We start from the raw sequence: 230,686 nt of genomic DNA on the forward strand, positions 1-230,686 counted from the left end.
ATTGAACTAAATCAGATATAGAATGGAACCCCAAAATGATCAAGTACTGAAGAACCAGGAATCTATCCTGGCCAATCAGGAAAGTATTCTCAAAAACCAGGAATCGATCCTCAACAATCAGAATAGCCTGGATTCAATCCTAAGCAATCAGCACATCATTATTAGCAATCAGGATAGCATCTTAGGCAATCAACTGACAATTCTCAAAAATCAGCAAACCCTGGACGCTATCCTGTCTAATCAGGAAACGATCTTAAGTCTGCTGACAAAGTAGAAAATTGTAGCTCTACTAAAATCCACGGCCCAACTCCTAGATTAGGAGTTGGGCCGTGGATTTTAGAATTGAAACTTCTTTGATCAGTTATAGTGTAGCATCGGCAGCTACGCTTACTTCCTGCTTTACGGCATAGTTATTAGGAAAACGGCCATAGCCTTTCTCTGTGATGTTTTTAGCACGTTCCTGGTAAATCGCCTGATCCTGAGGTGCCCAGGTCGCTAACCCGTCTACGTATCGGTTGTACATACAGAATGCAGCTGCAATCAGCACTGTATCATGAATTTCCTGATCTGTAGCCCCTGCACTTCGCGCCCGCTCTATATCCTCTGTCTGTACATATTTACCTCCCTGTTGGACTTTGCCAGCGATACCCAACAACGCTTTCATTTTATCCGATAAGTCTGTCGACAGGAAATTCTGCTTAACCTCATTGACTAACTGCTGATTACCATCCAAATGACGAGCAGCTACAGCGCCGTGAATGGTCTGACAATAGTAACAGTCATTTTGAGACGATACGTAAGTCGCGATTAGCTCCCGCTCGCCAGGAGACAGGGTGTTAGCATCCTGAAGTAGTACCTGGACCAGTGCGTTAAGTGGTTTAGCCGTTTCGGGACTATAAGCCATTAAACCGGCAATGCCGGGAAAGCCTTCGGGCAATTGAATATGTGCCATTGATCTGTTTAGGTTTGCTGTTAATTCGTTAAAAAAACGTCAGGATCAGATTGAGCTTGTTCTGGCCCGATCGGGCCAGAACAAGCTCAATCTGATTTAAGGCTTCCGAGCGCTTGATGCTGAAACAAGTGCCACTGGCGTTCGGCAAATTGGCGCTACGTCTTTGCTGAAATTGAGTGTTTTAAGCGCTACTCGTTCAAGTTTATCGCTTCCTTCGGTAATAGACAAAAACTGATTGGGCTTCACATTCCGAAAGACCTGTACCGTTTTGGAGCCATGCCAGCGTACTTCGACTTCATCAATCATCGTTGCCGCACCGATACCAATTTCCCGTCGTAAGGGTGATGATCCAAAACTTCCCCCCGAATTGACATCCCGATAAACAGTCCGCTGAATACCCTTTTCTTTAAAGGTGAGCTTTACCTGTGAACCAATGGCTAACCGATTGGTTTTGGTGCCGTGCAGGTTCAGACAAATCCAGTTATTGGCGCTCTGACCCGGATTCAGGTAAAGGGAATTGGGGTAGCTGTCGCCTACATAAGCCCCCCCCATCTCAATGTATATATCCTGATCACCATCGTTGTCAAGGTCTGCAAACGATACGCCATGGCCCTTTTGCAGATTACCTACCCGACCGGAGGTGGTCACATCGGCAAATGCTTTACCCTGCTGATTCAGGAATAGCTTGTTAGGTACCAGCGACTTATAGTTTGGATTTCCCGAACCCAGATACATATCCAGAAAGCCGTCATTGTTGATGTCGCCAAAATTACCACCCATAGAAAACGTGGTTTTCTGAACATTCGCAGCGGCCGACATATTAACGAAAGTGCCATCATGGTTATTGCGATACAGATAGATGGTGCCTGCCTTGCCAATTGGCTGCTTCAGCGCTTCAGCTGCTTCATAAAAAGCCAGCGATTTCAAAAAGCTATAATCGCAAACGAATAGATCCAGCCAGCCATCGTTGTCATAGTCCCAGAACCAGGTTGTAAAGCTATTTCCTGACTCATCCCGCAGACCCGCATTCAACGTAACGTCTTCAAAATAAGGGACTTTGTTTCGCACACCCTTATTCTTCAACAAATACCGATTTCCATCCATGGTTGACAGAAACAGGTCTTTCCAACCATCGTTATCGTAATCGCCCGACGTAACTCCCTTAACGAATCCAACAATATTACAATTGGCCTGGTTGGCGATTTCAGTAAACGTTCCGTCCTGATTATTAAGAAACAATTCGCAAGGATGCGGTTTCCCAACAACCCGAAATGAATTAGCGGTTTCGTTACCAATGAATACATCTAGCCAGCCATCGTTATTGAAATCAGCCCAGGTAGCGGTCTGGGTAGGGTGAAAGGACAGCAACCCGCTCACGGTTGTTACGTCAGTAAACGTTCCGTCACCATTGTTTTTTAGTAATGAATTAGGCTGTTCCCCAAATTCGCCCTGCCAGGCTCCCCGCAACACAAAAATGTCGGCAAATCCGTCATTATTATAGTCGGTCTGCATCATATTCAATCCACCGGTCAGCTGCTGTAAACCCGATGCTTCCGACTTGTCGCTAAATGTTCCGTTGGCGTTGTTTTTGAAATAATGCATTGGCTCGTCAAGTCCCCAGCCAGACATGGCTATATCTAAATAGCCGTCGTGATCAAAATCTTCGACGATTACTCCCCCAGCCATGTTTGATACATCCAAGTTCAAGCCTTTAGCCACGTCCTGAAACGCATCGATCCGGTTAGTGGTATCTACCATGTTTGGGATGAGCCAGGCCGAAGGGACGCCTTTGGGATACTGCCCCAGCGTCATATAAGCCAGGTTTAGCAACCAGCGCGATTCCATATCCTCGGGGTCCTGTTTCAGTAAGGCTTCATAAACTGAAATTGCTTTTTGTGAACCAGTTTTATTCGCGTGAATGCCACCGCCCCGAATCGGCAAAATGCAGGACTCAGCAGAATGGTTTGTCACGCAGTTTGTCTGTTCGCCCAGACGCAGGTAAGCCAGCGCCAAATCGCCCATGGCCACTCGGGTAGCTTTTGGATTAACCGATTTGAGTTGGTTGATCAACTCTTCCAGTAAGACAATGGCTTTTTCTTCTTCGCCCAATTTGAGCAGTGTAGCGGCCTTTGCATATATTTCTACTTCGATTTGACCCGACTGCCCCATAACGGAATCAATATGAGCCAGTTGCGTCTCGGGACTGAAATCGTTTCGGTAGTCCCGAAACTTATGGTTGACTTTTTGGAGTAGATCGACCATCTGCTCCTGTGAATTGGGTCGCGAGTGAAAGCCTGCTACAATAGCTAGTAGCGTAATCAGGCCGATTGCGACATATATTAGTTTTTTCATTTTTAGCGTAAGCGGTTTTGCGTCCATCAATAGATTGAGATGGACGGAGTTAGTCGCTAAAGCATAGGGGAATAGGACCGGTTTTACCGGTTAGATTTCCCGAATGGATTTAGCATGATAAACTAGAGGAGCTATAAACCAGATACAGAGCTACGTAGAATGCATATACACGACTTACTCATGGGTATGACAAAACCCCACAGTAAATTAAGTACTGTCGTGAAAAACGAAGCCAGTTAGGTTGATCTGGTACTAAGAGCCATTCAGGCTTGTGGAGGGGGCGAATGAACGGGTATAGCCCGGTTGGATAGGAATGCCGTGATCGAAGGAATTTGACTAGTTTCCCGCCAGTGAGAATGGCAGAAACACATAACGATCGGCCGGCTGGTGTAATACTCTTTTAATAAATTCTTCAGTAGATGGTCAGCCTTTTTCTGCGACGATCCTGATTCATTACTAAACTGATGCTTAATAAACCCAAGTAAATCCTGCTGCCAGAATGAACGTTTTTTATTGACATATCCCAAAATATGCAATGTATCGTTCTTGACTTCCTGGCGAACAATTTCAAAATAACTATCCCGGTATGCAAAGCCATCCGTAGTTTGCGCTGGCAAAACTGTGTTGGCTGCCCGTTCATGTAGAGGAATATAAAACTCGACGATACTATCTACGGTTCGATACACCGTCAGGCGGCTGGACAAGTCACTCTCTTCCTGCCAGTTGAGCGTCCACAGCACGAGCACATGAGCCAGTATGTGGCACAGGAATAAACTGAGTAGACCGATAGAGACCAGGCGTTTCAACTCGCAGCGTAATTTTATGCCAAAAGTAAAGTAATTTAGTCAATTAATCCAAATCTGAATGCATGCCAATTGTCGTCTCAGTGTACGTTTTTTCTCGCCTTACTAAGCAACTAGCCCCATTGGAAACGGCTTTCCTCAACTAATGAGTACCTAAAACCGAAAATCGACACCGAATTGCTTCAGTGCCGATTTCCAGACTACGATTGGTTATCTCTAACAGTTTAAGCCTGCTTCGTTAACTGGATATTCATTACCAGTTTAACGTCGTCGCTCACAACCACGCCACCTGCTTCGGTAACGCCATCCCAGGTCAAGCCAAACTCTTTGCGCTTAATGTTTCCTACTAGCTCAAAACCAGCTTTTGTCTGACCGTAAAAATCCTGCATCTGTCCGCCATGTTCAACCTTCAGGGTAACAGGCTTGGTTATATCACGAATCGTCAGATCGCCCGTAAGATTATAGGTATCATCGCCCGTTTTGGTAAAACTGGTTGATGTAAATGTCAGTTTAGGGAAGTTTTCAGCATCGAAAAAATCAGCGGACTTCAAGTGTCCGTCGCGTTGCTCCTGACCTGTGCTGATGCTACTGATATCGGCCGAGAACGAAATTTTAGCATCCGTAAAATCATCACCTACGGTTTCGACCTGGCCTTCAAACTGACCAAACGAACCCGTTACGGTTGAAATAACCAGGTGTTTTACTTTAAACTGAATTTCAGAATGCATAGGGTCAATAGCCCAGCTTATTGTTGTTGCGGTTGCGGGTTGTGCTTCCATGTTTTTGTTTTTTTTATTACGTGTAATGGTATTTGATGTATATACATTTAATTACAGGTAAATGTTTCAAAAGTTGAAAAACTTTTTTCAGATTGTTAAAAAGGACAATGGACTCGTGTAGAATAGCGATGGGCAAATCCATTGGCACACGCTGACCTTTATCGGTCCGCCACGCCTTTCTCGGGATTGTCTGGTACTTTGGCCAGCTCCATACCTCCACCAGTTAGTTTAGCCACTTTACCTTTTGTATCGAGGCTGAAAATAACAGGGTCTTTACCATTCCAGAATTGATCATAATTAAGCCGAAATGTATCAAAATGCCAGTGATCCAGATAACCCGTTAGCAGATTATTGATAGAGGCATATAATCTGCCGTCTTTCAATGTCACTTCCACTTTTCCATAAAGCGGATCGGAGTATGAGCCCACGTAGGCAGTTAGTGGCAAAGAGGGTTTCGTATTTAGCACATGAGTACTGTCTGCTTTTCGTTCAGCTGCTTTTGCTGTCTGCTTGAATCCACTATACATCTTCAGGAAATCAGCGCTCCAGTCGTTTGACAAGCCTAGCTGCCCAAACTCATCGAAGGCACGGTACATGAGCGCATGACGTAATTCAGCGTGATCGAGATTACCCTGTACATAGACAGCTAATTTCTGATCGGGTAATTGGCCATGAATTGCAACCATACCTGTCAGACTTCCTGTATGAAAATTCACCCGATGTCCACGATAGTCGTGCTGAAACCAGCCTAAACCATAGGTTTTCCAAACAGGCTTAGTCAATTGCTGAGTCGGGTAAAATTGCGCGTCGGTCACCAGCGTTTGTGGTTTAAATAACTCGGCCCAGGTAGCGGGTTTCAATAAGGATTTACCTGCAAAGTGGCTACTATCGAGCATACAAATCATCCAGGTAGCTATGTCATCGGGGCATGTCCAGATAGAACCAGCCGGCCCAACGGCATCGACCAGCCCTTCTTCAATCCGGCTGTTCACGGCACGAACGGTATCATGGATTTCGATATGTGGTTTCGCACGATTGGTCTCGTCAGCCACTTCCCGAAAGAGTGCTTTTGTCCGGCGCATGCCCAATGGTTCAAAAATGCGGGTACGAATAAACACATCCCAAGGTGTACCGCTTACTTTTTCAATGACTTTACCAGCAGCCAAATACATGATATTCTGATAGATAAAGCTTGATCGTAATGAGTATGATGGTTTGATGAGTCGCATTCGATGTAGAATTTCATCAGACGGAATCTTCATTGCGGCCCACAGTACGTCTGCATTACCCACACCCGTATTATGAATTAGAAGATCCCGTACTCGTATCTCACGCGTAACGGCAGGGTCATAAAACTGAAAATCGGGCAGGTAATTCACGACTGGATCATCCCACTGAAGCTTACCCTCGTCGACAAGCATGCCTATACAGGCGGCTGTCATAGCCTTAGTCGTCGATGCCATAGCAAAAAGGGTTTGCGTGTCAACAGCCTCCGAGTGGCCTAATTCACGAATACCGTACCCTTTCTTCAACAGCACTTTCCCGTCTTTCACAACCGTGACGGTAAGGCCCGGTACATGCCAGTCGTGGACCGCTTGCTGTATATAGGCATCGTAGCGAGCAACGGGATCAACTGGCTTTTTTTTCGATTGAGCCCATAGTGGCTGTATAATACAAGTGCTGGTAAACAGCGTAAAAAAGAAGAAAATAGATTTCATAGGAGGTTGTTTGTTGCCCTAATATAAGCTTTTTCCAATTGTAGCGATTGCTTGCGAACCGGTAAGGTAGTAGCGTAGGGACGAACCGGTCTCTATGTATATTTGTCAAATCATCTTCTTACCTATACAACCATGAATTACGTCAACAAACAGAAAATTCGACGCTGGCTCGTTGCCGCTCTTGTCTTGCCGATACTTCTCTCCCCTAGAGCGAGCGTTGCCCAATCGAAAGCCAGCAAAACCGCTAATGGTCTGTCGGCTATTAAAGAGAGCGATATTAAACGGGACCTTTTCGCGCTGGCAGGCGATCACTTTCGGGGCCGTGAAGGCGGTTCGCTCGATGAACTCAAAGCCTCGGCCTGGATCGCCGATCAGCTTCGGGCCATGGGACTGCAACCCGCTGGCGACGATGGCACATTCTTCCAGTTTTTTCACATTCAACGCACACGCATTACGGAAACCACTCGACTAAACATCGGTAGTCATCAGTTGACGCATGGTCAGGATGCCTTTATTCTGGCTCCAGCCATTGCATCGGTCGATGTGCCACTTGTGTTCGTTGGTAAAGGAACACCTGAAGAACTTGCGAACGTGGATATAAAAGGGAAGGCCATAGCCCTAGAGTTTTCGGGAACGGGCCCTGCCGAACTAAGCTATCGTCGATTTTTATTTGGTACGATGAACCGTCGTGCAGCCGAGTTGGTCAAAGCGGGGGCCTTAGCAGTCGTATGGATTTCCGATGCACCCGCTCAATTCTATTTCGACCGATGGACGACGGGGCTAGAACGTGGCCGATACGACTTACCAGGCGGAACCAACACCCGCGTCTTTTCACAAGCCCCTACGGTCTGGCTTCCAGCCAGCGCGCTGGAGTGGGTTAAACAACCCGGCCAGCAATTTACCAATGTTGTCAACGTCGAAAGTTTTAATTACCCATCCGTGAATATTGTAGCGAAGGTACCCGGTACCGATCCAAAACTGAAAGATGAGTATGTCCTCTTCAGTACGCACCAGGACCATGATGGTGTTCGGCGGGCTGTAGCAGGTGATTCGATCTGGAATGGGGCCGATGATAACGCTAGTGGCTGTGTCGCAACAATGGCCATCGGACGGGCGTTTGTCCAGAAACCGGGAAAACGGTCAGCTCTCATTGTTTTTCATGGTGCAGAGGAACGTGGTCTGCTAGGCTCCCGCTATTATGTAGAGCATCCGACCGTACCGAAAGAATCGATCGTAGCCGTGCTGAATGCCGAGATGATTGGTCGGAACGATCCAGATAGTGCTGCTATCTTGGGCCAACAGCCACCCCACCGCAACTCGACTGAATTGGTCAATGCAGCTCTGGCTGTCAACGAATCGGAAGCGCATTTCAAACTGGATATGCTCTGGGACAAACCCGAGCATCCCGAAGGATGGTATTTCCGTTCTGATCACCTCCCCTACGCCCGTGCGGGTGTCCCGGCCATTGCCTTCACAACTCTGCTCCACCCTGATTACCACACGCCCAAAGACGAGCCCGACCGTATCAACACCGCAAAAGTGACGCGGATTGCCAGGTGGATTTACCTAACAGGTTGGGATATAGCCAATCGGCCAACGCGTGTGCTGGTGGACGAAGGATTTAAACTGGAGCGGTGAGATTCGTAATAGCAGATACTTCTAGTGATGACAGATTCTTAAATCTGCCATAATAAGGTTTCTCAAAACCTATCGTTAGTACCGATAGGTTTTGAGAAACCTAAACTGTCGGCTATAAGTAACCAACACCACATTCTTAGCTAAAGCTAAGGTGCCCGAAGTACATAGCCCTCACCAATAACCGTATGAATGAGTTTGGGGACTCCATCCTGGTCGATCTTCTTCCGCAGCAGGCCCACATACACTTCAATTGAGTTGCTACTCATGGCGTATTGCATATCCCATACCTGCTCGGCAATGGTAACTCTGGAAATAACCCGCCCCTGATTCCGCATCAGGTATTCCAAGAGTTGAAATTCTTTTGCCGTTAGATTGATTGGTCGGTTGCCACGCCGGGCGGTACGTTCATCCAGATTAAGAACAAGATCGGCAACGGTCAACGTCGTTTCAGACTGTAAATGGCCTGTTTGTCGGCGAGTTAACGCCCGCACACGAGCCATGAGAATATCAAACTGAACCGGTTTGACTAAATAATCGTCAGCGCCAACGTCTAAACCCGTCACGATATCCTGAGTCGTGCCCAGGGCACTCAGCATCAGAATTGGCGTTTCGACCCCCTCCTTTCGGAGAGCGGCCACCATATCCTGACCATTTTGACGGGGAAGATTAACATCCGCAATGATCAGGTCATATGGGTAATCGAGCGCCATTCGCTGGCCCATAATTCCGTCAGATGCAATCTGAATATGAAAGCCACTGGCTTCTAATCCTTTCCGGAGAAATCCGGCAATCGACGCTTCATCTTCTACGATGAGTATATGCATAGTGGTAAACGTTGGGGCGAAATTAGAAAAACTTCAGCACCAACGTATCATGGAAAGTATATCCCTTCTCTGACAGGATTTACAAAATAAGACAGGATTCAAGTCACGGGATAAATCCTGCCTTATCCTGTAAATCCTGTCAGAAAGAAAAAGTAAAGCCCCAATCCAACTGAATCGGGGCTTTGACGATAGGGTAATCGCTATACTGATCAATTCTGTTTTACCGACGACCGCCACCACCGTGGAAACCGCCACCGCCATGGAAACCTCCTCCACTAAATCCACCACCCCCGAATGATCGCATACCGCCACCACCCCAAGACTGAGAATGGTAGGTATTGGCGTTCGTTCCCTGGTAACGACCGGGTGATGCTACCCGAGCTCCATTACCAAGGCTACTCGATGATCGGGTGTATTGACCCGCATTGGTTAGCCAGTTAGCTCGTCCATTTCCAAGACCAGTAGTTGGTCCAAACGTCCGGTGAGCCGCAGACATGAAGCCCGCATTACCTGGCGTTAGGATACGGTGTTCGCCCATGTTATGGGTATAGTAGGTATTGAATCGGTTATACAGGTGAGGGTACACATAACGACCCGATCCAAAAAACCAGTTTGAGAAACCCAGTGAAGGCAGACCAAACAGAACCATATTGCCACCCAGACCATAATAGAAACCGGTTCCATACCACCAGGCCGATGGATACCACATTGGTGAAGCATACCAATAAGGGTAGCCAAAGAAGTAAGAATACGGATTCTGGTAATAATACGAGGTATTCACCCAGGCTGGGTTCGGGTTGATTCCGCTGTTATACCCGTTCGCTTGTGCATAGGCCTGACCAGCCTGCTGCAACTCCTGTCTAGCCTGAGGATCATTGTTTAGCTGGTTCTGATAGTCAGCCAATTCCTGTTGATTTTGCACCTGTAGGCTATCGTGCAACGCTGTCAGGTCTTTCGTAACCTGATCAGGATTAGCGCGATACGCTTCGCCCAAACGCGCCGTCTTATCAATCTGATCGGTGAGTTGGGTCAACACATCAGGCATGTCAATCAATTGTCGAAACGCGCTTTGCGTCGGAATGTCCAGCGGATTAATCAGGTTATCGAACGCTTGTTGGGCCTGTTGGTTAATGTTATCGACCTGAATCAGATCGGCGTTGTGATGGCGATATAGTTTCCAGGCTGATGTCTGCAAATCCGCAGGCATATTTTTTGTCAGGTCTTTTACCGTTTGTTCAGTAGACCCCGCAGGCAAGGTAGCCAGAGCATGCAACATGTCGGGATACCGGGACAAATCGTAAAACCAGGCTTGCTTATTTTGGCCATACGATTGAATCAGGCTGGCAAAGGCCTGCTCACTGGTTGCTCGTTGCTGTGCCAGAGCAGTGAGGACATTAGGCTGTACGCTGGCCAATAAGATCGACCGGCGCACATCGTCGCGATATGGTGCAATAGCCGAGACAATGGTTTGGTCATTAGCAGGTTGCTGATCTGGTTCTGTAGTTTGGGCTATGGTAGATTGCCATCCTGCCGACAACAGCCCAAGTGTCAGCACCAGAGCTTTCGTTGGGATGAATTGGATGAACGTTTTCATGATTGTCGATAAGGCTATTCGCCTTCTTTTCGAATACAGTTAATTAAGTTAACTGTCAGCAGGCAAGCCCAACTTCGGCAAAAATTCGGAGCGAACTTAGGTCGCATCTGCCCGTCTTGCTGACTATACAAACAACGTTATATGGGCTAAAGAAGGATTAAAAGGCGGGTTAATGTTTCGTTAAAAAAGCTTATTTCTGACAGAATTTACGGGATAAAGCAGGGTTGATAGGCTCAAGAAAAAATCCTGTTTTATCCCGTAAATCCTGTCAGAAATAAAACTTGACTAACTTCGGGGATTCCGTATTTCTTCAGCAAACTATGACGCTCCCTCTCCTACGTAAATTTACCCTCTATACGCTGGTGCTTGCTATAGTACTAGCCTGCCATCGACCACCGGCCCAATCAACAACTTATTTTCCGCCTAAAGGTGATAATTGGGCGCACCTGGCTCCCGAAAAAGCGGGCATGCATGCAGCCTTGCTGGATCAGGCCATTGCCTTTGCCAAAACGCAGGAAACGACCCAGATGACGCCTAATTTCTCGACACAGGAAGAAATTTTCGGCAAGCTTCTTGGCCCAATGCCCACTAGTCGGGCTGCTACAAATGGTATTGTCCTTCGACATGGTTATATCGTGGCCGAATGGGGCGACACCCAGCGCCCTGACCCGACATATAGTGTCGCCAAAAGTGTGTTATCAACGGTTACAGGCATTACCCTAGAACGGGGTATGATTCCTGATGTCCATGATCCGGTAGCGAAACTCATTCATGATGGTGGTTATGAGTCTGAGCAAAACAAGACGATTACCTGGGAGAATCACTTAACTCAAACCAGCGAATGGGAAGGAACAATGTGGGGCAAAAACAGCGATTTCGTCGGAAAAGAAGCGTTTGGAAAAGGCGAACGTAAACCCCGAACCCTCCAGAAACCCGGCACTTACTACGAGTATAACGATGTACGTATCAACCGCCTGGCACTCTCGCTGCTTCGCTTATGGAAAAAGCCAATCCCAGATGTTGTCCGTGACGAAATCATGAATCCCATTGGCGCTTCCGATACCTGGCAATATATCCCCTACCCAAACGCGGTTGCCGATATCGATGGCAAACAAATGCCGTCGGTGAGTGGCGGAACCCGCTGGGGTGGTGGATTGCGGATCAACACGCGCGATGAAGCCCGCTTTGGCTACCTGTTTTTGCGACAAGGGCATTGGGGTAACCGGCAAATCGTCTCGGCCGACTGGGTCAAAAAAGCAACCTCACCAAGTCCATTCGGGCCCGATTATGGTTATTTGTGGTGGCTTAATACGGGCACAAGTTCAACTGGAAAGAAAGCCTGGCCCAATGGCCCCACCACAAGTTATGCTGCCATTGGCGCAGGCTCAAATACAATCTGGATAGACCCCGAACACGATATTGTGATTGTATGGCGCTGGCACAACGGAAGTCCAAACGAATTGATTAAGCGTGTACTGGCTGCCGTAAAAGAATAATGAATTGGAATGATGTTTGCCCGAATGCAGCATGGACGCAGGATCGTATTACTGTACTTAACCTAAATCTATAAGTTTATGAACGTTTTCAAGTTTACCTTACTATTCTGTCTTGTCGGCATTGGGCAGGCTTTTGCTCAGTCTATTTACCAGGGACCACAGTCCGAAACCCTATTTATAGCAGAGTCTGAAAAGGCATTTCTAACTGATTTCAAGACGAAATTCAAGGCTGATTTTGACGCAACCAGTCAGTATGCCAAACTGCAAACGGCAGGACTGGATGCGTGGGAAATGGGGCTGTTTGACGCTCGCAAAGCCCAGTCTACATTTTACAAATCGTATCCGCAGGGTAGTCAATTTTCAGAAGGTTTTCGAAAATATGTTGAAGCCTGTATCCGCTGGAATTATTGGCACTTGCTACTAGCGTACCCCGTTCTTCGGGGAAATGCGCAGACGGCCCAGGTAAATCTGATATCGCTCCCGTCGGTTATGGTTGAGGACTTAACTGCCCTAAACGTCAATGACGAAACCGCTCTACCAGCAGAACCTTATCAGGATTTTCTGTTTTTCTACGTCACTTACTTCAATTCAAAGGCCCGTAATTTCGTAAAATACACGCCAGCTGATATCCAGACCAGCATGTCCGACAAAGCTACGTTTGCCCGTCAGCACCTGACAGGCAAGCCGTATCAATACGCTTTGGCTAGGGTACTGGTCGAAAATTGCGATAAAACTCCACCTTCATCGGTTCGGGAGGTGTTTGGCTTATTGAGCAATACGCCCAGTTCTGCGGGTTATGTAGCTGCCGTAAAAGCTCGTTGTGGGGAGGTGATGGCTCGAAAAGATGAACCCGTTGTGGCGGCAACAGCAAAAAAGAAGGTCGTAGATCCAAAAGCCTTCTCGTTTGACAACCAAAATGGGGAGCCTGTTACCCTCGATGAATTTAAAGGGAAAGTGGTTTACCTCGATGTATGGGCCAGTTGGTGCGGCCCCTGCCGGGCTGAATTTCCGTTTTCCAAACAACTTCAGGAGCGCTTGTCGAAGAAGCAGAAAGAACAAGTTGTATTTCTATACCTATCTATCGACGATACTGAAGAAGTCTGGAAAAAAGCACTCAATACACTCCAATTACAAGGTGAGCAAGGTTTGTCAAAAGGTGGCTGGAGATCCCGGACCGTACAATATTTTGGTATTCAGGGAATTCCGCGCTACATCCTGATCGATAAAAATGGGCAGATCGCCGATGCGAACGCCAAACGCCCTAGTATGACCGATGCCATTCTACAGGATATTGTCAAGCTAATTGGCGAATAGAACGAGTTAAACTTATTAACGCGAACTCATTTTCAGATAGAGATCTTCCACTTGTTTTCTTGCCCAGTCTGTTTTGCGTAAAAACGTCAGGCTTGATTTGATACTGGGATTACTGGTAAAGCAATTTATTCTGATTTTCTGACCTAGCCGTTCCCATCCATAGTGAGCCACCAAGTCTGTCAGAATAGCTTCGAGTGTTTTTCCATGCAGGGGGTTATTGGCTTGCGTATTCATACTACAAACAACGGTTAAAAATCGTAGATCAATTGCATAGTTTATTTTTATCGGAACGTTAGTTCATAGCGCTAATAGCTTCAGTTGAATTAAAAATCACCAATAGTTACCATTTATCAATTTAAATAAACAATGTCTGCACTAACTTGTGACAAATCTAAATACCTACACGTCTAAAGAAGCATAGAACTTATAAGTAAAACTAAGGTCAGGTTTGTATTCTTCTTTTGACATATCAATCAATTGTATTTTATTGATTGGCAAAGCAATTGCAGGCAAAATTCACCGAACTACAAACGAAAATTTTCAAAAATACTCAGCACGCATACTATCTTTGAGGTCTGTATCTGCCTGAATTTTCTATTCGTACCCACCGTAAGGGTTAATTATACTCAATATCATGCCTATAGCCGAACGCGAACGCATTTACGAACGAGCCGATAATAAAGGCTGGAAAAAATGGGGGCCTTATCTTTCCGAACGCGCCTGGGGTACAGTTCGCGAAGATTATAGTCCATATGGGGATGCCTGGAACTTCGTTACCCACGATATGGCCCGTTCCCGCGCCTATCGCTGGGGTGAAGAAGGTATTGGTGGCATTTCTGACAATAAGGGCCATATCTGTTTCGCACTGGCGTTCTGGAACCATAAAGACAATATAATAAAGGAGCGGCTTTTTGGACTTTCGGGACCAGAAGGTAATCATGGTGAGGATGTTAAGGAACTGTACTATTATCTGGACAGTACGCCAACACACTCGTACATGAAGATGCTGTATAAGTATCCGCAACAGGAATTTCCGTATAATCGGCTGATTATCGAAACCATGCGTCGGGACCGTCAGGCTCCGGAGTTTGAGTTGACCGACACGGGTATTTTTGAGAAAGACGAATATTTTGACATTTTCGTCGAATACGCCAAGGCCGATCAGAACGACTGGCTGGTAACAATTACGGCCCACAACCGCTCGGCCAAAGAAGCTCCGCTCACGTTGTTACCAACGATCTGGTTCCGCAATACCTGGTCCTGGGGCTATGAGCAGTATAACACTCGGCCCATGCTTCACGGCATTGCCAATAATCAGGTTGAGGTGAATCACAAGCAGCTAGGCAAATACAAGCTTTACTGCGAAGATGCCGACGCACTGTTATTTTGCGACAACGACACCAATACAGAGCGGCTATATGGTCGTCCTAATGTAGCGAAATACCCCAAAGACAGCATCAATAACTACATTACGTCGGGAGGTAAAAAAGGCTTTATCAATCCAAATCAGATTGGCACGAAAGCGTCTGCGCAATATGTGAGGAAGGTTCCGGCTGGCGAAAGTGTCAGTATCCGACTGCGTTTTAGCGACCAGACACACTTGACTCAACCCTTTGGCGATTTTGACGACATCTGGAAAAAACGAGTCGTAGAAGCCAATGATTTCTTTGCCAATCTGCAAAAAAACGTCACGGATCCTGAGCTAGTGGCTATTCAACGGCAGGCCTATGCCGGTATGCTCTGGAACAAGCAGTTCTATTACTATAACGTAAACGAATGGCTAAAAGGAGACCCTAAGATGCCTGTACCGTTCCAGGGGCGTGTTTATGCCCGCAACGAATCCTGGCGGCACATGTATACGGCCAATATTCTCTCGATGCCCGACAAGTGGGAATACCCCTGGTTTGCGGCCTGGGATCTGGCCTTCCATACACTAACGTTAGCACGACTGGACCCGCACTTTGCCAAACGTCAGCTGGCGGTTATTTTGCGGGAGTACTACATGCACCCGAACGGGCAGATCCCTGCTTATGAGTGGAATTTCGGGGATGTCAACCCGCCCGTTCATGCTTGGGCAACCTGGAAAGTATACGAAATTGACCGCGACCTGAACGGTGTTGGTGACGTAAATTTCCTGGAACGGGTATTCCATAAGCTATTACTGAATTTTACATGGTGGGTAAACCGCAAAGATGTATCGGGCAATAACATTTTCGGAGGGGGCTTCCTTGGCTTGGATAACATCGGGGTTTTTGATCGAAGCCAGCCTTTACCCATGGGCGGTCGTATTGAGCAGGCCGATGGTACAGGCTGGATGGCTATGTATACGCTCAACATGCTCCGGATTGCCTGCGAGATTTCACTTACGCGGCCCAGCTATCAGGACATGGCCAGTAAGTTTTTCGAGCATTTTCTGCACATAGCTTCAGCGATGAATAATCTGGGTCGTCAGAATATCAGCCTTTGGGATGAAGTAGATCAGTTCTACTACGATGTGCTGCATATGCCCGACAACAACGCCCGGCTGCTTAAAATACGGTCGATGGTGGGCCTGATTCCACTCTTTGCCGTCGAAATTCTGGACGAAGCTCTGTTATCGAAACTACCCGATTTCAAACGCCGGGTTGAGTGGGTACTTACGAATCGCCCGGATCTGGCTTCGCTCGTTTCGCGTTGGCACGAACCTGGTAAAGGCGAAACACACCTGTTGAGTCTATTACGTGGACACCGAATGAAGATGATTCTGAAGCGGATGTTCGACGAAACTGAATTTTTGTCTGATTATGGTATTCGGGCTCTGTCGAAATACCACGAAAAAACACCTTATCAATTCGAGCTAAATAGCGAAGTTTTTCAGGTGCGCTACGTAGCATCAGAATCTGAAATGAGCATGTTTGGCGGCAACTCCAACTGGCGTGGCCCTATCTGGTTTCCGCTCAACTTTCCGTTAGTTGATTCGCTATTGAAGTTCTACCAATACTATGGCGATGATTTCGAAGTAGAATACCCGACCAATTCCGGGCATGTGATGAGTCTTAAGGAAGCAGCCATGCACCTCACCGAGAGGATTATCAATATTTTCCGGCGCGACGAAAACGGCCAGATAGCTGCTTATGGTCAGGACAAAAAAATGCAGAACGACCCGCATTTTCAAGGCCTGTATCTCTTCTACGAATATTTCAATGGCGACAACGGCATGGGCTTAGGTGCCAGTCACCAAACTGGCTGGACAGGCCTGATAGCCGACCTGATCGAATACTGGTATAAGTATCAATCCGAAAGTGTGGCGATACCTGTCGGGAAATAAAGGAAAAACGAAAGCCGGGTTAGTAGCCCGGCTTTCGTTTTTCCTTTATTTCCCGACATATTGTTTATTGTTCACTTATCAGAAATCCAATTACTATGAAATTTAAAATTGTACTTGTTTGGATTACATCGATTTCCATATTGGCAGGCTGTACGACAAAAAAGGAATCGCTCCCAATTGTTGGAACCTGGGAATTAGTTTCGGCGACAACTACAGAGAAGGATTCTACATTTTCTACATTTGATCCGACCCATAAGATGATTAAAATCATCAATGACACGCATTTCGCTTTTTTAAACCATGCGATAGCTCCAAAAAAAGACTCTACAAATGCCTTCTCTGGAGGAGGAGGGACTTACACACTAGCTGACAGCAATTACACAGAACATCTGGATTACTTTATCGATAAAGCCTGGGAAAATAACAAATTCGAGTTCGTTGTTAAGTTCAGTGGTGATACGCTAATTCAAAAAGGCGTCGAAAAAGTGGAAAAGCTTGGTATTGACCGCGTGATCATTGAAAAATACAAACGCACCACAAAGTAAAATCTGCTTGACGGAGCATTCAGGTAGATTCTATAGAATCTAAATCCAATCCGTGATACTACACGAATAACCGCATGACCTGAAACGCAGCCCGTCTCAAATATTCAGGAGCATTGGCCAGTGCATCATCTAAACTTGCTGGACCAGGCATGATGGAGAAAGCACTGGCCAGTCCCAATGTTACCAGTTCATCTGGCGCGAGCTGTAGAGATCCACATAGTGCCACTACCGGAATATGTTGCTCCTGCGCCATCCGCGTAATGCCTGCAATAAGTTTACCCTGCAAGGTCTGATTATCAATACGGCCTTCGCCTGTAAAGACCAAATCGGCACCTGCCATTTTCTCGGCTAATTGCGTGTGTTTCATGAGTAGGTTGACACCCTCAGTAAGGCGGCCCTTTAGAAATAAAACGGCACCAGCACCCAATCCACCCGCAGCACCTGCACCAGGCATGTCTGATAAATCTAAGTTGAACTGTGTCTGAACCACCTCTGCCCAGTGTTTCATACCCGCGTCCAGAATTGGTAAATCAGCCGATTTTGCCCCTTTTTGTGGGCCATATATGTACGTTGCCCCCTGCGGGCCAACAAGCGGATTCGTGACATCGCAAGCGACTTCGACGGTCCCTTCCCAGGTAGTTTTGGGTGGAATTATCGTCTGAATTTGCCCAAGATTGCCTCCACAGGGCCGTAATTGCTGCCCCGACTCATCGAGAAATTGCCAGCCCAGGGCAGCTGCCATGCCTGTTCCGGCATCGTTGGTCGCGCTACCACCAATTCCCAAAACAATGTGCTCAACACCTTGCTGTATAGCATGAGCAATTACCTCTCCCGTTCCAAATGTGTTGGCCTGGAATGGATCGAGTTCGGAGAGTTTAAGCAACCGTAACCCCGATGCCTGGGCCATTTCGATAAAAGCCGTTTTCCCATCGCCCGAAATGCCGTAGCCTGCTTCTACCGCGTAACCTAGTGGATTTTGAGCCGTAATTGTATGCCAGACGCCCTGGGTAACCTGCGTCAATACTTCGGCAGTACCTTCGCCCCCGTCGGCCATTGGAACAGAAACTACTTCTGCCGTCGGGTTAGCCAGTAAAATACCTTCTGTCATAGCTGTACATACTTCCGAAGCCGTCAATGAACCCTTGAACTTATCGGGTGCCAGTAAAATCTTCATTGTCAATAATTGTGTATCCTTTGGTAAGTGAGTAAGTTGGCCTTTCATTCGATTTACTGCCTATTCAAGAATTATGTCCCTACTTAAAGCAGCTATCATTGGCGGTGGCAATATTGCCGATAATAATCATATTCCCGCGCTTAAAGAGTTATCTGAACAAGTCGAACTTGTTGCCATTTGCAGCCGCGACCTGTCGAAAGCCCGTACTTTAGCAGACAAGCATGGCATTATTCATGCATTCAACGATACAGGTGAGCTATACCGCCAATGTGCACCAGATGTAGTGGTTATCTGCACACCTAACAATCTGCATTATCCGCAAACGATAGAGGCCCTTGAACATAACTGCCACGTTTTCTGTGAGAAACCACCCGCTTTGAACGCTAAAAACGCCCGCGAAATGGCAGATTTGGCGGCAGAAAAAGGGCTGGTACTGGCCTATAATTTTCAGCTTCGACAAACGAGCGAATGGTCGTTACTGACGCGCTGTAAAGCAGATGGACTGTTGGGCGAAATTTACCACATCAAGGCTCATTTTCTACGCCGGAGGGGTATTCCAGGCTGGGGTTATTTCACCAACAAAGCAATGCAGGGCGGTGGAGCATTAATGGATCTAGGTGTTCATGTACTTGATTTGGCCTTATTAGCTCTTGGCTATCCCAAGCCCGATCAGGTTCTGGGCAATACTTACGATTTCATTGGTAAAGCTGGAGGAAAAGGATTGATGGGAGCCTGGAATCCGGCTACTTTTGAGGTGGAAGATGCCGCTACAGCCTACCTTTCATTTCCAAACAAATCGTCGATTATGCTCTCAGCTTCATTTGCATTGAATATGCAAGCGGAAAAAGAGCGCAATCTGGAATTGTTTGGCAGTAAAGGCGGAGTTAATTTATTCCCATTTAGTCTACATACCGAAGTAGCCGGGGAATTGGCAGATATACAATTTCCGTATTTGGAGGAAGTCGATATACAATTGAAAAACACAGCAGCTTTTCTGGATGCCTGCCAGGGTAAATCCTCAAACGTCTGCACGGCTGAGCAGGGCGCCATTTTACAGGAAATCGTCGAACGTATTTACCAGTCGGCAGAAAAATAAATAGTCAGAGTTGTTAATTGGTCAAAGTAACCAAAGATGGTTAGGAGTGGTCAGAGATGATCAAGAATTGTGTTTTCTATATCTAACTACTTTGACCAATTAACCAATTCTGACTACTCCTGACCAACTCTAAACCAGCTCCTTTTTCGAGCGTAGCCACTCAGGCTTTGTGGTCGTAACGCGAGCTTTTAGTTCATTTAGCATAGCGTAAAGTCCGTAGTATGTCCGATTTACGTACAATCCATCCTGCGAGCCACGCGCCACCTTTGAGTTTTTCAGTTCCTGTACATTGGCCAATCCTTCGGCAAAGGCATAGACTTTATTGAAGTATGAATCGTCGCCAAAATCAAACGAGTCAACCGCAAAAGGTTCGGCCAGCATGAGGGTCATTTCTTTGAATAAATCAGAAAAAAAGACGCGCTCTTTTGGTGAATCGGCGGGGGTTAAGAACTCCAGATTTTCAAAAATTTCTTCGGTCAACTCCGGGTCTTCGAGTGTGTCAGGGTTGACGAGTCGAAAGTAATTGTCGTAATAGAAATTAGGAATCACCTTCACACAGCCAAAGTCGATAACACCCATCGTACCGTCGGCCCGCATCAGAAAATTGCCTGGATGCGGATCGGCATGCACCTGCCGAAGCGTATGAATCTGAAAATCGTAAAAATCCCACAATGCCTGCCCAATCCGATTACGGATTTCCTGCGTCGGGTTGGTTTTCAAAAACTCTTTCAGGTGCAACCCATCGAGCCAATCCATTGTCAGAATACGCTTCGACGATAAGTCAGGGTAATATTTCGGAAATACTAAATCGGGAATATGAGCACAGGCTCCCGAAATATCAATCGACCGTCGGAGTTCCAATTCATAATCCGTTTCCTCCAACAATTTCGACTCCACTTCGCCCATATAACGGTCAATGTCGCGTTCGTTCAGATTTAGCAACCGAACAGCCAGCGGCTTGGCAATTTTCAAATCTGAGCTTACCGCATCAGCTACGCCAGGATATTGAACCTTCACCGCCAGCTTCTTTCCATCTTTCCAGGCCTGATGCACCTGCCCAATGCTGGCAGCATTGACAGCCTGACTATCAAACTTATCAAACAATTGAGATGGCGTCTTACCAAAATAGGTCTTAAACGTTTTCACCACCAATGGGCCCGACAGCGGAGGAGCAGAGTATTGCGCCATCGTGAATTTGTCGGTATAGGCTACAGGTAGCAGCCCTCGGTCCATACTCAGCATCTGAGCCATTTTTAGCGCCGAGCCTTTCAATTCACTCAGTGCATCATAAATATCCGCTGCATTGTCTTTATGGAGTTCCTCCTTCGACAGATTAGGATCGAGCAGCTTTTTACTGTAATGCTTGATATAGTTCCCCCCTACTTTTACGCCTGCTTTCACAAACTGGCTGGCACGGGCAACTTTCGTAGTAGGAACAGAGGTTTGGCTTTTCATTGCGTTGGGCAAGAAGCGTGGAGTTCGGAGCAAGGCATAAAACCCAGCACCTTGCTCCAAGCTCCACGCTATTTATTTTGGTACACAAACTTGGCGAAATCGAAGAGGGTATCTAATGGCGAACGGCCAATGAGATCGAAGGCTGTATTGACCGACTTTTCGATGGCCGAATCAGTTTTTTCAAAGTTTTTACTCACGTCACGCACCCAGAAATCGAGCAGGTAGAGGGTTTGTCCCCAAAGTGCATTCGGGTACCGGTCGGTTACAAATGGGCGTGGCTCCACTTCTTTGCTTTCCCGACCTTCGGCCAGCAAATCGCGGGCATAATCAAAAAACACGTCTTTAAATGGACTCAAGATCTGAGACTTGTATCTAGGAATCCAACCAGCACTCCCCATCCTCTGTGCCCCATGCTCCATGCTTTCCGCCCGTAAGCGACTATAACTGTATACCACAAAACTGCGTTGCGCTTTTAACAACTCAATCCAGGTGTAATAAAACGCCAGCAGTTTTTCCCGAACCGAGTAAGTCTGATACGTTTCGTCGGCTTCAACCGTTGATTTTGCTTCGTTGAAAATTGTAAGCCAGACATCGGCTTCAATCGCATCGAAGGAGGCATAGTCTTTATAAAAATCAGCTTCGGCGATTTTAAGTTTCTTGGCAAACTGGAAGACAGAGGTGGGCTGTTTCCCGTTTTCAAGTACGTATTCAGTGTATGCTTTACGGATTTTTTCGAGCGTTTCCATATAAAAGACCAACGGTCTGTATAGCGGAAAAGTTTGTCATCGTTCTTACAATATCATTCCCTTTGCATCTGTTTTTCTTGTAAATTTCGGATACCATTTCATCCCCTTGACTTTCGCATGAATAACTGTTCCCTTTGCCTGCTTCTTGTATTAGGCGTTGGTCTGGTCTTTCCGGCAATCGCTCAGCAATCCTACGAACTTAAATCCAATCAGCCGACGCTAATTAACGGTATCGAATACGGTTACACGATTCGAAATGAAAGCAAAAAAGAAGTCAGTAATATGGGGACAGTTAAGCGCTACGAGCTTACTGTATATGCAACCAACAAAAGTGGGGAGAACAAACTATTTAGCCCCCGGCAAACTTCCTTCGGTGTAAAGGATCAGGATTTGCTGGCCCGTTTCGACTGTATAAATGCTACAGGAGCCAAGCTGACGTCCAAGACAATTACGCTTCGCGCCCGCCCTATTTCAACTTCTTACACAGCCTCTGCCAGCCATACAGATGGAAGAGATGATAAACCCATTGCAAGCGCTATGCCTGCTCAAGGTGGTCATCTATTCGAAAATGGCGAAACGTTAACCAATAATGTTATCGTGATTGTGCCCGACGGCGAACAACCGCAGCTACGTGTTCGCCTAAAGCCAACCGAAAAGTCGCCTATCCATTAACCAGCTTCAGAGATTATTTATTTTTTACCGAACTTCGCCCTTAAATCATCGTATTTGTAACTAGCTAACCGAAATCATGACCGCGTCAACCCGTTTAACCCTATTTTGCCTGGTATGCCTGAGCACCAGTCTGTTCATGAGTGCCAAAAGCTTTGCCCAGTATGGCGGCTATGGAGGTGGAGGTTATGGGGGCGGCATGGGTGGACGCATGGGCGGTATGAGTGGTATGAATCAGAACATGCCCAGTAGCCCTCGTTCGTCGGTTCCCAATATTGCCGGCGACATGGCTATGAAGGAAACGAAGTGGCTCAGAGAAAATCTGTCGCTGACAAAAGATCAGTTGAAAGATGTGAAACATCTCAACAACGAGTATGCCAGCCAACAACAGGATGCGATTAAAGACATTGTTGGGGCAAATGGTGGTGGGCGCCCTTCTCCAGAGACTATTAAGCAGATCCGGGAGGTAATGCTGATGTTCAATGAGGAAAAAGAAGAAAAGCTAAAGCCCATTCTTACACCTGAACAATGGGCCTTATATCAATCCAAGAAACCGGAAATGCAGAAAGAAATTGGTGGATTCCGGCCACCCGCTCCTAAAGTAGATTCTCTAAATAAGGTGGGTAGTCAACCTTAACTCTTCGTTTATTTTCCCTTCTAATCGGTTTTCTGGATGCAAGCTCATTTTTCAGTGAGCGGATAAGTCTATTTGGTGCTTTACTACGTAAGTGTGGCGATAACCCAAACCTTATTCGCCCTGCTTATGAAACGCTTACTCACGTTACTTTTCTTTTTTAATTGCTGGGGCATTACTGGATTCGCTCAGAAAGCACAAAGCCTGCATCAGGCCATTCGCTATATCAAGCTGGCTAATACGCTCCGGGAGGTCGACAAGTCAGACGCGGCCATCAATCTGCTACAACGAGCCCTACCCGCTACGAAAACCACTAGTTTGTATTGGGAGGCCGTTACGAATGAGTTATTAGGGCTTTCGTACCACGATCTGCACGATACCAGCGCAGCCCTGAGTTATCTCCAGCGGGCAGGGGCGCAGTACCTCAAATTGAAATACGTAGCCAGTGCCTGGGGTGTCAATGAAATCGTCCGAAACCTGTCCAATAAAAATTTGTATGCGGGTATCCAGATTGGCTCCTCGAGTATTAAACTGGCGATTCTTAAAACAAAATACGAGACCGATTTTTACGAGAAGGATATCAAGTCGATTGCTGATATAGCCAATCCCTCTATTACGCTGTTTGCCGATGTATCGGGTGGCCTACGGGCAGAGCAGGATGCATTACGGGCCTGTCTCGACTCTATTCAGCGATACAATATTCCAAATGAGCGAGTTTTTATCGTCCTGAGTAACGATGTCCGGGAAGAGTTGGCCCGGAACCCCGACAGCCGACGAAAAGTCTATGACCAGTTGTCGCGCGCGCTCCCCAACAGTAATCTAAAAATAGATACAACCCTAACTGCCAATCGGGAGGCTGAGTTATTTACGACTGGGGCGATTCCGCGCAAAGTTTGGTCAACGACATCGGCTCTCGATCTTGGTAAAAGTAGTACTGTTGGCGGCTACTTCGACGTAGGCCCTAGTCCGGGCTCTAAAGCGTTTCATGGTATTAACCTTCCCTTTGGAACAAACTCCTTAGTGGATAAGATCGACGCCAAACGCTCACTAAATATGGACGCTTACAAACGCGAAGCCCAACGAGTAATAAAAGCACTTTCGGACTCCATATTTACGAATCGTTTTAACACCAGCAATCGGGGACTACAACAGCGCAACACAGTTGGTGTTGGTGGCGATATTGTTTGGGCTTTAGTCACCTACCTGCATCCAGAACGGGCGGGGTTTACAGCAGTTCCCGTTACGATGGATGATGTGGAACGGTTTAAGCGTCTGGCTCTAACCGATTATCGAGAACTAACGAAACCCAATCTGAATACCGTAACTGATCCAGCCGTCCGTAATAAAGTTGAGAAGGATATAACGGCTTTACAAAGTCACCTGAATGAGAAGCAACTGATTGCTGGCGCACTGTGGCTGGAAGCAATCATGAAAGCCTATTCAACGGCTGCTACACCGAAGCGTTTTGTCTTCGTTCGAAATGCCGATATTGGTTGGGTAACGGGCAAGTTTCTGGAGACGATCAATTATGAATACGAATCCACGATTGCCAAAGGAGCTTTATATACGCGGTAAGAAAGCTATTTAAGCTCTATTGGAAATAGAGTAGTATCAAGTATTTCTGTCATTCCTCCTGAGGTCGGAATGACAGAAACTTATTATAAACAGTTTCAAGAAAGATATCTTTTCGAACGTAGTTGATTTATACTGAATCCAATGTATTTGCATCAATTACTCCAAATCAGCCACATAAGCCCCCATCTGCCGAACGGAATAACAGACAATACCACGCCGTTTAGCCTCAGCTAATAGCTTGTCTGTCAAGGGTGTTTTGTTCGAATCATCGAAAATAATGTGCCGGGCCACTACACGTCCGTTGAGTTGCTCCCATTCCTGCAATGCGTTTCTGCGAATAATGAGATAATCCACGATGGCAGGTAACCGCCATCGGCTCGAAGCAGAAAGTTTATTGACCAATAACAAGGTCTTACCCCGCGATACCCACAAAGCATACTCACGAGTTTGATAAAAAGTTGATATACCGGCCAACAAACTCGGCACATTGTTAGATCGTTTGGCATTGACAATGGTCAAATCCGAAACGCCCCATTGCCCAAATGTATTCTTGAGGTAAAAATCGTAAGAGCGTGTATCGTTCGTATCCAGATCTGTCAGGAGCGTACTATGACGCCCATATGTAAGGCTAACCGCTGTTCGGTGCGGTAAAAAATGAACGGTTAGTTGTTGCTGATGAGCTTGTTGATAATTCTCCCAACTGGTTAGACAAGCCAGCAAAACAGCCGCCAAAGCCGTAGTCCACATATAGGCACGACTGCGAGTTAGTACCAAGGCGATTCCACACAGAATAACAACATACGTTAGTAACATGACCGTAGTTGAGAGCCAGAGTCCATCCCAGGCTGCGCCCGGCAACTGACCCGTTTGTGTAACAGCGTAGTTAAGAAACCAGGCCGCTTTCTGCAATAGCCACCCCAATCCATCAGTCAAATAAGGTACCCAGCTAAAGGCCAGAGTTGCCATAGCCAGTGGCAATAAAATCTCCGACATCACCATGACGATTGGATTTGCCAACAGAAAATAAGTTGGAAACTGATGGAAATAAAATACGCCAAGTGGAAATGTAATCAACTGAGCAACAAGAGCTACTGCCGTTAATTTCCAAAGTTTATTCACCCATTTGTTACGAAACGTAAGTGATTGGTAGAGCGATGGTTGCCAAGCGCTAATACCCGCCACAGCCAGATAGGACAACTGAAATCCCGCTGAAAACAACGCATAGGGATCAAAACAAAGGATGAAGAATGCCGACGCACCCAACGTATTTGGAATTTGCTGCTGCCGACGGAATGTAGTGGCCAGAATCACCATCGTGAACATAGCTGCCGACCGAAGCACTGGGGGCGAAAAACCTGTTACGAGCGCGTAGAACCATAATATTGTCAGCTGCAACACAGCCATTAAGATTTTACCATGCCGTCGTTTGGCTAAAAAGCCCAGTACCAAGGTCAAAACCTGAAACAGGATGCCAACATGCAAACCCGACACAGATAGAATATGCACTGCTCCAGCCGCTGAATACGACTGATAGAGATCGGTGTCGAGATCATCGCGAATGCCCAGGATCATAGCGTTCACAATACCATATTCAGCACGAACGCCCACCTGATGCGTAAAAACGCTAGCTGCCCAGCGATTCACTATCGTGGCCACTTGGGTAATCCGGCTAGGTGGATCAAGGCCAAGAATCTGCCGCTGAAAAGGTCGTAGGTATTGCTGATGATAGATGTTCCGGTAGCTGAGATACCGTTTGTAATTAAACTCGCCGGGGTTCAATGGCGGGTCAATTGTTCTGGGCGCACCAGAAACCAGCCAAACTTCTCCATAGCGCGGCATTGGCTGGTTTCCCTTGTCGAGGTACACAATTACCCGACCGCTTAATGGTTTCCAGAACTTCGTGTCTGGGCGTGAATTATCTTGTTGGTTTCGCCCACTTTCCGGCCCAATCGTAGTACGACCAAACGTAGCCCGGCGAATTTCCAATTCAACCCGATAGGTTTTGGCACGTTCTTCAGGTTGTGCTGACACGACGCCTTCATAGGCTTGCAACGTATCAGCTACATGACTGAGGTTATCAGAACGATTGCTAGCTGTTCGCTGATACGTAACTGCCCAGCCTAACGTCATTAGTATGAGCAGCGCCCCAATGCTCGGCAAGATTTGTATTGCTTTAACCGTGCTTCCAGCCGTGCGGGCAAATCCCCAAATAAGCAGCCCAAGGCCAGCTAGTAGTGTAATAACCGGCAGAATTGTCAGATTCGGGAGAAGGACATATAGGCTAATGCCCGCTATCAGAGCGGTTACGTAGCGGACAAACGGCTGGCCTTTCATTCCGTTACATATGCTGACCCTGGCAATACCATTTTATAATGTTGAATACCTGCTTCTTCAAACATAGGGCCAACTGGAACAAAACCAAAACTCGCATATAGTGGCATGGCTGGTACCTGGGCGTGGAGGTAAATACGCTCAATAGGTTCAGGTTGCTGACTAAAGACATCGTCCAGCACAGCTTTCACTAGTGCCTTCCCAACGCCCTTTCCCCGATAATCAGGCAAAACCGCAAACCGTTCTAACTTCACTCCATTCGAAGTGCGTCGCCAGCGAGCCGTTCCACAAGGAGTACCCTCCGCAAAAGCCAGAAAGTGGGTGCTGATGTCCTCAAACTCATCATACTCTTCCTCAGGCGAAACGTGCTGCTCTTCGACAAATACCTGTCGACGAATAGCGAAAGCTGTTTCAAGGTCGGTAGGTATTGAAATTGGTAAAACGGAAATCATAAAAAGAGATTTGAGGTTTGTGCCATGCCGCCGAATGGCCCGGCATAAACTTTAAACACTATTGCACAAGCAGGCGTTTGCTGGCGATTTCACTTTCGGTTTTTACGCGAACAATATACATACCCGATGCTAATCCATTTACAGAAAGAGTTACGCGTGTACTGGGTGAGTCGGTGTAAGAGGTTGTTCGTAACTGGCGACCAGCCGTATCGTATAAATCAACACTGAACGACTGAAAGCCTTTTAGTTGTACATCCACAGTAGGGTCGGCAGTGGCTGGATTTGGGTAGACCGTTACCGTAAGCGTCTCCGTTTCGGGCAAGGGAGTCGTAACCGATTTTAATAACCTGACTCGACGTGGGCTCAGCGTCAGCACTGCCCTCATCCGGGCTACTTGCCCTGCGGTAAACATATTCATACAGGCATCTGGCCAGTAATTCATATAATCTTCCATCAAATCACGAACTTGCCCTTTTCCATCGCAATTCGAATACGTCTGCTTGCAGGACTGCTGTGCAATCGATCCATCGGCCATTAGGGGTGTATCAGCCACATAATCTTCATTACATCCTCCGCCATCCCCCCATGGATGAATTAGACCCAGCCAATGCCCAATTTCGTGTGTAACCGTTCGCCCCAACAGGTACAATGATCGACTGACCGTACCGGTTTGTCGTCCAAACGTCCGGTGATCGATTATTGAACCGTCAGTCAGTTCGTTCGCTGTTGGTGGCAGACCTTTTAGAGTGTCTGCTGCTGTTGGAAACTGCGTATACCCTAAATAATCATTTTTTAGGGTAGTTACCCAAATATTCAGATAGCGGTCGCTGGGCCAGTAGGCAATTTGTGATAATAATACATCGTCATTTAAAATATCAAACGATGCTTTTTGTGCATAATAGTGTCGTGTGATGCCGGTAGTTGTCTGCCCATTCGGATCGGCTGTAGCCAGGAAAAATTCAATACCGGCATCGGCTCCAATCGGGCTGGTGTTATAGCCATTCGTACCTGCTTTTCGTCGATAATCCTCGTTCAGGACCTGAATCTGAGAAATAATCTGTGCATCGGAAATATTGCCGTTGTTAGCGCCCCCAATCACACCCGATGCGGTATTATGCACAACATGTACAACAACCGGAATTCGATAGATCGTATTGTCAGCAGCTTGACGTAACGATTTCTGGTTTTCCAGAACCTGCTCAACCTGCTTGTTTAATTCGGTTAGTTGCCGAAGTCGATCCGGGTCTCTTTGTTGAAGAATCCGCTCATGGTCGACTGTTGCGCACCGATTGAAAATTGGTTCCTGAAGGGTCTGAGCCCCCGCCACCGATGTTAGTAAACAGACAAGCGAACCAGCCAGCCAATGCCAGCTGGTTCGCTTGTTACTCATCAGGCTATTATTGCCCCGCTTTATCATACGCTGTTATAATTTCACGAACGAGCCGGTGACGAACCACATCACGCCCGTCCAATTCGACGAACGCAATTCCTTTGATGTTTTTCAAAATTTCCACCGACTCAATCAAACCGGATTTCTGCCGGTTGGGTAAATCTATTTGCGATCGATCGCCCGTAATGATTGCCTTCGAGGTTGGCCCCATTCGGGTGAGAAACATTTTCATCTGCATCGGCGTCGTGTTTTGCGCTTCGTCGAGCAAAATAAATGCATTGTTCAGTGTCCGTCCCCGCATGTATGCTAACGGAGCAATCTCAATAATACGATTTTCGGTGTAAAACTTCAGTTTCTCTGCCGGAATCATATCGTCGAGAGCGTCATAGATAGGCCGTAGATAAGGGTCTATTTTCTCTTTCAGATCACCAGGCAAAAACCCCAGATTCTCTCCGGCTTCCACCGCCGGACGTGTAATAATAATTTTCTTAACTTCTTTATTTTTCAGAGCTCGTACCGCAATGGCAACAGCCGTATAGGTTTTACCCGTACCTGCTGGTCCAACCGCAAAGACCAAATCATGCTTCTCAGCCGCTTCAACGAGTCGCTTCTGATTATCCGTTCGGGCTCGCACCACAACACCCCGATTACCATACACCAGCACTTCATCATCATCGGGTATCACTGGTGGGACCGAACTGGTACCATTGATGGGTTGTCCACTATGGCTGATGTAATTCTGGATGTTTTCCTGGGTTATTTTACCATACTTCTGATAATGCTCCATCAGCGATTCCAGAATGTCGCTGATCCGACTAATCTCAGGTGTTGTGCCCTTGATACGGATTTCGTTGCCGCGGGAGATGATTTTGCTCATTGGAAACGCAGCGGCCACTTCTTTGATGTTGTGGTTCTCTACGCCCAGAAAGTCGATGAGCGATACATTGTCGAGGGTAATGACTTTTTCGACCAAACGATGAATAGGTTTACGTGTGATTTCCGAAAAGTAAGCGATTTCTTTTCTTCTTCAACGCGTTTCGCCAAAAAATTATTCGCTGTCCCCCGTTTCTTATCCATCGTTCCTTTTTTGCACAAAACCTGTATTTACTGGTAAGAAATACTTATCTTGCTGACATACAGTTCGCTGCTTAGTTTCTGTATCATGTACGCAAATCCTGCCTCCGACCGTTGCTAAAAAAAACGATTTTTTTTTAAACGCGATAGCGTCAACATTACCAGAATGTTACGGACGTTTTAGTACAGTCGATGTGTATACGTTAGCTTGACAGAAGTTGCCTTTTGCGAGGACGATTGCGTAAACTTGCAGTAAGTTATGGAGAACAACGCCCGCCCAAATCAACATCTTCGTAAACCGTCGGCCTTTGCTGGAGGCCGCCAGCAAGCCGGAAATCATTGGCTCGACACGGGCCTTGGTAAACTTCCCCCACAAGCGCTTGACCTCGAAGAAGCCGTGTTGGGTGCGTTAATGATCGAGAAAGATGCGCTCTCATCTGTTGTTGACATTCTCAAACCCGAAACGTTCTACAAAGAAGCTCACCAGCGGATTTATCAGGCTATTTTGACGCTGTTTGGTAACTCTGATCCTATTGACTTACTGACGGTTACCAACCAGCTCCGTAAAACCGGCGAAATTGAAATCGTTGGTGGAGGTGGTTTTGTTGCCGAACTGACTTTTCGGGTTAATTCGGCGGCCAATATTGAATACCACGCTCGTATCGTATCGGAGCAAGCGCTTAAACGGGCACTCATTGCCATGTCGTCTACGATTTTGCGCGATGCTTACGAGGATACCACCGACGTATTTGAGCTCCTCGACCGCACCGAACAATCACTCTTCAAGATTTCGGAATCGAACATTAAGAAGAACTACGCCGACATGAGCACCATTGTCAGGATGGCGCTTAATGAACTCGAAACCAAAAAAAATCAGGAAGGTCTGACAGGCGTACCATCCGGTTTCACGAATCTCGACCGCGTTACATCCGGCTGGCAACCTACCGAATTGATCATTCTGGCAGCCAGGCCAGCGATGGGCAAAACTGCGTTTGTAGTCTCTGCTCTGCGAAACGCAGCTGTCGACCATGGGAAACCGGTAGCTATTTTCTCGCTGGAGATGTCGTCGGTACAGCTGGTGAATCGTCTGATCTCGGCCGAAGCGGAAATTGATTCGGAAAAAATTAGAAAAGGTACGCTAGCCCCGCATGAGTGGACGCAGTTGCACCATAAAATTCAGCGGCTGACCGAAGCGCCTATTTTTATTGACGATACGCCTGCCCTCTCCATTCTGGAATTGCGTGCCAAATGCCGACGTCTGAAAGCCCAACACGATATTCAGATGGTCGTGATTGACTACCTACAGCTAATGTCGGGTGATTCTTCAGGACGAATGGGCGGCAACCGTGAACAGGAAATTGCGTCTATTTCGAGGGCACTTAAAAACCTGGCGAAAGAACTGAATGTGCCGGTTATTGCCCTGTCGCAGTTAAGCCGGGCTGTTGAAACCCGTGGTGGTGACAAGAAACCACAGCTCTCCGATCTTCGTGAATCGGGCTCCATCGAGCAGGATGCTGACATGGTATGCTTCTTGTATCGTCCTGAATATTACAATATTACAGCCGACGAAAATGGCAATTCAACCCTAGGCATTGGTGAAGTAATTATCGCTAAAAACCGGAGCGGCTCTCTCGATACGGTCCAACTTAAGTTTATCGGTAAGTTTACGAAATTCTGCGATCTTGATTCCTATTTCGAGCCAACTCAGACACAGGGTTTTGCACCTGATGTCAATGGCCTGAGTAGCTTTGAGACTCCTCCATCGGCGGGCAGCGTTTTCAAAAGCAAAGCCAACACGATGACGAACTTCGGCAACGCCGATCCAAGTCAGGAAACACCATTTTAATCCTACATCAGTAAAGAACAGATTGGGCAAAAACTATGTGAGACGTAGTTTGAGACCTGGTATTTGTATAATTATCCATGTTTCAGGAAATTAAACATTTATCTTTAAGCCCTAATCAATGCGTCATTTACTACTTTACTTCCATCAGAAAACATGAAATTTATTGGTGTACTTGCCTGCCTGCTCATTTGTTTTACCACAGTTACTCAGGCGCAAAAATTAAGAGGTCTCGACAAGAGTCCGATGGATATGGCTTATTATCCTGACGATTTTGCCCATGACCGTAAGTTTGCTCCTGCCAAAGTTGGCGATAAGGGCTATGTACGGGTAACGTATAGTCGTCCAGCCAAGAATGGCAGAGAAGTGTTTGGCAAATTAACTCCTTATGGTAAAGTATGGCGGGTGGGTGCCAATGAAGCCACCGAGGTTAAATTTTTTACAGACGCTACTATTCAAGGGAAAAAGATCAAAGCAGGCGTGTATTCGCTTTATGCAATTCCCAACGAAACAGAATGGACGCTGATTTTCAACTCCGATCTAGATCAGTGGGGTGCCTATAGTTACAACCAGAGCTTGGATGTTTTACGCGTAACAGCCCCGGTTAAGAAGCCAGAAGAAACGATTGAAAACCTGACGATTCAGTTTAAAAAGGTCGGCGAGAATGTTAAGGAATCAATTATGATGATTGCCTGGGACAATACGCTGGTTGAAGTTCCCATTACGTTTTAGGGTATTAAACACGGAGCCACGGAGAACACAGAGAAAAAAGTTTAACTCTCTGTGTTCTCCGTGCCGCAATGGCGGACCACTCTGTGTTTAACAACTTTGCTGCACTTCATCAGAAGTTTGGCTTCAAAAGGTATTTATTGTAGAACTCGTCAATGACTTTGACAGCCTCGGTAGGCGTATCGACGACACTAATGAGTTTCATGTCTTCCGAATTGATGTTATGCTGTTCCTCCAGCATGGTGTTGGTAATCCAGTCGATCAGCCCCTGCCAGTATGATTTCCCAACGAGTACGATCGGGAAACGGGCAATTTTTCGGGTCTGAATCAAGGTCATGGCTTCGAACAGTTCATCGAGTGTACCCATACCTCCGGGCATGACAACGAATCCCTGGGCGTATTTAACAAACATCACTTTCCGAACAAAAAAGAAGTCGAAGTTGATGCTCTTATCGGGATCGATATAAATGTTGCTGTGTTGCTCAAACGGCAACTTGATGTTTAAACCGACCGATTTACCACCCTGTTCGAAAGCGCCTTTATTACCGGCCTCCATAATGCCAGGCCCACCACCTGTAATAACTCCATAGCCGTGCCGCACTAGTTTGGCCGCTATTTCTTCGGTCATCTTGTAGTAAATATTGTCGGGCTTGGTACGGGCTGAACCAAAGATGGATACACAGGGGCCAATTTTGGCTAATTTATCAAAGCCTTCCACAAACTCAGCCATCACTTTAAAGATGACCCACGAGTCAGCGGTTTTGATCTCGTTCCAGTCGTGATCCTGAAAGGCTTCTTTAATGCGTTGTTCGTCGGGTGTCAGGAGTAACTCGTCGCGCTTGGGTAAATCGTGGGCAATTCGTTCGGTGCTCTGCGTTTCAGAGCGGTGAACATTCTCTTTAGTTTCTTCCATTTATGTACTAAAAAAAGGCAGTGGGCGCGAAACGTACTCACTTCGTTAAGATATATTATAGCCTTCCAAACTAATCAAAAATTTCGTTGACAGTCATACCAACGAGATTTATTACTGAGAAGGAATCTATTAACAACCTATTCGATAAAAACGTTTCGCGTATTTATCGAATACCAATAGCCTTTAACAGTTAGTTAATACATTACCCAAAATCCTTCCTAGTGAATTTATTTATACATAAAAATGGCCCGGACTAGCCGGGCCATTTTTATGTTTAGTAGTATTTTCCTGCGTGGCTATTTTCGCCGACTTTCGAGGAAGTATTCAATGCGATCCATAGCCACAGTCAGTTCATCAACAGTTGGCAGGCAAACAATTCGAAAATGGTCATTTTGCGTATAATTGAAGCCATTCCCGGATACGACCAGAACTTTTTGCTCCGTCAACAAATTCAGCACAAAATCATCGTCGTCATCCAGTTTAAATTGATTCAGGTCAATCTTCGGGAAAATATATAACGATCCTTTGGGTTTCACGCAGGTAACGCCCGGAATAGCTGTCATACGTTCGTAGGCGAGCATAATTTGCTTGTGTAAACGACCGGTAGGCATTACTAAGTCGTTGATACTCTGATAACCACCCAGAGCTGTCTGGATTGCATATTGCGTAGGTACGTTTGCGCAAAGACGCATACTGGCTAATAAGGTCAGGCCTTCAATGTAGGATTTAGCTCGTTTCCGGGCGCCACTCAGAATCATCCAGCCACCCCGAAAACCAGCCGCCCGGTAATTTTTCGACAATCCGCCCATAGTGATACAGAGCGTGTCGGTAATCATTTTGGAAATAGGGAAATGAACGGCTCCGTTGTACAGAATCCGATCATAAATCTCGTCGGAAAAGACGATCAGTTTATGCCGTTCAGCAATGCGGGCGATGCCTTGCAGCACGTCTTTGTCGTAAACAGCACCCGTCGGGTTATTGGGGTTAATGACAACGATGGCTCGGGTACGGGGAGTGATTTTCCGTTCCAGGTCGGCCAGATCTGGATTCCAGTCAGCAGCCTCATCGCAGACATAGTGGACAGGTTTACCACCACAGAATGCCACAGAGGCCGTCCAGAGTGGGTAATCGGGCGATGGCACCAGCACTTCATCTCCTTCATTAAGGAGCGCCTGCATAGAAAGCATAATCAACTCGCTTACCCCGTTTCCGATGTAGATGTCGTTGATGGCAATGCCGGGAAGACCGATATTCTGCGTGTGGTGCATAACCGCCTTGCGTGCGGCAAACAGACCCCGTGAGTCAGAATAGCCCTGCGCGTTACGGATGTTCAGAATAATATCGTGGACAATTTCGTCGGGAGCATCGAAGCCGAACGTGGCGGGGTTGCCAATATTCAGGCTGATAATTTTGTATCCCTGACTTTCAAGTTCGAGAGACTTCTCATAAATAGGTCCCCGAATGTCGTATTTCAAATGCGTAAGCCGGTCGCTTTTCAGTATTTCCATTCCAGGTACTTCTACTACTTCCTCTATGTAGGCTACTTCCATGTCGCAAAAGTACGGAACTGTCTGATAAGTTGGGTTATACCCAGTCATTGTTGTTCTTTTTGCGGAAGAATTAGTTGGGAACGAATAGCCCGGCATCAGCCACTACACTACCGACTGCGTCTTTTTCCGATACTTCACCCCAGTTTTTCTAACCAGGCGATAGATTGTAGGCAGCTAATGGCACCCATTCATTGGATGATCGCTCTGGCGTGGGTTAGATTATAAATTAACCATACAGGTAATTATCGTTCGTTACTGCCTTTTCAAGAAAATCGTGTGCCCGCCCTGCTAACCTTAAGTAACTCTATTCTTATCATGTATTGCTCCCGTAATTTTCACCGTGTTCTTGCCATTTTAAGCCTTTCCGTCTTCTGTGTATTTAGTGCATTCGCCCAATCGAAAACACCCCAGAAAACATACATGTACCTGATTTACCACAAATTGAATCCGGGCCTTACAATTCAGGATGCGTTGCCCGTGGAGCGAGAGTGGAAAAAAGTCAATCAGGCAGCTGTTGACGAAGGCAAGCTCGAAGGCTGGTACATGACCGTCAAACAGTTTACGTCGAATCCGAACCAGACTGAATATGACTACGTCACCAGAATCGTTACACATGGCATGTCCATCAAAGGTGCGTCGCCAGAGGCAATGGCGCGTATGTATGGGGACAGCGTCCAACAGAAAATGGCCGATCTTCAACGACGTGACCGCAACACAGCCCCCGTTGTTAAAATAGAAATCTGGGAGATAACCGACGGCACCTTTGCGCCAAAATTTGCGCCCGATGGTACGCAATTGATGGTTATCGATCGAATCCGTCGCCGGAATCCAGGTGCCGACTATGATGGTGTTGTTAGTCAGTTAAAGCGACTAAGTGAAGAACGCATCAAGCGGGGTAATCTGCTGGGCTGGGATTTTTCGTCTCTAGTCGTCCCCAATGGGAGCGAAAAAGGCTACGAATTCAGTATCGCCAGTTATGTTTCGTCTATGGATGCCATCGCGAATCCAATACTGGCCGATACGCCTACTCCGGTTATGGCAGCCCCGGCTTACAAGCAACTCCGCAGCCAGACAGCCCAGATGTTCGACTTTGTTCGGCAGGAAGTGTATCGGTTTATGGAATACACCACCAAACCCGCCAACTAATCTTCCCAAAACATTTATTGTACAGCTTTCACCGTGTAGCCCTTTTTGCGAAGCAGGTTCACGACGCCTTTTTCATTGCCCAGATGCCCGGCCCCGAAGGCAAAAAACGTTGGTTTTTCTTTGGCTGCTTTCTCTATAACCGGAATCCAGCTGGTATTCCGTTCGCCAAGCAGACTTTCTTCAAACTGCGAAAAATCGCCCCCGCTAAACTTGCTGGTTTTCATATTGCCCATCAGTTTATCCAGATCGTGGGCTTTGTAAATGGCAATCATTTCCGAAAATTCCTTCTTGGCTTCGTCGGGATTTTTAGCCATATCGACCAGGCCCTTTAGCTGTTCTGACAGAGGAATCTTATCCAGCGCGGCCATCTCGGCTTCAAGGCTTTCAAGACCAAAGACCTCTTTCTTATCGGTCGCTGCCATTTGCGCAAAGGTCATATCATAAGACGCGGGCTGGCAGGGTAGCATGGTCATGTACATCATCGACATAATACCAATGGGTTTAAACATACCCATCTGGGCCAGGCCCATCCCCATTTTCTGCTTCAGGTAATTGTCCAGTACGGCATAATCGTCAGCCGAGAGAAGGTCTTTGATCGTTTTTCCTCCTGACATCATCACAGCCTTTTGCATATTCATCATCATGTTAGGATCGTCCATATCCAGTTCCAGATACACCTGTTGGGCATCGCCCATGGCTTTTTTAATGGCGTCCGTAATTTGCAGATCGGCGGGACAAATGAGGTGAAAGGTACCATAGAGATACGAAGGCTTCGCTAAGCCGGGTCCGGTAACTTCATACAACAGAGCTTTGTCCTGGGCCTGAACCGTGGCAGGCACTATACTCGTCGCTAAAAGACCCGCTAAAGCGATTGTAGACGCTATATTTTTTTTCATGTTCGTCAGTCGTGGTTTACCAATCTGGTTCGGCAAAGCTACTTATTAACGCTATCGATCGGTAAAATAGTGGGCCAGTGAGCTGTTTGACAGGACGAATGGCGGATACGCTCGAATAAGATTGCATTGCCGTTCGATTCGTAACTTTGGTGCGCTATATTCCTATTCCAAAAGTCGGCGTCAACAGACCAGTCTATGATTGCTCAACAGCCTAAACTCGCTACCCTGCAACCGCAGGCGTTTACCCATAAAATCCGCATTGTCACAGCGGCTTCGCTGTTCGATGGACACGATGCAGCGATCAACCTGATGCGCCGATTGATGCAGGCATCGGGGGCGGAAGTAATTCACTTAGGGCATAATCGGTCGGTGGCCGAAATTGTGGACTGTGCTATTCAGGAAGACGTGCAGGGAATCGCCGTCACGAGCTATCAGGGCGGCCATCTGGAGTTTTTTAAATACATGTACGATCTGCTGCATGAGTTGGGGGCGGGTCACATCAAAATCTTTGGTGGAGGTGGTGGCACCATTTTACCGGCGGAAATTGAGGAGCTTCACGCTTATGGCATTAACCGTATTTATTCGCCCGACGATGGGCGGGCGATGGGTTTACAGGGCATGATTGACGATTTGCTACGGCAGTGTGATTTTGCATTGCCTCCAGCCATTGTCACATCGGCAGACCAACCGCTACATCCCAACCAAATTGCCCGACTCATTACCACTGCCGAAAATCACCCCGACCAATTCAATAAACCAACTAGTCAACAAAGCAATCGATCGGTCCCAGTCCTAGGGATCACAGGAACGGGAGGTGCAGGAAAATCGTCACTGGTCGATGAACTGGTACTTCGGTTTCTGAGGACGTATCCCGAAAAAACCCTGGCAATTATTTCGGTCGATCCCTCGAAACGAAAAACGGGCGGTGCGCTACTCGGCGACCGTATTCGGATGAACGCCATCAGCGCTCAAGTCGGAGAACCGGGCCGTGTTTATATGCGCTCTCTGGCAACACGTCAGTCGAATCTGGCCCTAAGTCGCTATGTACAGGATGCCATTGATGTTTGTAAAGCGGCCCAGTTTGATCTGATCATTGTCGAAACCTCAGGTATTGGACAGTCGGATACGGAAATTACCGAACACGCTGACAAAACGCTGTACGTAATGACGGCTGAGTACGGGGCTGCTACCCAGCTGGAGAAAATCGACATGCTTGATTTTGCCGACGTCATTGCAATCAACAAGTTCGACAAACGCGGCTCGCTGGATGCACTGCGCGATGTACGAAAGCAATACCGACGGAATCATAACCGCTGGGATGTACCCGACGGCAAACTCCCTATTTTAGGAACGATAGCCTCTCAGTTCAACGACGCCGGTATGAACGCGCTGTTTGATCGATTGATGAGAGAGCTTGGAGCAGGGGGCACAGAGCAGGGGGCTGGGAGCAGGGGAGAATCCGCGCTCCATGCTCCGCGCTCCCTTTCCCATACCCAGCAAGCCATTATTCCTCCCGATCGGGTACGCTATCTGGCTGAGATTGTTGAAGAAAGCCGTCGATATAACCAGTTCGTGCATGAACAAACAGCGCTAGCGCGTCAGCTTTACCAGCTTGACGGCGCACTAAAAATCGTTTCTGATAGCTCGATTCAAAGCGAACTACAACGACTTTATGACCAACTCGAAGCTCGACTTCAACCTGATTGTCGTGCACTGCTACGCCAATGGCCCAGTGTCCAGAAACGCTATGCTGCCGAGTTTTATGAGTTCAAAGTCCGTGACAAAATCATTCGACAGCCGCTGTTTTCCGAAACTCTTTCGCACCTAAAAATCCCGAAAGTCAGTCTACCCAAGTATCACGACTGGGGCGATATTTTGCGGTGGCTCCTGACCGAAAATGTACCCGGCGAGTTTCCCTACGCAGCGGGTGTGTTTCCGCTCAAACGTGAGGGCGAAGATCCTACACGCATGTTTGCAGGCGAAGGCGGTCCAGAGCGCACGAACCGACGATTCCACTATGTCTCCAAGGGGTTACCCGCCAAACGGCTTTCCACGGCCTTTGATTCCGTTACGTTATACGGTGAAGACCCAGCTTTTCGCCCGGACATTTTTGGGAAAATCGGCAATTCGGGCGTCAGCATTTGTACGCTGGATGACGCCAAGAAACTCTATTCCGGTTTCGACCTCTGCGACCCGGCCACATCGGTTTCCATGACTATCAATGGGCCTGCGCCTATGCTGCTGGGCTTTTTCCTGAATGCCGCCATCGACCAGCAATGTGAGAAGTGGTTGAAAGAGCACGGAGCAGGGGGCACGGAGCAGGGACTCCCCGCGCCTGGCTCCGCACTCCCTGCTTACAACGCCCCTCTCCCCGATGGCAACAATGGCCTTGGGCTGCTGCTGCTGGGTACCACGGGTGATAAGGTGTTACCCAAAGACGTCTACGAGCAAATTAAAGCTGATACGCTCCGGAAGGTTCGGGGAACGGTTCAGGCAGATATTTTGAAGGAAGATCAGGCTCAGAATACCTGCATTTTCTCGACGGAATTTGCGCTCAAAATGATGGGCGATATTCAGCAGTATTTCACCGACAAACAGGTTCAGAATTTTTATTCGGTCTCGATTTCGGGCTATCACATTGCCGAAGCCGGCGCCAACCCCATTTCGCAACTGGCATTTACCCTTTCTAATGGGTTTACATTTGTCGAGTATTACCTGAGTCGGGGTATGCCTGTCGATGCCTTTGCCCCCAACCTATCATTCTTTTTCTCGAATGGTATGGACCCGGAATACACCGTGCTTGGGCGCGTGGCCCGGCGTATCTGGGCGAAAGCAATGAAGCATAAATACAAAGCCAATGATCGTTCACAAAAACTCAAATACCATATTCAAACCTCTGGCCGAAGTCTGCACGCCCAGGAAATTGCCTTTAACGACATTCGCACGACGTTACAGGCACTGTTAGCGATTTATGACAATTGTAATTCGCTGCACACCAATGCCTATGACGAAGCCATCACGACCCCTACCGAAGAATCTGTTCGGCGGGCTATGGCTATTCAATTGATTATTAATCGCGAGTTTGGCCTGACGAAAAACGAAAATCCATTGCAGGGTGCCTTCGTAATTGAGGAGTTAACCGATTTAGTGGAAGAAGCTGTTTATCAGGAATTTCTGGCCATCAACGAGCGTGGCGGGGTATTGGGAGCCATGGAGCGGATGTATCAGCGCAGTAAGATTCAGGAAGAATCCATGTATTACGAGACGCTGAAGCACAACGGTGATCTGCCCATTGTTGGCGTCAATACGTTTCTCGATCCAGCGGGTTCGCCAACCATCGTTCCCAGCGAAGTCATACGCTCAACTGACGATGAAAAACGCTATGCCGTTGAGTCTTGCCGGACGTTTCAGGAACGAAATAGTGATGAAGCCGACGCTGCCTTAAGCAATTTACAAGCCACGGCATTAGCCAACGGCAATATTTTTGAGAGCCTGCTGGAAGCGACCAAAGTATGCTCACTCGGGCAGTTATCGAACGCTCTTTATGCTGTAGGTGGACGATACCGGCGGAATATGTAAGGATTTATTTCACGCAAAAAATCCACAAAAAAAAAGAATCAAACTAGCTGATAGTCAATAATGTGCACATTTAACAAAGCTACCCATTTTCGTTTCCTGTTTATTATCCTACTGAGCGTATCAGTCCTAACCTGCAAGCAAAACAATGAAAAAACGAAAACTCCAGTAGATGACGTGAAGCAGCCGATTGCCTCACTGTCAAAAACCACATATACACTCGGAGACACTATCGCGATCCAGCTTAGCCAACCGCTGAGCGAGGCCACCGTTTCTTTGGATGATATTGGAACACCAATTATTCAGAAATCAGCGAATGCTCTTTCTATACATACTGGGTCCGAAAAACTGGGGTTGCATCAATTAGTTGTGCGGGGTAAAACCGCCAACAAGACAGTCAGTTCCGATACGCTAAGCGTCGAATTTTGGTCTGACGTTAACCCCCGATCTGTTTCCTATACGGTGCTTAAAACGCTCCCTCATCAGGCGAGTAGCTTCACGCAGGGACTTGAGTTCCATAACGGCGTTTTGTATGAAAGCACCGGACTCAACGGGCAATCGAAACTGATGCAGATAGACCTGCCCACAGGCTCCATCCTCAAATCAGTCCCTTTGGCGAATCAGTATTTTGGCGAAGGCATTACCATTTTTAACGACCGGATTTATCAGCTCACCTGGACATCTGGCGTGTGTTTCCGGTACACAATGGATTTCGCGCTCGAAAAAACGTTTTCCTATCCTACCCAAGGTTGGGGATTAACACATACCGACTCAGTCCTTATCCAGAGTGACGGCTCCAACAAGCTCTACTTTCTGTCACCCGATTTTCAGCGCAAAGGCGAACTCTTTGTATATGACAACATGGGTCCTGTCATGAACCTCAATGAACTGGAATACGTGAACGGCTATGTTTACGCCAATATCTGGCAAACAAACCGGATCGTTCAGATTGATATTAAATCGGGAAAAGTTGTCGGCAATCTGAATATGGAAGGCATTTTACCGACGAACATCGATACTAAAGTGAACGTACTGAACGGGATAGCCTTCCAACCCACAGAAAACGCATTTTATGTTACAGGTAAAAATTGGCCGACGCTCACCAAAATTCAGCTTAAGAGCAAGGAGAAAAAACTTGTTGCCAGTCGCTAGACTGAGTAAACCCTGTCAAAAAAATAATCTACTTGCGTTTAATTATGGCAAAAATAGCATTAGGCTCCCTCCTCTCCCGTGCTGGACTCGATTGGTTTATCTTTGCCTTATTGGCCATGATTGGGTTGGCCAGGCTCTTTCCTGAACCGGGTATTCAAAAAGGGTTATTTTCGTTGTCTTCATTAGCTACCTATGGCGTTTCGCTAATTTTCTTCTTTTACGGATTAAAGCTGAATTTCAGCCAATTGCGCGAAGGCTTACGAAACTACCGACTTCATCTGGTTATTCACCTTACGACATTCGTGGTGTTTCCGGCGGTTGTCCTTTCCGCCCGTTCGCTCTTCTTAACACCAGATACCGAGCTACTGTGGCTGGGTATTTTCTACGTTGCGGCTCTGCCTTCAACGGTCTCCTCATCGGTGGTGATGGTGTCAATTGCGGGTGGTAATCTTCCAGCAGCTATCTTCAACGCCAGCATTTCCAGTCTGATTGGCGTATTCATCACTCCCCTTTGGATGAGCTTTTTACTGGCCAATACGACCAGTCAATATGATCTTGCTGGTGTGATTGGAAAGTTGACTATCCAGGTTATTGTACCCGTACTACTCGGTCTTTTGCTGAACCAGCGCCTGGGTTGGCTAGCCGCCCGAAACAAAGCGGCACTCCGTTATTTCGATCAGTTTACCATTTTACTCATTGTCTACACAGCCTTTTGCGAATCGTTCGCCCTCCATTCGTTCGAGAAGATTTCAATAGATGATTTACTGTGGCTATCGGCACTGATGCTGGGGCTGTTCTTTCTTATTTTTGGATTCATTACAGTCCTCAGTCGACTCTTGACGTTTAATCGCGAAGACCGAATTACGGCCCTGTTTTGCGGCTCCAAGAAATCGCTGGTGCAGGGCAGTGTAATGGCCAATGTCCTTTTTCCGGGCAGTATGGCCGGGGTAGCTCTACTACCGATTATGATCTATCATGCCCTTCAGCTCATTGTCGCCAGCATTATAGCACAGGCAATGGCTCGGCGACAGACCAAAAAAATAGAGGTCATTCAGGAGTGATTCGGCAGGATTCCACTTTCGAAAATTGGCATTCGGCCAGATGGGCTTATTGCCTCGTTAAACGCTGGTGAGTGGTTCGCTTCTAAGAATCAGTAACGCACAACTAAACACGTACTGATCATGAAAAAGACACTCATTTCCGCTATTACCCTTTTCAGCTTAGCAACTACGGTAACCTTCGCTCAGGGCGTATATTCGAAACCTTTTGACAATCATCGTCCAGGCCAACCGCAGGCTCAAGCCCCTCGTTTTAACAACAATGATCAATTTCAGGATGACCTGAAAATCGACCAGTTGGATGCGATGGTGAACTTATCCCGTAAGCAGGAAAAAGACTTACAAAAAATCGAGAACAGTTATGATCGGCTCTTGGCTAACCCTCGCCAGTCGCTCGATACCAAACGTCAACTCCAATTGCGTAAACGTCAGGATATGCTCGCCGTGTTGACGTCAGCCCAACGAGATCGTTTGTTCGCGTATCAGTCTCAGCCCAATAATCGATATAACAAAAATCAGCCGAGCGCTCCTTTCGGTCGTCGAGGATAATCTTACTTTAGTGAAAGGGGTTTAACAGACCATACGCCATGTCTCTAAAGATATGGCGTATGGTCTGTTAAACCCCTTTCACTAAGAAACCGTAAATTGGTTAAGGCCCTACACTTCCGCCAACTTTCATTACAGTACTACTCATGGTAAACGTAGTCGATTGCGTTCCAGCCGTGTACGTACCACCGGTATAAATGCCATTGACATTTGTACTTGCGGCTGACACACTTCCGCCGGTAAATACCTTATACGTTGTCGTTGATTTCAGCTTAGGGCTTGAAAATAACATAGTTGCATAGGCTCTTGGAATCAGAAAGGTTAGGGCTTCGACACCATCGCTCGACTGAATGTTGATTAACTGATTTGCCGTACCCGCCCCCAGCGTGACGCAAGGCTGGGTAGTCACCGTTGATGTTGGCAAACTGGTCGCTCCCGCAATACCCACGATAATGCCTCCGGTTACTTTGAAAGTGTTCTTATCACAATCGAACCCTTCTTCAGGAGCAGTCGTGCCAACGGCTACAGTTTTACCACCTGTAACCGTGATCTTACCATTCGAATCGATACCGTCATTCGAGGTGCTATAGGCATATGTGTTACCCCCATTGATGTAGATAAACGTACCCGCATTGATGCCATCGTCTTTCGAATTTACCGTAATGACGCCGTTGTTAATGGTCAATACGCTTTTACTTTCAATCCCCTCTCCAGCCGATGACGTTACATTGATTGTCCCTCCGTTGATGGTTATATATGGGTCAATGGTTGTGTCGGTATCATAGGAGGCAGATATACCTTTATCAACAGAGTTTACCGTGAACGTACCGGCGTTAATAACGATGTAGCCTTCGTCACACTGAATACCATCGTTAGAAGCCGTGATGGCAAATGTGCCTCCATCGGCTATAAACGCATCTTTTGTATGAATTCCATCAGATACAGCGCCGGTCACGGTAATGTTCCCACTGATCACCCGAATATAATCATCACTGGCAATGGCGTGTTTATTATTGCTTTTTACGCTTAGGTTACCTGTGCCGCTAAATATCAGTTGCCCTTCGCTGAAGAAGGTACCCTTCATGTCTTCGGTACCGCTGGCAGTATAGGTTGTACCGTCGGCCAGTGTATTGGTAGTTCCATCGGCCAGGATGATAAATGCCCGTTTTCCCGATTGAATGTTGATAGCGGGTCCATCAGCATTGGTAATGTTAACCCCGTTTAATGTCAGTTTGAATTTCTTATCACTGTAGATCTTCACCGAGCCATTCGTTGTTGTTCCCGACAATTCATAGGCTACTTCCGAAGCGGTAGCTGTGATGATCACATCGCCGTTGGATTCAGTAATGGTAACGCCCTTTGCTGACAATGGATTGGAAATATTTACGGTGCTACCGAATCCAATTGTTACGGTAGACGAAAACGTCGAGTTCGCCAGTAAATCATCGGTATTCGCGGCTATAGCGGTATTGCCTTCGGGTGCGGTCGACGTGGTAGATACACTATCAATGGCAACCGAGCTGCCCGTTGTTGCGGTTGAGCTTGTCCCGCCGGTGGTTGTCCCGCCCGCAGTTATGTTATCACTGTCTTTGGAACAGGCCATCAGCGATGCCACTAATAAAAGGCTACTAATCGGTATACCTATGTTCCGAATTGTAAAAAATTCGCTTAAACTACGTGCCTGGCTCTGCCATTCTTTTTTGTTCATGGTGTTCTAATTTGGTAAAGCTGACTCATCGAGCCAGCACAATTGGGGGATTCCTGTTCTCTTTATATTGGTATCGTCCACCGGCTAGAACTGCCTGTGTTTTTCTTATATATCGCAGTGAATAGGCTTTCCGTTGCATCCCGGAGGCCGTTTGGGATAAATCAGGCGACCATGCTAGTCGATAAAGTAGCTTGTTCGACGAAGCGATCAAAAAAATTTACCAGTCATTTAGAGGAAAGTTGAGCGGGTTTAGCTGCTAAAAATCGGCATTCGACCAGATGGGACTATATGCCCATTAAACGCTGATGAGCCATTCGCTTCTAAGAATCAGTAACGCACAACTAAACACGTACTGATCATGAAAAAGATAATTGCAACCGCCCTCACCTTATTCAGCTTAGCGACCACAGTAACTTTCGCTCAAGGCGTTTATTCAAAACCTTTTGACAATCGCCCTCCTCAATACGGAGGCTCTCGTTACGACAACGATCAATATCAGGACGACATTAAAATCGACCGAATCGACGCCATCGTTGGCCTGTCCCGTCGCCAGGAAAAACAGTTGCATAAGATCGAAGACAGTTATGACCGTATTATGCAGACCTCCCGCATGACACCCGATGGCCTTCGTCAGCTTCAACTGCGCAAACGTCAGGATATGCTGGCCGTATTAACGCCAATCCAACGTGATCGGTTATTTGCCGCTCAGCAACCTAACCGGTACAACAGGAATCAGCCCGGCCCTTATGGCCGCCGGGGCTAATGCACGGTATAAAGTAAAAAAGAGGGCCCGGTAAGTTACCAGGCCCTCTTTTTTATAGGTCTATTTTACATTGCGACGCCTACAAACTTGTTGATTACCAGAAAAAAACGGGAAATTCCCCCTACTTTACCTATAGTAGTTTCAGTAGCTTTATCGGCTTGTTGCATCATTTCGTTTTGCTTCTAATACCCGATATAGTCCAGTTCGGCTCTTCCTGTACGATTATTCCTAAACGCCTATCAACTATGCCTTTCTTTGATCTTCATTGCCATCCTTCATTTAAATCTGGCCTACTCAACGACGATGTGGCGTCATGCCCAAATCCGGTCGATGCCGTCGATATAAAGCTGAATGTTCCTTTTTCGGAATGCGTTGAGCAGCTTGTTGGAAACTCGCTGGATTCACAGGCAAGCTTTGGGCAAATACCCGGTGGCAGTTTAGTTGTCGCCAGTTTTCTAGCCTTTGAGCGCGTCTATGCCTTCGTCGACGATTTGAAGAAAATAAAAAACCTGGGCACGCATATTCTTGAAAATATGCAAAATCAGGTAAAAGACTATCATCATATTCTGATTGATCGAGACATTGCTCATTTTCAGAGTTTTATAAAAAATCAGGCAAATCGGCGCCACTATCAATTACTGACCAGCATAACCGAGTACCCGGCGAATCCAGATCCTAACACGGTTTATGTAGTCGCTTCTATAGAAGGCGGCCATAATTTCTATACCCGAAAAGATTTGGTCGAGCAGGAGAAAAATCCACAGGAAATTATTGACGCGCTTATTACCTGGAAAAAGAACTCAAAAGATCACCCCGACAAATTTCCCCGGCTGTTTTACATTACAATGACCCACCATGGTCAGAATGTACTGGCCAACCACGCCTGGGCTATTCCCATTCGATTTGCAGCTAATAAAGTCGACGTGGGCACCTTTGATCCAACGGGGAATGGAATGAGTGCGTTTGGGGAAACGTTTCTGAAAGTTGCTCTACGCGAAACACCAACGGAAAACCGGATTCTGGTTGACGTAAAACACCTGAGCCTCGCATCCCGCAAACGCGTATATGAAATTTTTCAGGCGGACCCCACTTTAACCGATGTACCACTTATAGCAACCCATATGGGCGTAGCGGGTTGCTCATGGGATACGCCACCCATTGCCAAAGGGGGTATTCGCCAACCTGGTGATCGCCCCAAAAATACAATTGTTAAGTACAAGCCGATTGGGGGATTTCTACGTGAAAAATCTCCCGGAGAGTTGGTCAATATTCCGTTTAATCCATGGTCAATTAATTTATACAATGAAGACATTGTTCAGATTATGCGAACAAGGGGATTGATTGGCATTTCCATGGATCGACGAATCATAGGGTCAACACTCGCCAATAAGGACGTTGAAGATGAGCGTTTTAGCAAAGAAGAATTTCCTAAGGACTGGGTGGAGAATCCTACTACGTTTTCTTTTTACCCGCAGAACTCACTGCCGAATCTTTTTAATGGACAACCCTCCCCTAGCCTTCACGATCTGTGGACGTTTTGCCAGTCAGTGATTCATATCGTGCTGATAACTGAGTTGGCTAAGAACGAAGGGAAAGTGCCGGCAGACCTTAATCCCTGGGATCATATCTGTCTTGGTTCGGACTATGATGGTCTGATTTCAGCCCTAAAAAAAGCACCTACCGCCGATCATCTGGACAGTTTGTTTGGGGAGGATATGAAATCTACGCTCACTGCAATGGTCGCTCATTTGAATGGAACTCAGGTTACCTTAAATCCCATACAGGTACCCAACGATATTGTGGAAAAGTTGAGCATTAGCAATGGGCGTGCCTTTCTGGAAAAGCACTTTGTTTAACTCAAAACACCAGTCATTCCACTTAGTGCTTTGCCGACAGGCCGTATGTAAACTACAATGTTAAATTATTGAATTAAGGTACTTCGATTGACGGAAGGCGGTACTTTTGCGCACAATTTAGTTACGCAACGTATTGATGAGCCCATCTGATCCACTGAATTTTGACCGCCATGCGTTCGGCCCCGACTTTGTTTGGGGAACCGCTACCGCTGCTTACCAGATTGAAGGAGCCGTTGACCGCGACGGGCGAACACCCTGCGTCTGGGATACCTTTGGCCGGCAGAAAGGGAAGATCAAAACAGGCGAAACGGCTGATGTAGCCTGCGAATTCTATGACCGGTATGAGTCCGATCTTTTGTTACATAAAGAACTAGGGTTCAATGCCTTTCGATTCTCACTGTCGTGGTCCCGCATTCTGCCCGATGGCGTTGGCCCGAATCAGGGCGGACGCATCAACGAAGCCGGACTTGCTTTTTATGACCGGCTAATTGACCATTGCCTTAGTCTGGACATTACGCCCTGGATCACACTTTACCACTGGGATTTGCCGCAGGCGCTTGAGCTAAAAGGTGGGTGGCCAAACCGAAAAATTGTCGACTGGTTTGCCGAGTTTACCGATGTCTGCACCAAGGCATTTGGCCACAAAGTGAAGCACTGGATTATCCTGAATGAACCACTGGCGTTTTCGGTACTGGGTTATTTTACGGGCCAGCATGCGCCGGGGCGACGGAGCTTTCGAAATCTGCTCCCCGTTATCCATCATACTGCCCTTGCTCAGGCCGAAGGTGGGCGCGTCGTTCGGCGTAACGTGCCCGATGCACAGGTGGGTACAACGTTTTCCTGCTCCCCCATCGATCCGTTTACCCCCAGCGACCAGGCGGCTGCTATCCGGGTGGATGCGCTCATGAATCGACTTTTTATTGAACCTGCTCTTGGACTGGGCTACCCAAAAGAATTGCCTTTTCTGGCTGGCATTGCCAAAAAAGTGGCCAAACCCGGCGATATAGAACGACTCGCGTTCAACTTCGACTTCGTTGGACTCCAGCATTATTTCCGGGCGGTTGTGGAGCAGTCGTATTTTATGCCTTATCTGTGGGCCAAAGACGTGTCGCCCCTCCGACGAAATGTACAAACCATCACAGAGATGGGTTGGGAGGTTTACCCTGAAAGCATGTACCGGATTATTCGGCAATTCGACCAGTACGAAGGTGTCAAAAAAATCTACATCACCGAAAGTGGAGCCGCTTTCTACGACCGGGTTGAACAAGGTGCCGTGAACGATAAAGCCCGCATTGACTATCATCAGAATTACCTCCAACAAGTTCTCCGGGCCAAGCAGCAAGGCTCTCCAGTCGAAGGCTACTTTGCCTGGACATTCCTGGACAATTTTGAATGGGCTGAAGGATACCGACCTCGTTTCGGTCTGGTGTACGTCGATTTCCGAACGCAGCAACGAATTGTGAAAGCGTCGGGACGTTGGTTTCAGCAACTCCTTGCCAAAAAGTCATTTGTGAGTAAATACTAATTGGACTCGGTTAACCATTCAGAAATTGATCAATTTATTAATCTGAATGCTTATCTTTGATTAATTATTATCATTTGACAGTAAAAAAACTATCAAATAACTATGCAGGTATCTGTTCAAAAAATTATAGATGGACTGGGAGGAGATCGATTTATCAAGCGTTCCGTTCGGCATGAATTTGATCTTATTGACATGGTGAACGAAGGAATACCTATGGAATCAGTGGCGTTTCTGCAAAACAATTTTGGCTTTACCAATAAAGAAATGAGCCAAATCCTGTCTATTTCAGAGAGTACTTATCAGCGTCGGGTTCGTGCGAAATCACGATTAACGCAGGATGAAACAGAAAAAGCTATCTCTTTAGCAGAGGTGTATGAAAAAGGTATGGAGGTTTTTGAAGATAAAGAAGACCTTGAGTACTGGCTAAACTCCCCCATCCCAGCTTTGCAGGATAAAAAGCCAATTCAATTGTTAGCATCGATGATTGGGCGCAAGCAGGTAATGAATGTACTCAATGCCTTATTACATGGTCTCTTTTCCTAATTTCCGATTATACAAAAAATAGGTTAGTGTACATAACAAAAATAAGTTATCAACCACTTTTCACAAAAATAGGCACATATCTTTGCCTGCATGAAGCTGTACCGAATTACAAAAACGAAGTATGCCAATGATTTGCAGGGAACCGGAGGCTTATATGGACCCGGCCGCTGGCATCGTGAAGGTACTCAGCTCCTTTATCTGGCTGAGCATGTATCCCTAGCCAAACTGGAAGTATTAGCGAATTCTCGAATAATACCAAAAAATCAATCATTAGTAACGGTCGAGATTCCTGCCGACGCTACCATTACAGTTGTCAACAGCAACGATCTTCCAATTGACTGGGAGAAACTACCTTACCTGGAAGAACTAGCTACTAGAACAGATCGATGGATCGCTGAGCAGAAATTCTGGATAATGCGCGTTCCATCTGCTCATGCGCCAATCGAATTCAACTTCCTTCTTAATCCCTTCCATCCTGAACACTCAAAGCTCAAACTTATTAGTATTGAGCCACATCCATTCGACCCAAGGTTAAAGGAATGATTTATTCATTCAGTAAACGTCGATGAAGTTGAGTGTAGACTCATAGACTTATTGCTTGCGCCCACTCAGTAAAAAACAATAACAATTCAGCATCTATCTGCTTATGTATCAGGAATCTCACCCATTTCTGTTTGATCGATGTTCATTGATCAGTGACTAAGTAGTTTAATTCTGATTTATGGCGCAATTGCCCATGAAACCTAGTTGACTGAATAGCCCTGATCATCCATAGACGCTTAAATAAACATTCACGTTGACGTTTATTTATAAATCTTCGGTCAGATCAAAAATTTATAGAAGAACATGGGTTACTTTTCTTATTTAAACGAATTAATAATCAAACAATCTGACTAACTCAAATTCATTGCAACCATGGCAAAATCTGCATTCTTCCTTCTCTCCATGATGGCTTTAGCAACAGCTTGCTCGAGCACCAAAACCGAAACCACTGAAACATCAACAACGGTAACGGATTCGACTTCGACGATGAGCACGGATTCAACGAAAATGGCGGGTGATTCGACATCGACCATGATGAGCGACACAACTAAGAAAGATTCGATCAAGTAATCGATTTTCTTTTTTCAACGACAAAGGCCCTCAATCAGGAGGGCCTTTGTCGTTGAAGGATATAGGTAATTCTTCGATCAGGAGTAGCTGTTTGTTAAATAGGCTGCTGCCTTCTCATCGATCAGCCAAACCAGGTCGCCATGCACAGGTTTGATAATCTGCGACGGGTATTTATCGGGGTTGTAGTTTCCTTCCAACACTTCATGCAAGGGTTCGGCTTTTTTCGGGCCAGCCACTAAAAATAATACACATGACGCTCGATTCGCGATTGGCGCCGTCAGTGTTAGGCGAAACATGTTCTGCTGCGTCAGAAAATAGGCTTTCGTCCAGGCAGTTTGTTCATGAACGACTTCTGTACCCGGAAAGAGTGAAAGCGTATGGCCATCGTCGCCCATGCCAAGCAGAATGAGATCGAACGTAGGACCAGTCTCCTCAAAGTATTCGTGCAGAATACGGTCATAATCAGCGGCAGCCGCAGCGGGTTCGAGGTCGGTACGCCAGACGTGAATTTGATCTTCAGGTGTATAAACATGGCCCAGCAGTGTGTCGTAGGCCATACCTGCATTGTTCTGCTCATCGTCGATAGGTACGTAGCGTTCATCGCCCCAGAATACGTGCAGTTGCAGCCAGGGAATTTCGTTTACGTAGGGGGATTTAGCCAATAGCTCATGCAGCGCTTTAGGCGTACTTCCCCCCGATAGAGCAATAGTAAATCGATCCTGTTTTTTCAGAACCTCTTTGATGCGTTTCGCAATAAAATCGGCCGCTGCTTTGGCCAATTCAGTGGGGTTCTTTTTAATAATGAGTTGCATAGTATTTCTTTTGACAGGATTGACAGGATGAACAGGATTAGTTTTTTCGGAGGGAATCCTGTCAATCCTGTCAAAAAATTAATCTTTGCCTTCTCGTTAAAAATCAAAATGGTCATCAGTAGTTCACAAAGTCTTCGCGCATGGGCGTAAAAATGTCGACCAGCACACCGGCTTCTTCACAAACGGCTCCGTGCCACACATTGGGCGGAATATAATACGCATCCCCTGTTCGAACGATGCGGGTTTCGTCGCCAATCATAATCGAAAACGCCCCACTGGCTACGTAGCTCATCTGCGTATGATAATGGCTATGAGCTGCACCAATACCACCCGTTTCAAAGGCGACTTTAACCATCATCAGGTTGGCATCGTAGGTCATGATTTTGCGTTTCACGCCTTCCGCTACCTGCTCCCATGGCAGGCTTTCATCATCGACAAAGAGGGTTGCAAGTTGGGTATTTTCCATTGTTTCAAGTTTAAGCCGGGCCAATAGTATGGTTTCAAGTTCAATGTTCCATAGAGCGATTTAGCAACAACAATTTACGCATCAGTCAATATGGAACATCGAACCTAGTGCTTGGAAAATTATTTCCCCATCCACTGAAATCCGTCTTTCTCAACGAGTTTCATGGCTGCTTCGGGGCCCCAGGAACCTGGTTCATAATTTGGGAAGTCGGGGGTTTCACTTTCCCAGGCTTCCAGAATTGGCGTAACCACTTTCCAGGCCGCTTCAACCTGATCGGCCCGCATAAACAGGGTTGCATCGCCAGTCATAACATCGAGCAGCAGCGTTTCGTAGGCTTCCGGCTCTTGTCCGTCGTAAGCATCTTTATAACTAAACACCATCTCAACCGGGTCGATAGCCAGCGTCTGGCCAGGTCGTTTGGCCTGAAAACGCAGACGAATATCCATAGCGGGTTGAATACCAATCGTCAACCGATTCGACTGCCAGCTATGCGTGGCTTCTTCGGGAAACGCGTAATAAGGCGCAGGCTTAAACTGAATGGTGATAATAGTCGCTTTTTCGGGCAATGACTTACCGGTACGCAGGTAGAATGGCACATCTTCCCAGCGCCAGTTATCAACAAAAAGTTTGACAGCAGCAAAAGTCTCGGTTGCCGAATCGGGTTTTACACCTTCTTCTTCCCGATAGCCAGGAATGGCTTTCCCATCTTTCTTTCCGGGGCCATACTGTCCCCGAACGGCCACATCCTTTACCTCCTCGGGTTTGATCCGGCGAATCGCATTGAGTACATCTACTTTTTTATTGCGTACCTCGTTAGCTTCAAATGAAATAGGCGCTTCGGTTGCAACCATACAAAGCATCTGAAGCAGGTGATTCTGAATCATATCGCGCAGCGCACCAGAGCCTTCATAATACCCGCCACGCCCTTCAAGGCCTACGGTTTCGGCAGCTGTAATCTGCACATATTCAACGTAACGCCGGTTCCAGATGGGTTCAAACAGCGAATTGGCAAACCGAAGTGCCAGAATATTCTGCACGGTTTCTTTACCCAGATAGTGATCGATACGATAAATCTGCTCCTCGGCAAACAACCCGCCCAGTAGCGCGTTCAGCTCCATAGCGGTTTTAAGATCACGGCCAAAGGGCTTTTCAACCACGATTCTAACCCTCGATTTATCGCCACAAAGCGCAAGCTTACCAAGGTTAGTCGCAATATCAGGCACTAACTGCGGGGCAACCGCCAGGTAGAAAACAACATTGGCCGATACGCCCCACTCGCCTTCTTTTTTGGAGACAAAGTCAGACAATTTCGAGTAAGCGGCACTATCGCCAGCGTCCATTTGTAAGTAGGACACGGCAGGAGCAAACGCTCCCCAGGCGTTATCAGAATCGTTTTTACGCCGGGAAAATGACTGTACCCCTTCTAGTAATCGCTCACGAAAGGACTCATCGGTATAGGGGCTTCGGCCCAAACCAACCACAGCAAAGCGGTCGGACAGATACTTATCGAGGTAGAGATTGTAGAGCGCGGGAGTCAGTTTGCGAAGGTTCAGATCGCCACTGCCGCCAAAGATGAATAAAATGGTGGCAGCTGGGCGCTGATTAGTAGCTGGAATCATAAGTCGATTGTATTGACGGGGCGCAAATTACCTACACGCCCTATACTGAACAAATTTACAGGTCTGCAGATTTCCAGAAGGTTGTCCACAAACCTCGCTTTACTTTCCGGGTAAACCATTCCAACGAACTTTTTTGTTCAGTTCGCCCAATATTATTTCAGTTGGCGAATTATCTTTATCTGTTTTATATAAACTATTTTGCTACATAACCACCTTCGCCGTAAACTAACATGGAACAGGTAATCGAGTTTTTTAGTCATCTTACCGATACAAGCGACTGGCCGCCACGCTGGTTTTGTGGCCGATGGACCGATTTTCATGGATGGCTTTATATTATTTCCGATTTGATGATCTGGCTGGCCTATATGGTCATTCCCCTGGTTCTAATTCGTTATCTTTTTGTAAAAAAGGGTGTCCCTTTGCCTGGTGTTTTCTGGTTGTTCGGTGCGTTTATTTTATTGTGTGGCCTCACCCATCTCATTGATGTGGTCATATTCTGGATACCGGTTTACCGTATTAGTGCCTTAGTGCGCTTCGTGACAGGGGTTGTGTCAGTTGCTACCGTAGTGGCGTTATTTCGGTATTTCGATGAAGCAGTGGGCCTGCGTACCTCAAAAGAATACGAGCACGAACTACTGTTCCGTCAGCAGGCAGTAACCGAACTAACGCGCTCCAACGAAGAGCTTCAGCAGTTTGCCTACGTAGCCTCACACGATCTTCAATCGCCTTTAAAAACCATTTCAAACTACCTGAAACTGCTTAACACGAAATACGGCGACCAACTGCCTGCTGATGCACACAAGCTGGTTGAAACTTCGACCAAAGCGGCCGAACGAATGCGTATACTAATCAATGATCTACTCGATTTTTCACGAGTAGGCAATGAAGTAGCCTTCACACAAGTTAATCTAAATGAACTGGTTACTGAAATTCTGGAAGAACAACAGGCTGAGATCCGGGCAAGTGGTGCTCTAATTGATGTGAGCCCGCTGCCCACAATGACGGCACACTATACAGACTTTAAACAGGTATTTCAGAACCTGATTTCAAATGGGTTAAAATATCGAAAACCACTGGAGCCTCCTCACTTAGTTATCCAGGCTGTCGATGAGGGCGATCAATTTTGTTTCTCGATTCGCGATAATGGCATAGGAATTGAGCGTCAATATTTTGAGCGGGTATTTCAGATTTTTCAGCGGCTTCACGGGCGCAATGAATTCTCAGGAACAGGCATCGGTCTGGCGACCTGCAAAAAAGTTATTGACATTTACGGTGGTCAAATCTGGATTGAAAGTACTGTTAACGTAGGCACAACCTTTTATTTTACCCTTCCGAAAATCATTAAAACCACACATCACTATGCTCAGACCGATACACTGTATTCTGCTAATTGACGACGACCCGGATGATAATTTTCTCCATCAGGTAGTTATTGACGATTCAGGATTGTGTGATCACGTCCGGGTTGCTGAAAATGCCACGGAGGCTCTCCGCTATCTGGAAGATACCAGTCAGCCCGATTACATTCGCCCTGATTTTATTCTGACGGATGTTAATTTACCCGGCATGAATGGGTTCGAGTTTCTGGAACAGTATCACTACCTGGATGATCAGCTCAAAAGTCGGCTGGCCGTGATCGTACTTACGACATCGCTGGCCCCCCGCGATACGCAACGGGCGGCTATGATCGAGCATGTGAAGGGCTATTATACAAAACCTCTCACCAGTGCTATGCTCCGGACAATTGCAGATGAATATATAGCAGCTTTACCAGATGATACCTTAAACGGCTAATCCGTTCAGGTAATCAATAACATCTTCTACCTTTGCTGCAGATTCTATTTTCTGACTAATTCAACTTCCAAATGAAAATTGCCATTGGCTCCGACCATGCCGGTTTCCAGTATAAAGAAGCCATCAAACAAATGCTTATCGGCCTCGGACATGAGGTTATCGACAAAGGCACCTATGCCGCAACGCCTTCGGTAGATTATCCCCTCTTTATCCGACCTGTGGCCGAAGCGGTAGCAGCTGGTGAGGTAGAACGAGGTGTTGTATTAGGCGGATCGGGCAATGGCGAGGCTATTGCCGCCAATCGTGTGCGGGGTGTACGTTGCGGATTATGCTGGAATGAAGAGTCGGCTCGCTTGTGTCGGCAGCATAACGATGCCAACGTCATTTCGCTCGGCGAACGCATGATGAGTGAAGAAACAGCCCTGAAATTAGTTCAAATCTGGCTCGACACACCTTTTGAAGGAGGTCGTCACCTGGCCCGAATTCAGGAACTAGATAAATATTGATGTATGATGTGTGCTATATGATGTAAGATGTAGTTATCAATACAGCAGCCTACATCTTACATCATATAGCACATATAAATGCAGATTCTCTGGAAATACCTGAAGCCTTATCGCTGGCTGGCCGTTCTGGCATTGGTTCTGGCCGGTATTGCCCAAATCCTCGCCCTGGTCGACCCAATTATCTTCGGGAAACTTATTGACCAATATGCAACTCATCCCGGCGCCAAAACTGAAATCGAAAAAGTTAGGGGTGTTCTTCACTTATTAGCCATAGCCGTTGGAGTGGCTGTTTTATCAAACATAACCAAGGCGTTTCAGGAGTACGTGACGCGTCTGGTTGTCCAGAAATTCGGCACCGATATTTTCAACGACGGGCTAAAGCAAACTCTTCGCCTATCGTATCAGGAGTTTGGTGATCAAAGCAGCGGGGCCACCTTATCTATTCTGCAAAAAGTACGTACTGATACCGAGAAGTTCATCAACTCCTTCGTTAACGTGCTGTTTTCGTCCATCGTAGGCATGGGTTTTCTGATCTGGTATGCCATTACAAAACACTGGGCACTGGTTCCGGTATTTGTAATTGGGGTACTCTTACTGGGTGGCCTGACAGGCTTGCTCAGCAAACAGATCAAAACAACCCAACGCTCGATCAATCGCGAAACGGCTCTGCTCTCGGGCGTTATTACTGAATCGCTACGAAACATCGAGTTGATTAAAAGCTTGGGGTTGACCTTCCCCGAAATCCGCCGACTTAAAACTCAAACGGGTCGCATTTTCGAGCTGGAGATGTTCAAAGTTCGGCGAGTACGACTCCTATCGTTCTGGCAAAGCACGACGCTAAATATTCTCAAGCAGTCGGTCTTGTTCACACTACTGTGGCTGATTTTTCGCAACGTACTGAGTACGGGCGAGTTAATTTCCATGCAGTTTATTTCGGTTTCCATCTTCAATCCGTTGCAGGAATTAGGCAATATTATTCTGGCCTACCGCGAAGCCGAAGCCGGACTGAATAGCTTCGAGAAATTGATGCAGAAACCCATCGAACGAAACCCTGAGTCACCCATTGAAGTAGGACCTATTGAGCGACTTCGGTTTTCGAATGTTGTTTTTAGGCATATCGGCGCGAATCAGAATGCCATTGATGGAGTTTCGTTCGAAGCTTCACTCGGCGATACCATCGCGTTTGTTGGTCCATCGGGTTCAGGAAAGTCAACGATGGTTAAGTTGCTGGTAGGGCTTTATCGGCCTGTGGACGGCGAAATTTATTACAACGACATTTCGACAAAAGATATTCGCTTCAATCCGATGCGTCGGCAAATCGGGTTCGTTACGCAGGATACGCACCTCTTTGCTGGCACCATTCGGGAGAATCTATTATTTGTCAAACCCGATGCCACCGAAGCCGAGATGCTCGATGCGCTGGACAAAGCTGCCTGCGATCATTTACTGGCCCGTTCGGAACAGGGGCTCGATACGCAAATTGGCGAAGGCGGATTGAAGATGTCAGGCGGGGAGAAACAACGACTATCTATTGCCCGCGCCTTAGTCCGACACCCTAGATTACTGATTTTCGATGAAGCAACATCGGCCCTGGATTCGCTCACCGAAGAAGAAATCACAGATACCGTTCGGAGCGTTTCGGCAATGAATTCGCAGATTACCATTCTAATTGCTCACCGACTATCAACGATTTTACACGCAAATACGATTTTTGTCCTGGAAAAAGGTAAAATTGTCGAAACCGGCAATCACGAGGCACTCGTCGCCCAAAAAGGTCTTTATTATGCCATGTGGCGCCAGCAAATCGGCGAGCGCCGGACTAGTGCTGTTCCGGTATGAAGTGATTGGTATGTCATTTTCGGTTTGACCCCGATGGGTCAGATATTTATAGCAATTATTTCCTCTATAAACATCTGACCCCATCGGGGTCAAACTGAGCTTGGGAATAATTTTCCTTTGTGTTCTTTGTGCCGCGATATTCAATTACTTAACAAATGAATAAGCAAAGTCGGGAAGTCAGTTATTTTCTATCCAGTCAGTATTTCTCGGACGGGATCAGGATAACACTGTCCATTTTGCTGCCTTCGCTGATATTGGCCCAGTTTGATCAGCTTCAGACGGGTATGGCCATGTCGCTGGGTGCACTAAACGTGAGCCTGAGCGATGCCCCCGGCCCGGTTATGCACCGGCGTAATGGAATGGCTTCCAGCGCGCTTATCAGTTTTTCGGTAACTCTCCTAACCGGATTTGCCCGAATGAGTCCGTATACGATGGGCGTTGAGATTCTGCTATTCAGTTTTTTCTTTTCCATGTTCGCCATTTATGGCAACCGGGCTACCTCTGTCGGAACGGCGGCTTTACTCATCATGATTCTGATGATCGACCGGCCAATGGATGCCGCTGGAGTTGTACGGGAAAGCGGTCTGGTGCTTGCTGGGAGTGTCTGGTATAGTACCATCAGTTTACTGGTTTCCCGCTTGCAACCTTATCGTCTGGCCCAACAGGCTTTGGGCCAGTGCATTCACGAGATTGCTAAGCTGATGGCGATCAAAGCTGATTTTTACGACGTATCGACCAACCTCGACGACAACTACCGTCATTTGATTGCTCAACAGGTGGATGTAAGCGAAAAGCAGGACGCCGTTCGGGAAGTTCTGTTTAAAAGTCGGCGAATTGTAACCGAGTCAACGCGTGCCGGGCGATTATTACTGCTCACGTTTGTGGACGTAGTCGATCTGTATGAGCAGATTATTGCCATGTATTTCGATTACTCCGATATCCGAGAGCGGTTTAGTAAGTCAAGCGTGCTTGATCAGATTTCCAGCGTCATTCGTCGATTATCGGTCGAACTTGATCATATAGGGTTAGCGATTCAACTACCCGTTCCGTTCCATAAATCCACCAATATAAACCCAATCCTGGAAGATCTGAAACGTAGTATCGACGCTCTTGGCGATCAGGATGGCAGTACTCTGGTGCTAAAAAAAGTGCTGGTCAGTTTACGAACGGTTAATCAACGGCTAACGGGCCTACAAAAAAATCTGGTGCAGCCGATTAGTAGCCCTATTGATAATGAGGCCATGGAATACGGTCGGTTTGTTTCTCATCAGGAAATTGATCTGAAGTCATTTCTGGATAACCTAACCCTTAACTCATCCGTATTTAGGCATTCGGTACGGGTAGCGCTTGCTATGCTACTGGGGTTTGTCATTACCAAACTCCTCCCCTACGGTCACCACAGTTATTGGGTGCTGCTTACGATTTCAGTCATTTTGAAACCAGCTTTTAGCCTCACCAAACAACGAAATATAGAACGCATTCTTGGCACATTAGCAGGAGGTATAATTGGGGTATTTATCTTAACTCTTTTCCCGAACAAAAACGTGCAGTTTGGCTTCATGGTGTTCTTGATGCTGGGTACTTATAGCGCCCAACGTATCAACTACATTGTTATGGTCATTTGTGTAACGCCCTTCATCTTAATCTTATTCAATTTTTTGGGAGTCAGCTATTTAGGAGCAGCCGAAGAGCGCTTCTTTGATACCCTGTTAGGTGGAATTATTGCGTTTATGGCAAGCTATTTACTGTTTCCACAGTGGGAATCGGAACAGTTGAAGAAGCCTATGCAGGCCGTATTAAAAGCCAATGTTCGCTATAGTCAGCTACTGCTCGATAGTCTATCAGGGCGTCCTATCAATCTGGTCGATTATAAGCTGGCTCGGAAAGAAGTCTACGTCACCTCAGCCAATCTATCCGCTGCTTTTGATCGAATGTTATCGGAACCCAAGCACAAGCAACGAAACGAAAAACTCATTTACGAATTTGTCGTACTGAATCACGTTTTATCAGCAAACATAGCCACCATCACGTCGGCACAACTTACTAATGAGCCTAAAGCGTACGCGACTCCGCTGCTTCGGCCTGTCAAGCGCGCCTTGTTCACCTTGACCGAAAGCCTTCATAAATTAAGTTCAGCTGCCGAAAAACAGAATCTGGATGGAGTGGCACCTGATATAAATACCCCTGCGACTTCACTTACTGACCCAGCCCTTCTGGAACAATTGAACTTTATTCAGCAGGTGAGCAGCGATATTGGCAAAATCGTGGAACGACTGGTGACACGGGAACATATAATTAAAAATCGCTACCAGACTGCATAGGTAGGTATTGATGTAAGCCTTCCTCTCTGGCAATCCTGCCCCAAATCTCTTATCTTGGAATTTCATACAACCAAGAAGGTCAATCCATGAAATCTCTTTACTTCCTCGCTCTGCTAGCCTACCTGGCTAGTCCCGATTTTGCATTGGCTCAGGCACCGAGCATCGTTCAGTCGATTGACATGAAAAGTGTGTCAAATCCCCAACTTTCCCCCGATGGCAAATGGGTAGCTTATACCGTTACCAAAACCAACTGGGACGAAAATGCCTACGACACTGATATCTGGTTAGCCAATACTACCACCGGCGACCAGTTTCAGTTAACGAACTCCAAAAAATCGAACAGCAGCGCTGCCTGGTCGCCCGATGGCAAATGGCTGGCTTTTCTGTCAACACGAGACGATAAATCCCAATTGTATCTGATTAGTCCTTACGGAGGTGAGGCCCGGCCGCTGACCAAGTTTGAAACTGGCGTTACCTCATTTAAGTGGTCACCAACTGGAAAACAAATTGTGTTTTCGGCCACTGTTCCCGATAGTAAAGTGGACAAAGAGCGTAAAGAAAAATATAGTGATTATGAGGTTGTTCGAGACGACTATAAGATGGTTCATCTGTACCTGCTCGACAGCCTGACCAACGAGAAGCCTTCGCAGGGCAAAGCATTAACCAAAGGAATTGGGTTTTCGGTAGGCAGTTTTGTTATATCGCCCGATGGGAAGAAAATTGCGTTCGATGCGTCGAAAAATCCGGATCTCATCAATGGCCACACTTCCGATTTGTATGTATTAACGCTTGGCGACACCATAACCCGAAAAATAGTATCGCTCAAAGGTCCCGATCAAAACCCAGTCTGGTCGCCCGATGGGCAGCAGATTGCCTTTACGACAGCCAACGAAAACGAGTTCTATTTCTATACAAATCGACTCATTGCTACTGTATCTGCTACGGGTGGTACACCCAAAATACTGACCAATACCTTCGATGAAAACGCGAATCTGCTGGAATGGACGGCCGATGGTATATTATTCAGCGGGTTTCAGAAAACGGCAGCGCACTTGTTCCGAATCGATCCAACTACACTAAAAACAGAGCGGCTCACCAAACCCGATAACCTGATGGCTACCCAATTTTCGTTCAGTAAGGATGGCCAGCAGATGGCGTTTGTTGGAGCGCTCCCAAATCAATATGCGGAGATTCAGACCTCATCGGTTCGCACGTTTGCCCCAAAAACACTGACGACGATGAGTAAGCAATTAGCTCCGTTCAAAATCTCAACCCGCGAGGTCGTTAGTTGGAAATCAGTAGATGGCAATGTGATCGAAGGCATTTTAATTAAACCAGCCAACTTTGACCCAGCCCGCAAATACCCGCTTCTGGTCGTTATTCATGGTGGCCCAACCGGGATTGACCTACCATCTATAACCGCTGACCGCTACTATCCGATCGAGCAATTTACGGCTAAAGGAGCGCTGGTATTACGCCCTAATTATCGCGGTTCGGCAGGTTATGGGAGCAAATTCAGAGCCTTGAATGTAAAGAACTTGGGTCTGGGTGATTACGACGACGTGATTTCGGGTGTCGATTACCTGATTGGGAAAGGCATTGTCGACAAAGATAAAGTTGGCGCTATGGGTTGGAGTCAGGGAGGCTACATTTCGGCCTTTATTACTACCTACAGCGATCGATTCAAAGCAACCTCAGTGGGTGCTGGTATTTCAAACTGGGCTACCTATTACCAGAACACTGACATTACTCCCTTCACGCGGCAATACCTGCAAGGAACTCCTTGGGACAATGCCGACATTTACCAGAAAACATCACCCATTAGTTATGTCAGTCGGGCTAAAACGCCAACGCTTATTCAACATGGTGAATTAGACAGGCGCGTTCCAATTGCCAATGCATACGAACTTCGCCTGGCGCTAGAGGATAAAGGTGTACCTGTCAAGATGGTGGTCTACAAAGGCTTCGGGCATGGTATTACAAAACCTAAGCCTATGCGTCAGGTCATGGAAGAAAATTACCGATGGTTCAGCAAATACATTTGGGGCGAAAATCTTTAGCCTACGATTCAGCAATTCACGTTGGTCAATTACATGAAAAGCCCCGGCAGTCAGACTGTCGGGGCTTTGTTAGCGTGTATGTAGATAAAACAGCCGAAGGAGGCAAAATGTTGTATCATTGAAAAATTGTTAAATTATTTTTCAGTTTAATTTCAATAAGTAAATCCGTGAACGTTTACCACGTTTTGTAAACACTATTTAACTATGTCTTTCTTAGTACTTGACCTCGAAATGACCGGTCCAGAGCCGGATTATAACGAAATTATTCAGATCGGGGCCGTGCTCTTCGACGATAATTGGGTTGAAAAAGGGCGTTACCTCACGAATGTATATCCAGAGAATAAAGACGCGTTTTCATCTTCATCCGAGAAAATTCATAACCTTTCGCTGGCCGATCTGGAAGATGCACCAATGATATACGATGTGTTACCCGAACTGGAAGAATGGATTTGTAAAGAACTCGGGCTTCGTGTTCCGAAAGGTCAGTTAGATCGAACACCTTTTTTGCGCGATGTGATCATCTGCGGACAGAGTGTAATAAATGACATCAATTTTTTAAAGGAAGCTTATCGGTACGAGAAACTTAAGTGGCCCTACTCGCGTGTGCTGCTCGATTTGCATACACTGGCCTATTTTACTTTCCGCGTCCTGAAAGCCAACGGTCGAAAGGTACCAGACCGCCTAAGTTTGACCGCTATTGCAAACTACTTCGGTTTTGCCCGGGAAGACGGCTTTCACAATGCACTCGAAGATGCGGTACTCACAGCGAAATGCCTCAAAGAGGTCTTCAAACTGAGTGATCAACTGCAACTATCACTCTAGTCTAATGCCAGAATTTCTACCAATATCTATCTAGTATGACCGGCGGGGTCAAATGCTTATAGCAACTAAGCCTATTCTATAACCATCTGACTCATCGGGTCATACATAGCGGCAATAACTCTGTTTATTCCGATCAGGCTTATTCCGAAGTCACGTTAGTTTATCAAAGTAGAAAAGGGCGCGGACTAAAACATAACGCAAAGACAATCAAGGCGATCCATCCCAAAACCTGCCGTTTCAAATCAAGAGGTTCATCTCGTTCGGTTGCCGGATGATAAATACCTAAAAAACGGCCAAGAACAAACACGAACACTAAAAAACCGGAATACCCTTCTACATCAGGACGTACCCAGGATACGGCTAGTTGCGCAGCTACCACGCTGAGTGTAACAAGCAATGAAGTCATCCGATTTTCGCTGATGCGCGAAAATGCCAGAAACAAAAAACCGACGTATAAGGCAAAATAACCTAGTACTTTAAAGAATGCTTCATCGGTGGGTACCGCAAAATCGGCGGGTTTATAGGAGCCCAATCCCGCATAAAAAGCAAAGATGATAAACAACGCAGGCGCTACCCACTGAAATCGTTTGCGCCCAATAAGGCCGTAGAGAATATGACCACCATCTAATTGCCCTATAGGAATCAGGTTGAGCGACGTAAAAAACAAGGCCAGATAGCCCGCCATCACAAACGGATAGTGAACCATTTCATAGGGGTGCGGGACACGTGCAGGATCGGCAACGTAGGTTTTGAAGAAGTTGAACAGCAGGTTATCACCCAAACCGATGGCGCCACCTTCTGGCAGATTCTGGTAGGCATATTTCCCATATTCGAGCCCCCATTTCGCATATTCGGGATGAATGGTGAAGATAAATTCTGGAGGTGGCAGATGCGAAAATGCATACCACAATACAATCAGCGCCAGCACAAATCCAGCCAATGGACCAGCAATGCCAATGTCGAAGTATTTCCGACGGCTATTGATATAATCTTTGATCCGAATAAAGGCCCCTAACGTGCCAATGCTTTGCCCAATACCCAGCCAGAGCGGAATATAATACGGCAGGGTTACGCGAACCTTGTTTGCTTTAGCCGTAAAATAGTGTCCAAATTCATGCACCGTCAGAATAGCAAGAAACGGCACCGAAAACTGAAATCCAGCAATAAACTCCGGCCAACCCAAAGGTTTTGTTACTCCCTCAAACGGGATAAACAGGCTTCCGTACATCCATTCGGCACCAGCCAGTGTAGTGGTAATAAGGGTTACTAAAAAAAGACCTCCGTGCAGGAGGTAAGTCTTGATGCGTTGATTCATTTATTGAAGCAGGATGTAGAATATAGGATACATGATGTATGATATAGGATATACGATTTTTCTAGTTGCACATACATTCTATATCATACATGATATACCTCAAATCAGACATCTTTTAAATAGTCTAGAATTGTCAGGGGCGGCTGTACCTGTACAGCCTGAATACCTAACGCAGCCGCTCCCTGGATGTTCGCGGCATTATCGTCAAAAAAGGCCGTTTCTTCAGGCACTATCCCAGCTTCGGTCAACACGTGCTGGTAAATTTCGGGTGATGGCTTCGCTAATCGAACGTCATAAGAATAGAATACACGTTCGAAGAGTTCCTCTAGCGTTGGCTGGTTGAGACTGGTGAGTATGTAGTTTACCCGCCGAATATGGATGGGGCTGGTATTGCTAAGCAGAAACAGCCGGTAATTCTGTTTGAGTTCTTTAATGCGCTCGATCCGTTCGACGGGTAAATCAAGTAGCACGGTATTCCAGGCTGTATCAATCACTTCGTCGGCCCATCGATCCGATGTTTCAGTATCATTTTTCAGCAATCGCCGAACATGGTCGCGGAAAGCAGCGTCATCAACCAGACCCGTTTCATATTGGTTGATAAGACCGTGTTGTTTCCAGACAGCCCATACTTCGTCTTCGGGCAAATTGGCCAGCATGGCAAAATTCCGAACGGGTGCCGTCAGATCAATCGGAATGATAACATCGCCGAGGTCGAAAATCAGATTTTTAAGTAGTGAGGTGTTGGTCACAGAATTCATTCGCAGTTTTCGGTCTGAAAAATAAATAAACCGACTGCCAAAGATAAGGCTAGATTGGCAGACAAACCGCGAAGATTAGCAGGAAGGCTCAGGGATAAACTATTTTTTAATCACAAAGAACACGATCTTTTCATACGTTTCATCATGTAAAAGCCGTTAGGAATCCCGATTTCGACTGAAGCTGACTTGATTTTTTGTCCTTCTGACGGCAGGACAAAAAATAACTACGAAACAACTTTTTTACTGCGAAATTACCTCGAATATTTAGGAACAGATCACAGCATTTCACGTCACAAAACCCAACATACTATCGGTTATTATAAGATCATGGCAAAGAACAAAACAACTGAAAATGAGTCTAGTGTACTGGATTATTTGACTACGATTCCTGACGAGAAAAAGCGCAAAGACTGCTCGGAAATTATTGAATTTATACAAACCCAGACAGGTTTCGTTCCTAAAATGTGGGGTACAGGAATAGTTGGCTTCGGAAGCTACCATTACAAATACGAAAGTGGCCGCGAAGGGGATGCTCCTCTTGTAGGCCTTGCGGCAAGAGCCAATGCCATTACGCTATACATTGCTTTTGAAAGCGAGCAAAAACAGGCACTCTTACAAAACTTCGGAAAGCATAAGACCGGGAAAGGCTGCATTTACATACAAAAACTGGAAGATATTGATACGGAAGTATTGAATAAACTGGTGACCAATGCTATTGATTATAGAAAACGACAATATCAATCCTAAACATCCAGTTTTCGACATACCTCCGCCAGTGCAGTTTCATCACCCACGTTGCCGGGAAAAACAACGTAACTAATTCCAGGAAATTTACTGTTCGCATCCATCTGCCAAACAGGAACGCCAGGTATCACAGGACCAAGCACGAACGCTTTTTCGGCAGAAAGACCTTTGGAAGCCAGATCACTGGAGGTAATCCCACCTTTGGCTACAATGAATTTGGGACGTACCGTAAGCCCTTTCATGATATTGACCAGAAAATCAGATATAACTGCGTTTATGGCCAGGCTACTTTCTGAATCTGAACCCACCTCCTGCCTACGACTCGTGTAGATTACTACATTAGTACCAGAAGCAAGCCATTCATCGGTTTGTCGGCTAATGGTTAAGGCCTGTATCACTGGTTCAGTTGAGTTCAGAATTTCCCCCACATTCACCTCAATCGCCTTGTGCGTTCCTTTTTCCAGAAGCCAGCTAAGCTGACTGGTCGTTTTAGGAACATGGGAGCCAACAACCACTAGTGATCCATTCGCCGAAATCGTTTCTTCTTTTTGCGGAGTGAAAATTTTGCCGGACTCCATTCCCGCACGGATCGGAACCAGCGTTGCCGAACTGCGATACAAAAACTGTTTTCCTGATTTTTCAGCTAGTATCAACCCCATCACAACTACTTCCAGATCCCGATAACTGGCAGCGTTGACAATACAAACTCTCCCTTTTTCACAAGCTTTCAATTTCTCACCTACTACCTGAGGACCACCTAGTCGTATATCGTCAAGCGATAGAGTGTTCACATCGGACGCCTTCACCCGCCCCTTTGTCTTTTCTTCTACCCATAAATTCAGATTGGCGTGCTGATAACCGAACACCACATCCCTGGCAAAAGGCGTATCTGAAACCGGCACTAGCCTGTGATTTTCAACCAGATAATGAACATCATCAATCGAAAAACGGCCTCCTTCAATAAAGGCAGGCACTAAAACAATGATAGCATCTGTCATCCCCATCGTCTCGACAAGGGCATCCACTTCAGCCGGGAAGTGTCCTCTTAAGGTGGAATCACTTCGGCTAATTACGACAATCTCCCTGCCGCTCTCGTTGACCGCTTTCGTTAAGTTAGTTCCAATTTCCTGCGCAAGCGCAACGGCTTCCTGTTCGGGCAGGCTTCGCGAATTGGTGAGAATAAACAAAATCGACGGTTTCTTTTTCAGTTCGTCCGTAATCAGCGCCACACGCCATGACGTAAGCACCGTTACCGAAGACGAGGTTTGTGTTCCGGTAGGGTCATCATCGAGTACCACAATGGTTTTCCCGCTATTGATAAATTCATCGCGAATAGAAGCCAGTAGTTCCTCTTTATAATCAGGAGGCAGTTGCCTCATTCGTTGCGCTACATTCTCGTACATGCAAGTCTAAACGATCTTTTAAGTTGAACTGAGTAAAAAAACGCGAATTGGTTCTATTGATCGTAACGTGAGTGGTCGGCCGCGTTACGATCAATAGAACCAAGAGAACTTAAATCATCTGACCTACTTACTTCGGATTTTACGTCTATGCAGATAATTATAACGGGTGGAGCGGGCTTCCTGGGCCAGCGACTGGCGAAATCGCTCCTATCGAGTTCGTTGATTTTTGACGAATTACTGTTAGTCGACATCGTGATGCCTACTCATACGGGAAACGACGACCGGGTCAGTTGCCAACAAATCGATCTTTCAGAAGAGGGTGCGGCAGTGAACATCATCACTGCCAAAACGGGCATTGTGTTCCACCTCGCAGCTATAGTAAGTAGTCATGCAGAAAAAGACTTTGATCTGGGCTGGAAGGTGAACCTCGATAGTACCCGGCATTTGCTGGAAGCCTGTCGTCATCAGCATCCGGGCATCCGCTTTGTGTTTGCCAGTTCTCTTGCGGTATATGGTGGTGAGCTGCCTGCAATCGTCAATGATATGACAGTCGTTACACCTCGTTCGTCGTACGGAACTCAGAAAGCCATGAGCGAATTGCTGGTCAATGATTATACCCGAAAAAGCTTTGTGGATGGCCGGGTATTGCGCTTACCTACCATCTGCGTTCGGCCGGGGCGACCAAATCTGGCTGCTTCCTCTTTTGTGAGCAGTATTATTCGTGAGCCAATTAACGGTGAAGAAGCTATCTGCCCCGTCTCGCCGGAGCTTGCCTTATGGCTCTCAAGCCCGGATACGATCATCCAGAATATCATCAAAGGAGCGGAACTAACGGCTACTGCTTTTGGCGGATGGCGTACCGTAAACCTGCCCGGAATTAGTGTAACTGTGCAACAAATGCTTGACTCTCTTGAACGACTCACCGACAAAGAAACGCTTGCCAGAATACAATTCAGGCCCGATCCAGCTATTAATGCTATTGTAAGCAGTTGGCCGGGGTTACTCGATAACACAAGAGCGCTCCAGCTTGGATTCGAGGTAGACAGCCATTTTGACCAGTTTATTACTCAGTTTATAGCGCACAACAAGGCGTAGCTTTGACCGCACCTAGTTAACCCGATCTGCCAGGACTGAACTGCTTCGGGCAGATGCCTGGTGCAGGAAAAATAACTTCATGTCGGCCTGAAGGAGTAAATCTGGCTCAGGGGTAACCAGAAAACCAGAAGCCGTTCGAATGGCAACGATCAGCCCTTCGGCGAGTTGATCATCAATGAGTTGTTGCAACGGAAGTCCCCGATAATCTTTTGCGAGTTTATTGATCTCTTTAACGTCCATAATGGAGCCATTTTCGGCGTTTCCCGTCAGGTAATCCAGAAACTCCATAATGTCGGGTCGACTCACGATACTAGCCATGTGCGCACCGCCAATCTTGTCGGGCATAACAACGTTGTTGGCCCCCGCTTTACGAAGTTTACTCTGGGACGAGTAATGGGAAGCGCGGCTAATAATGGTCAGTTTGTCATTCAGGCTCCGGGCGCTGAGAACAATAAACACATTATCGGCGTCGGTAGGCAGGGCGGTCAGTAAGGCTTTTGCCCGTTTAATACCTGCTTTCAGTAAGGTTTCATCTTCGGTGGCACTGCCAATGACATAGAGAAGCGATGCATCTTTCGACTCGTATGAGCGTATACGTTCTTCATTTTGCTCGATGACGATAAAGGGGACTTTGTGCTGCCGTAGCGTGATCGCTGCTTCCTGACCGCTACGTCCAAGACCACACAGAATCACATGATTAGCGAGTGTGTCTATTTGATTGGCCATTTTCCGTTGTTTAAAATAGTGGGAGAGTTCGCCACTGGCTATGTATTGGGTAATCAGCGCCAGCGCATAAGCAAATGTTGTGAAACTGGAAACCAGCAAAAAAACAGTAAAAAGACGCCCTGTTGGCGACAGGGGACGTACTTCGGTATAGCCCGCTGTAGTGATAGAAATAACGGTCATGTACAGCGCATCAATAAAATTGTAGTGCTCGATGTACATGTAACCGGAAATTCCTACCAGCGAAATACCGAGTATAACTAGTAAAGGGGAAAGTAATGAGAATGGTTGCTTCAATATTGATAACAGGCTTATCTATACTATATAATTTCAAATTTATCCAAATTACAACAATATCACCTCGACAAAATTCTTTATCTCAAAATTTCGTTCTGATTTGATTAAAAATCTTAATTCCTAAAGGATCAGCTAAAAAAAGTCGTGCCACGTTTTGGAAACGTGGCACGACTTTTCATTCAATAGCTTTATTATGTAGGTAATCTCTTTGAGAATTGCGGATACTTATACCACCAGATTCAACAGCAACACACCAACCAGTCCAACAATCGACACAATGGTTTCCATCAATGACCATGTTCGAATAGTTTGCCCGATTGTCAGGTTGAAATATTCTTTAAAAAGCCAGAAGCCACCGTCGTTGATATGTGAGAACATCAGGCTCCCGGAGCCGATGGCCAACACCATCAATTCGGGTTTTATGGCCTGCGATTGCAATAAGGGCAGCACAATGCCTACCGTTGTCAACCCGGCAACCGTTGCCGAACCTACGCATACACGAATAAAGGCGGCAATTCCCCAGCCTAGTAATAAAGGCGGAATAGCTGCATCGGCTAGTAAGCTACCAATGTATTTACTCGTTCCGCTGTCACCGAAAACCTGCTTCAATGCGCCAGCGCCAGCAATCACCAAAAGTATTGGGGCAATAGCTTTAACCGCTTCTTCCATGTCTTTGGTAATGGCTTTCATGGCTTGCCCCTGCCGGATACCCAATGCATACATAGCCACCAGCACCGACAATAACATGCCTATATACGGCTCGGCCAGCAACGTAACAATGGTTTTCAGGAACGACTCACCAGGCATCGCATTTTTCAGTGGGCCGAAGGTCGTTAATAGCAATACAGGCAGCAGGGCTACAAAAAAGCTGATTCCTGCACCAGGCAAATTTTGAGTGGCTACTTCTCGATTATTGAACAGCTCCCGGTTGGGTGATGCTTTGATATTAAGCAACGTTTTACCAAACAAAGGCCCAGCGATAATGATAGCCGGGATGGCTACAATAATTCCGTAAATGAGCGTCTGACCAATGTTGGCATGGAGTTGGCCAGCCACTGCCGATGGGGATGGATGGGGAGGCAGATAACCGTGGGCTACGGATAAGGCAGACAACATCGGAACCGCCACCGACATTAACGGCAATCGGGAGGAAGCCGCAATGGTAAAAATCAGCGGAACAACGATAATGAACCCCGCATTGTAGAACAGGGGAATCCCAATCACAAAGCCCGCCAAAGCCAGGCCCCAACGAATATTCTTAATACCGAACCAACCAATCAGGACATCGGTAATTCGCCGGGCGGCTCCGCTTTCGGCGACTAAGCGACCCAGCATGGCCCCGAAACCAATAATCAGCACCAGTTCGCCGAGGGTTCCGCCAATACCCGTCTGAATCGACTTACCTACGGCTACCACATCCATACCCGACGCTAAGCCAATGCCGAGCGACACAATAACAAACGAGATGAAGGTATCTAAACGAACAAAGGCAACTAAAAAAACAAGCGTCAGAATGCCAACTAAGGTAAGTATAAGGGGCATAAGGTACGGGGGTGGGTTAAACTTTAAACACAGAGTAAACGGAGGTAAACACGGAGTAAACAGAGAAATTCATCTCCGTGGCCTCCGTATTAACCTCCGTTTTTCTCCGTGTTTGATTCCAGTCATTTGAACGACAAAGCGTAATTGGCTAATTTTTCTACTTCATTGGCCAGGGAATTGGTCAGGTCGAAAGGTACGACGTGCAGGCGAGTAGTAGCGTCATAGCCAAACACGGGCAGTGGCTGGCAGAAGGTTTCGTTCGCAGGATATACGAGAAACAGGTCGTCGGCTGCGTATTTTTTGCCATACGCATACAACTGATACATATCCGCCTGTTCGATACCGTAGTTACCCGTACCTGCATTCATGCCTGATTCCTGCCCTTTTATCTGTTTCCATTTCGTATCGAACACCATTGTCTGGTTGTTGTGTCGGATCAATATATCGGGTCGAAGTTTAAATTTGGGTGCGCCAATATGCTCATCCACCAGGTGCGCCGATGATTCCTGAACCCGAACATCGTCGGTATCGGGCCAGTACGACCGGATGCCATACGCAACATAATCTTCAAAAATTCGCTCCATCGGAAACAACAGTGACAGGCTTGGCATCTGGCCCGTTTTAATACCAAAACCTCTACCCTGAAGCAAGGCTTCTGCCCAGCGCAGAGCCGATTCGTAGCGAAGGAATAATCGACTTGACCGTCGAATAAGACGCAAATCGTCAGTTAAAGATTCTGTCTCTGGCACCTCATCCAATGCCCAGATTACTTGCCGAATTCGACGTAAAATGGCTTGGTTGGCAGTTTCGCCATTTAGATAAATGAGGGCTGTTTTCAGAATACGATTAGCGGCTACATCAGCAGTAAGGCGATCATACGTAACGGCCAGTCGTTCCGCGTGCCAGGCATTTTCGCGCTGTTGCCGAGCGGCCTGAAGCTTCCCTTTCCAGAATCGTTCATTGCTGTCAACCGATACATAGGCATGCTGGATTCCCTGTTGAACCAGTGGCTCTACCGTGTCAAGAAATGCCGCAATGAACACATCCCAAAGAGGTAACTGAATAGCATGCGTGTGCGCAGCCGGAAGCGTTCGGAACGGACTATGCCGCAAGTGTCGCAACATCGTGAGCAATAAAGATCTGGACTTATCTACTTGCCCAACCTTCGGCAGAATTTCAAATTGGGTGTGGTTGGGTAACGGTAACAAACCAACGTAGTTTCGAACCTGAATCAGCTCGCGTCCTTTTTGTATCGAAAACGCCAATAATCCTTCGGCCTGATCATCATCAAACACAAACCGGCGCAATGCCTGAAAAATCGCATCAGGCACCACTACTCCGTTCGCTGGCGGTTGGGACCAATGCTCAGAGGAACCAATCAGGCTATTTTCAAGAACTGAAATCGTCGTAGGCATAGAGGTATTACACAGAGAAACGACGTTTTAATTTCTTATGCTCGTCCTTTCATAAAATCTCCGGTGGCCGACTTCAACAGTCCCGCGAAAGAGTTCAGGCAGAAAAGAACACCCCGATCAATCAACGCCTTAGCCTGATCGCCGGTAGCGGCTGTAGTGCCGGCAATTAGTCCGGCTTTTCTAATTTTCTCCACGACGCCCGCAATGGTTCGTTTTACTTCATCGTGACCGGGACCGTCGTAATAGCCCATACTCATGGCCAGATCGCGGGGACCAATGACGAACCCATCGATACCTTCAACCTGTAGCAAATCGTCGAGATTGGCGATGGCTTCTGTATCTTCAAGCTGAGGCAATACCAGAGTTTGTTCATTCGCAAATTCGACAGCTTCACCCTGATTCATATTACCCAGCAGATAATCGTTAGCACGCACAGGCGCAAATCCTCGCGAGCCCAGAGGTGGATATTTAACGGCCTGAACCAGAGCCTCTGCTTCGGCAACCGTACTGACGCCCGGCATCATAATACCCATAACGCCTGCATCCAGAAACTGCAAAATCAATTTAGGGTCATTACTCCGAACACGCGCTAAAGGCGTAATACCACTCACATCACAAGCCCGTACAATGTCCTGCACCTGGGCCGTTGTAACAGGGCTATGTTCGCCGTCGATCATGTAAAAATCCAGGCCAGAAAAGCCACACAATTCGGCAACGGTCGGATCTGTGCTGTTGGAAAGAACGCCCAGAACGGGCTGGCCATTTTTAAGCCGGGTTTTAACAATATTTTGCTTCATGTAAAGAGTGAAAGGGCGAATGAGTGAAAGAGCGAAAATCAGGTGCCCGAGTTCATCACTCTTTCACTCATTCGTCCTTTCACTCTTTAGAAATTACGCAAGATACGACCGAATCAGAAAAACAAATCGGCTGCCAGTTGAAACGTGTTACAGTGGGCTTCTACAATATCGGTCAGGCGGGGCGAGTAGCCGCCACCCATTGACACGACGATTGGCAGATTGTTTTTAATAGCCTGCTCAAATACGAACTGATCCCGTTCTTTGCACCCTTCCCGACTAACGCTAAGTTTACCCAGTCGGTCCGACGCCAGAATATCAACTCCCGAAACGTAAAACAGAAAATCAGGTTGCTCGCGCTGAATCAGGACAGGCAGCGTATCGTACAAGGTGTTCAGATAGTGTTCATCGTCAGTACCCGTAGCGAATTCAATATCCAGATCAGACTGCTCTTTTTTCAGCGGGTAATTGTCTTTCCCATGCATACTGAACGTAAATACGCGCGGTTCGTGCTGAAACATCACGGCAGTTCCATTACCCTGGTGTACGTCCAGGTCAATCACCAGAATTTTCCGGGATTGACCCGTTGCCAACAGATAATGAGCCGCTACACCAACGTCGTTGAGCATACAGAAGCCCTCTCCCCGATCGGGATATGCATGGTGCGTGCCGCCCGCAATGTTCATAGAGACACCATCGGTTCGGGCGATTTGCGTGCCTTTAAGCGTTCCCTGCGTAATGATCCACTCCCGTTCAATAAGTTCAGGCGTAAGAGGAAACCCAATCCGACGCATCATTTTGGGGTCAACGGTTCCGGTCTTTAGCGCCTGCACATACTCGGGAGTATGAACGCCCAGTACCCAACGGTCATCCACGGGCTCTGGCGCAAAAAAATTGGCCTCAGAACAGGTACCTTCGTAAAGAAGTTGCTCGTGGATCAGCTCGTATTTAAGCATGGGAAACCGATGACCTTCAGGCAATTTGAGTCGATAAACGGGCGAAAAGGCAATCTGAAGCATGAAGTAATAAGGCCGGTGAGTCGCAAAAAACGACCTGTCCCGTTCGATAAGGATACGCTCTAGTTAACCCATCTTCGACAAGTTGTGTTACCAAACCGTCCTATTTGTTCGTTGGTAGGGTTTATCCAACTACATAATCCGGCTTGTATGAAAACAGCTATTATCACGGGGGGCGGTCAGGGAATTGGTCGTGTAGCCACACAATATTTACTCACTCACGGCTATCGGGTGGCAATTTGGGAAGCCGACACCGACGCCCTGGCCGAACTCAAAGAAGCCTTTAAAGCCTCATCGGCACAAATCCTTTTCGTTTCCTGCGATGTCTCCAGCGAAGTCAATGTTCGTAAAGCCGCAGAGCAAACTATTTCGCATTTTGGCCAAATCGACACTCTGATTAATAACGCGGCCATCATGATCGAAAAATCACTCGACAAACTTACCCTCGACGAGTGGAATCGGGTTATTAGCACAAACCTGACTGGCCCCTTCCTTTGCGCCAAACACACGGCCGCTTATCTGGCCGCTCAGAAAGGCAGCATTATCAATCTCTGCTCAACACGGGCGTTCCAGTCAGAGCCGGATACCTTTGCTTACTCAGCCAGTAAGGGAGGAATTTTAGCGCTAACCCATTCGCTGGCTGTTAGCCTGGGCCCTGATGTTCGCGTTAATGCCATAAGCCCTGGCTGGATCGACGTGTCGGCATTGAAGAAAAAAGCAAAAGCCAAACCTGACGATCTTAGGCCCGAAGATCACGATCAGCACCCGGCAGGTCGCGTGGGGCAAGCCGACGATATTGCCCGGATGATTCTCTTTCTAATAGCCCCCGAAAACAGTTTTATTACCGGTCAGAATTTTGTGGTTGATGGTGGAATGACCCGTAAAATGATTTACGTATAAATACGCTACTAAAAAGGCGAAAACATCCTCACCTTTGCATTGTTAAGTAAGTAGTTTTATCATCTTCATCACCCATGAATATCGAACTCTCCACAGCAACGGAACAATCTCCCCTGGAAGTCCTTGATTTACAGGTAACCTCAAGACGGTCTTCTGGAAAATCAATTTTGTCATTGCGGTTTCTATGCAACAGCGACCGCTATGCCAACCACCTCCAGATACCTGAGTTGTCGTGGTTCGATGCCAGTCAGTTGCAACATTTTTCACAAAATCTGGCAGCAGCACACTACCCGGATACTTGTCAGGTCGATTTATTGGACGCAGGAATACGACTAACGGGCTCGGTTCGTCAATTAGCAGGTCGATGGACCACCGGGCGTACAGTTCGAATTGAGCCATTAGCCTCATCGGCAAGCCAGTTTACCCCGTTTACCATCCATGCATCGCACCTCGATGTGAAAACATACACGGGTAAGCTGTATCATCGCCTGTGGGAATTGTTCACAAAAGGCTAAACCGAAGTTCACTTTTGGGGTTATGGTGTAAATTATGTCCCTACTTAACATGGAAAATGCAAATCAGGATGCGATGCTTAGTGAGCAATCGCAAACGTTCCGACCCAGCACAGGCGGCACTGCCCAGACACCAGACGAGAGTATTATGCTGAATGAGGACTATAATCCAACCGATCTGGCTGGCGATGTAAATAATCCTCCCACCACGCCGACCGATGAGCAGGACGCAACTACAGTAACCAAGGGAACCGGCGAGGCTTCGGGTAGTCCGAATATGGAACCCGACTTAACCAACTACGGCAATGGTGATGCGCTTGGCAATAACGACGGCACCGAACCCGACCCTACCTGGTCAGATGAGGATCAAGCCTGATTAGATTTCACCTCACCCCTTTCCCCTCTCCTACAACAGGAGAGGGGAAATTAGTACCTCATTTCTGGCACCGCAGTATCTGCACCTCCATTGGGTGAAGACGCACGCGCACTACACGCGCTGGCCCCTTTGTTACGCTGCCTCGTTCCTCATAAATTGTTACGCCCCCACTCGTTTTAGTCGACGCTATTCCAGGAGGCTGGGGCTGATCACTATTACTGTACAGGATTGTATAGGTTGTCAGCTCTGGGTTCAGAACGGCATCGACAATGACTTCGCCATCAAACCCACCACCGGTCTGCGTATTAGCTACCACGATCACCTCCTGATCATTTAAAATGCGGGAAAAGGCAAGTACGCCCGGACTGAAAGGTGAAATCCCAAAGTTTACCCCATCGCCAGACAGTGGACGAAAATATTGCCGACCGTATCGAAGAGCGGGTTGAGTAGCCCGCACAAGGCTGATCTGTTTGATGGCTTCATAAAATGGATGCGTAGCGTCAAACGCGCCACTCCCTTTACCCCAGAGTGCTTCCCGTACTGCGGCATCGCTGTTTCCGTTTCCATGCAGCCCCTGTTCAGTACCGTAATACACGCAGGGAATGCCCTGTAACGCAAACAGGCAGGCTAAACCTAAAGTCACCTGGTTATCAAAGCGGTTCGGGTTGGTGGAGTCGCTGAAGTAGTAGCGCTGCCGCATATCGTGATTATCCAGGAACGTCACGAAAAAATTGGTAGCATCACCGTGCGTACTCAAAATATCACTCTCCACGAGTTTGCGGTGCAGATACATATCCTTAACCACCGAGGGAGCCGACAGCCCTTTCGTTACCGACGGAAGTCGGAAAAAGAGCGGAAAATCCAGCGCAGCATCCACCCCAATTGGTTCGTTCGTAAGATTGGTGGTGCGGCCAATAAACTGATTGATTTTCTCTTCCTCGTCATACACTTCACCAAACGTAAAAAAGTTTTTCTTGCCGATGCTCAACGAGAACTCCCGCATGGCATTGGCGAAAATTCGGGCAAAGTCGGCTTCGATATATTTGAGCGTATCAATGCGGTAGCCATCAATATCGTATTTGGCAATCAGATACTGGTACGCAAGAATCAGCGTATCGCGCACGGGGAATGACTGACTGATGGCAACGGATTCGTTAAAATCCGTGACGAATTCTTTCAACGAACTAAAATCACCTCCCTCTTCGCCACCCAGTCCTTTGCGTCGAAAAAACTCATTCTGCTGTAATTCCACCGGCCAAACGGCACCATCATCGTCTACTGGAACACCACTGCTGAAATCGGCAAAGGCGGGTTGCCCATTGGCATCATGCCAGTTGATCGGATAAACCGTACTACGACCGGGAGCCTCCGCCGAATTAGGATTGCCGGTCAGATTGTAGCCAAACACATTGCCAACGTGATTGAGCACAATGTCGAAAATCACGTAGATGTTGCGGGCATGGGCTGCATCGATCAACCCCCGCAGTTCATCTTCTGCGAGTTGTGAATTCAGTTTGGCTGCTTGTGGATCAGAAGCAAACCGGGGCTCGACCTGTAAAAAATCCTGAAAGCCATAGCCATGATAGGTGGTGTCTTCATATTGGCAGTTTTTCACCACTGGCGATAGCCATATAGCCCCCACGCCCAGTTCCTGGAGATAATCCAACTGCTCACGAATTCCATTAAACGTGCCCCCTTGAAATGTGCCATATTCTCCGTTGAACGGAGTATGTTTAGGCGGTGCGATGGGGTTATTGAACCGATCAACGAGCAGGAAATAAATCCAGACATCCCGCCAATCGGGCGGTGACGGAAAAGGTGTGGTAATGGCAACGGCATGAGTACCAATGGTCACAGTACGAAGTTGCGTAGTAGACGCATTCGCCAGAACCGATTGTACAGTTGCGCTTTTAACGGAGGTTGGCATGATGGAAGCTGGTTGTATTGAACAGCTATACTACGCATCTATCTGTAAGCAATGGTACCGTACACTCAATCACATTAGTTTATGCCCTGAACAACACCTGAACGAAGAAGAATTTAGTATTCGGTCAGGCACTGTTGCTATGTAGAGCTCGTTTACGCAAAAAATTAGCAAAAATTCGATCATCGCTATGTCATTGTTTTAGAGCGCAATGGGGAAAATCTGGCTTACCTTTGCTTTTGTATTAGTCTCCTTAAACATCGTTGCTTGGTGAAATTTTCCTTTGTTCTTTCTATTATTTATCTGTTACTAAGCCACACCGTTCTACTGGCTCAGAAAAAAAACGAGAGTTATCAGCTTCACATCAACCGGGCAACCTCACCGGTTATTATTGATGGTGCCATCGATGAACCCGCCTGGCAGGCAGCCGAAGTAGCCTCTGACTTCTGGATGGTGCTTCCGATGGACACCAGCCGGGCCCGCGTCCGCACCGATGTTCGGATGACCTACGACGACCATAATGTGTACCTGAGCGCTATCTGCTACCACGGCTACGTGGCGGGTCCTTATATGGTCGAATCACTTCGACGCGACTGGGCTTTCCTCAAAAATGACAATTTCATCTTTTTCATGGACACCTTCGACGACCAGACGAACGGCTTCACCTTTGGCACCAATGCCGCTGGAGCTCAATGGGATGGCTTGTTGTATGAAGGCGGAAAAGCAAACCTGAGCTGGGATAATAAATGGACATCGGTCGTTCGTAATTACGAGGACCGTTACGTAATTGAACTAGCCATTCCCTTCAAAACGATTCGATATAAAAAAGGTATTTCCCGCTGGGGTATCAACTTCAGTCGACAGGATTTGAAAACAACCGAGAAATCATCCTGGACGCCCATCCAACGGCAGTTCCCAACGGCCTCGCTGGCTTTAACGGGTGTATTAGTCTGGGATCAGCCACCACCACAACCGGGGCCGAATATTTCTCTTATTCCCTATGCACTGAGTGGTCTTACCCGCGACTACCAAAACAGCGTTCCTACTAAAAGCCGATTGGATGCCGGACTGGACGCCAAAATAGCAGTTACGTCATCACTGAATCTCGACTTGACCGTTAACCCCGACTTTTCGCAAGTAGATGTGGATCAGCAAGTCACGAACCTCGACCGCTACGAACTATTCTTCCCCGAAAAACGGCAGTTCTTTTTAGAGAACGGCGATCAGTTTACCAACTTCGGTTATGCAACGATTCGGCCGTTTTTCAGCCGTCGGATTGGGTTAGGTGGTGTACCGATTCGCTTTGGTGCCCGGCTGAGTGGAAAACTTAATAAAGACTGGCGGATCGGTATCATGGACATGCAAACCGGACGTGTAGATGATACGGGCCTACCCGCCCAGAACTTTGCGGTTGTGGCGCTACAACGGCGAGTATCGGCCCGCTCGAATATTGGGATGATCTTCGTCAATAAAGAGTCGCTGGATTATACACCCAATCCTGACAAACCCCTTTATACCCGCTATAATCGAAATTTAGGACTGGAGTATAACCTGGCTTCGTCGAATAATGTCTGGACGGGGAAAGCGCTGTATGTCAAATCCTTCAGGCCAGATCAACCGGGTAATGATGCTGTATATGCTGCTAATCTACAATACTTTACGCGCCGATGGCTGATTAGTGGGCAAGTAGAATCTATTGGCAAAAACTACACCGCAGAAGCTGGTTACGTGCCTCGTATCGGTTACGAACGGGGCATGGCAACACTCGGCTATACATTTTTACCCACAGGCAGTGGCGTACTTAACCACGGTCCCACGTTGACCTCTACCTACTTTTTCGATCCGGCCTGGAAACAGAGTGATAATGAAAGCATGTTAAGCTATGCCATTACATTCCGTAGCCGAAGCGTATTTACGGCCTGGGTGGCCACCGATTACGTTCGGTTGCTGCAACCATTTGACCCGACCAATACGGGTCGCGAAACACTGGCAACGGGCACAGAACATAACTGGACAGCGTGGGGAACCGATTTTGACTCGAAACCCCAGAGTGTGTTTACCTACGGTTTCTCGTCGCGCTACGGTGGCTATTACGCTAACGGTACCCGATTGAATCTCACCGCCGATCTGGGTTACCGGTTCCAGCCGTATGTTAGTCTGGCTGCCAGCGCGAGTTATAACGACATTCGTTTGCCGCAGCCCTGGGGTGCCACAACCTTCTGGCTTGTTGGCCCCCGCTTCGATTTCACGTTCACCAACAAGCTCTATCTGACCACGTTTGTGCAGTATAACGAGCAGCAAAAAAACATGAACGTCAATGCCCGTATTCAGTGGCGTTACAAGCCCGCATCCGACTTTTTCTTAGTATACACAGATAATTATCTGCCTAATTCTGCGCAGATTGGTCAGGATGTACCGGGGTTCCTATCAGTAAAAAATCGGGCATTGGTACTGAAGTGGACCTACTGGTGGAATCTCTAATTTTCAGGGTTTTAAACAAACTGAATCTGTGTCTGTTTAATTGAAAATCCGCCGAAAAACGAGCGGTTGATTACTACACTAAATTTCAGTCAACGTTTATGAAAACTCTGTTGCGTTTTTTCCCGACGGCTATCGTAGCCTTATTTTTAACCCTATTTCTGACCAGTTGTGAAGCGATAGGCGATATTTTCAAAGCCGGAGCCTGGACAGGTGCCATACTTGTCATTCTGGGTATCGGTCTGGTAATCTGGATTATATCCAAACTCTTTGGTGGAGGGGGTAGTAATTCATAAAAATACTAAGCCTTCAACTAAAAAGACCGAATCCTCACTGGGTTCGGTCTTTTTAGTTGAAGAACTCATTAATCAATAGTCAGAACTTTTCGCCAATAACAAATGGAATCACTAAGCCTTTGCTATCATCCGATCAAATACGGCTCTCTGTTCTTTCATGGATGCAACTTTATCAGCCGGATTAGTATGGCATTCGAGTAATACCCAGCCTTTGTAATTCATGTTTACCAGATTGGTCAGAAGCTCCTGGTAGGGATAGTCGGTCCTATCCAGTTCACGAACATGGCAGGTGGCCCCAAATCGGTTTTTGACTAAGTTGAAATTGTAGGCGAAACCTTTACCATTCAGATCCTGCGGATTGCAATTCCAGCAAATGGTCGCATTCGGATTGTTAGCAAGATCCATAATCTGCTTAATAGCAGGCAGTTCCTGCGTTTCTTCACCATGCACTTCCAGTCTGATCTGTTGCCCAAGGTCAGCACCATATCGAGCAAGCTCATTCAACGATTTACCTATTTGAGTCAGCGTTTTTTCGGTAGGGACTTCTTTATGGAGGGCATTAGGTTTCACTTTTACGCCCGTTCCGCCCACATCGGCACTCAACCGGATAAATTCTTTTGCCCGATCCATAGACGCTTTTAGTTTGTCCTGATCCACAAAATCAAATTGCTGATTTGTTCCAAGCCCAACAAGCTGAACAGGACTATCGACAAATCTTTTTTTAACGTCCAATCGTTGTGCCGCACTCAGTTCAGGCATCACGTTATGGGCATGCTCCACACGTAGTTCTACACCGAGTAGACCCGTATCCGCACAATTCTTAATCAGGGTAGGTAAATCCCAATCTTTACCCCACAAATAGGTAACAAAACCCAACTTTATCGCCGATTTTTCCCGAGCAGACTCACTAGCCAGAATCGGCCCCGAAATAAGGGACACCCCAGCCAGCAAAGAGATTTCTTTCAGGAATGTTTTTCTGTCGATAGTAGCCATTGTCGTTGGAATTGCCCGTTGAATGTATTGGACGTCTACTGAAAAGGGTATTATTTCGCATTGTTACTTATCATAGCAATTCTAGAGGCCTCTGCCAGGTTAAACCTACCGATCATTTTTAATTGCTCTAAACTCAAATTCCCATCACGGGGTGCGGTTGGTAAGCATCTTCCAATTGGTGGATTTCGTCGTCGGAAAGGGTTATAGAAAGAGCGCCAACAGCATCTTCCAGATGCCCCGGTTTGCTGGCTCCAATAATGGGCGCTGTAACAACTGGCTTGGAAAGTAACCAGGCCAGGGCAATCTGCGAAGCAGGGATTCCGCGCGTTTCACCCAGTTTCGTTACCAAGTCAGCAATGGCAAAGTCATCGTCGCGGGCGTACAATTTTTTGCCGAAGGCGTCGGTTTTAGCCCGTTCTGTTTCGTTACGTTCTTTCGAGCGTTTGCCTGTCAACAAACCCCGCGCCAAAGGCGACCAGGGAATAACGGCCACCTTCTGATCCTGGCAAAAGGGCAACATTTCGCGTTCCTCTTCACGATATACCAGGTTATACTGAGGTTGCATCGACACAAATCGGGTCCAGCCATTCAGGTCGGCAGTATATTGGGCCTTGGCAAATTGCCAGGCATACATCGACGACGCACCAATGTATCGGGCTTTTCCGGCTTTGACGACATCGTGAAGCGCTTCCATTGTTTCTTCAATGGGCGTGTTATCATCCCATCGGTGAATCTGGTAAAGATCAACATAATCTGTCCCTAGTCGTTTCAGGCTGGCATCGATGGCGCTCATAATATGCTTACGGGATAAACCCTTGTCGTTAGGGCCGGGGCCCATTGGGTTAAATACTTTAGTCGCCAGCACGATCTCATCGCGGGATGCAAAATCGCGCAGGGCACGGCCAACCACTTCTTCACTGGCTCCAGCCGTATACACATCGGCGGTATCAAAAAAGTTAAATCCCAGTTCCAGGGCTTTCTGAATAAATGGGCGACTTTTTTCTTCATCCAGCGCCCAGGGCCACCGGTCAGTCGGGCGACCGTATGTCATGCAACCCAAGCAAAGTTTAGAAACCATAAGGCCAGTACTACCAAATCGAACGTATTCCATGATGTAAAAAGAGTATTATATTTCGTAAGTTAACCAACTAGAGCAGGCTTGGTTTATCAGGGAGCTTATTGATACTAAAAGCAAAAACCCTCAACTTATTATCTAAGTTGAGGGCCACAATATAGAGTTTTGTTTATTTTTAAGCGACCAGTTCCAGCAAACCATCGCGCTGAAGAACAGCCCGTTGGCGTTCGCTCAGATCATCGGAAGCTTTCATTAATGGCAACCGCACTTCCGCCGAAATCAAGCCAAGAATCTCCAGAACATTTTTAATCCCTACTGGATTTCCTTCTTCATACAATAGCGGATCAATCCGCAGGAAGTGACCAAGTTCTTTTTGTGCAAACGCAAAATCGCCCTGTAATGCAGCTTCGATCATACCACTAAACTTGGCCGGGAATGCGTTAGCAACAACCGACATAACCCCAACTCCCCCAATGCTGATAATGGGTACCCCCTGCACGTCATCACCCGAAATAAGCAGGAAATCATCAGGTTTGTCACGAGCAATTTCCATGCACTGTTCAATCACACACGACGCTTCCTTTACGCCAATGATGTTTGGGTGTTGGGCCAATTCACAGATCGTTTCGGCAGTCATATTGATACCCGTACGAAAGGGAATATTATATAGGATAACGGGTACTGGACTCGCATCAGCAATACGCGTAAAGTGTTCAATGACACCCCGTTTCCCAGGTTTATTATAGTATGGGCAAACCGATAGAATAGCATCGACACCTTCAAAATCAATGTCTTTCATGCCAGATACAACGTCGGTAGTAACATTGCCGCCCACTCCAAATACGATGGGCAATTTCTTCGGATTATTTTCCTTAAGGTATTGCAACAACTGTTTCTTTTCCTGCTTTGTCACCGTAGGCGATTCGCCAGTAGTGCCCTGCAGGACGATGTAACGAACACCTCCGTCGGAGATGTGCCGAACGATGCGGCCGAAGCCGTCGTAGTCAATCGATAGATCGGCATTGAAAGGTGTCACAATGGCAACACCTACGCCATGGAATTTAGTATCCATTAGAAGAAACAGGAATATAATATTCTGGCAAAGTTACGGGAATTTACTGGGGAGTTATTGCTTCGTAATAACTTGAGATTAGTCTTTTGGCGAAAAAGTTGCTTCCATAGCAAGGTGGGGTTGTAAGTAAAGATAGCGAATTTAGTTTCGATACGCCTTATACCTCCAGCATTGCAAGAAACTCATCTTCACCAATCATCGGCACATTGAGCTTTTGCGCTTTATCGACCTTCGATGGCCCGGCATTTTCACCCACAATCAAATAGTTCAGTTTTTTGGAAATGCCGCTAAGGAGTCTGCCTCCATTAGCCTCAATACGGTTTTCGAGTTCTTCGCGGCTGAAATTGGCGAATGTGCCCGTGTACAGAAATGTCTTTCCTGCCAGTGCATCGCCCTCACGTTCTACAACTTTTTTCTCACCTTCAAACTGCAACCCAGCTGTCCGCAATTGCTCAACGAACACTCGATTGTAATCATCCGCGAACCAGGCAACCACACTCTCGGCAATACGCGGGCCTGTATCCGGCACGGCCAGTAATTCCTCCTGGCTGGCTTTCATAATTGCGTCCATCGATCCGAAATAATCAGCTAATTTTTCGGCAGTCGTATTGCCAACATAGCGGATACCCAGCGCAAACAGCACATTTTGAAAAGGCTGTGCCTTTGACCGCTCAATGGCGGTCAGAATATTCTCAACGGTTTTCTCCCGAAAGCTAACGACCCGTTTTTTGCCGATCTCTTCCGGTCCGCCGTCGCGGTCTAGGAATACTTTCTCAAGACCCAGCAGTTGCTCGCTGGTTAGTGAATAGAGATCGGCGGGTGTTTCAACTAAGCCTTTGTCAATGAGCATCTCAATTTTACCTTCGCCAAGGCTCTCGATGTTCATGGCACGGCGCTGGATAAAATGCTCGAATCGGGTCTGCCGTTGGGGTGGGCAACCACGCTCATTGGGACAATAATGATTCGCTTCTCCTTCCTTACGAATCAAGGGCGTGCCACAAGCCGGGCAGGTTGTTGGGTAGATAATGGGTTGGCTTTGGTCAGTTCGGCGGTTAAGATCTACGCCAGTAATTTTCGGAATAATTTCTCCCCCTTTCTCTACAAACACCGTATCATAAAGCCGAACGCCCAACCGCTCAATTTCATTGGCATTGTGCAAGGATGCGCGCTTTACAGTCGTTCCGGCCAGTAGCACGGGCGTGAGCAAGGCTACGGGGGTAACAGATCCTGTTCGACCAACCTGGTATCGAATGCCAGTCAAAACTGTGCTGGCAGCTAGTGCTTTGTATTTAAAGGAAATGGCCCATCTCGGGCTTTTGGCGGTATATCCTAATTCACGTTGCTGGTCATACCGATTCACCTTAATAACAATCCCATCCGTACCAAGCGGTAAGGTAAACCGTTTCTCCTCCCATTGGTTGATGTAGCGCATCACGTCCTGAATGTCGGCGCATTTCTGCCAGGTTTGCGAGACATTGAAACCCCATTGCTTCATCGCAATCAGGCTTTCTTCATGCGTCTTAAACACTTCCTGGTCCGATAAAAATGAGTACACATAACAGTCAAGTCTACGCTTGGCCACGGCTCCCGAGTCCTGCTGCTTAAACGTACCCGAAGCAGCATTACGGGGATTAGCCAGGAGGGGTTCACCAATGTCTTCGCGCTCTTTATTAATCCGCTCAAACTCAGCAAGCGGCAAAAAGCCTTCACCTCGCACTTCGAAAAGCGCAGGGAGCTCGGAGCTCGGAGCAAGGGGGATTTCTGCGCCAAAGTCAATAGCAACCTGCCCTTTGGATTTCTCTCCGTTCCGAGCCCCTTGCTCCCCGCTACCTGCTACCTGCCCAACGCGCAGTGGCACCGTGCGAATTGTCCGGATATTATTCGTGATATCATCACCACGAATACCATCTCCACGTGTAGCGCCCTGCACCAGCAAGCCGTTTTCGTAGGTCATACTCAGCGCCACGCCATCGAATTTAAGTTCACAGATGTACTCATAGGCCTGGCCGTTCAATCCTTTCTGCACCCGTTTATCAAATTCAATCAGATCTTCTTCAGAATATGTATTACCTAGAGATAGCATCGGGAAACGGTGATAGACCGTCGCAAATTCCTTGCTGATTGTCCCCCCAACACGGGTAGTTGGTGATTCAGGGTAACGAAATTCGGGATATTGCTTCTCGAGCTCGGCCAATTCGGCCAGGAGTTGATCGAATGTGAAGTCATCTACCTCCGAAACACTATTCTGGTAGTATTGGTGGGTATAATAATTCAGGCGATCGGTTAATTCGGCAATGCGCTCCTGGGGTGTCATATATTGAATATCAATGAATTACGAAAGTCTATTAGGCAAAAAAGGCACGTTCAGTATCCAATCTGACCGATTGCTCATAATGTAGAATCAGTAGTTGTTTAATCGGCAATATTGGGTTTGTTTCCGCGTTCAAGCAAAAAAACGTTAGTTTTACAGGATAAAAAAATAAGTAACTGACAACGGCGACTGACTAAGTCTTTCTTTTTCAATCGATTGATTTTTCGGGACAACAGAACAACCATGAATCAGCCTTTTATTGCCCCTTCGCTACTAGCCGCCGACTTTGCTAACCTGCAAAAGGAACTGGATTTAATAAACCGCAGCGAAGCCGATTATCTTCATTTCGATGTGATGGATGGTTTGTTCGTTCCTAATATCTCCTTTGGCTTTCCTCTGTTAGAAACGGCCCGAAAATATTGTCAGAAACCGTTGGATGTACACCTGATGATTGTGCAACCGGAGCGTTACCTGGAGGCTTTTGCCGAAGGAGGAGCATCGGTTATTCATGTACATTATGAAGCCTGCACGCATTTGCACCGAACACTGACCCGCATCCGCGAATTAGGCTGTCGGGCAGGTGTGGCGCTAAATCCGCACACACCCATTTCCGGGCTTGAAGACGTACTGGAGCAGATCGATGTTATTTTAATCATGTCCGTCAATCCTGGTTTTGGAGGGCAATCGTTTATACCGCATACAATTCAGAAAGTAACGAAGTTAAAACAATTACTAACAGCAAATCGCTCGGCTGCTCTGATTGAAATTGACGGAGGGGTCAGCGAGAAAAATGCGCAAATTCTACTCAATGCTGGAGCCGATGTGCTGGTAGCGGGCAATTCTGTTTTCAGGGCTAGCGATCCACTGGAAGCGATCCGTCAATTAAAAAATAGCAGCTTGCCTTTAGTGGCCTGATGCATTCCTTAACTCTTTATTTAATTGACCCAGTAGGCATCATCCATGAAGAAACTATATCTGGCTATTTTGTTCAGTTCGCTCCTCCTGACAACAGCCTGTCGCACTACCTCACAGAATCAAACTGAAGCCCAATCTTCTGATACAACTGCACTAGCTGCTCCACATGCGCCAGATTGGGCTAAAAATGCGACGATTTATGAAATCAATGTGCGCCAATTTTCGCCAAAAGGTGATTTTAAAGCAATAGAAGCGCAGTTGCCGCGCCTAAAAGAAATGGGCGTAGATATTATCTGGCTGATGCCGATTTACCCAATTAGTCAGGATACAACCAAAAAAACACTGATTAGTCCTTATGCCATAACCGATTTTAAAACGGTAAATTCAGACTATGGCACGCTGGCCGACTTCAAAACGTTGGTCAATCGGGCGCATGCTCTGGGCCTGCGCGTTATTCTGGACTGGGTTGCCAGCCATACGGCCCAGGATCACAATTGGGTGAAAGAACATCCCGACTGGTATACGCTGAAAAAGGGGAAAATGGTTTCTCCTAATACACCAAAAACTAGCAAACCAACCGGCTGGGCCAGCGTAGTTGAACTTAATTACGAAAACCCGGCTATGCGTAAAGCCATGACTGAAGCAATGGAGTATTGGCTCAAGGAAACCGACATTGATGGGTATCGTTGCAACGCAGCAGGTTATGTTCCAAATACTTTCTGGGCCGAGCTTCGCCCCCAGTTAGATAAAATCAAGACCGTATTCATGCTATCGGAATGGGAAGACGATCCTGAACAATTTCGAAAGTGTTTCAATATGAACTACAGTTGGACCATGTACAACATGATGAAGTCCATAGCTGCTGGTGCTCGTACTGTCGATAAAATTGATTCATTGCGTGAGGTAAACCAGAAACGGTTTCCAATCTGGTACTACCAAATGTTATTTACTCAGAATCACGATGAAAATACCCATAATGGCACCCTGGAGGAATCATTCGGACCAGGGGCTGATGCATTCATCGTATTGAGTAGTACACTCGAAGGCATGCCGCTGGTTTATAACGGTATGGAGTCGAACCTGAATAAACGGTTAGCTATGTTTGAGAAAGACACCATTTCATGGGGTAATTATGCCAAAAGTGATTTCTTCAAAACGCTACTCACGCTTAAACACCGAAACCGGGCACTTTGGAATGGTCTGGCGGGTGGAAAAGCCGTAAAAATCATGACCGACCATGACGACAAGGTATATGCCTTTCACCGGCAGCGTGACAACGACCGTGTTGTCGTCATACTCAACCTGAGCGGACAGCCCCAAACGGTTCGCTTATCAGACGACGGGTTTGCAGGTACGTACACAGAGATATTCAGCCATCAACCTGTCGAATTGAAACCTGAAATGGCTGTAACACTCAAACCATGGGAATATCGCGTGCTCACTAACTAAGTTTTCTTAGCCGATGGCACTATGAGTATGCAATTCTGTGTTTAACATTGCAACTATTGCCATAAAAATCAGTCTATATTACTCACCGTTTAGTCATTTATGCAAGTCTGGAGCATTTTGGCGGGCATATTGGTTGGCATGGCCAGTTCGATTGGCTTAGCCCAATCGACTGATGCGCAACAGCGAGCCGCCAGCCCTACGAATGTCCCGGCTACTGAAAAAAACACCCTTCAATGGGCAAGTCGGGTAGTGGGTGTGTCGTCAGAGAAAAAAGGCGAACCCACTGGCGAACAATATAAAGCCTCTCAGGCACTTGGCCGCCCGAGCAAAATTCCTGAAATGGGTGAAAGCCCCTGTGCCTGGGCACCCTTTTACGCCGATGGCACTGCCGACGAGTGGATTCAGGTAGGGTTTGAAACTCCAATGCAGGCCCGGCAAATTGTAGTGGCTGAGAATGTAAATCCAGGAGCAGTCGTAAAAGTCATTGTTATCGATCAGAAAGGCAAAGAGCACTCTGTTTATCAAGCAACCAGCGTACAGGCGCGCCAGGACCCACTCCTGCGAATTTTCCCGAAAGATTCGGCTTATCTATGCACCCAAATCAAAGTTGTGATCAATGGTGCTGCTCTGAAAGGGATGAATCAAATTGATGCCATTGGCATTTCGGAGGACACGAAACCAGTTACTGTTGGCATCAATGTATCGAAAAATACTCCTAAGGATATTCAAAAGGAAAATCTCGGCAAAACAGTAAACTCACCCGGTCAGGAAGTAGCCCCCGTTATCTCTCCCGACGGAAAGACGCTCTACTTTACCCGGAACTTCAACAAAGCGAATATGGGTGCCCCTGATCGTCAGGATGTCTGGTACTCCACGCTCGAATCTGCATCAAACGGTAATCCGCCTGGCTGGAGTGAAGCCGTTAATATTGGACCACCCATCAACAATACGGGCGACAATGCCATTAGCGGAATGGCTCCCGATGGACGTACAGCTTACCTCATCAATGTGTATCGTCCCGATGGAGGCATGTCGTTTGGCATTTCTAAATCCATCCGTACCAAAGCGGGATGGTCGCAACCGGTTGAGTGTCGGATTGCCAACAATTATAACCTGCACGAAAAAAACCAGCTGGAATTTTGCGTCTCGCCCGATGGAAAAGCAATAATTCTGGCCGTGCAACGAAAAGATACACGCGGCAACCGAGACCTGTACGTTTCGCTTCAGAAATCAGATAATACCTGGTCAGAACCGGTATCCTTAGGTGGTGTTGTGAACACTGCCGAATTTGAAAGTTCGCCTTTTCTGGCTGCCGACGGCCGGACACTCTATTTTACATCGGCTGGCCATCCTGGTTTTGGCAATGGCGACATTTTTGTCAGCCGACGACAGGATGACTCCTGGGGCAACTGGAGCGAACCCGAAAATCTCGGCCCAGCTATCAATACTGCCGAATGGGATGGTTATTTCACCATTCCGGCTTCGGGCGATTTCGCGTATCTAAGCTCTCGGGCCGGTTCGCTGGGCGAAGATGATATCTTTCGGTTAAAATTGTTCCCTGCAATAAAGCCTGATCCAGTTGCCATTATATCAGGGCAGGTATTAGATTCTCAAAGCAAAAAACCGATTGCCTCAGAAGTTGCATCAGGCTTGTTCGGCGACACGAAAGAGATTTCGAAAGTGGATTTCAATCCCGAAACGGGTGAATATAAAATGATTCTGCCAACCCAGAAAACCTATAATCTGAAAGCCCGAAAAGAAGGTTATTTCACAACAACTGAAGTCCTGGATTTAAGCAAAGACAAACGATTTCGTGATATTCGACGCAACCTGTATCTGGTAAAAATTGAGCCAGGGCAAAAAATCGTTATGCGGGAAGTATTGTTTCAGCAGAGTCAGTTTACCCTACTTCCGGGTGCTAATTCAGAGCTGGATCAGGTAGTTTCTATGCTGGAAAAGTACCCATCTATGGAACTGCTAATCGAAGGTCATACAGACAATCAGGGCGATTGGGAGCCTAATATGAAGCTTTCTGAAGATCGCGTCCGGGTTGTAAAAGAGTACCTGACCAGCAAAGGAATTACCGAAAAACGTATTCAAACCAAGGCATGGGGACCTAGTAAACCCGTTGCCAGCAATGAAACCGAAGAGAAGCGAAAACAAAACCGGCGCGTAGAATTCACGATCCTCAAGCTATGAGAACCCGGATTTTGCGCGTAGTTTTGGCCCAATGTCTGTTCAGTTATCCCGCAATTGCCTGATTTTGCTAGGTGCCTTATTGGTACTAGCGCTAGGACTTCGCCTGTATCGAGTTGGTACGTACGGTATTTATTTCGACGAGAAATCGACACTGCTCATTAGCCAGGGCGTTTGCCTTGAAGGTGCTAATCAGAAAGATGTTTTTAGCAAACCGTACTTTACACCCGCTGAATTCTGGAAGCCCAAAACAATAAACGACTTTATTGAAGCCGATATTCGGGGCGATATTGGCAATAGCCCCGCCTACTATGGCGTATTATGGCTATGGCTAAAGGTATTTGGATTAAGTGATGCCTCTCTTCGGATGCCATCGGTAATCTTTAGCGTCCTGATTGTCTGGCTACTATTTGTATTTGTCCGTCGACATTTTCTACCCGAAAAACGCGATGTTGGACCAAGTAATCCCAACTCCCTTACTTCGGTTGAGAAACTAGCCTTGGCAAGTGCAGCCATCGCTACCATTGAGCCGTTTTTTGTGGCCTATAGCCACATCGCCCGCAATTATTCCATGACGTTTTTTCTGACGTTACTGGCCACACATATCTTTCTGCTTATTCAGGAGCGAATTCGTTCATCAACCCGAAATTCACTCAGTTCGGTCACTCCTTCCCTACCCTGGCTTTATCTTGCCTACGGTGCTGTTTTTGTGACGGCGGTCTTATCCCATTATTTAGCGATCACGGTTTTTCTATGTCATGGGCTCTATGCGCTCCTTTACCTCCGAAATAGTCGAGCCTGGGTTACGTTGGGCTTAACAGCCGCTGTAGGTTTAGGGCTTATTTCGTTATGGTTCTTTTTTGGCGGAGGAACGTACACATTTTATATTCTGGAAGAACAAAAGAATTTTTACCGGAATCTGGCGCTCACGAATCCCCTGAATAATGGTTTCGGGATAATTCTACCCGCTACTATTCCGAATATTACGGTTCGGGCCATCCCCGTTTTCTCTGACTTATTTATTATCACAAACGGACTTAGCCAAACTTTGTCCAACATTCAAAATTCGTTGCTAGCATTAGGGTTGGGAGTAAGTTCAACACTGGTTATGCATCGGTACTTCTCGACATCAAAACCACCAGTCTGGGTTTATGCCGCCGTAACGGTACTTCTACTGGCAGGCATACCATTTTATACGATGCAACCCGCTCGGCTGCTGGTTCTATCGATAGCCATACCCTTTGTTTATCTCATCGCTCGCTATGTAATCGACCAAACGGATACTTATCAAAAACGATTCGTTGTTCTTTTAGTGCTACTAGCTTTTATCCCAACACTATTCCTGCTGTTTATGGCCTGGCGATCGGGCCATACGTACGGCATTACGCAACGTTATTCGGGATTTTCATTTCCCTATGTCTGCATTTTAGTGGCACTGGGATTATACCAGCTAACGAGTCTCCGCTGGTGGTTCAGTCTACCCATTGCAGCTGTACTGTTGATTCAGACAGGTCACATTGCTCTTACTTTGGGCAATATTTATGCCGATACGTCGCCTAAATACACGCTTTTTGGCACTCCCCGAATTGCAAATCCTTACCAATCATCGGCCCAACAATTGACACAACTCTATGCGCCAGGCGATACTATTCTCTACCCGAATAAAAAGCGGATCATCTTCTCGAAGAAAAATGACACAACCTTCTCACCCGTATCGCTTTACGACGCTCAATTAGTGAATGTTTATCTGCCCAAAGATGCACATTACATTCAGCGTGTTGACCCGAACGAAAGGGATCGGATTGTCCTTGTAAAAGGGAATTCAGATAAAAAAATTACTATTTTTGATTTTCAAGGCAATACATTTCGCTATGGCGATTAGGCCATTACGCATCAATCAACCATGACGTCAACAACAGAAATCACCGACTTGCAAACCCTTCAGGGACAACTGAGACTCAAAATACTGAGCCTCTACAACCAGGCTCATGCCGGTCATATTGGTTGTTCATTGAGCTGTGTAGACCTAATGATTGCTACGCTTGTCCTTCGCAAACGGGAACAGGATACTTTTCTGCTCTCGAAAGGCCACGCAGCAGCTTCACTCTATGTATGCCTGAACCATTTGGGTGAGATTTCAGACGAAGTCCTGGCCACTTATTACCTAAATGGCACAACCCTACCCGCCCACCCTGCTCCTAATCAGCATAAAGGCATTCCGTTTGCTACTGGTTCGTTGGGGCATGGGCTACCCATTGGCTCGGGTATGGCACAGGCGGGTAAACTTATGGGCGATGATTCCCGCGTGTTCGTTCTGATGTCGGATGGAGAGACGAACGAAGGAACAACCTGGGAAGCGGCTCATTTTGCTATTCAGCATGAACTGGATAACCTGATTGTTCTGGTTGACAAAAATGGATTGCAGGGCTTCGGCCAGACGGCGGATGTGCTGGGTGATACGGCAGATGTTCAGACCTGGAACGCCATTGGTTTTGAGACTGTAGTTGTCGATGGCCATAACATTGACGAGCTATTGGTTACAATTGACCGATTAACAGCTACTCCAAATGGAAAGCCTAAACTTGTAATTGCCAAAACGGTAAAAGGAAAAGGCGTTTCCTATATGGAAAATCGGCTCGAATGGCACTATCTGCCCATGACAGATGCCCAGTATGAGCAAGCCAACGCCGATGTAAATGAGCGTTATTTACACTTAAACACTACTGAAGCGTAGGCGTTAATCGGTTACCGTTTCCTATAAAACTGCCTATTAAAGCAGGCATATCCGTCTTTTGCTGTAATATTGCGGCCTGAATGAATCAGTCTGCCCCCAATTTGCTACCTACTGATAGTACACGACTCAAGGGTCCCATTGTTGTTTTTGGAGCCAGTGGCTTCATTGGCGCTAACCTATTTGAGCAACTCTTCCGCGTCCGCAAGGATGTGTACGCGCTGACCCACGATGCCACCAAAGCCTGGCGTCTTAAACTGTTAGATGTCCCTGCCGAAAACATCGTTCACTGCGATATTTTGTCCAATACATCTGTGCAGGATGTTTTTGGGAAGATCAAGCCAAAAACGATTTTCAATCTGGCAGCCTACGGTGCCTATAGCAAGCAGAAAAATGTTGGACTGACCTACGAAACAAACGTTCTGGGAACGGTCAACATTCTCGAAAACTGTACGTCCGATATGGTTTATATCCATGCAGGCAGTAGTTCGGAATATGGCTTTAACTGCACCGCCCCTAAGGAAACTGATCGCGTAGAACCTAACAGTCACTATGCTGTTTCAAAAGTATCGGCGGCTTATACGCTTGAGTATTACGCTAAAGTCCACCAGCTTAATACCCTTAACCTACGTCTTTACTCCATTTACGGTGGCTGGGAAGAGCCTGACCGGCTTATTCCCCGGCTTGTTGAAGAGAATCGAAAAGGGCAGTTGCCTCCGCTTGTATCGCCAGATATCAGTCGTGATTTCGTTTATGTAGACGATTGTATAAATGCGTTTGTACAGGCAGCTCTTCACGTCAATTCCGAAATTCGTGGGCGATCCTATAACATTGCGACGGGCAAAAAAACGACCATGCGTGAGCTGGTCGATGTGGCCCGGCAAACCTTCGGGCTAACCCAGGAACCCGTTTGGGGTAGTATGACCAATCGCAACTGGGACCTCTCCGACTGGTATGGTGACCCAACCGCTGCTGAGGTCGACCTGGATTGGAAAGCCACTACATCTCTCAGCGACGGCCTACGCCAAACTGCCGACTGGCAGATAGCCCATCAGTACGAAAGCAGGGTAATTCCCGCCTTTCAAAAGCCTACGCTCAACCCCGTCATTTCGCCCATTATTGCCTGCTATAAAGATGCTCAGGCAATTCCGTATATGTACGAACGCTTGGTGAAGACCTTCAATGAGATGAAGGTTCGGTACGAAATCATTTTTGTGAATGATAACTCACCGGACAATACCGACGAAGTGCTTAATGAAATTTGCGCTAAAGACCCAAACGTAATTGCCATCAAGCATTCGCGTAATTTCGGTTCGCAATCGGCGTTTTTGAGCGGTATGGAGATCGCTACGGGCGACGCGGTAGTACTCATGGACGGCGACTTACAGGACCCGCCCGAAATAATTCCGAAGTTTTACGAAAAGTGGCAACAGGGGTTCGATGTCGTGTACGGAGTTCGGGTACAACGAGAAATGCCTGCACACGTTCACTTTTTCTACAAACAGTTTTATCGGCTTTTCAAACGGACAGCTTATATCAATATCCCGGTCGATGCCGGTGATTTTTCGATCATTGACCGAAAAGTGGTCCGTGAACTGGTTAACCTTCCCGAAACAGAGCAATTCCTGCGTGGGCTACGGGCGTGGGTTGGATTCAAACAAACGGGGGTAGATTATGTACGTCCTGAACGCATGTTTGGCGTATCAACCAACAATTGGACCAAGAACATCTGGTGGGCGAAAAAGGCAATTTTCTCGTTTAGTTTTGCTCCATTGGAGTTAATGACCTACGCAGGCTTTGTCCTGACGGGTCTATCCATGTTAGGTATTATCTGGCAGATTGTTGCCCGGCTCTTCAACTTCGACCCGAATACCCCTTATGGGCTCTCGACCGTTATTATTCTGGTTACGTTCTTTGGTGGAATCAACTTACTGGGCATCTCGTTTTTAGGAGAGTATATCAGCAAGATATTTGAGGAAACGAAAAAACGCCCGAAATTTATCCGTACGATGGTTCGCAAGGGAGATCGAATTTATAAAACTGCAGCAGAGATCAGCACGATGATCGAGCAGCGAAAAAGTAAGTAAATTTATGTATGATGTAGGCTATATGATGTATGTTAAACAGTGAGGAACTGGGAATAGTAAAGCATACATCATATAGCCTACATCATAGTTCATACTTCTGTCATGCGTAAAGAATTTGCAGCCGCTATTGAGAAAATTGGGCGGGAAGATGAAAAAATAATATTCATCACCGGCGACCTGGGGTATGCTGCCCTCGAAAACGTAGCCGATGCCCTTGGTCCACGCTTCATTAATGCGGGTGTGGCCGAACAAAATATGGTGGGTGTAGCCGCAGGTATGGCTTACAAAGGCTATAAAGTATTTTGTTACAGCATTGCACCATTTGTAGTCTATCGCTGCCTAGAACAGTTTCGTAATGATGTTTGTCTGCACCGAATGCCGGTTTTTCTGGTCGGAAATGGTGGCGGTTATGGTTACGGCATCATGGGGAGCACGCACCATGCGATCGAGGATTTGGCCTGTCTGAGCAGTCTACAAAATGTGAACACCTACATTCCAGCCTTTGCCGATGAGGTATCACCTATGCTTCACCAGATTGTCGCCGAAGGTCGCCCGACCTATTTGCGTTTAGGCGCGGGCCCCAACACTCCAGATGGTGCCGAAGTACATGGGTCATTTAAGCATATTGTCCGCAGCTCAGCTTCTATTGGTACGGTGGTGGCCCTTGGGCCAGTTGCCGCCAATGTATTGACTGCTCTCAAGGACGAATTGCTTACTGGTCAATTCGATGTATTCACGGCCACGAACCTCCCCCTCGACCTGCCTACTGATCTGGCACACCGTTGGGCAGGAAAACCATTGCTGGTTGTTGAAGAACACGTATCAATAGGTGGTCTGGCGCAACAACTATCGGTCAAACTCCTTACCGACGGAGCTGCCCCCAGTCATTTTGTGAGCCTGTCGGCCCAAGGCTATCCAAACGGATTGTATGGCGATCAGAAATACCATCAGCAATTGTCGGGATTGGACCCAGCTAACATTGCCCGGCAATTAGCCACCTTCACGAATTAGTCATTTTGCCCTTTATTCATTGGTCACGCAACACGATACCCGACAATCACGCCAGATTCGCTCTGGGTCCTTCGACCTTTGGGTAGCCATGCTTCTATTGTTGATTCCGGTCTTCTTGTTTTGGTATGTTTGGGCAAGCTACGCGGTGAACGTACCTAAATGGGACGATCATGTTTTAAGAGCCTTTTTGTTCTATCTCGACGAGGAAACATCGGCTTCCGGGAAAATTTATCAGTTATTCAAGCAGCATAACGAGCACCGGATTGTTTATGACCGCATCATCACCTGGCTTGATTTTCACCTGTTTGGCAAGTTTAGCTATCTTCATTTGATGATAGTAGGTAACCTAAGCCTTATTGGATTGATTGCTATTTTCGGATTATCGCTGGGTCAATCGACAATTCAGCAAACCAGTAAATGGAAACCTCGAAAATCGTTTAGACTTGTCGACTGTCTGCTCTATCTCCCACCGGTTGCGTTTCTACTTTTGAACCTGTCACAATGGGAAAATATGTTCTGGGGCATGGCGTCTTTGCAAAATTTCACCGTTATCCTTTGGGTATTCTGGGCCATTTATCTACTCGCATTTACCCAGAAAATTGGAGCTGCTTTGCTGGTTGCGGTCGCAGCTACCCTAACCAGTGGCAACGGATTGCTGGTATGGCCTGTTGGTTTTGCTGTGCTGCTTTTGCAGACTCTCCTACAACCGAGGTCGAACCGAAAGCCATTAATTTTCTGGACATTGGGAGCCATCATCTCGATTCCACTCTATTTTCTACACTACGAAAAACCACCAGGTAATCCCCCCAGCAGAGGTTCTTTTATTGAGTTGATTGGTGGCGGGTTGGCCTTCTTTGGGTCGACCGCCGAGGCTTTGCCCATACGTCCCGTCATTGGAAGTTGCATGGTGGTTGGAGGCTTGAGCCTACTTGTTGTTCTGGGTATTTGCCTATATATTCTCAAAAAATGGATTAGCCATAAAACTCTTTCCCCCTTCGACTATTTCTTTCTTGGCACAGCGAGCTTCTTAGTTGGCACAGGTGTCATTGTTGCCTGGACGCGAACAGGGTTCGGTATAAATACGCTCATTACCAGCCGATATAAACTCTATTCGTTGCTATTGATGGCTCTTTTGTACACCTATATCGTTGGCGAAATTCAGACATCTGCGAAGAAGTGGATATTGAGTTTAGGGCTACTATTCAGCATTATTCTGATGTGGGGTTCCTACCTGACCTATTTAGGCGATACGATCTGGTTACGGCAATGGTTGATTACGAATCAGTTTAACTGGACGCATAAGAGTAACAGCTCGACAGTCAGCATCGACTCTATTTCCAGTCGCTATATAAACCTATCACCTGCTTTTTATGATACGGCTTTACCAACAATAGTTAGTTCCGCCCAATCCTCAGCGATAGACTTACAGGTAAACAAACTATCGGGTAGGTACGATATAGTAAACAGCACTATGCCCGCACTGGGTCTGGGCGATTCAGGTTCCTATTTACTGGCGCGGTCGGTAAAGCGTACGTACTTATTTCCAGTCAGGCAAAATCAACAGTCTATTCGAAAAGCACTTGTTCATCCAGCGAATCTGTTCACAACAGGTTTCCGATCCGACATATCAACTGCGGAGCTGGATGCTGGACAGTATCAGCTATTTATCCTGACCATTGCGAACGAGAAAGCGACTCTATATTCTACAAATCAAACACTAGAATCAGCAGGTCCGCCCGTAACGACTACAGCGAAGAATTGGTAATTACTATAATTGCCTGATTAATAACAGCATGCAAACAAATACTCCAGTAAGTACACCCTCACGACAGGCACTGAATCATCTCATACAGTTAGATGGAGTTCGGTTTATTGCCGTCGCCTTAGTGTTGTTCGATCACTGGACAATGGAGCGTATCGAACTACCAGTGGGCGCCTTGGGAGCGCTGGGGGTTACTATTTTCTTTGTATTAAGCGGTTTTTTGATAACCCGCATCCTGCTTTCCAGTAAGGACAAACTCAGTAATCAACCCAATGGTGGTCTGTCGAAATACCTCAAAACGTTTTACATCCGCCGAACCATTCGAATTTTTCCGGTCTACTACCTGACCTTATTTATATTAGCATTGGTCAATGAGCCCCCAGTTCGGCAGAAATTCGCCTGGCTGGCTCTGTATGGAACGAACATTTATATCGCTATTTATCATACCTGGCTAGGTACTGTCGACCATCTATGGTCGCTGGCCGTTGAAGAGCAGGTGTACCTTTTTCTGCCCCTACTATTATTTTTTGTTCCCCGTCGATATGTTCCGATAACCGCTCTGCTTATGATTGTTGGTAGTGTAGGCTTGCGATACGTATTATATCGTGCGCACATGCCCTGGTTTATTGGGTATGTCTCAACACCAACTTGTCTGGACTCATTTGGATTGGGAGCCATCATGGCTTACGGCTGGTTGTATCAACGCGATCGTTTTATGCGGGTTTTCCAGTCTTCTATCTGGGTCTGGCTCAGCTTACTGGGTTTTCTGGCAGTTGGTGTCTTAAATAATTGGATAGCTATCGACTCGCCAAGAGGGTATCATAATATTATGTCTGATGTATGGGAGCGGCTGGCCGCTTCACTGTTTGGTTTTTTCCTGATTGGGCGAGCGGTAATAGGCTTTGGTGGATTAATGAAATGGGTGCTCGAAAATCCAGTCAGTCAATACATGGGGCGTATCAGCTACGGCTTGTACCTCTATCATAACTTTGTGTTCAACGTATATCATACGAAGCCGACGCACTTTACGGTGCGCTCCTGGAATTGGCTGACCAATACCCTACCCTTTTTGAACAGCTCCTATTTTTTTCAGTTTTCGTTCTTTCTGTTCCTGACTGTCTTGATCGCTATGGTATCATGGCACCTTATTGAAAAACCGATTAATGCGCTGAAAGACAAATTTTCGTACTAATTCATAACAACGGTAGCCATTTAGGAAGCTAGCCGCTTGCTAATGTCCTCCCTCATTAAAGTCGTTAGCCGTTAACAATTTCCTATATTTGCAGTATTGATAGGAATACATAATCCGGTTGGCACCGTTTGTTAGTCCAACTTATTTTAAACCCGTTGACGAACGATGACCGTATTGTCAACCACCTAAAGTACACTGAATGAGCCTCCTGCTGTCAATTGTAATGCCGGCTTACAACGAAGAAGAAGTAATTGAAACTGTTGTTAAACAGTGGACCGATTTGTTGACCCGTCAATTTCCTACTGAAAATACCCGCCTGATTGTCGTTAATGACGGCTCCCGGGATAAAACAGGGGCTATTTTGGACCAGATTAAAAGTCGTTATCCAAAACTGATGGTGGTTCATCAGGTCAATGGAGGCCATGGCAACGCGGTTGTCAATGGTTACCGGCAGGCCGTCGCACTGGATTCCGAATATGTGTTCCAGACCGATAGTGATGATCAGTTTGTTACCGACGACTTTGGCAAGCTGTGGGCTAAACGTGACGAATCGCCATTCATCCTGGGTTATCGGGAAGAACGCTATGATGCCATGGCTCGCTTACTTATCACCCGAATTCTTCGGTGGAGTATTGCCTTTATCTACGGAACCTATATCATGGATAGCAACATCCCTTTCCGACTGATTCGAGGTACATTTTTACGAAAGTTATTAGCACAACTTCCTGATCCAACTCCGTTTGCACCCAATATTTTTCTGGCTGTTATGTCAAAAAAAGCGGGTTTCAATACCTTCGATATTCCCATTACCCACAAAGAACGCCTAACGGGAACGGTGTCCATTCTAAAATGGAAACTCCTGAAAGTGTGCATTCAGAGTTTTAAAGAACTAGCCCAGTTCCGCTTCGAGTTGGGAGGTAAAGTCAAAGCCCTCAAAAAACCTGAACCTGTAACAGCATAAATTGATGTATGGTATATGCTATAAGATGTATGCTCTATTTAGCTTAGAATCATACATCTTATAGCATATACCATATATCTGTCATCAACTTATGAACTATAAATATGTCATTATTGGCTCTGGTCCAACAGGGCTTGGAGCAGCCTACCGGCTCAAAGAGTTAGGTATTACTGACTTTATTATTTTAGAAAAAGAAAATCGCATTGGGGGGCTATCCAAGAGTTTTGTAGATGACAAAGGGTTTACCTGGGATGTAGGCGGCCATGTGCAGTTTTCACATTATAAATATTTCGATGATCTGATGCTAAAAGCATTGGGCGAAGAAGGCTGGCTCAGTCACCAGCGTGAATCGTGGGTCTGGATCGAAAACCGCTTTGTACCCTATCCGTTTCAGAATAATATCAAATACCTGACTCCGGAAACGATGTGGAAATGCCTTGAAGGGATTATCCACAACTACAAATTTCCGACCAATCAGAAACCGGCTAACTTTCGGGAATGGATTCTGGCTACGTTTGGCCCTGGTCTTGCCGAAACGTTCATGTTTCCTTACAACTTCAAAGTGTGGGCTTATCCTCCCGAAGATATGAACGCGGTTTGGGTAGGCGAGCGGGTAGCGGTTACCGATTTGCAGCGTGTTACCAAAAATATCATCTTCGACCAGGACGACTTTTCGTGGGGCCCAAATAGTACGTTCAAGTTTCCCAAAAATGGGGGCACGGGCGGTATTTGGGAAGCCGTTGGTGATCTGGTAGGTCGTGAATACGTGAAGTTGAACGCAACCGTTGAAAAGGTAATTGGGCCAGAGAAAAAAGTCGTGCTGACTGATGGTGAAGAGATTCACTACGAATACCTGCTGAGCACGATGCCACTCGATCTGTTCACCCAGCGCGTTGAAGGCCTTTCTTCAGAAATCATCCAAACGGCACAGGGGCTTAAACATTCATCGACCAATGTTGTTGGAATTGGCCTGAAAGGCAAGCCAAAAGAAAGTTTAAAAACAATGTGCTGGATGTATTTCCCGGAATACAATAGCCCTTATTACCGGGTAACAGTATTCTCGAACTATAGTCCGAACAACGTTCCTGATATCAATGAGCATTGGTCGTTGATGACTGAAACGAGCGAATCAGCAGCCAAACCTGTTAACCGAGAAACGCTGATTGATGATACAATTCGAGCTCTGCTAGAAGACAAGCTGATCGAATCGGCCGATGATGTGATCTCGACTTTCCATATGGCATTCGATTATGGCTATCCGACTCCTTCGGTTGAACGGGATGGCATTTTAAAAGCTGTTTTACCGCAACTTGAACCATTCGGCATCTACTCCAGAGGGCGTTTTGGTGCCTGGAAATACGAGGTCAGCAATCAAGATCATTCGTTGATGCAGGGAGTTGAATGGGCAAACCGAGTAGCAGCCAATGTTCCTGAAGTAACCATGCCTTTCCCCGAAACCGCGAATGCAATGTGGGGGAAATAAAATAGTACGTAAGTTATAAGTTAGTAAGTTGTAAGTGGCTGACGCAAGCATAGTATTTTCGCATCAGCCACTTACAACTTACTAACTTATAACTTACAACTTATCTATGAAACGAAATCTCTGGATTGGTATCGGTGCGGTACTTTTGCTGGTGAGTAGTTGGTGGGGTTACCGGCACTTCTTTCCAGCAACTCGTACTGTTGGCTCTCTGGTTCCACCAGGTGCCCTAATGATACTGGCCAGTGATCGTTTACAGGATACAATCTCCGCTCAATCGTTACGCACAGAAATGTCGTTACGGCAGATACCTGTCTTTGATGAAGCACGTCAGCGTCTCGACCGATTCCTCTATGCAACAGCCGATTCAGCCACTGTACTGCGGTTTGTCAACGATCGAACAATTCGTTACTCGCTGCACTCGGTTTCCAGAACAACGCTCGATTTCATTTTCTATATTCCCATAACCGATAAAGATCAGGCATTTCTGAATAGGGTGACGAACCCAGATCCGCGCCTGTATCGGGTCTTGAATCATACGTTTGCTGGAGAAAAAATCCTGGATTTCGTCTCCAGAATGAATGAGCCAATCGGGTCATTTATTCTTACAGATGGCTTTCTGGTGGGTAGTGTATCGGGCATTCTGATCGAGAACGTTGCCAAACGGATGCATCAATCGCTCAAATTGACACAGGCAGAGCCCGATTTCCGGGTCGATGACGATCACCTGGCAATCGTCTCGGTTCGCCCCGAAGTGCTTCAATCACTTTTCAGCAATGTTGGCTCACTAGTCCGCCTGTTCCTGCCTGAAGAATTAAACCTGCAATTCCGGCAATCAGCTTCCCGTTCGCATCTGATCGGTTATGCCGTTGATAAAATTGGGGGTCGGAGCGATGTGGCTGCCCTCTTTGCCAATCAGACACCCCAGCGTATTCAACACGCAAACCTTATTCCGCAAACGACGGCTACACTTTACCACATCAGTATCAGCGATGCTTCCCGCTTTGGGCGTTCACTAAGTAAGTTACTGGGCTCAGCATCCAGCGATTTTCTTCGGGATCGATTCAGTCAGATAGAGCCCGAGACGAAGGCATTCTACCAAACATTGGGTAGCGATCTATTGCTATGCCGGATGGAGTCCCCAACTGGTGCTCTTCGACAAGTTCTCATCTTAACAGCCCAAAATGGCAAACTGCTCGTCAATGCCTATCAGCAGGTGGCTTATCGAGCCGGCGCTAAGGCTCCAGGTCCGCCCAAAGAATACCTGGGCCATAAACTCCTGCAACTCAACGTACCAGAACTCCCTGCATCTTTATTCAGCAGCTTGTTTTCGGGCTTTTCCCAAAGTTGGATAACGCAGCATGGTTCGTCACTCATTGTGGCTAATAGTGAAGAAGCCATGCAGGATTATCTACAACAGGTACAGCGGGGAGCCGTCTGGACAGCGGATGCACGTCAGGCTGATTTACTTTCGACCACGTTACGTCCCGCCAATTTTACCGCATTTGTTCGACTGAACCGGGCGCAAACGACAGTACCAACCACCTGGCCACTGGCCTGGCAGAACTTACTCGATCAGGTTGATCCGATTACAGGTAGCACAGCCTTGTCGAATCTGGAGAATATGGCTTATCAGGCTAGCTACGGCAATGAGAATATCCAATCGACCGTGATACTGGGACGCACAACACGGCGAGCCAGTCGGGCAGTACTCAATAAATTATTACTCCAAAAGAAAACTGAATTTAATGCTCCGCTGATTGCAGCACCCATTGTAACGGGTAATCTGAGCGACAGTTCGGCTCAGTTTTATGTGCAGAATAATGCGGGGCAGTTCGTACTGGTTACCCCCGAAGGCGACAAGATTGTTCAAAATAACACCGATGGTCCTATTCGAAGTAATGCCTTAGGTGTCGATTTTCTGAATAATGGTCGGTTGCAATACCTGTTCATGACCGATCAAACGCTCTATATTGCCGACCCTGTGCGAATCAGCAAAGAAGTAGCGCTTCACGCAATTCCACTCCCTAAAGGCATCGATCCAACGTATCTGGCAAGGCCTCGTGGTAGTTTACAACGTAATCTGATCGCCCTTGCTGCCCATGAAGACGGACACATTTATGCGCTCGACCGCCAACGAAGGGCTTTCATACGTATAATGACTGCCCCTCATAAAAGTCAGTTGCAACTTCCTTTTCAGGTAATAGCCACGCCAGTCGGCATGAATATTCTGGGTATTCAGGCTGATGGCATCCTAAATTATTGGCGTGATAATGGGAGTGAATACCCACACTTTCCCAGTCGCATTGAGCGAACGAACGAAGAAGAACCCGAAATTAAATTCGTTGGGCCGGCCTTATTACCCGTGGGGCAAACGTTGATTCAGACGATTGCCAATGAAGGTCAGTTACTGTCAATAAACACCAATGGACTAGTTGCTAAACGAACGCAGTTGTATCGACCTGTTCGGAATGGATCGTTCCGACTTTTCCCAGATGAAGATCAAACCAATTGGCTACTCCTCCGTACGACAGATACTGAAGTGACTATACTTGATCAGCGGGGCCAACGCCTGTTCGATGTACGGGCTTTACAGTCAGGACGAAATAATGTTCGTTACCATCGACTGGGAGCAGGTATCGATTTGATCAGTGTTAAATCAGGGGGATTCACAACCTTGTATGATCTGAATGGGCACATCATAGGCGAACGGCCTATTCCAAGTGATTTTCCAGTAGCGTTACAATTCGATGAGCGCACCAATGAATTATATATTTTAAGTGGCGCTCAACAAGCGGTCCTGTTATTTAGCATTCGACTTAGATAGTAGCTATTCCCAAACCCTATGCGTTTTCTTCGTTACACGGTTTTACTGTTTGCACTTATACTATGGGGAGGTGGGCTGTCCACTACAGTGTCGCACTGGCTTTACGGAATTGGCTTCATCACGGACGATTACCGATTTGGGGATTTATATCGACTCTCAGCGCTGCCACAATTTAAACTGGAGCAACCAGTTTGTCCGCCATCTCATCGGTCGAGCGATACTGCATCAACGCAACTGTATCTGATTGGCGACAGTTTTACGGAACCACAACGGCTGGGTCAATCGGATTTTCGAGTGAGTCATTTTCAGCGCGTTAGTTGGGGCAATCAGCAGCGGATACAGCTTGACCCAGGCAAACGGAATGTGTTGATTATTGAATCCGTAGAGCGGCATTTTCGTCAGCACATGACTTATCCAGTAAGCGAATTTATTGTCGAAAAAGATACCAACCGTTTAGGAGCGCCTAAGCTAACACTTAGCAAACGGATCAGCAATGATATTCACCGGACTGATGTAGAAGAACGACTCGAATCGACCTTGTTTAGCCAGAATTGGGCATTTTGGTTTAAAGAAATCAAAGCAGCGCTAACGCTTGACTGGTTTAACCGAACCAACTCAAAGGTCAGTTTGTCGAAAGACCAAAAGCATCTATTTCTCCATTTAGACACCGACACGACAGATAGGCTTGTTTCGTCATTTTCGAAGTTGGATGACGAGGAAGTTAACACGCTGATCGACAGCATTAATGCAGTTGCTAATCACTACCAGCAACTGGGCTTCGATGAAGTTTATCTGTCCATCATTCCCAATAAAGCGAGCATCCTGGAGACAGGTCGGACGGACTATAATCACCTTATTCAGCGCATTCAGACTAACCCGAGACTAGCCGTACCAACTATTTACATCTATGACCAGTTTAAACGGTCGGCTCAGTCTCCTTACCTGAAAAGTGATACGCACTGGAATTGCGAAGGGCGGTCTATATGGCTTGAACAGGTTCGACAGAAACTCCAGATTTAACGGATAGAACTGTGATTTGAAAGGCTTGTTACTCTTGGTCAGCCTTTCTTGTCGTAGTTTGTAAACAGACTATTCATAGCAGCATATGGTTTTGCGTCATCAGCATAGCTGAATGTACCTTTTTGGCGAATTTCTTCCGCTGCCCGAAAAAAAGCCCCATAAGCCGCCCGAGCCAGAGACGAGCCTATACTCACCCGCTTAACTCCTAATTCGGCAAGTTGATCCAGCGAAAAACTACTGCCCGAAAGGCCCATAATCACATTCACCGGGCGTGGGTGTACGGCTTTAACAACCGCCTGAATCTCTTCCCGGCTTTTTAAGCCGGGCGCAAATAGCACATCGGCACCCGCATCAGCGAATGCTTCCAGACGTCTGATCGTATCGGCAAGATCAGGCCGACCATAGATCAGGTTCTCAGCCCTGGCTGTAAGTGTAAATGGATAGGGTAAGCTTCGCACGGCTTCAACTGCAGCCTTGACACGCTCAACCGCCTGCTCAAAAGGATAAATCGGATCGTTTGGTCTACCGGTCGCGTCTTCAATAGAGCCACCAGAAAGCCCCATTTTCGCAGCTAGCAAAATAGTTTCTGCGCAATTTGCGGGCTCATCTCCATAGCCATTTTCCAGGTCGGCCGATACCGGCAAACGAGTTGCCATAATGATACTATGGGCGTTTTGTAGCGTTTCGTCCCGGGTTATAGACGCATGTCCATCCGGTTTTCCGAGGGTATAGGCGAGTCCTGCGCTAGTGGTTGCCAGTGCCTCAAATCCCAGGCTTTCCAGAACTCGGGCTGAACCGGCATCCCAGGGATTAGGCATAACGAAAATACCCGTTCGTTGATGAAGTGCCCGAAACACTTCTGCCCTGGCTTGTCCCGAATGGTCTTCTTGTGTGCTCATGATTAAAAAATAACGAGTTATCTATTCGACGAAAGTAGTTTGAGAGTAGCCAATACTCAGACTACGATTGCCTTAATTATTCTTCAGGTAAGTAAACACAAGAATTGTATACAGCAACACGCACGCCCCAGTGCTAACTGAACTGATCATGATCGCCTGAACGATAGCCGTAGTCCCACCCGTAGCCATTGCCCCAAACAGGGCTACTCCCACGGCACCTGCTGCCTGTCGGGTGGTGTTCAAAACCGCCGAAGCGATACCGGAGCGATTACGATCGACCGTAGCCAGTGTGCCGGTTGTCATGGCCGGGACAGCCAGGCCCATACCCAGAGGGAGTGCTAAAAAAGGGACAAGCAACTGCCAGTAGGGTGTATTGGGGCCGGCAATCAGCAGGCAGAAACAACCCATTGAGAAAATAAATAAGCCGATTAAAATTGGTACACGAATGCCATATTTCTGCATCAGTTTTCCACTCGTCAGGTTGGAAATAATAAAGCCTGCTGTTAACGGTAAAAATGCCATACCCGCGGCTATGCTCGAATAGTTCAATACATTTTGAAGGTAGAGGCTCAGGATAAATACAGTTCCATAATAGGTTCCGTTCAGAACCATTCCGACACCAATTAATACATTAAAGTTAGTCGATTTGAATAAATCGAGTGGGAGAATGGGTGCTCTGGCTTTTTTCTCTCTCCAGACAAACAGGCCTAACATACCAGCACTGAAGATCATACCGCCGTAAATAAACGGAGAATTGGTCCCTAAATGATGCCATTCGATAATAGCGGCAATAAGAGCCGTAATAGCAAGCATCCAGATTAATTGGCCGGGAATATCGAACCCTCTGTTCTCATTTCCAGCACTTTCCTTCAATTTTATACTACAAAGAATGCCGATGAGACAGATTGGAATATTCACCAAAAAAATCATTCGCCAGTTGCTTATCTGCATCAGTAAGCCACCCAGAACCGGTCCCGCTGCAATAGAAACTCCTCCAGCGGCTGTCCATAACGAAACAGCACGAGACCGCTTATTGGGTTCAGCGGAAAACATATGATTTAAAATGGATAAAGAGCTTGGTATCATAATAGCCGATCCAGCGCCCTGAATCGCTCGAAAACCAATTAATGCCAAAGGGCTCCAGGCAAGTCCGCAGCCAATGGAAGCCAGACCGAATACCAATAGACCCGCTTGAAAAAGCCGTTTCGATCCAAACAGGTCACTCATACCCCCTGCCGATAACATCAGTACGGCAAACGCAATCGTGTAAGCGTCCACAATCCATTGGAGCGTACTGACATCGGCAGTAAACGACCTGCCGATTTGGGGTAACGCCACATTCACAATGGACACATCCAGTTGGGAGACGACAAAAGCCAGACTGGTGGTTCCAACTACAAAGCCAAAACTGATTTCAGATTTTTTCACAGCGTACATTTTCACTAATGGCCACGATCATCTGACTGGTCAGGTGGGGGTGTTGCTATTGGCTTCTCCGCTCGACCGAGAATTTCTGAGCCAGCAGGTAGGAGTTCAACGCTTTATTAAAATGCGGTAGCCTAAACCGACAAATAGGGAAGATAAGGCTCTAATTTACCCGTATCACGAAAGGCAGTAACCTGATGAAGCTTGTTATTGTAAGCGTCGTAACGAAGTTCGACGTAGAAATCGCGGAGGTTATAAAGCAGGAAGATATTGTCGCCCTCGTAGCGATTAGCCAGAATGTCACCAGAAAAATACAGGGTGTCGAGTTGCTGGTCGGCGGGGAGGCTAGTGAAATCTGTAGGTTGCATGAGCAGACGGGGTTGACAAGCGAAATAAGCAAAAACCAAACGCTCTGCCAAACACATCACCTGACTTTATACAATACAACTAAAACAGAGATAAGATATAAATAAAACAGCTTCAAGTTTAATGTTCCATGTTTCAGTTCGTTACACCAAGATTCTTGAAATATGGAACATTAAACTTGAAACATATATTTCTTAAACAATTTTCACTTCTTTACCTGTTCGGGCAGCCTGGTAGATCGCTTCTACAATTTTAATATCACGAAGACCTTCTTCGCCGGGTGCCAGCATGGGTTTCTTAGTCATGATTGACTGGGCATCGTCGTCCATCTGCTTTGTTTGCTGCCAGGGTACTTCATATGGATGTTCAATCTTTCCGCCATTACTCCAGATTCCTGTCTGGCCGTTGTAAGCTGAATAAGGCTCCATCATTAGTGTGCCTTTTGAACCGGTCACGTTCAAGAAATTCATATTCATACCATAGCTCGTCTGGACAGCTGCCCGCGCTCCACTTGGAAAAATGAGTTGAGCCATCGATGTTTCATCGAGACCGTTTTTATAGACATCGGGGCGGGATGTGTATTGCTGAGCCGTAACCGCAATGGGCTCCTCGCCCGTTGCCAGTCGTGACCCCTGCAACACATACACGCCCATGTCATACATAACGCCCCCGCCCATTTCTTTCTTCTGTTTCCAGTGCGTGGTGCGTCCATCATAATAACCCGCCGAACAACTGACCATCAATATCTTACCGATTTTCCCATCGCGCAATCCCTTCGTCCACTCCTGCGTATTCGGCTCATGCTGTAGCCGGTAGCCAATCGCCAGTGATACTTTGTTTTTTGCACAGGCGTCAATCATATTCTGGCACTCCTTAGCCGTTACGGCCATCGGTTTTTCGCACCACACATGCTTACCCGCTTTAGCTGCCCGCACCACATATTCTTCGTGCATGGATGGCGGGAGTACAACATACACTACATCGATGTCAGGATTATTGGCAATTTGATCGAACGTCTGATAGCTATAAATATTCTTGTCGGGAATATTGTATTGCTTTTTCCATTTCTCCGCTTTTTCGGGCGTACCGGTTACGATCCCCGCGAGATAGCAATTCTTCGTCTTCTGTAGAGCAGGAGCCAGCAAATCGGTGCTGTAATAGCCCAGGCCAACTAACGCCACACCAAGTCGGTCTTTGGCAGGTCGAGTAGCGGTCAGGAGTGTATTTGGAGAAAAAGAAGCGGCTACGCTGGTGAGCGCAGTCGTCTGCAGGAAGGTTCGACGAGAAGGCATTTTTTGGTTCAGGTTTAAAGTTCAAGGTTTCAGGTTTAAAGTTCGTAGGCAGTTGCCAGACTTCAAACTTGAAACCTTGAACTTTAAACCTGGCCCGAACCCGCCCGATAAGCTTTTTGTTAACAATGGGGTCTGTTCACAAAGAACGACCTATTTTTGCCCCATGTCCAAGAACGTCAATATCGGTTTAGTACAGATGAGTTGCTCGGCAGACGTCGAGTCCAATATCCAGAAAGCCATTAACGGCATTCGCGAAGCTGCCCAAAAAGGCGCTCAGATTGTTTGTTTGCAGGAATTATTCACGTCGCTCTATTTCTGCGATGTCGAAGATCATCATAATTTCAGCTTAGCCGAAGCCATTCCTGGTCCAACCACCGAGCGGTTAGGAAAGTTAGCCGGCGAATTAGGCGTGGTCATTATCGCATCACTGTTTGAGAAAAGAGCGCATGGTTTATACCACAATACTACCGCCGTTCTGGATGCCGATGGATCATATCTGGGCAAGTATCGGAAGATGCACATTCCCGATGATCCGGGTTATTATGAAAAATTTTACTTCACTCCCGGCGATCTGGGTTATAAGGTTTTCGATACCAAATTTGCCCGGATTGGGGTTCTTATTTGCTGGGATCAATGGTATCCTGAAGCTGCCCGTATCACGGCTCTGATGGGTGCCGAAGTCCTCTTCTACCCGACCGCCATTGGCTGGGATACCAACGAACCCGATCCCAGGCAAAATGAAGAGCAATATAATGCCTGGCAAACCATTCAACGGAGTCATGCCATTGCCAACGGTATCCATGTTGTGTCTGTAAATCGGGTTGGACGTGAGGCCGATCAGCAATTCTGGGGTGGTTCATTCGTGGCTAACCCATTTGGATCATTGCTTTACCTAGCTCCCCACGATCAGGAATTGGTGCACGTACAAACCATTGACTTAGCTCTGTCCGAAAAATACCGCACAACCTGGCCCTATTTCCGCGATCGGCGCATTGACTCCTATCAGCCAATCACGAAGCGTTATATTGACCAGGAATAGTCGTTCTAAACGAACGAATTAGTTTGCTGCGTACTGATTGCACGGCCTAACGAAGTCGTCTATACAGCCGTACACCGTAGATCATAGTCTTTTGAAACTCAACATGAAACTGATTGCACTAGGTTTGGTGGCTGGCTTAGCCGGTGTAGGTTATTGGTTTTCGCGTCCGGCTCTAACCGAACCGGTTGCCATCAAACTACAGGGGCAATTGCCTCCTCAAACCTCACTGGCTCTTACGCCCCGCGCCCGCTTCACCCCAAGTACTCGAAAAGGGTATTATAGCCTGGATGTAGTAGACGATTTTATCCTGCCAGCTACTAAAACCCTTACTTTCTGTGGGGCCGGGCGAAACCTGCATGTACAACAGGACCGGACGAAAATTTTCCGGCGCGGCTTCTCGTCTGTCGAACAAAGTCGGATGGTACCGAGTGTTGAATTCTGGCGGGATGGTTTTCCGGGTAAAGGTTGGAAAAGTGTCCTGAAGCAAAGCCAGCGAGCCTGGGTTGTTTACCAGAATCATTTCCGGGATGCGTTTGGCCTCGCCTGGGCGCAGAATAGTGAAAAGGCGAGTGAAACTATCTATCGAACGGTACCTAACCGCACCGACGCATCAGCTCGAGTTAATCACAACACCTTATTTCAGGCATCGTCGGAGTTACGAGGAGGCTGTTTAAGTTTCGGCGATTGTCCTGAAACGGATTGGAAAAGCACGTTTGGTCTTATTTTCTTAGATATTGAAAACGACGGGACCAGCGTAACCAACCGGCAGGAACAGGCGAACCTGTACACATACATGATCAAAACGATCAAGGAGAATTCCAGCGCGCAAACACTGGTTGGGTCCATTGCACCGGTGCTCCATAACAGCGTAGGGTATTCACGAGCCGAAGACTATAAAGCGGAGCCAGAGTGGCTATGGACAACGCGTGCACAGCATACAGCAACCAGCCGCCAGCGTGGCATGCCCGACGATATTCTGGGCAAATCATTTGGAGATTATGCTGATTTCCAGATGCCGGGAACGTATTACGTTTACCCCGATTTTGATTATTCAGCTAAGCATACGGGTGATGGTGACCGCCACTGGCTGGCTGCTTTATTGGGGGAGCAGGAAGTTAATATGAAGCTATCGTCCAAAAAGCGAATTGCCTGGCAGTGGCTGTTCAATACCCAAAGTGAACTCCCGAATAGTGCCAAAGCTGAACATGCTGCCCCACCCGCCGTGGCAGAAGGGATGGGTATTTTCTATTGGTTTACAGGTGCTTATGGGGTGTTATTCTGGGATGATCAACTTGATCTTACCCCCGACCAACCCTCTCCTACCGATCCTAGTCAGAAAGGCCTTGGTAATGATCGTAATTATGCCTGTTACGAACATTACGTTCATGGGTTGTGGCGACTTTTCAAACATCACGGTGACCTGTTCAATGGCCGGGAAACTTACCTCAACGAAGCAACTGAATGCTCGTATGACGGTGGCCAAACTTGGCTCAAATACAACGCCAATCAACTAAAAACTCATGACGTCCCTTTTGTACGAGCCATCGTCAACGGCGATCAGATTCTGGTAGCAGCCACTAAAGCCTATGCCCGTTCAGGGCAAACGAACCAAATTATGCTTCGTTATGTGCAGAATGGCTATAATTTTTATACAACAATTACGCTCAAGGGCGACGAAATCTACCTGGGTCGGGCAACCATGAAAAAGGGATAATAACAGGTTTGTTGTTTCAAGTTCAATGTTCATGCTGAAACCTGAAACAACAAACTATCTTTGCCGCATGAATCTTGGTATTGAAATTGGCGGAACGAAATTGCAATTGGTTACTGGTGATATAACTGGCCAGATTACGCAACGATTTCGATTCGCAATTGACCCAGCACAGGGTGCAGATGGTATTCTGACCCAAATTGCAGCTACAATCCGGCAACTCCCCGAACTCCCCCAATCGATTGGCGTAGGCTTCGGTGGTCCGGTCGATTGGCAAACCGGACATATTGCTACTTCCCATCAAATTGCAGGTTGGTCTGGCTTTAGATTAGCCAATTGGCTTCAGGAGCAGGCGCCGGGAGCCAGAGTACGCGTTGAGAACGACGCCAATGTGGCCGCTCTTGGCGAAGCACGATGCGGAGTTGGTACTGGTTTTAATCGTGTATTTTACATTACACTTGGCAGTGGAGTTGGTGGAGGCATGGTCGTAGATCAGCAACTTTATCATGGAGCCTTACCTGGTGAAGCGGAAATTGGCCATTTGTGGCTTGTTCCACCAAGCGACACTACACCCGGACAAACAGTTGAGCAAACCGTATCGGGCTGGGCTGTCGACCAGCAGATTCGCGATCTACTTCCCCAACTCCCCGACGACTCAGCGCTAAAAATAGCTGTACAGCAAGCCCATGCTAATGGTTCTATTGGGAAAGAAGCCCGTTTTTTACACCCCGCCTACGAAGCCAGCGATCCAGTTGCCCGAATGCTGATTGAACAAATTGGCTCGGTAGTGGCGCTGGGGCTTTCTCACGTTGTTCATTTATTCCATCCTGATGCCATAGTACTGGGCGGTGGAATTTCGCTCATTGGTGAACCTCTGCGAGCCGCTGTCCGCCAGGCATTACCTCGTTTTGTCATGAAATCATTCCAGCCACCACCAATCGTCTTATTGGCCAAACTTGGCGAAGACGCTGTTCCTGTTGGCGCCCTTGAATTAGCAACTACCCGTATTTAATTTACAATAGTCGAGTTACGATAGCCTTTAGGTCAACTTATAGCGTACTATTATTGTACCCCAAATTACCTATTACCTAAGTTCATGAACCAAACTTATTTCAAAAATTACTTGGATCGACAGAAAGCTGCCTACGATGCAATCCCCATTGATCGCGTAGAACACCTCATCAATCTAATCAAAAAATGCTGGGAAGATGACCGGCAGTTATTTGCCTTTGGGAATGGCGGTAGTGCTTCCAACGTGTCGCACTTTATTACCGATCTTGGCAAAAGTGCATCAGATATCATGGGCAAACGATTCCGATGTATGTCGCTGAATGAAAGTGTCTCCTGGATTACGGCTCTTGGCAACGATTATGCTTATGAAGACGTGTACCTTCGGCAACTCCAGAATTACGCTCGCCCCGGCGATCTGGTATTGACCCTTAGTGTTAGTGGCAATTCGCCCAACGTAGTAAAAGCTGTTCAATGGGCAAATGACAATGGGCTGACAACCATCGGCTTAGTTGGGGGTAAAGGTGGTAAATTAGCTGATCTCGCCCACGAGTCGATCACTATTCAGGATGACCATTACGGTCGGGTAGAAGACGCTCAGATGACCATTTGCCATATGCTCTGTTACGGATTTATTGAAGAAGGAAGAAAAGAGTAAACCAGCTATTCTTTCCGTATCGCTACTCATGAAAAAAACGCTCCTTCACCTGATCAGTTTCGCTTTCATGGCTTACTACGGAGCTGTAGTTACCATGGCACAATCAACGTTGTCGCTCACAAATTACACATACTCGCCAACCCAGTTGGTTATTGGTACAATCCAGTCAAAAGAGCCAATGACTCGATTTACGCTGCGCGGACCAAATGCCGCTTTGTTTGGCGTAAATAAAGCCAATCAATTATCTATAAAGTCAGGAGCTACGAAATCGCCTGAGTTCTGGTATGATCTCATCATAGAAGGCCAGAATGCCACGGGGATTCAACGGGATACGTTTCGACTGGTGAGGGATCAATTTATTCGCAATCAGGTTATTGCTCACCGTGGCGCCTGGAAACAAAGCGGCACTACCGAAAACTCACTGACATCTTTAAACAATGCCGTTAAATTAGGCTGTATGGGGAGTGAATTTGATGTCCATATGTCATCAGATTCGATCATGTTTATCCATCACGATCCCACCGTCGAGGGCATTGACATTGAAAAGACACCCGCAGCTGACTTAGCGAAACTTAAACTGAGTAACGGCGAGCCTTTGCCTACCTTGGAGTCTTACTTGCGGGAAGGGATGAAACAGAATCGAACCCGTTTGATCCTGGAAATAAAAACGTCAAAGCTAGGTCGGTCGATGGAATTAACAGAGCGGGTTGTCGCGATGGTCCATCATCTTAAAGCACAGGCTTGGGTTGACTACATCGCCTTTGATTACGATGTCTGCAAAAAAGTAAAAGCCCTGAATCCGGTTGCCAAAGTTGCCTATCTCAATGGAGATAAATCACCGGAACAATTAGAAGCAGATCATCTGACGGGATTTGACTATCATTTCTCGGTTCTTAAAAAGAACGAAGCCTGGTTACAGGATGCCAAACAACGGCATTTGACAACAAATGCCTGGACAGTAAACGACCGATCAATGCTACAATCGTTTCTGGATCAACATATCGATTATATTACAACGAATGAACCCGAGCTACTTTTGGAGTTAGTATCTAAGTAAAATTGGCTTAATATCCTACCAATGGTGCGACCCCGATGGGGTCAAATGTTTATAGAGAAAATTGGCTATAAACATTTGACCCCATCGGGGTCGCACCATTGGTAGGATATTCTATTGTATTAGTTGCCAGTGGCCTGATATCAACGGAATCTTTATTGATCACGAATACCGATCATTTCGCCACGGATAGGCTGTATTCGAGTAGCCACGTTCTTCCCAGAAACCAAGCTGATTTTTAGTCAGAAATTCAATTCGCTTTATCCACTTAGAGCCTTTCCAGGCATAAAGTTGGGGAGTAATCATACGGAGTGGCCCACCATGTTCACGGGGCAAAGGCTGTCCATCGGCAGTGTGCACAAGCAGCACATCGGGCTTGAGAGCTTCTTCAAGGGAAACATTCGTTGAATACCCATCATACCCATAACACATAATGTGCGTGGCCGACCCTTTAGGATCGACTAAGGCGGCCAAGTCCATAAATCGAACCCCAACCCAAGGAATATCGAGCCGAGACCAGGTGGTAACGCAGTGAAAATCGCTCGTATCTTCCACTTGTGGCAAAGCCATCAAATCCTTCCATTTAAGTCGAATAGGATGATTGACTTCCCCATCAATGTTGAGTTGCCATTTATCAAGCGGGATATTCGGTTGATAACCCAAATCTAGAACGGGCCATTTAGTTGTAACTGTCTGTCCAACTGGAACGGCAGGCATACCATGTCGATTTATTAGGCCCGACCCGCGTGGTTTATCATCCATTAGGGAAGGTGTATGGGCCATTTTGTCCTCAAACCGACGTTTGAGTTTCATCCGTGCTTCGACAATTCTATCGGTTTTCTCGTTCGCTTCCATATCTCTATAAGTCAATTTCGTCCAAAAAAGTTAAAGCGCTCGATTCACATTTTTGTCGGTATTGGCCAGATGACATATTCATACACGGCAGTCTCTATAAGACGACTAAGAAACCCGTACGTAACTTCCCAGCAGTTTTACTTCGGCAGCGTGGTGATTCAGGATTTCCTGCAAATCAGGATCATTAGCGTGTCCTTCGCATTCGAGTAGAAACCAGTATTTAAACGTAGCTCCCTCGCGCAGAGGGCGGCTTTCTATTTTAGTGAGGTTAATATTGCGGGTATTAAACTCCTGAAGAAATTCGGCCAGTACACCCGGCGATTGCGTATTGGGTAGGCGGGCAATCAAGGTGGTTTTATCGTGACCACTCGGTTGATTCACAAAATCTTTTGCCAGAATTAGAAAACGTGTTCGGTTTAGATCACTGTCCTCAATGTTGTCGAATAAGACGGGCACATCGAATAATTTGGCGGCAATACCAGAACACACAGCTGCTGTATAGGGCTGTTGAGAAGCCAGTTTAGCTGCTTTCGATGTCGATTCGACGGGTATTAATTCAGCCTTCAGCTCATCGAAATAGTCATTCAAAAACCGGCTACATTGTCGGAACGCAATGTCTTTAGAGTAGATATGCGTGATATCAGCCAGGCTTTCTGCCTGCGTAGCAAACGTAAAATGTACTGGAATCTGAATCTCAGCGACAATACGAAGGTCTTTTTCGAGGAGTAAATCAATCGCTTCCTCAACAACACCTTCCTGATTATTCTCAATTGGCACGACTCCAAAACGTGCACGCTCAGTTTCAACGCTTTCGAACACTGAGCGAATCGTTGACAAAGCCATGTACGTGCTCATAGCCCCAAAACGGCTTTCGGCGGCCTGATGCGTAAAGCTACCTTCTGGGCCCAGGTAAGCTACCCGTTCGGGTAATTCAAGGTTGCGCGATACGGCAAAAATTTCCAGAAAAATTGCTTCGATAGCAGGCCGATTTAACAGACCATTGTTCTGCTCATGCAGGCGATCAATAATTTGCTTTTCGCGTTCGGGTCGGTAAATAACGGCATTCGTGGAGCGCTTTAGTTCACCTACCCGACGTACCAGTTCCATGCGCTGATTAAGCAATGTCAACAGTTGATCGTCGAGGGTATCAATGTCGTTACGGAGAGACTCTAAAGTCATAAAAAATCGTCAGTCAATAGTCGTGAGTCGCCAAGGGCGGAATAGCCTGCAAATAACGGCTAAAATCCCTAATGATCGCATGGCGACCCCGTAACGACTATTGACTGACGGCTTATACTAATGCGGCTTCGTCTACGTCTTTTTCGATGCGCAGATTGTCAATAATGAACCGCTGGCGATCGGGCGTATTTTTGCCCATATAATAGCTTAATAATTTAGGAACCGAGGTTTCCTTTTCCATAATTACGGGTTCCAGCCGCATATTTTCGCCAATAAATAAGCCAAACTCATCAGGCGAAATCTCACCAAGTCCTTTAAATCGGGTGATTTCTACCTTTTTACCACCCTTCATTAATTTATCAATAGCATTTTGCTTTTCGTCGTCCGAGTAGCAGTACGTTGTTTCCTTATGATTTTTTGGATTCCGAACCCGGAACAAAGGCGTTTCGAGAATATACAAATGCCCATTCCGTACTAAGTCAGGAAAAAATTGCAGGAAAAAGGTCAGCATCAACAACCGGATGTGCATGCCATCAACATCGGCATCGGTCGCAATGACAATGCGATTGTAGCGCAGCCCGTCCAGCCCTTCTTCAATATCTAAAGCGTGCTGTAGTAGGTTGAACTCTTCATTTTCATACACTACTTTTTTGGTCAACCCAAAGCAGTTGAGGGGTTTCCCCCGCAAACTAAACACGGCCTGCGACTGCACATTGCGCGATTTGGTAATGGAACCACTAGCCGAGTCTCCCTCGGTAATAAAGAGCGTAGACTGGTAACGATCATCGGCTTTCAGATCGGGCAGATGGTTACGGCAATCGCGCAATTTTTTATTGTGAAGGCTTGCTTTTTTGGCACGATCATTGGCCAATTTTTTAATACCGGCGAGTTCTTTGCGCTCCCGTTCCGACTGCTCGATTCGCTTTTTGAGGGCGTCGCGCACAGCGGGATTGATGTGCAGGTAATTATCCAGGCGTTCTTTCACAAAATCCTTGACAAATGAACTGACGGACTGAGCATTCTGCTCAGGCGACATATTTTGCGATCCAAGCTTTGTTTTTGTTTGCGATTCAAAAACAGGTTCCTGAACTCGGATACTCACTGCGGCAATAATTGACGACCTGATGTCAGATACTTCATAATTCTTATCGAAGTGACGACGGACTGTTTCCACGACAGCTTCTTTGAGCGCATTCAGATGAGTACCTCCCTGAGTTGTGTATTGGCCGTTTACAAACGAATAATATTCTTCGCCATACTGATTGCCGTGAGTCATGGCAATTTCAAGATCATTCCCTTTCAGATGAATGATTGGGTAACGTAGGGAGTCCTCATCTTTTTTGGTCTTATCGCGAAGCAGATCAAGCAGACCATTCTGCGAAATATATTTTTGTTTGTTAAACGCAATCGTCAGACCGGCATTCAGATAGCAGTAATTCCAGATCATATTTTCCAGAAACTGCGGAATGAAATGAAAATTCTTAAATACGGTATCGTCGGGTTCGAAGCAAATCAACGTGCCGTTTCGCTCGGCGGTGGAGTCTTCTCCTTTGTTTTTGAGTTCACCCCGCTCGAATTCAGCCCAAACGGTTCGACCTTCCCGGAACGACTGCACTCGAAAATAGGTGGACAACGCATTGACGGCTTTTGTACCAACGCCGTTAAGGCCCACCGATTTCTGAAACGCACCCGAATCGTATTTGCCACCCGTGTTGATTTTAGATACGACTTCGACAACCTTACCAAGTGGGATACCCCGACCGAAGTCACGGACCTCAACCCGATGGTCTGTCACGCGAACTTCGATGGTCTTCCCGAAGCCCATAACGTGCTCATCAATACAGTTGTCGATAGTTTCTTTAATAAGAACGTAGATGCCATCGTCGGCAGCTGATCCATCGCCAAGTTTGCCGATGTACATACCTGGTCTCAGGCGAATGTGCTCGCGCCAATCCAGCGAGCGGATACTGTCTTCATTGTATTGAACTGACTGATTCAGCAATTCTGCCATAGAGCGTTACTAACTAATAGACTAAAAAGGGCGGTTACGTAGCGTATTACCCAAAACCAAACATCGGAAAAATTATACCTTGTATAATCAAGGGTATAAAAATTACCGCTCAAAAGGAAACTATTTATAATCCAACAAAAGTTCGCTTACTTTGCCGGCTGAACTGTCCTGTGTACTACATAACCTGTCCGTACGTTAGATACAGGTATTCGCCCTCATCGTTTGCGAGCTGTTCGACATCTTAAAAATATGCAAAAATCAGTAAAAATGCACGTCTTGCCGCTATTTTTTTTTCTTCGTGTGGCAACCCGTTTACAACGTAAATTCCGCGTTACTTTAGCCCTTCTGCTGGTAGTTATCGTAGGCCTAACAACTCAAGCGCAAATCGTCCCTTCGACGGGAGCAGGAGCGACACCAGCCTCCGGATTGCCTAGTAGCACACCAGCAGCACCGGGCAAAGGGGCTCTTCCAGCAGGGGTTAATATAAATAATTTACCTGCCGGTGTTCAACAGCAGCTTAATCAACGAACGGGTCAGGGAGCAACCAATGGGCGTACTGCAACACCCGGAACAACCCAAACGCCAACGGGGAATGATTTTTCTCAGAAAGGAGATACCGTCCTACAGGGATTAACGGATAAGGAAGTCGCGGCAGAAAATGTTAGGCGGGCACGGAATCGAGAGTTGACGGAAAGACGGGAGAAATTGTTCGGCTATGCGCTATTCAATGACCCCACTATGGCGACAACGTTTCAGCCTAATATAAACATCGCTACACCCCGCAATTACAACCTTGGACCAGGCGATGAGCTAAACATCCAGATGTACGGCTACTCAGTTGGTGATTTTTCTCAGAAAATATCCCCGGAAGGTTACGTTTATATTTCTGGCCAGACAGGTATTGGGCCTATTTTCGTAACAGGTTTAAGCATTGATGAAGCGAAAAAACGGTTGATAAGCCGGATGTCGGCCAAGTTTGTAGGCCTTCGTACCTCTTCGTATGGGGCACAGAATACCTTTCTGGAAGTTTCGTTAGGGAATATTCGGAGTATCCGGGTCACTGTAACGGGCGATGCCGTGCGACCGGGCACCTATACGATGTCGGGGCTTTCGACAGTTATGAACGCTATTTACCAGGCTGGTGGCCCCAACGATATTGGTTCATTTCGTAAGGTTCAGCTCATTCGGAACAACCGCGTGATGGCAACACTCGACCTCTATGATTACCTGCTAAATGGTATTCAGCGGAACGATATACGGTTGCAGGATAATGACAACATTCGGTTTACAACCTATATTGAACGGGTTGAGATTAACGGAGCTGTTAAGCGGTCGAATATTTTCGAAATGCTTCAGGGCGAAACGCTGGAACGTCTCCTGTTCTACGCGGGCGACTTCACGTCAAATGCATATAAAAATCGGCTTCAGCTAACGCGACTGACCGACCGGGAATTAAAATTCATGGATGTGACCGTTCCCGAATTCAAAACGTTTGTCATGCAGGATGGTGATGTTATTACCGTTGAACGACTCTTAAACCGCTTTGAAAATAAGCTAACAATCGAGGGGGCAGTATACCGTCCTGGTGAGTATTCGCTGGATAATAATAAAACACTGAAGCAACTTATAGCCTCTGCGGAAGGGCTAAAAGGGGATGCGTTTACAGGTCGTATTACCATTAGCCGCACTCGGGAAGATCTCGCGATGGAAAACCTTTCCATCAATCTAGCCAACATTATGGCTGGCACAGAGCCCGACATTCCCTTACAACGCGAAGATCAGGTTATCATTCCATCGCGTTTCCAACTGGCTCAGGCGGCAACCATTTCTGTGACAGGTGAAGTAAATAGCATAGATACCGATATGCCCTATATGGCGAATATGACGCTGAACGACGCGCTCATCCGAACGGGTGGTCTAAAGGAGTCGGCTGCCGCTTCGCTTGTTGAAGTGATCCGCCGGAAGAAAGACGTAGATCCCCGTTCGCCTTCCGCCCAGATTGCCACAATTTATCGCTTTAACGTTAATCGTGATTTATCGATCAACTCAGATGAAAACAAGAATTTCACCTTAGAGCCATTCGATCAGATTATTGTACGCCGGTCGCCCAACTACTCCGTTCAAACCTATGCGACTGTCGCCGGAGAAGTTATCCTTCCTGGATCTTATGCCATCATCAGTAAGGATCAGAAAATTTCGGATCTCGTTAATCAAGCTGGTGGCCTTACTCCACAAGCCTACGTAGAAGGAGCAACGCTGGTTCGACCCGTGAAGCTAAGTGCGGAGGAATTACGTCGTAAGCAACGTGCCATTGAAGATGTTGCAGACAATGCTTCGAAATCGGTGGTTGAAGCTGAAGTAATCTCCCCCAACTCGGTTGAGTCGATTAATATCAATTTAAAGAAGATTTTGGCGAAACCAGGTTCATCCGAAGATATTCTGCTTCAGGAAGGCGATACATTGCGCATCCCTAAATTACTCGAAACGGTGCGCATTGAGGGTGAAGTTCAATTACCTAAAACGGTGAAATATCGGAGTGGACAGAACTTCCAGGACTACATCTCCGAAACAGGGGGGTTCACAACGAAATCGCAGCGCCGGAGATCGTTTATTGTCTACGCCAATGGCTCGGTCGATCGGACCCGCAAGTTTATGTTCTTCAACGTGTATCCACGTGTTGAGCCGGGTGCAGAAATCATCGTTCCCCGACGAACAAGCGTACCATTGACCGCTCAACAGGTACTGACGTCAACGGTTGGTGTTGCTGGCTCTTTACTGACGCTCATCACCACTATTTTATTGATTACCCGCATTAACTAAAACAGGTCTTTCCAATACATGGCTTCTAGTAACTTAACAGATACAAACACTCCCAGCCCTTTGGTAACGGCCCGATCATTACCACCCGATCAAATTTCACCAAAGGCGGTTGTCTTACGCGTTTTACAGGTAAAAAACGTATTTCGACGCAACTGGAAACTGTTAGTCATCCTAATCGCCCTCGGGTCGGCAATTGGTCTTATCTATGACCTGATGCACAAGAAAAGAATCACGTATACAGGATCGATCATGTTCAATCTTGGCGGTGGTTCATCAGGTAATGGGTTTGGCGAACTGGGACAATTAGCCGGTGCCTTTGGCCTAAGTTCCGGGGCTCCGGATGCGAATATTTTCGTTGGCGATAACTTCTTAATTTATGCCCAGTCACGACCAGTCGTTGAAAAAACCCTGATGCAACATGATACCATTCGGGGCAAAGACACACTGCTTGTCAATTATTATATTCGCCACAGTGGTATTCGCGATAAAGAATGGGAAGACAATGACACATTGCGTGCCTTTTATTTTAAAAAGTCAAAGAAACCTGAAGAATACAACAAACTGGAGCAGATCGCTATGGCCGACATTTACGGCCGCATTAAAGGAGAAATAGCCATTAAGCAGCCTGAGCGTAAATCGTCATTTATGGAGCTGAGTTGCTTTATGGAAGATGAGTTACTGACAGCGACCTTCCTTTCCCGCCACCTCAAAACAATTGAAGAAGATTATCAGCGGAAGCAAACCAAGAAAACCCGTGAGATGTATGATATGCTTAATTCACGGGCAGATTCGATTGCCAGAATTCTAAATGGTACCGAAAATCAGCTGGCCCAATTCATGGATCAGAATCAGCAGGTCGTAGTGGCACAGGCGCGTATTAAGGAAAATAAGTTGTCTCGAAACTCAACATTCCTGACCACTCTGTATTATCAGGCATTACAACAGGCCGATAATATGCGGTTATCGCTTATTCGGGAAACTCCCCTCTTTACGATTATCGAGCCAGTTAGTCTGCCGCTATTCCGGGAAGTACTCAGCACACAAGGGTTACAGATTGGTAGTGTCATCTCGTTTATTCTTGCTATTATTATAATCTTCATCCGAGAAACCTACCGCTCCATTATGAGGGAAGAGTAAACGTTGTTGATTAACTAACCAGCAGAACGATCCTGTTACCAATCTATTAACTGACTTTGAAAACCCACGAAGTAATTATTCAGCCTGGTCGCTCAGAGCGGCATTATTGGCGAGACCTGTGGCGCAATCGGGAACTGATGTATATCTTATCGATGCGCGACGTGTCTGTTCGTTATAAACAAACGGCACTTGGCACAGCCTGGGGGCTCATTCGCCCACTGACAACCATGCTGATTATGGTGTTCGTCTTCAGTAAAATTGCCAAACTACCTGCCGACCCAGGAGTTCCTTATCCGCTAATGGTGCTGGGCGGCATTACCGTCTGGACATTTTTTTCAACCGCTTTTACTCAAATTAGCAATAGCGTAACGCTAAATTCGAACTTAGTCACCAAAGTTTACTTCCCACGGCTAATTATGCCCATAAGCTCAATAGCCGTTAGTTTTGTTGACTTTCTGGTTTCGCTGGGCCTGTTTATTCTTCTAGCTATCTGGTATCGATTCATACCTGACTGGCATTTGCTTTTACTGCCTGCCTTCATTGTTTTAGCTTTATTGGCGTCGTTCGCATTTGGGCTTTTCTTTGCCGCTGTCAATGTCAAGTTTCGCGATATAGGCCAGCTTATTCCATTCATTGTACAGGTTGGTTTTTATGTTTGCCCAATTGCTTACAGTAGCCGACTTGTTTCCGAGAAAGCAAATGAATGGTGGGCGCCTTTTTACTGGCTCAATCCTATGGTTGGCATTATCGACGGCTTTCGTTGGTCATTACTCGGCGAAAAAGCGTACTTTAATCTCCATAGTTTACTCCTGTCTGTCAGTATAGTGGCCGTGTGTTTAACATTGTCATTGTACTTTTTTCGGAAGCGGGAGAATACCTTTGTAGATGATATTTAATTTAGTTGGTAAGTTAGTAAGTTGATAAGTGGCTGACGCATGCTATGGCTCCATCTACTTATCAACTTACTAACTTACTGACTTACCGACTGAACCATGTCTGTTATCACTGTCGAAAATATAAGTAAGCAATACATCATTGACCATCAAAAGGGCAAGGGTGCCAATACGTTACGCGATGTCCTGACGGAAAATTTCCGGTCGATGTTTGGCAAAAAGGCAAAGAATTCCGTCACCCACGAGGAGTTTTGGGCATTACGTGACGTAAATTTTTCGATTGAACAGGGTGATCGAGTCGGGCTCGTTGGGCATAATGGCGCCGGAAAATCGACGATGCTCAAAATTCTGAGCAAAATTATCCAACCGACCACTGGCACAGTGCGTATTCGGGGGCGGGTAGCCAGTTTGCTGGAAGTAGGAACGGGTTTTCACCCAGAACTAACGGGCCGGGAAAACATCTTTCTGAATGGTTCATTGCTGGGCATGAGCCGCAGCGAAATCAGGAAGCAGTTCGACGAAATTGTTGCCTTCGCCGGGGTTGAAAAATTTCTGGACACACCCGTCAAACGTTATTCATCTGGTATGTATGTTCGGCTGGGGTTTGCTATATCTGCCCACCTTGATCCTGAAATTATGATTGTGGATGAAGTGCTGGCCGTGGGTGATGCAGAGTTTCAGAAAAAAAGCCTCGGTAAAATGCGGGATAACTCCGCTAGCGGCCGAACTGTCATCTTTGTTAGTCATAACCTAACTGCCGTACAAGCGCTCTGCAACAAGACATTTTATTTTGAAAAAGGGCGTTTGATTGAGCAAGGTGAGACGAATCAGGTTATTGCTTCTTACCTGAGTAAGGTTTCTAAAACGCGCCTGCTCCGTCAATGGGATACACCTGAAGAAGCGCCAGGAAATGATCTGGTGCGTGTTCGCCGGATTGAATTGATTCCAGACTATCAGGATAACCTGACCCACATCGACGTCCGGACTTCGATGAAGTTTCAGTTTGAATTCTGGAATCAAATGGACCATGCCAACCTGAATTTAAGCTTACACCTTAATTCACTTACAGGCGAGTGCATTTTTAACATTGGTACTCAATCGCAACCCTATGGCAAAGGCCTGATTGCGGCCGAATGTACCATTCCGGGCTATTTCCTGAACGATGGTTCCTATACCATTTCGATAATGATCGTTAAGGATACGGTTACACCACTCTATGTTATGGAAGAAGGCATTACCTTTGATGTTGAGGATTATCGCGAAGGAATCGCCTGGTACGGAAAATGGCCAGGCTACGTTCGGCCGCAGTTCCCTTTTCAAATCAAAATGCTGGAACCCGTTGTCAGTGACTAGTAAACAGGTTCAGTTATCAGTCGATAGTCATACTTTGCCAGTAGTTAATCATCAGCTAACTGTATGACTATTTGGCACTTACTAACTGATAACTGTTGACTATCGACTGATGGCTATTCACTGATTCCTTACTAATGATTAACGTAACAAAATCATATCTACCAGACCTTGAAGACTATGTCACCCTTTTAAGGGGTGTCTGGGAACGTGTTCATCTAACTAACGACGGCCCGCTGCTGCGCGAATTAGAAGCTCAATTAAAAGAATACCTTGGGGTAAAACACTTGAAATTCTGCACCAATGGTACCATCGTTCTTCAAATGGCACTGAAGGCGCTTGATATAAAAAAAGAGGTGATCACAACCCCTTTTTCGTATGTAGCGACCACAAATGCGCTACTCTGGGAAGGTTGTACACCCATTTTTGCGGACATCCGTCCAGACGATTTCAATATCGACCCGGCCAAAATCGAATCGCTGATTACCGAAAATACGCAGGCTATTATGGCCACGCACGTATATGGCAATGCCTGCCAGATCGAGCAGATTCAGGCAATAGCGGAGAAATATAATCTGAAAGTTATTTACGACGCAGCGCATACATTTGGGGCTACTTACAAAGGAAATTCGATTCTCAGCTATGGTGACGTCAGCACCTGCAGCTTCCACGCCACGAAAGTATTTCATACAGTCGAAGGGGGATGTATTGTAACAAATGATGATGCACTGGCCGAGAAATTACATCATTATCGCTCGTTTGGGCATAAAAACGACACCTATTTCGGCTTAGGGATCAATGCTAAAAACTCGGAGTTCCATGCAGCTATGGGTTTGTGCGTGTTGCCGAAAGTTCCTGACCTCATTGCCGCTCGGAAACTACGGTTCGGTTACTATGATAATCGACTCGACTTTACCCGGATTACCCGTCCGAGTCTTACTCCCGGCGTAGCGTATAACTATGCGTATTACCCGGTTGTATTCGATTCGGAGGAAACGCTTCTACGCGTGATGGAGACGTTGGTAGCCCAGAATATTGTACCTCGCCGGTATTTTTACCCTTCGTTGAATACGCTTCCATTCGCCCTTAAGTCAGAAATAGCGCAACCATGCCCAATATCAGAAGATGTAGCGCTCCGAGTACTATGTTTGCCCATGTATCCTGATTTGGCTGAAGAAGATATCGACCGGATTGCCACTCTTGTCAATGAAGCTGTAGTGGCTATCAGTGAAGATGTCTAGCCTATTAGTCAAGTAATTAATTAGCGATTGAGTTTACCAGACGGTCGTTTGTGTTTGAGCTACCTGTACGGTACATTGTTCGTTATGACCCTATTTTATCTTCTTTCCCTCTTCCTGTTTATTTTTTATGTCGGTCAGCTCTCGACGCGCATCAGCCATCGATCACTAACCGAGTGGTGGCTGACAACGTTTCTTCTGGGAGCAGGAAGTGTTATTCTGACAGGCTTTATCTTATCAGCATTTTACCTAACGGCAAATACGCTGGTATGGGCAGGTTCAGTATTTATTACAGCTACAATAATCGGTGGCGTTTTAAGTCGTCTGGTCAAACAGGAGCGTTTTTCGGTAATACTACTTATCCAGGAACGATGGCAAACTGGTCGGGAATGGTTTAGTGGTTTATCAGGCTACTCTCGATTTTTGTTTTCGCTTCTCTTCGGAACACTGGCTATTATTGCCGTTACGAATTTCCTACTGGTACTATTTACCGTACCGAATGAATGGGATAGTATGACCGGTCACCTGAATCGGGTTATGCAATATGTGCAACGAGGCACCATGCGCCATTTTGGTGGCACCAACTGGAACATCGACACGTATCCGAAAAGCGTCTGTACACTTCAGATTTATTCGTTTCTGATAACGGGGCATTTCGAGAATGGCTTCAAGTTTATTCATCATCTGAGTTACTGGACGGCTATCGTGGCGGTGTTTGGGATCGTGCAACGAATTGGGCAGAATCGACTGTCAGCTAGTTTCTTTTGTGCTTTAGCCTATGCATTGCTACCTGATTTTTTGATGCAGTCGATCACGACCGAAACGGATATTGTCCTGACGGCTTACCTGAGTGTGCTGTTATATATGCTCTTCAGTTATCGAAACGGCGTTGGTCCGCGCTCCATTGGTACTCCGCCAAAACCAGATAGTCGTTACCTGTATTTAGCCGGTATGGCGTTCGGAATAGCATTTGGGCATAAGATTACGTTTGCATTACTATTGCCCTCGGTGTTTGTTATCATGATTTACACCGTTTTCTTGTCCCCGTCCTGGGTTATTACGTTTGAACGAACCTGGCGGCTGGCAGCTGCAATTATAGTAGGGGTTTGTATATGGACACTTCCGACAGGCTACCTCAAGAATATGGAAGTGTTTGGTCATCCCATTGGTCCACCAACGGCCCTCAAACACCAGTCGGTTGAGCGGGCAGGTTCGTTATCCAATCTACTGGAACAGGGTAGCCGAAACGTGATTCGCTATGGTTACGATCATGTTAATCTGGATGGCATTCGGAATCTTGCTCTCGGGGCCGAAGTAAATCATGCCATGCGCCAACCGCTTGTGGTAGTAGAAGATAAGCTGCATCTGCGGCTAGATGAAGAAACGGATTTCTCGATCCAGCCTTTCGCTTTCGATCGAAAGTTTGTCTTTTACAATGCCAATCCATACTGGGGTATCTTTGGTTTTGCTCTCGTATTTCCGTTGCTCCTTCTCGTACTGATTGGCTATGTTCGGTCAACACCTCATCTTTTCCTGGGCATAGCCTTGCTACTTCATTTTGCAACCCTCTCCTACTCGGCACCCTATGATCCATTCAAAGGCCGTTATTTCATCGAAACTGGCTTATTTGGCATCACATTTTTAGCACTTTTATTTCTGCATCCACGAACAACTGTCGATACGCCCAGCGAATCCAGACCAGCTCGAATTATCTGGAAAAGCTATGTTGGGTTGATAACTGTACTGGGTTGTCTATCAGCTATATTGACCATATTTCTCAATACCCGATCTTTACCATTTGCCTGGACGGCTCCCGATGGAAAAGCCTTCTCATCGGCATTTCAATCCGATCGAGTTCGGCAAATGACCCTTGGACGACCTGATACCTATGTTCCTTACAAGCGCTTCGACGAGCTTGTTCCCGAAAATGCTACCGTTGCCTTAGCCACGATTAACGACGATTATGAATATCCACTTTATGGCCCTCATTTATCCCGTCGACTCATTGCAATCAACCCGTTTGAGCAGGGACTGAAACCGATTCCGAAAGAGGCCGATTATCTCTTTTTCGATAAAAGTGTTATTAAGCCCCAACCGGGAGATTTACGCTTAGGCACTGATACCACCATGCGGGCTTCTGTCATAGTACCGGGAGAAGATTATTATTTACGAAAACTAAAAAAAGGAGCACGGAGCCTATGACGCTTGCTATCATGCAGCCTTATTTTCTGCCTTACATTGGCTACATGCAGCTGATGAACGCTGTTGATACATTTGTGCTGTACGACGATGTGGCTTTTATTAACCGAGGCTGGGTTAATCGTAATCGATTGCTTATCAATGGGCAGGAATATCTTTTTACTGTTCCCCTGAAAGATGCAAGTCAGAACAAGCGAATTAACGAGGTTCACCTGGCCGACGAACCAAAGTGGCGCAGCAAGTTGCTGAAAACAATTGAGCAGGGATACCGGAAAGCTCCCTATTATCAAACGGTTATGCCGCTAACCGAAAAAATCATCAATTTTACGACTGATTCAATCGCCGATCTGGTGCATTTTAGTCTCGTTGAACTGAACCAATATCTGGGTCTGACAACCCGGCTAGTGCAATCGTCTACGATTTATACCAATGGGGATTTGAAAGCACAGGAACGAATTCTGGACATTTGTCGGCAGGAAAACGCTCAGCGCTATATCAATCCAATCGGTGGTACTGAACTTTACGACAAACCCACATTTGCGCAGGCAGGCATCGAATTGAATTTTATTAAATCGACTAAGATTGAATACGCTCAGTTTAACCGGAATGAGTTCGTGCCCTGGTTATCAATTATAGATGTATTGATGTTTAATGACATCGCCACTGTCAGGACGATGTTGACAGAATATGAATTGGTGTAAACGCTGAATGATGAAATATGAATAATAATTGATGAATGGATCTGTAAATCATTTATTATTCATCTTTCATCATTCATCATTCAAAGAAACATGGCAAAAGTTATCATTTTCGGGGTAATGGATACGGCTGAACTGGCCCATTTCTACCTTAAGCACGATTCGGAACATGAGGTTGTGGCCTTCACCGTCAGCCGCGAATACCTGAATGGCAATGAGTTTCAGGGATTGCCACTCGTTGCGTTTGAGGACGTCGAAACGCTGTTTTCACCAAAGGAGTACAAGTTTTTCGCACCAATGACGGGTCGTAACATGAACCGGAATCGCGAACGAATTTACCTCGAAGCTAAAGCCAAAGGGTATGAATTCATTTCATACATCAGCTCAAAAGCAACTCTATTTGGCAACCAGATTGGCGAAAACTGTTTCATTTTGGAAGACAACACTATTCAGCCTTTTACCACTATTGGCAATAACGTTGTTCTTTGGAGTGGCAATCACATTGGTCATCATGGGCAGATTAAAGACCACGTTTTCTTTACATCGCACGTGGTTATGTCAGGCCATTGTGTAATTGAACCCTACTGTTTTTTTGGTGTCAACAGCACCATCCGCGATTATCTCCACGTTGCCACCGGCACCCTTTTAGCCATGGCAGCAGCCATTTATAAAGACACTGAAGAGTGGGGTATGTATCTGGGTAATCCGGCAAAAAAACTCCCTAAACCAAGCTACGAAGCCTATTAAATTTGTCATTTTCAGTCATTCATCGTCATTAATTGTCATTGCGAGGCCGTTCTGGCGGTTGTTCTTTGTCACCACAAACGGTTGAATGACTAAGCATGACAAAGAATGACTACGAATGACCATTTTGTTAATTGGCCACGATGCCAATCGCGCCGGGGCGCCACTTGTCTTGCTCAGTATCATGCGTTTGCTCAAAGCCAAAGGCATGCAAATGCATTTATTGCTTGGCGAAGGAGGCCCACTCTTGGCGGATTATGAAGCTATTTGTCCCGTTACAATCTGGCCTGCACCCGAACGCTACGTCGTGGGAGCACTAGCAGATAAAGTACTGGGAAAACTAGGGCTTTGGCAGCAGTTTCATGATCGACAGACTCAGGCTCGACAACGCGAAATGCGGAAACAATTGAACCTGGGCTCTGTTGATTTAGTGCTGGTTAACACGATTGCAGCCAGTCGTTGGTTTAGGCAATTAGCTCTCCCTGATAAAATTCCGGTTGTCACCTTTGTGCATGAGCTGGCAATGTCGGTCAGGATTTACTCCCAACCTGATGACCTGGCCTATCTTCTAAACCGAACAACTCATTTGTTAGCTGTTTCGAAAGCTACGGCACGTTATTATGAGCTTGAACATGGGTTCGATCCAGACCGCATAAGCCTGTATACACTTATAGATACACCCACGCTTGTCCGTAATGTGCAACAGGCACGTGATCAACCAAGTATCTATTCAACGCTGGACTTACCTGATAATGCGCTGGTTGTTGGGGGCTGCGGAAATGCCGAATGGCGAAAAGGCAATGATTTATTCATTACACTGGCCCGTCAGGTGATTGGTCGGGCGGAGGCAGAAATCAGGCGTACTGATCAGACAGAACATGCATTGACTTCACCCATTCATTTTGTCTGGGTGGGCATGCCGCCAGGTTCGTTACGTGACGATTTGCTTTTGGACATTCGAAAAGCTGGTTTAGCCAATCAGGTTCATTTGATTCCGCCCACGCCCGATGTCCTGCGCTATATGAGCCGGTTCGACGTGTTTGTTCTCTGCTCGCGCGAAGATCCTTATCCTTTAGTCGTATTTGAAGCGGGATTGTGCGGCATACCTGTTGTTTGTTTCGAGGGAGCTGGCGGCTCACCTGAACTAGTTGAAACAGATGGTGGTTTTGTCGTTCCCTATCTCGATTTGGATGCTATGAGTAGCCGAATTCTTGCCTTACTTCAACAACCTGATCTTCGGCATAAACTAGGAAGTCGGCTTAGTGAAAAAATCCTGAAACGCCATCCGGCTCAGCAAAGCGTCGAAACTCTCGTAACTTTGTTCAATCAACTTACCTGATTTACGAATATGCTAACTGTACGTACTGCGTAATTCGTAATTTGATCTATGACGCTTGCATTTACAATCTGTTCCATAAATTATCTGGCTCAGGCTCGAACCTTAGGGGACTCGCTTCGACAGACCAATCCTGATTATAGGTATGTGATTGGTTTGGTCGATAAACTGAGTGAAGCCAATTTACCGGCAGAATTGGTCCCAACTTATTCAATGCTCGAAGTGGATAAGATTGGAATTCCTGACTTTGCGGCCATGTGTGACCGCTACGATATTACCGAACTCAATACGGCAGTCAAGCCGTTTTTTATCGACTATTTCTACAATTCATATCCAAACGCTACTGAGGTTATCTATTTTGACCCCGACATTATTGTCTTTCAGCCATTAAACCAACTCAACGAAGCACTAAAATCCTATAGCCTGGTTCTGACTCCTCATACCTGTTCACCCACACCCGATTGGGAGCGCCCTAATGAGCAACACCATCTGAACACGGGGATTTTCAATCTAGGCTTTATTGGTTTACGCAACGATGCCACTGCCCGTAGTTTTGTTGATTGGTGGAAAAATCGACTGGTTTACGAATGTCGAATTGATTTATGCGAAGGACTTTTTGTTGATCAGCATTGGGTAAATTTCGCACCAGTTTATTACGACAACGTTCTGATTGATATGCACTTAGGCTACAATGTAGCTTATTGGAATCTGCATGAACGCTATTTCACCCAGAATGAAAACGGTCAATGGCTGGTAAGTAAATCACATGAAGGCACTCATAAACCGGTAGATAATACATTGCCGGAACCGCTACAGTTTTTTCATTACAGCGGCTATAATCCCGAGCGGCCAGATGAAATTTCTAAATATCAAACGAGGTATACCTTTATCGATTCGGCCCAGCAGAAAAAACAACGGCCTGATGCAAAACCCTTGTTCGATCTGTACCGCGAGCGGCTGTTGGCTAATCATAATGACCAATATCGGCAATATCCATGCGTTTATATTAAGCCACCCGTAATTCTTCGCTATCTTCGAGTTCGTAAATTGCTTAAAACACCGTTCAACCGAGTTATTGCGCTGTTAGAATCTCGTTCAGTATGACTGATTGGTCGCGCTTACGGGCGCTCTGGATATATCGCTTTCATAAATACACCCACATTGTAGGGAAGTTTTGGTCATCTGCCGTTAAATATGTGCAGTTACGTCGGCTCAAACAGAAAATTGGAAGTCGGCAGTTGGTAGTCATTATTCTTTCGGAGCAAATGGGCGACATTATTGCCTGTGAGCCAGTTGTTCGCGAAGTTCGCCGGCTTCACCCCAATGATTATATTATCTGGATGGTCCGCAAGCCTTACATTGAGTTGGTAGAATTTCATCCTGATCTGGATGGCTATCTGATTGAGAAGTGCCCCGGCGAACGGGTACGACTACTTCGATCTGGCATTTTCGATAAGGTATACAACATGCATATCTCGCACCGGAAGTGTAAATATTGCCTCGAAGATCCTGTCAACCCCACTGCCGATAGCATCAACCTGACATTTGATAATTATTATGATCGGGGCGACTTGCTGTATATGTTTTCCCAGGCTGCTGGATTGCCTGCCCTTACAGCAGACCCAAAGATGCATATTCCAGAAATTGTTCGGCAAAAAATAGTGACCATGGCTATTCCTGCTAGTCCGATTGTCATCCACTGCCAATCGAGCCACGTCATGCGCGACTGGCCTGCCGCTAATTGGACTAAACTTGTGAACTGGTTATTAGCTACTTACCCCTATCCAATTATTGAAGTCGGATTAACCCCGACTGTAACCGAAGAGCATCCAAAGTTCCGTAGTTTATGTGGCCAGCTGAGTTTACTGGAAACGGCTGAAGTTATCCGACAGGCCCGTCTGTTTATTGGTATCGACAGTGGGCCTGCTCATATGGCGAATGCGATGGATACAGAGGGGATTATTTTACTGGGCAAATTGTTCGACTTTGTCGATTACCTGCCTTATTCTGGTCGTTTCAAACGAGGTGAAGACATAACTATTCTGAACGATTATGGTCACCCATGTGCCGAGCTGCCCTATACCTGGGTTCAGAAGGCCGTTCAGGAGCGATTAGGTCAACCCAAACTTGTATGAAGTTATCTAATTCTGTTAGTGTAAACATAGTTTTACCAGTATATAAAGCGCAGCTTACAGAGTATGAGCGCATTTCGCTTACTCAATGTTTACGCGTATTAGGGAATTACCCAATCTGGTTAGCGACCCCGCATTCACTCGACATCTCTGCTTACCGTGAGCTGGAGCCAACGTTACAGGCTCGAACATTCGACGACAGCTACTTTACTGATATACAAGGCTACAATCGACTTACGCTGTCGGCCGAATTTTACCAGACTTTTGCCGACAAGGAATACATGTTGATTTACCAATTAGATGCCTTTGTTTTTCAGGACGATCTGGCGTACTGGTGTCAGCAAAACTACGACTACATCGGTGCGCCCTGGTTGCGCGATCGCGATTTTACCGGAACAGGAGATCGTCTCTGGTTTAGTATTAAACAAAAGGTAGCTACCTGGCTTAATCTAAAAAAGGAGGATGGTATTACTCCCCGCGAGATTATCAATCTGAATGGAGTTGGGTGTGGTGGTTTTTCACTCCGGCGTATACAAGCCATGCTGCGTTGCCTGGAACCGTTTAAGAAAAAAATTGCTGAATACGAAGCCATTACACTGTATCATTACCACGAAGATGTTTTTTGGGGGATTGAAGTAAATCGGTACTGGCCAAGACTACGTATCCCCAAGTATCGAAAAGCCTTACATTTTGCGATTGAATTTTACCCCAAATGGGCTGTCGAGCATTATAATAAAGGTCAGTTACCATTCGGTTGTCATGCCTGGAATATCCATGGAACAGAATACTGGCGTCCTATTTTCGCCCAATACGGTTACCAAATATGACTGTCCGTATGACTACATCTATGCAACCGACTGTTTCAATTGCCCTTTGTACATATAATGGTATAGCCTATTTAGCTACGCAATGGAACAGTTTACTTGGGCAGCAACAGTTACCCAACGAAGTCGTTATTTCTGATGATCGTTCAACAGATGGCACTAGTATCTTGCTTGAGAAGTTAGCAGCAGAAGCTCCTTTCCCCGTGCGCATTCTGGAAAACCAAACGCGTTTAGGCTACAACAAAAACTTTGAACGAGCCCTGGCAGCGTGTACTGGCGATTTGATTTTCATCTGCGATCAGGATGACTTCTGGCTGAAGGAGAAAATCAGTACTATGACCCGGTATATGATTCAAAACCCTGACATTCAGGTTGTTTTTTGTGATGCCTGGGTAACTGATGAAAATCTGGAAGGTCGTAAAAAGCGATTCTGGGAAGCGGTTCAGTTCGATAAAGAAACGCAGCATCGCTGGCAGGAAGGTGAAACCATGGACGTACTACTCGATGGGAATCGTATGATGGGTTGCGCAACGGTACTCCGTCGAACATTTCTGCCCATCGTATTACCCATTCCTGAAAAGATACCAGGTTATATCTATGATGGCTGGATTGCCTTAGCAGCTGCTTCGCAAAATGCTATTCGTTTTATTGATCAACCCCTTCAACTTTATCGTACCCATGTGCAGCAGCAGATTGGAGTGCGAGAACAAGCAGTGGGAGATCGCATAAGACTACGCGATCGGTTGACAAGGCATCGGGCCAGGAAGCTGGCTCCTCTCCTCAAAAAGCAGGTTCAGCTAAAAACAATCAGTCAGTTATTGAGCAAACGAGTCCCCGCCAATTCACCAGGCTTATCTCAACTCGAGCAGCGACTCGCGCATTTTACGATGCGTAGCAATTTACCCCACAATCGACTGAAACGAATTGCACCTGTACTCTCTAATCTATGGCGGGGTAATTATCGAAAGTATGCCGATGCGGCTGCCAATTGGTATGCTCCTTTATTAGCCGTTTTGGGTGATATACTCGAATAATGTAGTTTTGCGTCCACTGTGCTACTAACGATCTGTACAATCCGTCAACTACCTCAGGCATTTGCCCTGGGTGATAACCTCAGCCAATTCGCGACTGCCGGTAAATCTGAACCGATATTGATTGGCTTAGTCGATGATCCTAATCAGCTACCAGCTGGCTTTGTCTCGCCTTATCCGCTACTGCCAATCGGGGAGTTATTACCTGCCGACCAAGTAATTGCCCTCTCGGCGATGTATACACCGACCGAGTTTGCGGCTGCCTGCAAGCCATTATTCATTGCCGAAGCATTCCGTCGATATCCAGCTACAGACAAACTCATATATGCCGATCCCAATAGTTACTTTTTAGGTCCCCTTACTCCAATTTGGGATTTACTAGAGACTGCTACTATTCTGCTAACGCCCTTTATTACCCGTAGTCCAACGAATGGATCAACAGATAAGGCATGGCCAGATGAAAAGTTCTTTCAGAATATTGGTCTGTATAGTTCCGATTTTTTAGCCTTTCGACGGTCAACAGAAACAACCCAGTTGCTTACCTGGTGGGATAATCGGGTGCGGGAGCGAGCTTTTATCAACTTCTGCGAGGGCCTTTGCCTCGACCAACTCTGGCTGATGCATGTACCAGTCATGTTCCGGGGTGTCGTTATTGTAAAAAATTCGGGATGGCATGTAGCACTCTGGAATTTGCATGAACGAACCATCCGATCTCAGGACACCGGCTGGCTAGTAAGCGGCCCGATAGGGCAGAATGAGCCATTGCTGTTTGTCAATTTCAAGGGTATACAGAACCTAGACGAAGGTTTTTTTTCGCATCAGACCCGTGTGCGTATTTCAGATCGACCCGAAATTGCAACTTTGTTAACCGCTTATCGTCAATCTATTGTCCGTTACCAGCCATTGTCCTTTGAGACGATTAGTCCCACCTATGGGCAGCAGCCCGAACCAGTAATTGTACGGGGCTGGCGCTATGCGACAATCCAGTCGATGCAAACCGTAACTCGCTTCCTCGACCGTGTGTACATTCCAGTTATCAAGTAAGGTTCAACAACCGAATAATCAATAGTCAGTAAGGATTTATCGGCAAATAGCCCTATTTTTGCCGGTAAATTATCTCAGAAAAATACAAACCGAACTGGGTTGTAGGTTTCCCTTTCATGAAAGTACTCTTCGACCATCAATCGTTCACGGGCCTGCCTTATGGAGGTGTTTCCCGTTATTTTTTTGAACTGATGCGTTCATTTGCCAAACGGTCCGACATTGAGTTTGAGTTATCGTTACGGCTATCGAATAATGAATACCTGAATCAGGCATCGTTTAGTAACCATATACGCTATCCGGGATTTGCCCATATGCGAAATGCCCATCGCATTGCCTCAGTCTTGAATCGTTTGTATAGTTTGCAACGTGTTCGATCAGGGAAATTTGATATTTTTCACCCAACCTACTACCACCGCTATTTTCTGGACTCCATTGGCACCAAGCCCTTTGTTCTCACCTTTTTCGACGCCACCAGCGAACGATATGGGCAGCAGTATCCAGAATTAGGTGAGGGTATCTACGAGACGAAAAAGCAACTCCTGCGCCGTGCCGATTGCGTTATCTGTATCTCAGAATTTTCTAAACAGGATCTCTTAAAGTATTTTCCGGTTGATCCAGATAAAGTAAAAGTTGTTCTTCTGGGCACTACCATGAATGAATATGTAGCCCCATCAGAGCAGGAAGCATCTCCTCTGTCGGCACCTTATCTACTCTACGTTGGTAAACGCGGTTTATATAAGAATTTCAACGGTTTTTTCCGAGCTATTCAGCCCGTATTACACCGGTACCCCGACCTACATATCATTTGTGCCGGCGGTGGTTCATTCACTCAGGACGAGCAAGCGTTATTTCATGCAGCTCAACTTAGTGAGCGTGTCCACTTTCGCCCCCTTACAGACGAAGGCCTCGTGAAGCTTTACCAGCACGCACGCGCTTTCGTTTTTCCATCTCTGAATGAAGGCTTTGGCATCCCTGTTCTGGAAGCTTACAGTGCTGGATGTCCGGTGGTGTTGAGTGATCGAAGTTCACTACCTGAAGTAGGTGCCGATGCTGCCATCTATTTCGATCCCGAAGACGACGAGTCGATGGCAGACGCCATTGAGCGTATCGTAACCGACGACGCACTATTTGCCGATCTCCGTCGGAAAGGCTCCGAACGGCTCCGTGATTTTTCATGTGACAAAACTGCTCAGCAAACGCTGGAGGTTTACCAATCTCTGCGCTAACGACAGTATGAATTCTACGAAAAAATCGCTCCATTCCTTTGTAACACGACCGTACAGCCCACAGGCAAGTTCCGTCGCAGATCCGAAGGCCTATCCCAAACTGACAGTTGTTACTCCTTCGTTTAATCAGGCCCAGTATCTCGAACGGACGATTGTAAGCGTACTGAACCAAAACTATCCCAATCTTGAGTATTTCATTATGGATGGCGGTTCTACGGATGGGAGTCTTGAGATTATCAAAAAATATGAACCGTATCTGGCGGGATGGGTAAGCGAAAAAGATGGCGGCCAGACGGATGCCATCAATAAAGGCTTTCGGCGGGCTACGGGCGATTATGTCGCTTTTCAGAATTCGGATGATGTGTTTGCGCCAGATGCGTTCAGCCATATAGCAGATGCCTGGCGAAAAGCCCCCTCTACCGATGTTTTTTTTGGGGATATGTACATCATCGACGAAGCTGACGTTATTCTGGAAGAGATGCGGGCTCCAAAGTTTTGTGTCGAATGTCAGCTCTACGAAGGCATGCAGGTGTTCAACCAGTCGCTTTTTATTCGTCGTAACCGGCTGGAACAGTTTGGTTTGCTCGATGAAAGCCTACGATTCGTGATTGATTACGAAATTGTGGCCCGGTTAGGTGTGCAGCCCGCCATGCAATTCCAACATGTAAAGGGTTTCTGGGGAGGTTTTCGGGTACAACCCGACGCCAAATCATCGACGATTGCTGCAACGGTGGGGCTTCAGGAACACAAGCTTGTGAAGGAAAAGTACCTTCCTATGCTTACCTCATCTTTGGGCGCGTCATTCTGGCAACGTTATTGTCGCGTACGTAAACTACTCACCTTTGTCTTGAAAGGCGAATGGGGATATGTTCGTCATCGGCTTAACCTGAATCGATCCAGGCAGTAGTATTGGTTTTAGGTTTGTCGTTGCTCGTAGTACTAGAATTTTCCAGCATCTGACTACAAACCAAAAACTCCAACCAAAAACCTTAATTCGTTTATGAGCAACTTTATTCGCCTAGTAAAAGCCCTCGATTATATGCGGATGGTTGTCGGTATCTGCATTCTGGTAGATGGCTATCCGCTGATCTTCTTTTTTCGGGAAACTATGCGCCTTGCACCGGGTAGCACCGCCTTTACAGCAGCAGCACTGGCGGCTGGCTTGGTGCTGATGGTTCCCTTTACCGTATTACGGCGACTTTATCGCCCTAATGTGACTATGTTCTGGATGGCCCTGGCGTTTCTGTTGATGAGTATCTTGTACATGTATGTGTACAATGGTGTACCAGGATATCTGGACTCTGGCAAGGATATGATCTATTACGCATATATGCTGATCTTCCTGTTCCTGCTTATCAACATACCCAATGATATTATTCCGGTGTTTATCCCGGTGGTGGTTCTCTTTACCTTAGTGTCCAATTTGGGGCTAGTCTATGCCCTGATAACTGATCCAACCTGGGCTATTGGCCAACGAGCCACCATTACACTCAACAACGGTGCCGATCCCGGATCAGGAAATCCGCACGCTTTTTCGCGTAATGCCTTTATGGGCCTCATTGCCTGCGCCATCTGGCTCATGCGCCCCAAAACCCACGTTATATTTCGACTCCTGTCGTTTTTCGCCGGTGTTCTTAACATAGCCGTTCTGGTACTCACTCAAACCCGCTCAGCCATTGTAGCGCTTTTTTTGGCTATAGGATTGTTTTTGTATTTCAACGTCCGTCCAGCTCAGATTCGCTCAGCTGCCCGAAGCCTGGTTAAGCCTATTCCAATCGCTATAATGGTGATGGGCTTTTTTGGCGTTATGTATTTCTTTCAACGATACTTGACCGTTTATTTAGTTCTCTACGATTACGTAACCTCATTTGCGGAGCGAAATCTAGAAACATTATATGCGTTGCTAGGGCTAAAAGCGCAGGGAGCTGATTATAAAGCCGCTCTGGATGACTCTACAGCTAACCGTTCTGTAAGTGCAGCTTTCCTACGAAACGTATTGCTGGGGCACTTGCACATGCTCATTCTGGGCTATGGCTATAAGTTTCTGTATCTGGATGTACCTATAATGGAAGCGCTGGCCGATCAGGGTATTATAGGATTAGCCTTATTTGGCGGTATTATTGGTATGTCAGGCTACTATGCATTCGGTATTATGCGTCGAAATCCGAACCCATTGAGCGTATTTCTGGCCTACTTTTACTTACTAATTTTGATTCAGTCGCTCACAAACGGGCGTCCGTATGAGATTTCGTTCTGGTTTCCTTTAGCCTTAATGATCCGGTTTATGGGCGTCGACCACTTATTCCCTGCTCATTTAAACGACAATGTCCATGCGCCTGTTGATGCCCATGAGCAATATGTTGTTGTATCAAACCCAGAGCCGGCCTGATGCGCATCCTTATTGTCCATAACCTGCTCTGGGCACATTATAAAGCCAGCGTATTTCAGGCACTCCAGAACCTAGTTGATCAACGGAACGATCTATCCGTACAGGTATTGCAAATTGCCCGCAACGAACGCTCTCGTGCTGGTTTGGAAACAACTACAGACGGGGCTCCACCAACGTACACCTACAACTACGAACTCCTCTTCGACCGGAATCTGGAAGAAATTAGCTTTCGCGAACGGGCCCGGCTATTGCTCCAGCGAGCCAGGGCCTATAAACCTGATGTTATTAACCTGACCGGCTATTATGATCCAGCCCAGCTCCTACTATTACTTTGGGCCAAAGTCAACGGGATTCGGGTTATTATGCAGAACGAAAGTACAGCCGTCGACCAGCAGCGAGGTGGTTTGAAAGAACGTATCAAACGATGGGTGTTTAGTCAATGCGATGGCTTCTTTTGCTTTGGCAGCCAAGCCGCTGACTATGTGATCCAACTTGGCGTTTCACCCACGAAAATTCTACTCCGCAAAAACGCAGTTGATAATAACGCGCTTCGGTCGGTCTACGAACAAACGGTACCCTTTCGAAATCAGCAACAACAAGCACTGGGCCTACGTCCGAACAACTTTGTTTTTGTCGGTCGGCTTATCGAAGTAAAAAACCTCCCTCAGTTACTGGCTTCCTTTACCGAAGCTAGTAAACAGTCGAAAAATGGAGCCGATTGGGGGGTACTTCTGCTAGGCGACGGCGCTGAGCAGGCCAATCTCACCCAGCAGATTCGTACATTAGGAGTAGCCGAGCAGGTTCATTTATTATCAGGTCGCCCCTGGTTCCGCGTGCCGGAAGTGCTGGCGCTTAGTAATGTACTTGTGTTACCGAGTCGGTCAGAACCATGGGGGTTAGTGGTCAATGAGGCTATGGCCTGTGGCCTGCCCGTTATTGTGTCCGATCGATGTGGTTGCGCAGTTGATCTGGTGCATAACGGCCAGAATGGTTTTGTTTTCGATCCTGACCACCCTGCTCAACTAACTCATCGGTTAATTCAGTTTATGGATGGCGCTATCGATGCGAAGCAGATGGGGGAAGCAGCCAAACAGTTCATTGCCCCTTATGCGCCCGAAATAGTAGCGCAGGAAATGCTCGATGGCTTTATAAAAATCACAAACTAATCGGTTATTTCGCGGCATCTATGCGAATTTTAAATATCTGTGCTTACACCTGGCAAGCGGGTGGCCCGCCTAAAATTATTTTCGACCATACGCAGGTTGTTCTCCGGTATGGCCATCAGGTAGACATACTAAGTCCATTCACTCCGGGCGAAAAGCCGTATCCAGTCCCTGAAGGAGCCCGGCTCATTCTGTGCCAGCGAACCCCGCTTATCAGCCGTTTTTTCCGGGAGTTTTCAGTTGAACTGTATCAATATCTTCAAAAGCACGTTCATGAATACGATGTCATCCACTGCCACGGGCTTTGGCATTTCGGAACGTTGGCTCCATTCATGCTCGATCGGAAGGTAGCTAAAGTCATTACCATTCATGGTGTGCTGGATCGTTGGGTGTATGCCCACCACAACTGGAAAAAAGAGTTGATGAATACGCTCGCCCAAAAAGCGTATTTACAACGTGCCGATTTAGTACAGATTAATAATTCCGATGAGCAGGAAGATATATTGCGCTATCTCGGCCATCCGCACCCCAACGTAGTTGTTATTCCGAATGGCGTAAAGACCAGCGATTTCGCTCAACTTCCTCCCAAAGGCACATTTCGGCATAAATTCAACATCCCTGCGGATAAGCAATTAGTGCTATTTATGAGTCGCCTGAATGTAAAAAAAGGGCTAGACTTACTCTTACCAGGCTTTCGGGATTATGTGCAAGAGCACCCCAATACGATATTGGCTTTAGCGGGCTCCGATGATGGCTACGAAGATCCGACCCGGCAATATATCAAGCAGCATAATCTCGAGGACTCCATTCGTTTGGTGGGTATGCTAACGGGCGATGATAAGAAAGCGGCCCTCTCTGACGCTGATTTATTTACTCTACCCTCCTATTCAGAAGGTTTTTCGATGGCCGTTCTTGAAGCGATGGCTGCCGGAACACCCACGTTAGTATCTGATCGGGTTGGTTTTGCCGATTCTATCCGGCAACATGAAGCAGCTGGTATGCTCAGTAATTTAACGCCCGAAGCAGTCAAAGCTGGTTTAGAGAAGCTACTAGGTGACGATCAACTTCGCAGTCAAGTGGCGCAAAATGCCACCAGGATGGTAAAGAAACAGTATCATATTGATATAGTAGCAAAACAACTTCTGGATGAATATGCGAAAATCGTCCGTAAGAAATAAGGCGAAGTTATGATCTGACATCTCTACTTCGGCACCCTTATAATGAAACGATTTTAAGCGAATCTTTACCTGTCTCAATCTGTGTATTAGTCGGGTAAAGATTTTTTTTATCGCCGTCAATCTCTACAACAAATACATTGTAAGTTTGATCATTTAGTAAGAATTTACTGGTAAGTACACCCGAAAATCCATTAGCATAATAATTCTGTCCAAACGAAGACAGGAAAAGTCTCAGCGAATTTCTATTTTGTTGCGTCGAAATAATCTGTCGTTGGGCATTACTTTTAAGGATAATAAAAGCCCCATTTTTTTTGCCGAAGCTTCGGGTAAACGAATCATTCACAAAGGACAAAGTATGCCCACCCAAGTGCTCTGTTTTTAATTGGATTACGTCCTTTTTTTCCTGATACGGCCCTTCAAAAAAATAATGCTCGGGCAATTGGTAAACCCCTGCCTCAATCGCTTGAGTGGTTACAGTATCTATCCCAGATCTCAAACTTATATAAATAGGCGTGCTGGGTATTGATCGACTAGTCTTCCATCCGTATATATCTGTGTAACGATCTTTATAATAAAAATCCAGCGGAGCCAGATAGTAGAAATAGCTAAAAAGAAAAATACCTGAACTTATAACAAGTAAGGCTTTACTAAATGTAAGCTGAGCTATAGGTTTAAGCTTACCAGCGACTAACAGTATAATAAGAATTAGCCAGATAAAGCCAATATGCTTATAGCGGCTAATTAACAATGGATCGATGCCTTCGATAGCTCTTCCTACAGCCAAAGCAAGCAAGGTTATACTAAAATGGAACAGTCCTCCCCATAATGTACTTTCCCAACGCGCAAACGTTGTTCCAGTCCGCGTAAATGCTGATTTGACAAGCATAAAGCCGTAATAAATGACAATTCCCCACAAAACAGTACCTACAGCCATTACTAACCCTATACGCACTGCCGAAGGCAGCACAGTATTTGGGTCGAACGATAATCCACTGGCAACCAAAATACGCCCAATAATAAGGTCTGGTCGTTGAAGATTATCGGATAGTTTGGGTCTAAATGAAGGAACGGCAAAGTTTTGGTAATACAGAAACACCATACCCCCTATTACAAGCGCCCAGATAATAGTATGTTTCCAGCGATGTTGTAGTAGCAATAGAAGTAGGCCGACTGGCAGAATAAACGTTCCGCTTACATCACTTAAAATGGCAAAAATTGCGACTATTAATGAAGTTATTAATGATGATGGTTTTTTCGAATATAAATAGAACGATGAGAGTAAAACGAAAAAATAAACAACGACATGTTGTAATGGAATCATTGCCCAAAATATTGTCTCATAATATTGAATATGAAATAATAACAGTGAACAGACGAGTACTAAACGGATTGGAAGTTTGCCGTCGCGGATGATTGTATAAAAGAGATAGAAAATGCCGAGTAAGGATAGTAAACCTAAAAAAGCCTGTAGGCGTAGATCTAATTTATGGAGTATTGAATAGGTAAAAATAGCCACTAATCGGTCGACTACAATTCGGCGTTCGTCATCTTGCGTCCAAAGGATTTTAATAAACTCCGGCAAGGAAAAAGGCGTCAGTTTTGTAAACCTAGTAACAGGATCTAGCAATGCATCATAATCATCTTGAAAAGGAATATTGCTAACAAATTGAAAAAAAGTATAGAAGAAAATCAGTATAGGAATGGCACTAAATAAAATAAACCATGTAGTTCTGCGGCTATTTTTTGAAAAATCAGCAACCATTTTAAACTAAGTGTAAAAGTTAATCGTACTTGATACGCTAATAAAGTAGCCGTTCAGGAGTTATTCTCAATAGGTTACACAGTTCGCTGTATAACTTTAGCCCAATCCACTTGTCGATCTGCTTCGGCTAAGTCTACGAAGGGGAATTCGAGAAGCAATTGTTTTAATTTAGGCCAGCAATTTCGGAGACCATAGTATGATTTAAACTTACGCGTCTGACTCAATCCCGGAATCATGGGTTGTGCAGCATCAAAATCACGCGGATGGAAATACGTCATTACATAGGGCGATCGGCGCATCAATCCTTTGATCACTCCGTAGGGGAATAATCTGAAATAACCTCCCCCCGAAAAGATCAGGTCCTGTCCTAGTATAGCAGTGGTATTGATCGGGAATTCTTTCAGGAGCGTACCTCCAACATTCAGATAACCAGGCTCAAACATGCCCAGCGATGCGTCGCCCCCATGGGCACGCCGGGCCGAAAACACGGAGCAGTCGATTTCGATACCCTGTTCAACCAGAATCGGAAACACCCAACGATTATATTCCTTAATAGAAAAACCTGGCGCCCGATATGACCGTACTTTTTTTCCCGTAATATCCTGCAAATGCTTAATCGACCGTTCCAGATCATCCTGAAACTGAGCAGGCGTCTGTTCATATGCTAACTGATGCGCATACGAATGCGTCGCAATTTCGTAACCAGCGGCATCAATTCGCCGGATTACATCGGGATGTTTATCGGCTACCCAACCCAGACAGAAAAAAGTGGCTCGACTGTTGGTTTCGTCTAAAAGCTGGAAAATTAGATCCATATTCTGGTGAATCCGGGTTTCGTAACGACTCCACTCCGACTCTGTTCGGGTTGAGGCATTATCCAGAATATGAAACCACTCTTCAATGTCAAACGTCAGGATATTCATTAATTTAGTTGGTAAGTTCATAAGTCCGTGAGTTAACAAGTCAGCCACTTACCAACTCACGGACTTATGAACTAATTAATAAAACCGTTTCCCGGCTGCACGGAAAGCCTCTACGTCTTCCTTAGTGGGAAAGGTGAAATAAGTCATTTGTGCCGCATCATTCTCGATAAGCGTGTACTTCCCCGAATGAATTTTATCGATGGATTTCAGAATGGCATCCATGCCCATTTTCTTAGTCACATCAATCAATTCGGCTTGGCTCATGTTGCCAATTGCAAGTTTATCCTGAACCAGAATCGGGCCACTGTCAATGCCTTCATCCACAAAAAATACAGACACACCCGTATGCGTCTCACCGTTTTTCAGCACCCAAAAAGAAGGCATTAGGCCGCGATATTTAGGTAGTAGAGCTGTATGAAGGTTGATACAACCATAAGTAGCAACGTCCAGCAGCTTTTGTTTAAATATCTGGTTACCAGCAATAGACACTAACAAGTCGGGTTTATATTCCCGCAGTTTTTCTAAATTTTCGTCCTTGTTGATATTGCCTTCAATATGGATCAGCGGTATGTTCCGATCAGCCAGAGTTTTCCGAACGTTGTTTCGGGCGTCTAACTTAGACAGTACATATTTGAACCCATAACGCACAAAAAAAGGCAGGCCAAAGATGTTATATGTTTTCTTCATCTTCTCGCTGAAGCTTTCGCGTTTACCAAATGGCGAAACATCGAATACGACCGTTGCCACGACTTCGGCATAAGGCGGTAGCTTTTTCAGGAGATAATCAATATTGCGAGCGAGATAAAAAGGATCATCCTGCGTAAGAATCACTAGGCGCATAAACAGTTGGCTATTGATAATGCCACAAAACTACATATTCCAGCGGAAAGGCGGTGACCGTTCCTTAACGGATCACTATTTTCCGATTAATTGTCTGCCCGTCGGAGGTTTGCAGGTTAACAATATATAGTCCGGCTTCCAGATCAGTTAACCCGAGTGAAAGCGTATTTTTGGCTGTTCCGTGCCAGCTTTTCACAGTCCGTCCCAGCATATCCAGTAACAGTAGTTCAGTAAATGTAATCTGACTGGCTGTCACATTCAGTATTCGATCGGCACTTAGCGGATTCGGGTAAATTTGTACAGGCGGTTCAATAGGTTCTACCCCTAATATTAATGGCCTTGTCGTAACGATATTGCTGTACACGGACTCCGACGTACTGCTAAATGCCCGAAGCCGGTAATAATAGGTTCCGTAGGGATCAGGTAGATTCGTATCGGTGTAGGTTGCTACCGTGCCATTTAGAGAAGCGATTTGTTTATAGTTGGTTGCTGTACCGTCCGATCGTTCCAGAATCTGCGTCTGTGCTGTTGCTGATGCCGTCCAGTTTAATTGAATCTGTTTGTCTGATATTGGTTTAGCCGCCAGCGTAGTCACCATTGCAATAGGGTCAGCAATTAGTACGCCATCGAATGAGAAAGCACGCATATCGCGCGTATTTTTAAGGACTGGTCCATCATAATAGGCCGAAAACTTGTCGGAGAAATAAGCAGGCAGATAACGTAGTGTTTTTGCGGATGAAGGTTGCTTTAAAGCCAGTTTTACGCGATTTCCAGTAGCAGAACCACCGGTCAGCAAACCCGCCTGACCATCCAGGTAGAAATAGTCCTTCTGTTCACGGCTATATACTTTTTCTCCCGTCGCAAAATTATAAAAAGCAGTATCACTCTTCCAGACCATTTGCATCTGATCGTCGAAAACCAGCGTTATTGAGTCTTTTCGAGCATTGTAAAATACCTTTTTTACATCAGGCGAATTAATCTGAAGTGTATCTTTTGAACCATAAATATCACGACCAATTTGTCGGAATTGCTCAAAGGCAAGTCGTTGATAAGAAGCACCTTCGTAATGAACGCCCTGATATCCTGGTGTTCCAACCGAGGCAATGGTCTCAACGTTCTTGAACAGGTATTTTGTACGTCGCTGAAAATCGCGCAAAGCAGCCGCACTATCAACGGGGTTTGTATTATCCAGAATGTTAATCTGGCCAACGTAGATCTTCATATCTCCATAATCTTCCCTAAACTGATTGTAGAGCGTCGCAAACTTCCCGGCATAACCCGGAATACCAGTGCCAGCATCCTCTTCACCCTGACGCCAGATAATAGCCTTAGCCTGTTTGGCAACCCCAGCCCACTGTGCCCGATAAAGCAAGTTTCCATAAAACGTATTTGTATCGGCATGATTGACCGGATTACGTGCCAATAGCGGTGCAATAGCGGTTCCTCCCTGGGCCCCATTCAGTACACAGGTTGGAATCCCATATGTTTGCAGAATCAGTCGTTGCATTGTTAAGCCTAATCCGCCCACACTGGCGTAAGGTTGTTTAGCAGGAAACCAGGCCATATTAGCGGCTGGTTGTCCGTAAATGTAACCGGCATTACGAAGGTATTTATCGTCGAAGTTAAACGAGTAATAGGTGTCTAATTGCGCAAGTGCCAGTGCATTCGATTGACCGTGAATAATGTAAACATCTCCACAAACAACCCGTTTCCGATCAGCAACGAGTATCGAATCTTTCCCTTTATAGGCAAATACCTGAAATGCATATTCTGCTGGCTCGGCCTTAATAATAGAAGACAGTTTGAATGCTGTATTAGTTGGAGAAAGTGTTTGATTAACTATTTTGGTCAGTATTCCCTCACGCGATACCTGCATCCCAATTTTGGTATAACTTGTAGCCGTGCCACTCATTGTCCCGCTGACAACAACTTCAGCCTGATTATTTCCATCGCGGGGATATAACTGTAAGTCGCGGGGCAATTGATTAAATACGACCTGTCCGAATGAGGAAAAATATGACAAAAACAATATAAGGGTTGTGTAAACTCTTTGCATGGGCTTTGTCCCGTCTAAAAAAAGTTATAATATTGCACACTTTATTAAGCTTCTGAGGGGCTTGTAAAAATAAGCCCTTTTTCGCAGGCTTGAATAAAAAAAGGGCATTTAGCTATTAAAGGGTATGACTGACGTCTCTGTCATTATTCTGACATTCAACGAGGAAAAACACATTACTCGCTGTTTACAGAGTTTGTTCCCGTTTACAGACAAAATATTCATTGTTGATTCCTATTCAACTGATCGAACTGTTGAAATCGCTCGATCAATGGGAGCTGTTGTCGTACAAAATGCCTGGGTGAATTATGCAACACAATTCAATTTTGGGATTGAGCATTCGCCGTTTAAAACCGCCTGGCAGATGCGTATGGATGCCGATGAGTATGTAATGCCCGAATTGGCCGATGAAATTAACCGTCGTCTGGCGGGTTTACCTGCCGAGGTGGGAGGCATCTATGTAAAACGCCGGGTCTTTTTCCTGAATCGCTGGATACGTCACGGAAGCTTTTATCCTATTTGGCTCCTACGCCTATGGCGACTGGGCGACGGATTTTGTGAGCAGGTCTGGCACGATGAACATATAAAAATCACCAAAGGAGAATCCATTCAGTTCGATCATGATATAGTTGATCATAATCTGAATAACCTAACCTGGTGGACGCAGAAACACAATCATTATACCATCCTGGAAATGATTAATCTGCTGAATTACAAGCACCATTTCGATCAGGCCGAGACTGTCCAGCCCCGTCTGTTCGGAACGCAGGATCAACGGATGCGGTTTTTAAAAGAGAAATATGCGTCGCTGCCACTTTTCACCCGGCCGGTCCTCTATTTTATTTACCGATATTTTGTCCGGCTAGGTTTTCTGGATGGTCGCGCCGGGTTTGCCTGGTGTTTTCTACAAGGACTGTGGTACCGGTTTCTGGTCGATGCCAAGCTACTGGAAGTAAAACTTCGGGTTGGCGACGACAAAGAAGCGCTAATTGAGTACTTCCGAAAAGAATATGGCAAAGATCTCCGACCAACCCGCCCGCAGCAGGTCGGTCAGTCCTAAATTGATCGCTAGTAATCCATGGAATCTTTCCAGAAAAAGAACGACTCGACAACTGATAAGCCCAACGGAAAAACTGACCTATCGCGGTTCGACAATAGCTGGTACGATCACGGTCCACGCTGGCGATTAGTGTTATGGTTTATTGTGAATGCATTTTTTGTCAATACTTATTTACCCGTACCAACTAGTCTTAGGGTAGCCGTTTTGCGGTTATTTGGCGCTAAAATTGGGCACCATGTCATGATTAAACCAGCCGTAAATATTAAATACCCCTGGTTACTTCAGGTCGGAAATTATGTCTGGATTGGGGAACAGGTGTGGATCGATAATTTGAGTGAAGTAGTCATTGGCGACAACGCCTGCCTTTCTCAGGGAGCTATGCTGTTAACGGGTAATCATAACTATCGGCTGTCAACCTTCGACCTGACTACCCGGCCTATTACCCTGGCCGATGGCGTCTGGATCGGAGCCAAAGCGGTAGTATGTGCAGGCGTCCGCTGCGAATCTCATGCTGTACTAGCTGTCAATTCAGTAGCCACGCATTCACTAGATGCATATGGTGTTTATCAGGGTAATCCGGCCGTTTTTGTCCGGCAACGAACTATTACGGCGTGAAAGTTTCTATTATAACCGTTGTATATAACGGTGCAGAATTTATTCGGGACTGTATTGAGTCGATTGTGAATCAGACTTATCCTGATATTGAATATATTATTGTCGACGGAAAATCTACGGATGGTACCGTAGAAATTGTACAATCGTACGGCACGAAAGTTGCCCGATTTATATCGGAACCCGACAAAGGTTTATATGATGCCATGAATAAAGGTATCGGACTAGCCACTGGCGAGATAATCGGTTTGCTGAATGCCGACGATTTTTATCGGCATACCCGCGTCATCGAAAACATGGTTGCTACATTCGAGCGAACCGATAGCGATGCTGTCTATGGCGATATGTTATATGTGGAACGAACAAACCCACAAAAACTCAAACGCTACTGGCGTTCTGGTTGGTACAATGAGAATGCGTTCTTATGGGGCTGGATGCCTGGGCATCTTTCATTTTTTGCGAAACGATGGCTCTATAAGCAATATGGTACGTTTCGGCTCGATATGAAAAGCGCAGCCGATTATGAATTGATGTTACGATTCATTCACAAAAACAAAGTCAAACTTGGCTATATGGATGAAGTAACGATTGTAATGCGAGCAGGAGGAATCAGTAATAGTAGCGTACAGAACCGACTACGAGCTAATCGGGAAGATCGGCTTGCCTGGCAGCTTAATGGGCTAACACCTTATTTTTTCACTTTCTGGTTAAAACCATTACGAAAGCTTAAACAGTATATTACTAAGCCCCCTGAAGCACTTGACAAATAAGAGACGTGACCGTTAAATCAGATTTTGCCTCTTTTATTAGCTAAACCCGTGATTTTTACGCTCCTTTCCTGGCCGAAATGACTAAACAAGCCCCGGTATCAGGTAGCGTTACTCGACGAATTGTTTATGAAAACCCCAAAAGGGAAACAATATCTAAACGTCCTGCCTTATGAACATTGATTTATTTATAGCTTACTTACAACATAAATTCAGCGATGACCTGTTTACGCTTGGCCTATACCAATGCGTGCTTGCGTTTCTGGTTGCCTGCTTTGTTTCTGTTGTAGCGATTCCTGTAATCATCAAGATTTCCGAGCTAAAATCGCTCATGGAGAAACCCGGCGAACGCCGGTCACACTCTACGCCCACCCCAACGTTTGGCGGCATTGCCATTTTTGCGGCAATACTGATTGCCTATTTCTTATGGCCCAGCATTGATCAGACCGAAATTTATAGAACGAATCTGTCGATTGTTGGCATGACAATCCTGTTTTTTATTGGTATCAAAGACGATCTTGTTGGCATTGACCCTGCCAAAAAGTTAATGTTTCAGGTACTGGCTGCCATGATTCTTATTCTCTTTGGCGATTTGCGCATCGACTATTTGTATGGCATTATGGGTTTTCACCATATTGATATAGTCGTGGGTGTTTTGCTGACGTGCTTTATTTTCATTACGCTGACGAACGCAATTAACCTCATCGATGGCATTGACGGACTGGCAGGTGGTATTGCTACTATTGCCAGTGGTACGTTTGGCGGATGGTTTTTGCTGACAAACCATTTTACGATGGCTTGCCTGGCTTTTACATTGACGGGTGCACTGCTGGGTTTTCTTCGGTTCAATTTCTCGAAAACCAGCAAGATTTTTATGGGGAATACAGGTTCGCTCATTATTGGTTTTATGCTGGCTTTCTTTGCTGTACGCTTCGTTAGCCTCAACGCATCTTATCGATACGAGCCAACGGCGTTTTTCAACGCGCCTATCATTGCCATTGTTATTCTGATTGTACCGATTTTCGACACATTACGCGTTTTTCTGGTCAGAATTTTGGCAGGTCGTTCGCCTTTCTCAGCCGATCGTAACCATATGCACCATATTCTACTGGATAACGGACTGTCGCATGTTGGCGCAACGGCTGTACTTTGTGGAGCTTCCCTGTTCAACACCATCACATTCCTATTACTACATCGCAATATCTCAAATACGCTCTCTATTGTTATTTTGGGGTGCCTATTTGGTGTTTACATGCTAATTAGTTTTACCCTCAAAATGCGGGTAAAATATGTATCAACTCATCCACGTCGTCGGCGGGCTGTTATACGCCGGGAATTGCAGAATGGCATTTCAGGCAAGCGTATTATTGATTACTTATAGAGTCACCTAAGTCATTGGGAAAAGCTCTTTGGGAAATCCAGAGAGCTTTTTTTATGGGTAATCGATAAGTCCCATTCGCTCAGTTATTATTCTTTTTTTTGCCCTAATTGTTTAGTACTGTAGACAAGCATTCTAAATCAACTCACGGTTATGAAACATGCTGCAGTATTGGGAGTCATGCTGCTCACGATAGCCAACGTTAACGCTATTGCTCAGGCTACCAATTCCACACGTGCCACAAGCAATGGCACTATACCCTCAGCTTCACAGAATGGCTTATCAGGTGCAAGTGGTAAAAATGAATTGGGCGTGAAGACTAGCCCACACAAATCAGGCCAACGCTCAACAGCGGGCTCCGGCTCTACAAGTAGCTCAACAGTCGATGGTTCCACAAACGGCAGCGCCACCAATGACGGAGCTAGTGGTCAGAGTGGCAGCCCGGTTGCTAATCAGTCGGCGGCCATCGATCAGGGAGCATCTCAGTCCCAACGTAGTAGTGGTCGTAAACTGAAACGCAGTACAAGCCGCACGAGCAGTACTTCAAACGCATCACCTGGCAAATCTACGCACCAATAAATATTCGGGACGATTATTCACCTGGCGAGCCCATAATTGAACCGATAGCTTACCGAAATGAGTAGGCCGACTCATTTTCGTTCTTCATTTTTCCTATACGATACATGTGGGTAACATGAACGAAAAAATAGAAAATTTGAGAATACGGCTTACCAAACGATTAGAGGAAGCAAACCAGGAGGCCTATTATGCAAGATCTTCTGATGAAAACTATTACCATCGAACTCGTGCCGAGGAGTTAACGTGGTGTTTGAACGAGATTACTACCATTCTTCAAGAAGGCAATGTAAGCTAAAATAGCAGATGGGCGAATGTACATCGTTTGTCCTTTTAGTAGCGTCTCGCTAAAGCCGTTGCCAGTTATTTACTTACGGCTACCAATTAAAAACTCAAAGTACCTTGTTGAAAGTTTTCGCTAACGGGTGCGTGATCACTCCATTACTTTTGTGATAGTAACTGCCAATGCTTAAACAACCAACAACTACAATGAATCAGAAAACATCAGCTGCCTTTATAGGCGCTTCATGGCTTGCTCTTGGGGCAGGTATGTTCGGATACTTAATTGGCCTCTGGCGATCCGACATGCTTCTAAACGAGAAAGGCTTCTATTTTACCGTCTTAATGTTTGGCATTTTCTCTGTGGTATCTGTCCAAAAAAGCGTCAGAGACCGATTGGAAGGACTCCCTGTAACGGATATTTACTATGGTATCTGCTGGTTTTCGACAATCTTGTCTATTTCGCTTTTGACAATTGGTCTATGGAATGCAACCCTTTTGCCTAGTGAAAAAGGGTTTTATGCATTTGCCTTTTTACTAGGCTTATTCGGTGCTATTGCCGTACAAAAAAATACGCGAGATAATCAGGAATTCACGAAGAAAGAATGATCTGTAACTCTTGAAACAAGTACAAGCATGCCGTATATTGACCATCGGTGATTTAACTCTCAACTTCATCTCAACAGACAAAGCCCGATCATGTCGGGCTTTGTCTGTTAGTTCTCAGCTTCATGTGCCTAGTTCATCGCAATAACACGGCTGGCCTGTTGAACCGGTTGAGAAGACACATTCAGTTGCTTAACAATGCTGCCTTCACTCGATTTGATTTCTAATTCATATTCGCCATCGGCCAGGTCATTCACGTTCAGCTTCACAGCGTACTTGCCTTCTTTTTTGCCAATACTGTGTTGATAAAGCACCTCGTGACTTTTGTTGCGAAGTACCACATCAACAGGCACCTCGGCTGACTTTTGAACAGCCAGCCGAATTTGGTGATCGACGGTCACGTAGGCACTAGCATCGAAGGAAAGTGTCTTGGGGGTCGTAGGATTAAATAGGGTCGAAGCGCTTAGTAAAAGAGAGGTAGCGACTTTGCTCATTAGTGGTAACATGGTAGTAGTTGTTTAGTGTTTGTGTTGTTTACTGCGTTGAACTACTTAATCCAAAGTGTATGCCAACTCCGAAACATTATTGACTTTCAACAACTTATACTTTGTACCATTTATTGATACTGTCCGCAACTGGACGAATCGTGTTCACTTGCGGACAAAATTCAGGTCGCTTACTAAACTTGAACAAATGCACAGATTACCCAATCGTAACCGTATGCTCAAACGGCGTAATTCCGGTAAAGAAAACGTGCATACCCTCTGTTCGCAACGTACCGAAATGGGAACTGTATAGCTCACCTTCGAGGCCGGTTAGTTTTGTGTGTTTGAAAACGCCCGGTCCAAATTTTATCGAATCGTTGCCATAGCTATACGTGCCCTGGCCGCTTTCTAAGGTATAATTATCCGAAGGTCCGTCTAGTTTTTTCAATCCGGTCAGATTCCCGCCTTCTTTAAAACAGAACTCGATCACCACATGCACGCCCTCCGTTCCTTTGGAGGAAAACGTCAATTCATTGGAGCCATTTTTCTCTTCGACCCGAATGGTGGTCTCTAACGTATTGATATTACTCTGCGGCCGATGTTCGAAATCCATCTTATTCCAGAATCGCCCGTCGGTACTTTGCGAATGCTTGTAATTTCCGTCCGCTCGTTTAAACTTAGCGGGTAAGGGCTGATAATAAGGCGCTTCTATTTTTTGATGCAGTATGTAGGCACTACCTGACTTTGTTATTCCCTGACTATGGAAATAGCCCGTGCTGAAAAAGTCAGTCGAGAAGCGCATGTATTTCAGAATAGCCTCCCCTTTTCTGAACGCAAAGAAATTAGGGCTATTGGCCCGTCCAGACGCAATGATGATCGGGAAATCGGTACCCCCAAAAATGGTTGTAGTTGTATTGTTACGTCGGATTCGGACGAGGTTGGTTTCAGTAAAGAATTTCTCAAAATTAACCGATGGTGCTTTGGGCGCAGGAAGTGGCTTTTTATAGAGCGGATCTTCTAAGAAATAGACTAATAAATCACTCAGAACACGTTCATCAAACCCCTTCAGCGTTTCTATGTATTTTGCAATAGCCGCAAATTCAGGATTATTGTCATTGATGGCCAGGTAATAATAGTCGTGGTAGAAATAGAGAATATTGATGGGTGCGTACTGATCCTGCCTGCGGGAGTCGACCGTAACTAACTCTCCGTTTGGTTCTGAATGGTAATAGACCAGGCCAAGGTTTTTACGGACTGGCTCAAATAAAGAAGGCATCGGGAGCAGACGGCCAATCGTAATTAGTGACCGGTCAATCACCGCCGAATAGTTCATGCTTCGTTCCAGAAAATTGCCATCTTTGTCGCAATAAACGCCTTCAGAAAGCCACTCATGAATCCGTTTAACGTAGGCCGGATTTGGAAATAACGCATTAATTTTTGCCAATGCCGCCGACACAACCCAGCGGTGATTGGGCGTATGCACACCACCCAGTCGGAGGGCCTCCCCTGCTTTGACAATAAACTCTTTGAGCAACGATTTCACCTCTCTTAACGACGCGCTGTCGTTCGCTTTCAGGATATTCCCGGCGGCACAAAGTGGCTCCAGAATAAAGGCGGTATCAGGCGGTGAAGCTAAATTCCCAAAATCGAGTGTACCGTCGGCATGTTGCGCTTTCACCAGAAACCGGATAATTTTTGCCATGTAAGGCACTACCTCTTCTTTCTGGTAATACTGCGACGTAGGCTCACAGAAAGCGGCTGCTAAATTGGCCAACTCATAACCCGATCGTCTTCTGACTTCGGTAATCTCCGGCGCTAATGATTTTAGCAGTTTAGCAACTTCCTGGTTGTTGGCCAGAACTATTTTTTTGTAGAAATCATCGTCTGTTGTTCGGTTAGCCCAAGCATTCGCTACCAATGGCGACAGGCTAATAAATGCCCCTATACCCAAACACTGCTGTAAAAAAGACTGCCTCGAAATGGTTTCCATATTTAATGAGTGATTGAGCGAATGAGTGATTGAGTGAATAGTTGACGTAGCATTTAGTTATTCACTCATTCGCTCAATCACTCATTCGCTCAATCACTCATTAATTTTAATAGCCTGGATTTTGAGTAAGGGCGGGGTTGACCGTGAAGGCGTTTGTAGGGATCGGGAAAATCCGACGATTTACATCCGCATCCGTTTTGAAGCCCCACTTTCCTTCATACTTTCCAAACCGGATCATGTCATTACGGTGCCAGGCTTCCCAGGCAAATTCTCGGCAACGCTCAGCATATACGTCGTCTAAGGTTACACTGGATAACGCAGCACTCGTGGTGCGGTTAGTCCGTAATTGGTTAACCAGCGAAACCGCCGTTTGCCCCTGCGTTGCGGTACCGCCCCGAAGAATGGCTTCGGCTTTCATCAGGATAATATCTGAATACCGAAAAACCGGGACGTCGTTGTTCTGATTGCGTGACGTCGATGAGGCATCAGGATAAAACTTGATATTCCGATAACCCATATTCCAGGCAATTTCATCGTTCCCACAGTCATAAGTGGCCACATCCTGGCGGAGCAAAATATCCGGCGTCAAATTTACCTGATACGTATAGGCTGCCGCCCCATCCGAACCCGTGTAGAATTGATCGTAGCCTTTTTTCGTCGTCGTTACGGTTACAGGTGTTACGCCGTCGTTCATAAACTGCAATCCTGTGAGCCACTGGTTATTTCGGATATCATTGACATCTTTGAAATTCGCGTAGTATTCGGGTAGCGTACTTTCCGGCGCGCTGGGTACGAATGGCAAATTGAATTTTGCGGTCTCTGATCTCGGCACATCATAGCGGGCGTGATACATCATGCCATTGGTCCCAGACATAACGCCAGCCGCCGGATCATACGGAATGGCAAAGATGAATTCCTTCATCTGTGGGCCATTGTTTGGATAGAATTGCTGGAGGTAGGACGATCTTGGTTCCAGCGAATACAAACCAGAATTGATTACGCTATCGCAGGCCACGACCGCATCAGTATAGCGTTGGGTGCCTGTATAATATTCAGCGTTCAGATACATTTTGGCCAGCAAGGAAAAGCCCGTGAATTTGTTTGCCCGACCATAAGTCGTTTGTCCTGACACACGACTCAGGTATGGAAGCGCATTTTTCACTTCTTTTTCAATGAAGGAAAAGACCTGAGTACGCTCTACTTTGGGGTGGGGTGTAAAATCACCGTAGGTAGTATCAATCGGCACATTGCCATACAGATCCATCATCATAAAATACGCCAGGGCACGTACCATTTTCAGTTCGGCCAGGTTCGTCGACTTTGCTGTAGAAGCCGGTATTGTTTGCCCCAGAATCGACAAGGCTTGATTGGAGGCCCCAATTACCGTCGATAACCAGCTCCAGGCGCTGTTTGTCCAACCATGGTCTTTGGTCCAGCTATGGTAATGGAGCATTCGGTAGTTCTGGTTATCATACCAGTTTCCACCCCGAGCGGGCAGAATCGCTTCATCGGTACTGAGCGACTGCATGAACCAGTAATCTAAAGCAAAATTACCCCGGAGTGCTGCATAAGGCGGGCCAGATGCCTGAATAAACTGGGATGAGTTCTGAGGAAAAATATCGGGCGTCAACTCGGTGTTGACAGGAACGGTTACATCATGACAAGCCGCAATCAGGAACATAATCAGCCCCAGGAACGCGCCAGTGGTTAGTATATTTTTCATTGTTTTTTTCCGCTAAGGTGTTAGAATGACGCGTTTAGCCCGATCAGAATAGTCCGGGTTTTTGGATAGAAATTGTTCGCATCTATCCCCGGTGCAATGCCCCCCTGGTTAACTTCAGGGTCGATTCCTTTGTAGCTGGTAATGACAAACGCATTATTCACGGAAGCGTAAACCCGAATGGTCTTTACGTATTGGCCCAGATTTTTGAAATTATAGCCCAATGTCGCGTTGTCAAGGCGCACGTAACTACCATCTTCGATAAAGCGGCTAGAGTATTTGAAGGAGTTTACATCCGTGGCTTTTTCGTCCGCTGCATCGACCAGAATATTGGTAAATTGGGCGGTACTTGGCCGGAACAAATCAGCACGAGTGGCGTTGAAAATCTTGTTTCCAAACACCCCTCTGAAAAACACATTGAAATCGAGGTTACCATAGCGCAGGGTGTTCGTCCAGCCAACCAGCAGTTTAGGTTGCGGACTGCCCATATACTTATAATCGGTGCCAATGACTGGCGTAGTCGTTAGGTTGCCGTTGTGATCAACGTACTGAGAGACGCCCTTGTCATTTTTACCTGCGTATTGCAGCGTAAAGAATTGACCCAGTGGCATACCTGCTTTTAGAATCTGCAACGTACTACCCGTTTGGCCAGCGCCTTCGGGCTGCGTTATCCGAACCGAATCTCCCCCAACGAAGAGCGGATTGGTTAAGCTATTGATTTTATTAGTGTTATGGGCCAGATTGAGACCAGTTGTCCAACTAAATTTCCCCTTCTGAACGGGTGTCGCACTTAAACTTACTTCAATACCCTTGTTACTCATGTTGCCTCCGTTGGCAATAATGCTGCCCACTGGAACCAGAATTGGATCGACACGATACGAATAAATCATACCCGTTGTCTCTTTGTTGTACCATTCTACCGTACCACTCAGTTTGCCTTTCAGGACGGTGAAATCAACCCCGATGTTAGTGGTTGCTGTTTTTTCCCATTGTAAATTTGGATTGGCCGCCTGCGTAGGGCCATAAGCAGCCGTTTGAACACCGTTGTAATAATAAGTACCCAGGCTACCCGAAATGAACTGCGCCGTGTAGGCATTGAAACCCGATGAGTTACCAGTAACCCCGTAACTAGCCCGTACCTTCAGGTCGTTAAACAGCTTCTGATTCTGCATGAACCCTTCCTGATTCACGCGCCACGCGACACTACCCGCCGGGAAATACCCCCACTGATTATTCGCGCCAAACACCGAACTTCCATCACGACGAACCGACCCCTGAATCAGGTATTTATCTTTGTAATTATAGTTCAGACGGGCGAAATCAGAAATCAACTTGGTTTCCTGATAAATGCCATCGGCCCCGAAATTGATGCGGTACGACGAAACGGCATAGGGATTACTCAGGGCAAAATTGTTGTAACCAATGTTATCGACGGGGAAGTTTGTGCTCGACGTCTGGAAGCCATCACCCGAAATGGAACCCTGATAGGAATACCCTAACACGGCATTGATCGTATGATCGCCAAAGCTTTTGTCCCAGGTAAGAAAGGTTTCCAGCACTTTGCGCGTCGTTTGGTACGTATTCCGAAGCGCCGAGCCATTTGTACCGAAGTTCAGGATGCTGTGTACGGACGGTGGATCGGGGTTATTATAAAAATTCGCGCTGTTGTATTGGGTGTAATAACTATCGTATGATTCACCGTGCAGCGATGTGTTGTTCTGATACGACAGGTTCATGTCGTACGAGAGTCCAAACGGAAGCGTCACGTGAGTGTTGAACGACCCAACCAGGTTGTTGTATTTGGTATTGTCCTTGGCATGGTTGATCATCGCCACCGGATTGAAATAGCCCGTATTCTGAAAGTTCTCAAAATAGCTACCATCCGCATTGGTAATTGGCGAAACCGGTAAGTGGTTGATCATCTGCAACAATACGTTGTTGCGCAAAGGGGTATTATTGGCGTTGCTATTTGAGTTTGTGACGTTCAGGCTAAATTTCACTTTGTCATTCAGCGCATACTGCTCAACCGCCAGGCGAGCAATAACCCGGCTCAGGGAGCTTCCCTGCAAAATACCCTGCTTATCTAAATAGTTGATACTCGCGCTATAGTTGCTATGCTCCGAGCCTCCGCTAATCGACAGGTTGTGGTTTTGTGAAACAGCCGAATTTTTCTCAACGGCCTGCTGCCAGTTGGTATTCGCTCCTTTATCATCAATGGGCGAAAATGACTGACCGTTTTTCGACAGAAAATCCCGCAATTGGGTGGCATCCATCATGTTCAGCTTGCTGGATACTTTTTCAATACCCATATAGCCGCTATAGCTAACCTGCATCTGCCCTTTTTTACCCCGCTTCGTCGTCACCATAATTACCCCATTGGCGGCACGGTTTCCGTAAATAGCGGTGGCAGCGGCATCTTTCAATACGTCAATTGATGCAATATCGTCGGGGGCAATGATGGAAATATCGGCACCTGGTACGCCATCAATGACGTAAAAAGGCCCCTGCGAACTGTTGATTGTCGACGCGCCCCGCAATACAACCGCCGATGGGGTGTTAGGGTCGCCACTGGCCGAAATGTTCAGACCCGGCACTTTACCCTGCAACAATTGACCGACATCGCTGATGGCCCCCCGGTTCAGCTCTTCGGGTTTGATGGTGCTGATAGCGGTCGTGAGGTTTTTGCGGGATTGCGTACCATAACCCACTACGACTACCTCACTTAGTTGTTTATTATCAAGCGCTAACGTCACATCAACCGAGCTGCGACTACCCACCAAAGCTTCCTGACTAACATACCCAATAAACGAAAATATCAGGGTGGCGCTTGCCGTATTGTATTGTTCTGGAATCGACAGCTTAAATTTTCCTTCGCCATCGGTTACAGTACCCAGGCGAGTGTCTTTCAGAACCACACTAACGCCGGGCAACCCTGAGCCGTTTGTGCCATCAAGCACACGACCCGAAACTGTCCGGTCGGTAACGGCCCTGCCCAAATGATTAGAAGTCAGTTGATCGATGCCATCGCCAGAATCAGTACTACCGGTAGAGGGATTTTTGAATAGCGCAATCTGTTTACCTGACACCTCATAGTTAATACGTAAAGGCGTCAGTAGCTCGCTGAGGAAATCTTTGAGCGTGACAGACCGGGCACTCAGAGTCACACGCTGATCTGCCTGAATTTCCTTGGGGTTGTAAATAAACCGAACGTTTGTACTACGCTCCAGATGTGCCAGCGTACTTTTCAGATTTGTACTGCCTGCTTTTATCCGAACATATTGATCGAGCAGCTCCTGCCCACGGGCGCTATGGGCCCAGGTGGTACTCACGAATATACCAGCGATCAGAAGTTGAGTAACCGATAGCTTCATGAGTCGGATGAAGGATGGGTACTTAGAATAGAGTTTATCCATGAGTAAAACGGGTATTTACCCATGGATAGCAATTCAGTTAGGTAGATACTGTATTATTTGTCATTATTTTTATAAATAGTTTTCAGCATCTACTTAACTAAGTCAAATATACCTACTTATTATCACATCCAACACTGTGAATGATGATCTGCCCATCGACAATTTCGTAGGTAGCACGGGAAATTCGACAAATCAAATTCAGCCTTTCAAACAGCGATTCGTCGGAGAAACTGGCGGTAATAAAACAGTTTTTAACGGTTACCGGATCATAGATAACCGTTAAGCCGTAGGTCTTTTCGAGCTGCTTGAACACCTTGTCAATGGGTACCTCCTCAAACTCGTATTCATGGCGTTCAATCTTCTGAAGAACAATGGGCTGCTCAACAACAGACTTTACCAACCGGTCTTCTTTCTCAATAAAGGCGACCTGTTGATTAGCCGTAAGCACCACACCTACTGATTCTTTTTGCTGCAACCGTCGAGCCGCCCGAATATCCTTTCGGGTATATACCGATACCCGTCCCGAACGCACTTCCACTTTAGCATTGTTTCCTTCTGCTTTTACCAGAAATGAAGTGCCTAATACCTGCGTCGAAATCTGATCTGCGTGCACCCAGAATGGCTTTTTAGGGTTTTTTGTGATCTTAAAAAAGGCTTCTCCAGTCAGGTATACTTCGCGCAGTTTCGGGGTAAACTGCTTTGGGTAGCGCAACTTGCTATGTGTATAAAGTGTAACCACGCTTCCGTCCTGAAGGGTAACATCCTGAGGTTCTGGCTTTGTATTCTCGATCTCGTTATAATTAACCGCCAGCACAGGACTAATTTCCGCCAGCTTATCGAGCCGCGATGATGCGGGCTGGTGCACTAAAAATAAATAACCAAGTCCGAGAATAACCAGAATTGACGCAGCTACCCGGACCATAGGGGTCGACCAGAGCGGACGCACTACTTGTTTATTCTGGCGAATAATATCGTCTGTAATGCTCGTTAATTCATCGGTTGATAAAGCAGTATTTTTTTCTTCCAGCGCATACAGAAAGGCCCTGGCCAACTGCACTTTCCCCGATGCCTCCGGATGCGAATCCAGCCATTCTGTCCAGAATGCTTCACTCTCCGGGTCTCGTTGAATAACCCATTGTCGGAACTGTTCATCCTGGGTAAAATCTTCAACACTATATTTCTGGTAATTGGGATTCATGCTGCGTTGGAGTAGGTCTCAATGCGTATTAGATACTAACAGATGGCCAAATTTGGGCTCAGATACTTGTTTTAGCCCGTATTTAGAAAGAAGCGTGACCAAGTACATTGACCAAAATGAGTAAACCAGCCCAGTTGTCTCGAAAATTTTTAAAAGCGGCCTGTAATAAATTCGATATGGATTGCGGGTTCACGCCCATGATGGCTGCGATTTCATCCCGTTCAAGATTTTGATAGTAGCGTAGATAAATAACCTCCCGTTGCCGCTTGGGTAATTTATTTAGTGCATCTGCAATTCGATGCGTTGTTTCGGCAACACTCTCCTGTTCAATCAATAACCACTCCGGCGAAAACTCCACAAAAGTCAACTCATTTTCCAGGTCGATAGACGCATCTTCCCGGATGATATGTTGGCGGTGCCCTTCACGCAGCACCCGTTTCCGAACGCAACTGAGCAAGTAAGCACGCACGCTGTCGGGTGTGCTAATCCGGTCCCTCCTATTCCAGATTTCGATAAACACTTCCTGAACACAGTCTTTCACAAAATCTTCATTCCGGACAAATTTGTAGCCATAGTTCTGCAACGGATTGAAGTATTTGGCCAGTAGCTTACCAAAAGCTAGCTCATTCCCATTTTTTAGTTGCTCCCAAAGCTGAATATCGGTATTGGTTGGGGTAGGATTTGGACGTATGGCCATGGTAGTCTAAAACAATTCGCATAGAGAAGTTAAGTTGACGAATCAGTAGAGCTTTATTATAGAAATAGGCAAATACGCTTTTGCGACGGCTCAAACTAACACTTTTTTTGCCACATCAGAAAACGCTGTTCATCTTGATTTACACGACAATTGGGGCAAACGCGATTAAGCGGCTTTGATTTAATTATCACCAATAAGTTACTTTAATCACCAAAATTCTCCATTTCCTAAACTTAATACAGCAAAAGAGCTACATTATTGCAAATAAAAACACTAAAGCAGCAAACCAAACCATCCCCATTTTTCGTACATATGGGCAACCAATAGTTCATCCCTATGCGAAAACAATTACTGGACGCTGATCAGATTATGTATGCCCTCGGCAATGGCAATTACAGCAATATCTACTTTTCAAATGGCACTACCGAGTTAACGAGCCACACGTTAAAGTGGTATGAGGTAGGCTATCCCACGCTAGTACGAATTAGTAAGAGCGCTATGATTAACCCCAGATTTATCAAGGAAAGCATCGTAATTACGCCTGCTACAGCCTATATCACGATGCATACTGGTGTGCAGATCGCTGTTTCCCGTCGTAGAATGAAGCGTGTTTTCTTTACTCTTCGACGCATTGGTGGATCGTCTATGTCCACGAAAGGATAAGTAACTATCGATCTGGCTCTAGTAATTGGCAACCTAGAGCCAGATCAAGACCGCACTAACTCGTTTATTCCTTATTGGGAAAGTGCTAATGTGTAGTTGTCAGTTGGGAACTGCACTGGGCACCAAAATTCTGAACTAATCGACCAAAGGGTGGTCGACGTTCACGGTATGGGTTGGCCGACAAACGGCCGGCGCACCCTACATGCGTATAAAGTGGGCTCAGCAAATTAGCCCGGTGATGAATGGAATGAAGCCATTCCTGGACTGCAAAACGGGCGTAACCCGCATAGCTAAATGGAAAATATACTTTTTTCGTTTCTAAATCAAAGTACTCATATTGATGCGTAGTAGCATTGTAACGGGCACAGAAATAGTCGGGCGTGTCAATGGTTGAATATTGCCCGATGTTCTCGGCGGTATAATTAAAGCGATTGGTTTGTCTATAGATACGTTTAGCCGATGTAAGTTCGGCTAAACTGTAGAAATTATCATGACCATAATAGTGGTTTTGAATCATCGACTCCGCATGGGTATGAGCGGCTCTATACAAACCAGGATCATACATTAAAACGGGTAATCCAACCTGACGTCTGAGCTCGTTGGTCGCGTGAAAAATAGCTATATCGAGCAACAACGTATCTGGATGATCCAGGCTAATCTGCTGTCGACTCCGCGCCTGAGCAAAAAAGGTAGAATCAGTTATCAAATAATCGTCCGGTATGTTTTGTGGGATGACGACCCATTGGTACAATTGAAAAACGATCCACCAATTCATAAAGTCTGGCGTGTGTTTACGAGCTGTACTTTGTTACCCTAAGTTGTTGTCTATAAGTTATTTTAGGATTTAATTTACTGATCACATGCTGTTACTTTAATGCGATTGATTATCATGGCCATTGATCATCAATCGCATTAACTAGCTGGCTAGTTAGCGTTACTTCGTCAGAGTCTACTGCCAATTTGTTAACCCCGATGTAAAGCAGCTTAACAGCCTCTTCAATTCGCTCCCAACCAGCTTCGCTCCGTAAATCAATGCCAACTACTGTGCGATTATTTTGAGCCATGATGGTTAAATACGACATAGCCCCTAGTATTACGGCCGACACCGCTTTGGTATCAGTTCCCTCTACAAAGGTGAGTTGCTCCACCAACCGAGTCAACTCTTCATCCAAAGCTTCACTCACCATGTCTGCCGTTGGGTCACTCTCAGAAAGAGTAGCTTTTAGCAGCTCTCGTGCTGGTTTAGAACTCCTGAACGATCGATAAGTCTGAATTACCTGTCGATACCAAATACGAGCCAGGTCCGACTTTTGCAGGGGGCGCAGGTGATCCAGAACCTGAGGTGTAAAAACTGGAAAGAGTTTACCCATTTTCAGGTAGTACACCATTAACCCCTCCAGACTACCAAAATAGCGATATATAAGTGTTTTACTGACGCCCGCCTTTTGGGCAATCCGATTGACGGCTACTGCCTGCCATCCCCATTCGTTAATTTCTTCTTCCAGTGCTTCTACAATTCGTTGGGTTGTCTGGGTGCGGTTTCTGGGAAGTCCCTCCATAAATCAGTTAAAATTCAGGTACATATTTAGGCTAAAAAGAGATAAGGTCGATCGTAAAGTAATGTCTCAACTGTTTGTTAATCTAGTAGTGAAACTACCAGGATACTACCAGTTGATTTGTTGTCAATTCGGGTCAGTATGCCATCGCAGCCCCGGGTATTATAGTCACTACTCGTTAAACCAGATATAGTCCGTGAAGTGGACAGGGGCAGACTAGTTGTCATTCGTCTGAAACGACTCTGAAAAAGAGCCGAATGGATAGGCGAACCAAATCGCGTAGGCTTGTTTCGTGTCCCGTTGTGGGGGTATTTAGTCCAGGAACAGCTACTGGAAAATGTATAAAGTATACATCACCTAGTTTCATATCCTATATTGATGAAAGTCGTAAAAGTCAGCTTTTACAATCAAATTACTAGGGGAAAAACACCCTTTTTTAAGGGGAAATTTCCCGTTTTATCGTATTATTTTACTATGCAACTGGTAGAGCGATTCCGAGTTACATTCACCGAAACCAACCAGGCAGGTGTGTAAAAATCATCGTATGAGTTACTCTATTCTCATAGTTCACTCAAAACTGTTAAGTATAACCTTGACTATTCATTGGAAATAATTTGTAAACACTGAACTGTCCGAAGCCAACGTTTTTTGTAGTAAAGCAAAAGCTTCTTCCTCACGGTCGAAGCTTTCGGGTTTACAAAAGAGGAAGGTTGGATAATCCAATTAGACGAAAGGTACGCGCCTATCAAAGGAGGGTGGATCAAATGTTGTGAATGACCCAAATTGGATGGTAGTTAACGGAAGTTTGTAGGTGAATGGAGTTGATTAGGTTGAGATTAATTCAACTCATGCAGAAGGGACGATTTTCGAACTAGGACATACGGGTACTTTATCAGTATCGAAACAATAGCTTCCCAATGGTCACACAAAAACCAGTGTAGGTTTAGATCAGGTTTTTCAACTTGCCTGACTGCATCAATAAGTGCTTTTGGGTTTTGTGTATTATTGGCTGTTCTGAGTACAAATTTCAACGTTGAGTGGATCACCTGTAATTCAAGTCTGGTGAATTCATTGCCCCATTGACGAGGTACAATTCCGGGGAAGACGACTTCTGTAGCAATGAGTGTTTTGATATACTCTTTAAGTAGATTGATATTGATAGTTCGTTCCATAGGTTGAGGTAAATGGGTTGACTAACCTACGGCCAAAATCCTGCCAGAAAGGCAATTTGACGGGTCGAAATATATTATTCGGTCATATGACTAAAGTGGTCAGCGCAATTTTATTGATTTCCTCACGAATAAGGCGTTATACTTCATGAAATGCCGTATTAAGTACACGAACGTGTGATAACAATGGTTGACCAAGTGCGATTCGTTAGAAGCGAAAAAGTAGTATTAGTCAGTCTATAATGAGGTGATTTCGTCAATTAAACGACTGCCTGAATTCCAAAGGGGAAAGGTTGGTTTTTGTCTTGAATAACTTGCTGAACGACTGCGGATGCTCAAACCCTAATTTCATAGGGAGTGCCCGCTGAACTGTGTCAATATCTTTTTTCTTTTCCGGGTTACTGCTGATCACCGTAACAGTATGCCCTTTTTGCACTAATTTCTCTGCCAGGGCTTGCTGATGTGTCCTAACGAACCTGTTACTACAATTTTCATTTTGCTGTTTTTTTGTTTCTGCAAAGTTCAGCAGCTCCACAAAAACAGACGTAGTCAAAAGTAGGGTTGTCTTAGTGCCTTACAACTAGTGAATCCGTTCCTCCGCTAGATCCAACCTCAGCATAATCATCATCAACATGCCAGACCTTACTCCAATACCGACGGCAACGTAACTATTACTGACGTTTCTCCGGTAAGCTGGCTTTCAATCACTAGTGATCCTTTATTGAGGGCTAACAGCTTTTTTACAATCGCCAGGCCGAGTCCCGACCCTTGTTGCTCATACGTCTTCCGGTCGAATTGCATATAAGGTGCAATGCGGGCAATATCTTCTGGTTTAAATAGTTGCCCATGATTCGAAATGCGGAGTTGGTACGTCAATTCTCCTTGATGACCACTTATCTGAACGGGTTGTGTGCCATCCGAAAACTTATGTGCATTGTCAACCAGCTCCTCGATAACGGTTCCTAAGCTTGTTTCGGAAAGAGTAACGTGTGCCCTCTCAATCTCAAGTCGACAAGTTAAGGGCTGATCTTGCCGATCATTTACCTTTTGAATATGCTGCTTCACCACATTCGTATCAATCCATGAACTACCGGTGGAAAAAAAGGTGAAGGCAGATGGCAATGTGTCAACCTGATGCAACTCCTCCAGTAACCTCAGGTTATCTAACGACCGTTTTAAGCGTAGGCTTGCCGATTTAATCATGGCCAGCATAGAAAGGCGATCACTCTGATCAAATTCGTCAGAATGATCCATCAGTAACGAAACGAAGCCAAGGATACAGGTCAGCGGGGTATTATATTCATGACTGGATACGCTGTTGATGGTTCGGCGGAGGTCTCCTAAGCGGCTTTGCAAGTCGGCTTCCCGCTGAGCTTCACGCTGAAGTCGACTTTCGATACTCTGTAGCAAGCTATCCAGCGTGAATGGTTTGGTCAGGTAATCATCGGCTCCAAGGACCATTCCCCGACGCAGATCTGTTTCTTCGGTTTTGGCCGTCAGAAAAATAAACGGAACGGTTGCTAACGAGCGGTTATTCCTAATGGCTTCCAGCAATTGATAACCATCCATTTCCGGCATCCTGATATCACACAGAATTAGATCGGGCAGGTATACGATAGCCTGGAGAAGACCTTCCCGACCGTTGGGAGCCGTTGCCACGGCGTAGCCTTTCAAGGTTAGTAAAGCCGCTACATTTTCCCGGATGTGGGTTTCGTCTTCAATGACTAAGATTTTAGGAGCCATACAGTTTAGTGAGTGAAAAGAGGCAGGAATGGATAGATAAAACGTACGATTAGTTGAGCACCTGGCGGTTTGGCTGAATTGGTAATACGATGGTGAACGTAGTTCCGACATGCTCTTCACTCTGAACGGTCAATCGCCCCCCATGAAGCGCTATAAATTGCCGGGCAATAACCAGGCCCAGGCCCGTACCAGGGATGGCTGCCGTATTACGCGCCCGAAAAAATGTCTGAAATAAAGTTGGAAGATCAATGGCCGGTATGCCGATACCTTCATCAATGATCTGAATGACCACATCACTTTCTTGAAATCGGATCGTTAACTGAGGGTCAGTTTCCGAGAATTTAAAGGCATTGGAGAGCAAATTGATTAGTACATGGCCCATCAGTTTTTCTTCGAAGTAAATAGGGCAAGGTGTCCCCTGAACTGAAATGCGAACGATTCGCTGATCTACTTGATGGCTAAAATGAGTAGCAATAACTTGTTGACAGAGCGCCAGTAAATCGCCCCATTCGGGATTGAATGCAATTTTGCCCGCTTCAATCTTACCAATACTGAGTATGTCTGAGAGTAACTCATTGACATTCTGAATCTGCTCGCGGATTACACCCAGATAGTTTTGAATAATCGGTCGGGCACTTTCTGGTGGGTGGTCGAGGTACAGATCAATCAAATCTACACTCGTTTGAATCGTGGTCAGGGGAGTTCGGAACTCATGGGATGCCGTAGAGACGAACTGCGACTTAAGTTGATTGAGTTCCTGCTCCCGTTGTAATGATTGTTGTAAGACTAATTCTTTCTCTTTCTGACTGGTGATGTCATTCGCAATGCCGATGTAACGCAGCGGGACACCCCGATTATCGTTCATAATGAACGTTCGAACTTGTAGCCACCGAATAGACTGGTGTGTACCCTGCACGCGACACTGAACGGTTACTTCCTGCCCTTGTCGATATTTTTCAAATTCAGCCATTACCCGAGAGCGATCTTCGTCCAGAATCGTATCCAGAAACGATCTCGCTCCACTTGTATCGTTCGGGGAAGCTATTCCAAAAACCCGTTCATAAGCCGGATTGATATATAACAACTCAAACGGCTGCACTGAATGAATCCAAAAAACCTCATCAACATTCTCGGCAATCTCCCGAAACCGCTGTTCGCTTTCTCGAAGAGCTTCTTCGGCCTGCTTCTGCTCGGTTATATCCCGTGCCGATGCATACACGAAGTCCTCAAATCGATTGGCACGCCATTGGATCAGCCGGTAACTGCCATCTTTGTGCCGATACCGATTGACGAACCCATCAATGAGCGATTGCTGATAGATCAGCGATGACTCTGTCTGGTCGTCGGGATGAATCCATTTAACGAGGGGTTGTCCTTCCAATTCATCCACCTGATAGCCTAGTGTCTGAGTCCAGGCCCGGTTCACTTTCAAGAAGATTCCATCCCCAGTCGTGATACAATATAGGTCTAGGGCACCTTCAAAGAAAATAGTCAACTCCCGACTTTTTTCCTGTAACTCCCGTTCAGCCGCCTTGAGCGATGAAATATCGGTTGCCATTCCTACATAGCCCGTAATTGTTCCTGCTTCATCCTGTAACGTGCTGGTCGTTAACAGAACAGGCACCTGCTTCCCATTTTTGCCTTCGAGCAGACATTCCATCTGAAAATAGTCTTGCTTCTGCAGAATCGGTTGCATTAAAAACGGAGGAGTCGAACCTAATCGGGCCGCCTGATAGGAAAGTATGGGGACCGCCGATGCAGAAGGGTCAAACCGGGCCTGAGGATGCCTTCCGATGAGTTCATCTGCTCCATAGCCTAGCACCTGCTCAACTGCTGGGTTTGCCGATAAAACTACCCCCTGGATATCGGTTGAAATAATAGCCTGACCAGCGTGCTTGAGAATGGCATTTTGCAACCTTGATAGTTGACTGATTGCCTGGGTCCGTTCGGCAACCCGCTGTTCGAGTTGCTCGGTATGCTGCTGGAGCTGTTCATGGAGGAGTTGCTCCCCTAAAACAATCGCTAACTGACTGCCTACTTCCTGGGCAATCTGCAAGTATTCTGCCGTAAAAAAATGAGGTGTGTAGGCCATCAGCACGAAAGCACCTATATATTGCTGCTGGCTGAATAGAGGCACAACAATCATAGACCGGCATTCCTGATCATACGAAGCCAGTTCTGCCGGAATGTCCTGCGGAGTGTCGAGTATGTTATCAACCACAATTGGCTGTTCATTCAGGAGCGGCTCGATTTTGAAGAGGTCGACGGGTAGTGACGAACTGACCCGAACAGTCATTTCTTTATCGTCTATCCAGCTTTTGGCCCCTGCCAGACCAGTTGCCTCGTCAAACCGAAACACGACTAGCCGCTCACAGGGCACCAATTGTTGTGTATGCCTTAAGGCCGTTGCCTTTGGGCCTTGTGCAGTCAGATTTCGGTTGAGCAGTGCCCGTTCAATGGCCTGCAATCCCTGGAGCCGCTGGTTAGTCCGTGTCAGAGCCTCATTGACCTCGTGGAGTTGTTCATTTTTTTGTTGAAATAGACAAGCCTGTTCCAACTGGGTTTGTTGTTGCCGTCTGAGCAGTGTGTTATCCAAATACGTTAATAACACCCCGTCCTCTGTTTGGGCCATATGCCCTTCTAACCACAGGTCAACTCCATTAATATGATACAGTGTTTGATAGTGTTTGGGAATTCCGGTATGCAACACTTCTTTTAATCGTCCGAAAGTACCCTGTTCCAGCGCAGCGGGATAGGCTTCCAACAGGTTGTGGTTGAGGAGCTGATCGACCGACAAACCAATGGTGCGAGCGTTAGCCGGGTTGGTTAACTCATATCGGAAGTCGATAACTTCGCCATCTTCCTGACGAACCGGATGAAACAGCGCCAAGCCTACCGGTAATTGCTCGACAATATTTTGTAATAGCTGCGTTTGTCGCTCCAGTGCCTGCTGAGCCTGTTTGGACTCGGTAATATCTACCGCTGTAATGACTAAGCCGTCGTACTTTTTACTAACCGACACATCAACCCACCGGATGAGATCCCCAATTGGATGTTGCCTTTCGAAGCGTTGGGTATTGCCCGTTTCCCACGCCTGTCTATAGCGATTAAAGATGCCAGAATCGACAAAACTGGGAAAAAGCGTAAGCATGGTCATCTGGCCAAATTCGTCTGGACTCAATGCCGACAGTTGATGGGCCATACGATTACCCCAGACGTAGCGAAAGTCCGTTACCTGACCCTGTTGAAGGATAGGCTGGCAGTACAACACCGCGATCGGAATTACTTCCTGAAAACTTTCTAGTTGCTGAGCCCGAAAGCGTTCGTCAAGAAAAGACTTATCCATCACTAATCAGTCATTTATGTATCTTATTGCTGACCTAACTTGATTCATTCCTGTCCAGGTGCAACGAGTAAGTCATGTGCATACTACCTCCGATCAAAGTGATTTCACGAACGAACTCTTGTCCTGTCAGAGCAGAGTTACCTTGTTAACCCAAACGAGACAGATTTCTAATGTAGCAGCAGCCATTGGTCTGTATAATTGATAAAAAAGGGCGTCCATTATAGCAATTTACTTACTTATAAGTAAGTAAATTGCAAAAAGTCTTTCCATACAGCATAATATTATTTTAGTAACAAGTAAGACATAAAATTAACAATACGTATATTTATATATAAAAACTTACCCAGTATCTTTACTATATATCTAGTTAGCTGGTCTTACAGCGCCATGACGATTCCGCTCCCCCACGGTTGTTTTTAACCTTATTCCCTTGCCGTTCTCCAGGTCAAAATTTGCCAGTAGAGGTGTGCGCACTAAAGTGACAATCATAAATTAATTAAGTCCAAAGCAATAAGGTGCAAAACCAATTTTGGTTATGCACCTTAACCCACCCGGCGTAATTGTAAGTCTAGCGTTTTACCTTCCTATGTCGACACTTCTCCCAACTTCTAATCTTGTTTCCAGCTTTCTTGCCGTCTTCAACCTGAACGAAATGCCAGGCGTTGTAGCGTTTGACAATGCCGCAGAAGCTATTGAATTTTTAGAATCTGGATCAGGTATAGATGAACTTTTGCCCTTAGGCGTTGTTGGCTGGGATGCTTATAATCACAAGGCTAAAGGTATCTATTGGCAATATAACGCGTCTGTTTCCTATACAGAGATATTGACAAGTGCTTTTCAGGGGTTTCAACACTAGAGGAGAATCATAGCCAAGTTCATCGAAGATAAGTCGCTCACTCAGTTTGTTAACTACTCCCCATACGATAGTGGCGAATGTCGTGACTAAATGATTGCTTTAGCTGACGCAAGGCCATACGATACCGCGTTTTTACAGTCCCCAACGGTATTTGCAACTCATCAGCCACCTCTTGATTGGTATAGTCCCGGAAGTACAGTAAATCAACGACTTGACGATACTTAGGTTCTAAGCTGCTGGTAATTGACTGATTTAACATGCCCTCAGAAAGAGTGGGACTCGTAAGCCCATCCGACCGTTCATAGATATACGTCGTGGCTATTGCTCTAACTTTTCGAGTTCTCAACTCATCCAGAGCCAGGCGCTTTGTAATGGTCAGCAACCAGGTAAACAGGCGCCCTTGACTAGCATCATAGTTGTGGATGTTTGACCAAACTTTAATAAAAGCATCCTGAAGCAAATCTTCTGCCTGCTGGTGGTCTTTTACCATGCGCAAAAGTACACCAAACATAGCTGGAGAGTACGAATCGTACAAGAAGGAAAAAGCAGTGGGAAGTTTAGCCTTAAGATCCTGAACCAGATTAATTTCAGTTTTTGGAATGGGCAACATGTTTAAAGTAGGTGAGTCATGAGTGATTGCAGGTTATTCATTAACTTACCCAATCTCAGAATGTTACCATTTATTTTAGAAAACTTTTTCTAACCTATTAAGCGTTTATATGTACAAATCGGCAAATTTTGTTTAATTCGTAAATTAAAAACAAATTAAAAAACCATTAGATTAATTTAATATCGAACAAACTTATAAATAGGACGATACATGATATTTTTGGTTTTCCACTCCTGTCATCATCCCTTATGAAGCGATTAGACGCTGCGCAAGTGCAGCACAAGTTTGACCCCGAAAAAGTCCTCTATTTGATCGGGGATGTTAACTACTGCACGGTGTTTCTGCTTAATGGCAAGACCGTTTTAACCAGTCGGACGCTGAAATGGTACAGTGACCGGTGGCAACAATTTATGCGTGTTCACAAGGGTAGCTTAGTTAACCCAGAGCATATTTATAGCTGTGTCGTGGTTTCTTCTTACCTGGCGCACCTGATTATGCGGAACGGAGCTCGCCTTGCCATCAGCCGAAGACGGGTTAGTGAAGTAGTCGCCCAATTGGGTATCGACTTACCGAAGGCGCCTGGTATAAGCACGCATGTGATTAAACCAGAATGGAGTTCCTTCGTACCTGCTCACGCCGTTGCTTAAGCTAAGATGGAAGGTTTTTACTGCCATTTGCTGTACGTCCAAATCCACTAGCGGTTATGTCACCTTTTTTTAACTGAGTCTCATCTAGCTTTTCATAGTCAATCAATTTTAGTTTACAGTTACTACAAAATTGTAGTATTAATGACTTTAATTGTATCTTTTAGCCATCCGGTTGTGTATGTGGTAACTACTGGATACTTTCGAATTGTTCATACCTTCTCATTGAAAGGATTATCCCGGTTGGCTACTGCTGATCGGGATTTTCAATTTGCTTACCTACTCATTCTGATTGCCATGCAGAGTATTGTCTTTTATTTTGTGAGTTTTTTTCAACAATTAGATACATTTGATCGCCGAATAATTATTTTTTCGTCAATTTAATGTTTATCATTTCTTCCTAACCTTTATTTGAGAAGATGAAAAACAAACTCTTTCGCATCCTAAGCGTGGTTTCTCTGTTGATTTCTGTTCTACTTATAGGCACTTCTTTTTATTTTCCCTTCAAGAGCCGTTATGTACTCTTGTGTTTTCTTAGCTCACTGATTTTCACTGGACTTGGACTTTACCTATCCAAAAAGTCGGCTGATTAATGATTTCCCCGATCATACAAAAACAAAGCGAGCGGCCCATTAAATAGACCGCTCGGGATATACGTTCAAAGGCAATTCCACTTTGCCCTTACGCCATTAAGAGACTAAATTTCTTCTGCGTAAAATGCGTCTAAGTTCATGTCCCAGAGATATGAGAATGACTGCAACAATGAGTAGACCATAGAAAGCGGGTGCTAGCCAGAGCGGCAGACTGACCCACCACCAAGACCAATCCAGCATTTCGGTTTGTTTAAAAAGCGCCAGCAGCAAAAATACGCTGATCAGAACGGTGGTTAGTGTTACTTTAGGGCGGACAGAGGCTTGCTTTTCGACATACAGGTCAGCATCATAGACTTGTAGTTCTTTTGTAGTTTTCAAATCGGACGGATAGATGGTCATAAACATTCATTTTATGGGTGTATATTCAGAAAGTTAACTTACACGTGAAATAGGATCACTAACAGCATCTACGGTCTTGCAATCTATAAAAACTATAGTCCAGAGGCCCATTCATGATTTCTTAATGAAAGGAATCATGAATAAATCCGGTTGATTGCCAAACACACCTGTCAAATTGGGCTCAGCAAATGGACGGCGGGATTTACGAATGACTTGACCCTGTAAAGGCCAGCGGAGTTGCTTCAAAAGATAAAATTTTCAAGCTGCATAGTTAAAACGGATGTAGGTCAATCATCATCCAATTGCTGAATCATCATCCAGTACATAACCCCACTGCTTCACTTGCAGGAGCAACTTACTCATGGTATCAGGCTCAGGTTCGCTGTAGAGAAAATTAAGCCAGAACGTATAGAAATCAGCGAACTGATTACCTCGACCAATAAAGGTCTGACTTAATTCACCCAGATGCTGTTGACTAATGTCCTCAATAGGTTTCGCCCAGGGGTTTTCTCCTGTTTCGGCCACAAAAATGGATCGTAATTCAGCAACTAAATTTGGAATGGCTTCCTGGATGCAATTAGTCCGAATCCTTTCTGGCAACTCTATGATCTGAGCATGGACCAGATTATCCAGTGTATTAGCCAACTGGCCTACTCGTAACACGTTTTTAGTTTTCATTATTAAAGGTATGGTTTAATTAAAGAGGGGTCAGGGCAATACAGGGAAGGAGTTACTGTTGAAATTAGCTACTCATAATCAAACAACTAAGCGATTAAAAGTTTTATTTATTATCCGGCGAAATATACGTTTATGTGTTTGATCAAATGAAGTAAACATATGTATATTCACTCGGCACAATCCTATTGTCAAGCCTTACTACAAAAGCATACTATGACGGGAATTATCCATTTTGAGACATTTCTACTAACGGGAATTTTGTTAAACTTAACACCTGGAAATGACACAATTTTCATACTAACAAGAAGCATTAGTCAGGGTAAAAAAGCAGGAATTGTCTCAGCATTAGGCATTGGGACGGGGAGTATTATTCACACTGTTTTGGCTGCGTATGGGATTTCCATAATCATTGCAAAATCTATCTTACTATTTACGATCGTCAAATATGCCGGAGCTGTTTACTTGCTCTACATGGGTTATAACATGTTGACAGATAAACGTCCATTAACTACAAGTACTATAGCAGAAACTAAAACCACAGATTACTATAAAATTTATAGATCTGGAATTATTACCAATGTTTTAAATCCCAAAGTTGCTTTATTTTTTATTGCTTTCCTCCCTCAATTTATTGACCCAACTGTTCAAAACACCATTTTACCTTTTCTTATATTAGGAATAACGTTCATTACAACAGGAACAATTTGGTGCTTAGTATTAGCAACTTTTTCTTCCGTAATTTTCACTAAGCTTGCAGGAAATAAAAAAGTCGCATCTTACATAAATAAAATTTGTGGAGTTTCCTTGATTGGTCTCGGCATAAAAGTAGCGTTAACTGACAGAAGGTAGTAAGTTAATAGCCAATCGCATTTTCTTAGTATAGATTACCCTCTTATGAAAAAACTAACAAACTATTTTGAGCGAATCGGATTTTCAGGGACCGATTTAGATAAAATCATCAATTCATTTGAGCTCCGGTCGTTTAAAAAAAACGATTTTGTCGTAGAAGAAGGCAAGGTAAGCAGGCATATTGGCTTTGTTGAAAGCGGCATGTTTCAATATTATGTCATAAAGGATGGCGAAGAAAGAACGACTTATGTATCCATTGAAAATACTTTTTTCGCATCCGTATTAAGTTTTATTAGTAAAGCACCTGCACTTGAAAATATACGAGCGTTAACCGACGGAAGTATCAGTTTAATTAGTAGAGAGAACCTTAAAAAGCTCGTCGACGAAATTCCAGGATTTAAGGATTTTTATATCAACCTGTTAGAACACACAATTTGTGGTATTGACGCCAGTCGCCATGATTTGATTGTTCTCACGGCTGAGCAACGGTATGAAAAAATGCTCCGGGAAGAGCCCCATCTGTTGCAGCATATTCCCCTTCAGCACCTAGCGTCCATTCTGGGCGTAACTCCCCGACACCTCAGTCGAATCAGGGGTAGTATTCGCTAATTTCCTTTTTAGACATTTGTCTAGTAAGCTCAGTTTTAGGCTAGTGAACTTTGCATCGTCAATACAGAAGACGATATGCAAATCACATTCAGCCTCCCAAAATTCCTTCTCTCAATAGCCATTGGCTTACCAATGGGGCTTACATCCTGCTCCCTCCATCCGCAGGCATGGAGCCCTTCTCCCAAACCAGCCTTCGCTGGCACAACTGCCCTAAATGAAGAATTAAGTACTAGTAAAAAAGTATCAATTGATGGTTGGTATGGGCCAGAAGACATTGTTTTTGACCAGTCGGGCAATTTGTATTGTGGCGTACATATCAGTTCAACTGATTTTACAGATGGGCGAATTTTAAAAATAGATACCTCGGGCAAGGTTGAGATTTATTACAATTCCCGATCCTGGGTATCGGGTTTACATTTTGATGCGACTGGAAACCTGATTGCGTTGAGCCACAAAGAAGGTTTAATACGCATCAGTCCAGATAAAAAAGTGACACTCTTGGCGAATAAAGATGAAAATGGGAAACCGTTTCTTATTCCCAACGGGTTGGATATTGCTTCGGACGGAAAAATCTATTTCTCCAATACATCCGATAAATCGGCCTACACGATACCGTACGGAAGGAAGGTCATTTTAGAAGTAAATCCCATTGGAGGATTCTACTGTTACGATCCAAAATCTGGAAAAGTAAACACGCTACTTGAAGGAACCTATTTTGGCAATGGCGTCGTGTTGTCAAAAGATGAAAGTTATGTTTTGTTGGTAGAAACTTCCAAATATAGAGTCCTGAAATATTGGCTGAAAGGTAAAAAAGTAGGCCAAACAGAGACTTTCATTGATAATCTCCCTGGTTTTCCAAACGGCATTTCAATACGAGAAGATGGTAGCTATTGGCTAGGCTTTTCGACAAAGCGAACCGATGCTCTGGATAAAATTCATTCTAAACCAGGCATAAAAAAGTTGGTATATGCCTTACCCAACTTTCTCCAACCCAAAGCAGAAAAGTTTGGGATGATAATGAACATCTCTGCCGATGGCAAAATACTTCACTCCTTATTCGATACACAAGGCACCATACTATCAGAAGCGGGTGCGGTAAAAGAGCAAAACGGCTATTTGTATATAGGTGGAGATGTACTATCACATATTAGAAAATACCAACTAAAAAACAACACCAGTAATTAATTAACCATTCACAAATCAAACAAATCAATTAACATGAAACAGTTATTCATCCTCCTCTTTTTATTCGCTTCTGTATCGGCTTATTCACAAAGTCGTTTTTCAAAAAATGAACTAAGCATTAACGGATTCAGAAATCCCTCTATTGGTGCTGAGTACCGCCACAATCAGGTATCATTTCACGCTGGCTATTACCCAACAGCATTTAAATCAGGTGAGAACACAAGCTTTATTAAAACTGGTCTTACTCTATGGTTTCTTCCTGTTGGCAAAAAAGAGAATCCGTCTTCATTTTATGCAGGAGCTTCTTATTTACGTGGTTTAAACCGTGACTATGAAAATAAAAATGCAATGGGATTCGAAGCGGGTTTTCGTTGGATGATGTGGCAGGGTCTTAACCTCCGTATTGGTGCAATTGCTGTGGCAGCCAATAGCGAAAGCTTAAAGATAAATCCAACTCCGGGCATCAGCTATTCATTTTTCTTTAAATAAGCGTAATGCTCTGAACAGTTTACGCTTACTCTTGACAAGTAATATGAAAACGATACTAGGTACAGGCCAGTTAGGGATCACTATTATGGAAACCCTACTACAAAATAACCCCAATGAAGAAATATTATTAGTCAATCGAAAAGGAAAATTAGCGACATCTATTCCCAAAAATGTTCGTGTCATTGCTGCCGATGTGACCAATAAAAATGAGCTGGAAGCTATTGCGCAAAAATCTGAGGTAATTTTTAGTTGTACAGACGTAACTTATCAATTATGGGATGAGTTTTATCCGGCAGTTGCAACCGCCCTGGCTTATGCACTCAGTAAAACCAAAGCACGGCTAGTTTTTGCTGATAATCTTTATTCATATGGCAATGTTTCTGGAGCAGAAATGACTGAAAATATGCCTCATAAAGCCACGACAAAAAAGGGAAAGATTAGAGCATCGGTCATCAATACATTAGTAAACTCTGGGCAGGAATTTACGAACCGAGTGGCCTTTGTAAAAGCAGCCGATTTTGTCGGACCACGAATTTATAAAGGGCTTTTTGGTACCGATTTTCTGGATAAACTGCATACGGGGAAAACTATCATTCTGTTTGGCAACGCAGCCTTACCACACAACTTCACGTACATTAACGACTTTGCAACGGCCATGATTAATGTAGGTAATTCCACTGATGCATTTGGGCAAATTTGGCACGTACCCAATGCCTCGGCCTTGACTTTAACAAATTGGGTTCATCTTTTTGAAGCAGAAGCGAAGACCAAAGCGAAGGTTCTAGTCTTACCCAAATTCGTTGTTTGGATAGCAGGTTTATTCAATTCACTGATCAAGGAATTCTACGAACTCTCGTATCAATTTGAATACCCCTATCTGGTCAATCATGACAAGTACATAGCCCGTTTTGGCAATCAGTCAACTGATTCTTTGCACATTGTCAGAGAGACCGTCCAATGGTATAAGTCGACGAAAAAAGAGTAGACGACAGTTCAGCAGGCTATCTCTCCTCTTGAAAGACAAATATTTACAGTTCAACTACAACCCCCTTTTCTAATCAGGCAGCTTGCAGGAGCTTTGTCGCATTACCCGTAACGTATGATAACACAATCATCAGATTACGGCAAGATCAACAGGCGACAATTTCCTCCGGAATTAGTACACACGTAGGGGAAAACCTCATCTCAGTAGTCATAGCCGTAATGAAGTTTCGTAAACAACATCATGAACGCTATTCTACTACACACACTGAACAATGCCCATCCATGCCAGATTACTAGCTCAGGAAACGATTCGATAAACCTACCTTATCGAATCTGTCAGATTCTGTTTTTAGTAATTCTATTCGGTTGGTCGCCAACTTTTGGACAAACATCAGCTAATACACTGCTTATATCGGGCAAAATTACGGAACTCAGTTCAGGGCAAGGGGTTCCATTTGCCTCGATAGCGGTAAAGGGGAAATCCATTGGTACTCAGGCAGATGCTGACGGTTATTATGAGTTACGCCTTCGTCAACCCGTCGATTCTTTGCTGGTATCGTCCCTGGGTTATCAGACGGCGCAGGTTGTCGTCTCCTCATCAATGCTCGATGTGGTATTAACACCAACTGCTTCCCTACTGAACGAAGTGGTTGTACACGCAGGCGAAAACCCGGCTTTTCGTATCCTACGGGAAATAAATACTCATCGAAAACAAAATGATTTTCGGCAGTTGGGTGGCTATGACTATGAAGCCTACAGTCAGCTCGCCATTAACATCAACCAGTTATCTGACCAGTTCCGGCAGCGAAAACCAGTACAGGCTATTCTGCGGGCGCTGGAGCAGCAACAAGGACGATCGGCTACCGAGTTACCCGTTTTTTTGTCCGAAACGATCTCGCATCTATATGCCCGACGTCATCCTCAACTGACGAAAGAGCAGATTCTGAAGACAAATATTACCAGTGTCGGCATAACCGACGACAGTTTCGTAGCATTGTTTACCGGTGCGGGTTTCAATACGCTTAACTTTTATCAGAATCAGGTCAGCCTTTTTAAGAAAGAATTTATATCTCCCCTGGCAGAAGGGGGTCGCATGGCGTACACATATTTCCTGGCCGATACTACTCAAATTGACCAACATACCTGTTATGGTATTGACTTCGATCCGAAGAATGAGCGCGATCTGGTTTTCAAGGGTCGTATGTGGATTGACAGCCGCAGTTACGCACTGGTCCGAATCGAAGCTCAGGTTGGAGCTGCGGCCAATATTAATTTCATCAACCAGATAGACATCGATCAGACGTACGAACTTGTTGCTGATGCCGGTAATGCCTGGTTACCCGAAACAACCCATTTGACTATTCGTGTTGGCGAAGTAGTTAAAAATACGTTTGGTGCTTCGGTCGATTACATGACTTCGGTTCGTCAGCCAGTGGTTGGTCAACCGAAATCCGTGGATTTCTTTAATGTCGATATTGATCTGGCCGAAGATCGCGCCGACTCTTCACCCGAGTTCTGGCAAAGTCAGCGTCAGCAAACGCTTCTGTCCCAATCCTATGAGCAGACACGAGCTCTACTGGATACGGTTCGGAACCTGCCTGTCGTGAAATCCTATACGAAAGCAGCCCAGTTTGTACTCAATGGCGGCTATCTGCCTATCGTTCGGGGCGTTGATATGGGTTCCCTATTTTCCATGTGGGCCTATAATCCTATTGAAGGCCATCGGTTCCGAATGGGTTTGCAAACCAATAATGCCTTTAGTCGCACCTGGCAGTTATCTGCTTATGGTGCTTACGGCACTCGTGATCGAGTCTGGAAAACGGGCTGGGAAGTCAACTTCATACCAACTCGTCGCCCGGTAACATTACTTTCGCTCAAGCACACTTATGACCTGGAGCAATTGGGTTTCCGCACAGAAGACCTGGCCGACAATTCGTTTTTCCGGGTGAACAGCCGGTTTGGTTCTTATCCAAGGGCCTTTTATCAACGGGAAACGTCGCTGACTGCCCAACGTGATTTAGGACCGAACTTCACGCAAACGATTGGGATTCGTTACCGTACAATGAACCTATTGTTTCCTTTTGCGATCAATCAGGACACTGAGCCACAACATCCAACCGCCCTTGGGACCGATATTTTGAGCAAAGAATACTTTCTGGAAACCCGTTATGCGCCAGGGCGGTTGCCTGCCCGACGCGTAACCAGTCGTCGGATTCGGCGTCGCCCCTCCGAAACAGCGCCTATTGTGACCTTGCGCTATACTTTAGGAACCAGTTCATTCCAGGGCCGCACCTTTAGAGGCTACCAGAAGTGGCAACTCCAATGGGATCATGCGATTCGGTGGGGACTGTTGGGGCGCACGCAATACAGTGTCAAGGCAGGTTACAGTCCCTCAACGATTCCCTATCCGTTGCTTCAGGTTCATTTAGGAAACCAAACTCCGTTTTATAACCGTAATGCTTTCAACCTGATGAACTACGCGGAGTTTGTTAGTGACCAGTATGTATCGGTGGGAGTTGAACACAAATTTGAAGGTTTGCTCACAAATCGCTTGCCATTAATTCGGCGCTGGGGTTGGCGTACTTTCATGACAGGCAACGTATTATGGGGCCACCTAAGCAACGCCAACCGCAATTTGATAGCCACGCACGACGAGGCTGGCAAGCCACTTCCAGGTGTACACTCACTACACCAAACGCCTTATGTAGAAGTAGGTTACGGATTTGAAAACGTCTTAAAAACAGTTCGAATTGAAGCTATGCATCGACTAACCTACCGGCAGAATCCGAACGTAACTCCGTTTGCTATCAAGCTATCGTTTCAACTTGGCTTATAACTTCTCTCAACTATTTGGTATCTGGTTGAATCAATAAAAATAGCATAATGAAACAGACTTTAGCTTATATTACAGCAGGTTCGAAACAAAATCTAATGACGTATTGCCTATTTTTAGTTATTGCTTTAATAGGCTTATTTTATGGAAATTTAATTCTTTCAAATTTCAAATTCCTGAGAGTTTGGGAATTGAATGCTGTACTTTTTCTACTTGCAGGCGTTCCATTTTTATTTTTTCAAGAGCAAGCTGGACTCCCTAACTTCTGGCAAAAAGATATATCGCCGGTCAATCGATTTCTTGTCCCTGTTTCTTTAGGAATTGGGTTTGGACTACTAGATGTCCTCGTAGTTAAAATAATCCTTCACCCAGAGCCTTTTCACGAACTTCCCCCATTTCTTCAACCATTTCCTTATTCTCTATTCCTATATTTTTCTGGTGCCGTAGAAGTAGAAGTTTTTTATAGGCTAATCCCGTTAACGATAATTTTAGCCTTTGGAAAATGGTTTAAAAAAGGGAGATACTATATGACATTCTTTTGGATAGGTTCATCAGTAACTGCTCTTAGAGAGCCCTTAGAGCAATTTCCTTCTGGACCTGTTGGCTTTATTATTTATTCGTTGTTCACCGGCTTTTTAATGAATTTTCTCCAGGCTATATGGTATAAAAAAGCTGGCTTTTTAGCTTCATTAACCATTCGTTTAGGCCACTATCTGATCTGGCATATAATATTAGGCATCTATGTAGAATTCTATGAATTACAATAAAATTTCTACAAACTTCTTACCGAAACTATGCACCAGCCAACATACTGGCAAAATCCAAACGTAACTCTGTTTGCCATAGAGTCATCATTCTAGCTTGGTTTATAGGCAGTTATTCTGCTACATTTGGTCCAACTACAATCATTTTGACTATGGCTGACCTGGGGCTTACTGAACTTGACAAAAGATGGTATGAATTTACATCGAAGTATGTCGAAAAACTGAATGAAGCTGGCGGGTACGATTGGAGTAAATTAACGGAGGATGAACAAGAATTAGCAGCCTTATATAAGCTTGACTCGGACATGTATAATGGCGGCTTTATTCAATTCTTTTGTAATTGGGGCTTTGACTGTTATACGATTGCGATACGCAGTTTGGCAAAACTTAACGCCAGTGAATGTTTAGGCATTATTACGAAACAATATTCAATCATAAAGCGACTTGAAGAGGACGAGCGATTAAAAGCTTTGTGGGATATTCCTCAATTTCTTACCGAAATGGAAATAGAAGAGATTGATAAACTTAATCATCTGTATTGGGCTAATAAAGACAATATTATCGAGCAAACTTTTGACGTGTATAAACAGTTGGTGGCCTAAGTGTTGAAAAAGTAGCTCATTTTCTGTTGGCCAGTAAAACACTACGTTGCGGAAATAGTTAGTATTCAATTTAATTGAGCTTCTTCCATAACTATGGCCCGTTTTTTACTTTTACTTGTGTGCATTACACTTAGCCAGGGCGTACAGGCCCAATGGCGATTGATTTACACCAGCAAAGATATACTAGCTGAAGAATCAGATACAATCCACAAAATTACATCAATCCACTCCAGAGGAGCTCTGAGCAAATACCTGATTGTTCATTCCAGTGATCAATCAAAAAAACGGGTCTTAAAAAAGGATATTTGGGGGTATATTGATGGGGATAATAAGCTATGGCGCTCCTATAATAAAGAGTTCTACATGGTCACCAATTATAATGGCGGCTGGGTCGAATATGCGATAACTCGCCTTGTTCCGGACAGACCCAGTCAGTCGTTCAACCTACTGTTGTATAGCCGTACTTTAGATAGTAGGGTATACTCAAATTGGATGAAAGCAATGGGCGATTTGCCGCAAAATTATATAGTAAGGTAGCGTGCTATTTTTTATGCTGCTTCAATAGCCAGTCGTAAATAGCCTGATTTTCAAATAGATACTGAATGCCATGCCCTTCTTTTTCCAGTCGGGTAAACTTCACTTGTCCCTTACATTCCTCTAGCCGCCTTACTAATCGCTCGGTTTCGGAAATAGAGATAACATCATCGGCAGTACCATGAAACGTCCAGACAGGTATGTGCTTAATCCGACAAATCTGGGTAGAATCATCGCACCCACCACAGAGTGGGACAATAGCCGCAAATTTATCGGGATAGGCCACAGCAGTCTGCCAGACACCATACCCTCCCATGCTGATACCGGTCAGGTAAACGCGCTTGGGGTCAATGCGGTACTTCATTTTCAGATCCGTATAGAGCGAATCAAACCAGTTATCGGTTGACCAGAACTTACCATCCGGGCATTGGGGTGAAGCAATAATAAAGTTGAAATCTCGGCCTTTATCAACCAGATAGGGCAAACCGTAGGTTTTAAGTTTGTTCAAATCCTGGCCTTTCTGCGAACCTCCGTGCAGATAAATGACGAGTGGATAGTCGTCCTTTTTAGTTGCATACTCTTTGGGGAGGTAGAGCAAATAAGGATATTTTTCTGGGCGTTTATTTTGGGGATTTGTCTGTGCAAAAGCACCGAAACGAGAAACTAATAGCAGAACAGCGGACAGAAAAAAAACAGTGGTGGAGCGCATGATTGGGTTATACTAACGCAAATATCAGCGACTTTTCGTAAAAAAGGGCCGACATTCGTAAATGCCGGCCCTTTTTTACGTCCTTAAAAATCTATTTATTGATGATCCATGTCGCTACCTTTTTTGCAGCAACTAGGCAATTTATTGTAGCCTACAGGGTCGGCGGTTATTTCTTCAGCGTCGTAGCCTGTTTTGCTGATATTGGCTTTCAATTTAGCAACATCCGTTTTGGCTGGGTTGTATTTAATGGTCACGACTTTCGATTTCACGTCTAAGTCAGCTTCTTTCACGCCTTTCTCAAAGGCAAGGTTCCGCTCGATACGAGCCTTGCACATGCCACAGATCGCCGACGTCTTAATTTTAACTTCTTTCTCTTTGTCGTCGCGGGTTGGTGCACTGGCGAACGAGTTGCCCAAAAGGATCAGTGAGGTTAGGGCGGTTAGAAACAGATTACGCAACATGATTGTACGTGGTTTATAGTGAATTGATAACGAAAATTTAATTTAAATGGTGCCCGCATGGATTTGCCCACTATGGAAATTCTCCGCAGAATTATAGGTAGTTAATGCTTCATTCCTTTCATACGATTATGGCCCGAATGATTCATGCTGCGCATCGTCATCAGGCTGGGCGAGAGACGCAGATAAATTTCACCCGAAACAGGCGTTTTACCATAATACAGCTGCAAAGTCTGACCAGTTGCACTTCCCGTTAGTTGCACCCCCAGAACCAAGTCGGTGTTGTGTGTCTGTGCAATGCGATAATTTGCGCCAAGCGTCAAGTTATTGATCGTATAGACAAACGGATCAAAGCCTGGCACATCGTTTATAAGCTGTAATTCCTCCATTGATTTCGTAACGTTCTCGTAGCGACCGTACACAGCCAGTTTATTCAGTTGCACGCTGCTCTCGGCCAAAAACGAATTCTCTCCTGTCCCATCATGACTATTTCGTCCCCACACCAAGGCCGACGTCACATACCGGTTTGGCCCTATCCCTTTACTATACAAAATAGATGCCGTTGTTCGTGTGATGTTTTCCTCAGGATGGGCTTCCTCAGGACTATGCAAAAATCCCTGCGAGAACTGTAACGCCCATAACGGCGACGGATTAATAGACACCCTATAGGAATAGCTATTGACTTGCGGTTTATCGAAATTATATCGGTTTTCGTCGGGTTCGCGGCCATTGAAGGTCGAACCTTCCAGCTTCGCCCATTTATACCGAAAGCCTACGGTAGCTACCCCAAACAGAATATGGGTGGCATCCTGCCAATGATGACTTAGCGGAGCATCGGGGTTATTGAACGACGAGATTCGATGCATAAAGGCAGGGGGACCAAGTGCAGGTTCGCCGGGATAACCAACGTAACCGAATAAATCAATGTCTTTACTCAACGCGTGGCTGTAACTGACCGATAGTTCTGATACCAGATCGTGTGGATGTTGCCTGTCGATTAATGGCTGCCCTTTGTAGGTTTCACCGGTTTGAAACAGCAGCGGATACCCACCATTACCAACTGTCAGCGGATCGAGGGAAATCATAGCCCGAATCTGAAACAAGCCTCGCTGCCCTATTTTCCGTTGCGCCATACCCATAAACCAGTTTGGCGCACCAAATTGACTTCCTTGCCCGCGCTTACCCTCATTATAAATGTTTTGGCTGGTGTAGCGAAGATAGATGGCATAATGTAGCATATAACTCCAGCCTTTAGGCGTTGGCTGACTCATATAGGCATACATAGGTGTATTGTCTGGGTGCCATGACGTACCCGACCCATTACGATTCATGGGCAGGTTTCGCGATAATGAATGCGTCATACCCATAGTCGTATCCATCGTAAGGCCATAATTTAGCTCAGCGGTAGGCTTGTCGCTCATGAGCATCGACATGCCTTCATGATGTTGATGCTGTGCAGCTATCTTATGCGTTATACCTACCAAAAGCACCAGAAGAAATTTATGCATAACGTTGTCAATCAATATCCTGGCCACGTTCAGTGAATGATTCCTGCATGAACGGTGCCTTCCTCTTCCCACAAACAGAGCACTTTGTCCTTAGGCATTAACGCCAGTTTGGGATACCCACCTGCACTTACGATCGTAGGCTTTGGTTGACTGGGCGATGTACTCCAGATCTGTCCGTCCTGTTGAAAGACGATGTAATCACCTTTGGATGTCGTAACGATTTTTGCATTCTTACCGATTGCAATTTCCATTTCCGGTTGTCTGGGGCGAGCCAGAAAAAGCTTATCATTTCGTCGCCAAACGGTCGATAGTTTACCATCTGCGCTCATAAACAATCCACCTCCATCCATTGGGCAGGCTTTGAGCATCCAGGTTCCTTCACCAACCTTTTCGGCCTTCCCAAATGTCAGCCCGCCATCATTTGACTGTAGCAAATACATATCGCGGGCGCCATTGAGGAAATTGCGAAACATAACGGCAACATGTTGATGCTGAATAGCTACCGAAAGCTGGCAGCATTCGCAAACAGTCCCATCTGGCGACTGATACAATACCTGATTGGGCAACCATGTAAGCCCTCCGTCTATCGAACGAGCCCCAACAATCTTATTACGTTTGTCTCCCCGTAAATCGAGCCAGGCAGCGGTATAACTGTTATCGGGACCTGCAGCTAATGCCACAAAACCCTCTTTGGCAATATCGGGTACATCATTTACCCGAATCCGTTTCTGCCACTTTCCAGTAGCACGCACCAATGTATAAGCCCAGATATTACCCGTTTTATCGATTGCTGTAATCACTACCGACCGATCTGTAGCGGCAATTTGCGGTCCGCGCGATGCGCCCAAGTGCAATCCGGGCAGGCTATCTATCCGAAGTGGTTCATCAAATTGATCACCATCCCGCGTGCTTGTGTAAAAAATAACTTCACCCTGACCATACACAACATGAACCTGTCCGGCTGGGTCAGTAGCCACAGAAGGATGCCTGCCTTTTCCCACTTGTCTGTTAACAATCGACGGTGGGCCGATTAGCGTATTTACGATAAGCAAAAGAAGAGTCAGTAAAGAATACATCGTAGCGTTTAAGAAGTTTCGTTGCGTAATGGGTACTGGCTGAAAAAACCATTGTCGGCTTTTTCAGCCAGTAGTTTTATGCATTTGCCGACATAGACCGGCATTCTTCGGCACATTTTCGGCAGGCCTCGGCGCATGCTTTGCAATGTGCATGGTGGCCCGCATGTTTTTCGCATTCATCAGCACAGGCATCACAAACTTTGGCGCATAGTACCATGAAATCGCGCGAGAAATCAGAACCACGTGCGTCAAGCCGTCCGCAAAGTGTACAGATGTCGGCGCAGTCGCGACAAAGTTTAATACAGGCTGTCATGTCATGTCCTTTTCCGTCTTTGTCGCCCATTTCCAGGCAGGCTGTAACGCAGCGTTCGCAGGCTTCTGCACAGTCAAAACAGGTGTCTACATGGGTATGCGCGTGTTGCATCGTTTCCATAATCGTCGTTGAATTTTATCGACCACCGTTGGTCTGACAAAATAACTACGCATAGCCGATAGGGTTTTTACATAATTAGGGTTGAGATTTATAAAAACGACTTATGCCTGTTTAAGCATGCACAAATAGTCTGCTAAGGCATTGATCAAGGTCAGCAATCGACACAAAAACGTCTTCCTCCAGCGGGATGCTACTGTTACTCATTTTAATCCCATGATAATAAGCATAGTAGTGCATACCCATTAGTTGCGACAGATACCGAAAATGGTCAACAACCATATTCGCTGAGAATAATTCAAAAAGATGAGTTCCGGGCTCGCACCAGATTATGTTCGTGAACGAAGCGCCATGAGGACCCAGAATAAAGGACGCATTTTTATAAATAGCCACCTGTTCGGCAACAGATCGGGGTTTATCGTCGATAATCGTAAAATTGAATTTTTTCAGCAGCGTAATCAGTGCATTTTCGTTCACGACACGACGACGACCTGATCGACTGACGTAGATCCGCTTCTGTTCAGTTCGTTGCGGTTTTAGCTGGCCTTCAACCTGTTTTTTCAAGGCCAGGACATCCATAGGGTCCGGGTAAAACCAATGGCCACTATTGGCTAGTATGCACCGGTCAAATTGAACATCGTAGTGACTGCTATCCAGGATACGATCCTGCGAAAAGCCAAGTAATGTCAGATAATCCTGTTCATAGTCTGTTTTAAAAAGAGGATAGGAAAGGACAGCTTCGTTCCAAACAGTTTCGGGCAGCGCTTCCCGAATTCGGCACAGCTTTGCGACAACAAGAATGACAAAATCATAATAACCACCGAACGAAATACCATCTAAAAGATGGGCCCATGGCGCAATGAGTATAGTGTGTTTAACTGGGATTCGCTTCCCTCTTTTCAGGAAATTTTGCACTAAATGAAACCGCTCAAAATCCGTACAAAGAACATTATGACCTGTTCGTATCCCGCCAAATGGCAATTGCCTCGTTTTCTGGGGCATAGGACTGTAGTCCCATACATAGCTTTGATTGGTAACGGCATCGGTTGGGGTAAAAATAAGCCTTGATGAATCACCTGCATTTTGTACGCTGGGCAACACAAGCCGAACTTCCGGACTCACAGTTAGTACGTACGGTTTCAGGTATTCCTCTGTTTGTGTTTTCGTTAACAAAACGATCCCAAACCGTTTTAACAGGATCTCCAGAAACCTTTTGATACTATTCCGTAAACGTTCCATCATCAGAGTCTACACTGTAAAAGTTGCCATTTATACGAACCACTTCCTGGTAGCGAACCCGCTCAACATTCGGTTCGATACTAGTTTGTTTTACTCTGGCGACCCGGTTCGTCAATAAATAGTGCATCCAGGTTTCGCCGATCTACCTGGGTTGCTTTTCGAAACTGACCAGGCGTTTGACCTGTCACCTGCCTGAATTGAGTCGAAAGATGTTGAACACTACTATAACTCAGTCTCCAGGCTATCTCGCTCAGTGTCAGTTCATCATAACGTAACCATTCCTTCACTTTCTCAATCTTAAGGGCTATGATATACTTCTCAAGTGTATGCCCTTCGCTAACCGAAAACAAATTACTCAAATACGAGTACTCATACCCTAATTTACGCTCAAGAAACGTAGAATAGTTTTCTGTCGGCAATCGTTCCCCCTTCAGGTGCTGGATTTCATTTATTAACAGAACCTTCATATGCTCGACCAGAACCTGCTTCTTGTCGTCCACTAAATCAAATCCATTGGCCTGTAATTGTTGACGAATATCCGCCAAGTCAATCGTTGACGGAACGTCCATAACTTCCACTTCGCCTAACTCAACCCGACCAACAGTCAGATCCAGTTTTTCAAGTTCTTCGCGCACAACCCGCTTACACCGGTCGCACACCATATTTCGGATGGTAAGTATCATTGTCTTGGAACCGGGATTTAGCTGATTTAGGGATTTACTGGATTTTGCTTTGCGCTTCTTTGAAGCGAATCCATCAAGACAAAATCCAGTAAATCCCTAAATCACATAAATCCCGGTTCAGATTTGAGGTTTGAATCGAAATCCCACGTACACCATGCGACCCGTGATAGGCCCCCACACCTGCGATCCGGCATCAAACCGAGCTCCGAAAGGGTCGTTGGCGGCAACAATTGGATTGGCCTGACGAAAGCCCGTCAAGTTCTCACCACCAAGATAGATCTCCCAACCACTTCGAAAGGCACGGCTTATCTGCGCATTCAGATTATAAAATCCAGGCGCCATATCAACGGGCATGTTCTGGTAACTGGTATGCACATAGCCCTCGCGCAGGTAAGGAATTCGCCGGGGGCCATTCCATTGCAGCGTGGCGTCGAATTTCCATTTGTCGAAGGGCAACGCATAGCCAGCATTGAGCAACACACGATCCCGGCTAACCATCATTTTAGGCAATAGTCGCTCCTCGCCGAATGGCCCACCCATGCTCTGCTCCACATCAAATAGTCTGTAGGCAGCTTTAATTTCGAAGCGTTTTGCGGGCTGCACGTTTAACTCAGCCTGAAAACTGTTCGCAAAGGATCGACCTTTGTTGCCAGAGTCGGCCAGATTATAGAAATATAATTCGCCGGGATGCTCAATATCAACAATGAGTTGATTCTGAAAATCGGTTCGATGGTAGTCCACTACCAATGAGGCCTTTTTGCCCAACAGGTTGAAATCCTGCGTTATACTCAGGCCGTAATTCCAAGACGATTCGGGTTGCAACGCTTTATTCAGAAACACAGCCCGCGAACTAACTAAATACCCAAAGTTTTCTGCGAATGGATTGGCGGCCCGAAAACCCCGTCCTGCCGAAACACGTACTGCCAGGTTCTGATTGAAGCTGTATTTAAGGTGGGCACGGGGAGTAAACTGTGTTCCAAACAGGTTATGAAAATCTACCCTTCCGCCCAGCACAAGAATCAGTTTTTCGGGGTAAGTATAGGTATATTCTACAAAAGCACCCGGCACCGACTCCGTACGGGCGGTAGCAATAGCCCGATACTGTTCGCGATAATCGTCTAACAGGTAGCTCAATCCGGCTTTAAAACTGTTATTGGTTGTTCCAATAATACTTTGGTAAATCAGGTTGGCGTAAAACGTCTGTTGCCGGCCATTGTAAGGTGCGAAACCAAAGTGGGCCGTCTGTTCATGGTGAACACCATTGAGAATTAGCCCTAGTCCTTTATAAGGTTTATCGGGATAAAGTTTGGCTGTTTTTGAGAAAAACTCCAGTCGTTTCGTCGTGTTCAGAAAACTATAGCGAGATGCTCCAAAGCTCGACAACTGACCCCCATCGCGATCTTCATATAATACCTTCGCTCCAAATTGCGCCATGTATCGATCAGTGCTGTATTTATACCGGTTAATGAGGTTAATCTGGGTATAAAGTGGCAAATCACGAAAACCGTCATTATTCTGGTCAATTTCCGTACGCAGTGTGCTTACATGCCCTAAAACGCCCACACTCCATTTTGAAGCGGGTAGACTAGCTTGCGTTTGACCAGGCCATAAATAGTCGGGGGCACGCTTGTGGGCAGCCAGCACTTTCGACCAGTTGACATTTCCTTCCAAACGACCGAAACTATTTGCATACGCATTCAAAAACAGCTTGTTAGCATCGTCTGGCTTTTGCAGCTCAACGTTCATCTGGCCGCTCATCGACTCGTAGCCATTCACGACTGAGCCAGCTCCTTTGCCAACATCGATACCCGTAATCCAGGTGCCGGGAATGTAGCTTAATCCAAACGTTGTAGCCAATCCGCGAACGGTAGGGATATTCTCGACATTCGTCTGAACATATTGGCCACCCAGTCCCAGAAATTGAATCTGCTTCGCACCCGTAACGGCATCACTATACGAGACACTCACAGAAGCATTGGTTTCGAAGCTTTCGGAGAGATTGCAACAAGCGGCCTTTGCCAATGTTCGTTGGTTGATAAATTCAGTTTGAATCGGATTGATCCGGTCAATCTGGCCGGGTGCGCCCGATACCGTCACTTCCTGAAGAGTCCGGGTGCTACGCAGGGTTACACTTAACTCAGCATTTGGGCTTGTTACGGTTAGCGTATCGGCCTGATAGCCAACATAACTAACAATAAGTCGATTGCTAGTCGATTGAATGGGAAGTTGAAAATGACCAGTGGCATCCGTTAATGTGCCGACTGATGTATTAGCCCATTGGACCGTTGCGCCAACAAGTGGTACCTCTTTGCCATTGGCAAGTTCGTTAACACGCCCCCGAATAGACGATGGCTGGGTAGAGTCGGCAGAAAAAAGTTGGTGTGGTGCAGACTGAGCTATGCCTGAAACGCTCAGCCACGGCCCAAAGACAAATACCACAATCCATAAACAGAGATAGTTCATACATTCGTTGATTGATAGAAAATACCATAAACCCGCGTCTTTAGGAACAGACACCGGTAAGCGATCATCAATCAACGTATCAAAGAAGCAGACTACGAACGAGCGTCAGGATATCACGCCCGGAAAGCGATGGGGGCGCTGGAAAACTAGAAACAGACGATGATTTTCCGGCAAAAATCCAGTCAACAAACCACGTCAGCACCGTAACAATACCAGCAGCAATCGTCTCGGTGACGGTTTTAACAAACTTGGCTACCAGTTGACTCAGCGAGGATGAAATATCGACATTCTCATATTGCTGATCATCCTGGCAACATTGCGTCTTTTTAATAAGCGTTTGCCCATCAGGCATAGCTTGTTTATCGGAAGAGCAACCCGTTTGTGTTTTGGTATCGCTAAATGCGACAACCATCGTTTTTTTCTTGCCGCGCATCTGGCACGAATGTTCCACCAGCCCGAAGCCCGTGCTGCTTAACAGCACGACGCAGGCCATCAGTAGGTTGAACCATTGGAACAGAGCGCGTTTCATAGTGGGACAAATATCCGTACCTAATTCTTTCAACGCAAGTGTTTATGGCTGAAAGTCAGGAATCTTATAAAAAAAGACAGCCATTCTGTAAAAGATGGCTGTCTGAAAAAGAGTCAAGCCTTGGCGATTTCTAACTACACTTGACTAGGCTTGGCATCCGGTTAAACCGTTTCTGGCTCAGGGCTTATTACCTCGCTAAGTGGGCGCAGATTGCGGGTTTCTTCTTCGTTATACGGGAAAATGTCTAAAATTTTGGTCGTGTTTACGTCCGTAATCTCGAAGGGGTCGAGGGCTGATTTCAGGCTTAACTCAACGCGTTCATAAGCTTGTTTAGGCGTTTCGGCATTCACAAGCATAATGCTTGGCGTTTTCTTCTGCTTGCCGGTTTTCTCATCATCCGTGATGAACATCGCTTTTACTTTAAACCAGATTTCGCCCCCGTCTTCATTATGAAAGACATCGGCTAATTTCATACGTGAGATGTTCGTAATCTCAAAATCGGGTGTGTTTGCGGCAATCTCCTGATAAAGACGTCCCTCGGCTTCGGTGTAGCTGACGGCATCCACCAGATAGGCTTCGGTCACGGTTTTTTGCTTGATAAATTCTTCATTCCGGGTGCCGACATTCGAGTCGTCGATGGGTTGCTGATAGCGGATTTTTCCGAGAAACCAGTTTGGCATTTTAACGAATTTTAGTACTCTTTTATAACATAAATCAGGGTGCAAAGGTGCGAAAAAAGGAGTGAAAGAGCGAAAGAATGAATGAGCGAAAAAGGGGCTGGCGCACAAATTTTCGCTCATTCATTCTTTCGCTCTTTCACTCCTTTTTACTCGCTCTGTTGGCCTGTTTAATGGTTTGTTCGATCATGTCCCACTGTTCGGTGGTCACCTTTTCCAAATGACTGAACTCGCCAGCCATGAGGACTTCTCCCCCATCAATCGTGATGCTTTCGCCAGTAATGTAACCGGAAAAATCAGATAACAGGAAAGCGGCCAGATTGGCCAATTCGCCATGTTCACCAACACGATGTAATGGAATACGACTCGTGGGGTCCATCATACTGGCCAATGGCTCAGGGAATAGCCGATCCCAGGCGCCTTTGGTTGGAAATGGACCGGGCGCAATTGCGTTCAATCGAATCCCGTATTTACCCCACTCAGCTGCCAGCGATTTCATCATGATGAGTGCGCCACCTTTGGCCACTGCCGACGGCACGACATAGCCCGAACCAGTGGTTGCATAAGTTGTCGAGATATTTAGTACAGTACCCGGAATTTTGTTTTCGATCCAATACTTGCCCACCGCCAGCGTGAAATAATAGGTGCCACGCAGCACGATATCCACAATCGTATCGAATGCTTTGTAGGATAGGCGCTCGGTTGGGCTAATGAAGTTTCCGGCGGAATTATTGAGCAATCCGTCGATCTTGCCAAATTTCTCAATGGTCTGGGTCATGACGTTTTCAATCTCCGCCGTGTTACGTACATCACATTGAACGGCGAGTACGACTCCGCCAGTTTCCTCCATAAGTTCATTAGCCGTTGCCTCAATTACAGCCTGTCGACGACTGCAAATCGTGACATTAGCTCCCAATTGGAGCAAATATCGACTGACGGATTTACCGAGACCTGTGCCGCCCCCGGTTACAATAATGGTTTTTCCCTTCAGCGCATCGTCGCGCAGCATACCTGTAGCGTTCATAATTAAAAAGCGAAAGGGTGAAAGAGTGATGAGCCGAAACACTGGCTAGTGCATATTTTGACGCTCATTCACTCTTTCGCCCATTAATAACCTCGATTTGATTTTTTGTTAAATTCTGCCTTACGTTTCTCGATTGTGGATTGCATCGCTTCGGAGAAATCGTTGGATTGTAGTTGACTTGAATTCCAGACAGCCACATATTGTAGCCCATCTTCGATTGATTTATTCAGGCTGTAATTGAGAACTTGTTTGGCACCCTGCACAGCCGTAGCTGGGTTGTCGGCAATCTGTTGAGCGAGCGTTGCTGCAGCTTCAAACAACGCTTCGGGGGTATCGTAAACGTGGTTAACCAAACCAATACGCTCAGCAAAAGCAGCATCATAATCAGCACCGGTGAACGCCATTTCGCGGGTAAAGCCCTGCCCGATAATGTGAGGAAGAAATTGTAGTCCGCCAATGTCGGGAGTGATTGCGAGTTTGACTTCACGCAAACTGAACTTAGCATCGCGGGAACAGAGTCGAATATCAGCAGCGGCAATCATGTTCACCCCTCCCCCAATGCACCAGCCATGTATGGCAGCAATGACGGGTTTCGGCGATTCGTGCATTTTCTGAAATCCAGACTGCATTTGCCGAATTTGCGTCATGAGTTCCATCCGCTGTTGCGCTAGCACCGTGCCCGTTGTCATTTTTCCCAGGCGAGGCATCATCTGCGGAATGTTGAGGCCATAGCTAAAATGATCGCCACTGCCCCGAAATACAATACAGCGAATGTCGGGCAATCGATTTATTTCGTCCATTGCCTTAGGAAGTTCTTCCCAAAACTCTGGCCCCATCGCGTTCCCCTTGCCTGGACCCAGTAGCGAAACGGTCATCACGCCATTGGTCTGCGTGAAATCTAACGATTGATAGGTTTGTTCCATGTCAAAATAGTATGCATGCATACGGTTTGCGTAAAGGTAGCAGAATAACCAAATGCGATGCAACTCCGTTGGATAAAAGCTGGAACAGGAAAGCGCATAAACGGAAGTGCCTACTTACCTGCTGGGCTAGCCCGTCATTTGAATTGAATAGGGGCCAGTAAAGAGTAGTTTGCCCTCCAGCCGAATATTTTTGACCGAGACCGTTTTGTCAATCGTCAGTGTATGGCCAGCATTGACTTTAACATATTCATTAGCAAAGGGGACCCTTCCTACTGTCCACACATTCGGATCTTTCCAGTTTCCTGTTGCCACTGTTTCAACGGTATCAGAAAACAACGAAACGGTTGGGAATTCATGAAAAAGCAGGGAACTCGTCGTGGTATGCTGAGCTCCAAACCAATCGTTCAGGATATCGGTATATACCCGCCGAAAGTCGATCTGCATGTTCACATCTTTGTTGCCTGCCTGACCCGTCAGGTTCGCTAGATCGGGATTCTGCCCAATGGTGCGGTGTTTCAGGTTGCTTCCAAAAACAAACATTGGAGCGGCTATGCCATGATCGGTACCTTTTGAGTCGTTGGAATTAGCTCGCCTGCCAAATTCCGAAAATGTCATTCCTACCACTTTATCTTCGGTTCCCTGCAACTTCAAATCCTGTTGAAAGGTGGTAACTGCTGTAGACAGTTTACCGAGCAGTGCAGCATGACTACCGGCAGTTACATCGCCACTATCTACCTGGCCAGAATGTGTATCGAAACCGCCCAGCGAAACGAAATAGATCTTCGTTTTCAGGCCACCATGAATTAATCGAGCCACGATTTTTAATTGATCTGCCAACGAATTTTGACCAGACGCAGGGTAAGTAGCCAGATTCTGACCCGCATCAGCCGCCTGCTTTATTTCAGATGAATAACCTACAGACAGTGCCTGCTGCTTTCGAATAAAGGCAATCAGTTCACCGGCATCACAGCAAGGTAAATCGTTAGGTGAGGTTGTACTGGTAGAGCCAACCAATTGATAGAAGCTATCGGGATCACTCAGCGCAATACCCATGGACTGCTGACTTCCTAACAGGGCCGTTGAGGTTAGGTACCCAATCTGAATGGCCAATGGGTCTTCCATCTGATCGTTCGGGTAGCCCGTTGGGTAACCCGGAAAGCGATTTTCGAGATAGCGCCCTGCCCAGCCAGAACTGGAGATCTGATTGGAGTCAACCGCCGTCATCCAGATGTCGGTGGCCCGGTAGTGCGACTGATCAGGATTAGGATATGAAACGGAATGGATAATTGATAGTTTCCCATCATTATACAGATCACGCATGCCCGTCATGGCGGGGTGAAGACCTGTAGCCGGGTTACCATCTAATCCAAGAACAGCATTTTGCGGTATGGCAATGTTACTTCTCAGACCATTATACAGCGAATACTGATCCAATGGAATCACCGTATTGAGGCCATCATTACCACCATTAAGGTAGATGATTATCAGAATCCGATCACTGGCAAGAGCGCTTGTATTTAATAGTGACTGCACTAGTGCCGACTGATGGGACATAGCCTTCAGTCCAAAACCATCAAGCATTATCGGCAGTACGCTTGCCGAAGTCGCGGCTAAAAAGTCTCTACGTTTCATAAATGAGAGTCGACTGTCACTCCTATGATTTTATCAATGCCTATTGGCGAATCAGAAAATCAACTGACGACGGAAACAGGTCATTAGTAAACAGATTCGTTGTAAAGGCACTACGTGGTAGCCCAGCTACATCCGGGACGTAAGGTCTTACTTAAACATAAGTTTGTACATCAACAAAATCATCAATAACAAACAGAGAATTAGCGCTTTGAAAATCATGGTTCAGAAGCTGTTTTGAAAATCATCAGTGATAACGTAGAGCCCTTAAAAAATTTGATACTCAGCCATTCGAAGCATATATTTCATTAGATTCTCCAGGCGTGACCGCACTTCGTAGCTTGCTCCCCCATCCATTGGATTTGTTCGGTAAGCGTTCCACTGAAATAGCCACGATGTACGCGGAAGATCCTGCATCATGATCGTATCAATCAGGAAATCCTGTTGTGACTGAAGTAGATCAAAGACAAAAAGATTGACGGTAAAGCCATTTAATACATCCACACAGGAGATAGCTGGCGTTCCCGCGACATCGGAGAAATTGGGTTGCAGATTTGTTGCCCAGGCTAGTACATCAATCCCCATCAAATAATCGGGTTTGACTTGCAGATACCGGAGGACATAGGCATCGGTATAGTCATATCGAAACCCGATCGTAGTCGTATTTATCCAGATTTTCGAGTAACCCGTTTGGTAGTAGGCTTCGTACCCGAATACCGATGATTGATCTAAAATGGCTAACTGCATGTCCTGCATGCGATAATACACGAAGTCGAAGTAGATTTTAAAGGCTGCATATTCGGTCGTTATGTCGGGCACGGGCTGATTGAAAAATCGCATCGTACCAATGGCCAATTCAGCGGGGGATTTAACAATGGCTCCACTATTCGTCTCGTCAAAAAATAGCTGACTCGTTAGCAGTTTGACGATAACCGGCTGAATAGCGTAGTTACTAGCCAGAAACAACTGCGCCAAGGGCCCAATTATTTCATCTTCAATGGTTTGTGTAATAGTTGGATTGACGTACCAGCGGTATAGTTTCCGGCAGATAAAGCGGGGCGTGTGCGGATGGTTCAACAACATCGTTACCAGATCAGCCAGCTCGGCATCCCCTGCGGATGTCGTACCGGGCAGTGATGTAGCTCGACCTGATATGATCGTATTGTTGTAATGGGCTGAAAACGTTTTATCGGTGCTATCATGCTTTTCGTCGGTGAATATCGTCGTAAAGCTTGTAGAATCGTCCTCTTCATAATTTGTGTATTCCCAGCCAGTTAGTACTCTGGCAGCGGCTTTCACATCATCTTCAGAATAGTTTTTATTGCCAGCAAAATCGAAAGCTCCTACCGTAAAGAGTTCCTGAAGTTCGCGGGCATAGTTTTCATTAGGATGTCCTACTACATTTTCATTTCCGTTCAGATAGCGCAGCATAGCAGGCTCTTTACTAATCTGCGTAACCACTGTTCGAAAATCGCCCAGGGCATTATTCCTCAGCAATAACAAATACTGATTCAGGAAACGATAATCGCCAACGATTTCACGGGTCGTTACAAAGTGATTCTGCCAGAACAAAGACAATTTATCAAGTAAGCTTGGCGGGGTACTTTGGGTAGTCATAAGTCCCAGCCACCAGCAACGGAGATAATGGCCAAAATCGAAGTTTCGGTCATGGCTAAACGGCTTATCTAAATACGTCTGACCAGCCGTAGGTTGATCACTATCCAAATCTACCGGTGGTGGGGGAGAGTAATTGGCATTCGTGATCAATTGCTGCACTGCCTGCGATGCCGTTAGACCAGTGAAACTGGCTATTTCAGATTGGGTTGGCCCAAACGTTGCCCGCCGGAGCAAATGGGCTGCGGTCTTCGCTGTCAGTATCGTAGTATAGGTATCCAGAGAAACCATTTTATCCAGTTCGTGCCCGTAAAAAATAAATGAGAATTTCTGTTGTGAACAATTTGATCTATTGAGTGCGGAATTACCAATGGAAACCAAGAACTTCGACATACAAAAAATGAGCCGTTTTTACGGTTTTAACTCCTTATGCACTTCGATACGCTCGCTCTCCGCGCCACACACCAGCCTGATCCAGTCACTGGCGTGGTGGTACCGCCCATCTATTTATCAACGACTTATGCCCGAAATGAAGCCAATGAGTTGCCCGCCAACTACATCTACACGCGCCCGAACAACCCCACCCGAGAAGCGTTGGAGAAAGCGCTTGCAACCCTGGAAGGAGGGTTGGTCGGGATGGCATTTGGATCAGGTCAGGCAGCTACGATGACCTTATTTCAGGCATTGCGCCCCGGCGATCATGTGTTACTCTCAACCGATGCTTATTATGGAACACCTGCCCTACTCGAACAGGTATTTCATCCCTGGGGACTGACTTATACGCGTGTAGATATGCGCGACCTGAAGGCAGTGCAGGCATCTATCCACGAGAATACACGCGTAGTCTGGTGCGAAACGCCCTCGAACCCAATGCTCGACGTCACGGATTTACTCTCGGTAAGCCAGATGGCCCATGAGGCAGGGGCCATCTGTGTGTGTGATAACACCTGGGCGACGCCCGTACTGCAACGCCCTTTCGACTTCAATTGTGATGTAGTTATGCACTCAACTACCAAATACCTGAGTGGGCATAGCGACGTGTTGGGCGGGGCGCTGATTTTTAAAGAAGATAATGAGTTTACACAGCGAGTTCGGCTGTTACAGGGCCTGTCAGGAGCTGTTCCATCGCCATTTGATTGCTGGCTGATTAGCCGGGGCATTAAAACGCTCGGTGTTCGGGTACGAGCCCAAAGCCTTACGGCACAAGCTATTGCCGAATTTCTGGAAGGCCACTCAGCGGTGGACAAGGTACATTATCCAGGGCTAGCCAGTCACGCTAATCATACATTAGTTCAACAGCAAATGAACGGACCTGGAGCCATGTTATCGGTGCAGGTGAAGGGAGGTTCGGAAGAAGCGATCCGATTTATTGGCAAGCTGAATTTGTTTACCCGAGCTACGAGTCTTGGGGGCGTTGAGAGCCTGATCGAACATCGAGCCAGTGCAGAAGGGCCTAACTCCAAAACACCTAAAAATCTATTGCGAATTTCGGTTGGTCTGGAATATGCTGATGATCTCATCGCCGATTTAGCGCAGGCGTTAGTGTAAATAGACCCGTTTACACTAAAACTAATCTCATTTAAATTTTTTCGGCACTACTCTTGGCATTGGCTTAAGAAACAGTTGGGGCTGTTGCTGAGGCATTACATATGGCTGAAACGACCGCATCATCGTATAATTCGTAGATGAGTCAGGCACTTTCACAGGCATGTTATCCAGCGTGGCTCTCACAACGTTCGGCGAATCTGTAGGGTATCGGTAAAATGAGTTATTTGGCCGGACATTTGGCATCAGATCAGGCGGAAAGACCGATGGCATCGAATCCCGACGGATTACCGTTGTTGGTAGCTGAGCATAGGCGCAACTTGTAGCGAATAGCAATAAGCAGATTAGTTTCATGAGTTTAGGTGACTTGGTAAACAGATAGTAAATAGACCCAGTCTAGAGAAGAAACGTTGTATTTCGACTACGAAACTAAAGGCAGAAAGCCGGGGTTTGTTAACTAACTTGAATAACCTAACACAATGAAAATTACGCTGATTTCTACCTCATCGCGCAAGAACAGCAACTCGCTACGCTTTGTCAGCTACCTCCGACATATTCTTACTGCGGAAGGTCAGCATGAGGTTTCGATAGTAACGTTTGAGGAGTACGATATACCCTTGGTCGGTCAGGGAACTGTGAAAAAAGATTCACTGACACCCTTTCAGGAAGAACTCATTAGTGCCTGGGAAGCCGCCGATCTGGTCATTTTTGCCATGCCCGAATACAACTGGACGGCTCCTCCACAAGCAACCAATGCTATTCACCAATTGGGTGGGCCGGCCTTTAAACACCTCTTCGACAACAAGGTGTTTGCCATGGCGGGTATCTCCAATGGGCGTGGTGGACGACAGCCAGCACTGGACATGACGACGGTGGTGAACAAACTAATCAGTTTCACCCATAGCTACTCCATCGTTTCTCCAAAGCTGTATGAGTCGCACGAAACGGATAAGAATCTGGACGAAAATGGCCATTTCATCGGACATGAAGTTTATGACCGCACCGCACGGGCTTTTCTCGACTATACCTTAACTGTGGCACAACGGTGGATAGGTATACCGAGTTTAGTAGAGAAATAAAAACAGTCTAAATCACAGACGCAAAAAAGTAAAAACGCGGAGACTATCATCTCCGCGTTTTTACTTTTAACCGACCTATAGCTGACTATTACTTCAAAATTACTTTTACCATTACAGGCTGATGATCAGACGGGTATCGTTGTTCTTTAGCATCAGTCAGGACACCATATTTTAGAACATCGAATTGCTTACTGACAAAAATGTAGTCAATTCGATTATCCATTGGCGCATCGAATTTGAAACTATTAAAGGTCCCCTCAGGCCCATAAGGCGGAGTGGTCGTTACTTTGTGGGCATCATTCAATAGCGTTTGAATGGTTTGAATTTGCTCTGTTTCGGGAGTTGAGTTAAAGTCCCCAACGAGAATTACGGGTACATTTTTAGCGATTTCCTTAATTTTCTCCACCATCAGTTTTCCCGACTGGCGACGTGCTTCGACACCCTGATGATCGAAGTGAACGCTAAAGAAGTAAAACTCTTTTTTCGTCTTCAAGTCATTCAACTTAGCCCAGGAGCAAATCCGATTGCAACAGGTTGCGTCCCAGCCTTTACCAGGTTTATCGGGGGTTTCGCTCAACCAGAAATTACCTGATTGAAGCGGCTTAAAACGGTCTTTTTTATAGAAAATCGCCGAATGCTCACCAGCCTCCTTTCCATCATCACGACCTGCTCCCAGGAAGGCAAACTCATTTAGCTCAGCTACATCATTTAATTGATTACGTAAGGCTTCCTGGGTTCCAAAGAGGTCGAATTCGTGAAAGCGAATCAGCGCTTTTACATTCTCCTTTCGATTAGGCCAGGCGTTAATCCCATCGCCTTTATTGTCGTAGCGGAGGTTATAGGTGGCGACCGTAATAGGAGCGTCTTTTTGAGCAAATGTATGTTCAGTAATCAGCAACGTACTTAACAGGAGAAGAGTTAATACACGCATTTCAGTTGAGTTTAAAATGGTTATTGGGTTATGATTTTCTGGTACAGATCAGTCTGTAAAAGTCTATAAGTCAAGCCTCTGTTTTACTTTACGGACCCGATTGCCAATTCGAAGTAAATAGTATAGCCAGCCTAGTAAAACAATAGCAATAACAACAATCACTACCCAGATTTTGCCATCTTGACGTAGGGCTTCGGTTAACGAAGTAGTAAACTGATCCATGTGTGATTTGCTATAAATTGGTAGGATTTTGTAGCTCAGCAGGAATAGCCGCTGATTTTGTAGACTCTTCGACCTCATCCAGATTGATTTCCAATCGGCGCAACCTAACCCGGAGTTGCGTAATCCAGAATCCTAATAAGGTAAACCCAATAAAGGCAGGCCGAATGATTCGTTTGATCGAACTGTCGGCATCATATTGATTGAAACCGGGATTTCCGCCATTACCAGGATGCAGCGAATCGGTTAAACGAGGGAGAATCAGAATAAGGGGGATAAAAACAGCAAAAGCAAAAATGTTGTAAACCGCTGAAATTCTGGCTCGACGCATATCGTCATCAAAAGATCCACGTAAAACAAAATAAGCTAAGTACAGCAACATACCTACCGCTACTCCGTTCGTTTTCGGATCGTTCGGCCAAAGATCACCCCACGCGAAGTAGGCCCATACTGATCCGGTAATACAGCCTAGTATCCCGAATAAAAGGGCTGTATTAGCAAACTCTACAGCCATCAAATCATCATCTAGTTTGCCATTTCTCAAATAGCGAATCGAATAAATGGTCGATGAAAGCAACATGACCATCATAGCAATCCATAGGGGTGGATGGAAAAATGTATTTCGTATTGCCTCGTGCAGAATGGGTAATTTGGGAACAGGGCTCATTAGGCCAGCCACAAAGACATATGCTAGAATAATAACAGTCAAGGCTTTCCACCAATGTTTTCGCATAGATCGATAAACTAGTTCAGGCTAGAATCCGACGATAGATTTCTAGCGACATGTAAATCTACAAGTGCAATTTCTAGTGGATTTACTGCTTCTTTATAAACCAATTGAGTGCATCTGCCTCATGATTCCTGACCCAATCGGCCTTCTCCACATTATAAGCGAGCGAATCAAATGGGTGTAGGCTTGCCGCACGACGCTTTTCCTGCTGATAAGCCTCTACAACCGCTGGATGTGTTCGTAAATAATCCCGAAAAGCCAGATGTCGTGTGATATCAGGAGACGTCTCAGCAAAGAAATGCACATTGATTAGGCGATTGCCGTTAGCATCCGTTAACGTACAGAATCGTCGTTGAGCAATCCCATATTCTCCATACCATTCATAGCCTAATCCCTCGACAAGAGATCGCTGCTGATCCAGTATATCCAGTGAATAGACGATCGGCATTAAATCGATAATGGGTTTGGCTGCCAGACCGGGTACGGATGTTGAACCAATATGTTCTACAGTAATCAGATTAGGCTCTAATACCTGATAGAATCGATCACTTTCCCGTTGAGCCCAAACAGGCCAATCAGGATTGTACGTTTCGATAACGACAGGATGACTTGGCATTATTATTTCACCAGCTCTTTCTGGTAAAGCCCTACCAGTGTATCGACGGCATAGTCAATCTCCTCCGCCGTGTTATATTTCCCGAATGAAAACCGGACGTAACCGCGATCTGGGTCCAGCCCTGGTAGCGCCCCCAACACGTGCGAACCAATACTTGATCCACTCGAACAGGCCGAGCCGCCTGAGGCCGAAATACGGGCAATGTCCAAACTAAATAACAGCATATCGCTCATGTCTGATGCAGGCAGGCTCACATTCAACACTGTGTACAAACTATTGTCTACATCTACCGAATCGCCATTGAATCGAACATCGGGCATTTTCTCCCGCAGTTGATTAATCATCCGGCTTTTCAGTGACGTAATGTGCTGTTTATGAGCATCCATATCGCGATAGGCGATTTCCAAGGCCTTCGCCAGACCAACAATCCCATATACGTTTTCGGTACCGCCCCGCATGTTGCGCTCCTGAGCTCCTCCATACATAAACGGGTGAATTTTTACATGCTCTGCATTGACATATAAAAAACCAACGCCCTTTGGTCCGTGGAATTTATGCCCTGCTCCAACAATAAAGTCGACGGGTAACTGCTGAAGATCGTGCCGGAAGTGGCCCATCGTCTGCACCGTATCGGAGTGAAAAATAGCGTTGTAAGAACGGCACAAATCCCCTACCCGATTCAAGTTCAGCAAGTTGGCAATTTCGTTGTTGCCGTGCATGAGCGATACCAGCGAGCGAGGCATTGTGCGTAACAACTCTTCCAGATGAGACAGATCAATATGGCCTTTTTCGTCTATGTTGACGAGGCTTAATTGAATAGTCCCCTGTTCGGCCAAATGCTGGAGTGTATGCAAAACAGCATGGTGCTCCAACGGCGACGTAATCGCATGTGTTAGTCCATAGGTTTCAATACTGCTTCGAATGGCCGTATTATCCGCTTCGGTACCACCCGATGTAAAGAAAATTTCGGCGGGTGATGTATTCAGCAAAGACGCGACCGTTTTGCGCGCTTTTTCGATAGCGGTGCGCACCGCCCGTCCGTGACTATGAATGGAAGATGGATTGCCAAAATGCTCCGTCATAAGCGGCAACATAGCCTCTAGCACTTCGGGGTCAAGTCGGGTTGTTGCAGCGTTATCCAGGTAAATAGCAGCGGTGGGTGTCATTGTCGATGAGGTTTGTCTACCTTACAAAGGTACGGCGATTCCGTTTACTGATGAAACACTATCCAAATCTGCGTCGTTCTATTCGTATAACTAGTCACTTATCTAATGAATTTTACGCAGGCTGCCGGGCTTATTTACTCAGAACTATCTACCTGGATTCGGACCGCCATACGCTATACGCCCAAGCTAGCCGTAGCCTTACTACTGCTTGTCTTCTTCACTTTCCTATCGCGTTGGATGAGTCGTTGGGTTGTGCGGGGGCTGGATCGGGTTAGCAACAACGTCTCCTTAATTAACCTGACAGGGGCAGTCATGCGGGTTGTTGTTCTGTCTGTCGGGCTGTTTGTTGCTTTGGGTGTATTGGGCCTGGACAAGACAGTAACGTCATTATTGGCTGGAGCTGGGGTTATTGCTCTGGCTGTTGGATTCGCCTTTCAGGATTTAACAACCAATTTTATTTCGGGGGCAATGATCGCGCTGGCCCGTCCCATTCAGGTTGGCGATACGGTCGAAACGAACGGCTATACGGGTAAAGTGCTGGACATTAAACTGCGATCCATCGTGATGGATAATGGCCAGGGACAAACCGTCGAGATTCCCAGCAAAGACGTTTTTCAGAAACCGATTACTAACTTTTCCCGAATTGGTCAACGACGCATTGAAGTCTCCGCTGGTATCTCCTATCTGGATGATATGGCAACGGCACAGCGTCTGGCCAAGGAAGCCGTCTCAGTTCTACCCTTTGTGTTGCCAGACCATCCGGTTGAATTACACTACCGTAATTTTGCCGATGCTAATGTCCAGTTTGTGCTCTGGTTCTGGATTAAGCCGACGATCACAAATTCGCAAATGGCGCTGAGCGAAGCTATGATTGCGGTAAAAAAAGTGTTCGATGAAAATCAGATCCTGATTGTGTTTGCCGGACAGACGTTTGATCTGAAACAGAAGCTTGCCACGAGTCAAATCCCCGATGCGGATAAGAAATAATGTTAAAAAACCTCTCCCAAGTTCAGGAATAATCCCTGAGAACCACCAATGCCGAAACCGTAGTCGACAGCCAGGTTCAGGTTTGAATGTTTATTGATTTTAATACGCAACCCAACGCCACCACCGGGCAGGAGTTTCCCGAATTGATTTGTATTTGGGTAATCGCTGAAGGTCTGCATATTGGCAAATACAACGCCACCCAATAAGCCGTTATTGAGCAATACTGTCCGATATTCGGTTTCCAGATAGATCATATTTCGCCCACGAAATCGACCCTGAGTATATCCTCTTCCCAGGTTCGAGTGCGTATCCCAGCCTGTGCTGGGCAGGTCTAAGTACGGTGCCTGACCACCAAAAGTCAGCCAGTTTACATTCCAGAATGTCAGAATATGCCGACCATCGTCCGATAAAGGCACATACTTTCTGAAATCAGCCAAAACCGACTGCCAATTCTGATCGCTGCCTAACCAGCGTAGATTAGGGCGAACTACCAGGCTTCCAAAAAATCCACTCTGGGGGTTATTAGGATTACGTCGATTGGTATACTGAAAGCTAATGGTTGCCCCCGACGACACCGACTTATCCGTCGATCCGTATTGCTGGAAATCATTGTTCAATTGGGGCGTTTTATTCTCTTCCCGAATTTTCCAGTGATAATCGAGCGCGTAGCCAATACCAATTGAGAAATTAGTGGCCACCTGCCGTAAAACCGACTGGTATAATCGCAAATAGGAATATTTCAATTGATCATCGACATCAGTCCTTGAATTATCTCCCAATCCAAAATTGTCTGCCGAATAGTCATAATAACGATAGTCCGTCACAATATTGTAGCGGTTCCCTTTGGTCCAGAGGTTCACTTCAACCGGGACAATGATCTGTTGGTATTGCGTGTATTGAGGAGTAAAATAAATGACCGATACATTTTGTTTCGGGTCGGCGCTGGTAAATGACAGGTTCGCATTTAAACCGACAGCAAAGCCAGTTTGCAACGCATAGGCCAATTCGGGAAAGACAGATGGATGAAATCCTGGCTGTTGTCCTTCGGCAGTACGGTGGCCTTTCTTGTTGATGAACCGATAGTATACATCCCAGACATCGGCTGAGGTATCGGTTTTAGCTACTGGAGGTTGGCCGTCAATAGCCAAACGACTTGAATCCGTTTGCGCCCAAGTTACCATCGGCAAAGCCAGCACTAACAACATGCCGACAAGTAACAAGCGGTATACAAAGCTAAAAATCAATAGGCCGTTAGTCGGCTTATTCATAGTAAACCAGATCAAATTAAACTCTGTTGCCTAACCCATTCACGTAACATTCCGTTCATTTTACTTCCTTAGGCATATGCTCCCTATTATTAAGGGGTGTTTTCAGCACTATCTATTCGACTTTCAAATCATCATAACCACACCATTTTTTGCTAACCAACCAACTGAAAATATAGTTAAATTAACGTTAATACATATTTAGAAAATAGTAGGGACCGTTTTAGGAAAAATATCACAAACCAGCACACCCATGAAAACCTTACTTACTGGTATACTATTGACCTTATCAACCTATGCCACCTTTGGCCAGGCAGGCCGTACGACACCCATGTATCGTGGCTATCCCGTTATTATTCCTCGCCCAGCCACTCCGTATGTGATGCCAATCATTTATCAATTGCACGACGGCGATGCCAGACTCACAGATGGTTCGCAGTTACGAGGGCGGTTTATGTACAACAAGAATAGTTCGTTTACCTTCTATCAGGATGGGCATTCACCAGGCAAAACTATTCCCGCTTATAAATTCGAATACCTGAAACTGGCAGGCGCTGATACAACCGCAACACCTCGCACAGATTCGACTGTTTTTCTGCGGGTAAAAAACCAATTATGCCGCCGATTAACCGTTGGAAAAGTTGGCCTTTACGACCAAACTTATTCTGTTAACGAGGATAAAGGCAAAATTGGGAATACGTTATTGACTTGGAGTGACGATGGAAAAATAAAACGTTTACGAACGTTAGAGGAGGCAAATCAATGGTTTTATGCTGTTTGTCAGCAGAATAACTGGCCTAATTCGGATATTTTCCTGAGCAAAACCGAAATCATTAAACGCCTGGCACAACTTGACCCAACTCCATAACCTCTGTTTGCTACTACAAATGAGTAAAGTATGTTATATTAATGCGACAATTAGATGTTCTCATAAAACTATTCCGTTATGAAACTTATCGCAGCTATCACTGTCGCTCTGTTTAGCATGGCCACTATTTCACGAGCCCAGGTTCATCACACGGCTCCAAGTACCGTTTACATTCCCGTCAATCAGTCCCCAAGTATTGACTACAAATACCATGATGGTACAGCTTTACTAATAGATGGAACCATTTTACAAGGTCGCTTTCAATTCAACGGAAGATCTTCCTTTATCTACCGAGCTAGCAGCCAGGCTCCCAAGATGAGGATTGGTTTTTCAATGATTCGACGTTTGGGGCTTGCGGGTGCCGATACCTTAGTCACAGATCGAACTGATTCAACTGTTTTTGTTCGACAAGGGCATCACCTCTTCCGCCAATTAGCGAACGGGTCCATTGTTGTATTAGATCAAAAATTCGCCGTTGATGAAGAGCGTGGAATAATTGGCAGAAAACTATATGTGCTGGATGACAATAGTGAACTCTATAAATTCACTTCGCTCCAAAAGCTTAATCGGTGGTTTTACGCCTATAAGGAACGATCAGGCAAAAAACTGCCAGACGTTTATCTGAATAAAAACGAGATCGTTAAAGCAGTCGCTCAGTTAAACGATGAATAGCTTCTAAAGCTAAAAAGTCGCTCTCCAATGTTGGAGAGCGACTTTTTAGCTTTAGAAGGATTCTATACTTATTCTTTTTTGTACTGCTGAATAATCTTGTACAACGCTTTCTGCTTTTCTAATTCAGGGAAGAATTCGAACAACTGAACATGCGCATCGTAATCAAGCGAGAGAGCAGCTTCCAATTGAATAAGTGCCTCCCGATAATGGCCAGCATGAATCAAATAAACAGCGGAACGATAATATAGATCAGCATCGGTTGGCATATCATTAATGCCCGATTGGATAATATCATTCGCCCGCAGGAAATCGCCCTGATCGAACGGCACCAGTGACCAGGTCAAGTACACATCAGGATTTTCGGCATCTACCTCCGCTGCTTTTTCAAACGCTTCAACGCTCGACAAAACGTTACCAATTTTATACTCGGTTTCAGCAATGGCAATGTAATATTCACCATTCTGATCGTTCAGTTTGACGGCTTTTTGCAGAAATGGCAGCGCTTCATACCATTTACCTGATTCGCTCAAGCAAACCCCGATACCATACCAGGCTTCGTCCCACATGGCATCTAACTTGATCGCTTCGCGGTACTCCTTAATGGCGTCGGGCAGACGATCCTGTTTTTCCAGGCTAGCTCCAAGATGACAATACGTATCGGCGGTAGCCTCCTCGTATTTCAGCGTCTCGCGGTAACAATGTTCGGCCTTCTCGAACAACCCCAGATTCATGTAGGTATTACCCAAATTGAAATGGGCCGACGCGAAATCTTCCTTAATGATGACGGCGTAATCGTAGGCTTCAGCAGCTTCAGAATACCGGGCTAACTTGCTGTAGGCAATGCCCATGTTATACCAGGCATTGTACGAATAAGGGTCCGTATCAATCAGTTGCTGATAATACGACAGACTATTTTCCAGTTCGCCCGTTACATCCAAACAAAACGCCAGTTCATACAGCGCGTTTTCATTGTTGATATTCAGCGCGATCGACTTTTTGTACTGGGTGATAGCTTCATCATATTTCCCCCAGTTCTGGTAACTCTGTCCGAGTTGAAACAGGATATCATCCTTATCCTCCGCTCGGTCAAGTAATTCTTCCAGTATCTGAATGGATTCCTCATACCGACCGGCCATGTTCAGCACAGAACCCTGCATAAACGGCACATCGAGGTCACCGGGATTAAACAATGAAGCCCGTTCCAGTAACTCCAGCGATTCATCGAATCGTTGGAAATTAGCCAGAATCTGGGCTTTATCAAGCATTAGTTCCAGCGCATATGGAAAGTTTTCCAGACCTGATTCGGCGGCTTTTAACGCCTTGTCTAAATCACCCTGGTTGAGATAATGCTCAACCATCTGTTCATAGACATCCAGGTCGAAAAACTGGCTTTGTTGCTGGTCCAGCATCTGCTCAAAACGCCGGATTGATTCTTTAATATCGCCTTCTCGTTCTTCGAACTCTTGCTCCATGTATAAAAAATTTACGACCGTGGCGCCGTGATCCGGCATTCCGGTACAGGTTCGATTTACAGGTTGCGATTTATAAATCACGATAAAATCGTACTTCGTAAATCACGGATAGGGGACGCATCAACGATGCGATTTATCCTTTGGCATTGAAATATATATCCAAAAAAACAAAACTGCAACCCTCGGCCCGAAAATTTACAAACCCATTAAAACGTACCAAACGCAGCAGTTATTCGCCGTAACGTTTCACTTAATGGTCGGTACTGAAAATCAATTACCTGCTTTATTTTCTGCCCATTGTACTGGTAAAGTGAACTCGCCGACCGGGCCGTTTCGCGCGTGATGAGTGGCGCCTTACCCGTCATCCATGCCCGAACGGCCTCCAGTGGCCAGAGCAATCGTGTCAGCGCAGGCGCTACCCGCATAGTGGGTGGGCGCTTGTTCAGGGCGGTTGCTACTTGTTCTAACAACGAACGATAGGGAATGGTGCCCCCATTCAGGATGAACCGCTGTGCTGTTATATTGGATTGCATCAACTGCACAAGCGCGTCCGTTACATCGAGGACATCTACGTAATTGACAAGGCCAGCTGGATAAAACAGCTTCTCGTTATAAACATATTTGATGAGTTGCAGGCTGCTTCGATTCCAGTCGCCCACCCCAAGTACAATAGATGGATTGACCATTACGGCATTAAGTCCTTCGGATACTCCCCGCCATACCTCTAACTCAGCCCAGTACTTGGTTTTGGCATAAACTGAATTAGCCGGCGAATCCACCCATTTCTGATCATCATCAATAACAATAGCCTCATTAGGATTCTCTCCTTTCGCCACTGGTCGGCCCAGCGATGCGACCGAACTGACATAACCCAACTTACGTACCCCCGCGTTCAGACAAACGTTCACGACATTCGCGGTACCTTCCACATTGATTTGCTCCATACGGTCGCGGTCTTTCGGCACGAACGAGACAATCGCAGCGGCATGAATCACATCTATACCTGGAAAGATCGCCGTTTCGAGCGATGGAATATCAAGTACATCTCCTTCGTGCCAAGTAATTTGATCAGCTATATCGGCCAGCATTCCATAGCCACTTTGCGGCCGGTACAAAACCGACACTAGATACCCATCGGCCAGATATCGTCGGGCAATGTGGGACCCAATGAAACCCGTTGCACCGGTAATGAAAACAGAGTTAGGTAGTGATGAAGTCATTCAGGATGCGTTCAAGCGTTTGGAAACCAGGAGCCTGGCGAGTGTGGAGATCGGTAAGAAGGCGGAGGTAGTTGGGATCAGAACCGATTGTCGTTCGCTTCATCAATTGACACAATCGTTTTAGGTTTGATGTAAACCCGTATTCTGCCAAATCAATAGCTACTTGTTGAGCATTCCAGATTAGAAATGTTTCGATGGCTTTATCAATTACCAATAGATAGTGTTCAACAAGTTGTTTCTTCTTAAAGATAACTTTATTCTCAACCGTAATTGTATCAAAATCGTCAAAGTAAGTGGGCGTTCTCTTATCATTATCAACAAAACCAATTAGTATAAACTCAGGATGATTTACCAAACCTAGCGCCATTTCTTTGGCCACATTTGGAATGCCAAACACATGGTCAACTGGTTTCTGATCATTTACAATAACCTTAACTAATGCTGTATCCGCATAGCATTCAGGTATCATGCGGATATTAGGCATTCGGTTGATATTTTTCGAGGTTGTAAAATATATCAATACCGAAATCCATTACTTCACGCAGTTCATTTGAGGTTAATGCCCGAACTTTAGTTTCGTAGTTTTCATAATAGGTCACGAATACATTCAGTTGATCATCAGTAAGATTTTCAATTAGTGTCTGTAGCAAGTAAGGGCTATGAGTAGTAACGAAAAATTGGTTTTCCTCACTATAAATCATTCGATACGTCAATTCCTGTGTATAGGGCGGAAACGAATGTACTTCAGGCTCTTCCAGCACAATTACAGAATTCGCATTTGACTCAATAGCCGCCAGATAAAAGGCATAGCGTTGAAAGGTATCTGCTATGTTTGAATAAGGGTAATCGTAAACGTATCCGTCTATTTGCTTCTGAACCGAAAACTTTCTGTCTTTTTTTGAAAGAACTAGATTCAATCCATTAGGTCTAAATACTTCAGCTAAGTCCTTTCTTATTTCTTCATTGTGGTCAATAACGTTGAAAAGATTATTACCATAGGGTGGCAAAAGATAATTCTGTCCAATCTCACCTATATTATTAGTCCCATTGAATTCATAGCGCTTTATAGGATTTCCTGCCAACCGAAAGTAGGAACCGTACTCAAGCTTCTGGCCTTTTGATCCACCAAAACCAAAAACTTTTATATTTTCATAGCAATTTTCTTCAGGGTTACTATTTTGAGGATTTATTAGAAGGTCAGATAATACAGTTAATAACCTTTCAAAATCTTCTTCTTTCATTAATCCTAATCTATAATTATTCACAGCTTGATTAGCGTACTTAATCCACTCTTCATTCCCAATAAAGAAATAATAAAGATGAGACGCAGAATCGTAAGCAAGTTCACTAGAAATTTTGTCTGTTTTTATACTAGCATTAATATTGATATCGTCATCATAAAATAAATTGGATAAAGAAGTAAATCTAACAAAGTCCTTAAATAGCCTTTTGCTCTTTTGTACATCACTATAACTCGCTCCCAACAACCCCAATCCCTCCAAAATATTCGACTTCCCTACATTCGGCTTGCCAATAAATACATTCACTCGCTTACAGTCCAGCCGGAGGTCTTTGATGGACTTGAAGTTTTTGATTTCAACCCAGTTAAGGAAATTATTCGTATTCGGTGCTGTGTTCTCCATAGTAGCCCGGTTCGCTGAAGCAACAGCGAGTTTGCGTAAACATAACAACGTTCGGGCCTGAATTGCTAATTTTGCCCAAAAATGGGTTTGAAGTTGATGACGCCCTAAACGTCGAACCTCAAACATCGACCCTCAAACTGATGTTAGAAAATCCCCAACGCTATACCGTCACGGCGGCTCTCATTTACGCCAACGGCCCGATTCACATCGGCCACATTGCTGGATGCTACCTCCCCGCCGACATTTATGTGCGCTACCTCCGCTCAACGGGTAAAGATGTCGCTTTTATCAGTGGCACCGATGAACATGGTGTCCCCATAACTATTAAAGCCAAAAAAGAAGGTATTACCCCTCAGGAAGTCGTTGATAAATACTATGTTCAGATAAAACAGGCGTTCAGTGACTTCGGTATCTCATTTGATATTTACTCGCGAACATCCAATCAAATTCACCACGAAACCTCGCAGGAGTTTTTCACGAAACTCTACGAAAAGGGTGATTTTGATGAGGAAGTTACGGAACAGTATTACGACGAAGTAGCCGGTCAATTCCTGGCCGACCGCTATATTGTGGGTACCTGCCCGGTTTGCGGCAACCCAAACGCATACGGCGACCAATGCGAACGCTGCGGCACTGCCCTTAGCCCGACTGAACTGATTGAACCGCATTCGATGCTGTCCGGCTCCAAGCCCGTAATGCGCTCGACAAAAAACTGGTTTCTGCCTTTGGATCGGATGCAGCCGACTATTGAAAAATACGTTAACAGCCATACTGAATGGAAAACGAACGTATTTGGCCAGTGTCAGTCGTGGTTGAAAGAAGGCTTGCGCCCCCGTGCCATGACACGCGACCTCGACTGGGGTATCAAAGTGCCATTACCCGACGCGGATGGTAAAGTACTCTACGTTTGGTTCGACGCGCCTATCGGCTACATTTCGATGACCAAAGAATGGGCTGCCGAGCAAGGACGCGATTGGGAACTGTACTGGCGCAATGAACAGACCAAACTTGTACACTTTATCGGCAAGGATAACATCGTTTTCCACTGCATCATCTTCCCAGCGATGTTAATGGCGGAAGGCAGTTATATCCTGGCCGATAACGTACCTGCCAACGAGTTTATGAACCTCGAAGGCGATAAGATCAGTACATCGCGGAACTGGGCGGTCTGGCTCCACGAGTATCTGGAAGAGCTACCCGGCAAGCAGGATGTATTGCGCTATGTACTAGCGGCCAATGCGCCCGAAACCAAAGACAGTGAGTTTACCTGGAAAGATTTCCAGACCCGTAACAACGCCGAATTGGTGGGAATCTTCGGTAACTTCGTAAACCGCGCAGTGGTGCTGACGCAGAAATTCTGCGACGGTAAAGTTCCTTCCACTGGCGAACTGACAGACTATGATAAGCAAGTTATTGACGAGTTAGCGCAGTTTCCCGACCGAATCGGACAATCTATTGAAAACTATAAATTCAGGGAAGCCTTAGGACTTCTTATGGATCTGGCGCGGCTGGGTAACAAATATCTGGCCGAAACCGAACCCTGGAAAGTTGTCAAGACCGATCCGCTGCGAGCCAACACGATCCTGAATATTGCCCTACAAATCTCGGCCAACCTGAGTATTGTTTGCGAGCCGTTTCTGCCGTTCACGTCAGAGAAACTACGCAGCCAATTAGGTATTACTGAGCATTTCAACTGGACGAACGCGGGCCGTGCTGATCTCCTGGTTGAGGGTACTCTATTAGGTAAAGGCGCATTGCTGTTCGCCAAAATTGAAGACGACGAAATCAATACACAGATTCAGAAATTACTGAATGCCAAACGAATGAATGAGTTAGAAACCAAGACAGTACCCGAATTACGGTCTGAAATTACGTATGATGATTTCGCCAAGATGGATATCCGCATCGGTACCATTACCGAGGCCGAGCGCGTTCCTAAAAGCGATAAATTACTCAAACTGAAGGTAGACGACGGCTTGGGCGGTCGTCAAATTCTGAGTGGTATTGCCAAGCATTTCGCCCCTGAAGAGATCATTGGCAAACAAGTAACGTTCCTGGCAAACCTAGCCCCGCGTAAGATGATGGGCTTTGAGTCTCAGGGAATGATCCTAATGGCCGAAGACCGTGATGGAAAACTGGCGCTTATCGCTCCCGGCGACGCAGTCTGGAATGGCGGAACAGTGAGTTAAAGCTGGACCGATCTAGATTAAAAAAAGCTGAGAGACCTTCATCTCTCAGCTTTTTTATTTTACCCCTTTATCGCATGGTCGGTTTTCACATCCTGCCCTGACCAGATCTTCTTAGACGTCCAAGCAACCGTCGGACTTGACCAGAATGGGTCTGATGCGGGTAAACCCAGCGGTAGAAACGCCACGGAGCATAAGTATAAACTTCCCGTCGAAATATAGGTCTCGCCAATAGAAGGCTGGTGGCCACACAAACCGATTTGAAGCCAGCCTTTTGCATCGAATGTATCGGGGGCGTCCAGTGTTCGGTGCATCACCGCAGTTAGTGCAGAGCGCACTTGACCAGGTGATAATTCTGGGGGTAGGTTCCCTTGTAAAGCGATCTGAGATAATAGTTGAAACGCCCCGCATCGATACGCTAACGAACGGCCAAAAGCAGCAAATGAACCATCGGGATTAATAAGCCGCTCCTGTACCATAGCGTAACGTTGGGCGTGAGTCAGCAATGGTTCGTATAAACTTTTATCTGCTTTTCCGGCATCGACCAGAGTTTTAACCACATCCAGTAGCATCGGCTGAATCACGTAGCTGTTATAATAGTCCCAGTGAAAGTCAGGCCCATCACCATAGGCACCATCGCCTTTGTACCAGGATTGATGTTGCCGAATAGCGTAGTCCATCCGCACTTCATCGCCAGAACCGGTATATTTTAGTAAAGCAGCTTCGACCATCGCGGTAAACAACAGCCAGTTACTATACCCCGGTTTAATTACCCGACTTGCCTGTAAGGCCTTCACAACATTCGCTTGTTCCTCTGCATTTAACGCATGCCACAGTTTCGGAGCACGTAGTAAGCCATGCGCCAGAAAAGCAGAATCGACCAGCGGTTGACCGCCCTTCGTAAAATTCAAATAATCGGCCGATTGTGGGTTTACACTGTTGGAAATGGCCTGTTTAGCAAGCATCAGATATTTTTGCCGCGAGCGACCTTCGGGCGAATCATCTGGTCCTAACTCCAGCCAGGGAGCCAGGCCAGCCATAGTCCGACCCAAAGCTTCAAGATGAGATACCTCTATGCGGCTTGCTTGTTGACCAGGAGCCGACTCAACAGGCATTGCCACTTTCAGTCGATTCTGCGCCAGAGACGACAACACAGGGTGTGCAATTTTCAGTAAGGTTTGTAGCCAGTAAGATCGGTCATCAGTAGCGGCCTCGATACCTGACGAAAATTCCGTAGGGTTGACAATAGCTTTCTGATTAACGCTCAAACTAACAGGTAATGCGGCAGCTAACCGGGCAAATGTGCGTCGTTTCATTTAAATAGAAGACCTAGTGTGGTCAGAAGAGTCAACTATAGTTCCTGACAACTTCTGACTACACTTGGCCATAATTGACAATTTTTATACAACTGGCTTCCAGCCTTTTTCGTACTCGCGACTCCACAATTTCATAGCCTCCTTGTCGTGCAGAATATGACCATTCGCTGGGTCGGTGTGAATAATGTTCCCGGTACGGTGAGCAATGTTAGCCAGATGGCAAAGCAACACAGATTTATGTCCCTGAGCAATGTCGGCATTGGGTTTGGCCTGTCCTCGAACGCTTTCGAGAAAGTTGCTTAAGTGATAAGCATCTAGTTGTTCGCCACCTGGACTAACCGCATTTGTCGAGGAACCCGTTGGCGCATCCCCTTTTACATCTTTAATGACTTTACCACCCAAATCCAGGATCTGGTAATCCGGTCCACTTTGCGGAGCAGACAACACGCCTTTATCGCCATAAATTGTAAAGCCACGGCCACTTTTTTCAGGACCAAATGCCTGACAACTCAATCCTTCCCAGGTAATAGACGCTTTATCGCCAAACTCAAACGAAGCAACTTGTGTATCAGGAGTTTGCCAGTCATCGCCTTTATAGGCATAGCGCCCACCCACTGAAGTTACTTTTGTTGGAAAGTCCACGCCCAGTAGCCAGCGGCAGCAATCTATTTCGTGCGTACCGTTGTTACATGCTTCGCCAGTTCCCCAGTTCCAGAACCAATGCCAGTTATAGGGTACGACGTTGTCCTGATACCCTTTTCGGGGAGCCGGTCCTTGCCACAAGTCCCAATCGAGCGTGGCTGGAACTGCAATCGATTTGCCAGTACCAATCGGTTTACGATTATTGTAATACCAGGCCCGAGCAAAATAAGGTTTTCCAATGGCCCCATCACGAATGTCCTGAGCTGCCTGCTGAAGCGTTGGCCACGAACGACGCTGGCTACCCATTTGCACAATACGGTTGTGGTTACGGGCAGCCTCCAAAAGCCATTCACCTTCCTGTGGGTTATGCCCGCAAGGCTTTTCGACATAGACATGTTTGCCTGCCGAACAAGCCAGAATTCCTGCGGGAGCGTGCCAATGGTCAGGTGTGGCAATAGCGACAGCGTCGAGATCTTTACGCTCTAGTAGTTTACGAAGATCTTTTATAACCGTCGGCTTGCGCGTTTGGCCTGCTTTTTCGACGGCTTTCAGACCATTTGCAATCGCGCCGTCTTCCACATCGCAGATGTAGCCGACTTCGGCACCAGGTAATTTCGAGAAAATCCCCGCCAGCCAGCTTCCTCTGGACTGGACTCCAATCAGGCCAATCACTAGTTTCTCATTCGGTGCATTTCGTCCAAAAATCGGAAAGGGTAAGATTTGGGTTGCCAGTCCGGCAACAGCGGTGTTCTGAACAAAGGCTCGACGGTTCATCTCAGGACTTGATTTCGTAGTTAGGTACTAAAGCGGCAAAAGGCAAGGTTCTTACTGTTTCCTGCCTTTAGGGTACAAATTCGGAAACGTTCGGCCGAAAAATGCTGTTACCTTTTTGAACTCGCCATTTTGCTTTCCGTGAACGAAGAACAGAAAAGCGGTCGGATTTTTGACCTTGCCATACTCCGACGGCTATATGCGTTTGTAAAACCATACCAAACGCGCTTTTATCTCCTGATTGGGATTATTATGCTGGCCGCCTGCCTGGCGCCCTTGACTCCTTTGCTCATTCGCTATACGATCGACAACATTATTGCAATGGGCGACTATGAGAAACTAACCCAAATGCTGATCGTGATGATCGGTGTGCTGATTGTGCAGGCTGTTGTCCAGTTTTTAAACACGTATCTATCAGGCTGGTTGGGTCAGTATGTAATCCGTGATATTCGAACTCAACTGTACCGAAAAATTCTGCACTTACGGCTTAAATTCTTTGACAATACACCCATTGGTCGTCTGGTTACGAGATCCATTTCTGATGTTGAAACGCTGGCTGACGTATTCAGCGAGGGAATGGCCGCCATTGCAGGCGACATTCTGCAACTAGTGCTCATTATTGGCGTCATGATTTACACCGACTGGCGGTTAGCCGCTATCAGCCTATCAACGATTCCTCTGATGCTGTTTAGCACGTATGTCTTTAAGGAGAAAATCAAAAAATCATTCAATGAGGTGCGAACAGCCGTGGCTAACCTGAACTCATTTGTACAGGAGCATATCACAGGCATGAACATCGTCCAGATTTTTGGCAGCGAGAAAATCGAGGCCGATAAGTTTCGCGCCATCAACGATGAGCACCGAGCGGCTAATATCCGCTCCATCTGGTACTATTCCGTTTATTACCCCGTTGCTGATATTATTTCCGCAGTAGCGGTTGGTTTAGTAGTCTGGTATGGTGCAACTCAGATTATACATTCTGACGTCACGTTTGGGACTGTGACGGCATTCGTAATGTTTATCAATCTGTTTTTCCGCCCCATTCGGATGCTGGCTGACCGTTTCAATACACTCCAGATGGGTATCGTCAGCACCGATCGGATTCTTAAGCTCTTAGACAGTGATGAATTTACTGTAGATAATGGTACTTATGCACCAGAAACTATTCAGGGTAAAGTCGAATTCGATCATGTCTGGTTCGCTTATAATAACGAAGATTGGGTATTACGCGACATTTCATTCCGAGTCAATGCGGGCGAAACGGTAGCATTTGTGGGTGCTACGGGCGCAGGCAAATCGTCAATTATCAACCTGTTGAGTCGATTTTATGACATCAATAAAGGTGATATTCGGGTCGATGGCGTTGATATTCATAACTACGAGCTGGGCCATCTGCGCCGAAATATTGGCGTTGTCTTACAGGACGTTTTCCTATTTTCCGATACCATTGAGAATAATATCACTCTGGGCGACAAGACAATAAGTCACGAAAAAATAGTAGAAGCCGCCAAATTAGTTGGGGTTCACGACTTTATTGAGCGTTTGCCGGGTGCTTATCAGTATAACGTAATGGAGCGTGGTTCAACACTCTCCGTTGGACAGCGGCAATTGATTTCGTTTGTGCGAGCTATGGTGCAGGACCCAAAAATCATTGTCCTCGACGAAGCCACCTCATCCGTCGACACCGAAACAGAAGAGATGATTCAGAACGCAATCAGCAAACTGATGAAAGGACGCACTGCCATTGTCATCGCTCACCGCCTGTCGACCATTCAGAAAGCGAATAACATTATTGTAGTTGATAAAGGCCGCATTGTTGAGCAGGGGAACCACGAAGAGTTACTTCAGCACGAGGGTTTCTATGCAAACTTATATCGTATGCAGTATAAAGAAGTCGTGTAATTCAGTCACTTACCAAAAATTCGCTCCTCTTCTTCGGGTCCAGCTCCGGAAGTACCTTCTGTAATGACATCGTGACCCGACACATTAGGCTTTGCATTAGTAGGTCCGGGACCACTGCCATCCAGTGCATAGGCAATCGAATCAGCCAGATTATCAGGCGCTATTTTGGCTTCCTCGGCGGGGTGTTCCTCAACTGACTTAGGATACTCTTCGCCATCCTGCTGGTTGATAACTTCTTCATCAGCAGTAGGATCATTTTCCATTCCGGTTGGCACACGGCTGGAGTCTGCGCCGGTTAACTCGCTGGAACTAGGCATCAGATATCGCATGGTCGTCGATGAATTAGTTTCCATCTATAACCTACAATAGGGTGTAGCTGTTTGAAAATGGCTATTCCTCAGTTAATTTCTTCACTAGAATCTTATCGATCCGGCTTTTGTCCATATCCACAATCTCGAATTGGTATTTATGCCAGACAAACGTTTCGCCAGCTTTAGGAATATCTTTCAGGATGTGTAACGCAAAACCGCCGAGCGTGTCAAAACCCGTTAATTCACGTCTCGTCTGGGCAGTTATATTGATGGAAAAGTAAGACAGAAAATCTTCAAAAGGCAATTGAGCATCAATCAGGAATGAGCCGTCTTCACGTTCGCGGATTTCGTAATCAGAATGAATATCATCGTTGATATCGCCAACCAGTACATCCAGAATATCATTGAGGGTAATAATTCCTAAAACGCCACCATATTCATCAACAATTGCCCCAACATATTGACGGCGTTCTCGGAATCGCTCCAGCACCTGATAAGCCTTATTATTTTCAGGAATGAATAAAGCATCCCGTTTCATATCATTAAGGCGTAGTAGTTCTGTATCAAGGTCTTTACCCAAAAAATCTTTCGAATAAATTAGCCCCACCACTTCATCAACGCTACCGTTGCAAAGCGGATATACCGAATGTCTATATTCCAGAATCTTAGCTTTGTTTTCGGCGGGTTCGTCTTCCAGATCGAGATAAACTATTTCCTGCCGGTTGGTCATCAACGAGGTAATCTTGCGATCGCCGAGCTGAAACACATTTTGAACAATTTCCTGTTCAATTTCTTCAATAGCGCCACCTGAGGTGCCTTCCTGAATCAAACTTTTTATTTCTTCCTCAGTCACAGCACTCTCATTCGGCTTGATATTCAGTATTTTGAGCAGTAAATCGCTCGAAACCGTAAGCAATGCAATGAACGGAGACGTTAAACGAGAGAGAAAAATCATGGGGGCAGCCATTGTTTTGGCGATGCCTTCCGGATTCGACAAGCCAATTCGCTTCGGCACTAATTCGCCAAATACCAGCGAGAGATAGGTCAGCAAAAACAGGACTAATACGACTGCTACCGAGTGAGCGTAAGGGCGCACAAAGTCTATTTGCGCTACAAAATTCTGAACGTCGTCGGTCAGTTTATCTCCCGAAAAAATACCGAGTAAGATACCGATCAAGGTAATACCGATCTGCACCGTCGATAGAAATCGGTTAGGCGAATTCGACAAATCGAGTGCTACCTGCGCACGACGATCGCCATTTTTAGCAGCTGATTCTAATTTAGACTTGCGCGACGAGACCAAAGCGATTTCTGACATTGAGAATACGCCGTTCAGAATCGTTAGAAGTAAAATAATAAGGAGTTCCACAAAGGAAGAAAGTTGACCTGTTGCAAAAATATAGAAACTGAATTGGTTTGCAACAGAATTGACCGTGTGACAGACCATCAGTTTTACTACTTTTACGGTTTGAACCGCCTATTGTCCTGATGATTGTTTTCATTAACGACCGCCCGATTCGGCTCGTTGGCCCCAAAGCCGCTGCTCAACTGACCAATTCTGAATCGGCTAACCAACCGACTTTTACGGATTATGACGAGATTGTTGATGCTCGTCTGGAGACGCTTAAAGCTGATGCGCTGCATGGTCATCTGCTAATCCTGAACGCGACGCCTGCTACCGTAAGCAAGCTGCTTAGTTTACTCCAAAAAGCAGATGCAGGCCATCTGCTCTCGGTCACGTTAGGTTGTCTTGATAAAGACGATTGTGAAGAAGCCATAAAAAAGCCATTCAAAGTCATTAAGGCAGCTGGAGGAATCGTTTTTAAAGGCGACAAAATGCTGCTGATGTTCCGGCGAGGTGTTTGGGATTTACCAAAAGGGAAGCTTGATCTTGGAGAATCGTCGAAACAGGGAGCTGCTCGCGAAGTAGAGGAAGAAACTGGTGTTCGGGTATCCATAGGCGATCGCATCTGCACAACCTGGCACACTTATAACCTGAACGGCAATCGGATTCTGAAGCGCACCAAATGGTATCGCATGGGTGTTCTGGACGATAGTCGTATGACTCCCCAGGCAGATGAGGATATTGAGAAACTAGCCTGGCTTGATCCGCGCGAAACGAAACTCGCCTTAACGAACTCGTTTAGCTCGATTCGCTATGTAATTGATGAAGCGGGGAAAGGAAAAAAAGTATAGGCATTTGCCAGTCAAGGGCGTTCACTAACGCCCTATCGGTTCGGTCGTTCTGGGCATGAACTGATCTTCAATTAGCCCTGTGCCAACACTATGTGGTAGTTGCTAATTCGTATCACTCAACGCCAGCTCGCTAAGTGGGCAATTGAGCCAGGTGGCCAGCACTTCGACAATCACATTGTGGTCTTCGCGCTGAGGCAGTCCCGAAATAGTAATGGTGCCCACGAAACCGCTCCCGCGAATCCAAATCGGGAAGCAGCCACCGTGTGGGGCATAGTCCCGAACAGCAAGGCCCGCCTTATCCAAAAGAGTAGTTTGATTTTTCTTTAGCTCAAGTCCGATGGCATAGGAACTTCGATGATAGTGTAGCACCACATTTCGCTTACGCCGAATCCAGTCTACATTGTCGGGCGTGGTACCCGGCATGGCAAAGAAAAACAGTGGTTGTCCTGTAAACTGAATGTCGATGGCTACGGCCTTACCACGGGCCTCGACGGCATCTTTAAGTCGCATGCCCAGTTGCCAGGCCGTATCGTTTGTAAAGACATCAAATTGAAGCTGTTCTTCCTGAAGCGCCAGCCGCGCCAGATCGTTGGTGAGGTCGATTGTTGAATCCATCCGGTAAACTTAATCGAAATAGAGGATAGAAAACTGCTTGGCCAAAAAAGTTAAGGGTTGGCCATAGGATTTTTTTTAGCTGGTCGTCTAATGACTTAAATAACAATCATCGTCTAAGATGTAAACTAAAAAAATGCAGAAAATAATCTTTCCAATGCTGCTATTGGGCCTATTGGCTTGTAGCAAGAGTGATGACACGTCCAGCACAACTACCCCAACTACAACAGGTAGTGTTGATATTACCAGTGTGGTAAAAGCCAAGTTTGCAAGTGGGGTTACAGTTACCGTTAGTGGCGACAACCTGGTTCTGAAGTGTGATGGCAGGCCCAACCATAAAACACCCTACTGGGGAGCTGGCAATGCGTTGTATGAACCATTTCCATCGGGTCATGCTGCCAACCCCAATACGATGGTTGCTCAAAATTATACCATGACGATTCCTGCCAAACCGGCCGCAGCAACCACTCATGAAGAAACATCGCTGGGTGCCATTGGGTTGGCTATCACTGGCGCGCCCATCTTCAATAATAACGAAGGCGGCAATGTAGCCTTAAATGCGGGCACCATTACCTCGTTTGATGGAGCAGGGGCTCACCCAGCCCAGGCGGGCGATTATCATTATCACGTTACAGGCACTTATACCACGACCGATGATGCCAATTTAGTCGGCTTTTTACGAGATGGTTTTCCATTATACGGACGTAAGGATAAAGATGGTACTTACCCAAGCAACCTTGATGCCTATAACGGCCATACCGCTGCTACTAACGAATTCCCAAACGGAATTTATCACTACCATACCCGAAATGAGAACTATCTAAATACAGGCTATTATATCCTTAAATCGGGTAGTTATTATGGCACCAAGGGCACATTCACTCAATAGAATTTTTCTGTTTACAACTGCTTATTGCTACTTTCTGGTGGCAATAAGCAGTTGTACCAATGCTCCAGCAACAACGGGCAAACCGATACAGACCAAGGATTATACTATTGATATAACTGGTATTCCGAATGATACTGTACTGGTAAGTGACAGAAGATTATCTGTCATCAATGGCATCTATGTGTTGGATAACCAAAAATATTCGGGTATTCTCAAGGAGCTTTACCCAAATGGCACGGTAAAAACCTATGCCTCCCTATTTCAGGGAATGCTACACGGCCTGTATAAAAGTTTCTATGAAACTGGACATCCTTATGAAGTGCGACTTTACCGAAATAACCTGAGCACAGGCAGGCATTATGGCTTCTGGCCAGAAGGAGGAATCCTGAAATTTGATTACACCTATTTTGAAGAAAAAAGGGAAGGCCTGCAAAAAAGGTGGTACAAGAATGGCAAACCCTATTTATTTACCAACTACACCGATGACCATGAAGATGGACTACAACAGGGCTGGCGAGAGAATGGGAAATTGTATCTGAACTATGTAGTCAAAGACGGACATAGATACGGCCTACAACAGTCTGCGCTTTGTTATACACTCATTAAACAGAAAATAAAATCCCGCTAACTAGCTCATATAATCAGGCCAGTCAGCTACTCCGTCAAACGATGTTAACTCTGTTCCAACAACGAATTAAGTATAGCTTAGTGGTACTATTCATCGTTCTGCTGGTCGCATGTGAACAGCCTCAGGAACGGAAGCTACCCTATTATAACACATCCGACTTTACACCCCATTTTGACAAAGAAGTATCGGACAATTTTCACCGTATACGGCCTTTTAAACTTACCGCACATACGGGACAGACCTTCACTGAAAAAAATATGGATGGTAAGATATGCGTAGCTAATTTCTTTTTTACAACCTGCCCAGGCATTTGTCCCCGAATGACCATCAATATGAAAGTGTTACAGGATACCTTTTTGGTCGATAAAAATATTCAGCTTATTTCACATTCTGTAACTCCCGATAAAGATAGTGTGGCTCGGCTACAGGCCTTTGCCAAATCCAAAAAGGTAGATGCCACGAAATGGCTGCTACTTACGGGGAGTAAAGAAGAAATATATAACCTGGGTCGAAAATTTTATTTTGTAGAAGAAGACCTTGGCGAAAAAAGAGACTCAGACATTTTTTTGCACACCGAAAATTTTGTACTAACCGATAAAAAACGGCACATCCGTGGCATTTATAATGGCCTAAGTTTACCGGCCATGCAAAATCTTATTGCCGATATCAGGGCGTTAGAAAAGGAATAGGCCTATTCGCTAGACAGCCGCTCAGTTTATTTTATCTTCTCTAATTGATAGGGTAAAAACGTATCAACCTGCTGGCCATAACGATGAAGATCGCGGATAATACTCGAACTAATGGGAGCGAGCGGAGGGGACGTAATTAAAAAAACCGTTTCTACGTCTTCATAAACGTATCGATTCACCTGCGAGATTCCATTCTCGTACTCGAAATCGGTGGTGTTACGCAAGCCCCGAAGGAGAAACTTTGCCCCTATTTCCCGAGCTACATTGGCTGTCAAATCTTCATAACTAATAACCCGTACAGCCGGATATTCTTCAAATGCGCCTTCAATTAGCTGGATCATCTGTTCCAGCGGGAAATAGCGCTCTTTACGTGTATTCCGACCAATACCAATCACGACTTCGTCGAATAGTCGTAAGCCTCTCAACACAATGTCTTCGTGGCCTTTGGTAAATGGATCAAATGAGCCCGGGAACAGAGCAATACGCTTCATAATTCATGTGAATTGGTGAATAAGCGAATGAGTGAATGAGTGAATAAAATTGCCGGATGGCCTTCACGCATTCACTCATTCATTCATTCACTCAGTAAACCTAATCCATATAAGCTCAAATACCGGTGAGCGGGCAAATCATCAAATTCATTAGCCAATATCAAGCCGGGAGGTGTTTGACCAAATGACAAATTAGGAACGAAACGATTCAATTCAGTATAGGCTTCAGCAAAGGGCGTAATTTCACCGTACAAAGTTAAATTAACATCATCTCCCGTTAAGCCTTGTTCATCGAGCACATAGAGAACATAGTAAGCCAAGTCATGGACATTTTTATAGCCAAAGCGATTACAAAAATGTAGTTGATGCGCTTTACGATACAGGATCGTCACAAACTCATCTTCAAAATATAAATAAACGGTATTGGGAGTTAGCGAAAGGCGGTCCAGGTTGGCAGTGGCTTGTATCAATGCACTGGCCTGATGAATAAAAGTCAATGGCTGAAGCGGATACATTTCCGAAAAATAGTCAGCCAGCGGGTGTTCCAAATTAAACACAGTAAAAAAACCGTCAGCTTCGTGTGCGTAAGCCTGAGCAAATTCGTGAGCGGGAAGTGTGCTACCTCGCATCAGAGTCAGATAGCTACCTGCGTATTCTTTGCGATAAAGTTGCCTGGGAATTAGTGTAAACGAGGGAGAATTGACACCAATCCGAATTTCCTGCCAGGGGCCTGCCGACAGTACGGCATGGCCTCGGAATACTTCAGGTAAAATACTCGTGAGAGGGCGATCAGTCAACAGAGACGGAAACATGTAATCCTCTAGATACAACACCCGGCCGCGCTTATCCTGAACCAGTAATTGAAACCGATCTCGTCCAACTTCCAGACATAATACCAATTTATCGGTCTGCCTCAGATCGAACGAGTTGGTACGTATGGTTACAGTAGGTGCGAGGGTCACGGCGATTTGCACAACTTCAGCAAGCTAACAGATGAAGGAATAAATACTGAACTGATATTATTTTTTAATAGACACGTCGGCAAAACCAAACGCTACTAGTTGTTTACTGCAAATAACCACGAAGACGGAACACATCATCAAGCGAATCACAATACTGGAACAATGCATGAACCTCTTTGGGCGGATAACTTTTGATTTCCTCGAAGCTCATCAGCCTGACCTCTTCAATAATTTGTCCGTTAAGGCTCATTTCGGGATCAATACCTAATCGTAATGAACCACCCGTTGCCCGAACAGCAAAAAACAATTCCATGGCGTGAAGGGGTGGTTGTATAAATTCGTTCACGAACAACATATCGCCGATTTCCACCTCCAGGCCTGTTTCTTCCATAAACTCCCGAATTAACGCTTTGGGCGCCGTTTCACTAAATTGTGGACCACCACCTGGTGGACACCAAAACGTATCGGTTAATCCAATGCCCCGATGCCGAACCATTAACAAACGATCTCCTTCACGATACAGGCCACAAACCCGCAAACGAAGGCGATTCCCATATAATTTTTGTACTTCTTCGCGGGTCGAATCCACTGGACTGGCAGAATCTAACCCAGATTGATTTTCCGACCGGTCGGACAAATCCATTACTTGCGTCATGGCATAATCGGCATTTGGGGACGCAAAGGTAGGGAATTTATGATGTATGATGTAGTGTATATGATGTATTTGACAGCAGTTTAAGGCATCATATAGTCTACATCATACATGAATTAATACGGGCTTCCAGAGATATAACTTTCGAGCGAATCAATCCGGGTTTTTTGGTCAACGATAATCGCCTTAACGACGTCATTGATTGAGATAATACCCATTAATTCGCCCTGATCCATAACAGGCAGGTGACGTATGTGTTTGTCTGACATAATCTGCATACATTCTTCTATGCGTTGATCTGGCCCGATGGTAATTACATTGGCTGTCATTACATCAGCAACGGTTGTATCATCGGAATGTCGATCTTTTAGAATAACCTTACGAGCATAATCTCGCTCAGAAAAGATCCCAGTAAGTATTCCTTTATCAACAACCAATACAGCACCAATGTTCTTATCGGCCATAAGCCTGAGCGCATCCAGCACGGTTTGATCCGACGAAACGGAGTAAAGGGCATTTATCGTTTTGCCCTGAAGAATTTGACGAATTTTCATGTGAGTCAGAAGGATTTAGTGTTGTGTGAAAATAGCAAAAAAGCACAAGGGGTAAAAGGGAAAACAGAGAAAGGATTAAAAATTTCTTAAAATCATCCTTCTTATACCTTGAAGAAGGCTATGAATTCGCTTTTTCCTTTGCGCGTTTTTTTGTAATTTAGACTCATGAACGAAACCCAAACAGCTGCTGATTTGCTGGCTAAACGTTTCCCTTTTAAGCCCACTTCTGGCCAAACACAATTCTTTGAAAAGATTGGTGCGTTCATTGCCCACGAAGAAGTTGAACACTATCGCGATTGTTTTCTACTACGTGGCTACGCGGGTACAGGCAAAACCACACTCGTTGGTACACTTATTAAAGTGCTGCCCCGATTTGGCTATAAATCGGTTTTGCTGGCCCCAACAGGTCGGGCAGCTAAAGTGATGACCAACTACGCAAAAAAATCGGCGCAGACTATTCACCGAAAAATTTATCGCCAAGTGGCCGATCCCGGCTCCGGAACATTAGCTTTTCAACGGCAGAAAAATTATCACGAAGACACGCTTTTCATTGTCGACGAGGCTTCTATGATTTCGGATGAAGCTGATTTCGGAGGGAAAGGTTTACTAACCGACCTAATTGACTTTGTTTTTGAAAGTCCTGGCAACAAATTAATGCTTGTGGGCGATACGGCTCAATTGCCGCCTGTTGGCCGTGACTTGAGCCCGGCGCTTGATCGGGGATTCCTGGCCAGCGCGTTTGATATGACTGTCTACGAACAGGAACTGACCGAAGTAATGCGCCAGGAAGAAGAATCAGGGATTCTTTACAATGCAACTGGCCTGCGGATGTTGCTGTCCAACGATAATTCGGTTACTCCTAAAGCAGTCGGTTTTGATGCCCTCCTGAGTGACAAACCAACGATGTCATCGACAGATTCTCCCGTCATCCGCCTGAATGTCCGGTCGTTTAGTGACATCTACAAAATGCCACTAACTAAACTGGAAGATGGCATTCGGTATGCCTATGATAAATATGGCCGCGAGAATACAGCCATCATTTGCCGTTCGAACAAAACAGCCGTCCAATATAATCAGTTTGTCCGGCGAATGATTGACCAGTGCGAAGAAGAACTCGACGCGGGCGACATGCTCATGATTGCCCGGAATAATTATACGGTTCTTGACGAAGATTCTCCGGCGGGTTTTCTGGCTAATGGAGAGTTTGCTGAAGTGCAGAAAATTCGTAACAAAGAAGAAATGCACGGCTTCCGATTCGCTACTGTTACATTGCGCCTAGTCGATTATGAAGAGCAGCCCGATTTTGATGCGAAAATTATGCTTGATACACTCCATACACCTGTTCCCTCACTGACATCGGATCAGTACAAGGCGTTGTATGAGAGTGTCATGAAGGATTATTTCTATATCAAAAGCAAGAAAGAACGCTCCGAAGCCATCCGGCGTGATCCATACCTGAATGCTTTACAGGTGAAATTCGCCTACGCCCTAACCTGCCACAAAGCGCAGGGCGGCCAATGGAGTGCCGTATTCGTTGATCAGGGATTTCTACCCGATGGGCAAGTGAATGACGAATTTGTAAGATGGCTCTATACAGCCTTGACCCGCGCGACAGACGAAGCATTTTTAATGAATTTCAACTCACAGTTTTTTGATTAGATTGAACACGGTTTGCAGTATTCAGTTTAAGTTTCAGCAGGCTGATACGAAAATGGGCCTATTCTAAGCCGAATACTTAAAACGTTCACTAATTATGTCCTTCGAATGGATTATAAGTGCCTGTATTGGCGTTGGCCTGGCCGCGTGTTGTGGCTTTCGGGTTTTTGTGCCTTTACTAATCGCCAGTGTAGCTACTAAACTCGGTCTTGTTGGCACAATGGCTGGTTTTGAATGGCTTAGTGGTTGGCCTGCTCTGGTGGGTCTAACGGTCGCAACTGTATTTGAAATAGGCGCTTATTATATCCCCTGGCTCGACAACGCGCTCGATACCATTGCTACACCAACTTCGATTATTGCCGGAACCTTACTAAGCACCTCATTTCTACACATCGACAATCCTGTGCTACATTGGGGCTTGGGCTTAATTTTGGGCGGGAGTTCAGCCGGAATTGTTCAGGCGGGTACCAGTTTGCTCCGACTTGGTTCTACAGCCACGACGGGTGGAGTCGGCAATCCCGTTGTAGCGACAGGCGAAAATGTAGCGTCCTTTGGGCTGTCGCTTTTCAGTATTTTTTTACCCTTGTTGGCGGTCGCAATTATTGTCCTTATACTAATCTTCATTCTGGGGCGCTTGGTGGCCCGGAGGAAAGTCTGGTTCACTAAAAAAATCTGAACCGGGATTTATGTGATTTAACTGACCGACTTTGATTTCTTTTACTTGGCTTTCGCAGAAAGCTGAATAC

199 protein-coding genes and 2 pseudogenes are annotated in these 230,686 nt (G+C 46.0%); 106 read left to right on the plus strand and 95 right to left on the minus strand.

All coding sequences use genetic code 11. The features are described 5' to 3' along the window. The first annotated feature begins 22 nt into the window (after nucleotides 1–22). A complete protein-coding gene (locus GO755_RS08240; protein ID WP_157584278.1) occupies nucleotides 23–274 on the plus strand; it encodes a hypothetical protein in 252 nt (83 codons plus the stop codon). Nucleotides 275–361: 87 nt separating this feature from the next. Here GO755_RS08240 and GO755_RS08245 read toward each other — a convergent pair. The 5 genes and pseudogenes from GO755_RS08245 to GO755_RS08265 form a co-directional block, all read right to left on the minus strand. After that, nucleotides 362–961 (minus strand): annotated as a pseudogene (locus GO755_RS08245) (carboxymuconolactone decarboxylase family protein); the annotation flags it as partial. Between the two features lie 87 nt (nucleotides 962–1,048). Continuing rightward, a complete protein-coding gene (locus GO755_RS08250; protein ID WP_157584280.1) occupies nucleotides 1,049–3,304 on the minus strand; it encodes a CRTAC1 family protein in 2,256 nt (751 codons plus the stop codon). A gap of 263 nt (nucleotides 3,305–3,567) precedes the next feature. Next, the gene (locus tag GO755_RS08255) at nucleotides 3,568–4,110 is read right to left on the minus strand and encodes a hypothetical protein (RefSeq protein ID WP_157584281.1); all 543 of its coding nucleotides are present in this window, start codon (nucleotides 4,108–4,110) and stop codon (nucleotides 3,568–3,570) included. 221 nt (nucleotides 4,111–4,331) lie between these two features. Further along, nucleotides 4,332–4,886 (minus strand): YceI family protein, encoded by a 555-nt coding sequence (locus GO755_RS08260; protein ID WP_157584282.1) that lies wholly within the window; start codon nucleotides 4,884–4,886, stop codon nucleotides 4,332–4,334. Between the two features lie 158 nt (nucleotides 4,887–5,044). After that, the gene (locus GO755_RS08265) at nucleotides 5,045–6,604 is read right to left on the minus strand and encodes a serine hydrolase (RefSeq protein WP_157584283.1); all 1,560 of its coding nucleotides are present in this window, start codon (nucleotides 6,602–6,604) and stop codon (nucleotides 5,045–5,047) included. A 132-nt stretch (nucleotides 6,605–6,736) separates the two neighbouring features. On the opposite strand from GO755_RS08265, the gene GO755_RS08270 reads away from it, so the two are divergent. After that, entirely contained in the window at nucleotides 6,737–8,242 is a 1,506-nt protein-coding gene (locus GO755_RS08270; RefSeq protein ID WP_157584284.1) for a M28 family peptidase, read from the plus strand. A 146-nt stretch (nucleotides 8,243–8,388) separates the two neighbouring features. Here the strand turns inward: GO755_RS08270 and GO755_RS08275 are convergent, their stop codons facing one another. Further along, a complete protein-coding gene (locus GO755_RS08275; RefSeq protein WP_157584285.1) occupies nucleotides 8,389–9,066 on the minus strand; it encodes a response regulator transcription factor in 678 nt (225 codons plus the stop codon). 220 nt (nucleotides 9,067–9,286) lie between these two features. After that, nucleotides 9,287–10,660, minus strand: a complete 1,374-nt coding sequence (locus GO755_RS08280) for a DUF3300 domain-containing protein (protein WP_157584286.1) — start codon at nucleotides 10,658–10,660, stop codon at nucleotides 9,287–9,289. A gap of 320 nt (nucleotides 10,661–10,980) precedes the next feature. Between GO755_RS08280 and GO755_RS08285 the strand changes: the two genes are divergently transcribed. Both GO755_RS08285 and GO755_RS08290 read left to right on the plus strand, forming a co-directional pair. After that, on the plus strand, nucleotides 10,981–12,156 hold the full coding sequence (locus GO755_RS08285) for a serine hydrolase domain-containing protein (RefSeq protein WP_157584287.1): 1,176 nt from the start codon (nucleotides 10,981–10,983) through the stop codon (nucleotides 12,154–12,156). A 78-nt stretch (nucleotides 12,157–12,234) separates the two neighbouring features. Beyond that, on the plus strand, nucleotides 12,235–13,470 hold the full coding sequence (locus tag GO755_RS08290; RefSeq protein ID WP_157584288.1) for a TlpA family protein disulfide reductase: 1,236 nt from the start codon (nucleotides 12,235–12,237) through the stop codon (nucleotides 13,468–13,470). 15 nt (nucleotides 13,471–13,485) lie between these two features. On the opposite strand, the gene GO755_RS08295 is transcribed toward GO755_RS08290, so the two are convergent. Further along, nucleotides 13,486–13,704 carry a VF530 family protein gene (locus GO755_RS08295; protein ID WP_157584289.1) on the minus strand — a complete coding sequence of 73 codons (219 nt, stop codon included), beginning with the start codon at nucleotides 13,702–13,704 and terminating at the stop codon, nucleotides 13,486–13,488. A gap of 400 nt (nucleotides 13,705–14,104) precedes the next feature. Here GO755_RS08295 and GO755_RS08300 point away from each other — a divergent pair, with 400 nt between their 5' ends. Further along, complete coding sequence (locus GO755_RS08300; RefSeq protein ID WP_157584290.1) at nucleotides 14,105–16,777, plus strand: MGH1-like glycoside hydrolase domain-containing protein; 2,673 nt, start codon at nucleotides 14,105–14,107, stop codon at nucleotides 16,775–16,777. 95 nt (nucleotides 16,778–16,872) lie between these two features. Next, nucleotides 16,873–17,322 (plus strand): hypothetical protein, encoded by a 450-nt coding sequence (locus GO755_RS08305; RefSeq protein WP_157584291.1) that lies wholly within the window; start codon nucleotides 16,873–16,875, stop codon nucleotides 17,320–17,322. Nucleotides 17,323–17,380: 58 nt separating this feature from the next. On the opposite strand, the gene GO755_RS08310 is transcribed toward GO755_RS08305, so the two are convergent. After that, nucleotides 17,381–18,496, minus strand: coding sequence for a glycerate kinase (locus GO755_RS08310; RefSeq protein WP_157584292.1), 1,116 nt, complete (start codon nucleotides 18,494–18,496; stop codon nucleotides 17,381–17,383). A gap of 73 nt (nucleotides 18,497–18,569) precedes the next feature. Here GO755_RS08310 and GO755_RS08315 point away from each other — a divergent pair, with 73 nt between their 5' ends. Further along, on the plus strand, nucleotides 18,570–19,592 hold the full coding sequence (locus GO755_RS08315) for a Gfo/Idh/MocA family protein (RefSeq protein ID WP_157584293.1): 1,023 nt from the start codon (nucleotides 18,570–18,572) through the stop codon (nucleotides 19,590–19,592). Between the two features lie 129 nt (nucleotides 19,593–19,721). Here the strand turns inward: GO755_RS08315 and GO755_RS08320 are convergent, their stop codons facing one another. Beyond that, nucleotides 19,722–21,047 carry an ABC1 kinase family protein gene (locus tag GO755_RS08320; protein WP_157584294.1) on the minus strand — a complete coding sequence of 442 codons (1,326 nt, stop codon included), beginning with the start codon at nucleotides 21,045–21,047 and terminating at the stop codon, nucleotides 19,722–19,724. A 68-nt stretch (nucleotides 21,048–21,115) separates the two neighbouring features. Continuing rightward, nucleotides 21,116–21,793 (minus strand): TetR/AcrR family transcriptional regulator, encoded by a 678-nt coding sequence (locus GO755_RS08325; protein WP_157584295.1) that lies wholly within the window; start codon nucleotides 21,791–21,793, stop codon nucleotides 21,116–21,118. 117 nt (nucleotides 21,794–21,910) lie between these two features. Here GO755_RS08325 and GO755_RS08330 point away from each other — a divergent pair, with 117 nt between their 5' ends. The 3 genes from GO755_RS08330 (at nucleotide 21,911) to GO755_RS08340 (ending at nucleotide 24,671) form a co-directional block, all read left to right on the plus strand. Continuing rightward, nucleotides 21,911–22,465: an ABC transporter permease gene (locus tag GO755_RS08330; RefSeq protein ID WP_157584296.1), complete on the plus strand. Its 555-nt coding sequence runs from the start codon at nucleotides 21,911–21,913 to the stop codon at nucleotides 22,463–22,465. Between the two features lie 76 nt (nucleotides 22,466–22,541). After that, nucleotides 22,542–23,099, plus strand: coding sequence for a hypothetical protein (locus tag GO755_RS08335; protein ID WP_157584297.1), 558 nt, complete (start codon nucleotides 22,542–22,544; stop codon nucleotides 23,097–23,099). A gap of 126 nt (nucleotides 23,100–23,225) precedes the next feature. Next, nucleotides 23,226–24,671, plus strand: a complete 1,446-nt coding sequence (locus GO755_RS08340) for a tetratricopeptide repeat protein (protein ID WP_157584298.1) — start codon at nucleotides 23,226–23,228, stop codon at nucleotides 24,669–24,671. A 156-nt stretch (nucleotides 24,672–24,827) separates the two neighbouring features. Here GO755_RS08340 and GO755_RS08345 read toward each other — a convergent pair whose 3' ends face one another. From GO755_RS08345 to GO755_RS08360, 4 genes are read right to left on the minus strand one after another with little or no spacing between them, the layout of a single operon-like run. Next, nucleotides 24,828–27,005: a ComEC/Rec2 family competence protein gene (locus GO755_RS08345; protein WP_157584299.1), complete on the minus strand. Its 2,178-nt coding sequence runs from the start codon at nucleotides 27,003–27,005 to the stop codon at nucleotides 24,828–24,830. Continuing rightward, the gene (locus GO755_RS08350) at nucleotides 27,002–27,454 is read right to left on the minus strand and encodes a GNAT family N-acetyltransferase (protein WP_157584300.1); all 453 of its coding nucleotides are present in this window, start codon (nucleotides 27,452–27,454) and stop codon (nucleotides 27,002–27,004) included. The genes GO755_RS08345 and GO755_RS08350 overlap by 4 nt, the downstream gene beginning before the upstream one ends. A gap of 58 nt (nucleotides 27,455–27,512) precedes the next feature. Then, nucleotides 27,513–28,871 (minus strand): M43 family zinc metalloprotease, encoded by a 1,359-nt coding sequence (locus tag GO755_RS08355; RefSeq protein ID WP_157584301.1) that lies wholly within the window; start codon nucleotides 28,869–28,871, stop codon nucleotides 27,513–27,515. Next, nucleotides 28,852–29,817: a PhoH family protein gene (locus GO755_RS08360; protein WP_157584302.1), complete on the minus strand. Its 966-nt coding sequence runs from the start codon at nucleotides 29,815–29,817 to the stop codon at nucleotides 28,852–28,854. Before GO755_RS08360 ends, GO755_RS08355 begins: the two co-directional genes overlap by 20 nt. 360 nt (nucleotides 29,818–30,177) lie before the next feature. On the opposite strand from GO755_RS08360, the gene dnaB reads away from it, so the two are divergent. Next, nucleotides 30,178–31,764: a replicative DNA helicase gene (gene dnaB / locus GO755_RS08365; protein WP_157584303.1), complete on the plus strand. Its 1,587-nt coding sequence runs from the start codon at nucleotides 30,178–30,180 to the stop codon at nucleotides 31,762–31,764. A 153-nt stretch (nucleotides 31,765–31,917) separates the two neighbouring features. Further along, on the plus strand, nucleotides 31,918–32,493 hold the full coding sequence (locus GO755_RS08370; RefSeq protein WP_157584304.1) for a DUF2911 domain-containing protein: 576 nt from the start codon (nucleotides 31,918–31,920) through the stop codon (nucleotides 32,491–32,493). Nucleotides 32,494–32,602: 109 nt separating this feature from the next. Here the strand turns inward: GO755_RS08370 and GO755_RS08375 are convergent, their stop codons facing one another. Further along, nucleotides 32,603–33,403 carry an LOG family protein gene (locus GO755_RS08375; protein ID WP_157584305.1) on the minus strand — a complete coding sequence of 267 codons (801 nt, stop codon included), beginning with the start codon at nucleotides 33,401–33,403 and terminating at the stop codon, nucleotides 32,603–32,605. Nucleotides 33,404–33,699: 296 nt separating this feature from the next. Further along, nucleotides 33,700–34,911, minus strand: a complete 1,212-nt coding sequence (locus tag GO755_RS08380) for a pyridoxal phosphate-dependent aminotransferase (protein WP_157584834.1) — start codon at nucleotides 34,909–34,911, stop codon at nucleotides 33,700–33,702. Nucleotides 34,912–35,268: 357 nt separating this feature from the next. Between GO755_RS08380 and GO755_RS08385 the strand changes: the two genes are divergently transcribed. Further along, the gene (locus GO755_RS08385) at nucleotides 35,269–36,099 is read left to right on the plus strand and encodes a hypothetical protein (RefSeq protein ID WP_157584306.1); all 831 of its coding nucleotides are present in this window, start codon (nucleotides 35,269–35,271) and stop codon (nucleotides 36,097–36,099) included. Between the two features lie 14 nt (nucleotides 36,100–36,113). Here the strand turns inward: GO755_RS08385 and GO755_RS08390 are convergent, their stop codons facing one another. After that, nucleotides 36,114–36,995: a TraB/GumN family protein gene (locus GO755_RS08390; protein ID WP_157584307.1), complete on the minus strand. Its 882-nt coding sequence runs from the start codon at nucleotides 36,993–36,995 to the stop codon at nucleotides 36,114–36,116. Nucleotides 36,996–37,190: 195 nt separating this feature from the next. On the opposite strand from GO755_RS08390, the gene GO755_RS08395 reads away from it, so the two are divergent. From GO755_RS08395 to GO755_RS08410, 4 genes are all read left to right on the plus strand, one after another. After that, nucleotides 37,191–40,574 carry a methylmalonyl-CoA mutase family protein gene (locus GO755_RS08395; RefSeq protein ID WP_157584308.1) on the plus strand — a complete coding sequence of 1,128 codons (3,384 nt, stop codon included), beginning with the start codon at nucleotides 37,191–37,193 and terminating at the stop codon, nucleotides 40,572–40,574. Nucleotides 40,575–40,634: 60 nt separating this feature from the next. Further along, on the plus strand, nucleotides 40,635–41,723 hold the full coding sequence (locus tag GO755_RS08400; protein ID WP_157584309.1) for a glutaminyl-peptide cyclotransferase: 1,089 nt from the start codon (nucleotides 40,635–40,637) through the stop codon (nucleotides 41,721–41,723). A 44-nt stretch (nucleotides 41,724–41,767) separates the two neighbouring features. Beyond that, nucleotides 41,768–42,784 (plus strand): bile acid:sodium symporter family protein, encoded by a 1,017-nt coding sequence (locus tag GO755_RS08405; protein WP_157584310.1) that lies wholly within the window; start codon nucleotides 41,768–41,770, stop codon nucleotides 42,782–42,784. 120 nt (nucleotides 42,785–42,904) lie between these two features. Beyond that, nucleotides 42,905–43,330: a hypothetical protein gene (locus GO755_RS08410; RefSeq protein ID WP_157584311.1), complete on the plus strand. Its 426-nt coding sequence runs from the start codon at nucleotides 42,905–42,907 to the stop codon at nucleotides 43,328–43,330. Between the two features lie 100 nt (nucleotides 43,331–43,430). On the opposite strand, the gene GO755_RS08415 is transcribed toward GO755_RS08410, so the two are convergent. Next, complete coding sequence (locus GO755_RS08415) at nucleotides 43,431–45,035, minus strand: carbohydrate-binding domain-containing protein (protein WP_157584312.1); 1,605 nt, start codon at nucleotides 45,033–45,035, stop codon at nucleotides 43,431–43,433. 358 nt (nucleotides 45,036–45,393) lie between these two features. Here GO755_RS08415 and GO755_RS08420 point away from each other — a divergent pair, with 358 nt between their 5' ends. From GO755_RS08420 to GO755_RS08445, 6 genes are all read left to right on the plus strand, one after another. Beyond that, nucleotides 45,394–45,798, plus strand: coding sequence for a hypothetical protein (locus GO755_RS08420; protein ID WP_157584313.1), 405 nt, complete (start codon nucleotides 45,394–45,396; stop codon nucleotides 45,796–45,798). Between the two features lie 245 nt (nucleotides 45,799–46,043). After that, complete coding sequence (locus tag GO755_RS08425) at nucleotides 46,044–47,654, plus strand: hypothetical protein (RefSeq protein WP_157584314.1); 1,611 nt, start codon at nucleotides 46,044–46,046, stop codon at nucleotides 47,652–47,654. A 136-nt stretch (nucleotides 47,655–47,790) separates the two neighbouring features. After that, nucleotides 47,791–49,179 carry a GH1 family beta-glucosidase gene (locus GO755_RS08430; RefSeq protein ID WP_157584315.1) on the plus strand — a complete coding sequence of 463 codons (1,389 nt, stop codon included), beginning with the start codon at nucleotides 47,791–47,793 and terminating at the stop codon, nucleotides 49,177–49,179. Nucleotides 49,180–49,281: 102 nt separating this feature from the next. Beyond that, nucleotides 49,282–49,722 (plus strand): type II RES/Xre toxin-antitoxin system antitoxin, encoded by a 441-nt coding sequence (parS, locus tag GO755_RS08435; RefSeq protein ID WP_157584316.1) that lies wholly within the window; start codon nucleotides 49,282–49,284, stop codon nucleotides 49,720–49,722. 90 nt (nucleotides 49,723–49,812) lie between these two features. After that, entirely contained in the window at nucleotides 49,813–50,265 is a 453-nt protein-coding gene (locus tag GO755_RS08440; protein WP_157584317.1) for an RES family NAD+ phosphorylase, read from the plus strand. Between the two features lie 372 nt (nucleotides 50,266–50,637). Continuing rightward, nucleotides 50,638–50,835 (plus strand): hypothetical protein, encoded by a 198-nt coding sequence (locus tag GO755_RS08445; protein WP_157584318.1) that lies wholly within the window; start codon nucleotides 50,638–50,640, stop codon nucleotides 50,833–50,835. 77 nt (nucleotides 50,836–50,912) lie between these two features. Here the strand turns inward: GO755_RS08445 and pgl are convergent, their stop codons facing one another. The 3 genes from pgl to zwf form a co-directional block, all read right to left on the minus strand. Further along, nucleotides 50,913–51,647: a 6-phosphogluconolactonase gene (gene pgl, locus GO755_RS08450; protein WP_157584319.1), complete on the minus strand. Its 735-nt coding sequence runs from the start codon at nucleotides 51,645–51,647 to the stop codon at nucleotides 50,913–50,915. A 115-nt stretch (nucleotides 51,648–51,762) separates the two neighbouring features. Then, a complete protein-coding gene (locus GO755_RS08455) occupies nucleotides 51,763–52,113 on the minus strand; it encodes a cupin domain-containing protein (RefSeq protein WP_157584320.1) in 351 nt (116 codons plus the stop codon). A gap of 119 nt (nucleotides 52,114–52,232) precedes the next feature. Then, entirely contained in the window at nucleotides 52,233–53,732 is a 1,500-nt protein-coding gene (gene zwf / locus GO755_RS08460; protein WP_157584321.1) for a glucose-6-phosphate dehydrogenase, read from the minus strand. A gap of 230 nt (nucleotides 53,733–53,962) precedes the next feature. On the opposite strand from zwf, the gene GO755_RS08465 reads away from it, so the two are divergent. The 7 genes from GO755_RS08465 to GO755_RS08495 all read left to right on the plus strand — a co-directional run bounded on the left by GO755_RS08465 (nucleotide 53,963) and on the right by GO755_RS08495 (nucleotide 63,074). Continuing rightward, the gene (locus tag GO755_RS08465; protein WP_157584322.1) at nucleotides 53,963–55,126 is read left to right on the plus strand and encodes a sensor histidine kinase; all 1,164 of its coding nucleotides are present in this window, start codon (nucleotides 53,963–53,965) and stop codon (nucleotides 55,124–55,126) included. Further along, nucleotides 55,092–55,526 carry a response regulator gene (locus GO755_RS08470; protein WP_157584323.1) on the plus strand — a complete coding sequence of 145 codons (435 nt, stop codon included), beginning with the start codon at nucleotides 55,092–55,094 and terminating at the stop codon, nucleotides 55,524–55,526. The genes GO755_RS08465 and GO755_RS08470 overlap by 35 nt, the downstream gene beginning before the upstream one ends. Before the next feature lie 71 nt (nucleotides 55,527–55,597). Beyond that, entirely contained in the window at nucleotides 55,598–56,032 is a 435-nt protein-coding gene (gene rpiB, locus GO755_RS08475) for a ribose 5-phosphate isomerase B (protein WP_157584324.1), read from the plus strand. Between the two features lie 78 nt (nucleotides 56,033–56,110). Then, a complete protein-coding gene (locus GO755_RS08480) occupies nucleotides 56,111–57,871 on the plus strand; it encodes an ABC transporter ATP-binding protein (RefSeq protein ID WP_157584325.1) in 1,761 nt (586 codons plus the stop codon). A gap of 155 nt (nucleotides 57,872–58,026) precedes the next feature. Next, nucleotides 58,027–60,192 carry an FUSC family protein gene (locus GO755_RS08485; RefSeq protein WP_157584326.1) on the plus strand — a complete coding sequence of 722 codons (2,166 nt, stop codon included), beginning with the start codon at nucleotides 58,027–58,029 and terminating at the stop codon, nucleotides 60,190–60,192. A gap of 86 nt (nucleotides 60,193–60,278) precedes the next feature. After that, nucleotides 60,279–62,252, plus strand: a complete 1,974-nt coding sequence (locus tag GO755_RS08490; RefSeq protein ID WP_157584327.1) for a S9 family peptidase — start codon at nucleotides 60,279–60,281, stop codon at nucleotides 62,250–62,252. Between the two features lie 204 nt (nucleotides 62,253–62,456). Beyond that, a complete protein-coding gene (locus GO755_RS08495; RefSeq protein ID WP_157584328.1) occupies nucleotides 62,457–63,074 on the plus strand; it encodes a 3'-5' exonuclease in 618 nt (205 codons plus the stop codon). Nucleotides 63,075–63,237: 163 nt separating this feature from the next. Here GO755_RS08495 and GO755_RS08500 read toward each other — a convergent pair whose 3' ends face one another. Both GO755_RS08500 and GO755_RS08505 read right to left on the minus strand, forming a co-directional pair. Then, a complete protein-coding gene (locus GO755_RS08500; RefSeq protein WP_157584329.1) occupies nucleotides 63,238–64,389 on the minus strand; it encodes a site-2 protease family protein in 1,152 nt (383 codons plus the stop codon). Nucleotides 64,390–64,493: 104 nt separating this feature from the next. Continuing rightward, a complete protein-coding gene (locus tag GO755_RS08505; protein ID WP_157584330.1) occupies nucleotides 64,494–65,147 on the minus strand; it encodes an HAD family hydrolase in 654 nt (217 codons plus the stop codon). 327 nt (nucleotides 65,148–65,474) lie between these two features. On the opposite strand from GO755_RS08505, the gene GO755_RS08510 reads away from it, so the two are divergent. After that, a complete protein-coding gene (locus tag GO755_RS08510; protein ID WP_157584331.1) occupies nucleotides 65,475–65,894 on the plus strand; it encodes a DUF1801 domain-containing protein in 420 nt (139 codons plus the stop codon). Here GO755_RS08510 and GO755_RS08515 read toward each other — a convergent pair. Then, entirely contained in the window at nucleotides 65,891–67,294 is a 1,404-nt protein-coding gene (locus tag GO755_RS08515; RefSeq protein WP_157584332.1) for a four-carbon acid sugar kinase family protein, read from the minus strand. The genes GO755_RS08510 and GO755_RS08515 overlap by 4 nt on opposite strands. 147 nt (nucleotides 67,295–67,441) lie before the next feature. Here GO755_RS08515 and denD point away from each other — a divergent pair, with 147 nt between their 5' ends. Then, complete coding sequence (gene denD, locus GO755_RS08520) at nucleotides 67,442–68,389, plus strand: D-erythronate dehydrogenase (protein ID WP_157584333.1); 948 nt, start codon at nucleotides 67,442–67,444, stop codon at nucleotides 68,387–68,389. Nucleotides 68,390–68,401: 12 nt separating this feature from the next. On the opposite strand, the gene GO755_RS08525 is transcribed toward denD, so the two are convergent. From GO755_RS08525 to GO755_RS08545, 5 genes are all read right to left on the minus strand, one after another. After that, nucleotides 68,402–69,409 carry a potassium channel family protein gene (locus tag GO755_RS08525; RefSeq protein ID WP_227686895.1) on the minus strand — a complete coding sequence of 336 codons (1,008 nt, stop codon included), beginning with the start codon at nucleotides 69,407–69,409 and terminating at the stop codon, nucleotides 68,402–68,404. A gap of 225 nt (nucleotides 69,410–69,634) precedes the next feature. Beyond that, a complete protein-coding gene (locus tag GO755_RS08530; RefSeq protein ID WP_157584335.1) occupies nucleotides 69,635–70,951 on the minus strand; it encodes a gluconate:H+ symporter in 1,317 nt (438 codons plus the stop codon). A 122-nt stretch (nucleotides 70,952–71,073) separates the two neighbouring features. Beyond that, nucleotides 71,074–72,366, minus strand: coding sequence for an McrC family protein (locus GO755_RS08535; RefSeq protein WP_157584336.1), 1,293 nt, complete (start codon nucleotides 72,364–72,366; stop codon nucleotides 71,074–71,076). Between the two features lie 35 nt (nucleotides 72,367–72,401). Further along, complete coding sequence (locus GO755_RS08540) at nucleotides 72,402–73,163, minus strand: HpcH/HpaI aldolase family protein (RefSeq protein WP_157584337.1); 762 nt, start codon at nucleotides 73,161–73,163, stop codon at nucleotides 72,402–72,404. A 113-nt stretch (nucleotides 73,164–73,276) separates the two neighbouring features. Continuing rightward, nucleotides 73,277–74,179: a histone deacetylase family protein gene (locus GO755_RS08545; RefSeq protein ID WP_157584338.1), complete on the minus strand. Its 903-nt coding sequence runs from the start codon at nucleotides 74,177–74,179 to the stop codon at nucleotides 73,277–73,279. A gap of 147 nt (nucleotides 74,180–74,326) precedes the next feature. On the opposite strand from GO755_RS08545, the gene GO755_RS08550 reads away from it, so the two are divergent. The 3 genes from GO755_RS08550 (at nucleotide 74,327) to GO755_RS08560 (ending at nucleotide 75,964) form a co-directional block, all read left to right on the plus strand. After that, the gene (locus GO755_RS08550) at nucleotides 74,327–75,076 is read left to right on the plus strand and encodes an SDR family oxidoreductase (RefSeq protein ID WP_157584339.1); all 750 of its coding nucleotides are present in this window, start codon (nucleotides 74,327–74,329) and stop codon (nucleotides 75,074–75,076) included. Nucleotides 75,077–75,150: 74 nt separating this feature from the next. After that, nucleotides 75,151–75,591 (plus strand): hypothetical protein, encoded by a 441-nt coding sequence (locus GO755_RS08555; RefSeq protein WP_157584340.1) that lies wholly within the window; start codon nucleotides 75,151–75,153, stop codon nucleotides 75,589–75,591. A gap of 49 nt (nucleotides 75,592–75,640) precedes the next feature. After that, nucleotides 75,641–75,964 carry a hypothetical protein gene (locus GO755_RS08560; protein WP_157584341.1) on the plus strand — a complete coding sequence of 108 codons (324 nt, stop codon included), beginning with the start codon at nucleotides 75,641–75,643 and terminating at the stop codon, nucleotides 75,962–75,964. Between the two features lie 58 nt (nucleotides 75,965–76,022). On the opposite strand, the gene GO755_RS08565 is transcribed toward GO755_RS08560, so the two are convergent. Next, nucleotides 76,023–77,891: an alpha-amylase family glycosyl hydrolase gene (locus GO755_RS08565; protein WP_157584342.1), complete on the minus strand. Its 1,869-nt coding sequence runs from the start codon at nucleotides 77,889–77,891 to the stop codon at nucleotides 76,023–76,025. A gap of 267 nt (nucleotides 77,892–78,158) precedes the next feature. Between GO755_RS08565 and GO755_RS08570 the strand changes: the two genes are divergently transcribed. Both GO755_RS08570 and GO755_RS08575 read left to right on the plus strand, forming a co-directional pair. Beyond that, complete coding sequence (locus GO755_RS08570; RefSeq protein ID WP_317165818.1) at nucleotides 78,159–80,369, plus strand: carbohydrate binding family 9 domain-containing protein; 2,211 nt, start codon at nucleotides 78,159–78,161, stop codon at nucleotides 80,367–80,369. Nucleotides 80,370–80,467: 98 nt separating this feature from the next. Further along, nucleotides 80,468–80,662, plus strand: coding sequence for a hypothetical protein (locus tag GO755_RS08575; RefSeq protein ID WP_157584344.1), 195 nt, complete (start codon nucleotides 80,468–80,470; stop codon nucleotides 80,660–80,662). A gap of 111 nt (nucleotides 80,663–80,773) precedes the next feature. Here GO755_RS08575 and GO755_RS08580 read toward each other — a convergent pair whose 3' ends face one another. From GO755_RS08580 to ligA, 4 genes are all read right to left on the minus strand, one after another. After that, the gene (locus tag GO755_RS08580) at nucleotides 80,774–81,655 is read right to left on the minus strand and encodes a sugar phosphate isomerase/epimerase family protein (protein ID WP_157584345.1); all 882 of its coding nucleotides are present in this window, start codon (nucleotides 81,653–81,655) and stop codon (nucleotides 80,774–80,776) included. A 133-nt stretch (nucleotides 81,656–81,788) separates the two neighbouring features. Next, nucleotides 81,789–82,766: an aldo/keto reductase gene (locus GO755_RS08585; RefSeq protein WP_157584346.1), complete on the minus strand. Its 978-nt coding sequence runs from the start codon at nucleotides 82,764–82,766 to the stop codon at nucleotides 81,789–81,791. Between the two features lie 139 nt (nucleotides 82,767–82,905). Next, nucleotides 82,906–83,802, minus strand: coding sequence for a 4-hydroxy-tetrahydrodipicolinate synthase (dapA, locus tag GO755_RS08590; protein WP_157584347.1), 897 nt, complete (start codon nucleotides 83,800–83,802; stop codon nucleotides 82,906–82,908). Between the two features lie 157 nt (nucleotides 83,803–83,959). Then, the gene (ligA, locus tag GO755_RS08595) at nucleotides 83,960–86,116 is read right to left on the minus strand and encodes an NAD-dependent DNA ligase LigA (protein ID WP_157584348.1); all 2,157 of its coding nucleotides are present in this window, start codon (nucleotides 86,114–86,116) and stop codon (nucleotides 83,960–83,962) included. 240 nt (nucleotides 86,117–86,356) lie between these two features. Between ligA and rpe the strand changes: the two genes are divergently transcribed. The 13 genes from rpe (at nucleotide 86,357) to GO755_RS08660 (ending at nucleotide 105,744) form a co-directional block, all read left to right on the plus strand. After that, a complete protein-coding gene (gene rpe, locus GO755_RS08600; RefSeq protein ID WP_157584349.1) occupies nucleotides 86,357–87,028 on the plus strand; it encodes a ribulose-phosphate 3-epimerase in 672 nt (223 codons plus the stop codon). Between the two features lie 45 nt (nucleotides 87,029–87,073). Then, nucleotides 87,074–88,477: an alpha-amylase family glycosyl hydrolase gene (locus tag GO755_RS08605; protein ID WP_157584350.1), complete on the plus strand. Its 1,404-nt coding sequence runs from the start codon at nucleotides 87,074–87,076 to the stop codon at nucleotides 88,475–88,477. Between the two features lie 99 nt (nucleotides 88,478–88,576). Then, nucleotides 88,577–90,676, plus strand: coding sequence for an OmpA family protein (locus GO755_RS08610; protein ID WP_157584351.1), 2,100 nt, complete (start codon nucleotides 88,577–88,579; stop codon nucleotides 90,674–90,676). Between the two features lie 31 nt (nucleotides 90,677–90,707). Further along, entirely contained in the window at nucleotides 90,708–92,555 is a 1,848-nt protein-coding gene (locus tag GO755_RS08615; protein WP_157584352.1) for a glycosyltransferase family 39 protein, read from the plus strand. 21 nt (nucleotides 92,556–92,576) lie between these two features. Continuing rightward, a complete protein-coding gene (locus GO755_RS08620) occupies nucleotides 92,577–93,407 on the plus strand; it encodes a transketolase (RefSeq protein ID WP_157584353.1) in 831 nt (276 codons plus the stop codon). 80 nt (nucleotides 93,408–93,487) lie between these two features. Next, complete coding sequence (locus tag GO755_RS08625) at nucleotides 93,488–95,491, plus strand: NAD-dependent epimerase/dehydratase family protein (protein ID WP_157584354.1); 2,004 nt, start codon at nucleotides 93,488–93,490, stop codon at nucleotides 95,489–95,491. Between the two features lie 102 nt (nucleotides 95,492–95,593). Then, on the plus strand, nucleotides 95,594–96,502 hold the full coding sequence (locus GO755_RS08630) for a transketolase family protein (RefSeq protein WP_157584355.1): 909 nt from the start codon (nucleotides 95,594–95,596) through the stop codon (nucleotides 96,500–96,502). A 19-nt stretch (nucleotides 96,503–96,521) separates the two neighbouring features. After that, nucleotides 96,522–98,267: a hypothetical protein gene (locus GO755_RS08635; RefSeq protein ID WP_227686896.1), complete on the plus strand. Its 1,746-nt coding sequence runs from the start codon at nucleotides 96,522–96,524 to the stop codon at nucleotides 98,265–98,267. A 28-nt stretch (nucleotides 98,268–98,295) separates the two neighbouring features. Further along, nucleotides 98,296–99,456 (plus strand): acyltransferase family protein, encoded by a 1,161-nt coding sequence (locus GO755_RS08640; protein WP_157584356.1) that lies wholly within the window; start codon nucleotides 98,296–98,298, stop codon nucleotides 99,454–99,456. A 199-nt stretch (nucleotides 99,457–99,655) separates the two neighbouring features. Then, nucleotides 99,656–100,417 carry a glycosyltransferase family 2 protein gene (locus GO755_RS08645; RefSeq protein WP_157584357.1) on the plus strand — a complete coding sequence of 254 codons (762 nt, stop codon included), beginning with the start codon at nucleotides 99,656–99,658 and terminating at the stop codon, nucleotides 100,415–100,417. Between the two features lie 91 nt (nucleotides 100,418–100,508). Further along, nucleotides 100,509–101,900 carry a protoporphyrinogen/coproporphyrinogen oxidase gene (locus tag GO755_RS08650; RefSeq protein WP_157584358.1) on the plus strand — a complete coding sequence of 464 codons (1,392 nt, stop codon included), beginning with the start codon at nucleotides 100,509–100,511 and terminating at the stop codon, nucleotides 101,898–101,900. A gap of 106 nt (nucleotides 101,901–102,006) precedes the next feature. Further along, on the plus strand, nucleotides 102,007–104,724 hold the full coding sequence (locus GO755_RS41385) for a hypothetical protein (protein ID WP_157584359.1): 2,718 nt from the start codon (nucleotides 102,007–102,009) through the stop codon (nucleotides 104,722–104,724). A gap of 18 nt (nucleotides 104,725–104,742) precedes the next feature. Next, the gene (locus GO755_RS08660; RefSeq protein ID WP_157584360.1) at nucleotides 104,743–105,744 is read left to right on the plus strand and encodes a hypothetical protein; all 1,002 of its coding nucleotides are present in this window, start codon (nucleotides 104,743–104,745) and stop codon (nucleotides 105,742–105,744) included. A 38-nt stretch (nucleotides 105,745–105,782) separates the two neighbouring features. On the opposite strand, the gene GO755_RS08665 is transcribed toward GO755_RS08660, so the two are convergent. The 4 genes from GO755_RS08665 to GO755_RS08680 form a co-directional block, all read right to left on the minus strand. Next, a complete protein-coding gene (locus GO755_RS08665) occupies nucleotides 105,783–106,643 on the minus strand; it encodes an isocitrate lyase/PEP mutase family protein (RefSeq protein ID WP_157584361.1) in 861 nt (286 codons plus the stop codon). A 72-nt stretch (nucleotides 106,644–106,715) separates the two neighbouring features. Then, the gene (locus GO755_RS08670) at nucleotides 106,716–108,071 is read right to left on the minus strand and encodes an MFS transporter (RefSeq protein ID WP_198174783.1); all 1,356 of its coding nucleotides are present in this window, start codon (nucleotides 108,069–108,071) and stop codon (nucleotides 106,716–106,718) included. Between the two features lie 131 nt (nucleotides 108,072–108,202). After that, nucleotides 108,203–108,436: a hypothetical protein gene (locus tag GO755_RS08675; protein WP_157584363.1), complete on the minus strand. Its 234-nt coding sequence runs from the start codon at nucleotides 108,434–108,436 to the stop codon at nucleotides 108,203–108,205. 192 nt (nucleotides 108,437–108,628) lie between these two features. Beyond that, on the minus strand, nucleotides 108,629–109,726 hold the full coding sequence (locus GO755_RS08680) for a Gfo/Idh/MocA family protein (protein ID WP_157584364.1): 1,098 nt from the start codon (nucleotides 109,724–109,726) through the stop codon (nucleotides 108,629–108,631). Nucleotides 109,727–109,889: 163 nt separating this feature from the next. Here GO755_RS08680 and GO755_RS08685 point away from each other — a divergent pair, with 163 nt between their 5' ends. From GO755_RS08685 to GO755_RS08705, 5 genes are all read left to right on the plus strand, one after another. Beyond that, the gene (locus GO755_RS08685) at nucleotides 109,890–110,765 is read left to right on the plus strand and encodes a carbon-nitrogen hydrolase (protein WP_157584365.1); all 876 of its coding nucleotides are present in this window, start codon (nucleotides 109,890–109,892) and stop codon (nucleotides 110,763–110,765) included. Between the two features lie 103 nt (nucleotides 110,766–110,868). Then, entirely contained in the window at nucleotides 110,869–112,479 is a 1,611-nt protein-coding gene (locus tag GO755_RS08690) for a hypothetical protein (protein ID WP_157584366.1), read from the plus strand. A gap of 67 nt (nucleotides 112,480–112,546) precedes the next feature. Beyond that, a complete protein-coding gene (locus GO755_RS08695) occupies nucleotides 112,547–113,488 on the plus strand; it encodes an ROK family protein (RefSeq protein ID WP_157584367.1) in 942 nt (313 codons plus the stop codon). Nucleotides 113,489–113,572: 84 nt separating this feature from the next. Beyond that, on the plus strand, nucleotides 113,573–114,142 hold the full coding sequence (locus GO755_RS08700; RefSeq protein ID WP_157584368.1) for a D-sedoheptulose-7-phosphate isomerase: 570 nt from the start codon (nucleotides 113,573–113,575) through the stop codon (nucleotides 114,140–114,142). A gap of 28 nt (nucleotides 114,143–114,170) precedes the next feature. Continuing rightward, nucleotides 114,171–115,199: a glycerophosphodiester phosphodiesterase gene (locus GO755_RS08705; protein WP_157584369.1), complete on the plus strand. Its 1,029-nt coding sequence runs from the start codon at nucleotides 114,171–114,173 to the stop codon at nucleotides 115,197–115,199. Nucleotides 115,200–115,358: 159 nt separating this feature from the next. Here the strand turns inward: GO755_RS08705 and GO755_RS08710 are convergent, their stop codons facing one another. From GO755_RS08710 to GO755_RS08720, 3 genes are all read right to left on the minus strand, one after another. Continuing rightward, nucleotides 115,359–116,051: a sulfite oxidase-like oxidoreductase gene (locus tag GO755_RS08710; RefSeq protein ID WP_157584370.1), complete on the minus strand. Its 693-nt coding sequence runs from the start codon at nucleotides 116,049–116,051 to the stop codon at nucleotides 115,359–115,361. Between the two features lie 105 nt (nucleotides 116,052–116,156). Further along, a complete protein-coding gene (gene pheA / locus GO755_RS08715) occupies nucleotides 116,157–117,230 on the minus strand; it encodes a prephenate dehydratase (RefSeq protein WP_157584371.1) in 1,074 nt (357 codons plus the stop codon). 112 nt (nucleotides 117,231–117,342) lie between these two features. Beyond that, a complete protein-coding gene (locus tag GO755_RS08720; RefSeq protein ID WP_198174784.1) occupies nucleotides 117,343–119,241 on the minus strand; it encodes a DNA topoisomerase IV subunit B in 1,899 nt (632 codons plus the stop codon). A 249-nt stretch (nucleotides 119,242–119,490) separates the two neighbouring features. Between GO755_RS08720 and GO755_RS08725 the strand changes: the two genes are divergently transcribed. The 19 genes from GO755_RS08725 to GO755_RS08815 all read left to right on the plus strand — a co-directional run bounded on the left by GO755_RS08725 (nucleotide 119,491) and on the right by GO755_RS08815 (nucleotide 142,643). After that, nucleotides 119,491–122,061, plus strand: coding sequence for a polysaccharide biosynthesis/export family protein (locus GO755_RS08725; RefSeq protein WP_157584372.1), 2,571 nt, complete (start codon nucleotides 119,491–119,493; stop codon nucleotides 122,059–122,061). Between the two features lie 18 nt (nucleotides 122,062–122,079). Beyond that, nucleotides 122,080–123,198 (plus strand): hypothetical protein, encoded by a 1,119-nt coding sequence (locus tag GO755_RS08730; protein WP_157584373.1) that lies wholly within the window; start codon nucleotides 122,080–122,082, stop codon nucleotides 123,196–123,198. 56 nt (nucleotides 123,199–123,254) lie between these two features. Next, nucleotides 123,255–124,094 (plus strand): ABC transporter permease, encoded by an 840-nt coding sequence (locus tag GO755_RS08735; protein ID WP_157584374.1) that lies wholly within the window; start codon nucleotides 123,255–123,257, stop codon nucleotides 124,092–124,094. A 96-nt stretch (nucleotides 124,095–124,190) separates the two neighbouring features. Beyond that, nucleotides 124,191–125,444, plus strand: coding sequence for an ABC transporter ATP-binding protein (locus GO755_RS08740; protein WP_157584375.1), 1,254 nt, complete (start codon nucleotides 124,191–124,193; stop codon nucleotides 125,442–125,444). A 134-nt stretch (nucleotides 125,445–125,578) separates the two neighbouring features. Continuing rightward, nucleotides 125,579–126,682 carry a DegT/DnrJ/EryC1/StrS family aminotransferase gene (locus GO755_RS08745; RefSeq protein WP_157584376.1) on the plus strand — a complete coding sequence of 368 codons (1,104 nt, stop codon included), beginning with the start codon at nucleotides 125,579–125,581 and terminating at the stop codon, nucleotides 126,680–126,682. Between the two features lie 84 nt (nucleotides 126,683–126,766). Beyond that, nucleotides 126,767–128,881, plus strand: a complete 2,115-nt coding sequence (locus tag GO755_RS08750; RefSeq protein WP_157584377.1) for an ArnT family glycosyltransferase — start codon at nucleotides 126,767–126,769, stop codon at nucleotides 128,879–128,881. Next, entirely contained in the window at nucleotides 128,878–129,579 is a 702-nt protein-coding gene (locus GO755_RS08755; protein ID WP_157584378.1) for a WbqC family protein, read from the plus strand. Before GO755_RS08750 ends, GO755_RS08755 begins: the two co-directional genes overlap by 4 nt. A gap of 90 nt (nucleotides 129,580–129,669) precedes the next feature. After that, nucleotides 129,670–130,323, plus strand: coding sequence for an acetyltransferase (locus tag GO755_RS08760; protein ID WP_157584379.1), 654 nt, complete (start codon nucleotides 129,670–129,672; stop codon nucleotides 130,321–130,323). A 115-nt stretch (nucleotides 130,324–130,438) separates the two neighbouring features. After that, nucleotides 130,439–131,659, plus strand: a complete 1,221-nt coding sequence (locus GO755_RS08765; protein WP_157584380.1) for a glycosyltransferase family 4 protein — start codon at nucleotides 130,439–130,441, stop codon at nucleotides 131,657–131,659. 48 nt (nucleotides 131,660–131,707) lie between these two features. Beyond that, nucleotides 131,708–132,760: a glycosyltransferase family protein gene (locus GO755_RS08770; protein ID WP_157584381.1), complete on the plus strand. Its 1,053-nt coding sequence runs from the start codon at nucleotides 131,708–131,710 to the stop codon at nucleotides 132,758–132,760. Next, entirely contained in the window at nucleotides 132,757–133,791 is a 1,035-nt protein-coding gene (locus GO755_RS08775) for a glycosyltransferase family 9 protein (protein ID WP_157584382.1), read from the plus strand. The genes GO755_RS08770 and GO755_RS08775 overlap by 4 nt, the downstream gene beginning before the upstream one ends. Further along, the gene (locus GO755_RS08780) at nucleotides 133,788–134,615 is read left to right on the plus strand and encodes a DUF5672 family protein (protein WP_157584383.1); all 828 of its coding nucleotides are present in this window, start codon (nucleotides 133,788–133,790) and stop codon (nucleotides 134,613–134,615) included. The genes GO755_RS08775 and GO755_RS08780 overlap by 4 nt, the downstream gene beginning before the upstream one ends. Before the next feature lie 20 nt (nucleotides 134,616–134,635). Then, on the plus strand, nucleotides 134,636–135,646 hold the full coding sequence (locus tag GO755_RS08785; protein WP_227686897.1) for a glycosyltransferase: 1,011 nt from the start codon (nucleotides 134,636–134,638) through the stop codon (nucleotides 135,644–135,646). Between the two features lie 18 nt (nucleotides 135,647–135,664). Beyond that, nucleotides 135,665–136,687, plus strand: coding sequence for a hypothetical protein (locus GO755_RS08790; RefSeq protein ID WP_317165819.1), 1,023 nt, complete (start codon nucleotides 135,665–135,667; stop codon nucleotides 136,685–136,687). Between the two features lie 116 nt (nucleotides 136,688–136,803). Beyond that, entirely contained in the window at nucleotides 136,804–137,913 is a 1,110-nt protein-coding gene (locus tag GO755_RS08795) for a glycosyltransferase family 4 protein (RefSeq protein ID WP_157584385.1), read from the plus strand. A gap of 7 nt (nucleotides 137,914–137,920) precedes the next feature. After that, entirely contained in the window at nucleotides 137,921–138,820 is a 900-nt protein-coding gene (locus tag GO755_RS08800) for a glycosyltransferase family 2 protein (RefSeq protein WP_157584386.1), read from the plus strand. A gap of 93 nt (nucleotides 138,821–138,913) precedes the next feature. After that, nucleotides 138,914–140,302 (plus strand): O-antigen ligase family protein, encoded by a 1,389-nt coding sequence (locus tag GO755_RS08805; RefSeq protein WP_157584387.1) that lies wholly within the window; start codon nucleotides 138,914–138,916, stop codon nucleotides 140,300–140,302. Next, nucleotides 140,302–141,468: a glycosyltransferase family 4 protein gene (locus GO755_RS08810; RefSeq protein ID WP_157584388.1), complete on the plus strand. Its 1,167-nt coding sequence runs from the start codon at nucleotides 140,302–140,304 to the stop codon at nucleotides 141,466–141,468. Before GO755_RS08805 ends, GO755_RS08810 begins: the two co-directional genes overlap by 1 nt. Before the next feature lie 20 nt (nucleotides 141,469–141,488). After that, complete coding sequence (locus GO755_RS08815; RefSeq protein WP_157584389.1) at nucleotides 141,489–142,643, plus strand: glycosyltransferase; 1,155 nt, start codon at nucleotides 141,489–141,491, stop codon at nucleotides 142,641–142,643. A gap of 37 nt (nucleotides 142,644–142,680) precedes the next feature. Here GO755_RS08815 and GO755_RS08820 read toward each other — a convergent pair whose 3' ends face one another. From GO755_RS08820 to GO755_RS08835, 4 genes are all read right to left on the minus strand, one after another. Next, complete coding sequence (locus GO755_RS08820) at nucleotides 142,681–144,405, minus strand: hypothetical protein (RefSeq protein ID WP_157584390.1); 1,725 nt, start codon at nucleotides 144,403–144,405, stop codon at nucleotides 142,681–142,683. A 74-nt stretch (nucleotides 144,406–144,479) separates the two neighbouring features. Then, nucleotides 144,480–145,328, minus strand: coding sequence for a polysaccharide deacetylase family protein (locus tag GO755_RS08825; protein ID WP_157584838.1), 849 nt, complete (start codon nucleotides 145,326–145,328; stop codon nucleotides 144,480–144,482). 75 nt (nucleotides 145,329–145,403) lie between these two features. Next, nucleotides 145,404–146,168 (minus strand): methionyl-tRNA formyltransferase, encoded by a 765-nt coding sequence (locus GO755_RS08830; RefSeq protein ID WP_157584391.1) that lies wholly within the window; start codon nucleotides 146,166–146,168, stop codon nucleotides 145,404–145,406. 64 nt (nucleotides 146,169–146,232) lie between these two features. Then, on the minus strand, nucleotides 146,233–148,191 hold the full coding sequence (locus GO755_RS08835) for a sialate O-acetylesterase (protein WP_227686898.1): 1,959 nt from the start codon (nucleotides 148,189–148,191) through the stop codon (nucleotides 146,233–146,235). Nucleotides 148,192–148,348: 157 nt separating this feature from the next. Here GO755_RS08835 and GO755_RS08840 point away from each other — a divergent pair, with 157 nt between their 5' ends. The 6 genes from GO755_RS08840 to yiaA all read left to right on the plus strand — a co-directional run bounded on the left by GO755_RS08840 (nucleotide 148,349) and on the right by yiaA (nucleotide 153,502). Then, on the plus strand, nucleotides 148,349–149,281 hold the full coding sequence (locus GO755_RS08840) for a glycosyltransferase family 2 protein (RefSeq protein WP_157584393.1): 933 nt from the start codon (nucleotides 148,349–148,351) through the stop codon (nucleotides 149,279–149,281). An 18-nt stretch (nucleotides 149,282–149,299) separates the two neighbouring features. Then, nucleotides 149,300–149,896 (plus strand): WcaF family extracellular polysaccharide biosynthesis acetyltransferase, encoded by a 597-nt coding sequence (locus GO755_RS08845; protein ID WP_157584394.1) that lies wholly within the window; start codon nucleotides 149,300–149,302, stop codon nucleotides 149,894–149,896. After that, nucleotides 149,893–150,663: a glycosyltransferase family 2 protein gene (locus tag GO755_RS42310; RefSeq protein ID WP_317165820.1), complete on the plus strand. Its 771-nt coding sequence runs from the start codon at nucleotides 149,893–149,895 to the stop codon at nucleotides 150,661–150,663. Before GO755_RS08845 ends, GO755_RS42310 begins: the two co-directional genes overlap by 4 nt. Nucleotides 150,664–150,832: 169 nt before the next feature. Beyond that, nucleotides 150,833–152,041 carry a glycosyltransferase family 4 protein gene (locus GO755_RS08855; protein WP_157584395.1) on the plus strand — a complete coding sequence of 403 codons (1,209 nt, stop codon included), beginning with the start codon at nucleotides 150,833–150,835 and terminating at the stop codon, nucleotides 152,039–152,041. Nucleotides 152,042–152,191: 150 nt separating this feature from the next. Continuing rightward, the gene (locus tag GO755_RS08860; RefSeq protein WP_157584396.1) at nucleotides 152,192–152,617 is read left to right on the plus strand and encodes a hypothetical protein; all 426 of its coding nucleotides are present in this window, start codon (nucleotides 152,192–152,194) and stop codon (nucleotides 152,615–152,617) included. 486 nt (nucleotides 152,618–153,103) lie between these two features. Then, the gene (gene yiaA, locus GO755_RS08865) at nucleotides 153,104–153,502 is read left to right on the plus strand and encodes an inner membrane protein YiaA (protein ID WP_157584397.1); all 399 of its coding nucleotides are present in this window, start codon (nucleotides 153,104–153,106) and stop codon (nucleotides 153,500–153,502) included. 128 nt (nucleotides 153,503–153,630) lie between these two features. Here the strand turns inward: yiaA and GO755_RS08870 are convergent, their stop codons facing one another. The 6 genes from GO755_RS08870 to GO755_RS08895 form a co-directional block, all read right to left on the minus strand. After that, nucleotides 153,631–154,005, minus strand: a complete 375-nt coding sequence (locus tag GO755_RS08870; RefSeq protein ID WP_227686899.1) for a hypothetical protein — start codon at nucleotides 154,003–154,005, stop codon at nucleotides 153,631–153,633. Nucleotides 154,006–154,201: 196 nt separating this feature from the next. Further along, the gene (locus GO755_RS08875; RefSeq protein ID WP_157584398.1) at nucleotides 154,202–155,974 is read right to left on the minus strand and encodes a hypothetical protein; all 1,773 of its coding nucleotides are present in this window, start codon (nucleotides 155,972–155,974) and stop codon (nucleotides 154,202–154,204) included. Nucleotides 155,975–156,080: 106 nt separating this feature from the next. Further along, nucleotides 156,081–157,697 (minus strand): RagB/SusD family nutrient uptake outer membrane protein, encoded by a 1,617-nt coding sequence (locus GO755_RS08880; RefSeq protein ID WP_157584399.1) that lies wholly within the window; start codon nucleotides 157,695–157,697, stop codon nucleotides 156,081–156,083. Nucleotides 157,698–157,717: 20 nt separating this feature from the next. Beyond that, nucleotides 157,718–161,107 (minus strand): TonB-dependent receptor, encoded by a 3,390-nt coding sequence (locus GO755_RS08885; protein ID WP_157584400.1) that lies wholly within the window; start codon nucleotides 161,105–161,107, stop codon nucleotides 157,718–157,720. A gap of 112 nt (nucleotides 161,108–161,219) precedes the next feature. Beyond that, nucleotides 161,220–162,305 (minus strand): FecR family protein, encoded by a 1,086-nt coding sequence (locus tag GO755_RS08890; protein WP_157584401.1) that lies wholly within the window; start codon nucleotides 162,303–162,305, stop codon nucleotides 161,220–161,222. Nucleotides 162,306–162,387: 82 nt separating this feature from the next. After that, nucleotides 162,388–163,002, minus strand: coding sequence for an RNA polymerase sigma factor (locus GO755_RS08895; protein WP_157584402.1), 615 nt, complete (start codon nucleotides 163,000–163,002; stop codon nucleotides 162,388–162,390). Between the two features lie 336 nt (nucleotides 163,003–163,338). Between GO755_RS08895 and GO755_RS08900 the strand changes: the two genes are divergently transcribed. Continuing rightward, entirely contained in the window at nucleotides 163,339–163,665 is a 327-nt protein-coding gene (locus GO755_RS08900; protein WP_157584403.1) for a LytTR family DNA-binding domain-containing protein, read from the plus strand. A gap of 85 nt (nucleotides 163,666–163,750) precedes the next feature. Here the strand turns inward: GO755_RS08900 and GO755_RS08905 are convergent, their stop codons facing one another. From GO755_RS08905 to GO755_RS08930, 6 genes and pseudogenes are all read right to left on the minus strand, one after another. Next, entirely contained in the window at nucleotides 163,751–164,440 is a 690-nt protein-coding gene (locus tag GO755_RS08905) for a CAP domain-containing protein (protein ID WP_157584404.1), read from the minus strand. A gap of 112 nt (nucleotides 164,441–164,552) precedes the next feature. After that, nucleotides 164,553–165,224, minus strand: coding sequence for a TetR/AcrR family transcriptional regulator (locus GO755_RS08910; RefSeq protein ID WP_157584405.1), 672 nt, complete (start codon nucleotides 165,222–165,224; stop codon nucleotides 164,553–164,555). Between the two features lie 833 nt (nucleotides 165,225–166,057). Then, entirely contained in the window at nucleotides 166,058–166,393 is a 336-nt protein-coding gene (locus GO755_RS08915; RefSeq protein WP_157584406.1) for a hypothetical protein, read from the minus strand. 253 nt (nucleotides 166,394–166,646) lie between these two features. Next, nucleotides 166,647–166,739: pseudogene (locus tag GO755_RS08920) on the minus strand (AraC family transcriptional regulator); the annotation flags it as partial. A gap of 293 nt (nucleotides 166,740–167,032) precedes the next feature. Further along, entirely contained in the window at nucleotides 167,033–168,133 is a 1,101-nt protein-coding gene (locus GO755_RS08925; RefSeq protein WP_157584407.1) for a hybrid sensor histidine kinase/response regulator, read from the minus strand. A gap of 49 nt (nucleotides 168,134–168,182) precedes the next feature. After that, nucleotides 168,183–171,479 carry a PAS domain S-box protein gene (locus tag GO755_RS08930; RefSeq protein ID WP_157584408.1) on the minus strand — a complete coding sequence of 1,099 codons (3,297 nt, stop codon included), beginning with the start codon at nucleotides 171,477–171,479 and terminating at the stop codon, nucleotides 168,183–168,185. Between the two features lie 586 nt (nucleotides 171,480–172,065). Between GO755_RS08930 and GO755_RS08935 the strand changes: the two genes are divergently transcribed. Further along, on the plus strand, nucleotides 172,066–172,335 hold the full coding sequence (locus GO755_RS08935) for a hypothetical protein (RefSeq protein WP_157584409.1): 270 nt from the start codon (nucleotides 172,066–172,068) through the stop codon (nucleotides 172,333–172,335). 49 nt (nucleotides 172,336–172,384) lie between these two features. Here the strand turns inward: GO755_RS08935 and GO755_RS08940 are convergent, their stop codons facing one another. Beyond that, nucleotides 172,385–172,945: an RNA polymerase sigma factor gene (locus tag GO755_RS08940; protein ID WP_157584410.1), complete on the minus strand. Its 561-nt coding sequence runs from the start codon at nucleotides 172,943–172,945 to the stop codon at nucleotides 172,385–172,387. 248 nt (nucleotides 172,946–173,193) lie between these two features. On the opposite strand from GO755_RS08940, the gene GO755_RS08945 reads away from it, so the two are divergent. Further along, entirely contained in the window at nucleotides 173,194–173,592 is a 399-nt protein-coding gene (locus GO755_RS08945) for a LytR/AlgR family response regulator transcription factor (protein WP_157584411.1), read from the plus strand. A 141-nt stretch (nucleotides 173,593–173,733) separates the two neighbouring features. Beyond that, complete coding sequence (locus tag GO755_RS08950) at nucleotides 173,734–173,973, plus strand: hypothetical protein (protein ID WP_157584412.1); 240 nt, start codon at nucleotides 173,734–173,736, stop codon at nucleotides 173,971–173,973. A 305-nt stretch (nucleotides 173,974–174,278) separates the two neighbouring features. Here GO755_RS08950 and GO755_RS08955 read toward each other — a convergent pair whose 3' ends face one another. Further along, nucleotides 174,279–174,581, minus strand: a complete 303-nt coding sequence (locus GO755_RS08955) for a hypothetical protein (RefSeq protein WP_157584413.1) — start codon at nucleotides 174,579–174,581, stop codon at nucleotides 174,279–174,281. Nucleotides 174,582–174,875: 294 nt separating this feature from the next. Beyond that, nucleotides 174,876–175,259, minus strand: a complete 384-nt coding sequence (locus tag GO755_RS08960; protein WP_157584414.1) for a hypothetical protein — start codon at nucleotides 175,257–175,259, stop codon at nucleotides 174,876–174,878. 213 nt (nucleotides 175,260–175,472) lie between these two features. Here GO755_RS08960 and GO755_RS08965 point away from each other — a divergent pair, with 213 nt between their 5' ends. From GO755_RS08965 to GO755_RS09005, 9 genes are all read left to right on the plus strand, one after another. Beyond that, entirely contained in the window at nucleotides 175,473–176,108 is a 636-nt protein-coding gene (locus tag GO755_RS08965; protein ID WP_157584415.1) for a LysE family translocator, read from the plus strand. A 45-nt stretch (nucleotides 176,109–176,153) separates the two neighbouring features. Further along, a complete protein-coding gene (locus GO755_RS08970) occupies nucleotides 176,154–176,717 on the plus strand; it encodes a Crp/Fnr family transcriptional regulator (protein ID WP_157584416.1) in 564 nt (187 codons plus the stop codon). Between the two features lie 75 nt (nucleotides 176,718–176,792). Beyond that, entirely contained in the window at nucleotides 176,793–177,902 is a 1,110-nt protein-coding gene (locus tag GO755_RS08975) for an SMP-30/gluconolactonase/LRE family protein (RefSeq protein ID WP_157584417.1), read from the plus strand. Nucleotides 177,903–177,935: 33 nt separating this feature from the next. Next, nucleotides 177,936–178,391, plus strand: coding sequence for a hypothetical protein (locus GO755_RS08980; RefSeq protein WP_157584418.1), 456 nt, complete (start codon nucleotides 177,936–177,938; stop codon nucleotides 178,389–178,391). A 43-nt stretch (nucleotides 178,392–178,434) separates the two neighbouring features. Next, a complete protein-coding gene (locus tag GO755_RS08985; protein WP_157584419.1) occupies nucleotides 178,435–179,376 on the plus strand; it encodes an NAD-dependent epimerase/dehydratase family protein in 942 nt (313 codons plus the stop codon). Nucleotides 179,377–179,616: 240 nt separating this feature from the next. Further along, nucleotides 179,617–182,211 (plus strand): DUF5686 and carboxypeptidase-like regulatory domain-containing protein, encoded by a 2,595-nt coding sequence (locus GO755_RS08990; RefSeq protein ID WP_157584420.1) that lies wholly within the window; start codon nucleotides 179,617–179,619, stop codon nucleotides 182,209–182,211. A gap of 47 nt (nucleotides 182,212–182,258) precedes the next feature. Further along, the gene (locus GO755_RS08995) at nucleotides 182,259–182,975 is read left to right on the plus strand and encodes a hypothetical protein (protein ID WP_157584421.1); all 717 of its coding nucleotides are present in this window, start codon (nucleotides 182,259–182,261) and stop codon (nucleotides 182,973–182,975) included. A gap of 149 nt (nucleotides 182,976–183,124) precedes the next feature. Further along, nucleotides 183,125–183,574 carry a DMP19 family protein gene (locus GO755_RS09000; protein WP_157584422.1) on the plus strand — a complete coding sequence of 150 codons (450 nt, stop codon included), beginning with the start codon at nucleotides 183,125–183,127 and terminating at the stop codon, nucleotides 183,572–183,574. Nucleotides 183,575–183,667: 93 nt separating this feature from the next. Continuing rightward, on the plus strand, nucleotides 183,668–184,111 hold the full coding sequence (locus tag GO755_RS09005; protein WP_157584423.1) for a hypothetical protein: 444 nt from the start codon (nucleotides 183,668–183,670) through the stop codon (nucleotides 184,109–184,111). A gap of 4 nt (nucleotides 184,112–184,115) precedes the next feature. On the opposite strand, the gene GO755_RS09010 is transcribed toward GO755_RS09005, so the two are convergent. From GO755_RS09010 to GO755_RS09075, 14 genes are all read right to left on the minus strand, one after another. Continuing rightward, the gene (locus GO755_RS09010; protein ID WP_157584424.1) at nucleotides 184,116–184,817 is read right to left on the minus strand and encodes a carboxylesterase family protein; all 702 of its coding nucleotides are present in this window, start codon (nucleotides 184,815–184,817) and stop codon (nucleotides 184,116–184,118) included. Nucleotides 184,818–184,912: 95 nt separating this feature from the next. Further along, nucleotides 184,913–185,278: a heavy-metal-associated domain-containing protein gene (locus tag GO755_RS09015; protein WP_157584425.1), complete on the minus strand. Its 366-nt coding sequence runs from the start codon at nucleotides 185,276–185,278 to the stop codon at nucleotides 184,913–184,915. A 101-nt stretch (nucleotides 185,279–185,379) separates the two neighbouring features. Next, a complete protein-coding gene (locus tag GO755_RS09020) occupies nucleotides 185,380–186,783 on the minus strand; it encodes a hypothetical protein (RefSeq protein ID WP_157584426.1) in 1,404 nt (467 codons plus the stop codon). Between the two features lie 29 nt (nucleotides 186,784–186,812). Continuing rightward, nucleotides 186,813–187,859: an exo-alpha-sialidase gene (locus GO755_RS09025; RefSeq protein ID WP_157584427.1), complete on the minus strand. Its 1,047-nt coding sequence runs from the start codon at nucleotides 187,857–187,859 to the stop codon at nucleotides 186,813–186,815. A gap of 76 nt (nucleotides 187,860–187,935) precedes the next feature. Then, complete coding sequence (locus tag GO755_RS09030) at nucleotides 187,936–188,292, minus strand: four-helix bundle copper-binding protein (RefSeq protein WP_157584428.1); 357 nt, start codon at nucleotides 188,290–188,292, stop codon at nucleotides 187,936–187,938. A gap of 111 nt (nucleotides 188,293–188,403) precedes the next feature. Then, nucleotides 188,404–189,531 (minus strand): glycosyltransferase family 61 protein, encoded by a 1,128-nt coding sequence (locus GO755_RS09035; RefSeq protein WP_157584429.1) that lies wholly within the window; start codon nucleotides 189,529–189,531, stop codon nucleotides 188,404–188,406. Nucleotides 189,532–189,608: 77 nt separating this feature from the next. Beyond that, the gene (locus GO755_RS09040; protein WP_157584430.1) at nucleotides 189,609–190,211 is read right to left on the minus strand and encodes an AraC family transcriptional regulator; all 603 of its coding nucleotides are present in this window, start codon (nucleotides 190,209–190,211) and stop codon (nucleotides 189,609–189,611) included. A gap of 117 nt (nucleotides 190,212–190,328) precedes the next feature. After that, nucleotides 190,329–192,674, minus strand: coding sequence for a TonB-dependent receptor (locus GO755_RS09045; protein ID WP_157584431.1), 2,346 nt, complete (start codon nucleotides 192,672–192,674; stop codon nucleotides 190,329–190,331). Between the two features lie 79 nt (nucleotides 192,675–192,753). After that, nucleotides 192,754–193,203, minus strand: coding sequence for an HYC_CC_PP family protein (locus GO755_RS09050; RefSeq protein ID WP_157584432.1), 450 nt, complete (start codon nucleotides 193,201–193,203; stop codon nucleotides 192,754–192,756). 161 nt (nucleotides 193,204–193,364) lie between these two features. Then, complete coding sequence (locus tag GO755_RS09055; protein WP_157584433.1) at nucleotides 193,365–193,883, minus strand: DUF4494 domain-containing protein; 519 nt, start codon at nucleotides 193,881–193,883, stop codon at nucleotides 193,365–193,367. Between the two features lie 136 nt (nucleotides 193,884–194,019). After that, a complete protein-coding gene (locus GO755_RS09060; protein ID WP_227686900.1) occupies nucleotides 194,020–194,904 on the minus strand; it encodes an SDR family oxidoreductase in 885 nt (294 codons plus the stop codon). 83 nt (nucleotides 194,905–194,987) lie between these two features. Continuing rightward, on the minus strand, nucleotides 194,988–195,827 hold the full coding sequence (locus GO755_RS09065; RefSeq protein WP_157584841.1) for a crotonase/enoyl-CoA hydratase family protein: 840 nt from the start codon (nucleotides 195,825–195,827) through the stop codon (nucleotides 194,988–194,990). 126 nt (nucleotides 195,828–195,953) lie between these two features. Next, nucleotides 195,954–197,459 carry a DUF1501 domain-containing protein gene (locus tag GO755_RS09070; RefSeq protein ID WP_157584434.1) on the minus strand — a complete coding sequence of 502 codons (1,506 nt, stop codon included), beginning with the start codon at nucleotides 197,457–197,459 and terminating at the stop codon, nucleotides 195,954–195,956. Nucleotides 197,460–197,723: 264 nt separating this feature from the next. Then, the gene (locus GO755_RS09075; RefSeq protein ID WP_157584842.1) at nucleotides 197,724–199,361 is read right to left on the minus strand and encodes a DUF1800 domain-containing protein; all 1,638 of its coding nucleotides are present in this window, start codon (nucleotides 199,359–199,361) and stop codon (nucleotides 197,724–197,726) included. 138 nt (nucleotides 199,362–199,499) lie between these two features. On the opposite strand from GO755_RS09075, the gene GO755_RS09080 reads away from it, so the two are divergent. After that, a complete protein-coding gene (locus tag GO755_RS09080) occupies nucleotides 199,500–200,618 on the plus strand; it encodes a trans-sulfuration enzyme family protein (protein WP_157584435.1) in 1,119 nt (372 codons plus the stop codon). Between the two features lie 27 nt (nucleotides 200,619–200,645). On the opposite strand, the gene GO755_RS09085 is transcribed toward GO755_RS09080, so the two are convergent. Next, entirely contained in the window at nucleotides 200,646–200,969 is a 324-nt protein-coding gene (locus GO755_RS09085) for a hypothetical protein (protein WP_157584436.1), read from the minus strand. A gap of 125 nt (nucleotides 200,970–201,094) precedes the next feature. On the opposite strand from GO755_RS09085, the gene GO755_RS09090 reads away from it, so the two are divergent. Beyond that, nucleotides 201,095–201,694: an NAD(P)H-dependent oxidoreductase gene (locus GO755_RS09090; RefSeq protein ID WP_157584437.1), complete on the plus strand. Its 600-nt coding sequence runs from the start codon at nucleotides 201,095–201,097 to the stop codon at nucleotides 201,692–201,694. 88 nt (nucleotides 201,695–201,782) lie between these two features. Here GO755_RS09090 and GO755_RS09095 read toward each other — a convergent pair whose 3' ends face one another. The 5 genes from GO755_RS09095 to GO755_RS09110 all read right to left on the minus strand — a co-directional run bounded on the left by GO755_RS09095 (nucleotide 201,783) and on the right by GO755_RS09110 (nucleotide 205,356). Then, nucleotides 201,783–202,625: an endonuclease/exonuclease/phosphatase family protein gene (locus tag GO755_RS09095; protein WP_157584438.1), complete on the minus strand. Its 843-nt coding sequence runs from the start codon at nucleotides 202,623–202,625 to the stop codon at nucleotides 201,783–201,785. Between the two features lie 63 nt (nucleotides 202,626–202,688). Further along, nucleotides 202,689–202,847 carry a CcmD family protein gene (locus GO755_RS40880; protein ID WP_198174785.1) on the minus strand — a complete coding sequence of 53 codons (159 nt, stop codon included), beginning with the start codon at nucleotides 202,845–202,847 and terminating at the stop codon, nucleotides 202,689–202,691. 10 nt (nucleotides 202,848–202,857) lie between these two features. Further along, nucleotides 202,858–203,577: a cytochrome c biogenesis protein CcsA gene (ccsA, locus tag GO755_RS09100; RefSeq protein ID WP_157584439.1), complete on the minus strand. Its 720-nt coding sequence runs from the start codon at nucleotides 203,575–203,577 to the stop codon at nucleotides 202,858–202,860. An 82-nt stretch (nucleotides 203,578–203,659) separates the two neighbouring features. Continuing rightward, nucleotides 203,660–204,190, minus strand: coding sequence for a GrpB family protein (locus GO755_RS09105; protein ID WP_157584440.1), 531 nt, complete (start codon nucleotides 204,188–204,190; stop codon nucleotides 203,660–203,662). 2 nt (nucleotides 204,191–204,192) lie between these two features. Further along, the gene (locus tag GO755_RS09110; RefSeq protein WP_157584441.1) at nucleotides 204,193–205,356 is read right to left on the minus strand and encodes a cysteine desulfurase family protein; all 1,164 of its coding nucleotides are present in this window, start codon (nucleotides 205,354–205,356) and stop codon (nucleotides 204,193–204,195) included. 105 nt (nucleotides 205,357–205,461) lie between these two features. On the opposite strand from GO755_RS09110, the gene GO755_RS09115 reads away from it, so the two are divergent. Beyond that, entirely contained in the window at nucleotides 205,462–206,343 is an 882-nt protein-coding gene (locus GO755_RS09115) for a mechanosensitive ion channel family protein (protein ID WP_157584442.1), read from the plus strand. 2 nt (nucleotides 206,344–206,345) lie between these two features. On the opposite strand, the gene GO755_RS09120 is transcribed toward GO755_RS09115, so the two are convergent. Next, nucleotides 206,346–207,611: a BamA/TamA family outer membrane protein gene (locus tag GO755_RS09120; RefSeq protein ID WP_227686901.1), complete on the minus strand. Its 1,266-nt coding sequence runs from the start codon at nucleotides 207,609–207,611 to the stop codon at nucleotides 206,346–206,348. A gap of 250 nt (nucleotides 207,612–207,861) precedes the next feature. Here GO755_RS09120 and GO755_RS09125 point away from each other — a divergent pair, with 250 nt between their 5' ends. Together GO755_RS09125 and GO755_RS09130 are read left to right on the plus strand one after the other, a co-directional pair. Further along, on the plus strand, nucleotides 207,862–208,476 hold the full coding sequence (locus tag GO755_RS09125; RefSeq protein WP_157584443.1) for a hypothetical protein: 615 nt from the start codon (nucleotides 207,862–207,864) through the stop codon (nucleotides 208,474–208,476). 78 nt (nucleotides 208,477–208,554) lie between these two features. Then, nucleotides 208,555–209,148 carry a hypothetical protein gene (locus tag GO755_RS09130; RefSeq protein ID WP_157584444.1) on the plus strand — a complete coding sequence of 198 codons (594 nt, stop codon included), beginning with the start codon at nucleotides 208,555–208,557 and terminating at the stop codon, nucleotides 209,146–209,148. Nucleotides 209,149–209,216: 68 nt separating this feature from the next. Here the strand turns inward: GO755_RS09130 and GO755_RS09135 are convergent, their stop codons facing one another. From GO755_RS09135 to GO755_RS09150, 4 genes are all read right to left on the minus strand, one after another. Then, nucleotides 209,217–210,620, minus strand: a complete 1,404-nt coding sequence (locus GO755_RS09135) for a tetratricopeptide repeat protein (RefSeq protein ID WP_157584445.1) — start codon at nucleotides 210,618–210,620, stop codon at nucleotides 209,217–209,219. Nucleotides 210,621–210,826: 206 nt separating this feature from the next. After that, nucleotides 210,827–211,840 (minus strand): NAD-dependent epimerase/dehydratase family protein, encoded by a 1,014-nt coding sequence (locus GO755_RS09140; RefSeq protein WP_157584446.1) that lies wholly within the window; start codon nucleotides 211,838–211,840, stop codon nucleotides 210,827–210,829. Beyond that, entirely contained in the window at nucleotides 211,821–212,324 is a 504-nt protein-coding gene (locus GO755_RS09145) for a hypothetical protein (RefSeq protein WP_157584447.1), read from the minus strand. The genes GO755_RS09140 and GO755_RS09145 overlap by 20 nt, the downstream gene beginning before the upstream one ends. Then, entirely contained in the window at nucleotides 212,317–213,609 is a 1,293-nt protein-coding gene (locus tag GO755_RS09150) for an AAA family ATPase (protein WP_227686902.1), read from the minus strand. The genes GO755_RS09145 and GO755_RS09150 overlap by 8 nt, the downstream gene beginning before the upstream one ends. Nucleotides 213,610–213,623: 14 nt before the next feature. Between GO755_RS09150 and metG the strand changes: the two genes are divergently transcribed. Continuing rightward, nucleotides 213,624–215,672, plus strand: a complete 2,049-nt coding sequence (metG, locus tag GO755_RS09155; RefSeq protein ID WP_198174786.1) for a methionine--tRNA ligase — start codon at nucleotides 213,624–213,626, stop codon at nucleotides 215,670–215,672. Nucleotides 215,673–215,731: 59 nt separating this feature from the next. Here metG and GO755_RS09160 read toward each other — a convergent pair whose 3' ends face one another. Together GO755_RS09160 and GO755_RS09165 are read right to left on the minus strand one after the other, a co-directional pair. After that, nucleotides 215,732–216,985, minus strand: coding sequence for a DUF2264 domain-containing protein (locus tag GO755_RS09160; protein WP_157584449.1), 1,254 nt, complete (start codon nucleotides 216,983–216,985; stop codon nucleotides 215,732–215,734). An 84-nt stretch (nucleotides 216,986–217,069) separates the two neighbouring features. Continuing rightward, the gene (locus tag GO755_RS09165) at nucleotides 217,070–218,401 is read right to left on the minus strand and encodes a Gfo/Idh/MocA family protein (protein WP_157584450.1); all 1,332 of its coding nucleotides are present in this window, start codon (nucleotides 218,399–218,401) and stop codon (nucleotides 217,070–217,072) included. A gap of 138 nt (nucleotides 218,402–218,539) precedes the next feature. Between GO755_RS09165 and GO755_RS09170 the strand changes: the two genes are divergently transcribed. Further along, nucleotides 218,540–220,300 carry an ABC transporter ATP-binding protein gene (locus GO755_RS09170; protein ID WP_317165821.1) on the plus strand — a complete coding sequence of 587 codons (1,761 nt, stop codon included), beginning with the start codon at nucleotides 218,540–218,542 and terminating at the stop codon, nucleotides 220,298–220,300. Nucleotides 220,301–220,305: 5 nt separating this feature from the next. Here GO755_RS09170 and GO755_RS09175 read toward each other — a convergent pair whose 3' ends face one another. Both GO755_RS09175 and GO755_RS09180 read right to left on the minus strand, forming a co-directional pair. Beyond that, nucleotides 220,306–220,629, minus strand: coding sequence for a hypothetical protein (locus GO755_RS09175; protein ID WP_157584452.1), 324 nt, complete (start codon nucleotides 220,627–220,629; stop codon nucleotides 220,306–220,308). Between the two features lie 61 nt (nucleotides 220,630–220,690). Further along, a complete protein-coding gene (locus GO755_RS09180; RefSeq protein ID WP_317165822.1) occupies nucleotides 220,691–221,980 on the minus strand; it encodes a hemolysin family protein in 1,290 nt (429 codons plus the stop codon). 119 nt (nucleotides 221,981–222,099) lie between these two features. Here GO755_RS09180 and GO755_RS09185 point away from each other — a divergent pair, with 119 nt between their 5' ends. After that, nucleotides 222,100–222,807 carry an NUDIX hydrolase gene (locus GO755_RS09185; RefSeq protein WP_157584454.1) on the plus strand — a complete coding sequence of 236 codons (708 nt, stop codon included), beginning with the start codon at nucleotides 222,100–222,102 and terminating at the stop codon, nucleotides 222,805–222,807. Between the two features lie 102 nt (nucleotides 222,808–222,909). Here GO755_RS09185 and GO755_RS09190 read toward each other — a convergent pair whose 3' ends face one another. After that, a complete protein-coding gene (locus GO755_RS09190; protein ID WP_157584455.1) occupies nucleotides 222,910–223,422 on the minus strand; it encodes a heme-degrading domain-containing protein in 513 nt (170 codons plus the stop codon). 133 nt (nucleotides 223,423–223,555) lie between these two features. Between GO755_RS09190 and GO755_RS09195 the strand changes: the two genes are divergently transcribed. From GO755_RS09195 to GO755_RS09205, 3 genes are read left to right on the plus strand one after another with little or no spacing between them, the layout of a single operon-like run. Then, complete coding sequence (locus tag GO755_RS09195) at nucleotides 223,556–224,308, plus strand: YHYH protein (protein WP_157584456.1); 753 nt, start codon at nucleotides 223,556–223,558, stop codon at nucleotides 224,306–224,308. Further along, the gene (locus GO755_RS09200; RefSeq protein WP_157584457.1) at nucleotides 224,280–224,936 is read left to right on the plus strand and encodes a toxin-antitoxin system YwqK family antitoxin; all 657 of its coding nucleotides are present in this window, start codon (nucleotides 224,280–224,282) and stop codon (nucleotides 224,934–224,936) included. Before GO755_RS09195 ends, GO755_RS09200 begins: the two co-directional genes overlap by 29 nt. Nucleotides 224,937–224,977: 41 nt before the next feature. After that, nucleotides 224,978–225,625, plus strand: a complete 648-nt coding sequence (locus GO755_RS09205; RefSeq protein ID WP_157584458.1) for an SCO family protein — start codon at nucleotides 224,978–224,980, stop codon at nucleotides 225,623–225,625. 26 nt (nucleotides 225,626–225,651) lie between these two features. Here GO755_RS09205 and coaD read toward each other — a convergent pair whose 3' ends face one another. The 4 genes from coaD to GO755_RS09225 form a co-directional block, all read right to left on the minus strand. Continuing rightward, nucleotides 225,652–226,116: a pantetheine-phosphate adenylyltransferase gene (coaD, locus tag GO755_RS09210; RefSeq protein WP_157584459.1), complete on the minus strand. Its 465-nt coding sequence runs from the start codon at nucleotides 226,114–226,116 to the stop codon at nucleotides 225,652–225,654. Nucleotides 226,117–226,199: 83 nt separating this feature from the next. Beyond that, a complete protein-coding gene (locus GO755_RS09215) occupies nucleotides 226,200–227,090 on the minus strand; it encodes a DUF3822 family protein (RefSeq protein ID WP_317165823.1) in 891 nt (296 codons plus the stop codon). A 91-nt stretch (nucleotides 227,091–227,181) separates the two neighbouring features. Next, the gene (locus GO755_RS09220; protein ID WP_227686903.1) at nucleotides 227,182–227,733 is read right to left on the minus strand and encodes an NUDIX domain-containing protein; all 552 of its coding nucleotides are present in this window, start codon (nucleotides 227,731–227,733) and stop codon (nucleotides 227,182–227,184) included. Between the two features lie 113 nt (nucleotides 227,734–227,846). Continuing rightward, nucleotides 227,847–228,284 carry a CBS domain-containing protein gene (locus GO755_RS09225; protein ID WP_157584460.1) on the minus strand — a complete coding sequence of 146 codons (438 nt, stop codon included), beginning with the start codon at nucleotides 228,282–228,284 and terminating at the stop codon, nucleotides 227,847–227,849. Nucleotides 228,285–228,449: 165 nt separating this feature from the next. Here GO755_RS09225 and GO755_RS09230 point away from each other — a divergent pair, with 165 nt between their 5' ends. Together GO755_RS09230 and GO755_RS09235 are read left to right on the plus strand one after the other, a co-directional pair. Continuing rightward, complete coding sequence (locus GO755_RS09230; protein ID WP_157584461.1) at nucleotides 228,450–229,943, plus strand: ATP-dependent DNA helicase; 1,494 nt, start codon at nucleotides 228,450–228,452, stop codon at nucleotides 229,941–229,943. A gap of 94 nt (nucleotides 229,944–230,037) precedes the next feature. Next, nucleotides 230,038–230,616, plus strand: coding sequence for a DUF4126 domain-containing protein (locus GO755_RS09235; RefSeq protein WP_157584462.1), 579 nt, complete (start codon nucleotides 230,038–230,040; stop codon nucleotides 230,614–230,616). Nucleotides 230,617–230,686: the final 70 nt, after the last annotated feature.

Origin of the sequence: Spirosoma arboris (assembly GCF_009754945.1) — a bacterium.
Taxonomy (GTDB): Bacteria; Bacteroidota; Bacteroidia; order Cytophagales; family Spirosomataceae; genus Spirosoma; species Spirosoma arboris.

What these genes read in the sequence shown, in the direction of transcription:
- GO755_RS08240 (WP_157584278.1), top strand. Translation starts at nt 23, where the DNA reads ATGGAACCCCAAAATGATCAAGTACTGAAGAACCAGGAATCTATCCTG.
- GO755_RS08250 (WP_157584280.1), bottom strand. Translation starts at nt 3,304, where the DNA reads ATGAAAAAACTAATATATGTCGCAATCGGCCTGATTACGCTACTAGCT.
- GO755_RS08260 (WP_157584282.1), bottom strand. Translation starts at nt 4,886, where the DNA reads ATGGAAGCACAACCCGCAACCGCAACAACAATAAGCTGGGCTATTGAC.
- GO755_RS08265 (WP_157584283.1), bottom strand. Translation starts at nt 6,604, where the DNA reads ATGAAATCTATTTTCTTCTTTTTTACGCTGTTTACCAGCACTTGTATT.
- GO755_RS08270 (WP_157584284.1), top strand. Translation starts at nt 6,737, where the DNA reads ATGAATTACGTCAACAAACAGAAAATTCGACGCTGGCTCGTTGCCGCT.
- GO755_RS08275 (WP_157584285.1), bottom strand. Translation starts at nt 9,066, where the DNA reads ATGCATATACTCATCGTAGAAGATGAAGCGTCGATTGCCGGATTTCTC.
- GO755_RS08280 (WP_157584286.1), bottom strand. Translation starts at nt 10,660, where the DNA reads ATGAAAACGTTCATCCAATTCATCCCAACGAAAGCTCTGGTGCTGACA.
- GO755_RS08285 (WP_157584287.1), top strand. Translation starts at nt 10,981, where the DNA reads ATGACGCTCCCTCTCCTACGTAAATTTACCCTCTATACGCTGGTGCTT.
- GO755_RS08290 (WP_157584288.1), top strand. Translation starts at nt 12,235, where the DNA reads ATGAACGTTTTCAAGTTTACCTTACTATTCTGTCTTGTCGGCATTGGG.
- GO755_RS08295 (WP_157584289.1), bottom strand. Translation starts at nt 13,704, where the DNA reads ATGAATACGCAAGCCAATAACCCCCTGCATGGAAAAACACTCGAAGCT.
- GO755_RS08300 (WP_157584290.1), top strand. Translation starts at nt 14,105, where the DNA reads ATGCCTATAGCCGAACGCGAACGCATTTACGAACGAGCCGATAATAAA.
- GO755_RS08305 (WP_157584291.1), top strand. Translation starts at nt 16,873, where the DNA reads ATGAAATTTAAAATTGTACTTGTTTGGATTACATCGATTTCCATATTG.
- GO755_RS08310 (WP_157584292.1), bottom strand. Translation starts at nt 18,496, where the DNA reads ATGAAGATTTTACTGGCACCCGATAAGTTCAAGGGTTCATTGACGGCT.
- GO755_RS08315 (WP_157584293.1), top strand. Translation starts at nt 18,570, where the DNA reads ATGTCCCTACTTAAAGCAGCTATCATTGGCGGTGGCAATATTGCCGAT.
- GO755_RS08320 (WP_157584294.1), bottom strand. Translation starts at nt 21,047, where the DNA reads ATGAAAAGCCAAACCTCTGTTCCTACTACGAAAGTTGCCCGTGCCAGC.
- GO755_RS08325 (WP_157584295.1), bottom strand. Translation starts at nt 21,793, where the DNA reads ATGGAAACGCTCGAAAAAATCCGTAAAGCATACACTGAATACGTACTT.
- GO755_RS08330 (WP_157584296.1), top strand. Translation starts at nt 21,911, where the DNA reads ATGAATAACTGTTCCCTTTGCCTGCTTCTTGTATTAGGCGTTGGTCTG.
- GO755_RS08335 (WP_157584297.1), top strand. Translation starts at nt 22,542, where the DNA reads ATGACCGCGTCAACCCGTTTAACCCTATTTTGCCTGGTATGCCTGAGC.
- GO755_RS08340 (WP_157584298.1), top strand. Translation starts at nt 23,226, where the DNA reads ATGAAACGCTTACTCACGTTACTTTTCTTTTTTAATTGCTGGGGCATT.
- GO755_RS08345 (WP_157584299.1), bottom strand. Translation starts at nt 27,005, where the DNA reads ATGAAAGGCCAGCCGTTTGTCCGCTACGTAACCGCTCTGATAGCGGGC.
- GO755_RS08350 (WP_157584300.1), bottom strand. Translation starts at nt 27,454, where the DNA reads ATGATTTCCGTTTTACCAATTTCAATACCTACCGACCTTGAAACAGCT.
- GO755_RS08355 (WP_157584301.1), bottom strand. Translation starts at nt 28,871, where the DNA reads ATGATAAAGCGGGGCAATAATAGCCTGATGAGTAACAAGCGAACCAGC.
- dnaB (WP_157584303.1), top strand. Translation starts at nt 30,178, where the DNA reads ATGGAGAACAACGCCCGCCCAAATCAACATCTTCGTAAACCGTCGGCC.
- GO755_RS08370 (WP_157584304.1), top strand. Translation starts at nt 31,918, where the DNA reads ATGAAATTTATTGGTGTACTTGCCTGCCTGCTCATTTGTTTTACCACA.
- GO755_RS08375 (WP_157584305.1), bottom strand. Translation starts at nt 33,403, where the DNA reads ATGGAAGAAACTAAAGAGAATGTTCACCGCTCTGAAACGCAGAGCACC.
- GO755_RS08380 (WP_157584834.1), bottom strand. Translation starts at nt 34,911, where the DNA reads ATGGAAATACTGAAAAGCGACCGGCTTACGCATTTGAAATACGACATT.
- GO755_RS08385 (WP_157584306.1), top strand. Translation starts at nt 35,269, where the DNA reads ATGTATTGCTCCCGTAATTTTCACCGTGTTCTTGCCATTTTAAGCCTT.
- GO755_RS08390 (WP_157584307.1), bottom strand. Translation starts at nt 36,995, where the DNA reads ATGAAAAAAAATATAGCGTCTACAATCGCTTTAGCGGGTCTTTTAGCG.
- GO755_RS08395 (WP_157584308.1), top strand. Translation starts at nt 37,191, where the DNA reads ATGATTGCTCAACAGCCTAAACTCGCTACCCTGCAACCGCAGGCGTTT.
- GO755_RS08400 (WP_157584309.1), top strand. Translation starts at nt 40,635, where the DNA reads ATGTGCACATTTAACAAAGCTACCCATTTTCGTTTCCTGTTTATTATC.
- GO755_RS08405 (WP_157584310.1), top strand. Translation starts at nt 41,768, where the DNA reads ATGGCAAAAATAGCATTAGGCTCCCTCCTCTCCCGTGCTGGACTCGAT.
- GO755_RS08410 (WP_157584311.1), top strand. Translation starts at nt 42,905, where the DNA reads ATGAAAAAGACACTCATTTCCGCTATTACCCTTTTCAGCTTAGCAACT.
- GO755_RS08415 (WP_157584312.1), bottom strand. Translation starts at nt 45,035, where the DNA reads ATGAACAAAAAAGAATGGCAGAGCCAGGCACGTAGTTTAAGCGAATTT.
- GO755_RS08420 (WP_157584313.1), top strand. Translation starts at nt 45,394, where the DNA reads ATGAAAAAGATAATTGCAACCGCCCTCACCTTATTCAGCTTAGCGACC.
- GO755_RS08425 (WP_157584314.1), top strand. Translation starts at nt 46,044, where the DNA reads ATGCCTTTCTTTGATCTTCATTGCCATCCTTCATTTAAATCTGGCCTA.
- GO755_RS08430 (WP_157584315.1), top strand. Translation starts at nt 47,791, where the DNA reads ATGAGCCCATCTGATCCACTGAATTTTGACCGCCATGCGTTCGGCCCC.
- parS (WP_157584316.1), top strand. Translation starts at nt 49,282, where the DNA reads ATGCAGGTATCTGTTCAAAAAATTATAGATGGACTGGGAGGAGATCGA.
- GO755_RS08440 (WP_157584317.1), top strand. Translation starts at nt 49,813, where the DNA reads ATGAAGCTGTACCGAATTACAAAAACGAAGTATGCCAATGATTTGCAG.
- GO755_RS08445 (WP_157584318.1), top strand. Translation starts at nt 50,638, where the DNA reads ATGGCAAAATCTGCATTCTTCCTTCTCTCCATGATGGCTTTAGCAACA.
- pgl (WP_157584319.1), bottom strand. Translation starts at nt 51,647, where the DNA reads ATGCAACTCATTATTAAAAAGAACCCCACTGAATTGGCCAAAGCAGCG.
- GO755_RS08455 (WP_157584320.1), bottom strand. Translation starts at nt 52,113, where the DNA reads ATGGAAAATACCCAACTTGCAACCCTCTTTGTCGATGATGAAAGCCTG.
- zwf (WP_157584321.1), bottom strand. Translation starts at nt 53,732, where the DNA reads ATGATTCCAGCTACTAATCAGCGCCCAGCTGCCACCATTTTATTCATC.
- GO755_RS08465 (WP_157584322.1), top strand. Translation starts at nt 53,963, where the DNA reads ATGGAACAGGTAATCGAGTTTTTTAGTCATCTTACCGATACAAGCGAC.
- GO755_RS08470 (WP_157584323.1), top strand. Translation starts at nt 55,092, where the DNA reads ATGCTCAGACCGATACACTGTATTCTGCTAATTGACGACGACCCGGAT.
- rpiB (WP_157584324.1), top strand. Translation starts at nt 55,598, where the DNA reads ATGAAAATTGCCATTGGCTCCGACCATGCCGGTTTCCAGTATAAAGAA.
- GO755_RS08480 (WP_157584325.1), top strand. Translation starts at nt 56,111, where the DNA reads ATGCAGATTCTCTGGAAATACCTGAAGCCTTATCGCTGGCTGGCCGTT.
- GO755_RS08485 (WP_157584326.1), top strand. Translation starts at nt 58,027, where the DNA reads ATGAATAAGCAAAGTCGGGAAGTCAGTTATTTTCTATCCAGTCAGTAT.
- GO755_RS08490 (WP_157584327.1), top strand. Translation starts at nt 60,279, where the DNA reads ATGAAATCTCTTTACTTCCTCGCTCTGCTAGCCTACCTGGCTAGTCCC.
- GO755_RS08495 (WP_157584328.1), top strand. Translation starts at nt 62,457, where the DNA reads ATGTCTTTCTTAGTACTTGACCTCGAAATGACCGGTCCAGAGCCGGAT.
- GO755_RS08500 (WP_157584329.1), bottom strand. Translation starts at nt 64,389, where the DNA reads ATGAATCAACGCATCAAGACTTACCTCCTGCACGGAGGTCTTTTTTTA.
- GO755_RS08505 (WP_157584330.1), bottom strand. Translation starts at nt 65,147, where the DNA reads ATGAATTCTGTGACCAACACCTCACTACTTAAAAATCTGATTTTCGAC.
- GO755_RS08510 (WP_157584331.1), top strand. Translation starts at nt 65,475, where the DNA reads ATGGCAAAGAACAAAACAACTGAAAATGAGTCTAGTGTACTGGATTAT.
- GO755_RS08515 (WP_157584332.1), bottom strand. Translation starts at nt 67,294, where the DNA reads ATGTACGAGAATGTAGCGCAACGAATGAGGCAACTGCCTCCTGATTAT.
- denD (WP_157584333.1), top strand. Translation starts at nt 67,442, where the DNA reads ATGCAGATAATTATAACGGGTGGAGCGGGCTTCCTGGGCCAGCGACTG.
- GO755_RS08530 (WP_157584335.1), bottom strand. Translation starts at nt 70,951, where the DNA reads ATGCCCCTTATACTTACCTTAGTTGGCATTCTGACGCTTGTTTTTTTA.
- GO755_RS08535 (WP_157584336.1), bottom strand. Translation starts at nt 72,366, where the DNA reads ATGCCTACGACGATTTCAGTTCTTGAAAATAGCCTGATTGGTTCCTCT.
- GO755_RS08540 (WP_157584337.1), bottom strand. Translation starts at nt 73,163, where the DNA reads ATGAAGCAAAATATTGTTAAAACCCGGCTTAAAAATGGCCAGCCCGTT.
- GO755_RS08545 (WP_157584338.1), bottom strand. Translation starts at nt 74,179, where the DNA reads ATGCTTCAGATTGCCTTTTCGCCCGTTTATCGACTCAAATTGCCTGAA.
- GO755_RS08550 (WP_157584339.1), top strand. Translation starts at nt 74,327, where the DNA reads ATGAAAACAGCTATTATCACGGGGGGCGGTCAGGGAATTGGTCGTGTA.
- GO755_RS08555 (WP_157584340.1), top strand. Translation starts at nt 75,151, where the DNA reads ATGAATATCGAACTCTCCACAGCAACGGAACAATCTCCCCTGGAAGTC.
- GO755_RS08560 (WP_157584341.1), top strand. Translation starts at nt 75,641, where the DNA reads ATGGAAAATGCAAATCAGGATGCGATGCTTAGTGAGCAATCGCAAACG.
- GO755_RS08565 (WP_157584342.1), bottom strand. Translation starts at nt 77,891, where the DNA reads ATGCCAACCTCCGTTAAAAGCGCAACTGTACAATCGGTTCTGGCGAAT.
- GO755_RS08575 (WP_157584344.1), top strand. Translation starts at nt 80,468, where the DNA reads ATGAAAACTCTGTTGCGTTTTTTCCCGACGGCTATCGTAGCCTTATTT.
- GO755_RS08580 (WP_157584345.1), bottom strand. Translation starts at nt 81,655, where the DNA reads ATGGCTACTATCGACAGAAAAACATTCCTGAAAGAAATCTCTTTGCTG.
- GO755_RS08585 (WP_157584346.1), bottom strand. Translation starts at nt 82,766, where the DNA reads ATGGAATACGTTCGATTTGGTAGTACTGGCCTTATGGTTTCTAAACTT.
- dapA (WP_157584347.1), bottom strand. Translation starts at nt 83,802, where the DNA reads ATGGATACTAAATTCCATGGCGTAGGTGTTGCCATTGTGACACCTTTC.
- ligA (WP_157584348.1), bottom strand. Translation starts at nt 86,116, where the DNA reads ATGACACCCCAGGAGCGCATTGCCGAATTAACCGATCGCCTGAATTAT.
- rpe (WP_157584349.1), top strand. Translation starts at nt 86,357, where the DNA reads ATGAATCAGCCTTTTATTGCCCCTTCGCTACTAGCCGCCGACTTTGCT.
- GO755_RS08605 (WP_157584350.1), top strand. Translation starts at nt 87,074, where the DNA reads ATGAAGAAACTATATCTGGCTATTTTGTTCAGTTCGCTCCTCCTGACA.
- GO755_RS08610 (WP_157584351.1), top strand. Translation starts at nt 88,577, where the DNA reads ATGCAAGTCTGGAGCATTTTGGCGGGCATATTGGTTGGCATGGCCAGT.
- GO755_RS08615 (WP_157584352.1), top strand. Translation starts at nt 90,708, where the DNA reads ATGTCTGTTCAGTTATCCCGCAATTGCCTGATTTTGCTAGGTGCCTTA.
- GO755_RS08620 (WP_157584353.1), top strand. Translation starts at nt 92,577, where the DNA reads ATGACGTCAACAACAGAAATCACCGACTTGCAAACCCTTCAGGGACAA.
- GO755_RS08625 (WP_157584354.1), top strand. Translation starts at nt 93,488, where the DNA reads ATGAATCAGTCTGCCCCCAATTTGCTACCTACTGATAGTACACGACTC.
- GO755_RS08630 (WP_157584355.1), top strand. Translation starts at nt 95,594, where the DNA reads ATGCGTAAAGAATTTGCAGCCGCTATTGAGAAAATTGGGCGGGAAGAT.
- GO755_RS08640 (WP_157584356.1), top strand. Translation starts at nt 98,296, where the DNA reads ATGCAAACAAATACTCCAGTAAGTACACCCTCACGACAGGCACTGAAT.
- GO755_RS08645 (WP_157584357.1), top strand. Translation starts at nt 99,656, where the DNA reads ATGAGCCTCCTGCTGTCAATTGTAATGCCGGCTTACAACGAAGAAGAA.
- GO755_RS08650 (WP_157584358.1), top strand. Translation starts at nt 100,509, where the DNA reads ATGAACTATAAATATGTCATTATTGGCTCTGGTCCAACAGGGCTTGGA.
- GO755_RS41385 (WP_157584359.1), top strand. Translation starts at nt 102,007, where the DNA reads ATGAAACGAAATCTCTGGATTGGTATCGGTGCGGTACTTTTGCTGGTG.
- GO755_RS08660 (WP_157584360.1), top strand. Translation starts at nt 104,743, where the DNA reads ATGCGTTTTCTTCGTTACACGGTTTTACTGTTTGCACTTATACTATGG.
- GO755_RS08665 (WP_157584361.1), bottom strand. Translation starts at nt 106,643, where the DNA reads ATGAGCACACAAGAAGACCATTCGGGACAAGCCAGGGCAGAAGTGTTT.
- GO755_RS08675 (WP_157584363.1), bottom strand. Translation starts at nt 108,436, where the DNA reads ATGCAACCTACAGATTTCACTAGCCTCCCCGCCGACCAGCAACTCGAC.
- GO755_RS08680 (WP_157584364.1), bottom strand. Translation starts at nt 109,726, where the DNA reads ATGCCTTCTCGTCGAACCTTCCTGCAGACGACTGCGCTCACCAGCGTA.
- GO755_RS08685 (WP_157584365.1), top strand. Translation starts at nt 109,890, where the DNA reads ATGTCCAAGAACGTCAATATCGGTTTAGTACAGATGAGTTGCTCGGCA.
- GO755_RS08690 (WP_157584366.1), top strand. Translation starts at nt 110,869, where the DNA reads ATGAAACTGATTGCACTAGGTTTGGTGGCTGGCTTAGCCGGTGTAGGT.
- GO755_RS08695 (WP_157584367.1), top strand. Translation starts at nt 112,547, where the DNA reads ATGAATCTTGGTATTGAAATTGGCGGAACGAAATTGCAATTGGTTACT.
- GO755_RS08700 (WP_157584368.1), top strand. Translation starts at nt 113,573, where the DNA reads ATGAACCAAACTTATTTCAAAAATTACTTGGATCGACAGAAAGCTGCC.
- GO755_RS08705 (WP_157584369.1), top strand. Translation starts at nt 114,171, where the DNA reads ATGAAAAAAACGCTCCTTCACCTGATCAGTTTCGCTTTCATGGCTTAC.
- GO755_RS08710 (WP_157584370.1), bottom strand. Translation starts at nt 116,051, where the DNA reads ATGGAAGCGAACGAGAAAACCGATAGAATTGTCGAAGCACGGATGAAA.
- pheA (WP_157584371.1), bottom strand. Translation starts at nt 117,230, where the DNA reads ATGACTTTAGAGTCTCTCCGTAACGACATTGATACCCTCGACGATCAA.
- GO755_RS08720 (WP_198174784.1), bottom strand. Translation starts at nt 119,241, where the DNA reads ATGGCAGAATTGCTGAATCAGTCAGTTCAATACAATGAAGACAGTATC.
- GO755_RS08725 (WP_157584372.1), top strand. Translation starts at nt 119,491, where the DNA reads ATGCAAAAATCAGTAAAAATGCACGTCTTGCCGCTATTTTTTTTTCTT.
- GO755_RS08730 (WP_157584373.1), top strand. Translation starts at nt 122,080, where the DNA reads ATGGCTTCTAGTAACTTAACAGATACAAACACTCCCAGCCCTTTGGTA.
- GO755_RS08740 (WP_157584375.1), top strand. Translation starts at nt 124,191, where the DNA reads ATGTCTGTTATCACTGTCGAAAATATAAGTAAGCAATACATCATTGAC.
- GO755_RS08745 (WP_157584376.1), top strand. Translation starts at nt 125,579, where the DNA reads ATGATTAACGTAACAAAATCATATCTACCAGACCTTGAAGACTATGTC.
- GO755_RS08750 (WP_157584377.1), top strand. Translation starts at nt 126,767, where the DNA reads ATGACCCTATTTTATCTTCTTTCCCTCTTCCTGTTTATTTTTTATGTC.
- GO755_RS08755 (WP_157584378.1), top strand. Translation starts at nt 128,878, where the DNA reads ATGACGCTTGCTATCATGCAGCCTTATTTTCTGCCTTACATTGGCTAC.
- GO755_RS08760 (WP_157584379.1), top strand. Translation starts at nt 129,670, where the DNA reads ATGGCAAAAGTTATCATTTTCGGGGTAATGGATACGGCTGAACTGGCC.
- GO755_RS08765 (WP_157584380.1), top strand. Translation starts at nt 130,439, where the DNA reads ATGACCATTTTGTTAATTGGCCACGATGCCAATCGCGCCGGGGCGCCA.
- GO755_RS08770 (WP_157584381.1), top strand. Translation starts at nt 131,708, where the DNA reads ATGACGCTTGCATTTACAATCTGTTCCATAAATTATCTGGCTCAGGCT.
- GO755_RS08775 (WP_157584382.1), top strand. Translation starts at nt 132,757, where the DNA reads ATGACTGATTGGTCGCGCTTACGGGCGCTCTGGATATATCGCTTTCAT.
- GO755_RS08780 (WP_157584383.1), top strand. Translation starts at nt 133,788, where the DNA reads ATGAAGTTATCTAATTCTGTTAGTGTAAACATAGTTTTACCAGTATAT.
- GO755_RS08785 (WP_227686897.1), top strand. Translation starts at nt 134,636, where the DNA reads ATGCAACCGACTGTTTCAATTGCCCTTTGTACATATAATGGTATAGCC.
- GO755_RS08795 (WP_157584385.1), top strand. Translation starts at nt 136,804, where the DNA reads ATGAAAGTACTCTTCGACCATCAATCGTTCACGGGCCTGCCTTATGGA.
- GO755_RS08800 (WP_157584386.1), top strand. Translation starts at nt 137,921, where the DNA reads ATGAATTCTACGAAAAAATCGCTCCATTCCTTTGTAACACGACCGTAC.
- GO755_RS08805 (WP_157584387.1), top strand. Translation starts at nt 138,914, where the DNA reads ATGAGCAACTTTATTCGCCTAGTAAAAGCCCTCGATTATATGCGGATG.
- GO755_RS08810 (WP_157584388.1), top strand. Translation starts at nt 140,302, where the DNA reads ATGCGCATCCTTATTGTCCATAACCTGCTCTGGGCACATTATAAAGCC.
- GO755_RS08815 (WP_157584389.1), top strand. Translation starts at nt 141,489, where the DNA reads ATGCGAATTTTAAATATCTGTGCTTACACCTGGCAAGCGGGTGGCCCG.
- GO755_RS08820 (WP_157584390.1), bottom strand. Translation starts at nt 144,405, where the DNA reads ATGGTTGCTGATTTTTCAAAAAATAGCCGCAGAACTACATGGTTTATT.
- GO755_RS08825 (WP_157584838.1), bottom strand. Translation starts at nt 145,328, where the DNA reads ATGAATATCCTGACGTTTGACATTGAAGAGTGGTTTCATATTCTGGAT.
- GO755_RS08830 (WP_157584391.1), bottom strand. Translation starts at nt 146,168, where the DNA reads ATGCGCCTAGTGATTCTTACGCAGGATGATCCTTTTTATCTCGCTCGC.
- GO755_RS08840 (WP_157584393.1), top strand. Translation starts at nt 148,349, where the DNA reads ATGACTGACGTCTCTGTCATTATTCTGACATTCAACGAGGAAAAACAC.
- GO755_RS08845 (WP_157584394.1), top strand. Translation starts at nt 149,300, where the DNA reads ATGGAATCTTTCCAGAAAAAGAACGACTCGACAACTGATAAGCCCAAC.
- GO755_RS08855 (WP_157584395.1), top strand. Translation starts at nt 150,833, where the DNA reads ATGAACATTGATTTATTTATAGCTTACTTACAACATAAATTCAGCGAT.
- GO755_RS08860 (WP_157584396.1), top strand. Translation starts at nt 152,192, where the DNA reads ATGAAACATGCTGCAGTATTGGGAGTCATGCTGCTCACGATAGCCAAC.
- yiaA (WP_157584397.1), top strand. Translation starts at nt 153,104, where the DNA reads ATGAATCAGAAAACATCAGCTGCCTTTATAGGCGCTTCATGGCTTGCT.
- GO755_RS08870 (WP_227686899.1), bottom strand. Translation starts at nt 154,005, where the DNA reads ATGTTACCACTAATGAGCAAAGTCGCTACCTCTCTTTTACTAAGCGCT.
- GO755_RS08875 (WP_157584398.1), bottom strand. Translation starts at nt 155,974, where the DNA reads ATGGAAACCATTTCGAGGCAGTCTTTTTTACAGCAGTGTTTGGGTATA.
- GO755_RS08880 (WP_157584399.1), bottom strand. Translation starts at nt 157,697, where the DNA reads ATGAAAAATATACTAACCACTGGCGCGTTCCTGGGGCTGATTATGTTC.
- GO755_RS08885 (WP_157584400.1), bottom strand. Translation starts at nt 161,107, where the DNA reads ATGGATAAACTCTATTCTAAGTACCCATCCTTCATCCGACTCATGAAG.
- GO755_RS08890 (WP_157584401.1), bottom strand. Translation starts at nt 162,305, where the DNA reads ATGAATCCCAATTACCAGAAATATAGTGTTGAAGATTTTACCCAGGAT.
- GO755_RS08895 (WP_157584402.1), bottom strand. Translation starts at nt 163,002, where the DNA reads ATGGCCATACGTCCAAATCCTACCCCAACCAATACCGATATTCAGCTT.
- GO755_RS08900 (WP_157584403.1), top strand. Translation starts at nt 163,339, where the DNA reads ATGCGAAAACAATTACTGGACGCTGATCAGATTATGTATGCCCTCGGC.
- GO755_RS08905 (WP_157584404.1), bottom strand. Translation starts at nt 164,440, where the DNA reads ATGAATTGGTGGATCGTTTTTCAATTGTACCAATGGGTCGTCATCCCA.
- GO755_RS08910 (WP_157584405.1), bottom strand. Translation starts at nt 165,224, where the DNA reads ATGGAGGGACTTCCCAGAAACCGCACCCAGACAACCCAACGAATTGTA.
- GO755_RS08915 (WP_157584406.1), bottom strand. Translation starts at nt 166,393, where the DNA reads ATGGAACGAACTATCAATATCAATCTACTTAAAGAGTATATCAAAACA.
- GO755_RS08925 (WP_157584407.1), bottom strand. Translation starts at nt 168,133, where the DNA reads ATGGCTCCTAAAATCTTAGTCATTGAAGACGAAACCCACATCCGGGAA.
- GO755_RS08930 (WP_157584408.1), bottom strand. Translation starts at nt 171,479, where the DNA reads ATGGATAAGTCTTTTCTTGACGAACGCTTTCGGGCTCAGCAACTAGAA.
- GO755_RS08935 (WP_157584409.1), top strand. Translation starts at nt 172,066, where the DNA reads ATGTCGACACTTCTCCCAACTTCTAATCTTGTTTCCAGCTTTCTTGCC.
- GO755_RS08940 (WP_157584410.1), bottom strand. Translation starts at nt 172,945, where the DNA reads ATGTTGCCCATTCCAAAAACTGAAATTAATCTGGTTCAGGATCTTAAG.
- GO755_RS08945 (WP_157584411.1), top strand. Translation starts at nt 173,194, where the DNA reads ATGAAGCGATTAGACGCTGCGCAAGTGCAGCACAAGTTTGACCCCGAA.
- GO755_RS08950 (WP_157584412.1), top strand. Translation starts at nt 173,734, where the DNA reads ATGACTTTAATTGTATCTTTTAGCCATCCGGTTGTGTATGTGGTAACT.
- GO755_RS08955 (WP_157584413.1), bottom strand. Translation starts at nt 174,581, where the DNA reads ATGACCATCTATCCGTCCGATTTGAAAACTACAAAAGAACTACAAGTC.
- GO755_RS08960 (WP_157584414.1), bottom strand. Translation starts at nt 175,259, where the DNA reads ATGAAAACTAAAAACGTGTTACGAGTAGGCCAGTTGGCTAATACACTG.
- GO755_RS08965 (WP_157584415.1), top strand. Translation starts at nt 175,473, where the DNA reads ATGACGGGAATTATCCATTTTGAGACATTTCTACTAACGGGAATTTTG.
- GO755_RS08970 (WP_157584416.1), top strand. Translation starts at nt 176,154, where the DNA reads ATGAAAAAACTAACAAACTATTTTGAGCGAATCGGATTTTCAGGGACC.
- GO755_RS08975 (WP_157584417.1), top strand. Translation starts at nt 176,793, where the DNA reads ATGCAAATCACATTCAGCCTCCCAAAATTCCTTCTCTCAATAGCCATT.
- GO755_RS08980 (WP_157584418.1), top strand. Translation starts at nt 177,936, where the DNA reads ATGAAACAGTTATTCATCCTCCTCTTTTTATTCGCTTCTGTATCGGCT.
- GO755_RS08985 (WP_157584419.1), top strand. Translation starts at nt 178,435, where the DNA reads ATGAAAACGATACTAGGTACAGGCCAGTTAGGGATCACTATTATGGAA.
- GO755_RS08990 (WP_157584420.1), top strand. Translation starts at nt 179,617, where the DNA reads ATGAACGCTATTCTACTACACACACTGAACAATGCCCATCCATGCCAG.
- GO755_RS08995 (WP_157584421.1), top strand. Translation starts at nt 182,259, where the DNA reads ATGAAACAGACTTTAGCTTATATTACAGCAGGTTCGAAACAAAATCTA.
- GO755_RS09000 (WP_157584422.1), top strand. Translation starts at nt 183,125, where the DNA reads ATGGCTGACCTGGGGCTTACTGAACTTGACAAAAGATGGTATGAATTT.
- GO755_RS09005 (WP_157584423.1), top strand. Translation starts at nt 183,668, where the DNA reads ATGGCCCGTTTTTTACTTTTACTTGTGTGCATTACACTTAGCCAGGGC.
- GO755_RS09010 (WP_157584424.1), bottom strand. Translation starts at nt 184,817, where the DNA reads ATGCGCTCCACCACTGTTTTTTTTCTGTCCGCTGTTCTGCTATTAGTT.
- GO755_RS09015 (WP_157584425.1), bottom strand. Translation starts at nt 185,278, where the DNA reads ATGTTGCGTAATCTGTTTCTAACCGCCCTAACCTCACTGATCCTTTTG.
- GO755_RS09020 (WP_157584426.1), bottom strand. Translation starts at nt 186,783, where the DNA reads ATGCATAAATTTCTTCTGGTGCTTTTGGTAGGTATAACGCATAAGATA.
- GO755_RS09025 (WP_157584427.1), bottom strand. Translation starts at nt 187,859, where the DNA reads ATGTATTCTTTACTGACTCTTCTTTTGCTTATCGTAAATACGCTAATC.
- GO755_RS09030 (WP_157584428.1), bottom strand. Translation starts at nt 188,292, where the DNA reads ATGGAAACGATGCAACACGCGCATACCCATGTAGACACCTGTTTTGAC.
- GO755_RS09035 (WP_157584429.1), bottom strand. Translation starts at nt 189,531, where the DNA reads ATGATGGAACGTTTACGGAATAGTATCAAAAGGTTTCTGGAGATCCTG.
- GO755_RS09040 (WP_157584430.1), bottom strand. Translation starts at nt 190,211, where the DNA reads ATGATACTTACCATCCGAAATATGGTGTGCGACCGGTGTAAGCGGGTT.
- GO755_RS09045 (WP_157584431.1), bottom strand. Translation starts at nt 192,674, where the DNA reads ATGAACTATCTCTGTTTATGGATTGTGGTATTTGTCTTTGGGCCGTGG.
- GO755_RS09050 (WP_157584432.1), bottom strand. Translation starts at nt 193,203, where the DNA reads ATGAAACGCGCTCTGTTCCAATGGTTCAACCTACTGATGGCCTGCGTC.
- GO755_RS09055 (WP_157584433.1), bottom strand. Translation starts at nt 193,883, where the DNA reads ATGCCAAACTGGTTTCTCGGAAAAATCCGCTATCAGCAACCCATCGAC.
- GO755_RS09060 (WP_227686900.1), bottom strand. Translation starts at nt 194,904, where the DNA reads ATGAACGCTACAGGTATGCTGCGCGACGATGCGCTGAAGGGAAAAACC.
- GO755_RS09065 (WP_157584841.1), bottom strand. Translation starts at nt 195,827, where the DNA reads ATGGAACAAACCTATCAATCGTTAGATTTCACGCAGACCAATGGCGTG.
- GO755_RS09070 (WP_157584434.1), bottom strand. Translation starts at nt 197,459, where the DNA reads ATGAAACGTAGAGACTTTTTAGCCGCGACTTCGGCAAGCGTACTGCCG.
- GO755_RS09075 (WP_157584842.1), bottom strand. Translation starts at nt 199,361, where the DNA reads ATGGTTTCTCTGGATACCTATACTACGATACTGACAGCGAAGACCGCA.
- GO755_RS09080 (WP_157584435.1), top strand. Translation starts at nt 199,500, where the DNA reads ATGCACTTCGATACGCTCGCTCTCCGCGCCACACACCAGCCTGATCCA.
- GO755_RS09085 (WP_157584436.1), bottom strand. Translation starts at nt 200,969, where the DNA reads ATGAAACTAATCTGCTTATTGCTATTCGCTACAAGTTGCGCCTATGCT.
- GO755_RS09090 (WP_157584437.1), top strand. Translation starts at nt 201,095, where the DNA reads ATGAAAATTACGCTGATTTCTACCTCATCGCGCAAGAACAGCAACTCG.
- GO755_RS09095 (WP_157584438.1), bottom strand. Translation starts at nt 202,625, where the DNA reads ATGCGTGTATTAACTCTTCTCCTGTTAAGTACGTTGCTGATTACTGAA.
- GO755_RS40880 (WP_198174785.1), bottom strand. Translation starts at nt 202,847, where the DNA reads ATGGATCAGTTTACTACTTCGTTAACCGAAGCCCTACGTCAAGATGGC.
- ccsA (WP_157584439.1), bottom strand. Translation starts at nt 203,577, where the DNA reads ATGCGAAAACATTGGTGGAAAGCCTTGACTGTTATTATTCTAGCATAT.
- GO755_RS09105 (WP_157584440.1), bottom strand. Translation starts at nt 204,190, where the DNA reads ATGCCAAGTCATCCTGTCGTTATCGAAACGTACAATCCTGATTGGCCT.
- GO755_RS09110 (WP_157584441.1), bottom strand. Translation starts at nt 205,356, where the DNA reads ATGACACCCACCGCTGCTATTTACCTGGATAACGCTGCAACAACCCGA.
- GO755_RS09115 (WP_157584442.1), top strand. Translation starts at nt 205,462, where the DNA reads ATGAATTTTACGCAGGCTGCCGGGCTTATTTACTCAGAACTATCTACC.
- GO755_RS09120 (WP_227686901.1), bottom strand. Translation starts at nt 207,611, where the DNA reads ATGAATAAGCCGACTAACGGCCTATTGATTTTTAGCTTTGTATACCGC.
- GO755_RS09125 (WP_157584443.1), top strand. Translation starts at nt 207,862, where the DNA reads ATGAAAACCTTACTTACTGGTATACTATTGACCTTATCAACCTATGCC.
- GO755_RS09130 (WP_157584444.1), top strand. Translation starts at nt 208,555, where the DNA reads ATGAAACTTATCGCAGCTATCACTGTCGCTCTGTTTAGCATGGCCACT.
- GO755_RS09135 (WP_157584445.1), bottom strand. Translation starts at nt 210,620, where the DNA reads ATGGAGCAAGAGTTCGAAGAACGAGAAGGCGATATTAAAGAATCAATC.
- GO755_RS09140 (WP_157584446.1), bottom strand. Translation starts at nt 211,840, where the DNA reads ATGACTTCATCACTACCTAACTCTGTTTTCATTACCGGTGCAACGGGT.
- GO755_RS09145 (WP_157584447.1), bottom strand. Translation starts at nt 212,324, where the DNA reads ATGCCTAATATCCGCATGATACCTGAATGCTATGCGGATACAGCATTA.
- GO755_RS09150 (WP_227686902.1), bottom strand. Translation starts at nt 213,609, where the DNA reads ATGTTTGAGGTTCGACGTTTAGGGCGTCATCAACTTCAAACCCATTTT.
- metG (WP_198174786.1), top strand. Translation starts at nt 213,624, where the DNA reads ATGTTAGAAAATCCCCAACGCTATACCGTCACGGCGGCTCTCATTTAC.
- GO755_RS09160 (WP_157584449.1), bottom strand. Translation starts at nt 216,985, where the DNA reads ATGAAACGACGCACATTTGCCCGGTTAGCTGCCGCATTACCTGTTAGT.
- GO755_RS09165 (WP_157584450.1), bottom strand. Translation starts at nt 218,401, where the DNA reads ATGAACCGTCGAGCCTTTGTTCAGAACACCGCTGTTGCCGGACTGGCA.
- GO755_RS09175 (WP_157584452.1), bottom strand. Translation starts at nt 220,629, where the DNA reads ATGCGATATCTGATGCCTAGTTCCAGCGAGTTAACCGGCGCAGACTCC.
- GO755_RS09185 (WP_157584454.1), top strand. Translation starts at nt 222,100, where the DNA reads ATGATTGTTTTCATTAACGACCGCCCGATTCGGCTCGTTGGCCCCAAA.
- GO755_RS09190 (WP_157584455.1), bottom strand. Translation starts at nt 223,422, where the DNA reads ATGGATTCAACAATCGACCTCACCAACGATCTGGCGCGGCTGGCGCTT.
- GO755_RS09195 (WP_157584456.1), top strand. Translation starts at nt 223,556, where the DNA reads ATGCAGAAAATAATCTTTCCAATGCTGCTATTGGGCCTATTGGCTTGT.
- GO755_RS09200 (WP_157584457.1), top strand. Translation starts at nt 224,280, where the DNA reads ATGGCACCAAGGGCACATTCACTCAATAGAATTTTTCTGTTTACAACT.
- GO755_RS09205 (WP_157584458.1), top strand. Translation starts at nt 224,978, where the DNA reads ATGTTAACTCTGTTCCAACAACGAATTAAGTATAGCTTAGTGGTACTA.
- coaD (WP_157584459.1), bottom strand. Translation starts at nt 226,116, where the DNA reads ATGAAGCGTATTGCTCTGTTCCCGGGCTCATTTGATCCATTTACCAAA.
- GO755_RS09220 (WP_227686903.1), bottom strand. Translation starts at nt 227,733, where the DNA reads ATGACGCAAGTAATGGATTTGTCCGACCGGTCGGAAAATCAATCTGGG.
- GO755_RS09225 (WP_157584460.1), bottom strand. Translation starts at nt 228,284, where the DNA reads ATGAAAATTCGTCAAATTCTTCAGGGCAAAACGATAAATGCCCTTTAC.
- GO755_RS09230 (WP_157584461.1), top strand. Translation starts at nt 228,450, where the DNA reads ATGAACGAAACCCAAACAGCTGCTGATTTGCTGGCTAAACGTTTCCCT.
- GO755_RS09235 (WP_157584462.1), top strand. Translation starts at nt 230,038, where the DNA reads ATGTCCTTCGAATGGATTATAAGTGCCTGTATTGGCGTTGGCCTGGCC.